This is a genomic window from Citrobacter sp. Marseille-Q6884, assembly GCF_945906775.1.
Lineage (GTDB): Bacteria > Pseudomonadota > Gammaproteobacteria > Enterobacterales > Enterobacteriaceae > Citrobacter.
Genome location: NZ_CAMDRE010000003.1, coordinates 1 through 226834, shown reverse-complemented (window position 1 = coordinate 226834; position 226834 = coordinate 1). Strand labels below are relative to the sequence as shown.

Annotated in this window: 248 protein-coding genes and 26 pseudogenes (1 of these 274 cut by a window edge); 160 read left to right on the top strand and 114 right to left on the bottom strand. The window is 50.2% G+C overall.

All coding sequences use genetic code 11. The annotated features are described in order from the left end of the window. Together N7268_RS24775 and N7268_RS25150 are read left to right on the top strand one after the other, a co-directional pair. A protein-coding gene (locus N7268_RS24775; RefSeq protein ID WP_000019473.1) for an IS5-like element ISKpn26 family transposase crosses the window boundary here: on the top strand, positions 1-780 show its 3' portion. Its footprint begins 201 nt before the window's first position; the window shows 780 of its 981 coding nt (coding positions 202-981); its start codon lies beyond the left edge, outside the window; the stop codon is at positions 778-780. Further along, positions 762-941, top strand: coding sequence for a hypothetical protein (locus tag N7268_RS25150; protein WP_313958471.1), 180 nt, complete (start codon positions 762-764; stop codon positions 939-941). Before N7268_RS24775 ends, N7268_RS25150 begins: the two co-directional genes overlap by 19 nt. Before the next feature lie 278 nt (positions 942-1219). Here the strand turns inward: N7268_RS25150 and N7268_RS24765 are convergent, their stop codons facing one another. After that, a complete protein-coding gene (locus tag N7268_RS24765) occupies positions 1220-1633 on the bottom strand; it encodes a hypothetical protein (protein WP_007372162.1) in 414 nt (137 codons plus the stop codon). Positions 1634-1766: 133 nt separating this feature from the next. On the opposite strand from N7268_RS24765, the gene N7268_RS24760 reads away from it, so the two are divergent. After that, positions 1767-2114 carry a hypothetical protein gene (locus N7268_RS24760; protein WP_127649446.1) on the top strand — a complete coding sequence of 116 codons (348 nt, stop codon included), beginning with the start codon at positions 1767-1769 and terminating at the stop codon, positions 2112-2114. Between the two features lie 17 nt (positions 2115-2131). Here the strand turns inward: N7268_RS24760 and N7268_RS24755 are convergent, their stop codons facing one another. The 15 genes from N7268_RS24755 to N7268_RS24685 form a co-directional block, all read right to left on the bottom strand. Further along, complete coding sequence (locus N7268_RS24755) at positions 2132-2446, bottom strand: hypothetical protein (RefSeq protein WP_127649449.1); 315 nt, start codon at positions 2444-2446, stop codon at positions 2132-2134. Positions 2447-2473: 27 nt separating this feature from the next. After that, entirely contained in the window at positions 2474-3154 is a 681-nt protein-coding gene (locus N7268_RS24750) for a hypothetical protein (protein WP_007372161.1), read from the bottom strand. 277 nt (positions 3155-3431) lie between these two features. Then, the gene (locus tag N7268_RS24745; RefSeq protein WP_154050669.1) at positions 3432-3785 is read right to left on the bottom strand and encodes a hypothetical protein; all 354 of its coding nucleotides are present in this window, start codon (positions 3783-3785) and stop codon (positions 3432-3434) included. Between the two features lie 55 nt (positions 3786-3840). Further along, positions 3841-4398, bottom strand: a complete 558-nt coding sequence (gene ssb, locus N7268_RS24740; RefSeq protein ID WP_008786804.1) for a single-stranded DNA-binding protein — start codon at positions 4396-4398, stop codon at positions 3841-3843. 322 nt (positions 4399-4720) lie between these two features. Further along, a complete protein-coding gene (locus N7268_RS24735) occupies positions 4721-5251 on the bottom strand; it encodes a hypothetical protein (protein ID WP_007372158.1) in 531 nt (176 codons plus the stop codon). 82 nt (positions 5252-5333) lie between these two features. After that, on the bottom strand, positions 5334-5786 hold the full coding sequence (locus N7268_RS24730; protein ID WP_007372157.1) for a hypothetical protein: 453 nt from the start codon (positions 5784-5786) through the stop codon (positions 5334-5336). Positions 5787-5798: 12 nt separating this feature from the next. Continuing rightward, on the bottom strand, positions 5799-6104 hold the full coding sequence (locus N7268_RS24725; protein WP_032941601.1) for a hypothetical protein: 306 nt from the start codon (positions 6102-6104) through the stop codon (positions 5799-5801). A 5-nt stretch (positions 6105-6109) separates the two neighbouring features. Further along, positions 6110-6637, bottom strand: coding sequence for a hypothetical protein (locus N7268_RS24720; RefSeq protein ID WP_007372155.1), 528 nt, complete (start codon positions 6635-6637; stop codon positions 6110-6112). A gap of 79 nt (positions 6638-6716) precedes the next feature. After that, entirely contained in the window at positions 6717-7601 is an 885-nt protein-coding gene (locus N7268_RS24715) for a hypothetical protein (protein WP_007372154.1), read from the bottom strand. Between the two features lie 199 nt (positions 7602-7800). Next, entirely contained in the window at positions 7801-8202 is a 402-nt protein-coding gene (locus N7268_RS24710) for a hypothetical protein (RefSeq protein WP_020996135.1), read from the bottom strand. 90 nt (positions 8203-8292) lie between these two features. After that, positions 8293-8754 (bottom strand): hypothetical protein, encoded by a 462-nt coding sequence (locus N7268_RS24705; RefSeq protein WP_009653863.1) that lies wholly within the window; start codon positions 8752-8754, stop codon positions 8293-8295. A gap of 383 nt (positions 8755-9137) precedes the next feature. Further along, on the bottom strand, positions 9138-9473 hold the full coding sequence (locus tag N7268_RS24700) for a PerC family transcriptional regulator (RefSeq protein WP_008786801.1): 336 nt from the start codon (positions 9471-9473) through the stop codon (positions 9138-9140). Between the two features lie 8 nt (positions 9474-9481). Then, positions 9482-9799 carry a hypothetical protein gene (locus N7268_RS24695; protein ID WP_020996134.1) on the bottom strand — a complete coding sequence of 106 codons (318 nt, stop codon included), beginning with the start codon at positions 9797-9799 and terminating at the stop codon, positions 9482-9484. A gap of 109 nt (positions 9800-9908) precedes the next feature. Further along, complete coding sequence (locus tag N7268_RS24690; protein ID WP_007372151.1) at positions 9909-10979, bottom strand: phosphoadenosine phosphosulfate reductase family protein; 1071 nt, start codon at positions 10977-10979, stop codon at positions 9909-9911. Next, positions 10972-11295, bottom strand: coding sequence for a hypothetical protein (locus N7268_RS24685; RefSeq protein ID WP_020996132.1), 324 nt, complete (start codon positions 11293-11295; stop codon positions 10972-10974). Before N7268_RS24685 ends, N7268_RS24690 begins: the two co-directional genes overlap by 8 nt. Before the next feature lie 122 nt (positions 11296-11417). On the opposite strand from N7268_RS24685, the gene N7268_RS24680 reads away from it, so the two are divergent. Further along, a complete protein-coding gene (locus N7268_RS24680) occupies positions 11418-12407 on the top strand; it encodes a hypothetical protein (protein WP_007372150.1) in 990 nt (329 codons plus the stop codon). A 26-nt stretch (positions 12408-12433) separates the two neighbouring features. On the opposite strand, the gene N7268_RS24675 is transcribed toward N7268_RS24680, so the two are convergent. The 5 genes from N7268_RS24675 to N7268_RS24655 all read right to left on the bottom strand — a co-directional run bounded on the left by N7268_RS24675 (position 12434) and on the right by N7268_RS24655 (position 14937). Then, positions 12434-12838, bottom strand: a complete 405-nt coding sequence (locus N7268_RS24675; RefSeq protein ID WP_008786799.1) for a hypothetical protein — start codon at positions 12836-12838, stop codon at positions 12434-12436. A 326-nt stretch (positions 12839-13164) separates the two neighbouring features. Further along, positions 13165-13716: a hypothetical protein gene (locus N7268_RS24670; RefSeq protein WP_007372149.1), complete on the bottom strand. Its 552-nt coding sequence runs from the start codon at positions 13714-13716 to the stop codon at positions 13165-13167. A 29-nt stretch (positions 13717-13745) separates the two neighbouring features. Further along, positions 13746-13982, bottom strand: a complete 237-nt coding sequence (locus N7268_RS24665) for a hypothetical protein (RefSeq protein ID WP_007372148.1) — start codon at positions 13980-13982, stop codon at positions 13746-13748. Positions 13983-14059: 77 nt separating this feature from the next. Next, the gene (locus N7268_RS24660) at positions 14060-14350 is read right to left on the bottom strand and encodes a hypothetical protein (RefSeq protein ID WP_007372147.1); all 291 of its coding nucleotides are present in this window, start codon (positions 14348-14350) and stop codon (positions 14060-14062) included. Positions 14351-14535: 185 nt separating this feature from the next. Next, positions 14536-14937, bottom strand: coding sequence for a hypothetical protein (locus tag N7268_RS24655; RefSeq protein ID WP_008786797.1), 402 nt, complete (start codon positions 14935-14937; stop codon positions 14536-14538). Positions 14938-15206: 269 nt separating this feature from the next. Between N7268_RS24655 and N7268_RS24650 the strand changes: the two genes are divergently transcribed. After that, entirely contained in the window at positions 15207-15977 is a 771-nt protein-coding gene (locus N7268_RS24650; RefSeq protein WP_020996131.1) for a hypothetical protein, read from the top strand. Between the two features lie 85 nt (positions 15978-16062). Here N7268_RS24650 and N7268_RS24645 read toward each other — a convergent pair whose 3' ends face one another. The 6 genes from N7268_RS24645 to umuD all read right to left on the bottom strand — a co-directional run bounded on the left by N7268_RS24645 (position 16063) and on the right by umuD (position 20685). Next, positions 16063-16554 carry a GNAT family N-acetyltransferase gene (locus N7268_RS24645; protein WP_000217395.1) on the bottom strand — a complete coding sequence of 164 codons (492 nt, stop codon included), beginning with the start codon at positions 16552-16554 and terminating at the stop codon, positions 16063-16065. A gap of 170 nt (positions 16555-16724) precedes the next feature. Continuing rightward, a complete protein-coding gene (locus N7268_RS24640; RefSeq protein ID WP_001333498.1) occupies positions 16725-16982 on the bottom strand; it encodes a helix-turn-helix domain-containing protein in 258 nt (85 codons plus the stop codon). Positions 16983-17270: 288 nt separating this feature from the next. Next, positions 17271-17651, bottom strand: coding sequence for a type I-E CRISPR-associated protein Cas6/Cse3/CasE (locus N7268_RS24635; protein ID WP_127649377.1), 381 nt, complete (start codon positions 17649-17651; stop codon positions 17271-17273). Between the two features lie 312 nt (positions 17652-17963). Next, positions 17964-18854: a DNA replication terminus site-binding protein gene (locus tag N7268_RS24630; protein WP_007372144.1), complete on the bottom strand. Its 891-nt coding sequence runs from the start codon at positions 18852-18854 to the stop codon at positions 17964-17966. A 149-nt stretch (positions 18855-19003) separates the two neighbouring features. Further along, complete coding sequence (gene umuC, locus N7268_RS24625) at positions 19004-20269, bottom strand: translesion error-prone DNA polymerase V subunit UmuC (RefSeq protein ID WP_009652912.1); 1266 nt, start codon at positions 20267-20269, stop codon at positions 19004-19006. After that, the gene (gene umuD / locus N7268_RS24620) at positions 20269-20685 is read right to left on the bottom strand and encodes a translesion error-prone DNA polymerase V autoproteolytic subunit (protein WP_008786793.1); all 417 of its coding nucleotides are present in this window, start codon (positions 20683-20685) and stop codon (positions 20269-20271) included. The genes umuC and umuD overlap by 1 nt, the downstream gene beginning before the upstream one ends. Before the next feature lie 253 nt (positions 20686-20938). Between umuD and N7268_RS24615 the strand changes: the two genes are divergently transcribed. Beyond that, on the top strand, positions 20939-21442 hold the full coding sequence (locus N7268_RS24615; protein ID WP_007372141.1) for a hypothetical protein: 504 nt from the start codon (positions 20939-20941) through the stop codon (positions 21440-21442). Between the two features lie 356 nt (positions 21443-21798). Here N7268_RS24615 and N7268_RS24610 read toward each other — a convergent pair whose 3' ends face one another. Together N7268_RS24610 and N7268_RS24605 are read right to left on the bottom strand one after the other, a co-directional pair. Then, on the bottom strand, positions 21799-22821 hold the full coding sequence (locus N7268_RS24610; RefSeq protein ID WP_000156887.1) for an IS110 family transposase: 1023 nt from the start codon (positions 22819-22821) through the stop codon (positions 21799-21801). Further along, entirely contained in the window at positions 22818-25883 is a 3066-nt protein-coding gene (locus N7268_RS24605; RefSeq protein ID WP_043016721.1) for a Tn3 family transposase, read from the bottom strand. Before N7268_RS24605 ends, N7268_RS24610 begins: the two co-directional genes overlap by 4 nt. 167 nt (positions 25884-26050) lie before the next feature. Here N7268_RS24605 and N7268_RS24600 point away from each other — a divergent pair, with 167 nt between their 5' ends. Then, positions 26051-26692, top strand: coding sequence for a recombinase family protein (locus N7268_RS24600; RefSeq protein ID WP_016241614.1), 642 nt, complete (start codon positions 26051-26053; stop codon positions 26690-26692). Positions 26693-26955: 263 nt separating this feature from the next. On the opposite strand, the gene N7268_RS24595 is transcribed toward N7268_RS24600, so the two are convergent. Beyond that, complete coding sequence (locus tag N7268_RS24595; RefSeq protein ID WP_016241612.1) at positions 26956-28614, bottom strand: FAD-dependent oxidoreductase; 1659 nt, start codon at positions 28612-28614, stop codon at positions 26956-26958. Between the two features lie 161 nt (positions 28615-28775). Here N7268_RS24595 and N7268_RS24590 point away from each other — a divergent pair, with 161 nt between their 5' ends. Continuing rightward, on the top strand, positions 28776-29126 hold the full coding sequence (locus N7268_RS24590) for an ArsR/SmtB family transcription factor (RefSeq protein WP_000928911.1): 351 nt from the start codon (positions 28776-28778) through the stop codon (positions 29124-29126). A gap of 304 nt (positions 29127-29430) precedes the next feature. Here the strand turns inward: N7268_RS24590 and N7268_RS24585 are convergent, their stop codons facing one another. The 5 genes from N7268_RS24585 to N7268_RS24565 all read right to left on the bottom strand — a co-directional run bounded on the left by N7268_RS24585 (position 29431) and on the right by N7268_RS24565 (position 31897). Next, positions 29431-29907 (bottom strand): Dps family protein, encoded by a 477-nt coding sequence (locus N7268_RS24585; protein ID WP_000043177.1) that lies wholly within the window; start codon positions 29905-29907, stop codon positions 29431-29433. Positions 29908-30021: 114 nt separating this feature from the next. Further along, positions 30022-30372, bottom strand: a complete 351-nt coding sequence (locus N7268_RS24580) for a PaaI family thioesterase (protein ID WP_023135766.1) — start codon at positions 30370-30372, stop codon at positions 30022-30024. Positions 30373-30619: 247 nt separating this feature from the next. Continuing rightward, positions 30620-31081 (bottom strand): NifB/NifX family molybdenum-iron cluster-binding protein, encoded by a 462-nt coding sequence (locus tag N7268_RS24575; RefSeq protein WP_000626969.1) that lies wholly within the window; start codon positions 31079-31081, stop codon positions 30620-30622. Continuing rightward, positions 31056-31376, bottom strand: coding sequence for a DUF134 domain-containing protein (locus tag N7268_RS24570; protein WP_001137910.1), 321 nt, complete (start codon positions 31374-31376; stop codon positions 31056-31058). The genes N7268_RS24575 and N7268_RS24570 overlap by 26 nt, the downstream gene beginning before the upstream one ends. 293 nt (positions 31377-31669) lie before the next feature. Beyond that, complete coding sequence (locus N7268_RS24565; RefSeq protein WP_016241610.1) at positions 31670-31897, bottom strand: hypothetical protein; 228 nt, start codon at positions 31895-31897, stop codon at positions 31670-31672. A gap of 178 nt (positions 31898-32075) precedes the next feature. On the opposite strand from N7268_RS24565, the gene N7268_RS24560 reads away from it, so the two are divergent. Together N7268_RS24560 and N7268_RS24555 are read left to right on the top strand one after the other, a co-directional pair. After that, positions 32076-33056: an IS5-like element ISKpn26 family transposase gene (locus N7268_RS24560; protein ID WP_016241585.1), complete on the top strand. Its 981-nt coding sequence runs from the start codon at positions 32076-32078 to the stop codon at positions 33054-33056. Between the two features lie 310 nt (positions 33057-33366). After that, positions 33367-35265, top strand: a complete 1899-nt coding sequence (locus tag N7268_RS24555; protein WP_016241606.1) for a methyl-accepting chemotaxis protein — start codon at positions 33367-33369, stop codon at positions 35263-35265. A 251-nt stretch (positions 35266-35516) separates the two neighbouring features. Here the strand turns inward: N7268_RS24555 and N7268_RS24550 are convergent. Next, positions 35517-36213 (bottom strand): annotated as a pseudogene (locus tag N7268_RS24550) (IS1-like element IS1A family transposase). Between the two features lie 55 nt (positions 36214-36268). Next, positions 36269-37114 (bottom strand): annotated as a pseudogene (locus tag N7268_RS24545) (IS5-like element ISKpn26 family transposase); the annotation flags it as partial. A gap of 31 nt (positions 37115-37145) precedes the next feature. On the opposite strand from N7268_RS24545, the gene N7268_RS24540 reads away from it, so the two are divergent. Further along, the gene (locus tag N7268_RS24540) at positions 37146-37988 is read left to right on the top strand and encodes a LysR family transcriptional regulator (RefSeq protein WP_214600678.1); all 843 of its coding nucleotides are present in this window, start codon (positions 37146-37148) and stop codon (positions 37986-37988) included. A 100-nt stretch (positions 37989-38088) separates the two neighbouring features. Here the strand turns inward: N7268_RS24540 and N7268_RS24535 are convergent, their stop codons facing one another. Continuing rightward, the gene (locus tag N7268_RS24535) at positions 38089-38379 is read right to left on the bottom strand and encodes a putative quinol monooxygenase (RefSeq protein ID WP_016241603.1); all 291 of its coding nucleotides are present in this window, start codon (positions 38377-38379) and stop codon (positions 38089-38091) included. Between the two features lie 119 nt (positions 38380-38498). Further along, positions 38499-38729 (bottom strand): annotated as a pseudogene (locus tag N7268_RS24530) (helix-turn-helix domain-containing protein); the annotation flags it as partial. Between the two features lie 63 nt (positions 38730-38792). Between N7268_RS24530 and N7268_RS24525 the strand changes: the two are divergent. The 30 genes from N7268_RS24525 (at position 38793) to N7268_RS24380 (ending at position 54882) form a co-directional block, all read left to right on the top strand. Next, a complete protein-coding gene (locus tag N7268_RS24525) occupies positions 38793-39497 on the top strand; it encodes an IS6-like element IS26 family transposase (protein ID WP_059328522.1) in 705 nt (234 codons plus the stop codon). A 166-nt stretch (positions 39498-39663) separates the two neighbouring features. Next, a complete protein-coding gene (locus tag N7268_RS24520; protein WP_007372268.1) occupies positions 39664-39930 on the top strand; it encodes a hypothetical protein in 267 nt (88 codons plus the stop codon). 108 nt (positions 39931-40038) lie between these two features. Beyond that, complete coding sequence (locus tag N7268_RS24515; RefSeq protein ID WP_007372269.1) at positions 40039-40497, top strand: hypothetical protein; 459 nt, start codon at positions 40039-40041, stop codon at positions 40495-40497. A 35-nt stretch (positions 40498-40532) separates the two neighbouring features. Continuing rightward, positions 40533-41009 (top strand): hypothetical protein, encoded by a 477-nt coding sequence (locus N7268_RS24510; protein WP_007372270.1) that lies wholly within the window; start codon positions 40533-40535, stop codon positions 41007-41009. A 74-nt stretch (positions 41010-41083) separates the two neighbouring features. Further along, positions 41084-41359 (top strand): hypothetical protein, encoded by a 276-nt coding sequence (locus tag N7268_RS24505; RefSeq protein WP_007372271.1) that lies wholly within the window; start codon positions 41084-41086, stop codon positions 41357-41359. A 114-nt stretch (positions 41360-41473) separates the two neighbouring features. Next, positions 41474-41746 (top strand): hypothetical protein, encoded by a 273-nt coding sequence (locus N7268_RS24500; RefSeq protein ID WP_007372272.1) that lies wholly within the window; start codon positions 41474-41476, stop codon positions 41744-41746. Positions 41747-41900: 154 nt separating this feature from the next. Next, a complete protein-coding gene (locus N7268_RS24495; RefSeq protein ID WP_016241563.1) occupies positions 41901-42206 on the top strand; it encodes a hypothetical protein in 306 nt (101 codons plus the stop codon). A 12-nt stretch (positions 42207-42218) separates the two neighbouring features. After that, positions 42219-42512, top strand: a complete 294-nt coding sequence (locus N7268_RS24490; RefSeq protein WP_007372274.1) for a hypothetical protein — start codon at positions 42219-42221, stop codon at positions 42510-42512. A 94-nt stretch (positions 42513-42606) separates the two neighbouring features. After that, a complete protein-coding gene (gene dinG, locus N7268_RS24485; protein ID WP_016241562.1) occupies positions 42607-44679 on the top strand; it encodes an ATP-dependent DNA helicase DinG in 2073 nt (690 codons plus the stop codon). A gap of 20 nt (positions 44680-44699) precedes the next feature. Beyond that, positions 44700-45020, top strand: a complete 321-nt coding sequence (locus tag N7268_RS24480) for a hypothetical protein (RefSeq protein ID WP_016241561.1) — start codon at positions 44700-44702, stop codon at positions 45018-45020. Between the two features lie 87 nt (positions 45021-45107). After that, positions 45108-45530 carry a hypothetical protein gene (locus tag N7268_RS24475; protein WP_024196082.1) on the top strand — a complete coding sequence of 141 codons (423 nt, stop codon included), beginning with the start codon at positions 45108-45110 and terminating at the stop codon, positions 45528-45530. Between the two features lie 81 nt (positions 45531-45611). Continuing rightward, entirely contained in the window at positions 45612-45776 is a 165-nt protein-coding gene (locus N7268_RS24470; RefSeq protein WP_007372277.1) for a hypothetical protein, read from the top strand. Positions 45777-45802: 26 nt separating this feature from the next. Next, positions 45803-46198 (top strand): hypothetical protein, encoded by a 396-nt coding sequence (locus N7268_RS24465; protein ID WP_024196081.1) that lies wholly within the window; start codon positions 45803-45805, stop codon positions 46196-46198. Between the two features lie 181 nt (positions 46199-46379). Continuing rightward, entirely contained in the window at positions 46380-46571 is a 192-nt protein-coding gene (locus tag N7268_RS24460; RefSeq protein ID WP_016241560.1) for a hypothetical protein, read from the top strand. Positions 46572-46701: 130 nt separating this feature from the next. Beyond that, a complete protein-coding gene (locus tag N7268_RS24455) occupies positions 46702-47397 on the top strand; it encodes a hypothetical protein (RefSeq protein ID WP_007372278.1) in 696 nt (231 codons plus the stop codon). Then, on the top strand, positions 47360-47617 hold the full coding sequence (locus N7268_RS24450) for a Lar family restriction alleviation protein (protein WP_306083951.1): 258 nt from the start codon (positions 47360-47362) through the stop codon (positions 47615-47617). The genes N7268_RS24455 and N7268_RS24450 overlap by 38 nt, the downstream gene beginning before the upstream one ends. A gap of 52 nt (positions 47618-47669) precedes the next feature. Further along, positions 47670-48128 carry a hypothetical protein gene (locus tag N7268_RS24445; RefSeq protein WP_008786599.1) on the top strand — a complete coding sequence of 153 codons (459 nt, stop codon included), beginning with the start codon at positions 47670-47672 and terminating at the stop codon, positions 48126-48128. Between the two features lie 147 nt (positions 48129-48275). Beyond that, a complete protein-coding gene (locus N7268_RS24440) occupies positions 48276-48416 on the top strand; it encodes a hypothetical protein (RefSeq protein ID WP_007372281.1) in 141 nt (46 codons plus the stop codon). Positions 48417-48431: 15 nt separating this feature from the next. After that, positions 48432-49064: a hypothetical protein gene (locus N7268_RS24435; protein WP_007372282.1), complete on the top strand. Its 633-nt coding sequence runs from the start codon at positions 48432-48434 to the stop codon at positions 49062-49064. 460 nt (positions 49065-49524) lie between these two features. After that, positions 49525-50196: a hypothetical protein gene (locus N7268_RS24430; protein ID WP_007372283.1), complete on the top strand. Its 672-nt coding sequence runs from the start codon at positions 49525-49527 to the stop codon at positions 50194-50196. Continuing rightward, entirely contained in the window at positions 50193-50657 is a 465-nt protein-coding gene (locus tag N7268_RS24425; protein ID WP_008786596.1) for a hypothetical protein, read from the top strand. Before N7268_RS24430 ends, N7268_RS24425 begins: the two co-directional genes overlap by 4 nt. A gap of 138 nt (positions 50658-50795) precedes the next feature. Beyond that, entirely contained in the window at positions 50796-51035 is a 240-nt protein-coding gene (locus N7268_RS24420) for a type II toxin-antitoxin system CcdA family antitoxin (protein WP_007372285.1), read from the top strand. A gap of 2 nt (positions 51036-51037) precedes the next feature. Beyond that, a complete protein-coding gene (locus N7268_RS24415; RefSeq protein ID WP_007372286.1) occupies positions 51038-51346 on the top strand; it encodes a CcdB family protein in 309 nt (102 codons plus the stop codon). 20 nt (positions 51347-51366) lie between these two features. Beyond that, the gene (locus N7268_RS24410; protein WP_016241558.1) at positions 51367-51525 is read left to right on the top strand and encodes a hypothetical protein; all 159 of its coding nucleotides are present in this window, start codon (positions 51367-51369) and stop codon (positions 51523-51525) included. A 154-nt stretch (positions 51526-51679) separates the two neighbouring features. Next, complete coding sequence (locus N7268_RS24405; protein ID WP_007372288.1) at positions 51680-52234, top strand: hypothetical protein; 555 nt, start codon at positions 51680-51682, stop codon at positions 52232-52234. 69 nt (positions 52235-52303) lie between these two features. Then, on the top strand, positions 52304-52921 hold the full coding sequence (locus tag N7268_RS24400; protein WP_007372289.1) for a hypothetical protein: 618 nt from the start codon (positions 52304-52306) through the stop codon (positions 52919-52921). Positions 52922-53003: 82 nt separating this feature from the next. Then, complete coding sequence (locus N7268_RS24395) at positions 53004-53474, top strand: HAD domain-containing protein (protein ID WP_007372290.1); 471 nt, start codon at positions 53004-53006, stop codon at positions 53472-53474. A gap of 346 nt (positions 53475-53820) precedes the next feature. Then, positions 53821-54063 carry a hypothetical protein gene (locus tag N7268_RS24390; protein WP_007372291.1) on the top strand — a complete coding sequence of 81 codons (243 nt, stop codon included), beginning with the start codon at positions 53821-53823 and terminating at the stop codon, positions 54061-54063. A 10-nt stretch (positions 54064-54073) separates the two neighbouring features. Beyond that, the gene (locus N7268_RS24385; RefSeq protein ID WP_007372292.1) at positions 54074-54472 is read left to right on the top strand and encodes a hypothetical protein; all 399 of its coding nucleotides are present in this window, start codon (positions 54074-54076) and stop codon (positions 54470-54472) included. A gap of 83 nt (positions 54473-54555) precedes the next feature. Then, positions 54556-54882 (top strand): hypothetical protein, encoded by a 327-nt coding sequence (locus tag N7268_RS24380; RefSeq protein WP_007372293.1) that lies wholly within the window; start codon positions 54556-54558, stop codon positions 54880-54882. 212 nt (positions 54883-55094) lie between these two features. Here N7268_RS24380 and N7268_RS24375 read toward each other — a convergent pair whose 3' ends face one another. Beyond that, positions 55095-55799 (bottom strand): IS6-like element IS26 family transposase, encoded by a 705-nt coding sequence (locus N7268_RS24375; protein ID WP_001067855.1) that lies wholly within the window; start codon positions 55797-55799, stop codon positions 55095-55097. A 223-nt stretch (positions 55800-56022) separates the two neighbouring features. Here N7268_RS24375 and N7268_RS24370 point away from each other — a divergent pair, with 223 nt between their 5' ends. The 6 genes from N7268_RS24370 to N7268_RS24345 all read left to right on the top strand — a co-directional run bounded on the left by N7268_RS24370 (position 56023) and on the right by N7268_RS24345 (position 60289). Beyond that, positions 56023-56625 (top strand): hypothetical protein, encoded by a 603-nt coding sequence (locus N7268_RS24370; protein WP_004181720.1) that lies wholly within the window; start codon positions 56023-56025, stop codon positions 56623-56625. Between the two features lie 259 nt (positions 56626-56884). Next, positions 56885-57616 (top strand): plasmid SOS inhibition protein A, encoded by a 732-nt coding sequence (locus tag N7268_RS24365; RefSeq protein WP_043016708.1) that lies wholly within the window; start codon positions 56885-56887, stop codon positions 57614-57616. 232 nt (positions 57617-57848) lie between these two features. Further along, positions 57849-58607: a hypothetical protein gene (locus N7268_RS24360; protein WP_040120333.1), complete on the top strand. Its 759-nt coding sequence runs from the start codon at positions 57849-57851 to the stop codon at positions 58605-58607. 65 nt (positions 58608-58672) lie between these two features. Further along, positions 58673-59062 carry a hypothetical protein gene (locus N7268_RS24355; RefSeq protein WP_040120332.1) on the top strand — a complete coding sequence of 130 codons (390 nt, stop codon included), beginning with the start codon at positions 58673-58675 and terminating at the stop codon, positions 59060-59062. 27 nt (positions 59063-59089) lie between these two features. Continuing rightward, positions 59090-59419 carry a hypothetical protein gene (locus N7268_RS24350; RefSeq protein WP_119906220.1) on the top strand — a complete coding sequence of 110 codons (330 nt, stop codon included), beginning with the start codon at positions 59090-59092 and terminating at the stop codon, positions 59417-59419. A gap of 165 nt (positions 59420-59584) precedes the next feature. Further along, entirely contained in the window at positions 59585-60289 is a 705-nt protein-coding gene (locus N7268_RS24345) for an IS6-like element IS26 family transposase (RefSeq protein ID WP_001067855.1), read from the top strand. A 45-nt stretch (positions 60290-60334) separates the two neighbouring features. On the opposite strand, the pseudogene N7268_RS24340 reads toward N7268_RS24345, so the two are convergent. The 7 genes and pseudogenes from N7268_RS24340 to N7268_RS24310 form a co-directional block, all read right to left on the bottom strand. Then, positions 60335-60586, bottom strand: a pseudogene (locus N7268_RS24340) (IS1-like element transposase); the annotation flags it as partial. A 56-nt stretch (positions 60587-60642) separates the two neighbouring features. Beyond that, a pseudogene (locus N7268_RS24335) lies at positions 60643-61146 on the bottom strand (IS110 family transposase); the annotation flags it as partial. A gap of 433 nt (positions 61147-61579) precedes the next feature. Then, a complete protein-coding gene (locus N7268_RS24330) occupies positions 61580-62584 on the bottom strand; it encodes a LacI family DNA-binding transcriptional regulator (protein ID WP_000851062.1) in 1005 nt (334 codons plus the stop codon). Positions 62585-62613: 29 nt separating this feature from the next. Continuing rightward, positions 62614-64014, bottom strand: a complete 1401-nt coding sequence (locus N7268_RS24325; protein WP_000056853.1) for a sucrose-6-phosphate hydrolase — start codon at positions 64012-64014, stop codon at positions 62614-62616. Beyond that, positions 64014-65384, bottom strand: a complete 1371-nt coding sequence (locus N7268_RS24320; RefSeq protein ID WP_000345203.1) for a sucrose-specific PTS transporter subunit IIBC — start codon at positions 65382-65384, stop codon at positions 64014-64016. Before N7268_RS24320 ends, N7268_RS24325 begins: the two co-directional genes overlap by 1 nt. Positions 65385-65519: 135 nt before the next feature. Next, complete coding sequence (locus N7268_RS24315; protein WP_001393599.1) at positions 65520-67037, bottom strand: carbohydrate porin; 1518 nt, start codon at positions 67035-67037, stop codon at positions 65520-65522. 165 nt (positions 67038-67202) lie between these two features. Then, positions 67203-68126 (bottom strand): aminoimidazole riboside kinase, encoded by a 924-nt coding sequence (locus tag N7268_RS24310; protein WP_000992321.1) that lies wholly within the window; start codon positions 68124-68126, stop codon positions 67203-67205. 354 nt (positions 68127-68480) lie between these two features. Between N7268_RS24310 and N7268_RS24305 the strand changes: the two are divergent. Beyond that, positions 68481-68729 (top strand): annotated as a pseudogene (locus N7268_RS24305) (transposase); the annotation flags it as partial. Between the two features lie 9 nt (positions 68730-68738). Here the strand turns inward: N7268_RS24305 and N7268_RS24300 are convergent. Continuing rightward, a complete protein-coding gene (locus N7268_RS24300; RefSeq protein WP_001254932.1) occupies positions 68739-69890 on the bottom strand; it encodes an IS30-like element IS30 family transposase in 1152 nt (383 codons plus the stop codon). Positions 69891-69911: 21 nt separating this feature from the next. Here N7268_RS24300 and N7268_RS24295 point away from each other — a divergent pair, with 21 nt between their 5' ends. The 3 genes and pseudogenes from N7268_RS24295 to N7268_RS24285 all read left to right on the top strand — a co-directional run bounded on the left by N7268_RS24295 (position 69912) and on the right by N7268_RS24285 (position 71581). Next, positions 69912-70286, top strand: coding sequence for a toll/interleukin-1 receptor domain-containing protein (locus N7268_RS24295; RefSeq protein WP_260864723.1), 375 nt, complete (start codon positions 69912-69914; stop codon positions 70284-70286). A gap of 123 nt (positions 70287-70409) precedes the next feature. Further along, a pseudogene (locus N7268_RS24290) lies at positions 70410-71048 on the top strand (CpaF/VirB11 family protein); the annotation flags it as partial. Then, positions 71048-71581 (top strand): phospholipase D family protein, encoded by a 534-nt coding sequence (locus tag N7268_RS24285; protein ID WP_000792636.1) that lies wholly within the window; start codon positions 71048-71050, stop codon positions 71579-71581. The pseudogene N7268_RS24290 and the gene N7268_RS24285, both read left to right, overlap by 1 nt. Before the next feature lie 172 nt (positions 71582-71753). Here N7268_RS24285 and N7268_RS24280 read toward each other — a convergent pair whose 3' ends face one another. The 4 genes from N7268_RS24280 to N7268_RS24265 form a co-directional block, all read right to left on the bottom strand. Then, on the bottom strand, positions 71754-72068 hold the full coding sequence (locus N7268_RS24280; protein ID WP_000091613.1) for a hypothetical protein: 315 nt from the start codon (positions 72066-72068) through the stop codon (positions 71754-71756). Positions 72069-72322: 254 nt separating this feature from the next. After that, a complete protein-coding gene (locus N7268_RS24275; protein WP_000215515.1) occupies positions 72323-72679 on the bottom strand; it encodes a cupin domain-containing protein in 357 nt (118 codons plus the stop codon). Beyond that, entirely contained in the window at positions 72669-73070 is a 402-nt protein-coding gene (locus N7268_RS24270; protein ID WP_001293886.1) for a DUF86 domain-containing protein, read from the bottom strand. Before N7268_RS24270 ends, N7268_RS24275 begins: the two co-directional genes overlap by 11 nt. Then, positions 73067-73357, bottom strand: coding sequence for a nucleotidyltransferase family protein (locus tag N7268_RS24265; protein ID WP_001247892.1), 291 nt, complete (start codon positions 73355-73357; stop codon positions 73067-73069). The genes N7268_RS24270 and N7268_RS24265 overlap by 4 nt, the downstream gene beginning before the upstream one ends. Positions 73358-73515: 158 nt before the next feature. Here N7268_RS24265 and N7268_RS24260 point away from each other — a divergent pair. Beyond that, positions 73516-73689, top strand: a pseudogene (locus tag N7268_RS24260) (DUF4158 domain-containing protein); the annotation flags it as partial. Positions 73690-73721: 32 nt separating this feature from the next. Here the strand turns inward: N7268_RS24260 and merR are convergent. Beyond that, on the bottom strand, positions 73722-74177 hold the full coding sequence (merR, locus tag N7268_RS24255) for an Hg(II)-responsive transcriptional regulator (RefSeq protein ID WP_001166628.1): 456 nt from the start codon (positions 74175-74177) through the stop codon (positions 73722-73724). Between the two features lie 71 nt (positions 74178-74248). Here merR and N7268_RS24250 point away from each other — a divergent pair, with 71 nt between their 5' ends. After that, on the top strand, positions 74249-74599 hold the full coding sequence (locus tag N7268_RS24250) for a mercuric transport protein MerT (protein ID WP_001294660.1): 351 nt from the start codon (positions 74249-74251) through the stop codon (positions 74597-74599). 33 nt (positions 74600-74632) lie between these two features. Here the strand turns inward: N7268_RS24250 and N7268_RS24245 are convergent, their stop codons facing one another. Both N7268_RS24245 and N7268_RS24240 read right to left on the bottom strand, forming a co-directional pair. Further along, the gene (locus tag N7268_RS24245) at positions 74633-77626 is read right to left on the bottom strand and encodes a Tn3 family transposase (RefSeq protein WP_247754226.1); all 2994 of its coding nucleotides are present in this window, start codon (positions 77624-77626) and stop codon (positions 74633-74635) included. Position 77627: 1 nt separating this feature from the next. Next, a protein-coding gene (locus N7268_RS24240) for an IS1-like element IS1A family transposase (protein ID WP_103215986.1) occupies positions 77628-78325 on the bottom strand; the annotation gives its coding sequence in 2 pieces (ribosomal slippage) (positions 77628-78076 and positions 78076-78325; 699 coding nt in all). Positions 78326-78567: 242 nt separating this feature from the next. On the opposite strand from N7268_RS24240, the gene N7268_RS24235 reads away from it, so the two are divergent. Continuing rightward, positions 78568-79548: an IS5-like element IS5 family transposase gene (locus N7268_RS24235; RefSeq protein ID WP_260864722.1), complete on the top strand. Its 981-nt coding sequence runs from the start codon at positions 78568-78570 to the stop codon at positions 79546-79548. A gap of 90 nt (positions 79549-79638) precedes the next feature. Continuing rightward, positions 79639-80336, top strand: a protein-coding gene (locus tag N7268_RS24230) for an IS1-like element IS1A family transposase (RefSeq protein WP_103215986.1) whose coding sequence is annotated in 2 segments (ribosomal slippage) — positions 79639-79888 and positions 79888-80336 — 699 coding nt in all. Because the reading frame shifts where the segments join, the coding sequence is not laid out codon by codon here. A 294-nt stretch (positions 80337-80630) separates the two neighbouring features. Here the strand turns inward: N7268_RS24230 and N7268_RS24225 are convergent. Next, complete coding sequence (locus N7268_RS24225) at positions 80631-80852, bottom strand: hypothetical protein (protein ID WP_001124949.1); 222 nt, start codon at positions 80850-80852, stop codon at positions 80631-80633. A 456-nt stretch (positions 80853-81308) separates the two neighbouring features. Between N7268_RS24225 and N7268_RS24220 the strand changes: the two genes are divergently transcribed. Further along, on the top strand, positions 81309-81380 hold the full coding sequence (locus tag N7268_RS24220; RefSeq protein WP_071528507.1) for a DUF4113 domain-containing protein: 72 nt from the start codon (positions 81309-81311) through the stop codon (positions 81378-81380). Between the two features lie 46 nt (positions 81381-81426). On the opposite strand, the gene N7268_RS24215 is transcribed toward N7268_RS24220, so the two are convergent. After that, positions 81427-82206 (bottom strand): DsbA family protein, encoded by a 780-nt coding sequence (locus N7268_RS24215; protein WP_225623106.1) that lies wholly within the window; start codon positions 82204-82206, stop codon positions 81427-81429. Positions 82207-82380: 174 nt separating this feature from the next. On the opposite strand from N7268_RS24215, the gene N7268_RS24210 reads away from it, so the two are divergent. The 5 genes and pseudogenes from N7268_RS24210 to N7268_RS24190 form a co-directional block, all read left to right on the top strand. Beyond that, a protein-coding gene (locus N7268_RS24210; RefSeq protein ID WP_094096600.1) for an IS1-like element IS1A family transposase occupies positions 82381-83078 on the top strand; the annotation gives its coding sequence in 2 pieces (ribosomal slippage) (positions 82381-82630 and positions 82630-83078; 699 coding nt in all). A 17-nt stretch (positions 83079-83095) separates the two neighbouring features. Then, positions 83096-83923: pseudogene (locus N7268_RS24205) on the top strand (IS5-like element ISKpn26 family transposase); the annotation flags it as partial. A 209-nt stretch (positions 83924-84132) separates the two neighbouring features. Then, complete coding sequence (locus N7268_RS24200) at positions 84133-86130, top strand: BCCT family transporter (protein WP_008325030.1); 1998 nt, start codon at positions 84133-84135, stop codon at positions 86128-86130. A 63-nt stretch (positions 86131-86193) separates the two neighbouring features. Continuing rightward, positions 86194-87471, top strand: a complete 1278-nt coding sequence (locus N7268_RS24195) for a DUF2254 domain-containing protein (protein WP_000625672.1) — start codon at positions 86194-86196, stop codon at positions 87469-87471. A gap of 253 nt (positions 87472-87724) precedes the next feature. Next, positions 87725-87913, top strand: a pseudogene (locus tag N7268_RS24190) (Tn3 family transposase); the annotation flags it as partial. Here N7268_RS24190 and N7268_RS24185 read toward each other — a convergent pair. Then, positions 87913-88194: pseudogene (locus N7268_RS24185) on the bottom strand (IS6-like element IS26 family transposase); the annotation flags it as partial. The pseudogenes N7268_RS24190 and N7268_RS24185 overlap by 1 nt on opposite strands. Before the next feature lie 349 nt (positions 88195-88543). On the opposite strand from N7268_RS24185, the gene N7268_RS24180 reads away from it, so the two are divergent. The 4 genes from N7268_RS24180 (at position 88544) to N7268_RS24165 (ending at position 92098) form a co-directional block, all read left to right on the top strand. Next, a complete protein-coding gene (locus N7268_RS24180; protein WP_000156887.1) occupies positions 88544-89566 on the top strand; it encodes an IS110 family transposase in 1023 nt (340 codons plus the stop codon). A 682-nt stretch (positions 89567-90248) separates the two neighbouring features. Beyond that, positions 90249-90578 carry a type II toxin-antitoxin system RelE/ParE family toxin gene (locus N7268_RS24175; protein ID WP_000493286.1) on the top strand — a complete coding sequence of 110 codons (330 nt, stop codon included), beginning with the start codon at positions 90249-90251 and terminating at the stop codon, positions 90576-90578. Beyond that, positions 90559-90840 carry a helix-turn-helix domain-containing protein gene (locus N7268_RS24170; protein WP_000780222.1) on the top strand — a complete coding sequence of 94 codons (282 nt, stop codon included), beginning with the start codon at positions 90559-90561 and terminating at the stop codon, positions 90838-90840. The genes N7268_RS24175 and N7268_RS24170 overlap by 20 nt, the downstream gene beginning before the upstream one ends. A 277-nt stretch (positions 90841-91117) precedes the next feature. Further along, on the top strand, positions 91118-92098 hold the full coding sequence (locus N7268_RS24165) for an IS5-like element ISKpn26 family transposase (protein WP_000019445.1): 981 nt from the start codon (positions 91118-91120) through the stop codon (positions 92096-92098). 316 nt (positions 92099-92414) lie between these two features. On the opposite strand, the gene N7268_RS24160 is transcribed toward N7268_RS24165, so the two are convergent. From N7268_RS24160 to N7268_RS24150, 3 genes are all read right to left on the bottom strand, one after another. Beyond that, positions 92415-92915 carry a non-heme ferritin-like protein gene (locus tag N7268_RS24160; RefSeq protein ID WP_001752509.1) on the bottom strand — a complete coding sequence of 167 codons (501 nt, stop codon included), beginning with the start codon at positions 92913-92915 and terminating at the stop codon, positions 92415-92417. A 326-nt stretch (positions 92916-93241) separates the two neighbouring features. Continuing rightward, positions 93242-93946 (bottom strand): IS6-like element IS26 family transposase, encoded by a 705-nt coding sequence (locus tag N7268_RS24155; protein ID WP_001067855.1) that lies wholly within the window; start codon positions 93944-93946, stop codon positions 93242-93244. Positions 93947-94219: 273 nt separating this feature from the next. Beyond that, positions 94220-94558: a hypothetical protein gene (locus N7268_RS24150; RefSeq protein ID WP_007372294.1), complete on the bottom strand. Its 339-nt coding sequence runs from the start codon at positions 94556-94558 to the stop codon at positions 94220-94222. A 237-nt stretch (positions 94559-94795) separates the two neighbouring features. On the opposite strand from N7268_RS24150, the gene N7268_RS24145 reads away from it, so the two are divergent. The 4 genes from N7268_RS24145 (at position 94796) to N7268_RS24130 (ending at position 96728) form a co-directional block, all read left to right on the top strand. Beyond that, positions 94796-95239, top strand: a complete 444-nt coding sequence (locus N7268_RS24145; protein WP_007372295.1) for a hypothetical protein — start codon at positions 94796-94798, stop codon at positions 95237-95239. 118 nt (positions 95240-95357) lie between these two features. Then, positions 95358-95699, top strand: a complete 342-nt coding sequence (locus N7268_RS24140; protein WP_007372296.1) for a hypothetical protein — start codon at positions 95358-95360, stop codon at positions 95697-95699. Between the two features lie 158 nt (positions 95700-95857). Further along, on the top strand, positions 95858-96412 hold the full coding sequence (locus tag N7268_RS24135; protein ID WP_007372297.1) for a hypothetical protein: 555 nt from the start codon (positions 95858-95860) through the stop codon (positions 96410-96412). A gap of 49 nt (positions 96413-96461) precedes the next feature. Continuing rightward, complete coding sequence (locus N7268_RS24130) at positions 96462-96728, top strand: hypothetical protein (protein WP_007372298.1); 267 nt, start codon at positions 96462-96464, stop codon at positions 96726-96728. A 67-nt stretch (positions 96729-96795) separates the two neighbouring features. Here N7268_RS24130 and N7268_RS24125 read toward each other — a convergent pair whose 3' ends face one another. The 3 genes from N7268_RS24125 to N7268_RS24115 are packed head-to-tail and all read right to left on the bottom strand — an operon-like array spanning position 96796 to position 97965. Further along, positions 96796-97026: a hypothetical protein gene (locus N7268_RS24125; RefSeq protein ID WP_007372299.1), complete on the bottom strand. Its 231-nt coding sequence runs from the start codon at positions 97024-97026 to the stop codon at positions 96796-96798. Between the two features lie 43 nt (positions 97027-97069). Further along, on the bottom strand, positions 97070-97528 hold the full coding sequence (locus N7268_RS24120) for an RES family NAD+ phosphorylase (RefSeq protein WP_008786589.1): 459 nt from the start codon (positions 97526-97528) through the stop codon (positions 97070-97072). Then, a complete protein-coding gene (locus tag N7268_RS24115) occupies positions 97525-97965 on the bottom strand; it encodes an antitoxin Xre/MbcA/ParS toxin-binding domain-containing protein (protein WP_007372301.1) in 441 nt (146 codons plus the stop codon). The genes N7268_RS24120 and N7268_RS24115 overlap by 4 nt, the downstream gene beginning before the upstream one ends. A 154-nt stretch (positions 97966-98119) precedes the next feature. Between N7268_RS24115 and N7268_RS24110 the strand changes: the two genes are divergently transcribed. From N7268_RS24110 to N7268_RS23955, 32 genes are all read left to right on the top strand, one after another. After that, positions 98120-98437 (top strand): hypothetical protein, encoded by a 318-nt coding sequence (locus N7268_RS24110; protein WP_016241555.1) that lies wholly within the window; start codon positions 98120-98122, stop codon positions 98435-98437. Positions 98438-98478: 41 nt separating this feature from the next. Further along, positions 98479-99321, top strand: a complete 843-nt coding sequence (locus tag N7268_RS24105; RefSeq protein WP_007372303.1) for a hypothetical protein — start codon at positions 98479-98481, stop codon at positions 99319-99321. After that, positions 99293-99571, top strand: a complete 279-nt coding sequence (locus N7268_RS24100) for a hypothetical protein (RefSeq protein WP_007372304.1) — start codon at positions 99293-99295, stop codon at positions 99569-99571. Before N7268_RS24105 ends, N7268_RS24100 begins: the two co-directional genes overlap by 29 nt. Before the next feature lie 59 nt (positions 99572-99630). Next, a complete protein-coding gene (locus N7268_RS24095; protein WP_007372305.1) occupies positions 99631-100074 on the top strand; it encodes a hypothetical protein in 444 nt (147 codons plus the stop codon). 286 nt (positions 100075-100360) lie between these two features. Continuing rightward, the gene (locus N7268_RS24090; protein WP_007372306.1) at positions 100361-100525 is read left to right on the top strand and encodes a hypothetical protein; all 165 of its coding nucleotides are present in this window, start codon (positions 100361-100363) and stop codon (positions 100523-100525) included. A 567-nt stretch (positions 100526-101092) separates the two neighbouring features. After that, a complete protein-coding gene (locus N7268_RS24085) occupies positions 101093-101935 on the top strand; it encodes an HNH endonuclease signature motif containing protein (RefSeq protein ID WP_007372307.1) in 843 nt (280 codons plus the stop codon). 421 nt (positions 101936-102356) lie between these two features. After that, positions 102357-102608 (top strand): hypothetical protein, encoded by a 252-nt coding sequence (locus N7268_RS24080; RefSeq protein ID WP_024196080.1) that lies wholly within the window; start codon positions 102357-102359, stop codon positions 102606-102608. A gap of 455 nt (positions 102609-103063) precedes the next feature. Then, a complete protein-coding gene (locus N7268_RS24075; RefSeq protein WP_007372310.1) occupies positions 103064-103585 on the top strand; it encodes a hypothetical protein in 522 nt (173 codons plus the stop codon). Positions 103586-103631: 46 nt separating this feature from the next. Beyond that, complete coding sequence (locus N7268_RS24070; protein ID WP_008786584.1) at positions 103632-103901, top strand: hypothetical protein; 270 nt, start codon at positions 103632-103634, stop codon at positions 103899-103901. 663 nt (positions 103902-104564) lie between these two features. After that, positions 104565-105818, top strand: coding sequence for a ParA family protein (locus tag N7268_RS24065; RefSeq protein WP_007372312.1), 1254 nt, complete (start codon positions 104565-104567; stop codon positions 105816-105818). Further along, the gene (locus N7268_RS24060) at positions 105815-106819 is read left to right on the top strand and encodes a ParB family protein (RefSeq protein WP_007372313.1); all 1005 of its coding nucleotides are present in this window, start codon (positions 105815-105817) and stop codon (positions 106817-106819) included. Before N7268_RS24065 ends, N7268_RS24060 begins: the two co-directional genes overlap by 4 nt. A 39-nt stretch (positions 106820-106858) precedes the next feature. After that, positions 106859-107344: a hypothetical protein gene (locus N7268_RS24055; RefSeq protein ID WP_172745723.1), complete on the top strand. Its 486-nt coding sequence runs from the start codon at positions 106859-106861 to the stop codon at positions 107342-107344. 40 nt (positions 107345-107384) lie between these two features. After that, on the top strand, positions 107385-109016 hold the full coding sequence (locus N7268_RS24050) for an AAA family ATPase (RefSeq protein ID WP_008786582.1): 1632 nt from the start codon (positions 107385-107387) through the stop codon (positions 109014-109016). Positions 109017-109153: 137 nt separating this feature from the next. Further along, positions 109154-109378: a hypothetical protein gene (locus tag N7268_RS24045; protein WP_009653090.1), complete on the top strand. Its 225-nt coding sequence runs from the start codon at positions 109154-109156 to the stop codon at positions 109376-109378. Between the two features lie 279 nt (positions 109379-109657). After that, a complete protein-coding gene (locus N7268_RS24040; protein WP_007372316.1) occupies positions 109658-109975 on the top strand; it encodes a hypothetical protein in 318 nt (105 codons plus the stop codon). Position 109976: 1 nt separating this feature from the next. After that, positions 109977-110726 carry a hypothetical protein gene (locus tag N7268_RS24035; protein ID WP_007372317.1) on the top strand — a complete coding sequence of 250 codons (750 nt, stop codon included), beginning with the start codon at positions 109977-109979 and terminating at the stop codon, positions 110724-110726. A gap of 20 nt (positions 110727-110746) precedes the next feature. Then, positions 110747-111433: a hypothetical protein gene (locus N7268_RS24030; protein WP_016241554.1), complete on the top strand. Its 687-nt coding sequence runs from the start codon at positions 110747-110749 to the stop codon at positions 111431-111433. Positions 111434-111591: 158 nt separating this feature from the next. Next, positions 111592-112767: a ParB/RepB/Spo0J family partition protein gene (locus N7268_RS24025; protein ID WP_007372318.1), complete on the top strand. Its 1176-nt coding sequence runs from the start codon at positions 111592-111594 to the stop codon at positions 112765-112767. Positions 112768-112952: 185 nt separating this feature from the next. Next, a complete protein-coding gene (locus N7268_RS24020; protein WP_223307977.1) occupies positions 112953-113462 on the top strand; it encodes a hypothetical protein in 510 nt (169 codons plus the stop codon). Then, on the top strand, positions 113459-113827 hold the full coding sequence (locus N7268_RS24015) for a hypothetical protein (protein WP_007372320.1): 369 nt from the start codon (positions 113459-113461) through the stop codon (positions 113825-113827). Before N7268_RS24020 ends, N7268_RS24015 begins: the two co-directional genes overlap by 4 nt. A gap of 14 nt (positions 113828-113841) precedes the next feature. Then, positions 113842-115254 (top strand): replicative DNA helicase, encoded by a 1413-nt coding sequence (gene dnaB / locus N7268_RS24010; RefSeq protein ID WP_007372321.1) that lies wholly within the window; start codon positions 113842-113844, stop codon positions 115252-115254. Between the two features lie 122 nt (positions 115255-115376). After that, positions 115377-115577: a hypothetical protein gene (locus N7268_RS24005; protein WP_007372322.1), complete on the top strand. Its 201-nt coding sequence runs from the start codon at positions 115377-115379 to the stop codon at positions 115575-115577. Between the two features lie 126 nt (positions 115578-115703). Then, entirely contained in the window at positions 115704-116069 is a 366-nt protein-coding gene (locus tag N7268_RS24000) for a hypothetical protein (RefSeq protein ID WP_008786579.1), read from the top strand. 89 nt (positions 116070-116158) lie between these two features. After that, entirely contained in the window at positions 116159-118594 is a 2436-nt protein-coding gene (locus N7268_RS23995) for a phosphoadenosine phosphosulfate reductase family protein (RefSeq protein ID WP_007372324.1), read from the top strand. Positions 118595-118617: 23 nt separating this feature from the next. Further along, entirely contained in the window at positions 118618-118992 is a 375-nt protein-coding gene (locus N7268_RS23990; protein WP_008786576.1) for a hypothetical protein, read from the top strand. 10 nt (positions 118993-119002) lie between these two features. Further along, complete coding sequence (locus N7268_RS23985; RefSeq protein ID WP_008786575.1) at positions 119003-119350, top strand: hypothetical protein; 348 nt, start codon at positions 119003-119005, stop codon at positions 119348-119350. A gap of 250 nt (positions 119351-119600) precedes the next feature. Further along, positions 119601-119951, top strand: coding sequence for a hypothetical protein (locus tag N7268_RS23980; protein ID WP_007372327.1), 351 nt, complete (start codon positions 119601-119603; stop codon positions 119949-119951). Between the two features lie 32 nt (positions 119952-119983). Beyond that, positions 119984-120283 (top strand): hypothetical protein, encoded by a 300-nt coding sequence (locus N7268_RS23975; protein WP_016241553.1) that lies wholly within the window; start codon positions 119984-119986, stop codon positions 120281-120283. After that, positions 120283-121107, top strand: coding sequence for a hypothetical protein (locus N7268_RS23970; protein ID WP_007372328.1), 825 nt, complete (start codon positions 120283-120285; stop codon positions 121105-121107). Before N7268_RS23975 ends, N7268_RS23970 begins: the two co-directional genes overlap by 1 nt. Before the next feature lie 61 nt (positions 121108-121168). Continuing rightward, the gene (locus N7268_RS23965; RefSeq protein ID WP_008786574.1) at positions 121169-121828 is read left to right on the top strand and encodes a hypothetical protein; all 660 of its coding nucleotides are present in this window, start codon (positions 121169-121171) and stop codon (positions 121826-121828) included. A gap of 48 nt (positions 121829-121876) precedes the next feature. Then, positions 121877-122122, top strand: coding sequence for a hypothetical protein (locus N7268_RS23960; protein WP_007372330.1), 246 nt, complete (start codon positions 121877-121879; stop codon positions 122120-122122). Between the two features lie 203 nt (positions 122123-122325). Continuing rightward, positions 122326-125703, top strand: a complete 3378-nt coding sequence (locus tag N7268_RS23955) for a hypothetical protein (protein ID WP_007372331.1) — start codon at positions 122326-122328, stop codon at positions 125701-125703. A 221-nt stretch (positions 125704-125924) separates the two neighbouring features. Here the strand turns inward: N7268_RS23955 and N7268_RS23950 are convergent, their stop codons facing one another. From N7268_RS23950 to N7268_RS23940, 3 genes are all read right to left on the bottom strand, one after another. Next, positions 125925-126248, bottom strand: a complete 324-nt coding sequence (locus N7268_RS23950) for a hypothetical protein (protein WP_007372332.1) — start codon at positions 126246-126248, stop codon at positions 125925-125927. Between the two features lie 91 nt (positions 126249-126339). Further along, positions 126340-126531, bottom strand: coding sequence for a hypothetical protein (locus N7268_RS23945; protein WP_007372333.1), 192 nt, complete (start codon positions 126529-126531; stop codon positions 126340-126342). A 398-nt stretch (positions 126532-126929) separates the two neighbouring features. Continuing rightward, positions 126930-127627 (bottom strand): IS1 family transposase gene (locus N7268_RS23940; protein ID WP_226683650.1). Its coding sequence is split into 2 segments (ribosomal slippage): positions 126930-127378 and positions 127378-127627, totalling 699 coding nucleotides; the frame shifts between segments, so codons are not numbered across the junction. A gap of 403 nt (positions 127628-128030) precedes the next feature. Between N7268_RS23940 and N7268_RS23935 the strand changes: the two genes are divergently transcribed. Then, positions 128031-128456, top strand: coding sequence for a hypothetical protein (locus tag N7268_RS23935; protein WP_016241550.1), 426 nt, complete (start codon positions 128031-128033; stop codon positions 128454-128456). 153 nt (positions 128457-128609) lie between these two features. Beyond that, a complete protein-coding gene (locus tag N7268_RS23930) occupies positions 128610-129329 on the top strand; it encodes an HNH endonuclease signature motif containing protein (protein WP_007372337.1) in 720 nt (239 codons plus the stop codon). A gap of 1528 nt (positions 129330-130857) precedes the next feature. Here N7268_RS23930 and N7268_RS23925 read toward each other — a convergent pair. Further along, positions 130858-131976 (bottom strand): RepB family plasmid replication initiator protein, encoded by a 1119-nt coding sequence (locus tag N7268_RS23925; protein ID WP_016241547.1) that lies wholly within the window; start codon positions 131974-131976, stop codon positions 130858-130860. A gap of 925 nt (positions 131977-132901) precedes the next feature. On the opposite strand from N7268_RS23925, the gene N7268_RS23920 reads away from it, so the two are divergent. From N7268_RS23920 to N7268_RS23890, 7 genes are all read left to right on the top strand, one after another. After that, positions 132902-133150, top strand: a complete 249-nt coding sequence (locus tag N7268_RS23920) for a hypothetical protein (RefSeq protein WP_016241546.1) — start codon at positions 132902-132904, stop codon at positions 133148-133150. A 572-nt stretch (positions 133151-133722) separates the two neighbouring features. Next, entirely contained in the window at positions 133723-134589 is an 867-nt protein-coding gene (locus N7268_RS23915) for a RepB family plasmid replication initiator protein (RefSeq protein ID WP_008786567.1), read from the top strand. A 410-nt stretch (positions 134590-134999) separates the two neighbouring features. Next, on the top strand, positions 135000-135485 hold the full coding sequence (locus tag N7268_RS23910; protein WP_007372340.1) for a hypothetical protein: 486 nt from the start codon (positions 135000-135002) through the stop codon (positions 135483-135485). Positions 135486-135572: 87 nt separating this feature from the next. After that, the gene (locus tag N7268_RS23905) at positions 135573-135890 is read left to right on the top strand and encodes a hypothetical protein (protein WP_009651680.1); all 318 of its coding nucleotides are present in this window, start codon (positions 135573-135575) and stop codon (positions 135888-135890) included. A gap of 21 nt (positions 135891-135911) precedes the next feature. Next, complete coding sequence (locus N7268_RS23900) at positions 135912-136310, top strand: hypothetical protein (RefSeq protein ID WP_016241545.1); 399 nt, start codon at positions 135912-135914, stop codon at positions 136308-136310. A 171-nt stretch (positions 136311-136481) separates the two neighbouring features. Then, positions 136482-136856, top strand: a complete 375-nt coding sequence (locus N7268_RS23895) for a hypothetical protein (RefSeq protein WP_223226822.1) — start codon at positions 136482-136484, stop codon at positions 136854-136856. Between the two features lie 180 nt (positions 136857-137036). Next, positions 137037-137960, top strand: a complete 924-nt coding sequence (locus tag N7268_RS23890; RefSeq protein WP_007372342.1) for a hypothetical protein — start codon at positions 137037-137039, stop codon at positions 137958-137960. 35 nt (positions 137961-137995) lie between these two features. Here the strand turns inward: N7268_RS23890 and N7268_RS23885 are convergent, their stop codons facing one another. Continuing rightward, positions 137996-138319, bottom strand: a complete 324-nt coding sequence (locus N7268_RS23885) for a hypothetical protein (protein ID WP_007372343.1) — start codon at positions 138317-138319, stop codon at positions 137996-137998. 282 nt (positions 138320-138601) lie between these two features. On the opposite strand from N7268_RS23885, the gene N7268_RS23880 reads away from it, so the two are divergent. The 3 genes from N7268_RS23880 (at position 138602) to N7268_RS23870 (ending at position 141491) form a co-directional block, all read left to right on the top strand. Continuing rightward, complete coding sequence (locus N7268_RS23880; RefSeq protein WP_007372345.1) at positions 138602-138820, top strand: hypothetical protein; 219 nt, start codon at positions 138602-138604, stop codon at positions 138818-138820. A gap of 260 nt (positions 138821-139080) precedes the next feature. Beyond that, on the top strand, positions 139081-139317 hold the full coding sequence (locus N7268_RS23875) for a hypothetical protein (RefSeq protein WP_071602877.1): 237 nt from the start codon (positions 139081-139083) through the stop codon (positions 139315-139317). A 560-nt stretch (positions 139318-139877) separates the two neighbouring features. Then, the gene (locus tag N7268_RS23870; RefSeq protein WP_007372347.1) at positions 139878-141491 is read left to right on the top strand and encodes an HNH endonuclease signature motif containing protein; all 1614 of its coding nucleotides are present in this window, start codon (positions 139878-139880) and stop codon (positions 141489-141491) included. Positions 141492-141606: 115 nt separating this feature from the next. Here the strand turns inward: N7268_RS23870 and N7268_RS23865 are convergent, their stop codons facing one another. Beyond that, positions 141607-141906, bottom strand: coding sequence for a hypothetical protein (locus tag N7268_RS23865; protein WP_024196077.1), 300 nt, complete (start codon positions 141904-141906; stop codon positions 141607-141609). A gap of 414 nt (positions 141907-142320) precedes the next feature. Between N7268_RS23865 and N7268_RS23860 the strand changes: the two genes are divergently transcribed. Further along, positions 142321-142527 carry a hypothetical protein gene (locus tag N7268_RS23860; protein ID WP_032951190.1) on the top strand — a complete coding sequence of 69 codons (207 nt, stop codon included), beginning with the start codon at positions 142321-142323 and terminating at the stop codon, positions 142525-142527. Positions 142528-142627: 100 nt separating this feature from the next. Continuing rightward, positions 142628-142879, top strand: coding sequence for a hypothetical protein (locus N7268_RS23855; RefSeq protein ID WP_007372348.1), 252 nt, complete (start codon positions 142628-142630; stop codon positions 142877-142879). A 36-nt stretch (positions 142880-142915) separates the two neighbouring features. On the opposite strand, the gene N7268_RS23850 is transcribed toward N7268_RS23855, so the two are convergent. The 4 genes from N7268_RS23850 to N7268_RS23835 form a co-directional block, all read right to left on the bottom strand. After that, positions 142916-143413: a hypothetical protein gene (locus tag N7268_RS23850; RefSeq protein WP_016241538.1), complete on the bottom strand. Its 498-nt coding sequence runs from the start codon at positions 143411-143413 to the stop codon at positions 142916-142918. A 504-nt stretch (positions 143414-143917) separates the two neighbouring features. Beyond that, on the bottom strand, positions 143918-145984 hold the full coding sequence (locus tag N7268_RS23845; protein WP_004098991.1) for an ATP-binding protein: 2067 nt from the start codon (positions 145982-145984) through the stop codon (positions 143918-143920). Continuing rightward, positions 145981-147372, bottom strand: coding sequence for an SIR2 family protein (locus N7268_RS23840; RefSeq protein WP_004098990.1), 1392 nt, complete (start codon positions 147370-147372; stop codon positions 145981-145983). Before N7268_RS23840 ends, N7268_RS23845 begins: the two co-directional genes overlap by 4 nt. 7 nt (positions 147373-147379) lie before the next feature. After that, positions 147380-147892, bottom strand: coding sequence for a recombinase family protein (locus tag N7268_RS23835; RefSeq protein WP_313958472.1), 513 nt, complete (start codon positions 147890-147892; stop codon positions 147380-147382). Between the two features lie 24 nt (positions 147893-147916). Between N7268_RS23835 and N7268_RS23830 the strand changes: the two genes are divergently transcribed. Further along, positions 147917-148621: an IS6-like element IS26 family transposase gene (locus N7268_RS23830; protein ID WP_001067855.1), complete on the top strand. Its 705-nt coding sequence runs from the start codon at positions 147917-147919 to the stop codon at positions 148619-148621. 71 nt (positions 148622-148692) lie between these two features. Continuing rightward, positions 148693-149181, top strand: a pseudogene (locus N7268_RS23825) (IS110 family transposase); the annotation flags it as partial. 219 nt (positions 149182-149400) lie between these two features. Here the strand turns inward: N7268_RS23825 and N7268_RS23820 are convergent. After that, positions 149401-149520 (bottom strand): annotated as a pseudogene (locus tag N7268_RS23820) (transposase); the annotation flags it as partial. Between the two features lie 269 nt (positions 149521-149789). Here N7268_RS23820 and N7268_RS23815 point away from each other — a divergent pair. The 4 genes and pseudogenes from N7268_RS23815 to N7268_RS23800 all read left to right on the top strand — a co-directional run. Then, a complete protein-coding gene (locus N7268_RS23815; RefSeq protein WP_001198018.1) occupies positions 149790-150743 on the top strand; it encodes a cation diffusion facilitator family transporter in 954 nt (317 codons plus the stop codon). 111 nt (positions 150744-150854) lie between these two features. Next, the gene (locus N7268_RS23810) at positions 150855-151229 is read left to right on the top strand and encodes a cytochrome b562 (RefSeq protein WP_011977761.1); all 375 of its coding nucleotides are present in this window, start codon (positions 150855-150857) and stop codon (positions 151227-151229) included. 437 nt (positions 151230-151666) lie between these two features. Continuing rightward, the gene (locus N7268_RS23805) at positions 151667-152248 is read left to right on the top strand and encodes a cytochrome b/b6 domain-containing protein (RefSeq protein ID WP_011977760.1); all 582 of its coding nucleotides are present in this window, start codon (positions 151667-151669) and stop codon (positions 152246-152248) included. Positions 152249-152383: 135 nt separating this feature from the next. Then, positions 152384-152689, top strand: a pseudogene (locus tag N7268_RS23800) (VIT1/CCC1 transporter family protein); the annotation flags it as partial. Positions 152690-152722: 33 nt separating this feature from the next. On the opposite strand, the pseudogene N7268_RS23795 reads toward N7268_RS23800, so the two are convergent. Beyond that, a pseudogene (locus tag N7268_RS23795) lies at positions 152723-154924 on the bottom strand (Tn3 family transposase); the annotation flags it as partial. Positions 154925-154977: 53 nt separating this feature from the next. After that, positions 154978-155682 (bottom strand): IS6-like element IS26 family transposase, encoded by a 705-nt coding sequence (locus tag N7268_RS23790; protein WP_001067855.1) that lies wholly within the window; start codon positions 155680-155682, stop codon positions 154978-154980. Between N7268_RS23790 and N7268_RS23785 the strand changes: the two genes are divergently transcribed. Both N7268_RS23785 and N7268_RS23780 read left to right on the top strand, forming a co-directional pair. After that, positions 155673-156938: a Tn3 family transposase gene (locus N7268_RS23785; RefSeq protein ID WP_004198116.1), complete on the top strand. Its 1266-nt coding sequence runs from the start codon at positions 155673-155675 to the stop codon at positions 156936-156938. The genes N7268_RS23790 and N7268_RS23785 overlap by 10 nt on opposite strands. Positions 156939-156964: 26 nt before the next feature. Then, a pseudogene (locus N7268_RS23780) lies at positions 156965-157654 on the top strand (IS6-like element IS26 family transposase); the annotation flags it as partial. Between the two features lie 205 nt (positions 157655-157859). Here the strand turns inward: N7268_RS23780 and N7268_RS23775 are convergent. Then, positions 157860-158168 (bottom strand): annotated as a pseudogene (locus N7268_RS23775) (IS5/IS1182 family transposase); the annotation flags it as partial. Between the two features lie 341 nt (positions 158169-158509). On the opposite strand from N7268_RS23775, the gene phnC reads away from it, so the two are divergent. The 6 genes and pseudogenes from phnC to N7268_RS23745 all read left to right on the top strand — a co-directional run. Next, entirely contained in the window at positions 158510-159337 is an 828-nt protein-coding gene (phnC, locus tag N7268_RS23770; protein WP_012637488.1) for a phosphonate ABC transporter ATP-binding protein, read from the top strand. Continuing rightward, on the top strand, positions 159334-160197 hold the full coding sequence (gene phnD, locus N7268_RS23765) for a phosphate/phosphite/phosphonate ABC transporter substrate-binding protein (protein WP_004152695.1): 864 nt from the start codon (positions 159334-159336) through the stop codon (positions 160195-160197). The genes phnC and phnD overlap by 4 nt, the downstream gene beginning before the upstream one ends. Positions 160198-160205: 8 nt before the next feature. After that, positions 160206-161033, top strand: coding sequence for a phosphonate ABC transporter, permease protein PhnE (phnE, locus tag N7268_RS23760; RefSeq protein ID WP_004152694.1), 828 nt, complete (start codon positions 160206-160208; stop codon positions 161031-161033). A gap of 8 nt (positions 161034-161041) precedes the next feature. After that, positions 161042-162052: a phosphonate dehydrogenase PtxD gene (gene ptxD, locus N7268_RS23755; RefSeq protein WP_004152693.1), complete on the top strand. Its 1011-nt coding sequence runs from the start codon at positions 161042-161044 to the stop codon at positions 162050-162052. After that, positions 162046-162915, top strand: a complete 870-nt coding sequence (locus N7268_RS23750) for a LysR family transcriptional regulator (RefSeq protein ID WP_004152692.1) — start codon at positions 162046-162048, stop codon at positions 162913-162915. Before ptxD ends, N7268_RS23750 begins: the two co-directional genes overlap by 7 nt. 107 nt (positions 162916-163022) lie before the next feature. Continuing rightward, a pseudogene (locus tag N7268_RS23745) lies at positions 163023-163542 on the top strand (IS5-like element ISPst7 family transposase); the annotation flags it as partial. Between the two features lie 581 nt (positions 163543-164123). Here N7268_RS23745 and N7268_RS23740 read toward each other — a convergent pair. The 4 genes and pseudogenes from N7268_RS23740 to N7268_RS23725 all read right to left on the bottom strand — a co-directional run bounded on the left by N7268_RS23740 (position 164124) and on the right by N7268_RS23725 (position 166569). After that, positions 164124-165104, bottom strand: coding sequence for an IS5-like element ISKpn26 family transposase (locus N7268_RS23740; RefSeq protein ID WP_000019473.1), 981 nt, complete (start codon positions 165102-165104; stop codon positions 164124-164126). Between the two features lie 258 nt (positions 165105-165362). Beyond that, a protein-coding gene (locus N7268_RS23735) for an IS1 family transposase (RefSeq protein WP_223174644.1) occupies positions 165363-166060 on the bottom strand; the annotation gives its coding sequence in 2 pieces (ribosomal slippage) (positions 165363-165811 and positions 165811-166060; 699 coding nt in all). Between the two features lie 184 nt (positions 166061-166244). Continuing rightward, positions 166245-166349 (bottom strand): annotated as a pseudogene (locus tag N7268_RS23730) (transposase domain-containing protein); the annotation flags it as partial. Beyond that, positions 166306-166569, bottom strand: a complete 264-nt coding sequence (locus tag N7268_RS23725; protein ID WP_004118209.1) for a transposase — start codon at positions 166567-166569, stop codon at positions 166306-166308. The pseudogene N7268_RS23730 and the gene N7268_RS23725, both read right to left, overlap by 44 nt. A gap of 14 nt (positions 166570-166583) precedes the next feature. On the opposite strand from N7268_RS23725, the gene N7268_RS23720 reads away from it, so the two are divergent. The 8 genes and pseudogenes from N7268_RS23720 to N7268_RS23685 all read left to right on the top strand — a co-directional run bounded on the left by N7268_RS23720 (position 166584) and on the right by N7268_RS23685 (position 173019). Then, positions 166584-166847 carry a hypothetical protein gene (locus tag N7268_RS23720; RefSeq protein ID WP_004118208.1) on the top strand — a complete coding sequence of 88 codons (264 nt, stop codon included), beginning with the start codon at positions 166584-166586 and terminating at the stop codon, positions 166845-166847. Between the two features lie 243 nt (positions 166848-167090). Beyond that, positions 167091-167372 (top strand): helix-turn-helix domain-containing protein, encoded by a 282-nt coding sequence (locus N7268_RS23715; protein ID WP_004152118.1) that lies wholly within the window; start codon positions 167091-167093, stop codon positions 167370-167372. A 34-nt stretch (positions 167373-167406) separates the two neighbouring features. Then, on the top strand, positions 167407-167976 hold the full coding sequence (gene hsp20, locus N7268_RS23710) for a small heat shock protein sHSP20 (protein ID WP_004152117.1): 570 nt from the start codon (positions 167407-167409) through the stop codon (positions 167974-167976). 114 nt (positions 167977-168090) lie between these two features. Continuing rightward, entirely contained in the window at positions 168091-170886 is a 2796-nt protein-coding gene (gene clpK, locus N7268_RS23705) for a heat shock survival AAA family ATPase ClpK (protein ID WP_004152116.1), read from the top strand. Beyond that, the gene (locus N7268_RS23700) at positions 170886-171083 is read left to right on the top strand and encodes a hypothetical protein (RefSeq protein ID WP_004152115.1); all 198 of its coding nucleotides are present in this window, start codon (positions 170886-170888) and stop codon (positions 171081-171083) included. The genes clpK and N7268_RS23700 overlap by 1 nt, the downstream gene beginning before the upstream one ends. A 237-nt stretch (positions 171084-171320) precedes the next feature. Continuing rightward, positions 171321-171467: pseudogene (locus N7268_RS23695) on the top strand (diguanylate cyclase); the annotation flags it as partial. Between the two features lie 114 nt (positions 171468-171581). Beyond that, positions 171582-172070 carry a phosphate-starvation-inducible PsiE family protein gene (locus tag N7268_RS23690; protein ID WP_004152114.1) on the top strand — a complete coding sequence of 163 codons (489 nt, stop codon included), beginning with the start codon at positions 171582-171584 and terminating at the stop codon, positions 172068-172070. Continuing rightward, positions 172057-173019, top strand: coding sequence for a zinc metalloprotease HtpX (locus tag N7268_RS23685; RefSeq protein WP_004152113.1), 963 nt, complete (start codon positions 172057-172059; stop codon positions 173017-173019). Before N7268_RS23690 ends, N7268_RS23685 begins: the two co-directional genes overlap by 14 nt. Before the next feature lie 24 nt (positions 173020-173043). Here N7268_RS23685 and N7268_RS23680 read toward each other — a convergent pair whose 3' ends face one another. Further along, positions 173044-173175: a hypothetical protein gene (locus N7268_RS23680; protein ID WP_255571721.1), complete on the bottom strand. Its 132-nt coding sequence runs from the start codon at positions 173173-173175 to the stop codon at positions 173044-173046. A gap of 11 nt (positions 173176-173186) precedes the next feature. On the opposite strand from N7268_RS23680, the pseudogene N7268_RS23675 reads away from it, so the two are divergent. Beyond that, positions 173187-174361: pseudogene (locus N7268_RS23675) on the top strand (IS3 family transposase); the annotation flags it as partial. A 208-nt stretch (positions 174362-174569) separates the two neighbouring features. Here the strand turns inward: N7268_RS23675 and N7268_RS23670 are convergent. From N7268_RS23670 to N7268_RS23645, 6 genes and pseudogenes are all read right to left on the bottom strand, one after another. Beyond that, entirely contained in the window at positions 174570-174701 is a 132-nt protein-coding gene (locus tag N7268_RS23670; RefSeq protein ID WP_004218042.1) for a hypothetical protein, read from the bottom strand. A 160-nt stretch (positions 174702-174861) separates the two neighbouring features. Beyond that, on the bottom strand, positions 174862-176208 hold the full coding sequence (locus tag N7268_RS23665) for an ISNCY family transposase (RefSeq protein WP_020314316.1): 1347 nt from the start codon (positions 176206-176208) through the stop codon (positions 174862-174864). A 211-nt stretch (positions 176209-176419) separates the two neighbouring features. Next, positions 176420-176902, bottom strand: a complete 483-nt coding sequence (locus N7268_RS23660) for a GNAT family N-acetyltransferase (RefSeq protein ID WP_003026803.1) — start codon at positions 176900-176902, stop codon at positions 176420-176422. After that, entirely contained in the window at positions 176890-177156 is a 267-nt protein-coding gene (locus N7268_RS23655) for a DUF1778 domain-containing protein (RefSeq protein WP_003026799.1), read from the bottom strand. Before N7268_RS23655 ends, N7268_RS23660 begins: the two co-directional genes overlap by 13 nt. A gap of 175 nt (positions 177157-177331) precedes the next feature. Continuing rightward, positions 177332-177586: a hypothetical protein gene (locus N7268_RS23650; RefSeq protein WP_004152108.1), complete on the bottom strand. Its 255-nt coding sequence runs from the start codon at positions 177584-177586 to the stop codon at positions 177332-177334. A 103-nt stretch (positions 177587-177689) separates the two neighbouring features. Beyond that, positions 177690-178387, bottom strand: a pseudogene (locus N7268_RS23645) (IS1 family transposase). Positions 178388-178636: 249 nt separating this feature from the next. On the opposite strand from N7268_RS23645, the pseudogene N7268_RS23640 reads away from it, so the two are divergent. Continuing rightward, positions 178637-178869 (top strand): annotated as a pseudogene (locus N7268_RS23640) (hypothetical protein); the annotation flags it as partial. Here the strand turns inward: N7268_RS23640 and N7268_RS23635 are convergent. The 9 genes from N7268_RS23635 to merT form a co-directional block, all read right to left on the bottom strand. Next, on the bottom strand, positions 178866-179795 hold the full coding sequence (locus N7268_RS23635) for an Rpn family recombination-promoting nuclease/putative transposase (RefSeq protein WP_040113343.1): 930 nt from the start codon (positions 179793-179795) through the stop codon (positions 178866-178868). The pseudogene N7268_RS23640 and the gene N7268_RS23635 sit on opposite strands and share 4 nt — an antisense overlap. A 258-nt stretch (positions 179796-180053) precedes the next feature. Beyond that, positions 180054-183020, bottom strand: a complete 2967-nt coding sequence (locus N7268_RS23630) for a Tn3-like element TnAs3 family transposase (protein ID WP_200005056.1) — start codon at positions 183018-183020, stop codon at positions 180054-180056. A gap of 2 nt (positions 183021-183022) precedes the next feature. Beyond that, complete coding sequence (locus N7268_RS23625) at positions 183023-183583, bottom strand: recombinase family protein (protein WP_016240398.1); 561 nt, start codon at positions 183581-183583, stop codon at positions 183023-183025. A 125-nt stretch (positions 183584-183708) separates the two neighbouring features. Further along, positions 183709-184698, bottom strand: coding sequence for a DUF3330 domain-containing protein (locus N7268_RS23615; RefSeq protein WP_003132006.1), 990 nt, complete (start codon positions 184696-184698; stop codon positions 183709-183711). Beyond that, the gene (gene merE, locus N7268_RS23610) at positions 184695-184931 is read right to left on the bottom strand and encodes a broad-spectrum mercury transporter MerE (RefSeq protein WP_003132004.1); all 237 of its coding nucleotides are present in this window, start codon (positions 184929-184931) and stop codon (positions 184695-184697) included. Before merE ends, N7268_RS23615 begins: the two co-directional genes overlap by 4 nt. Continuing rightward, on the bottom strand, positions 184928-185293 hold the full coding sequence (gene merD / locus N7268_RS23605; RefSeq protein ID WP_000995360.1) for a mercury resistance co-regulator MerD: 366 nt from the start codon (positions 185291-185293) through the stop codon (positions 184928-184930). Before merD ends, merE begins: the two co-directional genes overlap by 4 nt. A 17-nt stretch (positions 185294-185310) precedes the next feature. After that, the gene (gene merA / locus N7268_RS23600; RefSeq protein ID WP_003156770.1) at positions 185311-186996 is read right to left on the bottom strand and encodes a mercury(II) reductase; all 1686 of its coding nucleotides are present in this window, start codon (positions 186994-186996) and stop codon (positions 185311-185313) included. A 71-nt stretch (positions 186997-187067) separates the two neighbouring features. Beyond that, positions 187068-187343, bottom strand: a complete 276-nt coding sequence (gene merP / locus N7268_RS23595; RefSeq protein WP_003131987.1) for a mercury resistance system periplasmic binding protein MerP — start codon at positions 187341-187343, stop codon at positions 187068-187070. Positions 187344-187355: 12 nt separating this feature from the next. After that, complete coding sequence (gene merT / locus N7268_RS23590; RefSeq protein WP_003131974.1) at positions 187356-187706, bottom strand: mercuric ion transporter MerT; 351 nt, start codon at positions 187704-187706, stop codon at positions 187356-187358. Between the two features lie 71 nt (positions 187707-187777). On the opposite strand from merT, the gene N7268_RS23585 reads away from it, so the two are divergent. Together N7268_RS23585 and N7268_RS23580 are read left to right on the top strand one after the other, a co-directional pair. Beyond that, positions 187778-188212, top strand: a complete 435-nt coding sequence (locus N7268_RS23585; protein ID WP_003131969.1) for a mercury resistance transcriptional regulator MerR — start codon at positions 187778-187780, stop codon at positions 188210-188212. 32 nt (positions 188213-188244) lie between these two features. Beyond that, positions 188245-189024: pseudogene (locus N7268_RS23580) on the top strand (Rpn family recombination-promoting nuclease/putative transposase); the annotation flags it as partial. A gap of 11 nt (positions 189025-189035) precedes the next feature. Here the strand turns inward: N7268_RS23580 and N7268_RS23575 are convergent. From N7268_RS23575 to N7268_RS23555, 5 genes are all read right to left on the bottom strand, one after another. Continuing rightward, positions 189036-189632, bottom strand: a complete 597-nt coding sequence (locus N7268_RS23575) for a DUF2913 family protein (RefSeq protein ID WP_048227261.1) — start codon at positions 189630-189632, stop codon at positions 189036-189038. Positions 189633-189912: 280 nt separating this feature from the next. After that, complete coding sequence (locus N7268_RS23570; protein ID WP_048227271.1) at positions 189913-190689, bottom strand: site-specific integrase; 777 nt, start codon at positions 190687-190689, stop codon at positions 189913-189915. Positions 190690-190693: 4 nt separating this feature from the next. Next, positions 190694-191638, bottom strand: coding sequence for a hypothetical protein (locus N7268_RS23565; protein WP_048227259.1), 945 nt, complete (start codon positions 191636-191638; stop codon positions 190694-190696). Positions 191639-192197: 559 nt separating this feature from the next. Then, on the bottom strand, positions 192198-195317 hold the full coding sequence (locus N7268_RS23560; protein ID WP_106671844.1) for a hypothetical protein: 3120 nt from the start codon (positions 195315-195317) through the stop codon (positions 192198-192200). 314 nt (positions 195318-195631) lie between these two features. After that, the gene (locus N7268_RS23555; protein ID WP_004213565.1) at positions 195632-196606 is read right to left on the bottom strand and encodes a sensor domain-containing diguanylate cyclase; all 975 of its coding nucleotides are present in this window, start codon (positions 196604-196606) and stop codon (positions 195632-195634) included. Positions 196607-197242: 636 nt separating this feature from the next. Here N7268_RS23555 and N7268_RS23550 point away from each other — a divergent pair. Next, complete coding sequence (locus N7268_RS23550) at positions 197243-198151, top strand: HNH endonuclease (protein WP_106671866.1); 909 nt, start codon at positions 197243-197245, stop codon at positions 198149-198151. Between the two features lie 387 nt (positions 198152-198538). On the opposite strand, the pseudogene N7268_RS23545 reads toward N7268_RS23550, so the two are convergent. From N7268_RS23545 to silR, 4 genes and pseudogenes are all read right to left on the bottom strand, one after another. Beyond that, a pseudogene (locus tag N7268_RS23545) lies at positions 198539-198876 on the bottom strand (DUF305 domain-containing protein). 143 nt (positions 198877-199019) lie between these two features. After that, positions 199020-199451 carry a silver-binding protein SilE gene (silE, locus tag N7268_RS23540; protein ID WP_000790483.1) on the bottom strand — a complete coding sequence of 144 codons (432 nt, stop codon included), beginning with the start codon at positions 199449-199451 and terminating at the stop codon, positions 199020-199022. A 250-nt stretch (positions 199452-199701) separates the two neighbouring features. After that, positions 199702-201177, bottom strand: coding sequence for a copper/silver sensor histidine kinase SilS (gene silS, locus N7268_RS23535; protein WP_260864720.1), 1476 nt, complete (start codon positions 201175-201177; stop codon positions 199702-199704). Next, positions 201170-201850, bottom strand: coding sequence for a copper/silver response regulator transcription factor SilR (silR, locus tag N7268_RS23530; RefSeq protein WP_001572351.1), 681 nt, complete (start codon positions 201848-201850; stop codon positions 201170-201172). Before silR ends, silS begins: the two co-directional genes overlap by 8 nt. A 189-nt stretch (positions 201851-202039) precedes the next feature. Here silR and silC point away from each other — a divergent pair, with 189 nt between their 5' ends. The 7 genes from silC to N7268_RS23495 all read left to right on the top strand — a co-directional run bounded on the left by silC (position 202040) and on the right by N7268_RS23495 (position 211700). Then, entirely contained in the window at positions 202040-203425 is a 1386-nt protein-coding gene (gene silC / locus N7268_RS23525) for a Cu(+)/Ag(+) efflux RND transporter outer membrane channel SilC (protein ID WP_000475512.1), read from the top strand. Between the two features lie 28 nt (positions 203426-203453). After that, positions 203454-203807 (top strand): cation efflux system protein CusF, encoded by a 354-nt coding sequence (gene cusF, locus N7268_RS23520; RefSeq protein ID WP_001246154.1) that lies wholly within the window; start codon positions 203454-203456, stop codon positions 203805-203807. A gap of 113 nt (positions 203808-203920) precedes the next feature. Further along, positions 203921-205213, top strand: coding sequence for a Cu(+)/Ag(+) efflux RND transporter periplasmic adaptor subunit SilB (gene silB / locus N7268_RS23515; protein WP_001485328.1), 1293 nt, complete (start codon positions 203921-203923; stop codon positions 205211-205213). Positions 205214-205223: 10 nt separating this feature from the next. Then, positions 205224-208370 (top strand): Cu(+)/Ag(+) efflux RND transporter permease subunit SilA, encoded by a 3147-nt coding sequence (gene silA, locus N7268_RS23510; protein WP_110246277.1) that lies wholly within the window; start codon positions 205224-205226, stop codon positions 208368-208370. Positions 208371-208455: 85 nt separating this feature from the next. Next, positions 208456-208896 (top strand): DUF411 domain-containing protein, encoded by a 441-nt coding sequence (locus tag N7268_RS23505; RefSeq protein WP_260864719.1) that lies wholly within the window; start codon positions 208456-208458, stop codon positions 208894-208896. Positions 208897-208993: 97 nt separating this feature from the next. Continuing rightward, positions 208994-211462, top strand: coding sequence for an Ag(+)-translocating P-type ATPase SilP (gene silP / locus N7268_RS23500; RefSeq protein ID WP_141711933.1), 2469 nt, complete (start codon positions 208994-208996; stop codon positions 211460-211462). A 40-nt stretch (positions 211463-211502) separates the two neighbouring features. Continuing rightward, a complete protein-coding gene (locus N7268_RS23495; protein WP_000843494.1) occupies positions 211503-211700 on the top strand; it encodes a DUF2933 domain-containing protein in 198 nt (65 codons plus the stop codon). Positions 211701-211733: 33 nt separating this feature from the next. Here N7268_RS23495 and N7268_RS23490 read toward each other — a convergent pair whose 3' ends face one another. Both N7268_RS23490 and N7268_RS23485 read right to left on the bottom strand, forming a co-directional pair. Then, complete coding sequence (locus N7268_RS23490; RefSeq protein ID WP_032951218.1) at positions 211734-212471, bottom strand: peptidoglycan DD-metalloendopeptidase family protein; 738 nt, start codon at positions 212469-212471, stop codon at positions 211734-211736. 268 nt (positions 212472-212739) lie between these two features. Next, positions 212740-213189, bottom strand: coding sequence for a hypothetical protein (locus tag N7268_RS23485; protein ID WP_008786776.1), 450 nt, complete (start codon positions 213187-213189; stop codon positions 212740-212742). 227 nt (positions 213190-213416) lie between these two features. Between N7268_RS23485 and pcoA the strand changes: the two genes are divergently transcribed. The 11 genes and pseudogenes from pcoA to N7268_RS23430 form a co-directional block, all read left to right on the top strand. Continuing rightward, positions 213417-215234, top strand: a complete 1818-nt coding sequence (gene pcoA, locus N7268_RS23480; RefSeq protein WP_008786777.1) for a multicopper oxidase PcoA — start codon at positions 213417-213419, stop codon at positions 215232-215234. 5 nt (positions 215235-215239) lie between these two features. Continuing rightward, on the top strand, positions 215240-216130 hold the full coding sequence (gene pcoB, locus N7268_RS23475) for a copper resistance outer membrane transporter PcoB (protein WP_074147394.1): 891 nt from the start codon (positions 215240-215242) through the stop codon (positions 216128-216130). Between the two features lie 39 nt (positions 216131-216169). Next, positions 216170-216550, top strand: a complete 381-nt coding sequence (gene pcoC / locus N7268_RS23470) for a copper resistance system metallochaperone PcoC (protein WP_032951225.1) — start codon at positions 216170-216172, stop codon at positions 216548-216550. Positions 216551-216605: 55 nt separating this feature from the next. Continuing rightward, positions 216606-217484: a copper resistance inner membrane protein PcoD gene (gene pcoD, locus N7268_RS23465; protein ID WP_230586310.1), complete on the top strand. Its 879-nt coding sequence runs from the start codon at positions 216606-216608 to the stop codon at positions 217482-217484. 40 nt (positions 217485-217524) lie between these two features. Continuing rightward, positions 217525-218205, top strand: a complete 681-nt coding sequence (gene pcoR, locus N7268_RS23460) for a copper response regulator transcription factor PcoR (protein WP_008786781.1) — start codon at positions 217525-217527, stop codon at positions 218203-218205. Beyond that, a complete protein-coding gene (pcoS, locus tag N7268_RS23455) occupies positions 218202-219602 on the top strand; it encodes a copper resistance membrane spanning protein PcoS (RefSeq protein WP_008786782.1) in 1401 nt (466 codons plus the stop codon). The genes pcoR and pcoS overlap by 4 nt, the downstream gene beginning before the upstream one ends. 206 nt (positions 219603-219808) lie before the next feature. Further along, entirely contained in the window at positions 219809-220243 is a 435-nt protein-coding gene (locus N7268_RS23450; protein ID WP_008786783.1) for a hypothetical protein, read from the top strand. Between the two features lie 254 nt (positions 220244-220497). Next, the gene (gene arsR, locus N7268_RS23445; protein WP_008786784.1) at positions 220498-220851 is read left to right on the top strand and encodes an As(III)-sensing metalloregulatory transcriptional repressor ArsR; all 354 of its coding nucleotides are present in this window, start codon (positions 220498-220500) and stop codon (positions 220849-220851) included. Positions 220852-220898: 47 nt separating this feature from the next. Further along, entirely contained in the window at positions 220899-221261 is a 363-nt protein-coding gene (arsD, locus tag N7268_RS23440; protein ID WP_008786785.1) for an arsenite efflux transporter metallochaperone ArsD, read from the top strand. Positions 221262-221278: 17 nt separating this feature from the next. Continuing rightward, on the top strand, positions 221279-223030 hold the full coding sequence (gene arsA / locus N7268_RS23435; RefSeq protein ID WP_057066686.1) for an arsenite efflux transporter ATPase subunit ArsA: 1752 nt from the start codon (positions 221279-221281) through the stop codon (positions 223028-223030). A gap of 47 nt (positions 223031-223077) precedes the next feature. After that, positions 223078-223275: pseudogene (locus tag N7268_RS23430) on the top strand (ArsB/NhaD family transporter); the annotation flags it as partial. An 81-nt stretch (positions 223276-223356) separates the two neighbouring features. Here N7268_RS23430 and N7268_RS23425 read toward each other — a convergent pair. The 5 genes from N7268_RS23425 to N7268_RS23405 all read right to left on the bottom strand — a co-directional run. After that, on the bottom strand, positions 223357-224061 hold the full coding sequence (locus N7268_RS23425; protein WP_001067855.1) for an IS6-like element IS26 family transposase: 705 nt from the start codon (positions 224059-224061) through the stop codon (positions 223357-223359). A 75-nt stretch (positions 224062-224136) separates the two neighbouring features. Beyond that, a complete protein-coding gene (locus N7268_RS23420; RefSeq protein ID WP_086801900.1) occupies positions 224137-224490 on the bottom strand; it encodes a glycerol dehydratase reactivase beta/small subunit family protein in 354 nt (117 codons plus the stop codon). Positions 224491-224510: 20 nt separating this feature from the next. Continuing rightward, entirely contained in the window at positions 224511-225674 is a 1164-nt protein-coding gene (gene dhaT, locus N7268_RS23415; protein WP_260864718.1) for a 1,3-propanediol dehydrogenase, read from the bottom strand. Between the two features lie 123 nt (positions 225675-225797). Further along, a complete protein-coding gene (locus N7268_RS23410; protein WP_001067855.1) occupies positions 225798-226502 on the bottom strand; it encodes an IS6-like element IS26 family transposase in 705 nt (234 codons plus the stop codon). Between the two features lie 46 nt (positions 226503-226548). Continuing rightward, positions 226549-226834 (bottom strand): IS3 family transposase (locus N7268_RS23405; protein WP_409929225.1); only part of this gene is annotated, 286 nt, incomplete at its 5' end.

The following is a 226834-nucleotide window of genomic DNA, read 5'->3' as shown; positions in this document are numbered from 1 at the left end:
CATTGGTACAACCTGAGCGACGGTGCCATGGAAGATGCCCTGTACGAAATCGCCTCCATGCGCCTGTTTGCCCGATTATCCCTGGATAGCGCCCTGCCGGATCGCACCACCATCATGAATTTCCGCCACCTGCTCGAGCAGCATCAACTGGCCCGTCAATTGTTCAAGACCATCAATCGCTGGCTGGCCGAAGCAGGCGTCATGATGACCCAAGGCACTTTGGTGGATGCCACCATCATTGAGGCACCCAGCTCTACCAAGAACAAAGAGCAGCAACGCGATCCGGAGATGCATCAGACCAAGAAAGGCAATCAGTGGCACTTTGGCATGAAGGCCCACATTGGTGTCGATGCCAAGAGTGGCCTGACCCACAGCCTAGTCACCACCGCGGCCAACGAGCATGACCTCAATCAGCTGGGTAATCTGCTTCATGGAGAGGAGCAATTTGTCTCAGCCGATGCCGGCTACCAAGGAGCGCCACAGCGCGAGGAGCTGGCCGAGGTGGATGTGGACTGGCTGATCGCCGAGCGTCCCGGCAAGGTAAAAACCTTGAAGCAGCATCCGCGCAAGAACAAAACGGCCATCAACATCGAATACATGAAAGCCAGCATCCGTGCCAGGGTGGAGCACCCGTTTCGCATCATCAAGCGGCAGTTCGGCTTCGTGAAAGCCAGATACAAAGGGCTGCTGAAAAACGATAACCAACTGGCGATGTTATTCACCCTGGCCAACCTGTTTCGGGTGGACCAAATGATACGTCAGTGGGAGAGATCTCAGTAAAAACCGGAAATAACGCCAGAAATGGTGGAAAAAATAGCCTAAATAGGCTGATTCGATGTGTTTGCGGGAAAAAAATCGGCCCAGATCCGCGAAATTTTAATCAGCGAGTCAGCTTGGGAAGAAATGACCTGCTTATTCGCACCTTCCTTAGCTTTCTCTGAAGGACTCATAAATTTCCAGAGTTCATCAGGATATTCATCGTCATGCTTTTCAGATTTTTTCAATCGGGAGATTCCTTTTAATTTTGCAGCCATGCGGCTCCGTCCATACGGACGGATTGGCATTGTAAAATTTTGCTGCGAACTATCAATCAGACCAGTAAAGTGACGACCCATATAAATACCTCTAAGTGCAGTAGTTATTTTTTCCCGATTCAAAGCTCCGCCTTTAACGTCATACTACGGGATAGCATTACTGCAACGAAATATTCAGGGATTGTTTACGGCGTTTTGAAGGTGTTATCCATTACCGTTTTACTTCTCGCTACCCAGTCGTTTGCATCACTGCAATTGATGTTTGACGCTACGACCTGACGGGCGGATGTATAGATTGGACTTGCATAACCACCATTCCCGGCAACTACCAGACGGATACTGTTGAGATATGCGTAAACAGGATCCTGTAGGATTGTAGAATCGATGGATGCCTGCTGTTTACAGCTATCGCTACGCATCTTTACTACATCAGTTGCGACCATGACGCATTCAGGACATTCATTTTTAAGCTGAATGAACTGAGTTGGTGTCTGCCCCGCTGCCGGACTTCCATCTGCTCTAAGAGGAATATTGGCTTCAGCAATATTGATGCAGAAAGTCGATCCCGCAATTAGCGCCAGCAATAATTTCGTTTTCATATAACCTCGCCTTATTTAATTCAGATTTATCGAACTGAGCTTACTGCTTTAAGTGGTGAGTAAGAAAAAAAAAGGGTGACAAAACGGGGGGTGTTTTTTAACCTTAATCATATCCCATATGATTAGGTTGATTATGAACAATGCCAATATGCAGGGAGATGGTACTGAACATCGCCTGGAGCGCTTTTCCCGTATTCAGAAGGATGCGTTGGTACTTCTTCTTTTGTGCAAAGAAAAAGGCACTGCGATAGTGCCATTCACCAGGTTGCTGGGGTTTATTAACTCTGTTCCAGACAGCCAGGATGTAGCTGAGCCCAACCTACGTAAGTCACTCAAAACATTGCAGCAAAATGGCTATGTATGGAAGTACCGGAACAAAAACGATCTTACAGTTTCATTTGAGTTAACTTCATCAGGAGAACTCCAGGCAACTTCATTTCGGGTGCGAAGATTAGAGGCATGGGGCCAGGCAGACGAGTAAAACTCGTCTGCTGGTGGTTACACAGAAAGATACTTTTTACTGATAGTTAAAGCGCTGCGTCGTTTTAATGCAAATGGACGATTATCAGAAAGTCTGGAAGCATTACCGGCGCGAATGAATATGCGTTTCATCCTGCGGTCAAAATGTTCTTCTGACCAGCCGAAGGGATACGTACCCTTAATACCATCTATTGGCCCGGCAAGAATGCGAGCGGTTTCGCTACGAAGAGTACTTCCCCTTAAACCAAATGAGCTAAGTTTATTTCTTATCAGACTTACAGAAAATTTCCTGGGTTTTAAAACACCCTTAATACAGTACAGATGTTTACTCATAGCATTACCCTTTTATTATGGGAACGATTAGCTGCGCTGCATAAAGTCGATGGATTGGCGTTTGTTTTCTTCGATTATCTTCATTGCCTCTTCAAGCCATCCAGCATCTTCACCCCGGCTGGTTAGCTCTTTGTGCTTTAGTTTGAGTGCAAATACTGCGTCATCAGCACCGGCAGTAAACAATTCTTGTCTGACTTGTTGTGTGCTGGTTGTACCATTTATAACACCAACCATATAATTCACGATATCAATAACTTGGGGGAGTAAATCTGGATCCTCATGATTAATCTCCTCGATACTGACAAACGGCAGTAACCGGTCAATCAGCATATGGGCTAGGTTGGTGATATTCAGCAGGAATAGGTTATCGTTCTCGGTGTCGCTTTTGCTTTTTACTTCTGATGCGGTAAACGACTGAACCCGGCGATTGTATTCGCACTGCCACTCCTTACAGGCACTGATCATCCAGTTCTGTATCTCTTCATCAGAAGCGTTGGATGATGGAATGTCCATCGCAGCAGGGAGAACTTGATCCCACGGGTAAACATGAGAATCAATCATCACGCCTTCCGCGTTACGCATTAACTCAGATAAAGCCACTATGATGCGGCGCATCAGATGGTTTTCAGTGAGGAGAGTAAACTCTTGTTTCGATGCACCAACGAGCTCGACGTTGAGTCCTGTCAGCGAGTCGTTAGTGTTTGGCATAGTAACAGGCCTCCTGCCCTAAAAGATGATTATGAACCAGTCCGTGGTCGCAGGGTTTAGTAGTGCCAGTCAGCGTATCCGATTTTACGCTTTCGTCTTGATCACCAGTGTTCACTGAGGGTAGTAAAGTTTTGACGACGTTTTTCATAAAGACCTTATACTGTCATGACAGTCGTATGTAATTTTAGATAAGTTCTATAAGACATCTCAAAAAATAATGGTAATCCGCGAGCAGATTACCATTCAGGCATTCATCAATCATAATATGCTACGGTTATTATTTTATAATACCGCACTGCTTTGCTATCTCGATAACATCGCCATTTTTTATGATGATACCCAGAGTTTGCGCATCCTCAATGTGTCTAGTGGCGCATCCACCGACAGCTTTAACCTGCTCGATGAGACGGTCTGAGGCAGCAGCAGTATACGCCAGTGTACTGTCTGGAGTGTTGAGACTGAACAGATAAAAGCCTGAGACAATTCCCAAAATTACCAGTAGTCCACTTCTGAGTATCGCCGAAAAAAGGGCCGCAACGCAAATTGCACCACCGGCATAAATAGCAGCCTGGCCATATGACATAGACCCATTTTCCAGTATCGTCTGGAGTGCGTTATTGAATTCATTCACGGCAATAATTCCCCATTAGTTATGATACAAATTAAAACAGATATGCTGCTAATCATTAAAAGGCTATCTCAGTTCCATAAGCACCAGTGCTTCCTGGAACTTCATCCTGATTTCCCAAATAATAATTTTCCATTGTTGGGGGCGAGTTGCGTGGTGTTGCTGGCCTCGCGTTCGTGTTTTGTGGCCTGCGGCTATAACTGGTATTCTGCCGGTGATCCTGCCCACGGTTCTGCTGGAGGTGACGACTCACCAGTTTATTACCGCCTACATTGACTTTGCGAAGAACATGCCCCTTCACGGGGTTGACAAGTACGTCCATAAAGAAGCGTTCTTTACCATCCTCCTTGATTAGGCGGGTACGCAATTGGGCCTCCAGGTACACTCCTGTCCCGACATGAAGATGATTGCGGGCCACATCAGCAAATTGACCAAGCAAAATGATCTGATAGTGTTCTTCCGTAATTTTCTCCAGACCAGATTTATCCTCCATTGAGGACTCAGATGTTGTTACATAAATCTTTGCGTAGATGCCGTGGGTAGGGTGTTGTCGGATTTCAGGCTCACGGCCTACAGTACCTTCGATAATTACTTTGCTATAGCCACGATTAGTCATACACCCTCCCCAGCTCTGTATCGGATGACATTATTATCAGCCTGTCCGGTCTGGTGACGAATGGTAATTCGTTAAATAATTGCACTGCACATCCATAAAAATAGTCAGGATATTAAGTTTGTGGTGAGAAGGACGGCACATCAGACAAAAAAAATCCCGGCCAGGCCGGGAAAGGTGATCTTTATGCCAGCGTACTCGCCAGCGTTCTCTTTGTTATGTCCCCATACTAAACATGTATGGCCCAGAGTGAAACAATTTTTGAAACCTGCAATGAAAATACATTGTGTTTCCATTTTGTTTACCTGAAAAGAGACGAAATGTATTATTGCTTGAGATGCCTTTTTGCCATACGTTTTAGGGTTTGGAGTATTGTTTGGTAAGCAGCGAGTTCATTTTTGTACTCAGCAATCTCCGTCTCATTCTTAACATAGTCGTTTTCAAGCTTAGCTATAGTATCAGTGTATTCTTGCATACTCTGTTCAACTTTTTTTGTTGCTGTACGAAACGCAGCGCTTTTAGTCGTTCTGATACCAACGGGGAATGTTTTCCCGATTTCCACGTCATGTTTATAGAAACTGCTGATGCTTGTATTCCAGACGCTTGGCTTTTTGTCGCTAGGCCGAATTTTGATAAATGTGATTCCAGGGATTTTATCCACAAGAAAAACAGTTTTTTCACTGCCTTCTGCCGCATTCTTTTTCATTCGAATTGTTTTTACGCCAACTTCTATTAATTCGACGCTGGTTTTTATTTTCGACGGGTTGTCTACGTCCATATCAATAAATACCCGCCAGCATGACTGGCCCTCTTTTATCGATGAAGGACACGCTTGTGGAAAATGGTCTTTGTACATGGTAAACCCCAACAACCTGAAATATGTAGGATAAAGATTAAGGGCATTTATGCTGCTTACGAAATTCGGGGCGACTCACTAATCACAGGGTGCGCTGGATTGACTCTGCGGCCTGTTGCCTTAGTGCGTTGCTGATACCAATTGCTTCAGCGAGATAAGCAAGATTATCCACCAGCACACATCGTGTCCCGGAACTGAGATCTCCAGTTACTCCCCAGCGGAGCATTTCACCAGGAGCCGGTTCATAATTATCCAGTTCACACTCAGGAAGGTCTACTGGCTCTCCCAGATAATCAATTAAGACCGGCCTGATATCGCTATATTCGGCATCAATACCAAGTGGCAGATCTTTCCTGACATATTGCCTCAGAACAAATAAATCCCTTTCGCTACATTGAGGGAAAATTCCAACCGGCAAGTTTGTGATAAGAATAGCTGCACCTTTTGAATCGCCAATTTCCTGAACGAGTTTTGCGGCGCACCAGACCGCCCCCTTCAGGAACTCCAGATTTTCATGCGATTGCTGTAATGACATATGACCTCTTTCTTATTGTCTGGCCCGCTTAAATCCATCGTTGCCATATGATTTAAAATACTCAGTAAACCCCTTATCGCTTTCACGAGTGTCGGCTGCGGCTTTTGAATTTGCCTCTTGCATGTCTCTTTCGCCTTTTTCCTGGCTGAGTTTCATGAAAGTCTTAATGTTATCGTCATTAGGGTCAGCCAGTACTTTCTGATAAGCCTTCTGGTAGCGCTCATCCAGGCTTAACCCTATTCCGAGACTCTGGCATCCGCTAATGCCGGTTATGAAAGCAATGATCAGAAACTTTCGTAGGTACGCACATTTCATCATTACTCCTACCGGGATGACCCGAGCATTTTGTTCCAGGCCGTAATCAGTGACTGAATCCCAGAAGTGGGCACAGGAGCAACCCATTTACAGCAGCTGAACCACAGGCGGTTAAACCGGTGAGGCATTTTCGTGATGTAGTTTTCCTTATACTCAAAGTTGTATTTATCACCAACGATGCGCGGAACTTCTTTGCAGAACGGACAGCGTTGAGCACCCGCGCTCATTTCAGGAACGATGATGAACTCGGTTTCCCCCAGCGTATCTGGATCCCACGGTTCGCGTTCACGCCAGCATGTGCCTTCTGGGAGCACGATATTCTCGTCGCATACGATGTATTCAAAGGTGGGAAATAACAGTTGATGAACACCGTGTTTACGCCAGCGCACTAACGCCAGAAACTCAATATGTTCTGAGCTATCGGCTTCCCGGGGAACAATAAAACGGTATACACCTGCTTTAGTCGGTAACCCTTCGCCCCGGATGCCAACTGGAGTCCAGCTTGGTTCTGTTGAGATACGGCGTAGTGCAGTCATAGTTACTCCCATTAAATTTTCTTCGTTCAATTTCCAGAATGAATCGATCTTTAAATCACTCTAACGGTAACTATTCCGATTACGAAATTCCGTTACCTTTAGGAATGATCGTGTTAACAGCCAGCATTGCATTTTTGAAGAAGTGTGCATTGCTACTTCTTAACTTAACAGAAGCATTAGAACTGACCGGGCTCAATGCCAGTAATGCGGTGCTGCGTCCCAGCCAGCGATAATATGAGAATAAACCCCACGAATTCAGGAATTCTCGTTTCATAATTGACATCAATTCAGATCTATCAGTCTGGTTAACTTTTGGGAACGTAATGAAAACTGCGCTATCCGGGTTCCGGGACAACCAACTGAAAACCTCTTCATTGGTGTAATAATACTTACCTTGCGTAAACACTCGCCCATTAAATCCTAATCGCACGACTGAGGACGGTATAATGTTATGGCAATAATCGAGCATGGGATATCCCATTTTCATCTGAGCGATATCAATGCGATTATCGCTCGGAATGCTTGCAGGTGCATTTGCATTTTTGAAACCGCGAGTACTGATCGAGTAATGACCGTCATCTGCATTCTGATAAACCCAGAATGGCTTGCAATACTCTTCTGAGTCTATAGCGGCTGTAAGATACGCTTCATCATAACTTTCAAATAACTTTTTTACTTTAGTCTGGTGGTCTGCAATATTTCTGGATTGAAGGTCTGGCCTGATTTTTAAAGGAATAGAATACACCGGTTCAAATGCCTTGACCGTATGGCCAGAACTCGTATGGTTTAGCAAATACCCAACCCACTCACGTTGAATTCCTTTTCCTATATACTCGCCGCTGTTCGCCCCTGCGTTGGTATCAAAACGCACGATAGATGTTCCACGCGCAGAAAGCATATTTTCAAATTCAGCACGGATAATGTTGGTATTTTTGCTAGTTAACGAATTCTGGAGATCATGCATATGTAGCCACCATTCATGTTTCAGCTTCGACTCTCACTATAATCACATGTTGAAATTTATTGTTACAGTGAGAATGAGGACGTTTTGCACCCAAAAATAAATAGCTTTTTCAACCGCAATTTGTGGGCATAAATGGTTTTTCTTAGCGTAAAAAAATAGCCGACTATGTCGGCTATTGTGACGATTCAACAGCTGGTGGTCAGAAAATGCACATCGAGGCGTATGCCGTCTTCTGGGAAACTTCAGTAGGGTTACGACCAATGAAAATACTACGGTTATTTTCTTTCTCGCTACGCATGAAGCGGTAGAGGTGGATGGCTACTCCATGAGCTTTCTGCACATCACGTCGGTGCAGCACAAGGTGCATTCTTTTTGGTGGTATGTGTGGGAAACGTTTCGCCAGAATTTGTCCAAGCACGTTAAGTGATTCACTGTTCTCGCGTAGCTGGTAAAGGTCTTCCACGATGAAAAAGATGTTATTCCCCCTGTCGAGTTCGTCAGGTACGGGGCACACTTTTAATCGGCACTCGATGACTTCACAACTCCAGTCACGATGAGGCAGAGACATGATGATGTTTTCTTTCTGCAAGACATTCGACATAAATCCCACCTCACGGTAAAAGCTGTATCAGTTTAACTCCCAAAACCCTTCGGCTGTGGGTTCTGCATTACGCACCGGCTCTCAGATTCCTTAAGGCTTTGATCCAGTATTATTCTTGAGAAATTTGAGTTCAGAACTACCCGGCTTCCCTTTTTGGGCCGTCTTGATAAATTCCCGCTCTTTGAAATACCACCGTTCAACAATTTGTGAAGATAGCGTATTGGATTCCAAGGCATAAGCCTGCAACTCCCTCCATGCAGCTATGTTATGCGGTTTGTATTTTGCCAGCTTAATATCCAGTTCTTCTTGCCAAGATCTGGCGCGTTTTGTAAAAACCTTTCGACCCAGCATTGGGAAAACCAAGAGCCCTGCTATATTGCCGACGAACTGTACAGACCAGTCAGAGGTTATGTAAAACCATATCCCGGCATTAACCGAAACCAGAACCAATAACCATGTTCCATACGCTCGCTGAAATGGAGGGAAGCAGTTATCTCGCCACATTCGAATACTTTTTCCAATGCTGTTCAGCAGGTTTTCGTTTGTTTTCATCAGTTATCTCTGTTCCTCTTCAGCATAGGCCGTTTGTATCAATTCAAACCTGTTCACCCTGACTACTTGAAGAACTATCTGATCGGTAATGCACCTAACCGGCGTAGTGCATCAGTAACCTCGTCTATGCCGAATAAAGACATTGGCGGGACTTTATCTCCAGAGATTGAGCAGGCTGTACACAATGCATTGTATGAGCTTACTCGTTCACGATGTAGAGACTGAAGGCTTACGATCAACAGATCTCGCTCTGGGCCCGTGGTAGCTCCTATAAGGTCAAATAAACTTTGTTTAACCACTTACGTAATCCTCCGTCAAAATCAGTCAAGAGTGCGCTCATTCTCCTCAGTTTCATTTTTTAATGAACGGAAAAGGTCGACAAATCAGGCGGTATTAAAGACACCATCGTCTTTTAGTCCCATCCGTGTGTATACATCATTAATATGCTTGTGAATATATTGAAGATCACTTGCCTGCTCATGCTGTCTGATACGGTCTTCATGGCGAGAATTGGATAACCGAATGCAACGTTCCCGTTGTTCAACAATGTACTCAGTACACTGGGTATGTTCAAACATGACCTCTCCCCATTGCCTGGCAGCGCGGAGATACAACCCTCTTTCTTCCAGGTCCCGGGCAAGTATCACCGATTTGGTCGCTGGTATCTGGTACATTTCTTCAGCGAGCAGGAACGCTGCTGCACATTTTCTTTGTCCCATATCTACCTCTACCCTTTGTATAGAGTCGACATCTGGGCAGAAGTGAATGAGATTAACTCTTCAACCTGCCATTCGCTGATACTCTCCTGGTGGATAACCGAGTCCAGAAGTGAGCAGAAGACCCGACCTTCACAGAAGGCATCGAATAAGGTTTGCCAGGCACCGGCGAATCGCCCGGCCAGTTTACTTCGCTGACGTTTACTGCGGCAGCGATGCAATTCTTGCTGAAACAAGGATTCGTTTTCCGCACTGCTTTTTTCATGCAGAGCATCCCATAACTGGTTGAACCGTGTTTCAGTACAATTTCTGGCCGTTACCATCGTCATAATATTTCCTTCAGAGGCGGTTAAGCCTGTATCAATGTTGCTATTTGATATCTATTTTCCACGTAATATTCAGGTGACGAAATCTCAGCTATAAATCGCTGATGGCTAATTAGTCTGACCCGCATTTCTCCCGGTTGTACGCCCCACCAGGTAGCACCCATTCTTTTGACATGTTAATGACGGGCAATGTATAGACCGGATTTACCGCTTGCAGCAGCGCTTCCTCATCCGTGATATTAATAGGAGAAATATTCTGGCTTAGATCCAGAACATTTATTCGTTTACGACTGATAGTGACCCCAAAGCGGTTTTCATAGTTGGCCATTGCGTGAATACGCTCGGGGAAATAATGTTTGATGGTTGCCCATATGCGAGCACTGTTGTATATACACGTTAAGCATGAACTGCGACCCCATCCAAGACGATACGGTACTGGGGCTGTAACACGATGTTTTGCTAAAATCTCCCAGACTTGTTCTTCAGACCATTCAAGTACTGGCCTCCAGGCATCAACTTGTCTTTTTTTGCAACTGCTGGTATGTGGCTCCAGTTGTAAGTAATTGAATCTATTAGAGCTTTCCGCTCTCCTTTCCCCCGTAATAAAAAGCACCTTTTTTCCGTCAAAGCGTCTCTGATTTGTGAGTGCTCGCCGACCAACATCAATTTTTAGTGCTGATGAGCACCAACGTGTTTTAAGGCTTGGTGATTGCTGAGGGAACCGAAGTCGCGTGGCGGGAGTGCTTCGCTGGATATCACGTTCCGCGATTATTAATCCATCTGGGGTTTCGATACATTGCGGGCGACTGTAGCCATTCTCTTTCAGCATCTCACCTTCCATTCCTCCCTGAAGCCAGGAGAACATCAACGGTATCTGAAATGTTGAAGCTATTTTGCGGTTGTAGTCGGCCATAAATGGCCAGTCCATTAAAGTACTTCCCTCGCGGCCATCAACATCGTGATGCCAGAGTTCCACCCTGGACAGATCGACCCCGATGTCAATTAAGTGGAGAAGGCAGGCTATGGAGTCTTTTCCGCCGCTAAGGCAAATGATTATCACGTCATAGCAAGATATGTCGATATCTGGAGCGTTCCTGTACGTTTGTCCTGATAGTGGCGTGGTGATGCCTGCTATGCTACTCAGTGCAGGAATAATAAAGTTATCGTCGATTAAATCACTCACTTGCCGCGCTCCTGCTCTGAAGTGAATTTGTCAGAATCGCAGCAAGTCTAGTCTCGCCTAATGATGAGGCCAGATCTGATAGCGCTAGTTTACCTGCTGCTTCCATACCAAGTGCCTTTACTCGACTGGTATCAAGAACTGCAATTCTTTGGCCTGTTGCCTTACAGACAAGCGCATATCGACATACGCTTAATGTGCGATGGATGATGAATGAGAACATTTGATTGTCGATTTGTGCGCTGAATTTGCAGATCACATTTACTTTATGCGTCAACCCATTCTGGATTATGATTGTTGCAACATCGTCTTTAGGCATATCTACCTCCGGCTTTTTACTAAGCCTAATACGACGCTAACAGCTGACGAAATTTGCTTACAGATATAACTTTCACTGCAAATATCGTGTTATGAGTGACTGATTACTGCTTTGGAGACAGAATGGATTTTTCTAAAACTACTGTAGTGAAACCCGGTTTAATTGGTGATAACAACGCGTATTGGGCGATGCACTTTTGCTCAATTATTGAAACCCTTTATGATAATAACCGGATGAAGGTACGTTTTAATTCCCCTCTCATGGGGAAACATACACCAACAATGAGAAACCTAGTTTCATTAGCTGGTGAAGGATATTTTTCTTTAATTAAAGATCAGTTCAGAAACTTCGGTCTACAAAATTTGCTCTGCCACTATCTGATGAGTTATGAAGGTAGAGAAGTCTTAAATACTATACTTATTAATTTGTCTGATTATCGCAATGTCGATATCCTCGCTAATATGAGCCAGTTTGGTGTATTCATTAGCTGCCGTGACTTTAGAAGTGGCACTAATTTTGCGGTAGAGCATAATCCTTATCTACTTGGCCATGAGAATGTCTTTTATAATTCAGTTTATAATAGCTTAAAGTTTGCAGATCTATGCATTCTTTTCCGTATGAGAACGAATCCTAACCAAGAATCAGCTACTTTGTTTGGCATTCTTGGAGAGGTCGAAGGAAACAATGGTCAGGACTTGAAGAGACCGGCCTTCTGGGGAAGGAAAGGTTTGTATTTGTCTTTTGGTATTGGAGTCAATCCTAAACCCAAGGGGGAAAAACGTTCTAATCAATTTCAGCTTAATGACTGTACTTGCCAGTGGGTAAACGCTGCTGATGGTTATAAATTTGTCGCTATTTTTGAGTCAGAACACCATCTTGTTACAGATTATCTCGATGCAATAGGTACTATTGAACACCTTAATAAATTTGGCCCCAACCATCCTTTTCTAACACATTATCCAGCTCGGCACATTCTAAACATTGTGAGAGATGGCTGGGATAAATCAGTTGATATATTGATTACTGAACTGCGACGTTATCTTGCGCCTAACGAATTAGCTTCGCTAGGAACAAATCCAGTAATACCCTTTATACCCTCATTCAAACATTAAAATAAATGGGGCTACGGCCCCATTTTTTACTCACGATATAAGATGTAATAACATTTTCTGACCTGCATACTGTTGTTCAGGTAACCACAAAGTGCTTCACGACCATCCTGACTACGACCTATCCATAGGCCAGCCAAGCGTTTATCTGGTTGCTCAGACAGTATGAAAATTTTGCTGTTAATAAGACCAATGAATGGGCGTTCTACTCCCTGGGGGACTACAAAATTCCCCAGCGGTTTGTAACTTTCCAGGTTCAATACGATCGCAGCTGTCTGGTCACTGGAATTGTCAGCATCGTCCTGTTGCTCGCTGGCAGCAGGTTGTTGGTAGTTTTGAGAAGGCTGCTGAGCATAGAAATCGTTCGGATCGATCGATTCTGCGCTGGTTATGAAGGGCAATAGTGCTAAAAGGCCAAAAACAGCTTTTTTCATATGTCCACCATAGGGTTATGCGTTTAAATATGATTAGGCTATCAGTACCAATGCTGTCAGGCTAAAAACAATGGGGACAAATTGAGGGCTTTTATGTTGTGTTTATTGCTATTTTTGTCCTGCAATAGCATCTATTTCACACAATACACAGTGACATTTAGCTGGTGGCTCAAGTCGTTCGAATTGCGTCAGATTATGCAGACGTAATCGAGGTATACGTCTGACAGCATGATGGCCACACGAAAGTTCAAGAAACCAGATTCGTCCGTTACGGCTCCCGTCCTGAACCTTTACGTTTACAACTTCTCTCCATATGCGAATCATGGCTAACCTTCTGCCGGGCTCGGTGGTTCATCGTTGTCCTGGGTAATTTTAACGTAATCACCCTGATTGATAACGATTACTTCATTAAGATGAGGGCTGTAACGTACCCTCTCTACTTCGTCGAGATAGTCCACATGTCTACGCGCCTTGTTATTCGAGAAGCCGAGCGCTTTCCCTATTGCGTGAACTGATGGCCCACGGCCACCATTTCTGTTCATGTATTTTTTGACATACGTGATGATTGCTTTCCTGTCACTGGTCATGTCCGGGAGTTCGGCAATGTCATCATGACCTTGTCCTTTCGCTACGCGCAGCGTCATAGACTTTCTTTCACCATCGATAATGATTCGTCCCTGGTCATGCAACTGCCGGATACGCCGGGAAACGAGCCCTTTTGAATACCCCAGAGAAGAACAGATCTGCTCGTAAGACGGTGCTGCACCCTGCTCTTTGATTTCTGTCACAATGAAATCAAAGAGCCTGTCCAGGTGGGCATTTGCTTTTGGGGCGTTCTGTGCTTTTCCAGAAACACTACCGGCGTTGTCTTCAGTCATATCCCTTCCGTCCAGTTGGTGGTTGTTAATTAATGCGGGCTATCGACGTTCTTCGTCGAACTGAGACTAAAAGGCACGACGTCCGCTTTTACATCAGTTAAGGAGTGATTACCGCAGAGTTGCCCTTTAACTTTAGTCAGGCCCACCAGCGCATCCTCAAGCAGTTCTGATTCCTGAGATGTCACATTACTACCCAGTTCCATACCGATTTTTTCGCCCGCGTCCTTGAGGATACTGATAGCACGATCGATAGATTCACTGTACATAATCGCCACCTTGTTCGTTTTGTTAACATAGCCAATTAGTGCGTGTTCAGCTATAGCTGAGTTGTTTTATCACCTGTTTATGCGGCCCTTTTTCTTGCCAGGCAGCGAGCTAAAACCCGTTCCCTGGCTTCATGCTGCTCATCGATACAAAGCTGAATTCCCAACCCCAGGATGTAACGCTCCTGAAGTTCTGCCGGATGGAGGAAATTGAGCGCGGTGAAACCAGCTGGCACGGAACCATATTTGGCCAGGCTGTCTTCGTAACGTCGCTGGGCTATTTCACAAATTAAGTTATATTGAGCAATAGCTGCCTCACGTCCAACTTGATTGAATATTTCAACCGCCAGGACTTCCGAACATGTCTGCATTTTTGCATCCGTTTTGTTTACCTGACATCAGTATCACCCCGATGTGCTGGCTAACGAAATTTACGGATAGATGAATGTAATGAGGGGAATAGAACGTAATGGAATGTTTATACTGAACCCAAATTATGGGGAGCTTGATAATCAAATGTGGAAGTCTGTTGAGAAGCAGACTTCCAGACTTGGTATTAACTGGTTTTCTGACTATTAAGCCAGCTGATTAGCTCATCTTGCGTGTCAAAAGACGCGACAAAGGTCTGCTCCTGATCAGGACGTTGTGCATCCCTTATCGCTCTGAATGGAGCTTCACCGCTATAGTAGAATATTGGCTCCGCACGGCGTTTGACCCATGCTGATTGCTCGCGCTCTGCGAGCTCGCAGGCTTCTTCGTAATTGTCCGCTACTCCCAGCACTGTCGAACGATCCCAAGCTCCTCCATTCAGGCATCGAACAGTGATTTTCCCGTCCGGGCAAGTAATGCCATATGGATGATCCCACCAGGCATCAAGCTGAGACTTTGAGCGCTTTTCATTAGGTGTATCGTCGAAGTTTTTAGGTAATACCGGATTAAGGGGTATGCAGTTTGGCACTTGGATTCTCCCTGTAGCCTGAATCTACAAATAGGCAGTAAGCAATGTTCGTCAGGTTAACATGTACCTCCTGTTAGGTAATTAAGTACTTCGTTCCATTTTCGATATTCGCGTTATCTGACTCATTTTCTCCGACTTCAGGAGATCTCCATGCTGCTACGTAAGCCATGTGAATCAGGCTTGTTTTTCGCCCCGCTTTGACCCCATTTCCATGATGTTCTCAAACCTCGCGCTGTTACAGTAGGACAACTGCTACTGACGAGGTGAATATGACCAGATACCTTGGATACTGCGCCCTTGCGCTCCTTACCGTCCTGCCGACCGCTTCGGTATATTCTGCTGTACAGAATGATACAATGGGCCTATACGCTCCCGATCCCAGCTACACACCTGACATCCAAAATTCAGCACCTGTAACGCCTTCTCCGGGGGATGACAGTCTGTACAGTGATGACGTACCCGATTCATCTACCGCTCCAGAAAGCACCATTACCCCCCTGAATAGCTTTGATGTTATGTCTTTTTCTATAGGGCCGGTAAGCCTGCGGATGACAGCTTCTGAAGCGATCACTGCTATCACTGACAAACTTGGCCAGTCTGCTGGTGAAGAAATTCAAAAGCGCTACAGTAACAACTCATTGAATAGTATTTTCTGGGGAGATGCTCACCAGGAGACGGTGGTCTATTTTATCCCCGATACGGCAGTTGACCCCATTGAGCCGGTGGCTTACAAAATCCGCTTTTCATTCAGCAACCCTGATCTCTTACTGAAGTCGGCGATCGAGAAATATGGAGAGCCTTCAGTCTCTGATGCCCAGAGAGGTCGTTATATCTGGTGCAAGGCACTGGCGGAGAAAACGAATAAGTGTGATGACAGTAAATCTGAGCTTACGCTGACAACGCGAGAAGTTGAAGACACTGGCATCCTGACTCTCAGCGACCCAACGGTCTCATTTGATGCCTCGCGGACTGCAACGGCCACCCCGGATAAAGACCAGGCTGCGACTGAAGATAACCAGGGGCCATTGCCACAGCTCTGAAGTCGTCCGTCGCTGTCCAGCATCCTTTTGCAGGATTACTAAACCGACTGAATTCGTCAGCCGGTTTTTTTATCTGAATTTTACATTAGCGTCTGAAAGTACGCTTTCCAAACGGGCTTATCTCTTTGACGTGAAAACCCGCATTAGTCAGCATCCTGGCCATGACAACTGATGCAGGAAGACAGGATGCCTCCACTTTATGGCCGGGAGTAGCATCCAGAATACTTTGCAACATGGAGCGCCCAAATCCTTTTTGTCTTTGACTCCTGGTAACACCAAACATCCTGATTTCCAGATGTGAAGCAAGTCCATTTGCACCATTTTTGCCCGTCAGTAGGGCAAAACCTATCGCTGCGCCATTATGTTGAGCATCAAAGACAAACAAGAAATCGGCGCAATTCTCTCCCCGTTCCCGCCTGGCAATGGCTTCTGAGATCTGACTTTCGAACTGAGACAGTCCGTCATCATCATCAAAGTTAAAATACCCATCCCGCATACCGTCGCGAATCACCGCTATGATAAAGGGAACATCCTGTTTGGTTCCAAAGCGCATTTCAGGGGCAGATAACACCGTCATCAGTTTGTCTCTCGTAACCGTTATTATTCCATCAATTTGATTACATGGAGGTAAAGAGGTCAATAGAAATGAACGGGGTATTTCGCTGATGACCATTTGATCGGTGTTAGTGGTTTCAGTAGCAGAGCCAGGAGGTATATAAGGCCAGCAAAAATGCCAGCCTTTTTCATTTAAACCGGTTTTCTTATGATTCTCTTGATCGGCATTCCTGCCTTATCAAAATATCGGGTTGGCCATATTTCTTGAGGTTCTTCACCAATTGCATTAGCGATGATGATCTCGCCTCTAGGCCAGTCACGTGTCAGTGCATTTGCCAGAGTGCTGCTTGAAAGACCGTTAGCCCTACTCAGTGAGGCAAGTGACAAACCTTTCTTATGTAGCGCAGCTATGATGTCTGCCTTATGCCAGTCCTGTTTTTCCATCTCCATTTCCTTTGGTGGTGAATCGGAACATGGTTTGCAGTACCAGCTAATGACGACTGGCGAGCCGTAAGGCTCCCACGCCCCGACCCACCATTGACAAAAAACAGGCGAGCGAGTGCGAACCGTTCAAGTACATGAACGGCGTGTCATTAGTCGGGGCTGCAAATCCCCACTCTTACGATTTAGTAAGGGCTACAACAGTTTACAGCATTTAAAGGGTGTATCAGAAGTGTTAATGCCGTAAGTTTGCGAGTCGGTTTGAAATTCAGATAATAACTATGCTTAATGGCCTGTTCAGGAAAGCACTTCGATGCTGTTCATATAGCCAAAGCCGAATATCCGCTTTCTGCCGATCCCGAAAGCGTATGCCTGTTCAAGTGCGCCGACATCTTCAATCACGCATTCAGCATCGTACTGGCTCATCGGTACAATGATCTTGTGGGATGTACGGCCAACGCTCCCGGGCTTAATAATATGGAACTTGGTGCTTCGAACGATACGTAACCGTCCACAGATCACTCCGGCCCGTTCCAGGTGATAGTGGATATAATCCGGGAGTTCATGGGCAGGTGGACAAATCTCTCTTTTCCGGCCTCCAGCTTCCTCGCGTCGAATAGTGGCCAGCGAGCCGCAGATTCGAATTTTCTGGCCAGACACAAACATGATTTCCTTCATGACTTCGCCAGGGAGCCCGAGTGCAACAGCCGTTCTCAGAACAACCTGGGTGTCGGAGGCACTTTGTTTGCGAGAGTAGAAGGTGTATGGGAGTCGCGACCCAGAACGTTCCTGGACTACCTTATCCAGTTGCTGGTGGATCCCATACACGTCACCTGGGGCGATTCTGAACCTGAGCGCACATTCAAAGTATTTCACGCCACATTCCTTGCTGAACATAATGAATTTTCAATATTAGTTTCAGGGTATGGCATGGACGGCGAGTGACGAAATTATGAGGGGGGAATACGGCCAGTCCTTTGGCCGGTGTGGTCAGAGAATCATTTCGATACTTTCGCCGTGGAATATACCGATCACATCTGTCTTGAGGCGGTTACTCCTCGGCTTTACTTCATTGGCCACGAACTCTGGCAATGGCCGAATTTTCACGTGCTCATCCTGAATGATAATGAACGGCATAGATGAAGCGGCAGAAAGACGCAGTATCTGGTCGGGGTGTTCAGGATCAGCCATCGCGATGTTTGCAGCTGGATGCACTTTAACCGGACGGCGTAAGCGAAGCTTTTCTTCCGGTACACGCGCAATAGCCTTAATCAACGAGTTGAGTCTGACTGATTTATCTTCATCTTCCTCGATGTCCTTGCCCATCTTCTGGAGCAACTCGATTTTGTTAACCCTGCTAAAAAGCGTCTTTTGCCTCCAGCCGAAACTGACCAGATTGACGTTAGCATTATCAAACATACGCAGCTGCCGATAGAGATGCAGGGTCATGACACCAGGGCAGGCGCTATGCAGCGCGTTGAAGCGCATGTATTCCGGTCGGCGATCACCACCGTAGTTTTCGATGATGTGGCGTTGAATGCTCTCTTTATGCTGGTTGATGGATGTCACCAAACGGGTAACCAGCTGAGAGAATTCCGCATCTGTATTGTCGTACCATAATACGCCGGTAGTGCGCCGAGCGGACTTCTGCGAATAGCCATCCCTGATATGCAGGTCAGCGTATGCCGCGCAGGCAGCATGGACAGCATCGTGTCCCTGTTTCAGCTCAGGCATGATGTGTTCGATGGCCATATCTTCTTCGCCATCAGCAACGGCTGGCAGGACGCAGACACTCGCCTTGAGCGGAAGCCGGGAACCCAGCACTCCACGAAGTTGTGTGATCTCGCTCTCCAGCGTCTGGAAAGTTGTTGAGATATTCATTTCTATCCCCGAAAAAGGGCTCTAAACTCCCTCCGCTGCACGGAGGACTGTATGTACATACATACTCATAACAAGCGAAACCGAGTATATCAAGTTCGTTTTGTTTACAGACGAATTTTATCGATGACGAATGAAGTTTTCACTGCTGATTAGCCAATCCTGACGCGAGGGATTTCATTAATGTTAGTGAGATAGGATGGTGACAATAACTCCCGCCGCATCGTCCAGTCTTTGTCGATGCCCTGGCCCGCAAACCATAATTTCCCCCGACCTGACCGGTTAATTCTATCCATCACGCCCATCAACGCTTCACCATTGGCAAAGAGTCGGTTCTCACCAAACAAATCGAGCTGGCTGGTGGCGCTATCATAAAAGTCAGATAGCATCACTCCGGCTTTATGGTATCGGTATCCCTCCTGCCAGATATGCCGGAGCCCTGCGACCGCAGCCGCAATGATTTCCCGGGTATCGGCGGTGGGGTTTTCCAGCTTGACTGTCTGCTGGCCACTGTAAGGGGCCGTTTTCGAATAGTAACTTGTGCCAATAAAAACCGTTATGCAGCGACAGTATTGCTTCTCTTCGCGCAGCTTCTCGCCTGCACGTTCGGCATACTCACACACCGCCTGGTGCATTGCTTCGTAGTGCTCTATTTTCTGGCCGAATGAACGCGAGCTGATGATCTGCTGCTTAACCTTCCTCACCTCTTCCAGGGCTATGCAGGACTCGCCATTCAATTCGCGCTGCGTTCGCTCCAGTACGACTCCAAATGTGTTACGGATAAGCGATGTTGGCGCATTGGCCAGATCGAGAGCAGTCCTGATGCCCATGCTGTTCAGTCTGGTGGCATATCTCCGGCCCACCCCCCAGACATCGCTTACGTCAATATATGGCAATAATTTACGTTGTCTTTCTGGACTGCTGAGATCAACCACTCCGCCTGTTTTAGTCCATGTTTTTGCAGCTTTATTTGCTAGTTTTGCCAAAGTTTTAGTTGTCGATATGCCCACCCCCACGGGTATATGGGTGCTCTTTAATACGGTTTTCTTTATTTCTCTTCCATAGTCATCAAAATTATAATTTTTCTGCATTCCTTCAAACGAAAGGAAAACTTCATCAATACTGTAGACCTCAGTATTACTGGAGAATTTAAATAATGTCTCACACACCCTACGGGAGATCTCCGCGTACAAGGCATAGTTAGAACTGAAAACATGTACACCGTTAGCTTCAAAGAATGCTTTCTTCTGGAAGTACACGTCACCATTCTGGATACCTAATTTTTTAGCTTCCGCTGAACGTGCCACGACCATGCCATCATTGTTCGAAAGGCATACAATTGGCTTGTTCACCAGATCGGGCCGAAAGACTCTCTCGCAGGAGGCGTAAAATGAGTTGCAATCCACCAGGCAGAACATCACAAGGCCTTGTACACGATGAAGGTCACCACGCCAAAAATGGCCAGTTCTTCGCCTTCTTTCAGATAGATCGGTGACATCCGGCTATTCATTGGCAGTAGCGCGGGAGCCGGGCTTAGCTGCAACCGCTTAATGGTGAAATCACCATCAACGGTCGCAATCACAATATCCCCCTCTTTCGCCTCAAGTGAGCTATCCACGATGACCAGATCGCCTTCGTGAATACGTGCCTCTACCATCGATGAACCTGTTACTCGTAAGAAGTAGGTTGCAGATGGATGTTTGATGAGGTGAGTATTTAGATCAATAAATTCATCAACATAATCGGAAGCGACTGAAGGGAAACCTGCGCTGACAGGCTCAACGAACAACGGGAATTGGCCTGGTGATTGTTGTGTCACTGGGATAAGTTTCATAATGCTCTGCTCTTCGTGGTGCTGTATATCCATACAGTATTATAGACAGGAGCCAGGAATTTTCGCACCTCCTTTTCCGAAAGTTATTTTCCGCTATCACTCTTCAGGTTTTTCTTATCACTTGTCCAGAAGTGGGTAACTGCACATAACAAATTGCAACCATATGATTCCTCAGTTCATTTTCAGAATTTACTCGTGCTTACTTCGTATACAATTCGGAATTTATCCGTACATTTTATAAGGAGTAATAACGATGAAGCAGTTTACAAATGAAGCAACTCAACAAATGCTGGCCGACTTTGACAAATCCCCTTTCTCTGACGCTGATCTGGCCGCAATGGATGTGGATGCTCGACAAATTATTGAGCAGAACGCTGAAAGGGATCGCCAACACCCGGTAACAGCAATCTGGCGTGTTGCGGTCGAGGGAAGCCTGACTGCGCGAGGTGGTGTCGTAACCGCTGTTGATAGCGCCAGGGTTATGGATCTAGGCAACGGTCAAATGGTCAAAATCGCAGTGGAGGGTGATGCAGTCACTTATACCGATGGTTCATCTGCACGGATTGTTTCAAGCGCTGGCCAGAAAGCTACACACTTCGAGAAAGGGCTCGCGCTGGTGGGCAGCGTACTGGATAACGGGGATGAAATTGTCTCGACCCCGCAGGACAGATTAGTGCTGTTATCGCGCAAAGGTATGGCTGAAGCCCCCGACTTTCTGGCAATACCCGGAGGCGTGACTCATGGGGTATCGAACTAACAATTATGGCCGGGGCCAGGCGCTCCACGGAGATAAAACCACCACAGGCGCGACCGTCCTTACTTGGGGTCAGTTTGGATATCGAAAATTATTGTACTATAAGGACTTCCCCGGCATGTCAAAGCCGGTATTTATGGTTTCTGTCTGCTCTTCAGTAAAAATAAAGGGGAGAGACTGCGGTACTATAAACGGCCATGATGAATCGTCATCGATTCGGGCCCTGATGAAAGACGCGCGTGAGGTTCTTGTTCGTTAAGCGGATACGTATATCCTGTACAATAGCCAGATAGGCCTCACGGGGTCTAACCCTTTATCATCAACGAATTGCAGGTCAGATGGTTATACAGCTTCGAGCTTTAGTTGACTGAGTACAGCCGGAAATCATCACCGTAATGTAGTGATGCCCAACACAGCCGCGCATTTTTGGCGGCGATGGCCACAACAGCCCGCCAGTACCCTCTGCGCTCAACCAACATACAAACCCAACGGCTGAATGAGTCAGTCCTTTTCCCGGCGCCAATAAGCACTGAACGAGCCCCCTGAACCAGAAGCGTTCGCAGATACGAATCACCGGCTTTTGTGATCCTGCCGAGTTTCGACTTTCCCCCGCTGCTGTATTGTGATGGCGTCAGCCCCAGCCAGGCTGCCAGTTGACGTCCATTTTTAAAATCATGTGCATTACCGATACTGGCGACCAGTGCACAGGCCGTTGTGGGACCAACGCCCTTTAGCTCCATCAGCCGCTGACTGCGATGATCTGTTTTGGCTATGTGGGACAAAATTCGGTCATATTCAGTGATGTTAGCTTCAATGCGATCAACGTGTTCCATCAAATCATCAACACATTGCTGAACCTGAAGCGGTAAAGAGCTCTTCTGCACAGAAACCATGTGGCGCAGGGCATCAGCACTTTGTGGCGCGATGACACCGAATTCAGATATCAATCCTCGCAGACGATTATACGTTGCTGTTTTCTCTTCGATAAAACCCTGACGGGTACGATGTAAACACTGCATGGCCTGCTGGCTTTCGTCTTTCACTGGTACGAACCGCATATGCGGACGACGAACAGCTTCACAGATAGCCTGAGCATCAGCTGCATCATTTTTTCCTGATTTTCCGGCCATACGATAAGGCGATACAAACTTAGCAGCCATCAGACGTGGCTCATGACCATACTGCCGAAACAATCTTGCCCAGTAGTGAGCCCCGGAGCATGCTTCCATCCCGATAACACAGGGAGGCAAACTTGCAATTAACTCAGGAAGTGCAGCACGCGATACTTTAGGCTTAACCAGAACAGTTCTACCATTTTGATCAACACCGTGAACAGCAAACACATTTTTAGCAAGATCGATACCGACAGTCGTGATAGTCATAACGAATTCCTCCGGGACGATGTGTACCCCATGATTGCACAAGAGTTAATCAGGCGCATAATCAGGGGAAGTCCCTTCCATTCGTTAAGGCTATTTTTTGACCTTTCGACTTTAGCGGGTCTCAACCGACGAAACTTACCGGAAGCCGGTATCCGGTTGCTTTTCCAGATATAATCGCCTGTCAGATTGATATGCTCCCAGCCTAGCGGGGACAAATGCGACAGCAATTGATCGTTGATCTTCACCCCTTTACGCTTCAGGGCATCGACCGCTCTTTCCATATAGACGGTATTCCACAGCGAGATAGCTGCCGTCAGCAGCGTCAGTCCACTGGCGCGATAGCTCTGATTTTCCGGTTTACGATCCCTGATTTCACCCAGACGGTGCAGGAATACCGCGCGCGCCAGCGCGTTACGGGCTTCTCCTTTATTCAGTCCCGCCTGGACCCGCCGACGAAGTGCCGGATCGCGGAACCAGTCGATCATAAACAGCGTTCGTTCAATACGGCCAATTTCTCTCAGTGCTTTGGCAAGTCCATTTTGCTTTGAGTAGCTGGCAAGCTTTTTCAGCATCAGGGATGCCGTCACTGTTCCCTGCTTTATCGAGGTTGCCAGACGCAACACTTCACGCCAGTGAATTTCGATCTCTTTCAGGTTCAGGCTGGTCGTTGATATCAGTGACTGAAGCGCCGGGTACTGGTCTGCTTTCCCTTTGATAAACAGCTTCTTGTCATGGAGATCCCTGATTCGCGGACAGAACGCAAATCCCAGCAGATGCATCAGGGCAAAGACATGATCGGTGAAACCCGCGGTATCGGTGTAATGCTCCCTGATTTTCAGGTCACTTTCGTGGTACAGCAAGCCATCGAGAACATGGGTTGAATCCCTGACCCGACTTATTATGCAGGTGTAAAACGGGCTGTATTGATCCGAAATATGGGTATAAAACTGTCGTCCGGGCTCCTGCCCATATTTCGGGTTAACCTGTCCTGCGTAGCGGCCAGTGCTGCCTGTTCTGAAATTCTGTCCATCTGATGATGATGTTGTCCCGTCTCCCCAGAATGCCGCCAGCGGCCTTTTCCCCTGCGCGTTTACCAGTTCTGCAAGGGCGGCTGAATAGGTTTCGTCGCGGATGTACCATGCCTGAATATCTTCAAGTGATGATTTGGTACTCCCGGGGCAGGCTTCTGCCATTTTGGTCAGGCCAAGATTGATGCCATCCGCAAGAATGGTGGTGAGAAGCAGGCGGGTATCGGGACGGGTAATGTCATTTTTTATATGCGAAAAATGTCGGGTAAACGTCGTCCAGCCGTTTACCTCATCGAGAATTTCCGTGATTTTAGGGCGCGGTAGCATGCTGTAAACCAGCTCTGCCAGCGGTGAAACCTGCGCCGGTACGCAGTTATCCAGCGGAGAGACTTTTACGCCCCTGTCGGAAATTTCCACATCGGGCAGTTCACCAAGGGCTGCCATGGCATTGACCTCTTCAAGTCTGGACTGAAGCAGGGTCATACGGCTGGTAATGTACTCATGGTAATCAGCAGATACGGGCAGTGGCAGCGCCGGAGTGAGTTTGTCAAAGTCCTTTTCGGGAATGAGGTAATCATCAAAATTTTTGTAGCGCCGTGAGCCTTTAACCCAGATGTCCCCGGAGCGCAACGCTCCCTTAAGCTCGCTGAGCGCACAAAATTCATAATACTGCCGATCAATACCCGCAGGTGTAATCACCACCCTGTGCCAGCTTTCAGGGACAAACTCAAGCGGCGCAGTCGCCGGAACTTTACGTGAGTGCTTCAGGTACATATCCTTGATCACAACCAGCGCATCAGCCAGAGGTTGCGCTGCCGGGGTTGCGACTAACTGTAAAGTGGATAACATGCGTGGGGCATATTTCCGTAATATGCTGTATTTCTCGGTAATAATATGCAGCGGGTCAAAATTATTTTTTCTGGCGAGATGGCGTGTTTCCTCCAGACTGGCGACAAATTCAGGCCATGGGAGTATATTTTCTATTGCGAGCCATGGATCGTCACCGGAATCGCGGGCATCAGACAGCGCCTGACCGACATCGATGTACTGCCTCAGTTTTGACTGGATCAGCTTTCCGGTCTGCTGAAGGCGCTCTGCCTGTGTTCTTTTGGCTTTGCTGAAAAGGCTGTTCAGCATTCGCTCATGCAACTCAATCACTTCGTCTGTCAGTGTGGCTCTGGCTTCTTCCAGCACGCACACCAGGATCGCATGACGCCGGGTTGCTGAAAATCGGGTCAAATCACGGCTACTCATCTTCCGGCCTTCCCGCGCCAGTTTCAGCAACCGGTTCTGGTGAATGGTACGATCTATACCTTCCGGTAATGCCAGCGATTCAACGCTGCTGAGCCGATCAAGATGTTGCAGCAAGTTCTTACCATTGATTTTACCCGGCGGTTGCAGAAGCCATGTCAGCCTGGAAGACTGATTATCCGATGACTCAAGTAAACGATCCAGGGCATCCCTGTGAGCCGGAGTTAACGGGGCATTCAGAGTCTGAAATACGATTTTATCGCCGCCTGCCATGGCCTCAGCACAGGTACGCTCCACGACATCAATCGCGGGGATTATTACGTTGTTCTGCCGGAGCCAGACCAGCATCTCTTCGGCCAGGAGAATACCTTTATCAGTACGCGTCGCCATCGACAGCAGGTGTGTAATACAGTCCTGCTGTATTTTGCCGGTAAATGCCTTCACGCCAAGATAGCGGTACAGTTCGGTTAAATGCTCGCGCCGGGTCGTATCCCTGCCGGAAAGGTAAGCAGGCCAGAGATCACCGGTAAGATTTAGCCTGCTGGCGATATGTTTCAGCAGTGCATCAGAGGGTGGGATTTTTTTATCCGGGGCAAAGCCAACATTTTTCAGATAGCAAAGAAGGACGGCAAAACCAAAACGGCTGGCGGGTTTACGGTGAGCACAGATAAGCGCCAGATCATGCTCACTGAAATAGGCCATCCGGGTCAGCGTTAACTCATCGTCTGGCAATGCCAGTAATGATTCTCTTTCCGACAGAGAAAGAATCTGCCTCCTTGCCATATAGTTTCCCTCATAAATTATCCGATGCGGTATTTTTAACAAAAATGGTTATCGCATAAGGGTACACCCTGACGGTATAACCAAAACGTGACATCACACGATTTATGCCATAACCTATATGCGATAGATTAAATGCAATAACTTAAATGCGATATTATGGCGGAAAAATGTTCATCAGAGCTTATTTAAGGGCATCGACGGAAGATCAGTTCGCTGACCGGGCAAAAGAGATGCTGGAGCAGTTCGTTCAGCAGCGGGGACATAAAATCGCCAGCTACTACCTGGAGAATATCAGCGGCACAAAACTTGATCGCCCTGAGCTGGGGCGCTTACTGATGGACAGTCACCACAATGATATCTTGCTGGTCGAACAGATAGACCGTCTGACCCGTCTGAGCAACAGCGACTGGATGACGCTGAAAAAGCAGATAGAAAAACATGAGCTGCGGATTGTCAGTCTTGATGTGCCCACCTCATGGCAGGCGCTGTCAGATAAAGATCCTTCGCAGGCGGACCCGATTACTCGCGCAGTAATAACCGCCATCAATAACATGCTAATCGACCTGATGGCCGCGATGTCGCATAAGGACTGGCTGAGCCGCCGCCAGCGGCAAAAACAGGGGATTGAACGGGCTCATACACTAGGTAAATACCAAGGTAAGCAAGCTGATCGGGAGCGTCACCAGAAAGTACTGTATTATCGGCAGGTTAAGAAATTGAGTATTCGTGAAACCGCAGATGCAACAGGTTACAGTGCTTCGCAGGTATGTCGGATACAAGCGCTGTATAAAAATAATGAATTTTCCTGAAAGGCTGGAATAACGGTGTTTATTGCGATCATTGCATAGGCGTCATAGTTAGGGCTTGTTAATGACTAGCAGCCTGGAAGTACGCTGTGTGCCAAATCCAAAAATAGTCATTCACACCCTGAATCACTTTAAAGTGATTCAGGGTGTGCGCTTATAGCTGCCATTCAAGGCGTTAATAATTTTTGTAGATTTTCTATTCCATATAATATGTTTTCAACGAATCTGGAGAAATGAAGTGCCATGTGTGTATGGCACTTCATCTCTTATTTACTCATTGACTCCGTTACCGTCTGCCAGGTTATGAAACCACCACTCAGATTATATGTCCGGAAGCCGTGAGCCTGCAGAATACGGTATGCCACATGCCCGCGCAGGCCACTCTGACATCCTATAAAAATTTCTTTATCTTTAGGCAATTTTCCAAGGTTTTCCCGCAGGGAATCAAGAGGGATGGATAGCGCGTCAGGATATTCACCAAATTGTTTCAGTTCGGCAGGAGAGCGAATATCAAGTAAACAATAACTGCCCGGTTCCCGTTGTAACACATCGCTGACATGACATATGGCCGTATCTCCTTTCATTACATTTGTCGCCACCATACCAGCCTGGTTAACGACGTCCCTTGCACTGTTAAAAGGCGGAGCATAAGTCAGCTCAAGATGTTCGAGATCGTTGACGGTAAGCCCCGCGCGCTGTGCGACAGACAGGACATCGATGCGTTTATCAACCCCTTTTTTCCCTGATGCCTGAGCCCCGAGAATTTTACCGGTATCGGGGCTGAACAGCAGTTTCAGACTGATCATCGTTGCCCCCGGGTAGTAACCGGCATGATCAGCGGCATGGACGTAAACCTTCTCGTATCGGGTGCCATGAACTTTCAGCTGCTTTTCATTCGCACCGACGCTGCCAATACTCAGCGAAAATACCTTACAAATGGATGTCCCCTGACTGCCATGGTAAAGGCTGTGACGATCTAGCATGTTATCAGCAGCAATGCGTCCCTGGCGGTTGGCGGGCCCTGCCAGAGGAAAATTAGCGGGTTCCTGAAAGACAAAGTCTGGGGTTTCAACGGCATCCCCCACGGCGTAGATGTCAGGGATACTGGTCTGCATACAGGCATTGACGCTTATGCCTCCCCGTTTACCCACTGCGAGCCCGGCTCCTGTGGCAAGGCTGTTCTCAGGTTTTACCCCGATGGCGAGAATAACCATGTCGGTCTGCAGAAACCCACCCTCAGACAGTGCAACGCGGAATCCCGTCTCTGTCCGCAGTACCTCGGTGAGCGCCGTTCTGAGACGCAGATCCACGCCATGACTCCGGATTTCCTGATGCAGGGCAGATGCCATTTCAGGATCAACCGGAGCCATAACCTGTTCCCCCATCTCCAGCAGGGTCACACTGATCCCCCGTTCGCTCAGAGCCTCCATCACTTCAAGTCCGATAAATCCCCCCCCGACAAGCGTGGTGTGAGCTACGTGATGTTGCTCAATCCACCCCAGGATAGCATCCATGTCAGTAAGATTTCGCAGCGTAAAGACTCCCTCTTCCTGTAGCCCGGGCAAAGGAGGGACAACCGGAGCGGCGCCGGTACTGAGGAGCAGACGATCCCATTCTTCGCTATAGACCTCCCCTGAGGTCAGATTTTTAACCGTCACCGTTTTATTAACCGGATCCACTGACGTCACTTCATGACAGATACGGACGTCTATGTTAAAGCGGGATTTAAAATCCTCCGGGGTTTTCAGAATCAGTGACTGCCTTAAAGGAATTTTTCCGCCTATATGATAAGGTAATCCACAGTTGGCGAAAGAGACATCGCTTCCCCGTTCAAACACAACAATACTGACATCCTCTGATAACCGACGAGCTCTGGCTGCAGCGGATGCCCCGCCGGCAACACCACCAACAATCACTATTTTCATTACATCCTCTCTGTTCACCCGGGGCAAAAATGCCTGCCAGATATAATCATTTCCCCGGGCCGTCAGGACGCTGCAGACCTGACGAACACGATGGCAAAATTACGATACCGTCAGTATACTAAATTATATTATATAAAAACACATAGTATGAGAAATCAGCAATGCTCATGAATGAAGACACAAAACGTCAGACAGATATGAAGAATGCGGCCCTGAGGGCAGCAGATGTCTTACGGGGACTGGCCAACAGCGACCGGTTGCTGTTGATGTGTCAGTTAAGCCTGGGGGAAGCGAATGTGGCCGGGCTGGAAGCGGCGGTCGGTATCACTCAGCCGACCCTGTCCCAGCAGCTGGGTGTAATGCGCCGCCTGAAGCTGGTCGAGACCCGACGGGCAGGTAAAATGGTATATTACCGTATTGAGGATAACCGTATCATGACGTTGTTAAATACCTTATATGATCTCTACTGCCCGCAGGCAGGCACCGGTAAAGGAAGCCATAACAACGAATAATATGATCCTGCTTTTCCCGTAAACCGTTTTATCCGTGCATCATTAACCCTGTTCAGGCTGTGAAATGCCAGACCGGAACCTGCGATACCTTAACGGGAAAACAACAGTGGTCCGGATATACCAGCCGATGATGCCCGTCACGGACTGTATTTCTCGTTCACGCATTCACTGATTAACCCACTGATTCAATGGTGTTTAATACTGTGACGGTCAGAAAAAACAGCCACAGGAACACGGATGATTCTGCACTGTCAGTAATAGCCTGTGGCTGACAAACCGTTTTTTCTGCTGCCACGGGGTGACATTATTCAAGCAGGCTACGCAACATCCAGGCAGTTTTCTCATGTAACTGGATACGTTGTGTAAGCAGATCTGCTGTGGCTTCATCATTCGCATTATTAACGAGCGGGAACAGGGAGCGTGCAGTTTTAACCACGGTCTCCTGACCCTGGACAAGATTTTCAATCATGTTTTTTGCTGCCGGAATATCCTTATCTTCATTAACCGCTGTTAAACGTGAAAATTCATGATATGTGCCGGGCGCGAAGCATCCGAGCGAGCGTATACGTTCAGCGATATCATCAACGGCAGTGGCCAGCTCATTGTATTGATTTTCAAACATTAAATGTAAGCTGTTAAACATGGGGCCAGTTACATTCCAGTGATAGTAATGTGTTTTTATATACAGGGTATAGGTGTCAGCAAGAAGCCGGGACAGGCCGTCTGCAATCTCCACCCGGGATGATTCAGCAATACCAATATCAATGATTTGTTTACTCATAACTACCTCTTACACGGTTTCAGTGGAATATACGATATGCGATTATTCTTTCCGGTCTGAGCAAAACACGCCTCAAATTTATATAATAACCAGGTACACCTGTCGTCTGTCACACTAGCGATGCGCCAGAGCAATATCCTGCGACGGAACAATGAATTTCGCCGTGGCACGTGCCACTGTCTGCTGTCCTTTTGTCAGCCATGCTTCAAGCAGGTAAATCCCCCTGCGTTGCCCAAGCAGTCTGGCACATACCATCAGTTTGTCTCCGGTACAAACGGGTGAAATGAATCTTACCGTCAGTTCAGCCGTCAGGGCCTGCACACCCTGCATGAACAAACAATGAGTCATTGCTGCATCCAGCAGGGTACTCGTCATTCCGCCATGTAAAAGACCCGTATACCCCTGATGCCTGTGATTGGCCGTGTAGTCCGCACATACAGAGCCATCCGGGTGCTCTGAAAACATTAAGTTCACCGTATCAGGGTTGTTGTCGCGGGAACTACAGACCATACAACAGGTATGGGCCTTTCTGGCATCAAGATAACAATTCATCTGTTTCTGCTCAGCGTCCGGTTGTACTGACGGGAGGCATCCGGAATTCAGTCAGCTGAGGGGCTCCCCCGGCATCATTACTGCCTCCTCCACACATTCCGGCTCCTGGTTTATACACAATACGGGTCTGATAAAAATTACCGCCCGTGATGAAATAAACTCATGAATGGCAACAGCGCCCGTTTCCGTGATGATGCTGACGCCCACCCTGGCACGCATTTTCTGCTGTGTTCCCGTCAGAGTGACAGCATTTTTTCCCTTTCGCCTCATGATGAAAGGACTGGCGTCCCTGCTCCGGCTTATTCAGTTCAGTCAGAACACGGGTATCCGGATCACACAGTTCAGTGAACAAACGACGACCGCAGTCAGTCTGGTACACCGCGATCTGATGCCCCAGTAATTTACCCAGCATCCGTTCCCCGATGTTACGGACCACAACGCGGCTGACTTGCTGTTGAACCAGCAGGTCAACCAGCTTCCGTTTACCTGAACAATCTGCGCCCAGCGCGGGATTTTCTGTCCGGCTGAGCTCCACACCGCGCTCATCCACCAGGACAAGGTGACTCGCTTTGGTAAAATGATTTGCTACCCGGTCGTCATTCACTGGAATGGCTGTGATCATCTTGTGTAACTCCTTCCCTTTCAGAGTGCATTATTAAGGCCTTGCCCTGAGTGAGACAGTCCACAACCTTAAAACGGGCTGCTTTCAGGACATTGGCCAGTGTCTGCCTTGAAACCCCCATTGCAACAGCCGCTTCCTGCTGTTGCATGCCCAGTAAATCGACCAGCCGTAACGCTTCAAACTCATCTTCTTTTAAATGAACATGTTCAAGCTGGCTCATCGGTCGCGCATTGGGCTTAAAACAGGTATCCGCAGGGCGGCCACAGATGTTACGGGGAATTCTGGGTCTTGGCATGAAGGCTCCTTATTGGCATATGCTATATATACACTCATAAACTGGCATATGCAATATACTCTGCTCACCGGTGGAGAATTTTTTGCTTTACCCTGGAGTCTGTAAGTGGGCAGCAGGTCATGAGAGATGAAGAGAAAGAAAACAGATACTGTATGAGACTCAATTTAAAGTGCTGCCATAAGAGTTCAACGTTTGCAGTGTGAGAGACATCCGGAATTTTCGGATACCTGAACCCCGTCGAAAGTTCATCGTATCCGTAGCTGTAAATCCCCTGATACAATAAAGGTTCAGGTTCACAGCAGAGCATTCACAGCAGTTATAATTTCGTTATGCCTCAGATCTCTGTCTGCAGCTATGAAAATCTCACATTTCTTTCGTCCAACCGAGTGCATGCCGGAAAGCATGATTTTGAGATGAGCCTCTTCTCCGTTCGGGTATACACGCCTGATGATATTGACTTCCCTCAGGGTTTTTACTAATTCAGCGGGCTGAGAGTTAAAGAAAACAAGTACATTTTTCATGCGTTTATCCTGAAAAGACTACGGAAAAGGATATCTGTTAAAAACACTTTAGATTCACATCACAGAAAAGTAACGTCTTACTGAAAAGCAGGGAGTAATCTTCCGGTTAGGGAAGGTGCGAACAAGTTCCTGATATGAGATCATCATATTCATCCGGAGCGCATCCCAGAGGGACATCATGAGCCATCAACTCACCTTCGCCGATAGTGAATTCAGCACTAAGCGCCGTCAGACCCGAAAAGAGATTTTCCTCTCCCGCATGGAGCAGATTCCGCCATGGCAGAATATGACCGCTGTCATCGAGCCGTTTTATCCCAAGGCGGGCAATGGCCGACGGCCCTATCCGCTGGAGACCATGCTGCGTATTCACTGCATGCAGCATTGGTACAACCTGAGCGACGGTGCCATGGAAGATGCCCTGTACGAAATCGCCTCCATGCGCCTGTTTGCCCGATTATCCCTGGATAGCGCCCTGCCGGATCGCACCACCATCATGAATTTCCGCCACCTGCTCGAGCAGCATCAACTGGCCCGTCAATTGTTCAAGACCATCAATCGCTGGCTGGCCGAAGCAGGCGTCATGATGACCCAAGGCACTTTGGTGGATGCCACCATCATTGAGGCACCCAGCTCTACCAAGAACAAAGAGCAGCAACGCGATCCGGAGATGCATCAGACCAAGAAAGGCAATCAGTGGCACTTTGGCATGAAGGCCCACATTGGTGTCGATGCCAAGAGTGGCCTGACCCACAGCCTGGTCACCACCGCGGCCAACGAGCATGACCTCAATCAGCTGGGTAATCTGCTTCATGGAGAGGAGCAATTTGTCTCAGCCGATGCCGGCTACCAAGGAGCGCCACAGCGCGAGGAGCTGGCCGAGGTGGATGTGGACTGGCTGATCGCCGAGCGTCCCGGCAGGGTAAAAACCTTGAAGCAGCATCCGCGCAAGAACAAAACGGCCATCAACATCGAATACATGAAAGCCAGCATCCGGGCCAGGGTGGAGCACCCGTTTCGCATCATCAAGCGGCAGTTTGGCTTCGTGAAAGCCAGATACAAGGGGCTGCTGAAAAACGATAACCAACTGGCGATGTTATTCACCCTGGCCAACCTGTTTCGGGTGGACCAAATGATACGTCAGTGGGAGAGATCTCAGTAAAAACCGGAAATAACGCCAGAAATGGTGGAAAAAATAGCCTAAATAGGCTGATTCGATGTGTTTGCGGGAAAAAAATCGGCCCAGATCCGCGAAATTTTAATCAGCGAGTCAGCTTGGGAAGAAATGACCTGCTTATTCGCACCTTCCATAGAAACCATGCAGGCCGCAACAAAATGGGCGGACGAGCTCGCCGTCTGTTAAGGATATTTATCACAAGACAAATCAGTCATACACATCATTTTTTTAATTAAAGAAATACCGGTGAACGCCGTTATATCCGCTTATCCAGACACAACGAGACACTATTATCATGACGTGGAAAACCACACAGGGGCAGGTTACCCTTTTGCTTGTCAGTTTTTTTGTATTTTTAATTATCGTGACCTATACCGTTATCCGGTTATTTGTGGCACCTGAACTCATTGAAACAGAAACCAAAAATATAAGAACCATGGTGGAATTACAGAGTGAGGCCATAACAGAGCAGATGAACCGTGTTAAAGCCCAGCAGCGTGTGGTGACTGAACTGATTCCTGCACTGCAAAGTGAGCAGATTGACCGCCTGTTACCCCAACTGGTGAATCAGCACGGGGATCTGAACGTATTTGGCGGTGGGGTATGGCCCCTGCCGGGACAGCGGGATCCGGAACGTGAGCGGTTCAGTACCTTCTATGCCCGGGATGCCGGTGGGGTTCTGCAGCTCAATACGGTCTGGAACCAGCCGGAGTCGGCCAGATACTGGGAACAGCCTTGGTACAAAGACGGGATGAACGCGCCGAAAGGGAACTGTGCATGGGCAAAAGCGTATCAGGATGCCGCCACTCCCCAGCCGCGGACGAACTGTGCCATGGCCATTCAGAAAAACGGAAAAGCATGGGGCGTTGCCACCATTGATGTGACGCTGGGTTTCTTTAACCAGCTGGCAAAAGATATGGGCAAGGCTATTGGAGGAACCGTACTCATCATTGAAGAGGACGGCAAAGTCGTCGGAAACGGCTCTTCGGTTCAGGGAAGTGCCGCGCTGGGCAATCTGCGCGATTTGAACATCCCTGCGGCAGCCCCCCTGAGTAAGCTTATCACCCCGGGGCAGAAAACAGAGATTCAGGGAACCTATGATGGCGAAGGCGGGGAACATACCCTGTTTGTGGTGCCGATTAGCGGCAGCCCGTGGCTCCTGGCGGTGGATGTGTCCAGCGATCTGCTTGAGCGCCACTCTGATTCCATTCTGACTCACCTTACCCTTGTGCAGGTCATTACAGGTATCCTGATGGTTCTGGTCCTGATGGGCATTGTGCGCAATATTTTCAGAAACGTGACCCTGCTGAACAAAAACATTGAGGCGTTGTCCGGCGGTGGTGCTGACCTGACGCAGCGGCTTGCTGAAAGCAAAAGCCATGAGTTCAACAGCATTATTACGAACTTTAATAAGTTCATCGCTTTTCTCCAGGATCTTATGCAACAGGTTGGCCAGAGTTCCGCGGCGATTGCATCCGCTTCCCGCCAGATTGCAGGAGGCAACCTGGATCTCTCCTCACGTACGGAAGAACAGTCTTCATCCATTGTCGAAACCGCAGCATCCATGGAAGAACTCACCAGTACTGTCCGTCTGAATGCAGATAATGCACTGCAGGCTAACCGGCTCGCAACACAGGCCTCTGCTGCGGCGAAGGAGGGTGCTGGCGTGGTCAGTGAGGCGGTTATCACCATGAGTAAAATTAACGATTCTTCGTCGAAGATCGTTGAAATTATCAGCGTCATTGACGGTATTGCTTTCCAGACCAACATCCTTGCCCTTAATGCTGCTGTGGAAGCTGCACGCGCCGGTGAAAATGGACGGGGATTTGCCGTCGTGGCCGGTGAAGTCCGTTCCCTTGCACAGCGAAGCGCTCATTCAGCCAAGGAAATCAAGAAACTGATTGAAGAGTCCGTCAGCAATATTGAACAGGGAAGTGAGCTTGTCAGACAGGCAGGAACCACAATGGACGGGCTGATGGAGAAGGTCGAAAATGTCAGCGTGCTGATTTCCGAAATCAGCTCTTCCAGTGATGAACAAAGCCGGGGTATTGAGCAGATCAATGTGGCGATTAACCAGCTTGATAATACGACCCAGCAGAATGCCGCACTGGTCGAAGAAGTCTCTGCTGCTGCGCAGTCTATGGAGGCTCAGACAGAGCAGCTTGAAAAAGTGGTCAGCAGTTTCAGACTCTGAAAGTTAAATTACCAGTAAGTGTTCACAGCATCGCTGGCTTCGGCCGGCCATGCTGTTGAAAATTTTTTCATTGTTTGCGTATTCATTATTATTTTGTGAACTTCCTCTGATTTTTTTATGTATAAGGCCGTTACAGATAGACTGTAATGGGGGGTGTGTCAAATTTACCGATTAAACGGAATATGTCAGAAGGAACATTCCACGATGTTTGTTCCGCAGTATTACTTAACCTTTAGGGTAATGACTCCAACTTATTGATAGTGTTTTATGTTCAGATAATGCCCGATGACTTTGTCATGCAGCTCCACCGATTTTGAGAACGACAGCGACTTCCGTCCCAGCCGTGCCAGGTGCTGCCTCAGATTCAGGTTATGCCGCTCAATTCGCTGCGTATATCGCTTGCTGATTACGTGCAGCTTTCCCTTCAGGCGGGATTATACAGCGGCCAGCCATCCGTCATCCATATCACCACGTCAAAGGGTGACAGCAGGCTCATAAGACGCCCCAGCGTCGCCATAGTGCGTTCACCGAATACGTGCGCAACAACCGTCTTCCGGAGCCTGTCATACGCGTAAAACAGCCAGCGCTGGCGCGATTTAGCCCCGACGTATCCCCACTGTTCGTCCATTTCCGCGCAGACGATGACGTCACTGCCCGGCTGTATGCGCGAGGTTACCGACTGCGGCCTGAGTTTTTTAAGTGACGTAAAATCGTGTTGAGGCCAACGCCCATAATGCGGGCGGTTGCCCGGCATCCAACGCCATTCATGGCCATATCAATGATTTTCTGGTGCGTACCGGGTTGAGAAGCGGTGTAAGTGAACTGCAGTTGCCATGTTTTACGGCAGTGAGAGCAGAGATAGCGCTGATGTCCGGCAGTGCTTTTGCCGTTACGCACCACCCCGTCAGTAGCTGAACAGGAGGGACAGCTGATAGAAACAGAAGCCACTGGAGCACCTCAAAAACACCATCATACACTAAATCAGTAAGTTGGCAGCATCACCGATGATGCGAAACGGGTGCTCCACCCTGGCACGGATGCTGGCTTTCATGTATTCGATGTTGATGGCCGTTTTGTTCTTGCGCGGATGCTGCTTCAAGGTTTTTACCCTGCCGGGACGCTCGGCGATCAGCCAGTCCACATCCACCTCGGCCAGCTCCTCGCGCTGTGGCGCTCCTTGGTAGCCGGCATCGGCTGAGACAAATTGCTCCTCTCCATGAAGCAGATTACCCAGCTGATTGAGGTCATGCTCGTTGGCCGCGGTGGTGACCAGGCTGTGGGTCAGGCCACTCTTGGCATCGACACCAATGTGGGCCTTCATGCCAAAGTGCCACTGATTGCCTTTCTTGGTCTGATGCATCTCCGGATCGCGTTGCTGCTCTTTGTTCTTGGTAGAGCTGGGTGCCTCAATGATGGTGGCATCCACCAAAGTGCCTTGGGTCATCATGACGCCTGCTTCGGCCAGCCAGCGATTGATGGTCTTGAACAATTGACGGGCCAGTTGATGCTGCTCGAGCAGGTGGCGGAAATTCATGATGGTGGTGCGATCCGGCAGGGCGCTATCCAGGGATAATCGGGCAAACAGGCGCATGGAGGCGATTTCGTACAGGGCATCTTCCATGGCACCGTCGCTCAGGTTGTACCAATGCTGCATGCAGTGAATACGCAGCATGGTCTCCAGCGGATAGGGCCGTCGGCCATTGCCCGCCTTGGGATAAAACGGCTCGATGACAGCGGTCATATTCTGCCATGGCAGAATCTGCTCCATGCGGGAGAGGAAAATCTCTTTTCGGGTCTGACGGCGCTTAGTGCTGAATTCACTATCGGCGAAGGTGAGTTGATGGCTCATGATGTCCCTCTGGGATGCGCTCCGGATGAATATGATGATCTCATATCAGGAACTTGTTCGCACCTTCCTTAGCTCCCTGATCGCGGCGCTGGAAGAAGAAGTGGGATATCGACTGTTCGATCGCGATACGCGCAAGGTGCAGTTAAACGGCAATGGCATTCACTTTATTGATATTGCTCGCCGATTGATTCAGTCACATGATGACGCTGTCGTTGAGATCGCATCCTATGCCACCGGTTACAAAGGCAAAATTGTGCTGGCGGTGTTGCCCTCGATGGCGGTGGAGTGGTTGCCACAGGTGCTGGCGGAGCACCATCGTGCGCATCCTGACATCAAGGTTGAGCTGCTGGATACGCAGTGGGATCGCTGCCTGAAGGCGATTCTCGACGGCCGCGCAGACCTCGCATTAACCGCGGGTCAGCCCTCTCCTGGCACCTTCAGTTCGCGAATGCTGTTTGCCGATGAATTTTTTCTGATCTGCCATCGCAGTCACCCGCTGGCGCAGCGCGAGAGCGTCGACGTTGCCGAAGTGGCGCAGCAGGCGTTTGTTGGCTTCTCTCAGGGAACCAGCATCCGCCAGTACACCGATCAGCTGATGGCGCCGCACAGCTTTAACTATGTCCTTGAGGTACGACAGCTGACGACCATGATGGGGCTGATCGCGGCTAACTATGGGGTCAGCATCGTGACCGGCCTGACGCTGTTCCAGTTTCAGCATAAGAACATCGCCATTGTGCCGTTTCGCGATCTGTCATTACAGCGCGGCATCTATCTGGTGACGGATAAAGAGCGGCAGCTTTCACAGTGTGCCAGTGAGTTCTACGAGTTCTTACAGGAAAAGGCGGAGAGTTTTATCCCTCGCTCCGCGCGCTGAGCTTTCGTTTATCGACCGTCGCACCTTTGTGCTCTCAGCCATCGGCAATTGCCACGGGCAGGTCGTCGACTCGCCGGATAACCAGCGAGCCGGTCGTTCGTCAGACGGAGGTGGTCAAGGTTGTGACCTGTAGATCCGCAATACCTTCAATTGCGCGAACCAGCGCGCCGAAAGGGGCAGCCTGAGCGTGTTGCTCCAGCATCTTCGCGGACTGCCAGCGCTCAATCATCACGAACTGGTGATCGTTCTCGCGGTTCAGATGCAGTTGATACAGCTCGCAGCCCGGTTCGCCCTGGACGTCACGCTCTACCGTCTTCAGCGCCTGAAGGACTTTCTCACGCGAGCCTGAATGCGCGGTAATGGTGGCCACAATAGTCACAGCGTCATGCATTTTCATATTCCTTTTGATGAGTTAAGCGATGGCATAAGCATACACCCGTGGCGGCGGTTGAAAATCCTTTTTTTGTGCTAATACCTTCACTTTTCGGGTGAAAATGCGGGTATCAGGGTTTATCGCCCACTGCGTAACGACTGCGGCGGAATGCCGTAACCACGGATAAACACTTCCCGCATATGGCGTCCGTCACGAAAGCCTGATTCACGGGCGATAGAATCCAGAGACAGGTGGCTTTGTTCAATCATCAGCCTGGCAGCCTCCAGCCGAAGCCCTTCAATGGCTTTAGCCGGTGACTTTCCCGTTTCCTGGCGAAACAGACGGCTAAGCTGTCGGGCGCTCAGGTGGGCACTGTTGCAAATAGTCGGTGGTGATAAACTTATCATCCCCTTTTGCTGATGGAGCTGCACATGAACCCATTCAAAGGCCGGCATTTTCAGCGTGACATCATTCTGTGGGCCGTACGCTGGTACTGCAAATACGGCATCAGTTACCGTGAGCTGCAGGAGATGCTGGCTGAACGCGGAGTGAATGTCGATCACTCCACGATTTACCGCTGGGTTCAGCGTTATGCGCCTGAAATGGAAAAACGGCTGCGCTGGTACTGGCGTAACCCTTCCGATCTTTGCCCGTGGCACATGGATGAAACCTACGTGAAGGTCAATGGCCGCTGGGCGTATCTGTACCGGGCTGTCGACAGCCGGGGCCGCACTGTCGATTTTTATCTCTCCTCCCGTCGTAACAGCAAAGCTGCATACCGGTTTCTGGGTAAAATCCTCAACAACGTGAAGAAGTGGCAGATCCCGCGATTCATCAACACGGATAAAGCGCCCGCCTATGGTCGCGCGCTTGCTCTGCTCAAACGCGAAGGCCGGTGCCCGTCTGACGTTGAACACCGACAGATTAAGTACCGGAACAACGTGATTGAATGCGATCATGGCAAACTGAAACGGATAATCGGCGCCACGCTGGGATTTAAATCCATGAAGACGGCTTACGCCACCATCAAAGGTATTGAGGTGATGCGTGCACTACGCAAAGGCCAGGTCTCAGCATTTTATTATGGTGATCCCCTGGGCGAAATGCGCCTGGTAAGCAGAGTTTTTGAAATGTAAGGCCTTTGAATAAGACAAAAGGCTGCCTCATCGCTAACTTTGCAACAGTGCCCGTTGCACTGGGTCTCGAATAACTGCTGCCTGCGCCCGGGCTTGTTTGCCCGGGTTGCTCCCCTCCCCTGAATCAAACCGAGTATCATGACATCATTCTGAGGAGTACCAGACGATGAGCGAAGTAAAGCACTTCAGCATCACGAAAACCGTTGATTTTTACATCAATGAAGCATCCCCGGAAATTATTGCGGGCCGCAGGATCTATCTGGAAACCGTATTGATTCCTCGCCTTCGTACCGGCCTTGCCGTGCTCAATAAGATGGGCCTGACCGAGCGTGAAGATATGGAGCTGCGCGATGTGTACCAGCGTGGCGTGGAATTTTTTGACAAATTGTTCGATGGCCCTGTCCCGCAGGCCAATACCACCACCAGCCACTAATCCGCAAATTTTGTCCTTTTTTTACCCGGCTCTGACTTCGTCACCCGGGTAACCAGTGATTTAATAAGTAAACAAAACGAACATACCAATAATCACTGGGGATGCACCATGTTTAAAAGTCTGTCTGAATTGATGACCAGCGTTGGCAAGACTGATGCGCATAAAGTCTCGATAGTCCAGGTTAAAACCGGTGTCACCTCGTGGGGCCGCAAAAACCAGTCATCCCGGCCTACGGCTGAATACCAGATCTGGATGGATACTCCTGACAACGACAGTCGTATCGTCCTGAAGCTGAATTTCGTGCTGAGTTCCCGCCGTAACCAGCCTGAGAAGAATGCGCCCCTGAATATTGAAATCAGCCAGTACGCTAACTGGGATACGGTGAAACGCGCCTGGGCGGAATGCGCTCCTGAACGCTATATGCGGCTGGAGAATGAAACGACAGATGAGTTTATGTCCACCAGCGGGGTCTGGGAAGAAGCATCCGTCATCACCAATGACATGCAGCCGGATTACCGCTACTTCTATCCAGGCACGTCCTATTACGTGGCAAACGACAGCTACTGAAGCCAGAAAACACACCATATAACCGAGGATCTACCATGACCGACGCTATCCAGACTGCCCCTGAAAGCTTCAGCCTTTCTTCCCTGACCGACCTGTATCGCACAGTGCAGGCAACCGAGTCCCACGCTCTTTCAATGATGCGTGTCCAGAGGGGGATCACCTCCTGGGGGAGCCGTCGTATAACTGACCGCCGAACTGAGGGGTTCACCGTCTTTCTGGATGCGCCGGATAACGCCAGCCGTATTACTGTTAAAACGGAGTTCGTGCTGAATGCAGCAAAGACCGGCCCTGATACGTCTAATGATCTGGTGGTGGAAGCGCGTGAACATTCAGGCTGGGATGAGAGCCGGAATTGTTTCACTGTTACCCGCGAGATCGGCGAACTGCGGGTTAATGCTGGTGGTGAAAATCATGCTGCTACACTTCGTCAGCTGTGGAAGCTGCTTCACGCGCAGGCAAAAGCCTACCAGTCCAGAAATACTGCCGGTAACGCCACCTGGCTTATGTTCTGATAAGCCCCGGGCATGGTAATGTGCGTCACGACATTACGCCGTGGCGCACTACGTTCGTTTAGAAGGAAATGAAGATGAAAATAAGCCAGCTGGAAGTCGGGATGAGTGTCTGGTCGGTTAGCCGGGTAAATATGGGCAACACCACACTTAAAACAGTTGTCGTCCACCCGGTCGTGATTGTCGAAGTCCATGATAACCACGTCATAGCCACCTGGAATGGTAACGCCCCGCGTCGTTTCGGTGAGTCCGTCGTTAAGGGCTGGAAGAAAGAAAAGCCGTTGCTGATCCGTGAAGGTTTCGGGCAAATGCGCCTGGCTACCAGGGAAGAGAAAGCGCTGGCTGGTAAGTAACCCCCTTCGTGACCTGTATGACCCGTGGTGTAATGGCTCCGACAACCTGGCAGTTTTCGCAACGCAACACTCTGCCGCAAATCACCCTCCACGGGGCCAGACAGGGAATACACGATGACCGATGCCATTCTCTCTGAAGAGCTGTACTTCAAATACCTCAACACCTACGAACGCGAAAGCAGGTTTCGCATTGACTCTTTTCGCTTTGATGGCGAGCCTCAGTGGACAACCAAATTCGGTCAAGCTCGCATCCGCCCTTCTCAGGTACGTGTACTGCTCTGCCGCTGCGGGGCAAACAACTGGAAAGACGATGGCAGGTTCGCCAATGAGTACTGCTGCGACAGCTGCGGACAGTTCGTGGAGGTGCTACAGCATAACGACCGTTGATTCGCGTCCCGGGGCCGGAGCTGATGGCTCACTGATAAACCATTTCAGACCGACATATTCATTCTGATAATACCCGACGTATCGCCTTCGTCACCTGCCGGGCCCGTGTTGTACTGGTATCAGTACAACATAAAACGAGATCACGGGGCGCATCATGCAGACACTGACCGACGTATTCAGCGATAAGGCGAATAAAGCCTTTCATTCGATTTTCGCCGATTTCCTGCCCACCAGCGCGGATGGGGTAATCACCTTTACGGTTCGCGGCTATGGCGGAAAAACTGCCTGCATGACCGTCCCCTCTGGAACCCCGGTTTTCGTCTTTGGCACTGAAGAGCTCGCCGACTTCCATCGCTCCGCCGTGGCGGGTGAATTCTACATCGTTGATCACGGTGGTTTCCGCACCCTGAATCAACAGGTAGAACGTGGCCGCGTCCCAGTCATCTACGACATCCTCTGAAGGGATCCGATTATGGCAATCGACACAGTTTACCGCCTGCGGCTCGATTTCGACGTGTATAACGGCGATGTCATCGACACCAAAGAGCAGGAAGACAAAGACCAGATCTCCATTGCGAAAATCACCCAATTTATCTTCGATGCCTCCGTTCGGCTCAAGCTTGATGCCTGCGAAACCAGCGATGGCGGGCCAGCACATGGGCCTTACTGTGTTCTTGAGCACTGCAACCGAGCTGTACTGGAACAGGCCGAAACTGAAATTAAACGCTATGTGAGACGCTTTAAAGGCCATTCACTGGAAGACTGATGAACCCGGTACATCCACCAGCATGAGGATGTACCTGACTTCGATAGCCGCTGCCGGGCTGTGCCTCCTGAGCAGCAGAGGACAAGGTACGGATATGCCAGACAATAAACCCCGGATGACTGCCGCTGAAATGACTGAGCGAGCCTATCACTTCTTCCTGGACGCAAAGGGTCTGTCCCCTCGTGCCGGGCAGGTAGACATGATGGCGTTTTGCAGCGCAGTCGTTAACGCTACCCCCGCTGAGGAGCAGTATCGCGTCGGGGTTATTGAGGCCGGTACGGGGACAGGGAAAACACTCGGGTATTGTCTGCCGCTGATCCCCCTGGCGATGGAAAAGCATAAGACGCTGATCATCTCCACGGCAACCGTTGCGCTTCAGGAACAAATCATCTCCAAGGATCTGCCAGAAATACAGGCGAGAGCGGGCCTGAGCTTCTCCTATGCGATGGCGAAGGGCCGTAGCCGTTACTTCTGCCAGATGCGCTGTGACGTTCATATGGAAAGCGAGATGAATGCCTATGGCTACATCCGCGATGATGTGGAGGATATCAGCAAGGCCTTTGCTGGTGGTCACTGGACAGGAGAGCGTGATTCCTATCCTGATGAGATCAATGAGGCGGTATGGGGTCGGGTCAATGCTATTGGCAGTCAGTGCCCTAAAAAGCGTTGCCCACATTATCACCGTTGTCCGTTCTTCCTCGCCCGCGCCCTGCTGGAGTCGGTGGATGTGGTTATCGCCAACCATGACATCGTATTGTCTGACCTGTCACTGGGAGGCGGTATTATCCTTCCCCCGCAGGAAGAGTCCATTTATGTGTTCGACGAAGGTCACCACGTTCCGCAGAAAGCAATTAACCACTTTGCGACCTCCGCCTCTCTCGATGCCAGCAGGCATTTCATGAGCGAAATCTTCGACATGGTAATGACCATGCCAGAGTCCTACGGCGGGACTATGGAAAAGCACGTGCAGCAGCTGGTGGAGCTTGCGGGCCATGCCGGTGATGAGCTCGGTGAGCTGCGGGGGACACTTTTACGCTCCCTGAACTGGCGAAACGATCACGAAATGCCAAATGGCACGGAATCGGACATCTATCGCTTCCCGGAAGGTTTCGTTCCTGAAGATATTGCGGCCCTGTTTAAGCCTGGGTTAAAGACAGTAAACGAGATGCAGAATATCGTTGTGAAAATGACGGCGATTGTAGATGAGGCCGGGCGGGATATCAGCGAGGAAGAACTGGCCCTTCAAAAGATGGCTGTCGGCGAGCTGGCAAATCGCCTGGCGGGTATGCATCAGGCTCTGGCCTCATACTGCGGGAATAAAACCGTCTCTGGTATGCCTATGGCCCGGTGGATTAACGTCCGTCGTACTAAACGCAGCACCGAAGTGGTGATTAATTGCAGTCCGGTCTATGCGGGCGAACACCTGAAATCCGAGCTCTGGTCGAAGGCTTATGCCACCATTGTGACCTCGGCAACAATCCGCTCCCTTAGCAAGTTTGACGCATTCCTGGAGCAGGCCGGTCTTCCAGTCGATACACCTACCCTGCTGGCCCGCAGCCCGTTTGATTACCAGAACAACGGCGTGTTGTTCATCCCCCGTATGCGCTCGGTTCCGACCAATCATGAAGAACATACGGCGGAGATCATCGAACTCCTTCCCAAACTGGTGCTTCGGCTTCAGGGTTGCCTCGTGCTGTTCGCCTCCCGCAGGCAGATGGAAGAAGTCAGCAAGGCGATGCCTCAACACATTTCACCGCTTCTGCTGATACAGGGGGCACTTCCAAAACGGGAAATACTGCTGCGCCATAAGCTCAGAATCGACCGTGGTGAGCCGAGCATTATCTTTGGTATGGCTTCTTTCAGTGAAGGGGTGGATCTGCCTGGCGTGTACTGCAACAACGTCATCATTGCCAAGCTGCCTTTTAGCGTTCCGACCGACCCGGTGGGCCAGACCCTGACGGAGTGGCTGGAGAAAAACGGGCGTGATGCTTTCCGGGAAATCTCGATACCGGAGGCCTGCCTCAAACTGACCCAGTCCGTTGGTCGGCTTATCCGCACAGAGAGCGATACCGGCGCGGTGACTATCCTGGATAAACGCCTGAAGACAAAAGCCTACGGGAAAGACATCCTCGCATCCCTGCCCCCTTTCAGGCGCGAAATTCGTTAATCAACAGTCGAGAGGTTGCTATGCATAAAATTGAATGCCCACGCTGTCTGGGTGGTAAGGGTGAGATCCGAGCGTTCCGGCACGTTCAAGGCGGTGTGTGTTTTCGCTGCAAGGGCCGGGGGTATGTCGAGGTGAAAACCATCCCGAAGCCTTCTATCCGGTTTGTTGCTATGCAGAAATGGGCAAATCCAGAGGACGTTAACTACAACAATGGGGATTTTATCAGGACGTTCTATTTCAAGGCCCGAAGTCAGGCTGAAGCAACAAAGAAGCTTCAGAAAAAACTCGGCGCGTCAGGTCGTGAGTTTTATGCCACTCCTGCGGATGATGTCCAGCAATAAATGGGGGCGTTTTGTAGTGGTTTATTCACTCTGAAATCTATCACTCTGGTTATGATTGGTTTCGAAACAAATGACAGGTGGTAACACATGAAAAACCAGGCTAAAACACAACATTCTGTTTTTAAGTTCATTCGAGCTGCGATTCCGGTAACAGTTCTATCGGCTATACAGTACGCTGTCATTTCTACATTGCTGGTGGTTGGAAAAATTGACCTTCAATGGTCGGAACTCGCTACATCACTTCCGTTATGTATTATTGCAATATTCTCAACAGCATTTGTATTTTACGACCCAAATGAATATGAGTACTTTCTTTCAGTGCTGGGAATGCTTACCGTTTGGGTTTTAGTGTTTATTGCATCAATACTCCTACTTGTAATCGCGCGAGGTTTTTCCTTCATCACAAGCAATTATGTAACATATGCTGAATTGGCTTCCTATTCCATACAGATAGGAATGATGATTGTATTTTACTTCAAGAGGGATAGTCTTAATCAACAGACCCTATAGATACAGTATTTCGCGATTAATATTATCATTGAACATTAACGCACAAAATTTACCCCCACGTCATACAAGGTTACCGATGCAATGAAAAATAAAATTATCGATGCAAAACTTGCATTTTTTAAAGTAGAGGGAACTCCAAGTACTGGTCACGTTGTGGTTATCGGGAAACCATCATCTGGGAAAAGTTTCTGCCTTACTGATGAAATAACGCGTTTGTTAAAAGCAGGTAAAAACCACGAAAATTAATTTGAATATTGCAAGCGGGGTTTGCTATGACATCAATTATTACCACTTTATATGAAAAACTTTCATTTCGTGTGCTCGCAGTTCCGCTGATTATTTTCAGCATTGAATTTTTGATATGGGCAGTGCTTATTCGAGAAAATGTTATATCCGGGGACTGGCCTTTGTATAGAACTTGTTTGTTCGCTTGTTTTTCCTCGCTGATTATAACTGGATTCACATTCCAGAATCCTGAAGGCAGTGATTTCCTAAAGGCAGCAGCAGGTCTCCTTGGATGTCTGGCCTTGGGGGGATTGATAATTATTATTTATTATATTGGCACTCTCGAATTTCCGATTATCACTGCCAAGATGGTTTGGATTTTCATGATGGCAAGCTTTACGTCTCAGCTTTTCACTTGCCTGATGAAATCGATGACTGATTAATTTGAAGTTCAGCAAAAACAATTGCAGAGCAAAGTTATTTATTCACTCATTTTGCGATCTAAGTATGCTTACGCTGAAGTAACCGAAAAGTACCTTTCTTGAAAAGTTTTTTCGGGATTTTAGGAGAAATGGATAATGGCATTCTCACTTACTTTCCATCAATACATTCTGGAGTAATAACATGTTTACTTTAGTTCTCGTGATTGGGCTTTATTCAAGTGGTCTTAATCCAAGTGGTGTCACCTCTCAGAAAATACCTGACTACAAAACCTATGATGAATGCCAGAGTGCCGCGCCTAAAGCAAAGCGTGGGGAAACTATCACCATCTTAAGTTATTGCATTCCCCAGCCTGCGGATAAGACAAAGGCGTAAAGGCTTCGCTATATGTGAATTATCGAAGGGGTGTCCATTTCATACCCGATTACTTCGTCAATTGTCGACCGGTGGGATAATAGGATTAAAACAGTTTTTAGCTTCACGATATTATGGAGAAACCGCCGTCATGCACCCATTCGATTCGGTCAGAGTAAAACTGAGTTTTGCCGGAAAGCCACCAGCGGCTTTACTGCAAAGCGCCCTATTTCTTGAAAATCAGCGTCCCGAATCCTCCAGTTGGAGCGACCCGGGCACGGCGGGTAATACACTGCTTCGCGACATCCTCCGGTCACAACCGGTTGAACTGAGCACTCTACAAGGCGTGGTTAATCTGACTACTGGCAACCTCGGTAAAGCCGAATGTAGTGAGTTGCTTGCACTGATGGGCCTTCGTAGCTTCGGTGAAGAAGCTGCTGAGTTAATGGTTCGCAATGCGTCAATGGTTTTTGCGAGTGGACAGGCTAATGCAAAGAACCTGATTCGCATGGAAGTCACTAAATCACACCTTACTTCTGATAAGCAGGTCATTGTCAGTACTGAAACCCTTGAGCGGCGTATGTACGTCATGAACAGCAACGGTATCTGCTTCGTCGTTGAGCCTGAGATCTGCCTTGATGCCGAGAAACTGCCGGGCGCGGATTTCTTTATCACTGAAGACGAAATGGATGCTGCGGGCGTGAGCCGCTGGGGTGAAAACGGCAGTCAGCACTGGCGATGCATGGTTACCTGGTTCAATGGCAGTAGCACCATCATGAACGAAATGGGACACATGTACGAGCTCGGTGATGAACCTGAAATTCGGCTCAATAGCTTCGGTGGATAAAGCCCACCAGCGAGGAAATACGATGAGACACGATAACGTCAAGCCCTGCCCTTTCTGCGGTTGTTCATCTATCCGGGTTCGGGAGATTTCGAATAATTTTCGCGCCTGCTGCAATTCCTGTGAGGCCACGGTGGCGTTTCAGGACTCCGAACAAGCCGCTGTGACGCGCTGGAATACCCGCGCTGAAGAGAAACAATCTGGCGGACTCCAGTCAGCATAAATTAAGCCCCGGGCTGCTCTGGGCCTGAATACCGATAAGAGGAAACACCGACATGAAATTTTACATCAGCGACGTTTTATGGAAATCCGGGCAGGCATTCATTTTCTCGTTTGTCACTGCTCCGGCAGTTGCGTTACTGCTCATTCTGTTCTGCACAGTTCTTACCAGTTCACCATCCAAGGTCTTCCTCGATCAGGCCCGTAGTCTGGTTGGAAATGCCACCAGCACCTCGGTCATGGTTTGCCCTGAAGAGAAAGCAGTGTTTGCCGCGTTCCGCTCCTCAGAATGCCAGCGACACGTGGTGAATGCCGATGATGCCATTAAACAATGGGACTCGCTGTTGCTCAAAGGCTACCTGATAGTGGCGGGTATCGCTCTTATCTGCTGGATGGTAAGCGAGGCAGTTAACTACCGCAGAAAGCCGTGGCGCTATGGGATCCGTCCCTCTGATATGACATTTAGCTATACAAAACTCGTGCCGAAAGAATCCGATGATGACGCGGATAAATAACCACTCATTTAGCACGGCAGACAGCCGGTCAATGCCAGCAGCACAGGGGGCAGTATGGGTAGACCTACAGGCAATATCGTCAGACTCACAAAATCAACAGGCCGCAGCAGCGACTTTTTCGGGCCATGTGAGTTGTGTGGAAAACATATGTCAGAAGCATTCCGTACCCGAAAAGCGCGTGAGTGGCAGCGTGAAAATGGCGAACTCTATTACGGCCATGATTCCGCCGTCATGTATGCACATGAAAAATGCATTCTGAATCTGGAAAGCAAATTTACCTCAAATTAACGACTGGTGAGATTTATGAAAATACCTCTGGGTAAGACGTTCCCAATTTTTTTTATCTTATTGGTGGTGGTGCTGGGGGGCGCTATCGCCGAGAAACTGCTATGGGAGGGACACCTCTATCCCGATTTTCTTATCAGTGATGCCTATGTGGCGAAAGATACTCAATTGCAGGCCAGTAACGACACAACACTGTTGAAGCAGTGCTACGCTCAGCACTTAACTGGATGTGAAAAGTATTATAGAAGCTTCAGCCAACTGGAGGTCAGGGGTAACGATCTCAAGTCGCTGTGTAAAGTCCTGACAAATAACACTGATCTGGACGTCTTTCAGAGTGATGCTCAATTGCTGGTTCGTTGCTCACGATGGAATGTTTTCCGTGTAATTCCATTTAAACCTACAGATAACGCAACTGATAAATTTAAGCCAATGGTCGATATGGTTGGGAGCTGGATGGCCTACAACCGGCTCTCAAAAGAGCTACTTCATGAAGATCCGGTCGATATCTTTTTTGTTGGACTGGATGAGGGAAAAAAGCAACTATCCCTGAAATATTGCTTTACCGGGGTTGATCAAATTCCTCCTCAAGTAGCTTTCCAGCGATGTGACACCGAGTCGGATACGACTAAAACCCAGAGTGACAAATCATGATGACATTTCTCGCTAATTTGCATCGCCATACTACGGCCTGCCGCAGCTTCGCATTCTTCACTCTGGTCTCCGGCCCGGCGATTGCTTTATTTATCACGTTCATCTGCATGAACTATTCAGGTTCACCTTCAGCGCATCTGGTTAGTGCAGCCAGGGCTGTCATTGATGGTGCTCCGGTCGGCAAACTAATGGTATGTACCGAAGAGCCACAATCCACGACTCCCCCGACACTTATCGAATCTCCCTGCGTTCGCGAGGCGGTCGATGAATCAATAGTAACCGCGAAGTGGGATTCAAACTTCCGAATGGTTTACGCAATGCTTGCTCTGCTTTCTTCTGTTATCTGGTGTCTAGTGAGCGCCACACGAGCGAACATATTCAAGGACGCTAAACCCCCTACTCGATAAGCCTGTCAATTCTCAAATAAAATGATGAAAAGTTGTGAAATTAAGGAGTGATGATGAACATAAATTACAGTATTAATAACAGTGTGCTCATGATGATGAGTGAGTTTATGATTACAGCTTTTGTAATCGTAATACTTTTTGTGATTGTATTAGTATATAACAAAGCGTTTAAGTCTGAATTAAGCATAAAAATATTTTGTTTTAGTCAGTTAACAGCCATTTTCATTTCCGTATTAGAAATAACAACAAAAAGAACAAATGCTGGAAGTATCAGTATTACATGGAGTGACGGCATCCATCAGTTTTATACTCACGTTTTTCTGGGGTTTGCTTTTTCTTTCTTACTTTTTTTGCTTGGTCTTTATGACTACAAAATGAAAGGCAACAAAGATGGTTTAAAGGATTGCAAAAAACATGTTTTACCGTGTTTCATAGGGAGTTGGTTCGTATTAATAATATTCTTTTTCTCCGCTTCGCCTTTGCGCTATGAGGAGAATTTGATTACGGATGCTCGCGTCGTAGCTTCGGATCCCAATCGAACCACAATTATCTATGCTGATGGGTTCTACTGGCTATTTGATATGGATAGAAATGAATTTGATAAGTCTATATCCAGAGAGATAGTCAGAGGCAACTACAAGATGTTATGTACTTCAGATACACCAGCTACCTGCTGGGCGGGCAGAAAATTCCCCAAAAACACATCACTGGATAAAGTTTTATGAAAGATTGTAACGCTGAGAAATATAGCTATTCATGTCTTTTCGCAGCGGTATTTAGACCAGGTGAAATGCCTGTCATTTCCGCGTTCCGGGCGCGGTATTGGGCTCTAATCATTCGATGGGCATTGCGTTTCGGTTACACCGTTTGCCTGATTGGCAGCACTGGAACCGGAAAAAGTTACCTCATCGAAAGAACGCTACCAGGACGGATCATTGATGCCCGACTGTTACTGGTAAAGAATGATTGGCATGGCCCTGTGCCATTCAGTTTGCGCGGTGCAAAGCCCGGCCCAGTTGGCATTGATGAGTCGTCCAGCTTTTCAGAGGAAACGCTGCGTCAGAACGCGGAGAACCTGAAAGAAAGAGGGGTAGTGTATACAGCACAAAGCATTGATAAAGCAGCTAAAGTTGCAGCCAACCTGCCAAACAGGCGTGTGTTGCTTATCATGATTGGAAAAACGTAGCCTCTGCGGTCTAGGCCATCTGACCTGCTGAACTGACGCAGTAGACTCTCTCGGAGGCAAACAAATTTGCTGGTGGGATAAAATGGGCGCATACTTAAAGCACGTGTAATCGACACGTGCTTTTTTATTGGAGGACACATGCAGGCTACAGCTGCTCGCCAGAAAAAAACCGTCAGTGTCACCCTTGAGCCAATGCTCGTACAGCAGGCAAAAGACGCTGGGATTAACTTGTCCGCCACGCTGGCAGAAGCGCTTCAGAGCAAACTGAAGGCCAGTGCAGCGGAAGAATGGAAACGACAGAATCGTGCTGGTATTCAGGAGTTGAACCGCATCACTGAAGAGCATGGGTTACTGTCTGACGAATACAGGACGTTCTGATAATGCAATATACCGTTTACCGCAATCCCGGCAACAGCCAGGCATACCCTTACCTGCTGGATATACAGAGCGACATCATTGGCGAGTTAAATACCCGCCTGGTGATCCCCCTTCATCGGCTTAAAAAAGGAGCCTCGGCCCCGGTTGCGCGATTAACTCCGGTCATACAGGTGGAAGGGAATGACGTTATCCTGATGACGCATGAAATGGCTTCAGTCCGCGTGAAGCAGCTCGGTCAGGCGGTCATGGACGCATCTCCGTTCCGGCACACTATCAAAAGTGCGGTGGACTTCCTGCTGGATGGTTTCTGACAGAGATAATGAGCGAGAAAATGATGAAGCAAAATGAACTGCTGGAAGTGGCAAAAGCCATGCGCGATTATATTGATGCCCTCCCTACCGATGTCGTTGCAGCATTACCGGTGATGCCGGGATTTGATCGAGACTGGGCCGACGAAGTCATTTACGAAGCCGAATCCGCCAGCAAATAACCCCCCGTCTGCGCCCGTTTCATCTGAATTCGGGCCGTCACAATCTTTCTGATTTTATTGAGAAAACAGCCTCTTTTTGTCCCCTTTTTTCCTTCGTCAGCAGACTCAGTCGTTCGATAATAAAAACAGACCAACACAACCACTGAGGTGTTTCATGTTAGCGATTATCCCGGCAGCAGGCACTGACAAGGTTTTTAAAACCTCCCTCAAACACGTGCTCGATGAGGACTTCCTGTTTGCAATGGCTTCAAAAGCAAGCGCGACGTACATTTCATCCCATATCAGCGATGACGGTGAGGGCACAGTGTTTTTCAGTCTGAGCGACTGGGATAACCTCAAGCCTTCCTTATCGGCTGATGGCTGGGATGGCGATACGATGCCCGGCTTCATTGATTTGCTGGATGCAATCGCAGCGCAGGGCTATAACACCGTCGAATTCCACATTTCTCACCCACTGGTGGTTGGCGCGGTCTGGTTCACCGATGAGTATTACTTCACGGTTACCCCGCTGGCGTATGACCTTGCCACGCTGGATGGTCAGTTTGTTCTGCCGGATGGCTCTTCCTACCGGCTGGATGACCTTGATGAAGTCAGCTATGACGAAATGACCGACTACTTTGACGGCATTATCGAAGTCGATGGCGATACCATGCTGGGTGTAAAGCGTAACGACGATGACACCGTAAACGTCAGCAAAATCGAAAGCTAACCCCTCCTCCCCGGTGTCGGTATCCGCCGCGCCGGGCTATTTTCCTGCCATCATCCTCTGGAGTGTTTCATGAAAGACCGTTTTTATCTGGTCAGCTTGCGTGACACCGTTGGTAGCAATACCGCTTTTCATAGCCATCACGGCAGAGGTTACAGCACCGATCAGCGTAATGCCCGGGTTTACACCCGCGAGGAAGCACAACGCGCATGGAATACGGGACGGGAGTTTGACCTGCCGGTTGATGCCGATGCAGTCGACCGCCATCTCGTGTTTCATGTTGATCATCAGTTTGTACCGGGAAAAACCATTCTCTCCGAAAGCGCCACCAAATATGTCGGCTTCGTTAATGGCCAATGGGACGGAAACGATCTGTTCTGGCTGGCTGATGCGGGTACTACCACGGATTTTTCCCTTGCCAGAGTTTTTGACTCACCACAGGCAGATAGACCTGATGTCGTCTGGTTACCCCATCACATCCCTGACGCTGCAAAACGCCCTACCTTCAGTGTTGAGCGGATAGACCGCCGTAAAATGACGCAGGGGGCCGGTCTGCTGATGCCTGCCTGGCTGAAACGCCAAAATCGCCGACAGTCAAAGGGGCTGACTCGCTGGAATTGCCCCGGGTGTGGCCGTATTTCATGGCAACAGAATCCGTATGATTTTGATGGTTGCCGGTTCTGCATATAGTCAACTACCGCGAGAGGCCTCTATGTTCCGATTATTACAGAAGTGGTTAGTCAGGTTTACCTGTCAGGACGATATAGATTGTATGTCGACCCGGCGCTCTGCGGGCGAGTTCTGGCTGGAAATAGATGCCCGTCGTCACTGGATTTTCCTGGACATCGACGGTGTACTCCACCGGGCGGAAAACGGGTCACTGGAGTTTATGCCTGTGCTGGATCACGTGCTGACGCAATGCCCGCAGACGGGAATTATCCTTTCCACAAACTGGCGTACCGGCGTACCCCGGGAGATGGTGCTGAGTCATTTCCCTGCGGGTATACGCGATCGGATTGCTGGACTCAATCCCGATCTGGATGGGCTGGTGAATAACCACGTGCGTTATCACGAATGCATGGCGGTCGTTAAACGGTTCGGCCTACAGCATTACACCTTCGTGGACGATACCGCTCGACTCTTTCCAACTGACTGCCCTGCCCTGTTCCTGACTCACCGGCACGAGGGGCTGAATGCAACGCAGGGTAGCGCTTTGATAGACCGGATTCGGTTAATGAAATGACCGGTTTAAGGCTGAATACAAATTATTAATGAGGATGCGTTATGAATGAAATCCCACAATACGTCTATGACCTGATCGGTATTTGCCTCTTTGTTGGAATGTGGGTCGGAGGCGTTCTGCTTATTTGGTTTATTTTCTCTAATGGAGAGAGCGACGAATAGCCAGGCAACTGGCGCAACTGATGTTGCAGGATGGCCCCAACAATATCTTACCTGCTTACGCTCTGATTACCCGCGCAACGCTTCGTCAGAAGCGGAAAGCTGGGATAATGAATATATCCCGTATACACCAGGCTATCCCAATGAAAATTACTGTGTTTACTGCCCCTGATTGTCCGAAATGTCGCATGACGCTTACCCGCTTTTCTCTGGCTGGGGTGGACGTGAATGAGATCCCGCTGGTGGACAACGCAGATCTCGTTCGCCTGACACAAAATACCGGTGCGCCGCTGGTGGTGGTGGTCAACGATTCGGGCCGTGTGACGGGTTGGGGTGGGTTCCGGCCAGATCTTATTGCGACAACTGCCAATGGCTGGAGTGTCGGGTCACTCGATATCCCCCCGTCGCTGGTTAATCACGTCCTTCACTGAGGTAAACGCCATGCACAATATCTCTGTCGAAATCCCTGCGGCCCTCGGCGTACATCCTCCTTCAGGAGCGGATGTCGTGCTTATAGACGATCTGAATAACGCCCTCGCCGGTGCTGGCTTACCGCAACTGAAGATAGAGCCGATAACGTGGACACCGCCATCAGGCCGACCGGTGATCTACCGGTCTGAGGTTCCCGATATCCTGCGCATTGCAGGTATAAACCCTGACACCTCTGACATGGTGAAAACCTTCTGTTCCGGGCCACTGCCGATTGACGATAACGAGCTGGATGCCCTTCTGGAGATGCGCGAACGGGACGGTCATAGCGAAAGCTTCAGGATCGCGCTCTGTGGGGCGCTGGACGCGATTCTCATTCGACTCTACTCAGCAGAGCGTCAGCTTCGTTGAAACGCCAGTAAAGACGCTGGTGGCCTCATATGAGGTATCAATCGGCTCGGTTCCGTCTCAATAATTTAAAGAGAGCACGGTATATGAGTCCTGAAGAAGAAAAAGTGCTGCATCAGCGGCTGATACAGCTTGGCGATATGATGGGGGATGGCCTGCACTATGAGCGCGACGGTCAATGGATCACCCGGGAGTACAAAGCCACGTTGCGGGCGCTGGGGCTTTTGAAGGCTCCCAAGCGTAAGCATAACCCGACCAAAACACTCGCTGTGGATGAGCGAATGGCACAACGTGTGAAGGACGTAGCCTGTACCCAGTGCGCCGGGAAACTGAAACAGGTGCGCTCCGGGTCTCTGAAAGCGCAATGCACCCGGTGCAAAACCAAGTTCACCCTCCTGAAAACCATTAAGTAACTATACCCGCAGCTGGTGGTCACCCCACCAGCATAAAATATACCCGAAACTGTGACACCTGCGCTTGCCTGCCTCAATGTCGTGATAGCTGACAACCCCCACGAAGAAAACAAACCTCACACCTGCGATCGTCGTGATGCAACGATTTTGTCGAGCCAATGGCACTGTTGCAAAGTTAGCGATGAGGCAGCGTTTTGTCTTATTCAAAGGCCTTACATTTCAAAAACTCTGCTTACCAGGCGCATTTCGCCCAGGGGATCACCATAATAAAATGCTGAGGCCTGGCCTTTGCGTAGTGCACGCATCACCTCAATACCTTTGATGGTGGCGTAAGCCGTCTTCATGGATTTAAATCCCAGCGTGGCGCCGATTATCCGTTTCAGTTTGCCATGATCGCATTCAATCACGTTGTTCCGGTACTTAATCTGTCGGTGTTCAACGTCAGACGGGCACCGGCCTTCGCGTTTGAGCAGAGCAAGCGCGCGACCATAGGCGGGCGCTTTATCCGTGTTGATGAATCGCGGGATCTGCCACTTCTTCACGTTGTTGAGGATTTTACCCAGAAACCGGTATGCAGCTTTGCTGTTACGACGGGAGGAGAGATAAAAATCGACAGTGCGGCCCCGGCTGTCGACGGCCCGGTACAGATACGCCCAGCGGCCATTGACCTTCACGTAGGTTTCATCCATGTGCCACGGGCAAAGATCGGAAGGGTTACGCCAGTACCAGCGCAGCCGTTTTTCCATTTCAGGCGCATAACGCTGAACCCAGCGGTAAATCGTGGAGTGATCGACATTCACTCCGCGTTCAGCCAGCATCTCCTGCAGCTCACGGTAACTGATGCCGTATTTGCAGTACCAGCGTACGGCCCACAGAATGATGTCACGCTGAAAATGCCGGCCTTTGAATGGGTTCATGTGCAGCTCCATCAGCAAAAGGGGATGATAAGTTTATCACCACCGACTATTTGCAACAGTGCCATAGTTTTTCCATAATTGGATGCTTTTGCAGGACAACTACGGTTTTTATCCTTTCGTGCCCGGTAAAAAAAATTGTTAAAAAGCGATTTCACCCTTTTAAAGGAAAAATTGTCCTCAGGCTCACAGTACTATAAAAGTATCAATAATCAGGAGCCTTACTATGACTATCATGAAAGTTCATTATTCACCAACTGACGGGATCCCTTTGCACTCCCTTTATCTGAAGGAAACTTCAACCACTGAACGATCAGGTTCAGTACTGGGGGGCGGCATTTCGGGAGACTCTGTTATTCTGGGAGGCGGAGGTTATGCCGGTTCGGAAATGCAGAAGACGACTCGTTCCACTGTCTTTGCACCACCTGATGAAGTTACTGCTGAGCCTGACAACACAAAAATGGTCCTCCGGATTTCCTGTGTTATCGGTGTAATGTTTTTACTTATAATTATTACCTTATTCAGTAATGCTGTTGTTGATATTTTTGACGTAAACGTATCTAAAACAATGTCTTCTTTCCTGGAACATGCTCCCTTCTTTATCATTGGACTATCTGTCATTTGTGCTTTCTTTGTTATAGGAATGACCGATCATGATTACACCCCGGTACTTGAAGAGCATAAAAGGAATGAAGCGCGTTTGTCTGTATACCACAGGCTACGCTATGTCGAAGCTGATAATATTGTTTTTGATCCGCAATCAATGAAAGGATGTTATGCAGAAAGAAAATTCATTGCTTCACTAGTTGAAAGCTGTATCACTAAGTAATATCCCTGATTTCCTTTACTAAGCCTTTCATGTAAGGCTTAGTAATTGCTTTAACCCTCCCTTTGCTCACTGTTTTTATATGCTTCCAGTTTATGGGTGTGCTAAAAGTTGCTTTCTCATGTTTGAAGTTGACTCCGAAAAATATTAAATGTTTTTGAAAATTATTCATAAGCACTATTATATAAATAGGTACTGGCAAGTGAAATAATTACTGATAATATGTCTTTATGTGCTTCCTATTCTCTAAGGATGGTAATTAATGAAATCTTCCACGCTTGTCCCGATTAACCCTTTCCAGCGATGTGCAATGGCTTCTATTTCTTCTGTGGAGAATCGCAGAGCTTTGGGACGGAAAACAGGAGAACTGGCCTACGTCAAAGCCTTTTTTAAAGAACTTACAGGTAAATCGCAAATTAGCTCGAATGACTTGAGAAAGGTCGATTCGAGTTACGATCCATTTGTTCGTGGCGAAGCAACTAAAGTTGAATACCTGCGTGCTATCGATATTCTGATTGAATCTCGTGGAGAGTGTTTTATTCTCCCTCTTTCCTGGTCTCTGGCAGTTTCCATGTTCCCGGAGTTACAGAACAGGGTTTTTCAGCGCCGCGAACACCGTGACCGGATTCATGATCAAAGGGTGGATCGCCTGACAAAGAAAGAATCTAACCTATTGAAATATCAACTTGAAATTAACGTTGCAAAATCCAGGCTTTACTTGTCTTTCTGTGTTCCAGGTCAACATAAACGCTGGTTAGAAGAGTGGCGAAACGATACCCATGGACAAGGACTTACAACTAATCATATTTACCTGCTGATTAAGGAATGGTGGTCATCATTCTGGATAACTTCATACAGAAAGGACTATATTTGGTGTTACACACTGGCTGAATTGCTGGACGAGATTGATTATGTTCTTAGCACTATTACAATTATGGAGTTTAACGTCTGTTTTTCGGCGCTACCATTATCTCTTATATATAAAACTGGATAGAATACAAAGCTTCAATCAGAAAAACTAAATTTTGCAAGCCCAATATTTCTCACCGTTTTCAAGGGTTTCTTGTACCATTTAAGGGGGTGGCTATTATTATCCAGAATTTATGAATCTGACCTTGATTATTATTGCTTCCGGTGGAAATACCCCCTTGATGAGCCGGTTTGGTTTAGTATGATGGTCTTACTCCTAATCGACCGTACTCATCTAAACAGATATGAGGTTTATCATGGCTGACTTTTATTCAGAATGTGCTTGTCTTATTGAAGCAAATCCTACTCAAGCTGATATATTACTTGAGGCAATGAATGAATTGTTTGAACCGGATGATAGTTTTATTCAAAAACTCATTTCATGTGATAACACAAACGGCCTGTCAGAAATGGAGATTATTGTACGTCACTGTGTCCTGAACCATCCATTCAGAAATGTTGCAGATATTCCTGAAGACCTGGACTGGCATTTTGATGGGGAAAAATGCCCTGAAGGTTTTCTTATTAACAGTGATCTCGGTGATTTCAATTCTGAACATGGTGCGCTGTTTGCTCAGGCGGCACTTATTGCATTTGACAGGAACGAATTGATAGAGTTCAAAATTGCTTTTACATGCAGTAACTTAAAAAGGCCTGACGGGTTTGGAGGCGCTGCCTGTGTCGTGAGTAAGGATTTCATCCGGTGGACAGGTCTACACAATTTTCTGGAGGCTGAACGAACCGCTTTCGCCGAGAAGATGAATTACTTCTTTTGTGAATTTACAGAGGTCGTCGGTGAGCTTGAATATCCAGTATCGTTTATATTGCGTTGCCCGAACAGCGTTAATGCAGCGCATAGGTATGATGAGATTCAGCTTAACTATCGCGATGGTGGGGAAAAAGATGCCGAAGGAGGGATACAATTTAGTTCTGGCTCTGCCATCAAAAAATCCAGTATGAAACCAATCACTCCTGATGAGTTCCGGGTGATGAAATCGTACCTGAACGTCATGTGACTCTCTTTGGTCCGGGCATTCTCCCTCCACTCTTCTGTACTGATCTGTCTATTTTGTGAGGCATTATGACAAAGCAAATATTACCCAATGAACTGGCTGAAATCGTAACCGGTCTTCTTATTAAACCTGAACTGCTGGGTGAACTTGACTCCCGTGAGGCGCACCAGGCCTTCATGCTGGATATAGGGCGGGTAATTGCTGATCACTGTGGTGGACGGGTCAACGGCATTACGGATGGCGATGTCGCAAAGCCCTATCTTTCAGACATAGAGTGTACCCCCACACTCCACATTGAACCCGATGACCGTCTGCCTTCGACTGAACGTAACGTATGGTCAAATTATCATGTTGAAGCCTGGGCAGATGATGGACAGGAAACTATCCTCGACAGGGCGATCCGAAACTCTGACAGAGCTGCCCTGCAATCTCTGCTTATTGTGGCCGCACAAAAATAATCTGTCGGTGCTCCTGTTATTAAACGAATGACGGACTGGCGTATCCCTGAAGGTGAACCGGTTTGCCATGAAGCGGATAGCAGAATTTATACGGCCACCTACCATCTGGATAACCAGACCTCAATCGAGGTGGCGGACGATACAGGTCAGCTTTGCTTAGGTGTTTTACTGGAAATCAATCATGGCGTGCCTGCACTACATCTGAATGTGTCGGGTGGGGATAAGCTTCTCCACGTACATGCTGCACAAGGTGGACTTGTCCTGACACCAGACAGTTCCGGGGTACGGTTTCAGGGTGCTGAATGTGACAGGTATGCTTACAGAGATCAGAACTCATTACTTGTGAAGGAACAGTAATATACTGCCCTCCGCCGATCCAGAGTATGGGGTTACCGCATCAGATTTTACTGAGCACACAATCACGAAAAAGTTACTTTTTTCTCAGGAGGTGCCTGGACCGGCACTGTTGCAAATAGTCGGTGGTGATAAACTTATCATCCCCTTTTGCTGATGGAGCTGCACATGAACCCATTCAAAGGCCGGCATTTTCAGCGTGACATCATTCTGTGGGCCGTACGCTGGTACTGCAAATACGGCATCAGTTACCGTGAGCTGCAGGAGATGCTGGCTGAACGCGGAGTGAATGTCGATCACTCCACGATTTACCGCTGGGTTCAGCGTTATGCGCCTGAAATGGAAAAACGGCTGCGCTGGTACTGGCGTAACCCTTCCGATCTTTGCCCGTGGCACATGGATGAAACCTACGTGAAGGTCAATGGCCGCTGGGCGTATCTGTACCGGGCCGTCGACAGCCGGGGCCGCACTGTCGATTTTTATCTCTCCTCCCGTCGTAACAGCAAAGCTGCATACCGGTTTCTGGGTAAAATCCTCAACAACGTGAAGAAGTGGCAGATCCCGCGATTCATCAACACGGATAAAGCGCCCGCCTATGGTCGCGCGCTTGCTCTGCTCAAACGCGAAGGCCGGTGCCCGTCTGACGTTGAACACCGACAGATTAAGTACCGGAACAACGTGATTGAATGCGATCATGGCAAACTGAAACGGATAATCGGCGCCACGCTGGGATTTAAATCCATGAAGACGGCTTATGCCACCATCAAAGGTATTGAGGTGATGCGTGCACTACGCAAAGGCCAGGCCTCAGCATTTTATTATGGTGATCCCCTGGGCGAAATGCGCCTGGTAAGCAGAGTTTTTGAAATGTAAGGCCTTTGAATAAGACAAAAGGCTGCCTCATCGCTAACTTTGCAACAGTGCCCGTAAAACCGTGTTGAGGCCAACGCCCATAATGCGTGCACTGGCGCGACATCCGACGCCATTCATGGCCATATCAATGATTTTCTGGTGCGTACCGGGCTGAGAGGCGGTGTAAGTGAACTGTAGTTGCCATGTTTTACGGCAATGAGAGCAGAGATAGCGCTGATGTCCGGCAGTGCTTTTGCCGTTACGCACTACGCCTTCAGTAGCGGAGCAGGAAGGACATCTGATGGAAATGGAAGCCACGCAAGCACCTTAAAATCACCATCATACACTAAATCAGTAAGTTGGCAGCATTACCCCAGGGGCTGAGGGTAATACTGCTTAAGCGTATTGATGAGCCGATTAACAAAGCGACGCTTGTCTTCGACCAGCAGTCGGCGCTGCTCAACTAATTGCTGGAGTAATCGGATATCCGGATTGTCGGCTTCAATGGCTTTTATCTTGTGGGGATAACGTAGCATCAGGTCTAATGCCAGCTCAGCATCCTGCGGATCATCCTTCGCGCCGCTGGGCCAGAAAGCCTGTCGGTAGCGGGCCAGTGACAACGCGTGTACTGGAAAAACTGTGACAAATGGGTACTTCTGGAGTGCATACACCACCGGGCCTTTCTTCAGCTCAACGGCAATAGCAATCCTGCCTTTCGCCCTCTGGTGTAACTCATTGAGCCAGATATCAAGTGCCTCAGGCGTATGTTCAATCACATGGAATATGCGATCACCGTTTTTAAACTGAACGCAGACATCGTGTTTTTTATCCGCCCAGTCCAAACCAACATGAGCAGCAAACTGATCTTTCGCAGTCATCACCAACTCCTTTTTATCGGGGATTGGTATGCATTCCACGCTCTTCGAAAGAAATATAGTCAGCAGTTTTTCTGCATGCCCTGAGTATTCGTTAGCGAACGTGGAGCACTTACTGGCTCGAAAGCAAAGCGGCAATCATCGAATCACATGATTCTGGCACAATATTCGTAACCAATAAGCGCATACCCTGAATCACTTAAAAGTGTAACTCTCAGGGTGTGAATGACTATATCTGGCACAAAACGGACTGTCATTGTCAGGCATTTTGTCAGCGGTCAGTTAATCCAGTCTCCCTGCGTGAGGCCAGGCAACTGCTCAAACGCCCTAATATGGTCGTTACCAGCACGATGCCGGCGCCAATGGTATGCCCGGCGATCGCCGGGCCGTTCAGACCAATCGGCATCCAGCGTCGCTATTCAAAAATACTCAGTTATTACTGATGCCGAAACTGCAGCGTTGCGGGCAGGTAGCGTTGTAGCGTTTCGGGCGTATCGCCCTCGATCAGCTGGCTTATCAGATCGTAGCAGTGCCAGGCCAGCTGGCGATTATCCTGCTGGACAGTGTCGATACGCAGCGACAGCGAATCATAAAGATAGTGATCGTCAAAGCTCGTCAGATGAATATCGGAATCGAGTAAATGGTGCTGGCTCATATAGCGCAGAACCCCTTCGAGCAGCCCGCAGGCGGCGGTGAATAGCGCCTTAGGCGGCCGCCCAAGGCGCGCGCAGAGTGCGGCAAACATCTCATAGCCGGAGCTGGGGTGGTAATTGCCGTTGATCACCCATTCCGGACGCAGGGCAATACCCGCCTGAGCCAAACCCTGCGTGAACCCGGTCAGACGATCGCGGGAGGGCGACAGACGCGCCTGACCGCCTAAAAACCAGAACTCATCGCTATGCTGAGGCGCGATGCGGGAAATCAGTTCCGCCGTTGGGGTAATCGAATCGGTCATTACCAGCGGCAGCGCGCTTTCATTGGGGCACCGGTCAAACAGCACCACTGGCAGCTGTTGGCTGAGTTTGAGATAGTCGGCATCGTTGTGCATACAGGAAGCGACGATCATCCCGTCGACCTGGCGGGCAATCATATTATTGACCACCACGCTCTCCTGACCGGGGTTTTCATCAGTACAAGAGATCAACAGCTGGACGCCCGCCTCGCGGCACAGCATCTCCAGCTCATGGGCAAAGACCGCAAAGCCGTGGTTGGTGATCTCCGGCACCACCAGCCCGATGGTGTGGCTGCGGTTGTTGCGCAGCGAGCGGGCATGAATGCTTGGCTGATAGTGATGCTTACGGGCAATCGACAGTACGCGCTCACGCGTTTCCTGCGCCACGCGCAGCTCCTTGCCACGACCATTCAGTACCAAGCTGGCGGTCGCTTTGGAGACGCCAGCCTGTTCGGCTATATCTTTAATGGTTACGCGTTTGGTTTTCATTACGACGCCATGAGCCTGAAGCAAAACGCTTATTCTACCATGCAAGTTCGCAGCGGCCAGTAGCAGAATGCGTCCGGCGTGATGCCGGAGAATGTTAGCTGACCGGAGCAGGCCGGGAAGTAGCGGCTGCTCATCACCCCTTCACCGCCGTTTATGAAAATCTCCACGCTCGACTGGTCGATGAAAACACGCAGCGAGCGGACGTTTCCGCGCCAGTAACGATAATGCATCTCGTCACTGGCGAGACTGCGTCGGGCCAGGCGGAGTCCGCTGGCATCGCACTCAAGGGTTAATACGCCGCCAAAATCGAGGCTCAACATATCGCCCCCGCGGGTTTGCAAATCGATTTCCATCGGTGCCAGCGGCAGGGCGTTCCCCGACCAGCCGTTCGCTTCACCGCGCAGGGCGCTCAGTTCCCGTAGCGGACGCTGATAGAGCTGACCGTTGATAAACTCCAGCTCACGCAGGCAGGTCATCTGATGGATCCAGCCGTTGTTCAGGGTCGGCTGAAGCATCTCTTCGCCCTCCGGCACGCCCATCCAGCCGACCAGCAGACGACGGCCATCACTGGTAAGCATGGTTTGCGGGGCGTAGAACTCAAACCCGGCGTCCAGTTCGTGCAGTTCGCCGTGTCTGAAAGCGCCAGCAGCGTAATCAAACTCGCCCGCCATCCATACTGCCGGGTAGGTGTTCAGGTAGCACTCTTCCTCACGGGCAATCCCCTGCGGACAGCAGATTAGAATATGCTGGTCGCCGAGTGGAAAAAGATCCGGGCACTCCCACATATAGCCGACGTCGTCGAGGCCATTGATGCCGTGGCCGGCGATTTCACCCATACTCGTCCACTGATGGAGATCCGCAGAGCTGAACAGCAGCACCTTGCCGCGCTTTTGCCGATCCTGCGCGCCCAGCACCATGTACCACAGGTCTTCGTGTCGCCAGACTTTTGGGTCGCGCACGTGGCCGGTGTAGCCCTCCGGCAGCGGCAGGACCGGACCGATTTTGCGGAAGGTGCCGTCAGCGTTTTCCGTTGCCAGGCATTGCCAGGCGGTTCGCCCTCCCTCGGCAAACTTCACGTTGCCGGTATAGCACAGGGTAAGCGTACCGTTGTTATCCACCGCGCTGCCGGAGTAGCAGCCGTTACGGTCATACTCTTCGTCCGGCATCAGCGCAATGGGCTCATGCTGCCAGTGCAGCAGATCGATGGAACTCCAGTGCGCCCAGCACTTAAACGTATGATCGCAGGCGAGCGGGTTCCACTGATAAAACAGATGATAGCGTCCGGCAAATTCGATAAAGCCGTTGGGGTCGTTCATCAGCCCGGTGACCGGCGCATGGTGCCAGCGCGGATAGTGGCTATCGGCCAGCGCGCGCGGCTGGCCCTGCATTACGGCCTGCAAAATCGCAGGCAGTCGTGATGGAAGAGACATTATTCAGCGTCCGTTTTGTATTTCAAAACCAGGGAGACCGTAAAGGCGACGCCAAAGGCGATAACCATCCCGATAATGTAGTTCAACAGCGAACTGGCCTGCACGATGGCCATGCCGGGGATCGCTGTCAAGCCGACCGCGGTCATGTAGACGTGTACAGATACCACCCATGCGCCGCCCGCCGCACCACCAATCAGCGCCGCAATAAATGGCTTCACAAAGCGCAGGTTAATACCAAAAATCGCCGCCTCGGTGATGCCCAGCATGGCGGAAAACGCCGAGGGCAGAGTAATGGCTTTAATTTTTGCATCTTTGGTTTTGAACCACACCGCCAGACAGGCTCCGCCCTGAGCGACGTTGGCCATCGCCCAAATCGGCAGCAGGAAGTTGACGCCGATGGAGGGATTGCCCAGCAACCCGGCTTCAACCGCATGGAAGCTGTGATGAATACCGGTAATGACGATAACTGAATAGAGACCGCCAAACAGTAACCCGGCGAGCCAGCCGGCGTGGCTAATCAGGGTGCTGAGGACAAACGAGATACCGTCGCCCAGTGCGCGACCGGCCGGGCCGATAATCAACAGGGCGATAAAACCGGATATAATCACCGTCAGGAACGGCGTCAGGATCAAATCCAGGGCATCGGGGATTGCGCGACGCAACTGCTTCTCAACGATGCTCATAAACCATACTGCCAGCAGTACCGGGAACACCGTACCCTGATAGCCGATCATGGCAATTTCGAAGCCGAAAAAGTTCATGGTGTGGAAACCCGCGGCCACGCCCCAGGCGTTAGTCAGCGCTGGATGAGTCAGAATGCCGCCAAGCGTCGCGCCGAGATAAGGATTACCGCCGAATTCGCGGGCGGCGGTAAAGCCAATCAGAATCGGCAGAATGATAAATGCCGCCGAGCTGCACATATCCAGCATGATGTAGATGGCGTTGCCCGGGTCAACCCAGCCGTATGTTTTGACCATTCCCAGCAGGCCCATCAGCAGACCAGAGGCGACGATGGCAGGGATTATCGGCACGAAGATGTTTGATAGCAGGCGGGCGATGCGCTGGAACGGATTGAGCTTTTTTGCCGCGATGTCGGCGGCTTCCGATTTGCTGGATTCGCTAATACCCGCCGCCTGAGTAAAGGCAGCGTAGACCTTATTTACCACCCCGGTGCCGAAAATAATCTGCATCTGTCCGGCATTACGAAAACAGCCCTTCACCCCTTCAACTTTGCCGATGGCCTGCTGGTCGGCCAGCGAATCATCGACCAGCACCAGGCGCAGGCGCGTGGCGCAGTGCGCGGCGCTGGCGATATTTTCTTTGCCTCCAAGAAGCGGAAGCAGCGAGCAGGAAATCTGTTCAAAATCCATAGTACCCTCTTAAGGCTTAAACATTTTTATGTTGTCGTCCCGCGTTCACGGGAGCGCTTTTTCTGCGTCTTAGTTGAGTCCGGGGTGACAAAGATGCTCTGACCCCCGGCTATTCCTGTCATCAGGCGTAAGCCGTCAGAACCAGGTTTCCATCTGCACACCGAAAGACCATTCGCCGCCCGAGTTAAAACCGTCACTGCCCAGGGCGTCGTCGCTGGCGTAATTATTCAGTTTTTTGCTCCAGTCCATCCAGGAGGTATAGAAACGAATCTCCGGGCGACTGAAGAAATCACCGATACTGCCGACCTTAAATGTCGGGGCGAAGGTGAGCTTGTAGAAGCTACCGTTCACCGCCTGACGATCGTTATAACCTTCGGGTTTAAGATCCATGTACTGGTAGCTGCCTTCGTAGGCGAGAGCGAAATTCTGATTGATTGCCTGAATCAGACGCAGGTTGAATGTTGCCCACTGATAGCTGTCGCCATCGGCATAGCGGTCTTTACTGCGTTGCGCCAGCATTGCCGGGGCAACAGACCAGTTTTCGCTGAGCGGCGTGGTGCCGTAACTGGCAATGCGCCATGTGTCGGCTCCCGGACGAAGTGCGCCATCAGATCCGATACCTTTAACCTCTGCGCCCAGACCATGACCATAAAGCAGAGCGGTTTTACTGCTACCGTCGCGCAGGCCGTAGAAACTGTCGTTATGCAGGCCGAGCAGCGCATGCACGCCGGTGTTTGCCGCATCGCCTTTTACCAGATTGCCGTTGCTATCTTTACGCTCGTCGTTATCCTTCGCCCGCAGACCGCTGACCATCATCTGCAGCGGACCTGCGAAGTGATTCATGGTGAGGATATAGTTCTGCACGCTGTTGCTGGAATCATCAATGTCGCCGAAGTTACGCCCGTACAGGGAGAAATTACTCCGCAGGCCGTCGTTCCACTTCACGTCATAGATACCACCACCGGTACCGGCGAGGAACACGACATCAGAGTCAATCCAGTGAATATCGAAATTGTCGCGGTCGAAACGTTTCCCGGCCCACAGGGTGGAGCCCTTAAATGGCCCAGCGAACGTCGGCAGGTTACCCAATTCGACAAAGGCCTGACGAACGTTCAGATCGCTGGTGCTTGCAGTCCAGTCGTTATAAGAGGTTTGCCCGTCGGCGACCATCACCTTAAAGCGGGTCGTGGCCCCATTATCCAGGGTCTGCTTATGTTCAAGATTCATTTCAACATAGGTATCGGCCTGGTTTCCCAGACGGCCGATAGCTCCGCCGGTTTCACCTGCCGGCGTTATGTAGGCTCCGGATTTGGTGCTGGCGCCGGAATCATTCATTATCACGCCGGAGCGGGCGTAACCGTGAAACTCAAATCCGCTTTTGTCATCGGCTTTTTTCTCAAGTCTGGCGGTACGCTGAGCCACTTCCTGAGTCGAGTTCTGGTTTTTTTGCTGCTGCGCGGTGAGTTGCTGAACTTTTTTCTCCGCCGCCCCGGCGCGGTTTTCCGCCGTTTGCGCCCTGTTTTCTGCCTCCTGCAGGCGTTTTTCCAGCGCGTTGAGTCGGGCTTCAATGGTGCTTATATCCGTTTGCGCATGGGCTGAGGCAGCGCTGGTTAGCAAAGCGATAAGCATCGCAAGTGTGCTTTTTCTGTACATGCTGTTGGCATCCCAAAAGTAAAAATGGAAAATTATAATTTTTGCTAAACCGGTTTAGGCGCTATGTTAAGCCCGACCTTTGTTTTTCTTAAAACAAATATGCTAAACCGGTTTAATAAATGTGATGCATGCAACAAAGTGAGCCGCGCAAAGCGGCTTTAAGGATTAAAACTGACGGTTGAGATCGCGCTGATAAGGCAAGGCGGTCATCGCACCTTTGGCTGTGGTGGCCAGGGCGCCGCAGGTCTGTGCAAGCGTGAGTGTCGGTTCCAGTGCGGTCATGTCCGTTGGCATCCCGTTAGCCGCAAGGCTGGCGAGCAGTCCGGCGACAAATGCGTCTCCCGCGCCGGTGGTGTCCACGCTGGCCACAGGCCGGGCGTTGAAATGGGTAAACTTCTGCTGAAACGCGGCAAGCACCCCCGCTTTGCCCCGGGTCACCAGTAGCAATTCTGGCTGATAGCGCTCCGTTACGCTGGCGATTCCGTATGCTAAATCATTACTGCTGCTGATGAAGACCAGCTCCTCTTCCGATAGCTTTACCACGTTGGCCATGTGCAAAGCGCGATCGAGGCAGGCTAGCAGCAAAGCCTGATCCTGCCAGAGATCGGGACGAATATTAGGGTCAAAGCTGACCCGACCGCCGGCAGACCTGATGCTCTCCATCGCCGCGAAGGTAGTGCTACGGCTGGGCTCGGCGCTGAGCGCGATGGAGCAGACGTGCAACCACTGTCCGGCGGCAAACTGTGGCAGGTCTTCTTCAACCAGGAACAGGTCCGCGCTGGGGCGTACCATAAAGGTAAAGGTGCGTTCCCCCTGGTCGTCAAGGTCGACGACCACAGTGGACGTGCGGTGCTGATCGTCGAGATACATATGGCTGACGTCGACCTGCTCCTGTTGCAGGGTATGACGCATGTAGCGGCCAAACGGGTCACCGCCGACGCGGCCGATAAATCCGCTGTTGCCGCCAAGGCGGGCAACCCCTACCGCCACGTTAGCCGGCGCGCCTCCAGGGCACTGCAGCAGGCGCCCTTCGCTCTCCGGCAGCAGGTCCACCACCGCGTCGCCCAGAACCCAAACTTTTGCATTCATGCTAAAACCCTCCAAAGCTAAACTTAATTAAACCGGTTTAGCATATTAAATCACAGTGACCGAGTGGGTGGAACGTTCCAGCCGGAAAAGCGCGGCTCATGACATAAAAACGTGAGCCGCCTTATGAAATAGCGTTGATTTGACAGCTGTGAAGACTGACGTCCTGGACACAAAACGTTACTGAGCGAAGAAGGCCAGACGTTATCAGGTCGGTCATGTATGACTGCGGGCACTGCCTGCCAGAGCCGTTCCCGGATGAACTGGCGGATGAATTCAGAATGTTCTTTCTCTTGAATCGCCACGGGTTTAACAGACACCTCAGAGTCATTTAAGATGGCTTAAAGAGAGGTGCCCATGAGCGGTAAGCGTTATCCCGAAGAGTTTAAAACTGAAGCAGTCAAACAGGTTGTTGATCGCGGTTATTCTGTTGCCAGCGTTGCAACACGTCTCGATATCACCACCCACAGCCTTTACGCCTGGATAAAGATGTACGGTCCGGATCCTTCCATTAATAAAGAACAGTCAGATGCTCAGGCCGAGATCCGCCGTCTCCAGAAAGAGCTGAAGCGGGTTACAGACGAACGGGACATATTAAAAAAAGCCGCTGTAGATTCAATCTGTCAATGCAACACCCCTTTCAATTATCTCTTTCGGTGTTTTGAACTTCAGTGTCTTTCTCGGTCTGTTGTTTAGCTGAGCAGCAACCAGATCTAGTTCATGTTGAGTATATTGGGCAAGACATGTCTTTTTAGGAAAGTACTGCCGAATTAGCCCATTTGTGTTCTCATTTGTTCCCCGCTGCCAAGGACTCTGAGGATCGCAGAAGTAAACTTTAACGCCGGTGCTGACAGTAAATTCTAGATGTCTGGCCAGTTCCATTCCTCTGTCCCATGTCAGTGATTTTCTGAGTTCTGACGGTAAACTCAGGAATTTGTCGGTAAGAGCCTGATTTACTGAGACAGAATCTTTGCCCCTGAGTCTAAGGATGATCGTATAACGTGATTTTCGGTCTACAAGTGTGGCTATATGAGAGTTTTTTGTACCTGAGACTAAATCGCCCTCCCAATGCCCCAGAGAGCGTCTGTTATCGATATTTCGGGAACGTTCGTGAATTGGTGTTCCGTTCACTATGTTAATCGTACCTCTTTCGCCTTTGCGGGTATGACGCCTGCCATGGCGAAGGCTATGCGACCGTCGCAGATGCTGTATATTCAGGTGGTGTAGCGCTTCACGGCTACGAAAGTACAGCGTTTTATAAATTGTCTCAGGTGATATTCGCAGCGTTTTTTGACGTGGTTTTGTTCGCCTTAACCATCCTGATATTTGCTCTGGAGACCATTTCATCTCCAGCTTTTCCAGAACAAGCTTTCGCAATGGTAAATTTTGATCCAGTAAGCACGGTTTTGGCCTTTTCGCCATTCTGTTGGCTCGGTTATTAGCATCAACAGCTTTGTAATAGCGTCTGCCCCGATTACGCTGAACTTCACGTGAGATCGTCGAAGGACTGCGATTCAGCGCAGTAGCTATCGCACGAATGCTCATTTTGGCTGACAAACCAGCTCGTATCTCCTCGCGCTCAGACAGTGTCAGGTGAGCTACAGCCCGCTTACGCTCATGGGGTTTTATGCCGCCAGTATCCCTTAACATAGTGAAGATCGTTCCGGGTTTTGAACCCAGGATATTCGCTATTTCACTGAAGCCTGTTCCGTTCTTCCATAGTTCAAAAACAGAGGCTTTTTCCTCTGCTGTAAATGTTCGTCTCATTCAAAAAACCTCCGCAACCCCATGTTTTCACATAACTGTTGCGTTGACCAATTGAATCTACACGGCCTTAATGTATGGTATGACGAAATGACGTTAAGAATTGGTGACAGCCTGAGACAAAAAATAGACAAAGGTTTAGCAAACAGTCGTGTTGGGTTAGTAGTTTTGTCTCCGGCGTTTATAAGCAAAGGTTGGACAAATTATGAACTTGATGGAATCGTCACTCGTGCTATTTCTGGTGAGCAAATATTGCTTCCCATATGGCATAATATTACAAAACAAGAAGTTGTCGATTTTAGTCCATCATTAGCAGACAAAGTTGCTCGTAGTACTGCAACTCATACAATCGATGAAATTGCTCATGAGATAGCCGAGCTACTGCATTCTCGTGGTTAATGTTTATCGAAATTCAAATAGCAAAACAAAAGGATCAATCAGCGATCCTTTTTTTATTTTTATGAATATCAATAAATTACATTCTTAACGTACGTTTTCGTTCCATTGGCCTTCAAACCCCGTGACTGCCGGAAGATTACCGGCAGCAAGCAAAGCCTAACGGATGATGATTTTTTCCTTAAAGAGCTGCACAGCAGCGAAAAATGGCCCGCATTCCTGCAAACCGCCGTTGAGAAGAAACGCACTATCGTGATCTGCGGTGAAACCGGGTCGGGGAAAACGGTACTCACGCGCGCGCTGTTAAAATCGCTACATAAAGACGAGCGTGTAATTATTTTAGAGGACGTTCACGAAGTCACGGTCGATCACGTTGTAGAAGCCGTTTATATGATGTACGGCGATGCAGGAAAGATCGGCCGCGTCAGCGCCACTGATGCCCTGCGAGCCTGTATGCGTCTGACACCGGGCCGTATCATCATGACTGAGCTTAGGGATGATGCTGCGTGGGATTATCTTAAAGCACTTAATACCGGCCATCCAGGCGGTGTTATGTCAACGCACGCTAACTCTGCGCGCGATGCCTTTAACCGTATTGGGCTGCTTATCAAGGCGACCCCTATCGGCCGTATGCTCGATATGAGCGATATTATGCGAATGCTCTACTCCACCATTGACGTTGTGGTGCATATGGAAAAGCGGAAAATCAAAGAAATTTATTTTGACCCTGAATATAAAATGCAGTGTGTGAACGGGAGCCTGTAATGAAAAACTTAGCAACCTGGCTTCTGGCCGCAGCATTTACGACAGCCGCCCTGCCCGCCTTTGCGGTGGAACCATCCGTTCAGGTTGGCTACTCGCCTGAAGGAAGCGCCCGCGTTCTCGTCCTGAGCGCCATTGACTCCGCAAAAACCTCGATACGGATGATGGCTTATTCTTTTACCGCCCCGGATATTATGAAAGCACTGGTAGCAGCCAAAAAACGGGGAGTTGATGTGAAAATCGTAATTGATGAAAGGGGCAATACGGGGCGCGCCAGCATTGCGGCCATGAACTACATAGCGAACAGCGGCATCCCTTTGCGTACTGACAGTGATTTCCCTATCCAGCATGACAAGGTGATCATCGTGGATAATGTGACCGTTGAAACTGGCAGCTTTAATTTCACCAAAGCGGCCGAAACGAAAAACTCGGAGAATGCGGTGGTGATCTGGAACATGCCTAAGCTCGCTGAATCATTCCTCGAACACTGGCAAGACCGCTGGAATCGGGGGAGAGACTACCGTTCCAGCTACTGAATACTGACCGCCAAAAGGCGGTTTTTTTGTTCAAAGAAACTGATCTCAGTATCGCGCCCGGGGCAGCTGGCCAACGTCGCCGGCATCGCGCCGGCAAAAATCGAAAAACAGAAATATCAGCAAGATAGCTTAAACAGGTGTCGGGAAATTTCGTTTAGATATTTTGAAGGAATCACAGTGTAAGCAGGCGCTTTTTCAGGGAGGCGCGTTCTTGCGGGTTGCGTCCCTTGTGATTGGCGATGCGATCCGCCGTGGCGGCCTGGCGCTTGACGGGCCAGTAGGAGCGGCCATCCTTGCCCATCGACCAGACGCTGCTGGCCTGGTTTTCCAGCAGGGGCAGATGGGCGCTCAGGGCTTCGGGCGACGCGCTGGTCAGCGCCGTGCGCTCACGGGTGCGCCAGCGCTGATGCCAGAGCTTCTTGTCCTCGCGCTCGCTGCCGCAGGTCGTGTGCCCGACGATGGGTGTTTTGCGGCGGCTGCGGCTCATAACGTAGTGGTCTCCAAGAACATTCAGGACTGATCCCAGGCGTCGATGGTCAAGACCTGATCGGCAGGACAGGCGGCTACGCGGTCGGGAACTGGATGGTGTTCAGTCTCATGCCGACCCCATTCGATTGATCGCGTCGCTTGCGGCACGCTGCGACGCAAGGAGGTTTGCGACCTGGTTTAGCAGCCGTGTCCGCTGCATGTCTGTTACCTATCTCCCCGACCGCTCATTGGACCAACTCCAGAGATTGGGCTCTATCGCTCAGCCAATACGAAACCGGCATTGGCTGATGCCACAACCGAGACTAACACAAATGGCTCGGTACCTGTATTTCGCGCCCCGTGCACTTGGCCCGGTCTTGCCACGGCTATCTCACCTTCCCTGAGGGCACGAACAATCCCATTGCCCTGAAAGTAATCAGCCATTCCCGACAAAACAGTCCACGTGTCTTGGCCGTGAGGATGAATGTGAGCCGCAATTTCCTGCCCGGGATGGACATGCCAAACCACGATAATTGAGTCTCGGGTTTCAAGCACAACGGAACGAATAGGCTCGCCTTCGGACGGCTGAACATACTCGGCTACAGAAAATATTCTCGATTCAACAGTCATCGGAGATCCCTCTTTCACAGTTGTCGTTACGGTCTTCATCGTCGGCATCCTGACGCACGGCGGGCAATTGCTGGAGCAACGCCGGCAGCCATTCCTGTACCGTCTCCCACACCACATCGAGGTTGATGTCGAAATAGCCGTGAGCCATGCGATTACGCATATTGCGCATGCTGCGCCACGGCACGTCGGCATGCGCCTGGGTGAACTCGACGTAGCCATCCATCACCTTTGTGGCCGCCTCGCCGATGACGATCAGGCTCATGATGACGGCCTGCTGGGTGCGCTTGTCGGCCAAGAAGTCGTCCTTGGCCATCCCTTCCACGAAGCTGCGCGCATCGGTTGCGGCCTGCTGAATGTGGTCGAGGTAATCGGGCAGGCGGTTCTCGCTCATATCGGTTGCGCCTCCGCGAGCACCTTGGCCCGGAACTTCGGCGGCAGGTCGCCGGGAGTCAGCAGATCGACGTCAACGCCGAGCAGCGATTTCAGTTCTTCTTCCAAATCGCCCAAGTCCAACAACGTGGCACCGGGCAGCGCATCGACCAACAGGTCGAGGTCGCTGCCATCCCGGTCGGTGCCATGCAGCACCGAGCCGAAGACGCGCGGGTTCGCGGCGCGAAAGCGGCCTACCGCTTCACGCACTGCGCTTCGCTTCATGTCAAGCACAACAGACGGTCGCATGCGCATCCTTTCTTATCGAAACTCGTTGAGATGATATGCAATCAAGAATAGAATTTCAAGAACTATTTTCGAGAATCGCAATGCCTTGATTCCCGTGCCGCGCCGGTTGCCTTGGCGGGCTTGTCACAAACCTACGTTTTCAAGAAGAAGGAAACCGCATGCCCCGCCGTTCGATCCTCTCCGCCGCCGAGCGCGAAAGCCTGCTGGCGTTGCCGGACACCAAGGATGAGTTGATCCGTCACTACACGTTCAGCGAAAGCGACCTCTCCATCATCCGGCAGCGGCGCGGCCCGGCCAATCGGCTGGGCTTCGCGGTGCAGCTCTGCTACCTGGGGTCGTCTCAGAATTCGGAAAATAAAGCACGCTAAGGCGTAGTCACCCCGTGACTCCCCCGCGCCGATGCAGCGAGCTTCGTTCCGTCTTGCAGTGACGCAATCAGCGGGCAGGAAACGTTCCCTTTCCGCGCGTGGCAGGCGCACACCAGTTCAGACAGCACGGCCTCCATGCGTGCCAAGTCGGCCATCTTCTCGCGCACATCCTTGAGCTTGTGCTCGGCCAGGCCGCTGGCTTCCTCGCAATGGGTGCCATCCTCCAGCCGCAGTAGCTCGGCGATTTCGTCCAGGCTAAAGCCCAGCCGCTGGGCCGATTTCACGAACCGCACTCGTGTTACATCCGCCTCGCCATAGCGGCGAATGCTGCCATAGGGCTTGTCTGGCTCCGGCAGCAGGCCCTTGCGCTGGTAGAACCGGATGGTCTCCACATTGACCCCGGCCGCCTTGGCAAAAACGCCAATGGTCAGATTCTCAAAATTAATTTGCATATCGCTTGACTCCGTACATAACTACGGAAGTAAGCTTAAGCTATCCAAACCAAATTTGAAAGGACAAGCGTATGTCTGAACCACAAAACGGGCGCGGCGCGCTCTTCGCCGGTGGGCTGGCCGCCATTCTTGCGTCGGCCTGCTGCCTGGGGCCGCTGGTTTTGATCGCCTTGGGGTTCAGCGGGGCATGGATCGGCAACCTGACGGTGCTGGAACCCTATCGCCCGATCTTCATCGGCGCAGCGCTGGTCGCGCTGTTTTTCGCCTGGCGGCGCATCTACCGCCCGGCGCAAGCCTGCAAACCGGGTGAGGTCTGCGCGATTCCCCAAGTGCGAGCTACTTACAAGCTCATTTTCTGGATCGTGGCCGCGCTGGTCCTGGTCGCGCTCGGATTTCCCTACGTCATGCCATTTTTCTATTAAGGGGTTTGAGGGCCAATGGAACGAAAACGTACGCTAAGAAGGTAATTCATTGTTTAAATTAAAATTTAATTCTCTCAGTTCCCCCTTCAAAATATCCTCCGGTAGCGTGAACGTATAATGCCCCAGCATATTGATATGCCCGTGCATCAGTGGGGATAACCGGACGATATCTTCACCCCCGGTTTCTTCTCCATTCCTGCGCATCCAGCTCAGGGCTTCCTGCATATAAAGTGTGTTCCACAGTACCACTGCGTTAGTGACGAGGCCCAGTGCACCCAGTTGATCTTCCTGACCTTCACGATAGCGCTTTCTGATCTCACCGCGCTGCCCGTAGCAGATCGCCCTCGCCACAGCATGGCGGCCTTCTCCCCGGTTTAGCTGCGTCAGGATCCGCCGACGATAATCTTCATCATCAATATAATTTAGAAGGTACAGCGTCTTGTTGACGCGCCCCACTTCCATGATCGCCTGTGCCAACCCTGATGGGCGCGAGCTTTTCAGCAAAGAGCGAATGAGTTCTGAAGCATGAATGGTACCCAGTTTCAGCGAACCGGCGGCTCGCATCATCTCATCCCACTGATACTCGGCTTTCGACAGATCGGCACAACCACGAGCCAGTTCGTCTAGTGCACCGTAATTTGCCGATTTATCCACCCGCCAGAATACTGCTTCACCGGCATCGGCAAGCCGAGGAGAAAACTGGTATCCCAGCAGCCAGAAGAGGCCAAAAATAATGTCGCTGGTACCGGCTGTGTCTGTCATGATCTCAACCGGATTCAGCCCTGTCTGCTGCTCCAGAAGGCCTTCCAGCACAAAAATGGAATCACGTAATGTGCCGGGAACAACGATGCCGTGGAATCCAGAATACTGATCAGAGACGAAGTTGTACCAGGTGATGCCACGTCCGGAACCAAAATATTTTCTGTTAGGTCCTGAATTGACGGTTTTCACCGGCGTGACAAAGCGCATGCCGTCAGCTGAAGCCACTTCGCCGCCACCCCAGCGGCCAGCAAGCTCCAGTGTGGACTGAAAATCAACCAGGCGGACATTGGCGCTGACCAGCGTTTCTGCCCGGAGGTAATTCTGTTTCACCCAACTGAGCCGGTGGCGCGTCAGCGCCGGTATATTGTGCTTTATCAGCGGTTCCAGCCCGATATTGCAAGCCTCAGCCATCAGGACCGCGCACAGGCTGATGTGCAGATCCTGCGCCCGGGCCCCGGATTCACTGACATGCGTAAACTCACGTGTAAAGCCCGTTCTGGCATCTATCTCAAGCAACAGTTCCGTCAAATCTACCGGCGGGAGTAGCTGCCTTACCCGACTGTTGAGACGATGCAACGATGGTGGCTCCTCCAGTTTCTCCAGGCTGCTGATAGTCAGGGAAGGATATTTACCGTCATGGCAGATATTAACCTCCGCATTTCCTTCAAAGCGAGATGCGACGGCTTTCCAGGTTTTATCCAGTTGGACCGCCAGCTGTTGCACGCCTTTATGTCCATCAGTGGGATGTCCCAGCGCCCGACAGATGGGGACCCGCTGAACCTGCCATTCTTCCCCCTGCAACAGCTTCTCGCGGGGATTTCCCCAGCGATCGCTGTTTTCGAGCCAGATGTCCCGTCGGCGTAGTGCATCCTGAAGGCGCTCCAGCAGACAAAGCGAGTAACCGGCACGCTGTATCCGGCCCTCCGCATCGTATACCAGGCGTTTCCAGGGGCCGGTAATAATATGTTCAGGCGCATCGTCCAGGATGCGCTTTTTCGAGCCGTTCAGTTCGGTCAGATAATGAATGGCGGACAGCGTATGTTCTCCGGCTGGCGCTGCCTGGAAATGCAGGTCGCGCAATACCGCCGGAAGAAAACGCTTTACCCGCCCGTACTGTTCCACCATTTCGTCATGGAAATTGTTGTTCTGAGGCCGGGCCAGCTCATTTACCTTGCTGACGGATTCTGCCAGCCTACTTTTCGGTATGCTGCTGAATATGGTCTCCCTCAGTTCAGCATCGTCAGCCTGCTCAGCTAGCAACAATGAACATGCCTGCGCCAGCAGTAGCGCAGCACGGTCAAGATCTTTCAGCGTCCTGAGCCGTTTTTTCTGCCCCGTTTTCTTCGCCGCACGAGTGATATCCAGTATAAGCATATCGAGCACATCAACGGCTTCATCCAGCGCCGCAGTCTCCTGTGCTTTAACGAATGCGGTGAGTACGGCCAGCTTTCTCTGCTGTGGCATTCGCGCGATATATTTTACCGACGCCATGCCTGCGTAACGGGCCAGATTACGTAGTTGTATAGCGGGCAGACCGGTAAAACTCAGTCGGGAAAACTCCAGGTTTCGCAGCCGGATATACCGCTCCAGCGCTTCGGTAAATGCCGGACCGCTGACGGTGACAGGTCCCTTTTTCAGTTGCTCCAGCGGTGAAATTCGCTGCCCCTCAGGAATGTCCAGCAGCTCAGTCACGCGGGCGGTCTGCCAGCTGTCCGGCAACGCGGCCAGTTTCTTCCAAAGTTGCTGATTTGCCCGTTCACGTATTTCACTGACGAGACGTACAAGTGTGGTTGCTCCGGGCAGCAGGACCTTATTCTGAAGCAACCAGGCGGTGGCAAAATCAAACATCAGGCCGGGTCGCTCATTACTGAGCCATGCACGGGTGTATAGCAGGCGCTTCAGGCGGAAAGACCAGGGGAAATCGCCAAATTCATGGTAACCGTAATATTCCTTAATCAGCGCAGTATGCTCTCTGAGGGTGGTATCCCGTTCTGCGTAGCGGGAAAGGACTTCCGGACGGCGGATATTAAGCTGCACCGCGACAAATTGCTGAACACCCGGCAGAACCCGGGTTAAATCTGTCAGAAAGGTGCCCAGAAAACGGGCGGTGGTGAGCTGAAGCGCAATTCCCAGCCGGTTATGCCTTCCCCGTCGCTGGTTAATGAAGGCAAGATCTCGCTCATCAAGATGAAAATAGCGCGCCAGCTGCACGTCATTGGGTTCTGCAACATAGCGACCATAATTCAGTTCCGGTAATGACTCCAACTTATTGATAGTGTTTTATGTTCAGATAATGCCCGATGACTTTGTCATGCAGCTCCACCGATTTTGAGAACGACAGCGACTTCCGTCCCAGCCGTGCCAGGTGCTGCCTCAGATTCAGGTTATGCCGCTCAATTCGCTGCGTATATCGCTTGCTGATTACGTGCAGCTTTCCCTTCAGGCGGGATTCATACAGCGGCCAGCCATCCGTCATCCATATCACCACGTCAAAGGGTGACAGCAGGCTCATAAGACGCCCCAGCGTCGCCATAGTGCGTTCACCGAATACGTGCGCAACAACCGTCTTCCGGAGCCTGTCATACGCGTAAAACAGCCAGCGCTGGCGCGATTTAGCCCCGACATAGCCCCACTGTTCGTCCATTTCCGCGCAGACGATGACATCACTGCCCGGCTGTATGCGCGAGGTTACCGACTGCGGCCTGAGTTTTTTAAGTGACGTAAAATCGTGTTGAGGCCAACGCCCATAATGCGGGCGGTTGCCCGGCATCCAACGCCATTCATGGCCATATCAATGATTTTCTGGTGCGTACCGGGTTGAGAAGCGGTGTAAGTGAACTGCAGTTGCCATGTTTTACGGCAGTGAGAGCAGAGATAGCGCTGATGTCCGGCGGTGCTTTTGCCGTTACGCACCACCCCGTCAGTAGCTGAACAGGAGGGACAGCTGATAGAAACAGAAGCCACTGGAGCACCTCAAAAACACCATCATACACTAAATCAGTAAGTTGGCAGCATCACCCGCTGGTGCTATCGGCGTCAAAGAATGCTATTTATTCGCCGGCAATTATACATTTATTCGGTGATGCTGCCAACCTAATGGATTGGCCCCTATATTTCCATACACTTTTTATCACTTAAGGAAGGTGCGAACAAGTCCCTGATATGAGATCATGTTTGTCATCTGGAGCCATGGAACAGGGTTCATCATGAGTCATCAACTTACCTTCGCCAACAGTGAATTCAGCAGTAAGCGCCGTCAGACCAGAAAAGAGATTTTCTTGTCCCGCATGGAGCAGATTCTGCCATGGCAAAACATGGTGGAAGTCATCGAGCCGTTTTACCCCAAGGCTGGTAATGGCCGGCGACCTTATCCGCTGGAAACCATGCTACGCATTCACTGCATGCAGCATTGGTACAACCTGAGCGATGGCGCGATAGAAGATGCTCTGTACGAAATCGCCTCCATGCGTCTGTTTGCCCGGTTATCCCTGGATAGCGCCTTGCCGGACCGCACCACCATCATGAATTTCCGCCACCTGCTGGAGCAGCATCAACTGGCCCGCCAATTGTTCAAGACCATCAATCGCTGGCTGGCCGAAGCAGGCGTCATGATGACTCAAGGCACCTTGGTCGATGCCACCATCATTGAGGCACCCAGCTCGACCAAGAACAAAGAGCAGCAACGCGATCCGGAGAGGCATCAGACCAAGAAAGGCAATCAGTGGCACTTTGGCATGAAGGCCCACATTGGTGTCGATGCCAAGAGTGGCCTGACCCACAGCCTGGTCACCACCGCGGCCAACGAGCATGACCTCAATCAGCTGGGTAATCTGCTGCATGGAGAGGAGCAATTTGTCTCAGCCGATGCCGGCTACCAAGGGGCGCCACAGCGCGAGGAGCTGGCCGAGGTGGATGTGGACTGGCTGATCGCCGAGCGCCCCGGCAAGGTAAGAACCTTGAAACAGCATCCACGCAAGAACAAAACGGCCATCAACATCGAATACATGAAAGCCAGCATCCGGGCCAGGGTGGAGCACCCGTTTCGCATCATCAAGCGGCAGTTCGGCTTCGTGAAAGCCAGATACAAGGGGCTGCTGAAAAACGATAACCAACTGGCGATGTTATTCACCCTGGCCAACCTGTTTCGGGTGGACCAAATGATACGTCAGTGGGAGAGATCTCACTAAAAACTGGGGATAACGCCTTAAATGGCGAAGAAACGGGTGATGCTGCCAACTTACTGATTTAGTGTATGATGGTGTTTTTGAGGTGCTCCAGTGGCTTCTGTTTCTATCAGCTGTCCCTCCTGTTCAGCTACTGACGGGGTGGTGCGTAACGGCAAAAGCACCGCCGGACATCAGCGCTATCTCTGCTCTCACTGCCGTAAAACATGGCAACTGCAGTTCACTTACACCGCTTCTCAACCCGGTACGCACCAGAAAATCATTGATATGGCCATGAATGGCGTTGGATGCCGGGCAACCGCCCGCATTATGGGCGTTGGCCTCAACACGATTTTACGTCACTTAAAAAACTCAGGCCGCAGTCGGTAACCTCGCGCATACAGCCGGGCAGTGACGTCATCGTCTGCGCGGAAATGGACGAACAGTGGGGCTATGTCGGGGCTAAATCGCGCCAGCGCTGGCTGTTTTACGCGTATGACAGGCTCCGGAAGACGGTTGTTGCGCACGTATTCGGTGAACGCACTATGGCGACGCTGGGGCGTCTTATGAGCCTGCTGTCACCCTTTGACGTGGTGATATGGATGACGGATGGCTGGCCGCTGTATGAATCCCGCCTGAAGGGAAAGCTGCACGTAATCAGCAAGCGATATACGCAGCGAATTGAGCGGCATAACCTGAATCTGAGGCAGCACCTGGCACGGCTGGGACGGAAGTCGCTGTCGTTCTCAAAATCGGTGGAGCTGCATGACAAAGTCATCGGGCATTATCTGAACATAAAACACTATCAATAAGTTAGAGTCATTACCCACCTCGCATTTACAGAGGGTTTACTGTAGTTCTCATGGAGGTATCTTAATCGGTGTCCTGCTATCTTAATAATGGCATAGGTTATAGAGCAATCCGGCTATTCTTCATGCTCTAAACCTATACTGATGCACGTGATTATTGGTAGTTAAAACTAATTTACGAGCAACTTTAAATTGTTAGAAGGCTATGTTCTGTATACCTTTATAACCATACAAAGAAATTATACATAACCCCGTCTTTAATATTATTAGCTTATCAGAATGAAATTCCACTCAATCCTATATTGCTGGAGTTTTTTTCCAAGCACCTATTTGCTCATAAATTTGACGCTCTATTTTTTCTACATCATTAACCAAGTCAGAATAGTCAGGTGGGTTGGTACCAATTGCCCCCTCCCATTGCCTCGTCAGCTGTGAAACTTTATTTTTGATTGTAGAGAGCTGATTTAGCTGCTTTTTGGCAAACAATACTTCTTCCGAATACAGGTTTTTTTTGGGCATTACAGTACCAGACAACGAATTTAACTTAAGTGCAGGCCGTCTTTTTAACATAAACAACTATCATTGCAACACATTTTCCGAGTTTTTCGTGGTAGGCCCTTCTTAGCAGAAGCATCTCTGATGTGTGGTCATCCACCAGCGGTCCTATGTTTCGATAACCAAAACTATGCATATTCGTCTACACGCATTGTGCAAAAATCAGTGACCAGCTATCCGCTTACGGAATCATCACGCCTGCGAGTTTTATGAAAGTGATGTGCGGATATTACGAAATGCAATCGGGTTGAAATGGATCGTAAAGGCAGTAGTGATACCCTCTTCAATAACCGATGCATCAGACCTGCCATCGCTGTTTGATGAGCAGCCCACCAGGCGCATCAGCGAAACACTGATGAAAGTGATGGACAGGTTTAACAAAGAACTGTTTCTGGTTATCGAAGGGATCAGCAGGATTCCATGATGAATCAGTCCAGGCTGTCTCCACGATATACTAGTCGCTGGAACGTGCTACTTTTCATAAAAACCTGACATCCATGTCGCTGTTAACCGATAATTTCCGGAAACAAAAGTAACTTTAGCCACCACGAGCCTTCTGGATTGCATATTTCAGGGTGGCCTCGTCAACAGCGCCCGGGATGAATGATGTCGTTGCAGCGTCGGGTTTTTGCATGTTCATGATAATGAACCCTGGCGTTCCGTTGATCCCGAGAGCTTCACCCAACTGCATGTTTCCGGAGATGACATTCTCATAGCGGCCTTTCTCACGGTCGCCGAATGAGCTGTTGAACCCGGATTTGTTCACAACCATGTCTAAATCACTGAGTGTAAACTCACGCTGGTTATTGAAGAATACATACGCACTGGTCATCAGGTTGTTGTGGTACTTACGATACGCTTCAGCGCCGAATGTCTGATAAACATGCAGGCCAGTTGCCGCCCCCATCGCAGAAACGGGTTTCGAACCAGCGAAGATTGGAAATTCTTTAAAGAAGAATTTAACATCGCTGCTCTGGCTCAACACGGATTCAACGACCGGCGCTACCTTCATACAGAAATGGCACTGGTAGTCGAAAAACTCGACGACGGCGACGGCAGCATTATCAGGTCCAATGTTAGGTGTCTCTTTGGTCTCGAAGAGAGCCGGGGCGTAAGGGATGATCCGCTCAAGGGAGGCGTTAGTGTTCAGGTTCTCAAGCGCCTTACCCGCTTCAAGCAGATACTGGGGTTTTTTTACCAGATAGGTAGCCGCGACTCTTCCTATTTCATCGTTACCGGGGAGCTCAGTTTTAAAATATTTCGACGTGATATATACAGAGCCAGCCGCTGCAATCACCGCAGAAATTAAAACAGACACCACGGGTTTAAATAATTTAATTTAGTCATAGCCACCTTTAAGCATTTTAACTTGTTAGTTATCAATCTACGTTCGATTATACTGTCACAACACATCGGAATTATTCGTTAAAGAACCTTGGTGATGCTGCCAACTTACTGATTTAGTGTATGATGGTGTTTTTGAGGTGCTCCAGTGGCTTCTGTTTCTATCAGCTGTCCCTCCTGTTCTGCTACTGACGGGGTGGTGCGTAACGGCAAAAGCACCGCCGGACATCAGCGCTATCTCTGCTCTCACTGCCGTAAAACATGGCAACTGCAGTTCACTTACACCGCTTCTCAACCCGGTACGCACCAGAAAATCATTGATATGGCCATGAATGGCGTTGGATGCCGGGCAACTGCCCGCATTATGGGCGTTGGCCTCAACACGATTTTACGTCACTTAAAAAACTCAGGCCGCAGTCGGTAACCTCGCGCATACAGCCGGGCAGTGACGTCATCGTCTGCGCGGAAATGGACGAACAGTGGGGCTATGTCGGGGCTAAATCGCGCCAGCGCTGGCTGTTTTACGCGTATGACAGTCTCCGGAAGACGGTTGTTGCGCACGTATTCGGTGAACGCACTATGGCGACGCTGGGGCGTCTTATGAGCCTGCTGTCACCCTTTGACGTGGTGATATGGATGACGGATGGCTGGCCGCTGTATGAATCCCGCCTGAAGGGAAAGCTGCACGTAATCAGCAAGCGATATACGCAGCGAATTGAGCGGCATAACCTGAATCTGAGGCAGCACCTGGCACGGCTGGGACGGAAGTCGCTGTCGTTCTCAAAATCGGTGGAGCTGCATGACAAAGTCATCGGGCATTATCTGAACATAAAACACTATCAATAAGTTGGAGTCATTACCGCCGACGGCCCTATCCGCTGGAGACCATGCTGCGTATTCACTGCATGCAGCATTGGTACAACCTGAGCGACGGTGCCATGGAAGATGCCCTGTACGAAATCGCCTCCATGCGCCTGTTTGCCCGATTATCCCTGGATAGCGCCCTGCCGGATCGCACCACCATCATGAATTTCCGCCACCTGCTCGAGCAGCATCAACTGGCCCGTCAATTGTTCAAGACCATCAATCGCTGGCTGGCCGAAGCAGGCGTCATGATGACCCAAGGCACTTTGGTGGATGCCACCATCATTGAGGCACCCAGCTCGACCAAGAACAAAGAGCAGCAACGCGATCCGGAGATGCATCAGACCAAGAAAGGCAATCAGTGGCACTTTGGCATGAAGGCCCACATTGGTGTCGATGCCAAGAGTGGCCTGACCCACAGCCTGGTCACCACCGCGGCCAACGAGCATGACCTCAATCAGCTGGGTAATCTGCTTCATGGAGAGGAGCAATTTGTCTCAGCCGATGCCGGCTACCAAGGAGCGCCACAGCGCGAGGAGCTGGCCGAGGTGGATGTGGACTGGCTGATCGCCGAGCGTCCCGGCAAGGTAAAAACCTTGAAGCAGCATCCGCGCAAGAACAAAACGGCCATCAACATCGAATACATGAAAGCCAGCATCCGTGCCAGGGTGGAGCACCCGTTTCGCATCATCAAGCGGCAGTTCGGCTTCGTGAAAGCCAGATACAAGGGGCTGCTGAAAAACGATAACCAACTGGCGATGTTATTCACCCTGGCCAACCTGTTTCGGGTGGACCAAATGATACGTCAGTGGGAGAGATCTCAGTAAAAACCGGAAATAACGCCAGAAATGGTGGAAAAAATAGCCTAAATAGGCTGATTCGATGTGTTTGCGGGAAAAAAATCGGCCCAGATCCGCGAAATTTTAATCAGCGAGTCAGCTTGGGAAGAAATGACCTGCTTATTCGCACCTTCCCTAATCTTTGAGATGTAGTACCCTCTATACAGTGCGGATTTTAATTAATGGAATAAATGATTATGAGTGAAAATGATACAATCCAAAAGAAGTCTAAAAGCCAGATTAACAAAGCGGTATTCTTTACATCTGCTTTGTTAATTTTCCTTCTTGTCGCCTTTGCCGCTGTATTCCCGGATGTCGCCGACAAAAATTTTAAACTACTTCAGCAACAAATCTTCACGAATGCCAGCTGGTTCTACATCCTTGCAGTGGCCCTGATTCTACTGAGTGTCTCGTTCCTGGGACTCTCACGCTACGGTGATATCAAACTGGGTCCGGACCATGCGCAGCCTGATTTTAGCTATCACTCCTGGTTTGCGATGCTTTTCTCGGCAGGGATGGGGATCGGCCTGATGTTCTTTGGCGTTGCTGAACCTGTGATGCATTATCTTTCACCTCCTGTCGGCACTCCAGAGACCGTTGCGGCAGCGAAGGAAGCAATGCGCCTGACGTTCTTCCACTGGGGCCTGCACGCATGGGCAATCTATGCCATTGTGGCACTGATCCTGGCCTTTTTCAGTTACCGTCACGGTCTGCCTTTAACGCTGCGTTCCGCACTTTATCCCATTATTGGCGAGCGCATATACGGACCTGTAGGCCATGCGGTTGATATTTTCGCCGTTATTGGCACCGTCTTTGGCGTTGCGACATCGCTGGGGTACGGTGTTTTGCAGGTGAATGCTGGTTTGAATCATCTTTTCGGGGTGCCTATTAATGAAACGGTGCAGGTGATTCTAATCGTTGTCATCACTGGTTTAGCGACGATTTCGGTGGTGTCCGGCCTGGACAAGGGAATACGTATACTGTCTGAGCTCAACCTGGGCCTGGCAGTGCTGCTGCTGGCGCTGGTCCTGTGTCTGGGACCAACCGTGCTTCTGCTGAAGTCATTTGTGGAAAATACGGGCGGTTATCTTTCTGAACTGGTGAGTAAAACTTTTAACCTTTATGCGTATGAACCTAAGTCGAGCAACTGGCTGGGGGGCTGGACATTACTGTACTGGGGATGGTGGCTTTCATGGTCGCCGTTTGTGGGGATGTTCATCGCAAGAGTCTCGCGCGGTCGAACCATTCGCGAGTTTGTCACCGGCGTGCTGTTTGTTCCCGCCGGCTTCACGCTCATGTGGATGACGGTGTTTGGTAACAGCGCAATCTATCTCATTATGCACCAGGGGGCGGCTGATCTCGCCAATACCGTTCAGCAGGATGTCGCGCTGGCCCTGTTTAATTTCCTGGAGCATTTCCCGTTTTCTTCCGTGCTGTCATTTATTGCAATGGCGATGGTCATTGTCTTCTTTGTCACCTCGGCTGACTCCGGGGCAATGGTTGTTGATACGCTGGCATCGGGTGGCGTCGCTAACACGCCTGTATGGCAGCGAATTTTCTGGGCCTCGCTCATAGGGATTGTGGCAATCGCACTGCTGATTGCGGGGGGACTGAGCGCGCTGCAAACCGTGACAATAGCGAGCGCATTACCTTTCTCAGTGATTTTACTGATATCCATATACGGATTATTAAAAGCCCTGCGTCGGGATTTGACCAAGCGTGAAAGCCTGAGCATGGCGACTATTGCTCCGACTGCAGCGCGTAACCCGATTCCATGGCAGAGACGCTTGCGCAATATCGCTTATCTGCCAAAGCGCTCTCTTGTGAAACGCTTTATGGGCGACGTTATCCAGCCCGCCATGACGCTGGTTCAGGAAGAACTGAATAAACAGGGAACGATAAGCCATATAAGTGATACTGATGACGAACGAATTCGGCTTGAAGTCGATTTGGGCAATGAGCTGAACTTTATTTATGAAGTGAGACTTCGTGGCTATAACTCACCGGCTTTCGCCATGGCTGCAATGGACAATGACGAGCAGCAGGCTGAGCAACATCGATATTATCGCGCTGAGGTCTATCTGAAAGAAGGCGGTCAAAACTATGATGTGATGGGCTGGAATCAGGAACAGCTGATTAATGACATACTGGACCAGTACGAAAAACACCTGCACTTCCTGCACCTCGTTCGTTAATACAAAAATGCCGTCCTGCCGGGCGGCATTTATTTTCCCGAACTTAATACAAGGATATGCTGAATGATTTCACGCTGGCAATGGATTCTCAGGCAGACACTTAAAAAGCTATGGTTCAGGGCAACGTTATTTGCAATGGTAGCAATAATAACGGCCCTTTTATCTATTCTTTTTAGATCAATGATCCCAGAGTCAGTATCAGTGAAGGTTGGTGCGGAAGCAGTTGATAATATTCTGAACATACTGGCATCGAGTATGCTGGCGGTGACCACATTTTCACTGAGTATCATGGTCACCGCTTACGGTTCAGCCACTACTAATGTGACGCCCAGAGCCACGCGTTTAGTTGTAGAAGACGTAACCACACAAAATGTACTGGCCACTTTTATCGGTTCTTTTCTCTTCAGCCTGGTAGGGATTATTGCCCTCAATATGGGAGCCTACGGAGAAAGGGGTAGAGTCATTTTATTCATTGTAACACTGGTTGTCATTGCCTTAATAATCAGCACATTGCTTCGCTGGATACAGCATTTGACCTCTCTGGGCAGGGTAGGTGAGACAACAGCAAAAGTAGAACAGGCGGCGATCGAGACATTTATTGCGAGAGCAAAAAGTCCATGTCTTGGCGGATATCCATGGCTTGAGAACAATGAACAACCAAAAGGAACTGTTGCCGTATATCCGGAGAAAATTGGCTATGTTGAATATATTGACATGGTCAAGCTCGGCAGTCTGCTGAGCAATGATCCTCGTCATGTATATCTTGTGGCGCAGCCAGGCAGTTTCATACATCCATCGATGCCAGTTTTGTACCTGAGTTCTGGTCAGGAGTCATCAATCTGTACCGATTTACTTGAAACGATCATTGTCTCGGATGTGCGTTCATTTGCTCAGGATCCCCGATTCTGTCTCAGCGTCATGGCCGAAATAGCCTGCAGGGCCCTTTCGCCCGCAGTAAACGATCCCGGTACTGCGATTGATGTCATTGGCAGAGGTGTTCGAATACTCTCCGCTTACGCGCAGAATAAAATAGATGAAACTGAAGTGATATATCCTTCAGTACATGTTGCGCCACTTCAGATCAAAGACCTACTGGAAGACTTTTTCTTACCTGTTGCACGTGATGGTGCGAGTATGAGGGAGATTCAGATAAGAGTCCTTAAAGGACTGTCTATGCTGAGTAAGGGTTGGCCTGGGATGTTTGCTGAAGCCGCACATATACTGGCATCTGAAACATTAGAGCATGCAACTCGTACTGGTCATATAGCCCATGACGAATATCTTATAAAATCAATTTATTATAATTTATTCAGTGGCGAAAATCCTAATAAAAAACCATAGTTGCGGGACAAAGGATTTGTCCTCTGGCAAGGTGAAAGCAAAGCATTCCAGTGAGAATGAGCGTCTACTTTGAGCTGTGATTTCAACTGATGGACGCAACACAATTATTGAACTCACAGCGTGAAGCGGACGTAGCTAATTTTGCACAGCCCTCGATTAGAAAATTTAAGAATCCAGCCTTCAATGGTGTCATGGCGACAGGCAATACCCCAGTCCAGTGGCATATGAAGCCACATTGTCGCTGCCGGGAATTTGTTTCACCCATTATCGCACCGGAGAACAGGCAGAAGACGAAGCAGCGCTTATGGCAGCGATCCTTGCAGATGCAATGAATGCCGGAGCCGAACGAATGGCACAGAGTTCACGGGATGTCACCATTCACCGGATGATGGTCATGGTGGAGCGTCATTTACGCGCTGCAATCTATGCATCTACCACCTCGGCCCGGTACAGATACGCCCAGCGGCCATTGACCTTCACGTAGGTTTCATCCATGTGCCACGGGCAAAGATCGGAAGGGTTACGCCAGTACCAGCGCAGCCGTTTTTCCATTTCAGGCGCATAACGCTGAACCCAGCGGTAAATCGTGGAGTGATCGACATTCACTCCGCGTTCAGCCAGCATCTCCTGCAGCTCACGGTAACTGATGCCGTATTTGCAGTACCAGCGTACGGCCCACAGAATGATGTCACGCTGAAAATGCCGGCCTTTGAATGGGTTCATGTGCAGCTCCATCAGTAAAAGGGGATGATAAGTTTATCACCACCGACTATTTGCAACAGTGCCAATTTTTGTACGTTAAGCGCATTATTTAACCAATCTTGGTTCGTAAGTGGTTGATTTTGCGTCAGTGGCTATCGCTTTTAAGTTGTCGCTCTTGCAGTATCGCATTTAGGTTATCCGATTAAGGTCAAACCTCTGAAAATGCCGTATAGCGCGGGAGTACACCCTATTGCTATAGGTAAGTCTGTTCAAAAAACAGGCTTACCGAATGGAAGGGACTTCCCCTGATTATGCGCCTGATTAACTCTTGTGCAATCATGGGGTACACATCGTCCCGGAGGAATTCGTTATGACTATCACGACTGTCGGTATCGATCTTGCTAAAAATGTGTTTGCTGTTCACGGTGTTGATCAAAATGGTAGAACTGTTCTGGTTAAGCCTAAAGTATCGCGTGCTGCACTTCCTGAGTTAATTGCAAGTTTGCCTCCCTGTGTTATCGGGATGGAAGCATGCTCCGGGGCTCACTACTGGGCAAGATTGTTTCGGCAGTATGGTCATGAGCCACGTCTGATGGCTGCTAAGTTTGTATCGCCTTATCGTATGGCCGGAAAATCAGGAAAAAATGATGCAGCTGATGCTCAGGCTATCTGTGAAGCTGTTCGTCGTCCGCATATGCGGTTCGTACCAGTGAAAGACGAAAGCCAGCAGGCCATGCAGTGTTTACATCGTACCCGTCAGGGTTTTATCGAAGAGAAAACAGCAACGTATAATCGTCTGCGAGGATTGATATCTGAATTCGGTGTCATCGCGCCACAAAGTGCTGATGCCCTGCGCCACATGGTTTCTGTGCAGAAGAGCTCTTTACCGCTTCAGGTTCAGCAATGTGTTGATGATTTGATGGAACACGTTGATCGCATTGAAGCTAACATCACTGAATATGACCGAATTTTGTCCCACATAGCCAAAACAGATCATCGCAGTCAGCGGCTGATGGAGCTAAAGGGCGTTGGTCCCACAACGGCCTGTGCACTGGTCGCCAGTATCGGTAATGCACATGATTTTAAAAATGGACGTCAACTGGCAGCCTGGCTGGGGCTGACGCCATCACAATACAGCAGCGGGGGAAAGTCGAAACTCGGCAGGATCACAAAAGCCGGTGATTCGTATCTGCGAACGCTTCTGGTTCAGGGGGCTCGTTCAGTGCTTATTGGCGCCGGGAAAAGGACTGACTCATTCAGCCGTTGGGTTTGTATGTTGGTTGAGCGCAGAGGGTACTGGCGGGCTGTTGTGGCCATCGCCGCCAAAAATGCGCGGCTGTGTTGGGCATCACTACATTACGGTGATGATTTCCGGCTGTACTCAGTCAACTAAAGCTCGAAGCTGTATAACCATCTGACCTGCAATTCGTTGATGATAAAGGGTTAGACCCCGTGAGGCCTATCTGGCTATTGTACAGGATATACGTATCCGCTTAACGAACAAGAACCTCACGCGCGTCTTTCATCAGGGCCCGAATCGATGACGATTCATCATGGCCGTTTATAGTACCGCAGTCTCTCCCCTTTATTTTTACTGAAGAGCAGACAGAAACCATAAATACCGGCTTTGACATGCCGGGGAAGTCCTTATAGTACAATAATTCTCTATATCCAAACTGACCCCTACACGCTCGTAAGCGGCTCTTACGACCCGCTAACGCGGAGATACGCCCCAACTGCGGCTTCGCCTTGTTGTGACCACTCCGACCGCGCACAAAAGCCTCTGAGCCGCTTTTAGCGGAATATGGCTTTGCAGGGTGAAGGGATGGATAGGCGATCCCTTTCGATCCCTCACTGGTATCGGCGGCTAACCCTCGGTGCTACCTGTCATTTCATCCTGCCGCCTTACATGCGCTAACGCGCATAAATCCCCGTTCCTCAGTGGAACGAAAACTCACGCTAACAGGGTAGTGACCGGGTAGCCACGATAACTGCCAACAAAATTAGCTTATAGGTTAATTCTACCTTGTCTGAAATTAGCCTATAGGTTAATATTAATAGAAATGGGAGGTCACATGTTTAGCGTTGTTTATCACCCGGAAGCCAGGGAAGAAGCCACAGCATTACCCGTAAAAATCAGGGTGAAGTTTGACCGTCTCATCGGCAAACTGGAGTATGACGCCCGATTACTGCGGGAGCCGGACACGAAGCCCCTGGGCGATGGACTTTTTGAGATCCGCACGATGGGGACGGACATAGCCAGGGGAATCTGGGTATACCACAAAGGCAATACCATCATCATGCTCCGTGTTTTCATCAAGAAGTCACAGAAAACGCCAGCGAAAGAAATCGATCTCGCCAAAAAGCGGTTAGCGGAGGTACTTAATGAAACTGGTAAGCCATAAAGAACTGCATAACGAGTGGATGCAGGACGATGAATATCGCGCTGCATGGCAGGAAGAAGAACGTAAGGAAAAGCTCAGGGAGCTGCTTGCTGAATGGCGCAAGCATGACAACCTGACAAAAGCGCAGGTTGCTGAACGCATGGGGGTTACACCTCCGGTTATTTCTCGCCTGGAAAACAACATCACCAAAGCCAGCATCGACACACTGACCCGCTACGCTCACGCCTGCGGCATCAAGAAACCTGTCATTGCCCTGTACTGAATAGCCAGCCCTCCGGGGCTGGCCTTTTTGTTTCGGTCAGTCCCAAAATTTTGTTAAAGCAAGTTTAAAATGTCACCTGTTTCTCCAAAGTTGAAATGTCACTTCTAAGCCAATCTATTTATACATAATCTTTACATCTTTCCCCGGTGACAAAGTGCTAATTGGTCTGTAATGTTCAATGTGTGGCAGGCAAGCCGCCGGTGACTTAGGGAAGGTGCGAACAAGTTCCTGATATGAGATCATCATATTCATCCGGAGCGCATCCCAGAGGGACATCATGAGCCATCAACTCACCTTCGCCGATAGTGAATTCAGCACTAAGCGCCGTCAGACCCGAAAAGAGATTTTCCTCTCCCGCATGGAGCAGATTCTGCCATGGCAGAATATGACCGCTGTCATCGAGCCGTTTTATCCCAAGGCGGGCAATGGCCGACGGCCCTATCCGCTGGAGACCATGCTGCGTATTCACTGCATGCAGCATTGGTACAACCTGAGCGACGGTGCCATGGAAGATGCCCTGTACGAAATCGCCTCCATGCGCCTGTTTGCCCGATTATCCCTGGATAGCGCCCTGCCGGATCGCACCACCATCATGAATTTCCGCCACCTGCTCGAGCAGCATCAACTGGCCCGTCAATTGTTCAAGACCATCAATCGCTGGCTGGCCGAAGCAGGCGTCATGATGACCCAAGGCACTTTGGTGGATGCCACCATCATTGAGGCACCCAGCTCGACCAAGAACAAAGAGCAGCAACGCGATCCGGAGATGCATCAGACCAAGAAAGGCAATCAGTGGCACTTTGGCATGAAGGCCCACATTGGTGTCGATGCCAAGAGTGGCCTGACCCACAGCCTGGTCACCACCGCGGCCAACGAGCATGACCTCAATCAGCTGGGTAATCTGCTTCATGGAGAGGAGCAATTTGTCTCAGCCGATGCCGGCTACCAAGGAGCGCCACAGCGCGAGGAGCTGGCCGAGGTGGATGTGGACTGGCTGATCGCCGAGCGTCCCGGCAAGGTAAAAACCTTGAAGCAGCATCCGCGCAAGAACAAAACGGCCATCAACATCGAATACATGAAAGCCAGCATCCGTGCCAGGGTGGAGCACCCGTTTCGCATCATCAAGCGGCAGTTCGGCTTCGTGAAAGCCAGATACAAGGGGCTGCTGAAAAACGATAACCAACTGGCGATGTTATTCACCCTGGCCAACCTGTTTCGGGTGGACCAAATGATACGTCAGTGGGAGAGATCTCAGTAAAAACCGGAAATAACGCCAGAAATGGTGGAAAAAATAGCCTAAATAGGCTGATTCGATGTGTTTGCGGGAAAAAAATCGGCCCAGATCCGCGAAATTTTAATCAGCGAGTCAGCTTGGGAAGAAATGACCTGCTTATTCGCACCTTCCTTAATATAAAGACACAAGCAGAGACATTTTTGGCACGATATAAAAACGCTAAGTTAAAAAATCACTATGACGTGTTGGGTATCAAATGTTCACTGGCATAAACCTCTGTTTCTGATGTAAAACAGATTTTCTGAGGAGGCGTAAAACCTCCTCGTACTGCGAAATTGATTTAGTGATAGCGATCGATCACGCCAACCAGATAGTGGTCGGTTTGCTGCATGTTGATGCCCGCTTTTTTAGCGCTGCGGACTTCATCCAGAATGATTTGCAACAGCGTCCCGTCCACGATTTCCTCTTTTCTGTATCGCTTCAGGAAGTTAATCGCTGACTTATCGTTTGCTGCCTGGGCGTCTTCCGTCAAAGAGGTCAGCGCATTAATGCGCTTCTGGTAATCGCTTACCGTCTGCTCAAACAGATCTTCCAGCGTGGAAAATTCACCGCACCGGGCGTGTTGCTCCTGTAACACCGGCGTGGCGCCGCTCTGTTTGATGTATTCGTACATGCGCATCATTTGCGTCACCGTATTTTGCGCCTGATGACGCAAAAATAGTGCGGTGCCATTAAGGCTATTCTCGCTGCACCTCTGGCTGAGCTGAAGATACAAATTTGAGGTATAAAACTCCTGATTCATTTGCGCATTCAGTTTTTGAACTATTCCGCTAGCGATCATAGGACTTCCTTATTTCTTGTCATCTCAGAAAACGGTCACTCTTCGAAAAAACAACCAGAATAAAAGCGATTCTTTCGCTTTTTTTATTGCGCCTGGTTACGCAGTCATATTCATTTTAAGTCGGGATGCTCCTTATTTAAATATCCACCCCTACTATCGCATTTCTATCTGGCATTATTCTGTGATGGTGTTTCGATATTCACACTCCCTGTGCCAATCCTTTCTTATCGACAGTAGGAAACTTCCTCCGGCTATTCTGCTGAACACGATTAGGGGCACTGTTGCAAAGTTAGCGATGAGGCAGCGTTTTGTCTTATTCAAAGGCCTTACATTTCAAAAACTCTGCTTACCAGGCGCATTTCGCCCAGGGGATCACCATAATAAAATGCTGAGGCCTGGCCTTTGCGTAGTGCACGCATCACCTCAATACCTTTGATGGTGGCGTAAGCCGTCTTCATGGATTTAAATCCCAGCGTGGCGCCGATTATCCGTTTCAGTTTGCCATGATCGCATTCAATCACGTTGTTCCGGTACTTAATCTGTCGGTGTTCAACGTCAGACGGGCACCGGCCTTCGCGTTTGAGCAGAGCAAGCGCGCGACCATAGGCGGGCGCTTTATCCGTGTTGATGAATCGCGGGATCTGCCACTTCTTCACGTTGTTGAGGATTTTACCCAGAAACCGGTATGCAGCTTTGCTGTTACGACGGGAGGAGAGATAAAAATCGACAGTGCGGCCCCGGCTGTCGACGGCCCGGTACAGATACGCCCAGCGGCCATTGACCTTCACGTAGGTTTCATCCATGTGCCACGGGCAAAGATCGGAAGGGTTACGCCAGTACCAGCGCAGCCGTTTTTCCATTTCAGGCGCATAACGCTGAACCCAGCGGTAAATCGTGGAGTGATCGACATTCACTCCGCGTTCAGCCAGCATCTCCTGCAGCTCACGGTAACTGATGCCGTATTTGCAGTACCAGCGTACGGCCCACAGAATGATGTCACGCTGAAAATGCCGGCCTTTGAATGGGTTCATGTGCAGCTCCATCAGCAAAAGGGGATGATAAGTTTATCACCACCGACTATTTGCAACAGTGCCGAGCCAATTATATGAAGAGACTGTTATGAAAGATTTCCATTTCCTGTATGTCGAACTCCTGGTCGAATTGCTTCGACTGGTCAATTTTCTTCTGCCGTTGTGGTTTGGTAGTTGAAAATAGCAGGTAATACCCGGGCAAGACCTTCCCGTTTTTTTAAAATAAAAGGGCGCACATAGCGCCCTGTCAGAAAGGTATTTTGAAGCAGCAGACTACTTACGAAACTCCCATTGTTTAATCAGCTTTTTGACAAACGTCTCGCCATAGATCTCATGTGACTCCATGTATGCACAAAGCTGTATCAGGGTCATCATGCCATCGCGAAGGGTATCGCATGACTCGTTACGGCAATAGGCCGTGAGTTTGTACATATTCGCCCCGCAAACGTCCGGGTTGTAGAGATTAACAATCAGGCTTGCCGCGAATTTCTTTCTCTCTGCGATAGCGCCCAGATAAGCCAGCTCCCTTTTCAGGTCTTCCGGGATAGGTGTGACAGCACACGCTCGCGGGTTCAGGTTTATCTGGATATGGTCAAAGTCGAGTTCCTGCATTGTCCTGGTTCCTTCTGCTGATATTCGGTATCCGTCTGCCGGGCCACACGATTCTGCATGTAATGCCCTTCATATCACCATTGTACCGGATACCTGCAATTTGCCCCGTAACTACCGGTGCTGATGATAAAAAATATCTTTATTTTGCGAACGATATACACCAGTCCGTCCTGATTTCGTCAGCTGAATTGTGCCGGGTAAGCTGGTTGCCATGTGAGTGACCTAATGGAGAACACCATGCAGCACACTGCAACCACACACCCGCAACCGGCTAACACCGTGAGTATCGTCAGTACGACCTACGGTCAGACGCTGGTGGTACTGAACGGGAAATGTCTCTACTGCGCACCACCAGAGCGAGGAGACGAAGCCCGGCAGCTGGCATCAACCACTGCCGGGGCACTCAACGTGCCGGTCGATGTCGTCCACCTCGATACATTTGCTACCGATACAACCGAAAGCCAGCTGATGGCCCGCTTTGAAAACCAGAATGCCGGGCCGTGGTATAGCCATGCGTTTACCATCGCGTTCAGTGTTGAATACCCGGCGAAGAGTAGCGATGACATTCCACCAGCGGAATTACACCGTGCATTGATGAAGCGGGCCAGAGAGTTTACCGGTGATCTGGATGCGCTGGTGGAAGCCTGCGGGGCATCTTATGACAGTTATCAGATGGGGTAACTCCTGCTGGAAATGACCGCATTCTGCTGGCGTTTTCAATGAGATATCGCCAGCCGCTTTGGTAGAGTTTTCCAGATAGCAAGCGAACATCATAGCCAGTGGCAAGAGGTAAACCTATATGAATTCTGTCTGTCTTGATTACGAGAAAGTGGATTTTCTGGCGAATCTCCTGATCCCCACCCTCGCCAGACACCCCATCAGTAACAGTTTCCCGGAGCGCGGCCTCGCACTTAAGGAAAAGCACCCTGAGCTGGTGGGCTGGCCCGAGCGCAAACTGGGTGAAGTGGAAAATTACCAGAATGCACTGTCCAGACAGCTACCGAGCCTGAACAGCATGTCCTTGCCGGAGTTTATCGACTTCATTCTCACCCCGCATGTCGCGGAGTATGTTCTTGAGCAGGTTGGCACTCCGCTTGCTGAAGAAACCATGCAGCTGTTTATGGCGAAAGTGAAGGCATAACGCGGTTTTCAGCCCCATATACTCCAGATCATAACCGGCCTTAATGGTCGGTTTTTTTTGTGAATTTTCTGCCCCGAAAGCCTTCGTCACCTGCGGGGAGCGTGGTTAACTGGTTATGTAAACAAAACGAACAACACACATAACTACAGGGGTCTACCATGTTAAATCCAGCTATCTGCGCCATGTTCATGTTTCAGGGCTTCCAGCATGAAGTCTCCCGTCTGACCGCATTATCAGTGGCTAATCCTATCCCCCTCACCTTCAACTGTGACAGCGTACAGACAATGATCTGTGAAACGCTGGCTGGTGGCGAAATTGAATGTGCTCACTGGATGTTGGATGCCGCAGAGCAGATCTGTAAAGCCTGCGAACCTGCGTATCAGGCATCTGAAGAACCGGGAGTCTGGTACTACGACATTGCTGAACGTCTGGGCGCTGAAGTGGCCTGCCGTTGCGTAAAAGGTGATATCAGCACTGACCAATTGGTCGCTGTTGCAGTTAACCTCACTGAGTCATGGAACACGCTGAGCGAAGACAGCAATCAGGAGCCTGATTGCGGATCATATGAAAATACCGTCAGGACGTTGGTAGAACGTGCTGATACAGCAGAAGCGGCTTGCGTAGAAGCAGTCAGAATCCTTGATGGTGGTGAGCGGCAGGCGTTATCAAAGGCGATAGCAATTCTTCGCCCTGTGGCCGCAACGTTGCAGTAGATAGTGGCAGAACACCAATACACACAACACTCACTACAGGAAAATGACCATGAAACTCACCGTATCGACTCGCCCGGTAAGAATTGAAGGGAATTATGTCTCTGTCGTCTTTAATCGTTCCCATAACTCCATGCCGGAAACAGCAGAGGTTAAAAATGCCGATCAGGCGCGGGCATTCATCAACGATTACATCGCCCGTAATATCAACGAAACGCCGATGCATCTGGTGCTGACAAAAGAGGGCCGGGCATTTGGCGGGTTCGACGCGCTGAATAGTAGCCTTCCGCCCGCGATTGAATCATCAACCCGTTTGTAATGACTGACTGGTGGCGCTCAGTGAGGAGCGTCACCCGGCATCACGGAGGGAGTTGCAAGAGTTCTGATTAGCCTTTCCTGACCCACGCCCAAAGCATCGCACCCGCCAACACCGTCAGCATCAGAGCAAACACGGAACCAACCAGACTCGCATCGCCATTCTTGCCGGAGTAACCGCAGGTTTGAGATGCGTCACCAACTGCCTGACAAATTGAATCGGGATCAAGTCCCCAGTAGACAAAGGCGAACAAGGCAATTACAGAGATAAACGCTTTAGCGACTTTCGCTTTCTGAATCATCAGAGACACCTCAGTTCGTCAATGCCGGGGAGTTGCCTGTGTGTTATTTCAGGCGGGAATCAAACCGGAACGGAATTTTCTTAACCGTAGCCATCAGGTCAAAGAGTTCAGGGTGTGCCGGATTCAGCAAGTAGTTAAATTCAACCGGAGACAACGCACTTGGAATACGCAGCGCGATAGAAGAACCGCTTTCAGCCCAGTTATCACCGTAGAGCGCCAGCTCAGCAGGAGCATCCTCACTCGCCCAGTTATCAGGGAGACGGCTCATGTCGAAGGTCTGGATCTGATCATCCGGTACATCAAGACTCAGCAGTGTAAAGTCGTCCAGTAACTGCGGCGCGTGAATGTGTACCAGCGTTTCAAGCATGGTAAGGCTGGCCGTTTCAGACAGGTAGACCATTGCAGTGCCTACGCTGTTCCAGCGGCCCCCCGTTTCTTTCGCACCCAGACCAGACCACGCAGTCATCAGATAACGGGTCTTGGTCAGTCGGTAAAGGATCACGAGTATACCCCGTGCTCAATACGCGTAATCAGGCGCATCACTTCAAGCGCACCTGTCTCAGAAGAAACAAGCTCTGCCGGTGATTTCCAGCTCAGACCACGGTTCGCTTCGTTCAGCCATTTGTGCGCCGCTTCTTTGTCACCTTCAAACAGCTCTACAGCGCGTTCAATTACGCGGATAATGCGCACCAGACGTTCGCTCTGATCGGCAGTGAAACGGTCTTTGATGCTACGATTAAACGTCGTATTAGGTATACCCGACATTTTGCGCAGCTCAGACGGCGTGATGTTAGCCCATTCAGAAATGTGCTTAGCTACTGTGCCATCGAGACCGTGATTGATTTTATCCATCAGCGCGATACCGTCATTATCCAGCCCAGCAACCTGCCATAAGCAGTGCTGATTCGTTTTGGTAACGTCTGGAGAAAAAACTTTCATCGTCATAACTAGCCCTCCCATTTGGTAATTCAATTATACCATATGGAACACTAACGGCAATCTTTTAACCATCAGACAACCTCAGCGCCCTTCGTCACCAGCCCCACCTGCCAGATAATAGGTCAATAACGACAAAACTATGACAGGGGGCATCATGCCGAATCTCTTACGTTATGACCAACTGGACTCCTCACGTCAGCCAGCAGCGCGGGCATCAGCCGCTAGTGGCGAATTATGGTGTGCCCGCAACAACGTAAAAAAGCAGGCGGCAGCGTCAAAGGCCGCAATTCACCAGGCAATCAATGATCAGCACCGCATTACCCGGCTGCGAAACACCTTTTCGCTCGCGAAGGATATGCGTGAAAAGCCGGTCGTCTGGATTGAAAAGCGCATCCTCGAAAATCTGTGCATGTTCAATGAGCAGGACGATATGTACCTGTTCACGCAGCAGAACTTTGTCAGCAAACTCTGAACCTCCGGCCCGGCTCGTCGGGCCATTAAAAGGAAACCGATATGACAGACTTCATTGATAAACTGGCAGCGAATGGTGTGGCCTTTACCCTTCAGGACGGACGAATCATCGTTGAAGGCGATCTTCGTGTCGGGTTTACGCTTGAGCCAGAAGATCCGGCAATTCCCTGCGACTATATTCCCGCGAATCTGACCGTGACGAACACCCTGACCATTCTGTCGGGCATTCATAGCATCCCTGCCGGGCTGGTGGCCCGCAATCTGTTTATCAGCTACTCTGAGCTGGAATCTCTCCCTGACAACCTGACCATTACCGGTACGCTCATGGCGAATTCTTCACGTCTTAAGTATCTGCCGGAAAATCTGACGGTGGGCCGCGTTCTGGACATCATGTGTACTGATATCGCCTATCTGCCGGATACGCTGAAAGTAGCTGGCAGTATGATGCTGTCAAACACCCGTATTACCACTTTGCCGGATAACCTGCATCTTGAAGAAAATCTGGCCCTCGAAGCCATGCCGTTGCAAGCGTTGCCAAAAAACCTGAAAGTGGGCCACAGCCTGTATCTGGATGCTGTGGCTCTGAAGCGGATCCCTGAGTGTATATCGTGCCCCGTGATTAACCTGGTTAACCCTGGTAATTTTGAAAATGTCGCGTCAGTCACCGGTATCGGCGGAAAGCCTAACCGCCATGTCTATGCGCTACGTACAGCGCTTGGCGTTCGCGTATGCATGTACGATTTGTCTGTAGACCCGGAAATATTTGGTCTGCTGGTACGTGGCATCTATGATGAACCCACGGCTGAACTACTTGATAAGGCCGCACAACAATGTATTCAGCGTCTGGAGGATATGTATGCTTCTGAAAACGCAGTTCGGCACTGACTCGGGTATGATTTATACCCGGAAGGTGTATCTGCATTACACCGACACTGACGGGCATTCACGCAGCAAGCTGATAAAAGGTTACTACTACCCGGGCGAAGTCCCGGTTGAGTCGTTTTCAGAGCGGGCACTTGCTCCTGGTATGCGCCAGCTGTTGAGTTGCCGCTGCGGCGCAATAAACTGGGTCGCAACTGGTGGTATCAACGAATACCAATGCGACTGCTGCGCAAAGGAAATAACCGTTTACTGACGGTCTGCACGGGGATACCGTTCGACCGGCATACCCATGACAATAAGAGCAGGTGCTAAATGACAAAAGAAGAATCACAATTTTATGCTGGTGCAATCTGGGCCGCATCGACCATTTACCGGATGCATTCTGACTCGGTGGTAGCGAAAGATTTTCTCCGTGAAATTAACGATCTGGATGTGGCAGCAAAATGTGGTGCTGAGTACGACGTTCTCCCATTACGCCTGTTTGTTTTGCGCGATTTACCATTGGGCCACGATGCGGATTATGAAGCCATCAGCTTCGGGCCGGTAGACCGTCACGGCAATATCATCTGCGATCACTCTCAGACTTCGGTCACCGATATCTCCGGCCAGCGAGCGTATGGGGTTTATGCCCGCCGTGCGGGTGAGTCGAATCTGACGCTCATCGACAATCTTGATGATGAAGAAGAAGCCGAACCACTGGCGAAGGTGCTGGCTGAACAGCTCCAGCAAATCAAAGAAGGTCGCTACGATATTTAAGCGTTAGACCACGTACTGCTGGTGGCAATACACTGTCGATTAAGGGGGTTAAGTGACTTAAATGATCCACTGACCTGTCTGTGTAAAGCCTGTTTATCCCAAAGCCGTCTGGTTCACCAGGCGGTTTTTTTATGCCCGGAATAGCAAGCACAACACAAAACGAAACCGATATTATCTTTCTGAAAATACAGGGCTTTTTATGCCCTGGTTTTCTTCGTCACCTGAGTCACTCACCAGATACTGGATACAGAAGCCACAACATGTAACCCGTTATCAGGAGCGACCCATGAAAGCACAAGCTGTTCGTAATCACTCTTTTGGCTCACTGAAGCTCAGCGCAAGCAATGCGGCAGCAGCCGCGCTGGCGCACCCGGTAACCCATTTCTTCATGCTGTTCGCCATCGTGATGTACCTGGTCTATGGCGGTGTAGTACTCGGCATTAAGCCGTAGCATTCCCTGTGGCCGGTCGCCCAACCGGCTTTGCCTCCAACCCTTCTGGAGGTAGTTGTTAACTTCCCCGGTAAACCGGGGATTTTTTTACCCGTAGTTCCAGCGTTCGCCACTGGAGCTAAAACCCACCAGAGCGAATTCCGTAACATAAGCGCTTCTTCTACGTCCGATCAGTACCTTACCCTATGAGCAACCCGTCACACTCTGCTAGCCTTCCTCCCGGAATGAACGACACTCTGATGTCCCTATATATCGAACCGGATATGCCTGGTATCGATGATCTCGTTATAACAATTATTCGGCTTCGGCGTGAGGGCTGGACAGCATCTGAACTGACTTTCCGTATACTTTCGTCAGTTGCATATCAGGTGATTCCTCCAGAGGCGTTTACCGACCCTAAGCATCACCTCCTGAAAGAGTATGTCAGTTTGTCCCGTGAGTTCGGCCTAGTAAGCGGGGCAAGACATAATGCTCACCTCCGTGGTGTCATTCGCAGAGGGATAATGTCGGGAATAGATAGAGCAGAGGTAATACGCCGCGTTCTTTTCTCCCCGCACTATTCAGAACATGAGGAAGATAACCAATCTGATTCGTTCCCTCGTTCGTCGTAACAACCGGGTGGCATTAACGCTTTTTCCCCGAATGTTCCGGTACAAAGCCTTTGGCGTGGTTGAAACAGGATCTGGTTATCCGCGACGGCCTGAACATCAGGAATCCAAAGTTTGTCTACTGGCAGGATATCTCAGAGTCCAGGAAGAAATTCGTGCTTCTCAGGCCCGTCTGGCTTTACTAAATACTGAAATCGAAAAGGAGAATGCTCAGGAGTACGCACGTAACAAAATTCCGGCATCACGGTTGGCTCACTTCAGGCTCTGGTTCACTCGCCGATTTGGTAATGACACATCCCGTTTGATTGAGTCCGTGGACACCTACTGCGAGGAGCAGAATCCAGTAATGGATGAGCAACCGGCTGTATTGCCATTACCACGCGGTCACCTCCCCCATGCAGATATCCGTATGCGCTCCCCGAGCTTCCGCCGAGAGGTTAGCGTTCGCGATGTGCATGTCCAGTCTCAGTTCCGTGAGTTGGTGGATAAGAATTTCGGAAGCCTGTGCGCGGTATCGGGCAAACACCTCAACGGTGTGCTGGAGGCAGCACATATTGAACCAACATCCGTAGCAGGCTGCTATAACGCCAGTAACGGCATTTTGCTATCACCAACATTCCACAGGCTGTTTGACACAAACATGATGGGTATTGATCCTGATACACTACAGATTCACTTCGCCAGCGGTATAGAGTTCCCTGAGTATGAAGGGGTCTGTATAAAACCGTTGTTCTACAATCTGGATAAAAACAGGCTCGGGGCAAGATGGCTTGAATTTAAAGTGAAATCACCTGCGGAGTAAGCCCTCTCCCCTCTTCCATCTCCCTGCCCTATCCAATCTATTTATTGGAAAGGCATAGCAGCATGGAGATAAGTAGCACACAAGTAACTCACCGATAATTCACATAAAAACCATATCAAAACAAATCAATCAGTTTATCGCATTTCCTAGCGCACTTTTAATTCACATTTTATGGACTTTTAATCCAATCCTCTCCTGTTCACTTTGAATTTAAGTGATATCAGTGAATGATAAGGTACGAATAATTCACTAAATAACAACTATGTAAATTCAACAGCATAAAAACCAGAGCGCTATCTTCGGACTGGTTCCAGTAATTGATGGTTTGAGTCCGGCCCGCATGTCATACTGATTTATATCTTTCGTGTAGCCCTGCGGTAGGCACGATTTCATCCCAATACATCCAGTGGCATGTGACTATATGATCGACCAAGCAGAGTTAATGAAGAGTGTTTTAGCGGTTCTGCAAGCCAGAAACGTGTCATTATCAGAGAGCCCTACGCGAATTCTGATGATGCTTCCAACACGGTTACGCGTGAATGTCACTGTAATCGATGCTCAAAATGAACCGTTAACCGCGACACTGATGCTGGATCAGGAAGGTCAAGTGACCTGTAAGCTGGCAACAGACCCCGCTGATACCGTCGTTGATATCAGTCGATATAGAGTATGATTTAAATCTTCGCGTTCCAGCCAGCCGTTCCCAGCTTCGTTGTAGAATATTGCAATAAGCCAATCCCCAGCCAGCCCTGTAATGTAACCGAAGAAAATCGTGCGCAATGCGCACGTAAAAATGTCTGCCCGCCACGCGGGCAATCGCCGTCCAAAAGCTTCGCTCTCAAGCGAAGCAGGCACGGCATGTAAATTCGAATAGAGCCCTCACGGGGCGATTAGGCGAATTCGCGGCCCGCTAGGGCAAAGTCTCAAAGCGTATGGGGGTTAACACCCCCAAAACGCTGTGGAGACTGTTGTGGCTTTTCGGAACTACGATCCCGAAGTACTGACTAAGGGTTGCGGCTGCCACCAGCCCGGCTATCAGGCGACCCAACAATTATTTCTCCGTATCACTTCGTCACCTGCTCAAGGTGATTGAAAATAGAATCACAATTAGAAAGCGGGGAACACACAATGAACACTCAGACAAGAATCAAATTGAAAGGCCTCAAAATCTATACTGGCATGAGCCAGGAAACAGTCTGCTTTAACGCTACTGTCCTCTTCGACGGGCTGAGCATAGGTACAGCTGATAATGATGGGCATGGTGGCGAAACTCGCGTACTGTTCGAACCAGGAAAAAAAGAGCTGTTCCGCCAGGCCGAATCATATGCGAAGGGTCTTCTGCCAATCTGCCTTGGCGAACACAATGGCAAGCCATTTCTCATAGACTCAAACCTGATTGAAGTAATCGACCAGCTTGTCAGTGACGAGGAGCGTAACCGGAAAACTAAATCAAGTTTCAAGAAGGTTTACCGCAAGAAAATCTGCGTCTTACGCGAAGGTAGACTTTGGACAGTGGGCTACAAAAGCCAGGCTCAATACGCTTCATACATCGCACAAATCAAAAAAGAACATGGCCCTGATATCGTTATCCTGGACGATTTGGAACATGATGAAGCTTTCGAGCTGTACAGTAAGCACTTATACGCCTGACCATCAAGCGTGGTAGAATTGGATAATTCTAGCGCAGAGGATCACTATGAAAGTTAAAGAGCTTATCGCCCAGCTTCAGCTACACGACCCTGATGCTGTTGTCGTAATTGCCGGATTTGAAACCCAGAGTACTGGACTGGTTGCCGAGGCCGATACTATTAAAGAATGCGTGACAGTTCCTGTCCAAGCGGACAGCATGACGGGTGACCGTTCGTTGGCAAAGGAGGGTTCACCTTCTGTCTGGTTGGGATGGGGGAATGATTACCGCACGGAGTTCTTCGTTAGTGCCATCAACGACCCGGACGAATTAGCCTAACTATATCGAATACCCAAGAGCCTCTACTTCAGAGGCTTTTTTATTTGATGGGTCTTACGGGAAACCTTGTCATTCATTTACCAATAGTTGCAGGGCGTATCCTCCAGCGCTAAGTCACTTAACCCCCTTAATCGCCAGCCAGCATCTCCGGGTTCTGCCCGACCCGTGGATTACTTAACACCCTTAATCGCCAGTCAGCCTCTCCGGGTTCTGCCCGTACCGTGGGTCACTTAACCCCCTTAATCGCCAGCCAGCCTCTCCGGTTTCTGCCCGTACAGTGGGTCACTTAACCCCCTTAATCGCCAGCCAGCCTCTCCGGTTTCTGCCCGTACCGTGGGTCACTTAACCCCCTTAATCGCCAGCCAGCATCTCCGGGTTCTGCCCGACCCGTGGGTTACTTAACCCCCTTAATCGCCAGTCAGTCTCTCCGGGTTCTGCCCGCCCCGTGGATTACTTAACCCCCTTAATCGCCAGAAGAGAAAGATGATGTGTCATTGAACTGCATTTCGAGATCGCAAAATGAAGAAAAAACAAAATAGAATGTTAGCGTCTCAATCTGATTGCCGTTACAATTATACGCATAGAGCGTCATTTTACGAATTATACGTAAAGTATACGCATATGCGTTTAAATTCATAATTCAGGTTTGAGGGTATGACGAGAATGAATCTAATAGATAAAATTGCCCTTGTCGGGCAACGCATGAAGTCCGAACAAATTTCATTGAAAGAATCGTTACTGGCTTCTTCCCGGGTATCTGTATCAGATGACAGTGTGGAGGGGGTAGATCGCCTTATCTATAACCACTGCCTGAATAAAAAAAATCTCTCCGACTTCTTTGGAAAATCTCGAGTTACCTTCAATAAAATTCTCGCTGATCTCGAAGAAAAAAGGCTGGTGGGTCAACCTATTTATCAGAACAAAAACCACCTTTATACCCGCTGGGATGTCCAGAATATTATGGATGCCCTGGGTTATCCGCGCTATAGAGATTACTACCAGAGCCGAACAATCATTGTTCAGAATCATAAAGGTGGGACAGGAAAAAGCACGACCTCAGTGGCTCTGGCTGTAGCAGCAGCACTTGATCTCCAGTTGAATGCCAGAGTTTTAGTAATTGAATGGGATCCGCAAGGCTCTATTGGTAGCGGTATGATTCAAAGCGTATCTGAAGACGACGTATTCCTGACTGCAATCGACGCAATCCTGGGCGTGTATGAAGAAGGTTCTGAATATAAAAAATACCTCGACATGGGTTACTCTGAGGCTGAAATCATTGAGAATATGCCGTTCTCAACCCATCTGCCAAATCTTGATGTAATTACTGCGTTCCCAACCGATGCGAGATTCAAAGATAAATACTGGCAGTGCAGTAAAGAAGAGCGCACTCAGTTGTTGCTACGATTCAAAGAAGTGATAATGCCAGTCCTGAAAGCTAAGTATGACCTTATTATCTTCGATACCCCTCCAGAAGACTCGCCAATTATCTGGGCCGCTGATGAGGCCGCTGACGGTATTCTTGTCGCAGTTTCTCCGCGAGAATACGACTATGCATCCACAACTGATTTTATGCTGACGATCAGTGAGCGATTCCGTCAGTCTCCCAATAAAGGTGAAAATATTAAATGGTTTAAAGTACTGGCCGTTAACGTCGATGATAAAAGCCCATACGAAAAAATAGTCCTCGATAAGTTAATTCGAACCGTTCAAGACCTGTTTATGGCAACCAATATCAAAAACTCTGAAGCATTCAAAGCAGCTGCGTCACGGGGTAGGTCGGTTCTCGATATTAAGAAATCTGAAGAGTTATGTTCACCAAAGCAGCTGGATATTGCCGAAGAATCCGTAATGTCCGTATATCAACAGTTTATTAATGAGATAAAGAGTTTTTCAGCGAAGGAAGGAGTTAACGCATGAGTGATGAACAGCATATCGGAAACGATAAATCGCGTTATCTAAATACGCCAAAGCGAACCGATGTAGGCCACCGTTCCGGGTTAGCTAACCTTAAGAGTCCCCCTCGCATTAAGAAACTCTTTACCCTTCATAACGGGCGAAAACTTGAAGCTGAGCACGTCACTGTAGCAGCTGAAAATGTCGCTACTGAGACCGCCGTTCACCCAATGAACCCGCGAAATCAGGAAGCGCTTACCACAAACGCAGTACGAGATATCCTGCAACAAATTGAGTCAAGGGGTGTTGATACTGAAGGTGTTGCCGTTAAACGTGATGGCGTGTACCTGCTTATTGAAGGTAGCCGCAGACGTTTTTGCTGTATTGCGGCTCAAAAAGATCTGCCTTTATGGGTGCTACCAGATGATCTATCAGCTGAGGACATCAAGGCGATTATTACCGCTGCACAAACATCACGCCGATTCTCATACCGAGAGGTTGGGCTTCAGTATCTGGAACTAATGCAGGAAAAAGGATTCACCAAAAATGAAGAGCTTGCCCTCTTTCTTGGCATAAGCCATGTGTCAGTCTTTAAACGTATTCAGGCGGCGCGTATTGACGGTTCGTTGATAGCTCTGTTCCCGGATTATGAAGGTATACCAAACTCCTTCTACAGCCGGTTGTCCAAACTTCAGAAATACGTAGAGAGCAACCTTTTCATTCTTGCAGATGTAGTTGATAGGGTGAAAGAAGAAATTGCTAATCTGGACATCAGTGACATCCCGGAAGCGCAGAAAATTGTCATGGCGCAGATCACAAAGGCGGTTGAATTACTCGATCAAAAGCCACCTGCAAAAAGTTGGGAAACCCGTGATCTGGCTAATTTTGCTAATAAGGACAAATACGCCCGTATCAGCAAAAATGCATCGGGCCGTAAAGTTCGCTTTGAATTTAACCGAATGAGTACCGAGCTCATGGCAGAAATTGAAGCATTTATTACGGATAAACTGAGTAGCGAAAAATAACAATTCGCCATTGCTTGATTATCGAAACTGCACCTCCTGGTGCAGTTTTTTTTTGGCCGCAAACCTATTCGTCAGGAGGAGACACCGGTTGATAATAGGAAAAAAACAGCTCATGAGGTGGCTATGCTTTCGGAAAAAATTGTAACCCTGTTTTCAAATGACGCATTAAAGCGTTTCACGATTCTTGAGGCTTACGCCGAGCTAAAACGTCAGGGTACTTTTAGCGTTTTCCTTTCGTTCATCGATCCTCGTACTGATTGTCTCGTAGAGGGTAACTTTCAATTCTACCCGAACCCCGTTAAGACCTACTCAAACATGGGAGTATGCTATCTCACTGAACATCTTGGGCTAACGTTAAAAATCCCAAGCTCTATGGAATGGTGGGCTACACATGAAAAGTCAACATTTCATAACCAAGACATCACCTATCTGAAGGAGGGTGAATACGTAAAGGCAACCATTAAACTGGAAATAGGCTCGCGGATCAGAGTTCCTAATGCGTTCGAAGTTGCCCCTTCCATGTGAACTTAAGGCATATCAAAGTAAATTACTGACGAGGACGGCTATGGCACTCACGATAAAAACAGAAACACTAAAAGCTACCACAAGCCCAACATTTGAGGCTTTACGTAATCGTTATAGCCACCGTAGTTCTGACGATGAGATTGCCGTCGATCCGCTATGTTTATCTCGGGATGATCTGAATGAACTTTTACAGGCATGTCGTGGTGATGGAGAGTCAAAAAATCGACGAGCTCTTGAATCGATCATCACTGCACTGGAAGGTGATTTCGATAAGCCTGTGAGCAGTTTTCCGGCATTCGGTCGTGTGTTACTACAGTATCTGAAGTCAAATCGAATTGATGGCTGGATATACCGACGCGGTCATGACGGCAACCTGTACCCCGGTCTTGTTACAGCAATAAAAGAAGTAAAATCAGAAAAAAACTCTGACCGTCCCCCATCACTATTGTTACAAATCAGCTGGTATGGGTTCGGCGAATATTCGCACTCCAAAAAGGTTTACGGAACCCAGCTTACCGCCCTGAATTTCGAGCCTAATGAGGTGGCGCGGCGCAGTGTCGCTAAGACACTGGCCGACCGTGATATCTACCATGAAACGCATGAGCTGAAACAAGAGTACCTGGAACAACTAACGCGGTTTAAGGAAGTGGTCGACGGGCAATTTGGCAATCAGTTTAAAGCAACCGGCAGGGCTGTCAGAATGGAATCGTATAGCTACAGCGACCGGAATCTGGAAATAGCAGGGCATAAACTGATACACGATTTGCCTGATAGTGAGTGCGATGCCTACGGTGCAGAAGTGGAGTCGCCTCTTTTTGAAGATGACCAGTTTGGCCTTTTACCCGAAATTCCTGTGCAGCGTTATTTTGATCTCTCGCTGCAAGACTTTATCTGGATACATGCCAATAACGTAGAACCATACAAGTATGATAAAGAACTGCCAAAAAAGATGGTTTTGCCGGAAGACCACCGTGATTTACTCGATATACTGACCACGGATATCAGCGCTTTCACCAGCGATATTGTTGAAGGGAAAAGCGCGGGTAACATCATCATGTGCGTGGGCTCACCCGGACTTGGGAAGACATTAACTGCTGAAGTGTATGCAGAGGTCATTGAACGGCCCCTGTACTCAATTCATGCTGGCGCACTGGGAACCAACGCCGATGACATTGAGAAAAATCTGCGGACGATTCTGACCCGGGCTAAACGCTGGAACTGTGTCCTGCTTCTGGACGAAGCCGATGTGTTTGTCATGCAGCGTGGAGCATCACTGACTCAAAATGCCATCGTTGCGGAGTTCCTCCGTACACTGGAGTATTTCGATGGGTTGATGTTCATGACAAGCAACCGGGGTAGTGACATCGATGAGGCTATCATACCAAGATGCGCTGCAATCATTCACTATGATGTGCCGGAGAAATCAGATGCCCAAAAGATCTGGAAGATTATGGGTGAGAACTTTGGCGTGAACATTCCTGATGAACTGGTCAGATCACTTGTAAACACTTACCCAGAACTTCCACCACGTGACATCAAGATGTTGCTACGGCTCACGTTGCGAATGAGCGTGAAAGAGCAGGGGAGTGGTAGCATCCCGACACTGGATATTGTGCGGAAATGCGCGATGTTTCGTGGGATAGAACGAAAGGGAAAAGAAAAAGCCCTGTGATAACGATGCCGGGTTCGCCCGGCATACAACCTGCTGGCCCAGCCCAAAGCAATCCGAGTTCTTCAGCAAAAGCAGCAGCGTGTCGGAAATAACTGTGTTATAACAATTCAGGTGATCATGATGAGAAGTTGATAACAATGTTTAAGCTAAGTCCCATAAGAAAAAAAACAAACAAGCTGCATAAACTCCTTAATAACGGCTATCGTTTCGTAATCATGCATGAAGATGAAATTATTGAACCCTTCCGCTACGAAATAGAAGCCAGACGAAAACTATTCTTTGGCAGAAAACTCCTTTCTATTTCCGACCTCATCGACTCAATAAACGATAGTGTAAAAACCCAAGCAAAACGCGCCCCTTAACTATTCGTCACCTGAATAACTCCAGCTATGATAAACATTATTATCAAGCTTAAAGGTGATACTTATGAAACCGTTTGGGATTTTCTATTCAGTAGAAGGCTGCACTTGTTCACTGTGCCGCTCGCGTGGCTATCGTAAAAACAATGCATACGATAGATCTCTTCGTGTAAGCAAACACCGCGCCCGTCAGCAGGCCAAGCGTGAAATCCGCTCCGCCGTATTCAGCATCGACAATTAAGAAAGGTTGATGATAAATAAGAAGAATAACGAGGATAACAAATGACTGATGAAAACCAAATAAAGGTGCTGTTTTGCATTCTGCGTCGTCGATTCGTGGATTATGTCCCTGAGTTTGAAAACTGTGTAGAAGAACGGGAAGTCATCAATGAAACGCCGAAGGGTTACCGTATGTCCGTCTCCTACGGCACATCAGTTTACCTGCACGCGGATTATGAGTTTTTCGAATCACGTCAGGCAGCGTATCAATGGTGCGCCCGCCGTGTGACCGCTAGCATTGAGAAGATGAAACAAAAAATGCAGGCGGCAGAAGCAACAAAAATAAAACTGATAGAAGCATCCGGGAACTGTGGCGAATAAGATGACACCACGTCAAATTATCCTCTCACATATTACAGCTGAGAAAGCACTCCCACGAGGAACGCTGATCTGGTTATTCTACGAGAATGCCGATGATTTAATCAGCCTGAATGAAGTGGGCGATAATCTTGAAAGGTGGCATCAACGAGTTGGGTCGCCTGAAGAAATTCAGGTGATACTGGATATGCCTGATGACGATTCAGAAGTCTGGCTATTCAGCCCAACAAAATTATTCTCCCCACGGGTAAAAACCCCCGTTCTGACAGCCAGAGATAGGGCAGTTGCTCGCTATGGCGTTTCTCGCGTTATGACGGCGGAGAAAGTTGTTTTTCTGTATTCAGGGTATCTTCTGCACCTCTATAGACAGGCATATGGTTTCACCGGCCCTGCGCCTGAAGTTCGGGTCAACTGGAGTGCCAAACATTCATGGGGCGGCAGGAGCTCAATCACTATTTCACCATCGTCCATTTATCCTGACAGTGATACACCGCGCTATCGCTACCATGAGTACGCACATATAGAGCAGCGTAAGGACATCGGAGCATTTTATTCAATCAATCAACTGGATCATATCAAAGGCGTAGTGGCACATGAGCTTGCGCACTTTTGCCAGCGCCACACTGGAAAAGATAATTTTAAATTTGGTTTTCCGGTACTCCCTGAAAAAGATTTCAGAACGGCTCATGGTGATGGGTGGCAGTTCTTGTATGCATTTTTCAGAACAGAATTAAATAAAAGAATTCAGCGATAACCCAAAAAAAGGCATAACCAATGTACCTTCTTTCCATTTTATTATTTACATTTGTTTATCTGTTATCCTTTAATTCTGTTATAGAGGAAAATAGAGACCGCTATTCCATACAGACTTTTGCAATAGTGATGATCACGATATTCCTGATATCAATGCCAGTAACAACAACTTTTGTGTCGTTGATGCTTGAAGAAAACCAGAGAGAGCATCGTGATTTGATTTCCTTCCTGCAAATCAATTCCGTTTGGTTCGCAGGAGCCGGGGGGCTGGTGGCTATCTTCTTGTCAGCCCTGACAATGGTTCGCCTGAAGCAAAAACGTATCCGTCACAAAACATCGAACCTTAACCTCATCGTTGTGGGCCTTTTCGCGGGCGTAGTCTCTTTTGCCAGCGCGTATAAGCATCTAGCTTTCTTCAGTGGGGATGATGCGGGAGTGTTTTTATATGAGGCTATACCAGCCATCGATGACATCGACTGTAACGCGCCAATACTCCTGGTGAAATGGGAACCTGACTCAAAGAAGCCAACTGCATGGCGATGCCCTACGGGCGTTGCATTCAATATCAATAGTCCTACTCCATTCCTACCTTGGGGTTCATATGAGGAAGGGGAGAGTTCAAAACTAAATGAAGTGATGACAATTTTGATGAAAAATGCGGTCAAAATCGAAAAACGTCGCCATCTTGATGTCATCATTACGAGCTAAGGCCTTGTAATCACTGGATTACAGGGCTTTTTTATGTACCCGAAAAAAAAGAGACATTTTGTCCCCAAATACGCTTCGTCACCTGTTTGGTGTGTGTTTAACTGGATTTACAGCAAGCAACGAACCTCGCGACACAATAACTAAAGCGGAGAAACACCATGAACACCGACGTTAAAGCTATCTTCGAACAAAGCCGTACCCTGGAAAATCTGGAAGGCGCTGCGGTACTGATGCGCAGCTTAGACAAAGCGCCATCATCACTCCGAGCACTGAGCGATTTCGTAACCAAAGCGCGTAAAAGCGGCAATACGGAACAGTTCGAAGAAGCCGATATCGGGCGTAACAACGTCTTTGCGGTGAGCCCGTACTGGTTGTTTGTGGAAGAGGGACTGAACCTCCGCGACGTAAATTATGACCGTGCGGTAATGTTCAAACACGCTTATCTGGAACGTCCTCAGTCAGTGCCTGTCATCCGCGTTAAACCAGTAGTAGTGGAAGGCGTAACCCGCCTGAAAATCATTGATGGCCACCACCGTTTTGCTGGCCTGATGATGGCGATTGCTGAGGGCGCGAGCTTCCAGAAAATCACCGTCGAGGAATTTGAAGGCGGCAAGGACGAAGAAGTCTACAACATGATCGAGAGCGCCAACTCCCTTCAGTTGAAGATGGTGGAACGCGCTGAAGGCTTCAAGCGCCTGATTGGCTGGGGTCACACCATTGAGTCGATTGCTCAGCGTCTGGGTGTCTCTCTGGTCACCGTTCGCCGCAGTATCGTGCTGGCAAACGCTGACTTCAGCATCAAGATGCTGGTGAAAGAAGATAAGGTATCTGGTGACGTTGCCGTTGACGTTATTAACGAATGTCAGGGTACTGACCGCGACCCGTATGAAGTCCTGATGGAATCCCTGAAAAAGGCAGAAGGAGCTGGGAAAACCCGCGTCACTGCCAAATTCGTGAGTTCCAAGAAAAAGACTGGCCTGAAACCGAAAGTTATCCGTAAAACCTTCGACAGCCTGTTGCCAACCCTGAGCCAGCTGCGCGACCAGATCCCGCCGCAGCCGGAAGGTGAGCATGAAAATCAGATCGAAATTACGGAAACCGTGCCGGAAGAAGTCGTCTTACGCCTGACTCCTGAAATGGCCCGTACTCTGATGGCTACCCTGGCTGAACTGGAATCAGCAAAACAGGCAGAAGATGCTGAAGCTAATGGTGACAACGACGGTGATAGTGCTGAAAACAACGGCGGTGCTGACGATGCGACTGATGCCGATACCGATGGCGCTAACCAGCAGAATGGTGAAACTGAAGAGACTCAGCTGCACCCGGTGTACTAACCTCCCAGCAGGTCTTTAACAGACCTGCATAAAATTCCTTTTCATTCTGATGGGCCGGATAAACCGGCTCATATTTTTGCACATATAAATGGCCGCATTTTGCTGTCTTAAATTTTTCGATGATAGACAGGAGCGCATTAAAATATCAGGGTTATAGACTTTTTTGGATAGCAATGGGGGTCGCGTTGAATATTCAGACTAATTATATCGAGCTGCAAAATTGGCTCGAAAAGGCAAAAAGTATTTATTCCTCCGCAGGATGCCCGCACGAAAGAGTTGATGATGGCATTTTAAAAATTGCAATGCAGGTAGCGGCTATTAGAAAAACAAAACCAGATATGCTGCATGTATTCCTTCAGGAGTTAATTACTGAGTTCAAGGGTTATAAACTCATTCAGTGCCGATTCAATAAATCCAATTATGAGCATTTTGTTATGACCCCGGAAATTCAGATTCTGATCGGTGGTCTTATGGATAAAGCGTCAGAGGGAATAATGCTGGCTTCTATCTGCCACATGCTACAGGTAGATACGTTATCCGAACTTCTAAGCCTAATCCCAACGGGAATGCCAGACACCGATGTACTGGATGCGCTATGGCGTGATCAGAAGACGCCCGCAGGACTGAACCTGCTTGATGACTTCGTACTTCTGGATACCGTTGCGCTGGCTAATAAGCGGGGGATTGCTGCATGAATGTATCGGCGTTGATTAGTAGCCTCTATGTGACCGTTATCGCCGGGCAGGAGCTGGAAGCAAAAGCTCTGGAGCATCACGAACGCCGTACAGCTGGTCGATTTTGCCGAAAAACACTTTCTGTCCACGCGGTGAAGCGCAAGCCCGGGGTGGAATTTCTGGCGCGGCTGAAAGTCAATTACGCCCGCGCCAACCTGACAAACTGCGACCCCGGTACAGTAGCCGAGCTGAGGCTGGTGGGCCGCTCTGATGAAGCGAATGAGCTCTCTGAAGCAATTCTAAAGGCAATAGCATCCAGTTACCCGGAGTTGGTATCGGAATGCGCACGACAATTACAAAAACAAAAGCTATTCCAGAACCTCTGAGGCCACTTATGACTATGGCGGACATCTCGTTTACCGAAACAGGTGAGACAAAGCAAACAGCTGAATACAGCTTAAAAACCCCTCCGCAATCGATAGAAGCGGAACAGTCCGTGCTGGGCGGGTTAATGCTTGAAAACCAGAGATGGGATGATGTGGCAGAAATCGTTAGTGAGCAGGATTTTAGTTCTCGACCGCATCGCTCAATTTTCTCTGCAATGAGATCGCTCGTTGCGAATCAATTCCCGATTGATTTGATAACCCTCGCTGAGCACATCGAAAACGAGGGAGAAGGTAAGCTGGATAGTCTCGGCGGTTTCGCCTATCTGGCAGAACTGTCAAAAAATACGCCCAGTGCGGCAAATATAATTGCCTACGCGCAGATCGTCAGGGAACGTGCCGTAATCAGGGAAATGATAAAAGTTGCCAACGAAATAACCGAGGCCGGTTACAACCCGGAAGGTAGGACAAGTGACGAATTGCTTGATCTTGCAGAAAGCCGGATTTTCCAGATTGCAGAGCAAAGGGGAAATAAAAGCGGTGGGCCGGAAAATATCAGCAGCATTCTGGACAGAACCGTTACCAAGATTGAAGCCTTGTTCCAGCGTCCCCATGACGGGGTCACTGGAGTTGATACCGGCTACGTGGACGTGAACAAGAAGACAGCCGGTCTACAGCCCTCGGATTTGATTATTATCGCTGCCAGACCCTCAATGGGGAAAACTACGTTTGCAATGAACATCTGCGAGAATGTATCGCTGACAAACGATAAGCCCGTCATGATTTTCAGCCTGGAAATGCCTACGGAACAGCTCATGATGCGCTCACTGGCATCGCTATCACGCGTCAACCAGACCAGCATCCGAACCGGACAGCTCGATGACGAGGACTGGGCCCGGTTATCCGGCACAATGGGACTGCTGCTGGAAAAAAAGAACATTTACATTGATGACAGCTCTGGCCTAACACCTATGGACGTTCGCTCCCGGGCGCGTCGATTGTCCCGCGAACACGGTGGGCTTAGCCTCATTATGATCGACTACCTTCAGTTGATGCGTGTACCGTCGTTATCTGACAACAGAACTCTGGAAATTGCTGAAATCTCCCGATCTCTGAAAGCACTGGCAAAAGAGCTGAATGTACCGGTAATCGCTTTATCGCAACTAAACCGCTCGCTTGAACAACGTGCCGATAAACGTCCGGTAAACTCAGATTTGCGAGAGTCAGGCTCCATTGAGCAGGATGCTGACCTGATCATGTTTATTTACCGTGATGAGGTCTATCACGAAAATAGCGATATGAAAGGTATAGCCGAAATTATCATAGGTAAACAGCGCAACGGGCCTATAGGGACAGTACGTCTCACATTTAATGGTCAATGGTCTCGATTTGATAATTATGGTGGCCCTGAGTATCATGATGACGACTGACCATAAAAGCTACTGACCTTATCCTGATATTTAATTAAAGGTTTTCGACTGTTTAATTTCGCCAGCTGATTGGCCCGATAGATAATGGTTCTACGGACAGCAATCTTTTATATAGGTGTAAAATGAAAACGATACTCTCAGCTTTATTATTCGTTGTTTCATGGAATGCACTGGCACAGGATGAGGGAAATAGTGGTGATAAAAAGCAACAGGCAACGGCAACTATTCAAATTTCGATTACAATTTTACCCGAACCGGTAAAACCAAAGATCACCAAAGAACAGGTGAGTGATACGCTAACCGTCATTTCTTATGAATGGTAGCATCCAGACAACCAACGGTTAAGCCTGCTCCAGCAAAGAAAAGTATCTTTCTGAACATCACTTCGTCACCCGAATGCCTCGTGATTTAATAAGTAAACAAACCGGACAATATTCACGAGGTGTTTTATGACAAATGAAACTCAGAACAACGCATCCGCACCTGAAGAGTTAATCACGCGTATATCGCAGGTCATTAAACGCAAGGATGGATCTGAAGTGAAAATTACTGCTCAGGCTGCGTTCGGTGCAGGGTTAACTCGCTCTATCGATGTATATGTTCTTCGTCGGGATAATGCTGATTCAAACTGGCAAGGTTGCAGTAATCGACCAAAAGCAGGATGGCGGAATATGTCTGTAGATGAATATATCCGTGAAGGGCGCTCTGAAATGCTTAAGGCAGTTACGCCGGGAGAAATTCTAAAGCTCACAAATGCCATTGGCAAACCAATGAGTTGTCTTGATCAATTATTTCCATCCCCGATTACTAAATAAATCATTAAATAATACCGCTGGCCTTATTCGTCAGCTGGTACGCCCGTGTTTAAATAAATATACAAAACGAATAAATAAACAGGTGAACCATGCAACAGGTAATCGACTTTGGCACATCAGAACCGACCCTTGCCCCAATCCTTACCGGGGATAAATGGGATACGGTTTGGCAAACACTGGCTAATGACGAAGACCTGAATTATGTCGATGCCAGCACTGGCACGAGCATGGCCAATCTTATCACCACCGGCACAAACGCCATTTATAAAGCGCTTACTGACGGCTGGACTATGAGCCTGGCGTATTCATCAGGAAAGGACTCTGAGTGCGTTCTGCACCTCTTCCTGATGGCGCTGGTAAGGGCTACCCGCAATGGCACAAACATCAGCCAGCATCACTATGTGATCCACACCGACACGGGCATCGAGAATCCAGCCGTCCGCTGGCTGGCAGACACAAAACTCGCCGAACTTGAGGCATTCGTTGAAAAGCACCAGTTACCGCTGAGCATTGTAATTGGTAAGCCTGGACTGACATCTGGGTGGACTGGCCGCATCCTTTCAGGGCGAGGATTGCCAACATTTTCAAATAGTTCCGCCAGACAGTGCTCGATCGACTTGAAGGTCGATCCTGCACGTCGGGCCCGTGCCGAGTACATGCGAGGACTGCCTAAAGCCGTTCGTCAGCGCGTTTGTCTGCTGCTGGGTTCCCGTGATGCAGAGAGCACAACCCGTGCCATGAACATCGAAAAAAAAGGCGGGAGCGCTGAAGACGTTAAACAGACAAAAGAGGGCGGTGAGCTCTATCCGATCCGTCACTGGCATCAGGGGAACGTATGGGAATTCCTGCTATCGTCCGGGGATGAGGCTCGTTTTGCGTTACCCAGTTACCTGCCTAACAATAATGAAACTGCTGAGCTCTACAAAGAGGCTACGGGCGAATGTGTCTGGACGGGTTCTGAAAAAGCAAAAAGCGCCTGTGGTTCACGATTTGGCTGTTACCTTTGCCAGGCTGTAGGGCTCGACCGCTCTATGGAAAACCTGCTGAATGCCGACCCGGAGAAATATGGCTATATGGCTATCCTGAACCGGCTTCAGCGTTTCATTGCCAAACGCCGTTATGCCTGGGAAGACCGCCATCCAGTGGGCCGCACGGTATACGAAGGTGGGTATATTAAGATCCAGCCAGATGTATACTCGCCGAAATTCCTGGAACGTCTGTTACACATCTGCTGTAGCGCCGACTACGTAGAGCAGCAACGCGCCGATGACGTTGCCGAGAAACTCGCTTACGGCTTGCTGGAAGACAATGCGCATAACCGTCGCATGTCCCGGCCTCAGTTCCGCATCGTCAGCGAAGAAGCCGTTGTGCATGTCGATTTCATGTGGGCTTTCCATCATTTCAATGACAAGCCTTTTAGGGCACTGGAGATCTACCACCGCGTCTGGGCCCACGGCGAGCTGGATCTGTTGACTGATGAACCGACGATGCCTGTAGTCCCTCAGTCCCCAATCCCTAAAGCAGTCTGGCTGAAGGTGGGGAAATTTGGCGATGACTCACTATTTGATGGGCTGGCTGATCCTGTTGCGGAAATGACCTATTTCGACGGCGGAGATGACGAACGCGCCGCACGTGTCATCAAGACAAGAGACGGCCACCGTCGTGTTGTCAGTTTCAGCGAAGATAACGAAGTTACCGTAGATGAAGAGTCTGCAAGCTTTGTGTTATGGGTGGAATACCCACGCCTTAAATCTGCTATTGAGAGCGGGGCGTACACCGCTGGGAGCGCGGCGCAGTTCTACCTGCGTTTCGGCACGGTATCTCTGTGCAAAGGTAAGTCAGCCTTGTATCACAAAATGATGCAGCGTGGTCAAACCTACCATCGACTCGGCCTGACCGGATTCCAGTCGATGGAAGGGATCACAGCTCGAAAAGACCTTCGCATCCTCTCGACCGAGAAATACCAGCATGTTCTGAAAAGAACGCTGGAGGCCCGGATCATTCGTTTTAAATGGTGGGCTAACCTCGCTTTCACCATCCAGTACCACATGACCCGCATGACAGAATTTGGGTTCTGGCTGCATCGCGTCTTACGCCAGGAAAGCCATAACGAGCTTATGGACGAGAAAACGCTGTGCAAAAACAGCCTGGAAACTGTCCTGATCAACCAGACCAATGCCTGGTGTCTTGTGATGAGTGACGTGGGCAACAAACCTGATACATCAAATGCGCTGCGCCGCTACTGGAGACAGGAGCGGGCCCGAGCTTTCGCGCACTGTGCTTCAGTACCGGAAGTCCTTAAATCGCTGGTGGCTCGTGAGATGTTCAATATTTATCGACGTGCGCTTTATGAACTCAATAGCCATAAAGAGTTGAGCCTTGGCCTGATACACATACAGGAACTGGCAACTCAGAACGCGGACGCGTTACGGATCCATATCAAAATAATGATGCGGTTAATCAGGCTGTGGCAATTGTCAGGTTTAACAAGCATTGGTCAGAGTGAATTTTGTGAGGCGGCTTAACTGCCTGGAATAAAGGGAAAATAATGAAAATCATGCTTTCACTAGGCTCTGTTGCTATTACGACAGTAGCATCTATGTTGTTGCTGTGCAGCCAGGCTAATGGCAGCAACGGGAACAGGCCTTTACGGATCAACGAACCTGTTCAGATTACTATCGAACAAGTGATGTATCGCATTGCAAATGGTAACCAGAATATCGGCATGAAAATGCGTGAAAACCCAGTGCTGTTTTCGGGTCATGCCGGAATCAGTGTAGAGCTAAGTGATTTTCCGCCCGGGTCAAAATCCGCGCCCGTACCCGGAACTACCGTAATGCTGCGTACCGCTTTGTCTGGTCAGACAGAGGCCTGTTATCAGCAGCACTGCTACTCAGCCGAAGTGACCACGTACAACGAATAGAGGTCTTGCTATGGCAGACAGAACTGATGGAATGAAAGGAAGAGCACTGATTAGGCAGTTGTCCGGTATGCCACCCGGCGTTAACCCATTAAACGTTCCTCAGCCGCTTAAGCGAACCGTGTGCCTGGCAAAAGGCATAGTGGATACATGGGATAGTTTTCCATCCGAAAACAACCTTGCAATCGCCCTGGAAAACGCCGCTGCAATATCACGGCTGGCGATAAGCCTCCTGCAAGAACGGGAAGTACTGTACCGGCAGCTGGCATCTCTTGGAGTAGAACCAGAGAAAATGAAACAATCCGTCGAAGCCATCCCGATGGAAACGCTTTTAAAAAGCCTTCCAATGAGGAAAAAGTAACTTTCTAGCGTTTTTTGTTTCCGCTGTAAGAAGACACCTTTTTTGGTGCTCAATAGCAGTATTTTTTTAACAGATAAACTAAACGAATTCAATATTTCTTAAATTCAAGCACATTTTGTCTTCTTTTAAATTTCGTCGTAGGTTTAATGCAGTTAATAATGTTACTCACGGATTAATTTTTAAAAAATACAGAGCCTAATCAGGCTATACGGGTTTTGTAATTGCTATCATTAAAGTCACGAGGAAAACCATGAGTGCATACGTCGAGCAGGTATTTAATGATGTTGAAAAAATGCGTGGCAAAGTTCTGGCCGACCGATTCCGCATGGTATTCAAAAAAATCCAGCTTGTGAAGAACGACGACTCAGACGAGGCCTACAACCTGAAGCAACAGGAAAACCTAGCCGCTGTCACTGAACTTCAGAATGCTGGTGGTTTCATTGATTGGGACATCAAGGTCACTAAGTATAGCAACACATCCACTCAGGTTGAGTTGCGGCATAAGGTAGATGGTGTGCTGGTATGGCGCGATTTTACCTTCGTAAGCGATTTTGTATTCGAACTCGCTAAAAACGTTGTCTATTCAAAAGAGACGGTCTGAATTCAATTATTGCATTAATAACCGGTGGAAAAATGGAGCAACTGACACCTGCAAAACTCGACTCGATGATTACTGAGACTACAACTGAACTGCTATATGCGCAGAGGGCACTTATCAGCCCAAGCCGAGCTGATGCGATGGAAAAGAAAGCGTCTCAATTACTCAGCATATTATTGGAGTTAAAGGAACTAAGAAATAAAAGCCCACAAAAAATCATACTGCCACCCCCTGCATGTTGCTTTGCAGATCATAGTTATCCTGCATATTCCAGAGACCAAGTTATTGCAATACTTGATTCTCTTGGACATAAAATTATTGAAAAGGAAAATTAATGCGCCAGACAAAAATCGTAAATATATTCTATGCCAGTGCTGAAGAGCTTCAGCTAGGCATTAACGAGATAGATACTGAGATTACGACCGCTTTGCAGAACGGCAATATGGAAGCCGTCAAAAAAGCAACGTTACTTAAAAACACCATGATTAGTCTGCTGGACAACAAACAGAAGGGCGAGCTGGTTCAAGAAACGTGTACGTCAGGCGAAAAGGCTGATTCATCGGTAGAAATAACGGACGCAATGGCCTACGCGTTCCACGCGGCATCTGGTGAGGGTGCAATTGGTTCCGATGATGTTGAAGAGATAAAGCGTGGTCTGCGGGTAGTTATCAATGAGTGTGGCCTCACAAATCACCTCGTAAAGATCCCTGCTGGTTTACACGATGCAACAGCTCAGCTTGTAGTTAACTTCGCCTCTGAGATGGCGGGTAAGCTTTACCGGGCCCAGGAGAAGTATGGTCGTGGGGCTGAATGGGCAAAATCTGACTGGAAGGATGAATGCCTCAAAGAGCTCCACCGACACCTTTCAAAAGGTGATCCACGTGATGTAGCAGCCTACTGCATGTTTTCGTGGCATCACGGTTGGCTGACCCACAGCGAACAACCTGCTATAGCGGGGCTCAGCGAAAGAGTTCTGTTCGATAGCTTTATGAAAGATGATTACTCACCTGATTCAAGTGGTTCAGTATCAGAGGAAGAAGAAAGGGTCTTTCTTGAGGTGCTCTTTCACATATGGCAAGGCCGGGCCGCAGTTCAGAATGGATTAACTCAACAGGAAATGGATATCGTAATGAAGTACCGGGAACAAAATCAGAAATAACATTACTGCGTTCTGACAACCAGTAAATTAACTCGATGCGGTATTTCAGAAAGGAAAAATTATGATCGTTCTCAAATACCCTCCTTACCCATCGCCCTTCTGGTTCCGGGGGGAAAAAGATAAAACGGGTGTGGTTACCGAGGTTGGAACAGTTTATGTGGAAGCAACAAAGGATAACCTGCTGCTGGTGGAGGGCACACTCCCTCCGGTAGGTGCGACTTTGTTTCTTACACCTGACCGGTTCGATATTAAAGCTGAAACTGAGATTGATAGCCGGGCCCGACGAGAGGAACAGGCCAGACAACGTCTGACACGGCAAGAAGAAGAACGACAGCAAAAGGCCGCTCTCGATATGAAGCTGATGCAACAGGCGCAAGAGCGAAACGCTCGTTTGTATCTTCCGGTACGATGGACAAGCGGATTCAAATCGGTGATTTCCGGGCTGACGGAAAACAGTAGCGGTAACGGTATAAACCGGCGAACTGTGATTCACGTGCTTTTACTTGAGGACATACGTGATGGGCGCCTGGTCAGAAATGAAGGGGATTTTCTTTGCACCGCCGCAGGTGGAAGTAACGGCAAGCTTTGGGTTAACCCAGCCACCCATAGTGATGGTGAGTACGGGCCTTACGTATGTGAAATAACGTGTAAGCAGTGTATTAAGGCTGCTCTACGTTGGCAGGATAAAAATAAGGCCGTCCCACCGGAATGTGTTCCGTAGGTATCAGGCGAACCGATCACCACGCTATAGAGAGAGGGGACAGTGAACATGCAAGTTGCTAAAAACAAGTACGCCGTTCTGGACAGTGCGATCATGAAAATACTCGGCAAAGAGCCGGTTCCATTTTCACTGATTATGCTTCCAGACGTAGCTGGTGAGTGTTCCCGACTCGCTGATGAGGAGAGGAATAAGCCGATGCCATTCCGCATTCTTGACCGGCGGTTACAGGCGCTAAGAAAGGCTGGCAAAATTCAGTTCGTGACCGGAAAAGGCTGGGTAAACCCTCTTTCCTGACCACCCGCAATTCGTACTGCATCTTCCTTTTCGTAAAAGGCAACTCTTCGTTGCCTTTCATCCCCCAGAGCTATTCGTCACCTGCCCCCCCAACGATAAAATCAAAGTATCACAAACAATATGTCCCCCATTTAAGCCATTAGAAACACCATGTCCTAGTACAATAGCGGCAACATGGCTAAAGCCGGGGGAAGGAGATCATAATGACGGGTATCGTGCGCATTGAACAACCGGTAGAGCGAATTGAACGTTTCCATTCTCTTCAAGGCGGTCAGTACTGGCGGGCAAATGAAGCCATTGCTGAAGAGAACATTGCCGCTTCCGAAGTACTGCTGATTGAATCGCTGCGTTGGGTCGACAACAAACTGCATACGGTCATTCTGCGCACCCACCCATCAAAACATGGCCAACACATTCGGTTTGAATATACCGATGAATCTGGCCGCACTTGTGGCACTACCCGTAGCTTCACTCAGCACCGCTTTTTGTTTGATGACTTCGTTAACAAATTCACCTTTGCTGCTGACTCGAAAGAAGTCCGCGAAAGTGAAGTGCAGGCCTGCCAGCAGTTGGCTCAGAAGCTGACCGTTGAACTTTCCGAGGCGATGACAAACCCTGAACGCATGAAAGAGATCATTGCGGAACGCCTTGAAAAAGAGCAGACAGAAAAAAGCGAGAACAAACTCAATACTCTACCCGCGACGATTGACCAGTACACAAACCTCGCCACCGGCCCGTTAGAAAATGCGCTGACATCCGGTGTCAATGAGGAAAGCATTAAGGGAATGATGGAAGCGGCTCGGCATGGACATAAACTGGCCGTCATACAATCTGAATGGCTACAAGGTAAGAATAACGAAATTACCAGGGCCGTTCAGGCCGTCGTACCCTATTACCAGGAAATGGCTGCGGCGCAGCTGGCCGCATTCGAAGAGAGCAGGGAGAACGTTGAATCGCTGATGAAAGGGATTGCGTCTCTGGATCTTTTCATCGGCAAAGATGTTGTCGTCAACACGATAATCAAAGGCAATTCAGCCCCGAGCGACATTCCTCTGACATTTGTCCAGAAAAAGCTACTGATGGATGAGGAGCTCGCTGTCTATCTGGATCTGGGAGACTGGTTCGATTTCACCAAAGCAGATTTATTCGACCAGGCACTGCAAAAACACCCGGGCCTAATCGAGCAGATTTTCCCGACCCAACGTTGCGTACTGGTTATGGCCGTCACCAGACGGCACGTCAATTATCAGGATCCGTGGGAGGCTGCGGCCAAAGACTTTCAAAACAGATGTGTCTTCCTGCTGGTACGAGACGGCGAAAATATTTACCAGGTATGCAGCCCGGTTGAATCTCATCTGGGCGCTCATACGCTGTTCCCTGAACGTGACGAGCAGGACGCGCTTTTTCGCGGTTTTGACGGTTCTCGCATCACCTTCCGCGATGTAGCTTACACTGACCGGCTGCGGGCGCATGAAAAGATGGCGCTGCACTATAAACGTTTCCTGATCCTTTGCTGCGGGCTCGACCAGCGTGAGCGCCTGTTTGGCGAATTCTATGATCGCAGTAGTAACATTAATTTCATCTCGATGGACTTCCAGGAGAAATATTGCCGCTTTATTCATGACGCAGATGGAACCGGTCTGTTGAGTGACCCGGAGGCCGATACCAGACCATCGCTGGAGTCCTACATTAAGCAGGCGAACCAGCACCTGCGTTCTGGTTCACGCGTCTTTTGTGAGTGGAGACAGGTCGTTAATCCGGTTACCGCACCCGGGGCAGCTAAGGATGATTCAGGTAACGGCTACCGGGGACATTCATTCACGGTTGATTTCGTTAAAAGCCGTAGTACCAGCGTGGCATACCAGAAGAATGAAGAGATCTACGTTGATGTGCCAGTCGTTCAGCACACCTACAGCCGTAATGCGAAGTCAGACAAACGAGAATTCAATGCCAAGGTATGCCTCTCAAAATTCAGAACCTCTGATAGCCTTGGCTATCTTTGCCTGGACACGGTGAAATCCGCCGATCTCGAATATTACATTCACAACCGGCGTATCCGGGCTAACCATCTTTATTACATCCGGCTCTTCAAAGAACTTGCGGCACTGCTGAAGCTGGAAGAAACGCATGAAGAACAATACCGAAGCAAAATGCTGGCGGCTTTAAACGCCGGGAACATCGGTGACGAAAATGACCGGGTTGCGGCTGTAGATAAAACGATTCAGACGTGGCGCTGCGCAAACCGAGGTGCATCCCTCCAAAGTGGTCTGGAAGATGAGAAGCAATGGAAAGCGCTCCTTGCCATGATGGATTTAATTGCATGGCGAGGTCATGCAAGCATCCCGCAAATTGAATGCTACTGTGAGCAACTTGGAAACTCTCCTCTACGGCTTGTGGTAATGCCAAACGGCAAACTGGGCCTGTATGTAGCCCCACGAGCTGAAGAACGAAACGATGCAGCTGAGAAACACAAATGGGCTATACGTGTGGTATTGAGTCTGACGCGTACCGGTGTGAAAGAGGTATCTCGCTCATGGGCTCTGGTTAACGAACTGAGCGTATCTGAATGCACCCTCAAAGAATGGCCGCTGGTGGATGAGTGGAAAGGGTTAAAGTCTGTATTTGAAAGCTACGACCGGAAACTTAAAGCTCTGGCAGACATTGAACTGGGCCGTGAGACTCTCAAGCGTCTGAATCCCAGCAACCAGGAAGGTCTGAGCGAGCTGGCAGAATTGTGGATTAATGCTTTTGAAGAAATGAACTTCTACCGACCGACTGGCGGGATCGTTCAAAAGCCAGTAATGATGATCCCGATTGGTCTTATTGTCGACCGTGAGGAGTGGTCATACTTATATCTTGGTACACGCGGCTCTGCGGTCGAGTATATCTATCAGAATCTGAATGATAAGGCACTCAAGGCCCGGGTAGCCCACCGTCTGATTTCAAATTACGAGGTCAAAGAGGGTAAGCTCGATAATCTTGCCAATAAGAAAACAAGTCTGGGTCTCTTTTGCACAAAACAGCGCCCGGACATGGCCCCTTTTAGCGCAGACCGAAACATAGAGACATATGGGCCTGATTTCGGCGTTAACCATGCTGTGCTTACGCATATGGTATCGTTTAAATCGCAGATAGCGCTGATTCAGCAAGAGGCAGATCGCGGCTTACACCGTCGCTTCACGATAGCCAGCAACCTGGTCAGTTCAGCCGGGGAGTTGCTTATCGATCAACTGCTCGGCGATGCGGCGCGAGATGCAGATGAGCCGGTAGATATTCTTGAGGTGGTTATTAACCCAGCGCCAACCGGTGAACCAGGGGCGAAGCTGAAGAAGAATGGTGAGACATTCTGGCATAAGCACTGGTGTGATTTGTGTAAGCCAGGAACCGAAGAAAGCCTGGCACTCTCCCACATTCACGCGCCGGATCACGTCATTACGCGGACTTCGTTCAGTTCCAAGGAGGATGCCATCCTCTTCGTACTCAAGACGATGCCGCAGGCCAGAAAATACGAAAAGGATTTCTTCCGCGACAATGATTTCGATGTACCTGATGGGATTATTGAACGGTGGATAGACCGTTAATCATATGCAGTATGAATAAAAAAAAGCCCGCTTTAGTCGTTGCAAGCGGGCTTTTTATTTCTTCGCGTTACAGCTGTGGCATCAATTACAAAACGGAACGGCTTGGTGCCGGGGCGAAGAACGGAGAAAGGGATAGGCACGAGGTGGTGATAATGTTGCTATTCATATGGGGTATGAATAAGAAACAGCCCACTTGCGAGTACTAAGTGGGCCATTGAGGGTCAGGCATAAGACTCAGACAGAGCAGTAGCGGCTTCAAGCGCCGGTTCAAGCGACAGGCTGTTATCGCTGATAACATTCCATCCCTCATTGCCGTAAACAAAATGGACGTAACCTGCACGTTCAGTTTCTTCAGGGCGATAAGCATAGAAGTAGTCTTCATCAGTAGAGAACATGGCTTCAACAATACGTTCTACGTTCGTAGAGCGCTTCAGCACAATCTCTTCTGAGTCGAATACCGAGATGCTATATCCTGCTTCAATCAACCCGGTTGCTGCTGCCCGGGCAATTTCCTGCTCAATACGTTGCCGCTGATCTACGTTCATGCCTGCTGCTCCTCGATGGGAAGTGAAGTCGAACACACGAGAAAGCATGAACTATAGTTCACATTTAATCAATAAAAAAGGGAACTATACTTCACTTATTCTTGGTTTTTTTTAATACTGGTAGTCCTGCAAGCGCATCGTTCCAATGCTGCTCGCGTTCCTCATTACCTGAAATATTACTTATCCATCTTTCGGACTTGCCCCAGCGCTGTGCCAGCGCCTGCCGCGTCCAGCCTTTGCGTTTCATCTCTGCTTTAAATTCATCGCTGGTGGGTTTGTACATAGGTTAATCCACGTGAACTATAATTCACCTGATAGTACGGTAAGGCTGGTTAAGTAACAACGGGATATCGACGGTCATCTTCCGTTCCCGCACACGGGCCAGTGCTCCTGGCTATACTGAGTCAAAAATGCGGAGGACACATTATGTTTGAACGTATAAGCAGGTTTTTCGCTGGCGCAACAAAACAGGAGAGGGCGGAACCGTCAGTCTCTATACCTGAACCTGTTACTCTTGAGGGTGATAACGCGCCATCAGCTATCGAACATGACAGAAAAATAGTCCATGACAGCAGGGTATTTATACATAGGTCTTTAGGCTTTATACTTATGGTATATTCTCCCGAATTATTCAGAAAAGCCATTAATCATGACATATGTCTTGGCGGTAATGACTCCAACTTACTGATAGTGTTTTATGTTCAGATAATGCCCGATGACCTTGTCATGCAGCTCCACCGATTTTGAGAACGACAGTGACTTCCGTCCCAGCCTTGCCAGATGTTGTCTCAGATTCAGGTTATGTCGCTCAATGCGCTGAGTGTAACGCTTGCTGATAACGTGCAGCTTTCCCTTCAGGCGGGATTCATACAGCGGCCAGCCATCCGTCATCCATACCACGACCTCAAAGGCCGACAGCAGGCTCAGAAGTCGCTCCAGTGTGGCCAGAGTGCGTTCACCGAAGACGTGCGCCACAATCGTCCTCCGTATCCTGTCATACGCGTAAAACAGCCAGCGCTGACGTGATTTAGCACCGACGTAGCCCCACTGTTCGTCCATTTCAGCGCAGACAATCACATCACTGCCCGGCTGTATGCGCGAGGTTACCGACTGCGGCCTGAGTTTTTTAAGTGACGTAAAATCGTGTTGAGGCCAACGCCCATAATGCGGGCGGTTGCCCGGCATCCAACACCATTCATGGCCATATCAATGATTTTCTGGTGCGTACCGGGTTGAGAAGCGGTGTAAGTGAACTGCAGTTGCCATGTTTTACGGCAGTGAGAGCAGAGATAGCGCTGATGTCCGGCAGTGCTTTTGCCGTTACGCACCACCCCGTCAGTAGCTGAACAGGAGGGACAGCTGATAGAAACAGAAGCCACTGGAGCACCTCAAAAACACCATCATACACTAAATCAGTAAGTTGGCAGCATCACCGTCATTGTCATTACCGATGAACAGAGTGAAGATATTGAGGTTATTTCAGACCTTGATGATCTTTTCGTTAATACTGAGGTTGTGGTTATTGATGGTGACGCTTTAGAAGTCGACTATGATAACGCTGGATATTTTTCATCAGAGAATAGCTATGAAGTTTCAGTAGACGATATGTTATTCGACAATACCGTTGGTGAGCAACTTATGGATTGTGGTTTTTTCGGCACTCAAAGCTAATAGATACTCGTTATTTATTATCGCGTCCCAATCGTCATGCAGGTGTGGTTATTTATTTACTGAAAAGCCATGTTTTAAATAACAGGCAACGATAATCTAACAGGAGCGGCTATGAAACTCGAAAACATTAACAAAGAGCAGCAGCTCTATGTTCTTAAATGTGGCTCTATTCTATCAAGCTACGGATTTGATCTCCTGCATACAAAAGCAACCGCCGTAGCTGACTGGATGGACGTTGAAGCACCAGTAGCTGCACTGGGTACAGAAGAACATTTTGAACAATGTGCAGAACTCATGCGGCGCGGGCAGGTATATGCTAACGCTTCCCGGAAATGCTGCCCCGGTAATCTTTCCCCCCAACTAATTGGGCTTGAAGGTTGTCGTGTTAGAGTCACTACCGATGACGGTGAGGAACGCTGTTTCTGGGTTGCAAAAACGACCGGATGGATGCCGGGTCACCTCGAAGTTCCACGCTCGAATACGGCTTATGGCCACCCTGCACAAGCGCATTACAAGTCAGTTCAGACTATTCGATAAGTCACCGGTGCTCCGATTTCGACATGATGCATACCAACCAGACTCACTACTGTTGTCATCGACAAGAATGACAACAGTAGTGAGTATCTATGGCTTATCCTCGGAAAACAGCCCATTATTCATGCCTCCCTCTTCCGGTATGGCATAGCTCACATGGCTTCAGATAAAAATCAAACCGATAAACTCGCCCGCGATATTAAAGACAAGGTTCTCGCCAGGCCTGCTGGCTCATCAGGAGAACCAGTGGAGTACCGGAGTGTCCATGAATTTATGACACTAACCCGCACGGGAACCCCTGCTGATGCCCGCCAGTTCCGGCTGGCTGTTAAAGCTAAGGGAATAGCTATCTGGCCTGATGATGACCCACGCGTAGGGCAGCAATTTGCACGTGACGGCATTCGCTGGGAAGTTCGTCTGAAGACCTTCCGGCCTGAGAGTCAGGATTCATTTGACGATGACCTGGATGAGAAAGTCTCACCAAAACGCTTTGGATATCGCCGGTACGGTGCGATGTCCCGTCCTGATCAGAAGAAATTCAGCGACAGGGTATACTTCAACTGCATGGAGCGGTGTGTCGTCACCGGTGTGAAGACAAAATGCAGGGGAGAAGCAGCACATCTGATTGAGCATCATAAAGCGGGCTCTGACCACTGGAGTAATGGCCTGTGGCTTCGGGCAGACATACATCGGTTATACGACAACGGCCTGTGTGTGATTAATCCCAGCACCCTGACAATCCATTTCCACCCCACTATCCTGGCTAAGGATGACGATCTCATCGCGTATGAAGCTCGGCCAATATTACCGACAAGAAAACCTGTAAACCCTGCCTGGTTAAAATCCCGGTGGGATGAACTTACCTGGCCGAAGTAAGCATCGTGTCTGACAACGGTAGTGAGGCCTAATCATTACCGTTGTCGTAGCAAACGGGCTTCAATGCTTGGCTCATTATCGTTGTCACCAGTCTGGTCAGCTCATAACTATTGCCATCGGCACTGAGATGCCGTCCTGCGCATCGAACTCACATCCATTGTCACTCGATTTTTGAATCTGCCGGGAGTGTAACCAGTGACAATGGTAATGATCACCTTCACATAATTAACGAACCGTTACTACTGGTAAGAGGGTGCATGGTCGACAACGGTAATGACAATTAAGGAAAGTACCTTTCTGTAATGACAACGGTAGTGACTTAATGGTTAACCCTTGTCTGGTTACCGGCAATCAAGTACAGGAACTATGACAATGGTAGTGAGTCATTACCATTGTTATGGCTCATCATACTATCCCTATATACAGCAAGTAGACGGCGTTGCTCACTACCATCGTCATTGGTTGCATGGGTAGCAGAATGTTAGATGACAACAGTAGTGATTCTGGTGCTTCACCATCCGCCTGGTGACAACGGTAATGAGTGATCGAGATCACTATCGTTGTCGCAGCGTTCGGTATGGCTACAACCGGCAAGTTGTGCCTCGACAATGGTTGTGATCCCGCACTCACTTGATTCGTCATCGCCGGAACGACCCCACTGAAATGTACTTGGAAACGATGACAATGGTAGAGACTTGAAAAAATCACATCCATTGTCATTGACCAATCAGGTTAGCTACGACAGCGGTTGGACTCATTTCCATTGTCACCGACAGGCCATGTATTCATACAACGACAACGACAGGGAGTGACGCGGTCACTACCACGGTCATTCATCCCGCCCCTCAAGTACGAGCAGACAGTACGGCGAGTGAATCCTTACCATAGCTACCTGAAAGGCCTGATTAACCTGGAATGCATATGACAACGGTAATGACCAACAGAACTCATTTCCGTTGTCATTGTGCTGGTGGAGCAGTAAGAACTTGGTCTGAATCATGAATGACAACGGTAGTGAGTATTCTTAGTCAATACAGTGGTCATTCAAATGCGCCGGGAGCAAATGACAGCGGTAGTGAGTCAAATCACTCATTACCGTTGTCATTGTGTCATGGGAATCAGCGATAAATCCGTACTGACGATGCCGACAATGGTAGTGAGCGGTATGAGGTCTTCTCCGAGAAGCTGCTCTGGAGAGTTGTCGATGATGACAACAGCAGTGAGCTGCCAAGACTCATTGCCGATGTCATGGTGTCATGGGTATCAGCGATTTGTCTGTACCGGCGATTCCGACAATGGTAGTGAGCGGTGTAAGACCTTCCCTGAGAAGCTGGTCTGGAGAGATGTCGATGATGACAACAGTAGTGAGCTATCTAGTCTCATTACCATTGTCATGAGTGGTCACCCCGCAATGACAACAGTAGTGACCGCGTCACTCAATACCGTTGTCATTAAGCTAAACAGGATTCTCTGACGATGTGCAGGGAGGGAGGGTTCCAGGCCGTCATCTGACAGCCCGGAGGGAATGCTAGCTGGCGGGATTGTTCTTTTTCTGGCTTCTAAGGCTGCGAATGTAGTGAAGTTCTTCAGCTGTTAAGTCATGGATGGTTAACGTTTCATCCCCATCAATGGGCTCATCTGGTGGGCACAATTCACCTTCCAGTGGCTCACCATTATTTTTACCCGACGTGCCATTGTTCTCCTCATCAGCATCACCCTCGCCATCACCATCAGGTGGTGGTTGGATATTGTTCAGATTCAAATCAGGATCGCGTTTGTGGATCTGGAAATAAACCTTCCCATCTTTTTTTACTTCGGTGTACTGAAGGTAACCAATGGATGCCAGCTCCTCCAATGCCTTACGTACTGTGGCGTTCTGGCTGTTGGCACGGGTCTTAAGATTTAATCGGTTCTTAAGTCTCGTTAAGGAGATCGGGATTGGATTTGGTGGAAGTGACTCAATGAACGTGTAAAGCGCCTGTGCGCTCTCTTTTTTCGCCAGTTCCTTGATAGCCTTCAGCTGCATCAAAACCTTGTGGTCGTACTGATACAACTCGAATATCTTAGGGTCTATCTGTAGCTCTACCTGATCAGAGTCCGGGTCAAGCAAGGCAGACTGCACCAGGTGCGTCGTATACACCTTTGACGAGTGGGTGCTGGTGAAGGACAACATCACGGATGCCAGCCTGCGTAACGACGCGTCGATACGCTTACGGGATGCGGTAGAGGAACGATAATTTTCAGGGTTACAGAGCTTCAGAAACTCAGTAAATTTGAGGCTGATCTTATCGTTATCAATCGGATGGTTAGCTAGCGTTCGGATGATTCCCATCCACGTTTTGAAGTCAACAGACATATCGAGGCGCTGACCCACGATCGAGATATTGGTGAAACCCTCGCTCTCCATCAAAGAAAGTGTCTGTAGTTCTTTCGTGGCATCAAAGCCAACAGTTTTGTATTCACGACTCTGACGGCCAACGCTTTTTGGTGATGGCACAAACAACCCAAGGCGCATGAGCGCGATAGACTGAACCGTCCTGCTGCTATTAGGACGTAAAATAATTTCTTTACCTGTCTCTCTCTCTGTTACAGAGAAAGCCCTGGTAACCATCTGGCCTTGCTGCTCAGAATCTTTCTCATTGGTCATAGTGGTTTATCGACTGTATTAATCAACAGATTATTGAATACTATCGCCCAAAGCCCTCAGTGTCACTTAAGGGATCTCTGCGACGATCTCAGATTGTGCATAAGTCCAGGCTAAAAAAACGCCACGACTAAATATAAAACTCTGAAATTCACATAAAAACAAATACATACGTAGTTTATCAACAAAGGAGCAATTCCGGTGAAAAAGATCCTTTAAAAAATCACTACCATTGTCGCCGCAATCACTACCGTTGTCAAAAAACTCACTACTACCGTTAAAAAACTCACTACCAATGTCAAAATAATCACTACCGTTGTCACCGATTGGCTTCCAGGCCTTGTGCCGTCTGGCTTCCGAGCTGCGGGGATCTCTTGTGATCTATGGGAACTCGTAAGGTACTAATTATTGGAACTACCTTGTGGAAAATGGGGATAAATTCTCTCTTCGAGTTAAATCAACATCGAATAGCTAAATTGTCGAAAATATGTACGGGCATGAAAGGAAAATGCGTATAGAAAACAGTGGATAAGATTTTAATAATTTTGTTTCATCATACAGGTGATAGATGGTATCTATATGAATTATAATAGAAATATACTCAAAACTCTTTAAGAGTTATACCTTCAGATCACACAATAAAACTCACTACCATTGTCACAAATACTCACTACTAACGTCGAAATAGTCACTACCAATGTCATTTTAATCATTACCAATGTCAAAAAAGTCATTACCATTGTCATAAAATGCCCTTGAGCCCAGTAACCATGCGGCTTGCAGCGTACAGGGATCTCTTTTGTACTCCGTTGCACCTTTGGGATCTCTTTATTGGAACTGTCCTGTGGAAAAGTATCTTTTTTGCCTTCGTCAGCTACTGACTCGGTGCTTTACTGATTGTGTAAACAAAACGATAAGAGGCACTCACATGTACGCAACTGCAAAAGAAATTATCGCAAAGCTGCAAAAAATGAACCCTGACGAAAAGGTGCTAGTCCGTGTCTGGTACAAGTCTGATGTTCAGGAGTTAGCAATAGACCGAAACATGCCGCAGGTTTCAGCTAGCGAAGCTGAGTCGACCTTAGCGTTGATAGACCGAACTCACGATGGTGATATCGGTATCAACTGGGATGTTGTTCAGAGTGGTATTGAGACAGTTCGTAGTGGCCAAATTTAAGCAACCGAGTAACAAGGACGTGACTCAACTAATCCACATATCCACCGGGTAGATCAACAGATCGATCCAGATTAAGACCAAATAGAACCAAAAAGATCCCCGCTCCCGCAAACCCGCAGCTGGTAAGCTCTGAAGACCTGCCCCGGTGGGGTTGAGAGGGAAAAAAGTGAGCTCTGAAGGGCTGTCGGTGGGGTTAGCCTGGTAGCTGGTGGTGTTCAAAGGGAATAACGGTGGGATTGGAAGGGGAAAGGAACTTAATTATCAACATCTGCTGTGCTAATGAAAACATCAAATAAAAACATAATCATACGTAACAAATCTCAAAAATAGGTGATCGGTATTCATTTTTTGTCCACACTGGCAGCAGATCAAAAATTTGATGTCAACGACATTTATCCGATTCATCTCTGAAATAACGTATTGATTTAGTACAAATAAAAACCAATACCCGATAAATGGGGACTAAATGACCCCTATTTCTCATGATCAATAAAAATCACCGTGATACATTCGCCCGGACTGGGCATTCCAAGATACCCGGAAAATAACAATAAAACTGGGGGATCCACACGATGAACTCGAATGAAGTTCTTCTTTTCAAGGACGCTATTCCCGACTTCAATCAGCCGTCGACTGGAAAGCTGACGGTGACAAAAAATTCATCAGTACAACCTGTATCACTGCTCCGCCTGGGCGTTTTTACTCCCAGTTGCCGAACAGAGGCAACGGTCACGCTAAACGTGACGGAAGCGCTATCCAGTCTGGAAATTGCAAAACAGGAAGGGTACACGGACATAAAGATCACCGGCCCGATGCTGAATTATTTCCAGGACTTCCGGTGCTGGACAGCAATCGTCCATTCCTTCAGCGTATCGCCTGATGCGCTGAAAGGTAACCGGATTAAAATGCCCTTTAGTGAATTTGCCAAACTCTGCGGCTACCCATCAAAACGCTACAGCACGAAACTGCGCAATGAGATAGCCGATTCGTTGACGAAGATTCGCTCAAAAAGCATTCGGTTTGAGAAGAACCCGGGGATCACCAAGTTCAAAGTAGCCGGGTTGCTGAAAGAGGCGGAATTTGATGGTGAAAGTGATTACATCATCCTGGAAGCCGACGAACGACTCTGGGATTTGTACCGTTCAGATCATCTTACTCTGTTGCGGAAGAAACCCCTGGAGCTACTTACCAGGAATGAAACGGCTCAGGCGCTCTATACATTTTTTGAAGCGCTACCTCAACATCCAGCCCCGATCACCTTTGACAGACTTCGACAGCGTTTACTGCTCAATGGGCGCATTGCCGAACAGAACCGGAAAATGCGAACTGCTCTCGATGTGCTTGCCAGCATCGGTTACCTGAAATTTTACTACCTGGTGGACACCAGCGTACCCACCATTCAGATCACGGATCGGAATCCCAAACTAACAGGTTCCTGATGTTTGAAACGTCTTTTTGCCCGGTTCCGGGAATGTGCTGTCTCATTCCCACCGGTCAAAAACACTAAGTTGACGTTTCCCTCTCAAACCCACCCGTGATTTTGTAGTCGCTAAAGGATAAATAGTCCCATTTACATCTGAAAAGCTGATGGGGCGCGTCAGGCCTCTATTGAATACAACTTGTATTACCATGAAAAATAAAGAAAATAACACTCCTCTTTATAATTACTGCTGTTCGCCTAATCCCAAAAAGATACTTTTTTAATCTGCACAGTTTTTATCGCCGGTGGGAACGAGAGGGAAGGGGAAAATATACCCGGTGGGATTGAGAGGGAAGGCCTGTAGAAAACAACCCGACAATCTTTTGTCGGCTGGAATGACCAGGGTAAATTAAGTTCTGGAGGATAGTTATGACTTCGACATTTGGTAAGCAGCTGAAGCTTTATGCAGACCGGCAAACGGGCGCAAAACGTACTGCTCTTGATTTTCAATATGTGGTTTCGCCTGGTAAGGATGCGTTTCCCACGGTGAACATCACTATGGCTCCGATTGCTGATGGCGCAAAAGAAGCCCAATGGGAGCTTAAGCGCGTCATCCAGCTGAATCGCTATGAATTAACTCAATGTTGCGCGGTATTGTTCGGGCTGGAAAAGGAGATGAGGGCAAACTTTCACGGAACCGATAAAAACAAAGGTTTTACGCTCATCAACAATGGTGCATCCGGCTGCGGGATAAACTTTTCTCATGGTGGGGATATGCTGACGCATATGTTGAACCATGCCCAAAGAATGGAAGTAGGGGCATTTATTCTGAAACGGCAGGCGGATGCGTGGGATATGAGTGTCAGTGACGTTCTTGCACTTTTGCGTCAGTCCGTGGCCATCAAACGGGCATAAGATCACGAAGCAGGTTCAAGAACAGGCTTACCGTACAACAATTTTCAAATCCAAACTGACCCTACTTAACTTCAACTGGAAGGCGCTATGACAGAACATCAGCAGAATAGAAATGTTTGTGAAGTCGGGTTAGCCTGTGAAGCCATGACGATTGATCCCAAAACCATTCAGTCAGCAGTAATGCGTAAAGAAGCCACGCAAGTTGTTATTCCTCACTTTAAGGGGGTTTGTCCTGCTTTTGTCGAATGGGCTGAACAATGCTTACCTGGCGATAAACTTCCTCGTGGGAAATTTTTTAGGTCACGAGAATGGATGCGTCAGTTCACCACTTGCCAGATAAACTACAAGACAGATCATCCAGATGAAGGAAAGTATGGATGGCTTTTTGAAGGAACCAAATATTGAAAAGTTAAGGAGATATGATTAATGCTAATTTATGCCGCAGATCTGATTTTACCCTTAAAAATTCTGCTGGTGGTATTTGTCGTGACTATCATAGGCGCTACCATCGGGTTGAAATTTGTACGCTCCGAAAACAAGATCGTTTGCATGTGGCTCGTGCCAATAGGCTGTCTTGGGGGAATTTTTGCATTGATGATGTTTCCATCAATTACCACAAATGATTTGTTGCTCGGCAAGAGATGGTCGGAAGATTGTCGCGTGGTCGAAAAATACGAACGCCACGCTTTTGAAGCACCGACGAACCGGCTGATTTGTTCGGGGGTTGATGAGCATGTTAATTCAGAAAGTTATGCGGTATTAACGAAAGCTTACCGGGAGCGGGGGGGAGAACTTATTTCGGGATCCCATAGTGTTGAAAACTAGCCTTCAAATCTAATGCTACGGAGTTTTCATGAATAATAATCACAATGTTTTTCCTTGCAATGAATTGGGTATGGGTGATTCCAAATCGGAATTGGAAAGACTCCTTGAATTATGTGAATCCACTCCGCAAACAGGCGAGCCTAACCCCCAGATAGCTAATATGCAAGCATTTTGGAATCGATAACTGGTGGCTCATCTCATATCACTGGCTTCAATTTTTGCTCTCATATTCTTAATGGCCGTAAATTTTCCACACTCAACGATGCAGAGATAAAACAGCTAACATCTCTTCGCAATGAGGGGCGAAAAGACGGTTTTGTGGTCAGAATTCAACCTGTTGATGTAACCCCTGAACTTCAGCTTGAAAGGTATCTTGCGTCAAGTTGGGAAAGCGAAATCGAGATTTATAAACGCGTACCGTCGATTGTCGTGATCTGTAAAATCTCAGGTCTGTCTGCATTGGCAGGCTCGGGGAACAAAATGTTTTTAAATATGGATTACTTAAGTTGCGGAACTGAAACTGATGATCAGGATTGCCAGGATTAAGTCACTGATTGGCGGTTGCAACGAGCTTTGGGTTTGTTAGACTGGCCTGACATACCTTCCCCCATCGCGGGGTGCGTTGTCGGAGTATCAAAATATTGTTTTCCCCTATGCGGGGTTTAATTAGTGAGTAGCGACTGCCCGGGTTAGCGCCTGACCCGTGTCAGACTTCTGAAGGATATTTTGATATTAACCGTCCAGCTGGACGGTTTTTTTTCGTCTGTTTTTAATTTGGATAGTGGTATGGGTAGAAAAAAACAATCAAACCGCAGTGTATCAGCGCCAGCTGTTGATGCTGAAAAAGAAATTATCGACCCGAGATGGAACATCTTTTTCTTTGCGGCAATTGACCGACCGTGGGTGCTTAACCCGCATCTTTTTTACGCTGAACAAGCGCAGGAACGTTTGCTGTCGCAGTTCAGTGATGTGGAGATCAGGAGTGAAGCGACAAAGAAAGGCGAGTCATTTATAGAGTCAGCTGGAGACTGGTTCAATCCTGATTACCACGACGAAAGTGACGTATACGAGAATATTGAACAGATTGAAGCTTGCCACTGGGTTGCGTTGCGGGAAATGAAGGTCACGGTCACGCTTTCCCTGACCGCTGGGATGTACCACCAGTTTGACAAGGCATTACGAGATCTGCTTATCCGGGAGGCCAGAAGCTGGCGGTGGCTCGACATGGTTGTGATATCAGATTTGATCTGGAACCTCAGTTTTCCGAGGCTTATGGATTTGATGGAATGGCTGGGTATTGAAGTACGAAACATGCCATGTTTCCCGTTAATCAGTGCATGTCATCAGGTTGTCAACGTTTATAAACATGGAGATGGTGATGCCCACCAGAAACTGGTTAATGCTCACCCGGAGTACTACTCAGTATGGCAATGCGAAGGTTATCCGCAAGAGAGACCAGCTCGCCACGAAGAACTTGAAGTTTCCGAGGAACAGTTTAGAGAATTTGCCGAGGCGATAACGGTGTTCTGGAAGAGTCTGCCGGAAGGACTATCTTATTCGGGGATGGGAAAAGAGCCTAAGTGGTTTGGCAAGGCTTATGAAAAAGTGAAGTGCGACAAAGAAAAACGCGAGCGTAAAGCGGAAGAATAGTGGGGCACTCTAGCCCCACCGAAACAAAAGGAGAGTCAGACAGCCGGTGACGGTTGCCAGCCTGATTGAGTCTGGATCCATTTGCCTACGGAAATCATGTCGTAACCACCGTTCCCGTAGGACGACTTCACTTCTTCTATTTCGACTGGAACCGCCAGCTCGATGGGGCGGAACCAGCCATCATCACCGACTGTATACCGGCCTTCATGTTCCTTGCTCATTTCGCAGACCCGGCTGGGTGGAAGCCAGAAACCTTCATTTGCTCTTTCGGATGCGATACGAATAGCTTCATCCACGGAAGCGACTTCCCGGATGTGTTCGTTATGCGCGTTTGACATTTTGATCAGAAATGACTTCATAGAACCATTTTCCTCAGCTTAGGCCGGTAACGTTAATCGTCGGGGCGGTCGGTAATATTCCGGCGATAGTGTCCTCATATTGTACTCTGGCATGATGCATAACAGAAATTTGAGAGCGCGGGATTGAGAGGCGAAGTAGTTTGATGATAATCGCTGCGGGTGTACTATCAGCCTGATTCCTGGACTGAAGCCGAACGTCCAGCCGTGGTAAAACTGGTGAACGATGTTAACCTGGCATCGAGATATCGAGACCGTAACCATCTGACTGAATAAGGAGCTTTTATGCCGAATGGGAGAGTGATTTTTAACAAAAGAGGCCGATGGGACTGGCTTGATAGCGGTTGTGATATAGATGAGGATGAATTAAAGCAGGAAGAGTGGTTTGTTGGCGATATGTATTATCCGCCAGACTTTGAATACGATACGTCAATGCATGATCACCAGATTACAGAGTGGTTGTCTAAACCTGAAGAGCTGGTGCGGTATGAGCGAGGGCGTTAACTCAATTTGCTTATCTGAACTGGCTACATGATCTTTCAGCGTGGCCATTTCGGTTCTTCACATTTCCCTGACTCCCTCCTGACAGAACCGACTATTTCATCCATGAACCGCAAGAGCGGTAACTAAATGCCATATCGTGTGGCAGAGTGGTTTGCTCCAGTACCCGTCAAAATAGTCCAACATACAAAAACAGGGTAGCCTGCCCCGGGCTTCACCCGGGCCAGGCTACCCGGAGTCGAACCGTTAACCCGGAGTCGTGGGTGAGTAACGTCGAGTGCCCGCCTGAATTCCGTGCGGCCACCAGCATTGGCTTCACCTTTTTCCGACCGACACTTTCGTGCTGGTTTGCGGCCGCATCTTCGCCGGGCCGGAACACCCTGCATTTTGTGCCGGTGGCCATCACCGGTATTAGGATAAAGGGAAGAATATCGGTGATGGATTCCGGGATAATCGCCGGGAAAACCCGGGCAGAATTCACGTACATCACCCTCTATTAGTCCAACATACAAATAAACTTCCCCTTTCTGCCCCTGCGCTTCGCTTGGGGCAGAAAGGGGAGCCGTACCTGAAACCTCCGTGTCGTTTTCAGGATCGGGCCCGTGCCCGGGGTAACCATTCTGCCCGGGCCCACCATTTTAAAAAGAAACCGCCGTGCCCGGTCTGGCCATTTCCCCCGCCTGCGGCAACCGGGCCGTGCCGGTCTTTCCGTCCGGTTCCTGCAAACCCCACATAGGGACTCCGGTCGCTGGATGAGCCATGCGAGAAAATATGAGAAAAAGAGAGAAAAAAAGAGAAAAAAAAGAGGGGCCGGGGGCGCGAGGGTTTCAGTGGGTATAAAGGTCAAGGGCGCTTTGCAGGGTGGACGCGGGGGTGTTGACCCTGATCGGATTTGTATGTTGGACTAATTTTGCATATATGAAGACAAGAAAAGACGCGCTGCCGACAGAGCAGGTATACTCTCGCCATCAAATGTGCGGCCAGCGGCGGGGGATAGGTAACGACCGCAGGCCTCCGCGACCGGTATCAATGATGATGATGCCCTGCCAGGTAAAGAGTAGTGACGACGAAAGTGAAGGTGAAGAAAACCCGGGCCGAACGTAAGCAGCATAGCCGGGACATGCAGGCCAAACATGAAGCGGAAAAAAAGGCCGCTAACCTGCGTAATATTCTAAAGAGAGACATTCTGGCCACGCTGGGTATCCCTAAAAATCACGGTGGGCGGGCAGCTCTTTCTACATTCATCACCGAGCACTTACTGAAGGGTGAGAGTCAGGTTCAGATTGTTGCCATGCTAACCGGCAGCGAATTGATGAAGCGGGCACAGCTTGCCGAAATCGAGCGCCTGAAGAAGATCACGGAACTGGCCAATCAAACCCGCAGAAACGAGATCACCAACCGGGCGTTTGAGCGCCTGGGTATCACAACCCGGCATCCAATGGGCGATTTAGTGCTGAGCATGGTGCGCGAACTGGCAAACCAGAATTTAAATACCGGTGAGATAGTAGAACGCCTGAATGATAACGAAACCGTACTGGAATCGCGCCGCCTGCACAAAGAGAAGCGAGCGGATCTTGAACGTCAGATTGATGAAGGTATTGCCGAGCGCAAAAAGACCCGTGTTGATATGCGGGAAGTGCTCGCCTACATGGCCCAGAAGAACGGTACAACGTATACGCCTCCCGCAGACACCTGGCGATCTCCTGAACATCCGAATGGCGATTCACCGACCCGGCATAATGGAAAAATCAGAGAGAGCCGTCTGACCGGCGCTGAAAGCACCCAGAAAGAAAACCCACGTCAGTACGGTTTGCCCAACCTGAAAACCAGTAGCGCTTCCATCAACAAGGCCGGAATGAGTGAGGCCATTAAGCTGGTGGGCGGACGTGTGACGGAATTTCGCACCTATCTTTATGAGCATCGCGATACGGGACTACGCGCTGATGTGCTGGCTCGCCGGTTTATGGCTGAGTCAATGCAAGGCAAAAAGATGGTTGACCCTGTGCCGGTCAATGAACCAGATAATCTCCCGGCTCCCACACACGAACCTGCCAAACGTAAATGGACGAAGGAAGAAAAGCAGGAAGCGCGTGACCGTGCGCTGGCCGCAGCAAGCCAGGTCGGAAAGCTTAAAGAAGCGGAAACCAACGGCATTACGCACGATGTAGTGCGAGAATCGCAGCCAGCACCCCAGCCAGCCCTGATCTCCGTCGAAGTTGAACAATCCCGCGTCTCCATGCAGGAACCGTCTGTTGCGCCCCTGGCGCACCCTAAACGTGAAGGCTCTACAACCTGCGTGGTGACCAGGCCGGATCAGGCTGATTTCGCTGCTACCGTCCGTCGAAACTGTAACGACCGCTGCGTGATTACAGGAGCAAGCTTACGCCGCAGGACAGAGGCCGCACACCTGGTAGAGCATAGTGCTGGTGGTCTGGATCACTGGAGTAATGGCTTGCTGCTTCGTATCGATCTGCACCGGCTGTTTGACGACAACGTCCTTGCCATTTGCCCGGAGACGTTGACCGTCCACGTTGACCCTGTCGCGCAGGCCGAAGATCCCGATTTGCAGCAATACGATGGCCATGTGATTACCGGGCTTTGCCGTCCGATAGACCCGGCGAATCTCGTCATGCGCTGGGAGCGTTATCAGCGCCGGTTAGAACTGACCAAGTAAAACCGGTAATCCATCAGGTGCGAATCGTGGGAATGCGCCAGCTCGGTAACCCCACGTCACCGGATTGAACCATCACAAAAAAGGAGCCCACCGGGCTCCCCAAAAACGAATTGTTTTATTGTTCCTGCTTAGTTCTACGTAGGTACTCTTCAGCCTTTATCTTTATTTGCACGAGTTCAGCGTAAAACTCACGTTCCATTTGGTATGTTGGCATCTGAGTATAATACTCTTCCACCTGTGGCCAAATTCGCTGAAGTTCTGCATATAAATCATGGAGAGCTCTATCTGCCCAAGATGACGATTGGTAGGATTCAAGCTTTCTGATAGTGGCGCTAAGATGTACTAAACGCGCCACTAATACTTTAGTGTTTACGTATTGTGTTACGGTTCTATCCATGTGGTTTAAGTTACTCATATTATTCCCTAATGAGGTGCTCGCAGAATTACGAGGCAGAGATAACATAACCTTAAAACCTACATACGTGTAGCCCAATCATTACTTTATAGCTAAAAATGCCAGATTTACTCTATGGCCCCCAATCCCTACAGACCTACAGCAGATCTCGTCCACATAGGTCAGTTCCAGCGCAAACTATGGGATCTGAATGTTTGTCGAACGAAAACTTACGGTAGTGAAGTAATTGCCTGAAACATTGTAAATAACTTGCATAGAAAACGCCCTCAAAACAGCGTCCTTTTTTTATCGAAGTTTCAACGGTTCTGGTAGAGTTGTTTTCTGACAGATTTTATTATTAACGTGAGTGGACGCGTCTGGCGAATAAGCTGGTGCAACTTCCCGAAGCCCTCCAAACACCAGGAGACTTAATTTATGGAACTATCAACAATTTCTGAAGCGTTGATTGGTGGTTTAGTTGGTGGCACTATCGCAGCAGGTTCCATCCGGGTATTATTCATTCCAGAAAAGTTTGAGTGGATATTGTTAGCCTGTGTTGTCCTTGCCACTGTTGTTACCTTTTTCTTTGGCCACTCTATACCAAATCCATTTATGATGATAAGCAACATGTATAGTTATTGAATATATAAGACCGTGCTCGTTAGACGTGCTCTGATTGATTTCCATATATGTTTCAAAAGCTTCGGGCCAGTTTTTTCTGTGTTAGATAGGATAACAGAATATGATGACACTTCTTTTTTCGATTTACTGTTCCCTGGTCATTATCGCGGGCGCTTTCTTTAGCTGGTTTCAACGTGAAACTATCGCTACCCGCTGCATTCTTTTTGGCGGACTGGTGATAGTAGCAGCGATCAAGCTAACAACGGATTTTACGACTGTCGCTGTTTCCACGGTTCTGATTGAGGGATTTTTGCTAACGGCTTATGTTATTGCTGTCCGTTTTATTCAGTGCATTGTAAACAGGGCTGCATAAACAACCCGGACAGAATGCCCATCTATTTATATCAGGCTAATCTACGTGTGACATTTCAATCGCTGCGCGAGCTTCAATGCCCTTCGATAGCAACAAGTTTGCAATGCGCTCTGCGAGGTCTTGATTGGCGCAATGAAAGCGAATAGGCAACTTTTCATGTTTCTCACTATCGATGTAGAACATTACAGAATTGATACTGTATAGCGATGCATATGAAGGACGAGGTTCTATCATCAAATTCAATTCTGGAATAGAAGCTAAAAGTTTAGACATATAATCATCCAGCAGTTCAATACAAACTGGCCGGATAGTTAATAAAGCGGGATTTTCCTCCGAACTAGTCCATTGTCGTGCCTGTAATCTCAAAATATTGAGAAGGTGCAACGATTCATAAGGAATTGTCTTTCCCGTCCGTTCACCCAGGATAACGGATTCCAATGTGTTAATTCGGGATGATAGTCTTCTTATCTTCCGCAACTGATAGATGCTAAGTGTTAATGTTATCACAAATAAAACACCCAAAATAATTGCCATATTTATATCCCATTCGGTTTATTCGTATTATGCCGTGAATATCGATACTCCAGCTATAGGTGTTCGGGACATCCTCTACGCCGGTAGTATCTGCAAAAACTTGTTATTCCATCATATAGTGCATCTCTGAAAACACCTTTTTCGGGTGATACAGCCTTTCATTACTCGGTTCCCCTTTTATGCTGCTACCTGCCTATCAGGTGGTTAGTATGCTTACCAGCCACTTTTTACTATATTGTCCGTTTTGTTAACTGATTTGTTAATGCTTCCATTTGACAGGTCTGGAAAGATACTTTTCTGATTTTAGGGGTTTGAGGGCCAACGATGTAAAAAACCACGTTAATAGGTTAACCTATTGTTTTATTTTAATTATTAGGTGCTGCATTTACAGCTACTCCAATGATCATGGGGCTGATGGTCGATGGAACGCAATACCAAGTAGATTGATTGCATAAAGTTCCTTCAATTCCGATCTGCCCTCCCGTTTTCACATCCTACTTCAGTTCAATTTTGTTGCCATTCCTTTACAACAGCTTCCCAATTGGCCGTTCTCTCGACCAATTTCCCATCAGCATCCTTTCTTGTCCAAACATCCCAGAAATCAGGGTCATCAGAATGGGGTTGCTGCTCTTTCGTCAAATTTTTCATTTTAACTAAGACAGGAAGTTCAGATGCCCAGCCCATCAGTATTGCATGTTGAGATGGCAATGAAGGCAATTCACGGAGTAATCCTCGCAAATTGTCGGGTACCATTTTATGAACTTGCTCCTGATCTTTGTCATTGCTAATTCGATGCAGAAGAAAAGTATTACATTGAGATAAAACTGTAGGTGATAATTCTGATGGTCGTTGCGAAGAAATAACCATACCGAGACCAAATTTCCTGCCTTCTCGTGCAATTTTCTCAAATACTTGACAGCAAACAGCTGCGACATCCTGATTTTCACTGTCCTCACGATACCGTTTAATAAATGTATGTGCTTCTTCAGCAACAAGTACCGTAGGTAAAGATTTGTTATATAGTCGTCTATAACGTTGCAATGATTCAAAAATAATTCTTGAAATGACAGCTGTCACAAGATGAGTAATTTCAGTTGGTACTAAAGAAAGATCAATAATTGAAACGCAGCTATCACCATCACCATCTTTCCCAATATATGTTTCTAACCAATTAGCCAAGTCAACTCTATGCTCTGAGTCATTGGTTATGGGTTTCATTCTTGTATCCGCAAGCATTGTGCGTATTCTAGCTACTAGATATTCAACATATTGCTCGCTACCATTTTCTTGTGCTAACGCCTCTAAATAGGAGACTAAATTATTTCCGTCAAAAGGGACGGGGATATCCTCGTTTTTAGGAAGGAGTTCACACTCATCGCCTCCAAGGCTCTGAAATGAAGATAACACTCCATTTATGATGTTATCAACTGCGCTAACTTTAGCATTGTAATCTGGATATCTGCCTTCTCTTTGCCCACAAAAATCTTGAATAGAGATGATTAATTTATCTAGCTCAGGGCATGGTGTAGTTAATCTCGCTTTGTATTCTTCCAGACTCTGACGCCAAATATTAATTTTAGCCAAAAGATTTTTGGCTCCAGGGAAATCATTAAGTGCCGCTGCTCCTTTAGATTTATCCGCTTTTAAAGAAACCAAAATTGTACCTAGGTATTTTTTAACTTCTATATCTATATTCTTTTGTAAATCAAATTCTTCATTTCTCATTGCTCTCAAGGAGCGTTTTAGTAATGGAAGTTGTGCTTTAGGACTTGCTTGCGTGAATGATGCCCACTCCGAACTATTCCAAAACCATGAGGGTACTTGTAATTGGTTTTCACTGCCTTCAGCCTCAACCTTAAATACTCTACCTTTAAATTTCGTCGTTGGCCCCAAAGCACGTGCATACTCGCCGTTGGGGTCTAGGATGATAAATCTGGCATTTGGTTTTATTTGTGATTCCAATGCAGATTCGAGTGACCACTGGATTAATCCAGATACAGAGCAAGACTTACCGCTACCAGTATTTCCGAGCACTGCTATATGACGACCAAATAATCTATCAGGATCTACAGCTACATTTGCATTGTTCGCAAGTGGACTTTGTCCAATGATCACTCGCCTATTATTTCCAGATTCGACTATTGATCTAAGTTGTAAATCTGTCGGTAGTAAAATAGCAGCCCCAATAGAAGGAAACGATTCAGAACCTCGTTGAAATCTGAAATAATCAGTACCATCTTTGGACAAACGTTTAAGCATTCCCACCGGATTCAAACTTATTTTTTTTCGGGGGAATGGTAGATTTACTAAACCAAATTCTTGAACATCTCTTTGTTTTGGATAAGGCGAATGTTCTACAGCAAGCCACTCTATTTGCCCAACTAAGTAACCATTATCACATGATATTAATACATAACTGTTTACTCTTGGAAAGTTTCTAGGCGTTCCTGCATTCAAAGCAACAGTATCAGGTGAGTCAATCTCTAATATTGCTCTAATTTCATTAGGTGAAACAAAATCTACAGTGCCGACCCTGAGTTGCTCACCTTGTTCAATCGGAAATGAGTTCATTCAGCATCCTCGCTATTATTTGAAATTGTTGTACGATATAAACCCCTTGATTTCAATAGTTCTGCCATACGAATTGATGATCTGTCTATCGCTGCTTTAGGAAGATAAAAATCCACTAAATTCTTGATATCTCCAAAGTGGTCACCAAGTAATAAAGATATTTGAGCTTTTCTTCCACTTTCGTTTACAAAGCGCATAATTCTACCGAGTGGATCGCCGTAGGCAATTATTACTATATGCGTTGAGGGTATTGTCAGCATGTCAATAATAACACGGTTTATATGTTCATCTCCAAAACTATAACCATATGTTACCAAAGTACTATTAGGACGACATGTTGCAGATGCTAAGTCTCTGAATAGTTCAACATAAGGGTATTCTGATGTTTCTCGGTCTTTAACCGAGTTTGGATAAATCATTAATTGATGATAGTTCGCTGCTCCAGCAGCCTCCACTTGTAAAAAGGGTTCCACCGAACTCGCACCAAAAGGTAATCCAAATCGCCTTATGGCTCCTTCGGTAGTATACCAGTCCAATGAGCCATGTAATTTAGTAAAGCGCGCCACACCTTCCAAATATCTTGGTTCACCACGAATACCCGGTGGATTATAATGATAGTCGACTTCTAGTCGCGAAGATCTGAAAATAGGCGCTATAGTACCAACAAATCTGTCAATTAGTCGAATACCTGCTATTTCAGCTCCTGCTTCAATTATCCTGTCGTAATTCGTCGTGAAAATATGTAATCGATCCCTTGTCGCTGTTCGACTTGAAAAACTCATCAAAAAACTTACTAAATAATTAAACGTTTGTGTTTTTAAATCGTTTTTTGCATCGCGAATTAACTTTTCCCCATTACTAACTGAATCTGAGAATAATTTCAAACATCTTGTTAGCTCATTATTTAACTCAACTAACTCACTTTTTAAATTTCGATATGGGAGAGCACCAGGAGGCGGTTCTGGAAGTGGGAGATTTTGCGCAGTTAAAATCTCTAATCCTTTAATTAACTCATTAATTGAACGGATTTGGTCTTCAATATTACCTCTTCCTCTTCCTGAGGCTTCAGCTGTTTTAGCTACATAACTATCTATTTCAGCCTTGCAAACTTTGAGATCATTAATCCATCCCATGCCTTGAGGTTTCGTGCCTGTCGCTGACTCTTGGATTGCTGAACTAAGTCCCGCGCCAATAAGTATATTTAGGTGTTCAGACTGAAAAAGAGCAGTTAACCAAGGTTCTATTCTTAAACGCAAAAAATCAGGAGTGATTTTATCTCCTGGTTTTGCCCATGAGCAGTGTCCAACAACTTTAAATGCACCAACTTCGCTGTGTGGATCCAACTGAACCGGAGACTGGTCATCTCCAAGCTTTAAGTATTGACTCACTTTGAATTCATCCTTCGTTAGAGTTAATAGCTGTTTTTCTTTTCAGCCTAAAATAGGTCGCCCTTGATATACCCGTTTTTTCCATTACTTCCTTAACTTGTACGTCCTTATTAATCAATTCATTAGCTAATTCAGCCTTCTTGTGAGGCTTTCTTCCGAATTTGACCCCCTTAATCATAGCGGTCTTCCGCCCATCGTTAGTTCGCTCCAAGATCCTTTCTCGTTCCGCCTCGGCAACAGCTGCTAGTATCTGGATAACCATTTTTCCCATTGTGCCTTCAGTACTAAGACCATTCTCTAGAAATCGGATAGCGATGCCTTTTTTATAGCAAGTATCCACAATACGAATCATATCAGCGGTATTACGTCCTAGACGATCCATTTTAGTACAGAGGATGATGTCATCTTTCTCCGCTCTGGCAAGGAGTCTCTGTAGCCCTGCACGCTCATCAGTTGCTCCTGACATCATGTCAGTAAATACGGCACTGTTGCAAATAGTCGGTGGTGATAAACTTATCATCCCCTTTTGCTGATGGAGCTGCACATGAACCCATTCAAAGGCCGGCATTTTCAGCGTGACATCATTCTGTGGGCCGTACGCTGGTACTGCAAATACGGCATCAGTTACCGTGAGCTGCAGGAGATGCTGGCTGAACGCGGAGTGAATGTCGATCACTCCACGATTTACCGCTGGGTTCAGCGTTATGCGCCTGAAATGGAAAAACGGCTGCGCTGGTACTGGCGTAACCCTTCCGATCTTTGCCCGTGGCACATGGATGAAACCTACGTGAAGGTCAATGGCCGCTGGGCGTATCTGTACCGGGCCGTCGACAGCCGGGGCCGCACTGTCGATTTTTATCTCTCCTCCCGTCGTAACAGCAAAGCTGCATACCGGTTTCTGGGTAAAATCCTCAACAACGTGAAGAAGTGGCAGATCCCGCGATTCATCAACACGGATAAAGCGCCCGCCTATGGTCGCGCGCTTGCTCTGCTCAAACGCGAAGGCCGGTGCCCGTCTGACGTTGAACACCGACAGATTAAGTACCGGAACAACGTGATTGAATGCGATCATGGCAAACTGAAACGGATAATCGGCGCCACGCTGGGATTTAAATCCATGAAGACGGCTTACGCCACCATCAAAGGTATTGAGGTGATGCGTGCACTACGCAAAGGCCAGGCCTCAGCATTTTATTATGGTGATCCCCTGGGCGAAATGCGCCTGGTAAGCAGAGTTTTTGAAATGTAAGGCCTTTGAATAAGACAAAAGGCTGCCTCATCGCTAACTTTGCAACAGTGCCGATTTATTCAACAAAGCCCCTTGAAGATGCAGAAAACGGTCTAAGTTCCCGTATGCGCAGAACAATTGCCGAACTCTATGATCTCTTTAACGATCTCGAGCGTCGGATCCATTTTTTTGATAAGGAAATTGAAACAGTATTCAGGCAATCAGAAGCCTGTCAGCGTATCGCCAAAGTTAAAGGCATTGGCCCTAAAACGGCCACGGCCGTTGTTGCTGCTATTGGCAAAGGAACTGAATTTAAGAATGGCCGCCACTTTGCTGCATGGCTGGGTCTGGTTCCACGCCAGCATTCGAGTGGCGACAAGCATCTGCGGACACTTTTTATTCATGGTGCCCGCGCTGTCGTCAGGGTTGCCACGAATAACAATGATGGCCATATGAATCAGTGGGTTAACCAGTTAAAGGAACGGCGCGGATTTAATAAAACGACCGTGGCGGTCGCTAACAAAAACGCGAGAATAATCTGGTCGATGCTGAGAAATGAGACCGAGTATCAGGTAGTGTGAAATTAATCCCCTGCCAGAAAAAGTTGCAGCGTACTGAGAAATGGTGACAGGTTGCACCTGCACAATCGGAACCTGATTTTTATACTGGCCTCAGAGGCCGTCCAGTTGTTGAGGCGATTATGTGCGGATTACCCATTTGGGCACAGATTTTCCTGATGCCGGATAGATGTAAGCAACAACCCAAAACCAGATTCAGTACTTGCAAAACGGAGGTAGTCCATAGATGTAAAACGTGGCATCGGAAATGGCATGCTTGCGGCAGAGTTCACGGGCGGGTACCCCAGCTTCGGCTTCGCGGAGAATACTGATGATCTGTTCGTCGGAAAAACGCTTCTTCATGGGGATGTCCTCATGTGGCTTATGAAGACATTACTAACATCGGGGTGTACTAATCAACGGGGAGCAGGTCAGTGGTAACTGTCAATTTTTTCATATTCTGTTAAGAATAAATTAATGTTTAAAAATTATGATAAATGAATGTCATCACAAACATGGCACGTCCTTTACAGGAATAAATCTCACCAATTATTATATTTTCGCCACAGAACCTGTCCGGGAAGGATAGTCCGTTTAGTATTAACTGTTGATGCTGTTATAAGGAGTTTCTGATGCAGGTAAACAAATTTACGGATGATATTGATATTAGTTCTCATGAGCGTTTCATCGCGGCCCGTAAAAGTACGTGGGTTAGTGTGCTTGTTAATTGTTTTCTGACATCCGGGCAGGTGATTACTGGTATATTTTCTGGATCTCAGGGACTTATCGCGGATGGTATTCATTCCCTGTCTGATTTAGTCTCAGACTTTGTTGTACTCATTGCAAACCATAAAAGTAAAAAAAATCCCGATGATGACCATCACTACGGTCATCATCGTTATGAAAATGGTGCATCATTAATTCTGGGGACAATTTTATTTATTGTTGGCATCGGCATGTTATGGTCAGCAGTAAATAAAATGAAACAACCAGATGATATTCCTCAGGTACATATTGTTGCTCTGTGGGTGGCTTTAGCCGCACTGGTTATCAAAGAGCTTCTTTTTCGCTATATGCTTGCCGTAGCAACCCGAGTAAAATCCACTATGCTGGTCGCTAATGCCTGGCATGCACGCTCTGATGCCGCTTCGTCTTTGGTTGTGGCTATTGGTATTATTGGGAACTTATCAGGTTTTAAATTACTCGACCCAGTTGCTGCAATGGTTGTCGGACTGATTGTAACCAGAATGGGATATTCATTTATGTCAGATTCGCTTCATGACTTGATGGACAGATCCGTGGATATTGAAACTGAAAATAAAATAAAAACCACATTATTGTCAACGCCTGGAGTTGAAGGTATCCATGATCTCAAAACCCGTAAAATGGGAGATCTTGTTGTTGTTGATGTTCATCTGGAAATTAATGGTAATTTATCAGTGAAAGTAGGGCATGACATTGCTGTTTTAGCCAGGAAATCAGTTTTAGATAATCATCATGTATTAAATGTCATGACGCATGTTGACCCTTTTTTTAAGGAGGTAAGTGGCCTTGATTATGGAAGTGTAAATAATCATAAACAATAATTTTAATGCTGATTTTCTTCGGGGAAATTGGCAAATAATTATTTTCTTTGCTCAATGTTACGTCTTCGGATTGTGATTTTTTTAAATGATAGTAAACAATGTGGGGTTATTATGAGAAAAATTATGCATAGTGTTATAATAGGAACAGCCCTTGTTTTATCTACCAGTGTAATAGCTGGTTCTGACGGTGTTGAACATGCCATGAAGATGATGAATAAAAGCTACCGCGCAGCACTTAAGGAGGAGGACGTTACATCTTTCAGGAAAGATATGCAGGATCTGAAATCAACAGCAGAGTCCATCTTGAACGGCCCGGTAGAGGGGTATGACAGGGAAACGTATGTTGCAGGTATGTCACTTCTGATTGATGAGGTAACTGCTGTTGAAAGTACCGCTGAAAAGGAAGGTCTTGACGCTGGGAAAATTGCAGCACAGAAACTGGGCAGTATGATGAGAAAATACCATAATAAACTTGGCGTTGACTGAACCGGGAACTATCAGGAGAAAGTAGATATGCTGGAAAGATATCCCGGAACTGACATGATATAGCTGCTTGTATTAGAATGGATAGTTATGCCCTGGTGAAGAAATTATAATACGTTATCTTATCTGCTCAGTACATATAAAAATGTTGGGGTCGCAAACATGCTTACCGATGCTACATTGCCTCAACATAAGCTAAGTCCTATTGATGTTGCACGGGGCGGATATACCCGCTTCGTGCTTCACTGAAACATACTGATGATCTCTTGGCTGGAAAAACACTTCTTCATGGTAATCTCTTCATATTACTGATGTGATGTACTATAGGTTTAGATACCATTCTCTGATTAAAGAGTATTGTTTAGTTCCGATAAGTTAAGGTTTCGTTAATAAAAAGGCATATTGATTTGGTCAACCACCCCTAACAAAGTGGCTAAATTATGAATGAAAATTTACGTAATGCTCTCCCTCACAAAGACACACCATTTCTACGTGTGCTTCATATCATCTTAGCTGTATTGATTTTATTGCAGATTGTTAGTTCAAATCTTACCGAAAGCGATGCTCTCAGTGACTATACTCTCACAGGGTTCGTTACATGGTTCCATGTTATCACTGGATTATCACTGATTGTTCTTGGGTTAATCATGCTTGCATGGATGCTAACACAACGAGGATTTCATTACTATTTTGCTTGGCTGACTCTTGATTTTCGAGGTGTGGTTGAAGATATCAAAATGCTGATGTCATTCCGTCTCCCTGAAGCTCATGCTGGTGGGATTGCTGCCTTAGTCCAGGGGCTTGGTGTACTTGCGCTATTGGGCGTTGCATCATGTGGTGGTTTCTGGTTTGCACTCAATACAATTCCTGGAATGTCGCCAGTGCTGACAGAAAGTGTCCTAAATTTGCATAAGTTTCTGACTGTATTTATTGAAACCTATTTCTGGGCGCATGGTTCGATGGGGTTGCTGCATATATTTCTCACCATCCGTAGCCAAATGAAAAATTCCGTTACGGAATAGTGTGATAGATTGATGATTAATAAAGTGTGCTGTAATGGCTGGATAAAATTGACTACAATAGTTTAATTATCTGTCAAGGCATTCTTATATGTCCGTAATTCCGATTAGTGTGCGTAGTTGAAGGAAAGCAAAGATATGCATCTTGAACGACACAGCATCGAAAAAGTGGGATGGCTTCGGGCGGCTGTACTGGGGGCAAATGACGGAATTGTTTCGACAGCAAGCCTTGTCCTTGGTGTTGCGTCAGCAAACACCAGTTCTTCGGGAGTTTTACTTGCTGGTGTTGCCGGACTGGTTTCTGGTGCGATGTCGATGGCAACGGGAGAATATGTTTCAGTCTCATCTCAGGCTGATACCGAAAACGCTGCACTTGCTCAGGAAAAAAGGGAGTTGGAAACCGATTATGAAGGTGAAATGCAGGAACTGACTTCACTTTATATAGGGGTTCGAGGTCCAATGATGTAAAAAACCACGCTAAGAGGTTAATTCATTGTTTGTATTCAAATTTAATGGTCTTAACTCGCCCTTCAGAATATCTTCCGGTAACGAAAACGTATAATGTCCCAGCATATTTATATGGCCATGTATCAGCGGCGATAATCTTGCCAGATGCTCCTCTTCAGGTGTTTCCCCCGATTTGCGAAGATGTGACAACGCCTCCTGCATGTAAAGTGTATTCCACAGCACAACCGCATTGGTCACCAGACCCAGAGCACCGAGTTGATCTTCCTGCCCTTCACGGTAGCGTTTTCTAATCTCACCACGTTGTCCGTAGCAAATGGCTCGAGCCACTGCATGGCGTCCTTCTCCCCGGTTGAGCTGAGTGAGGATCCGACGCCGGTAATCCTCATCATCGATATAGTTGAGAAGATACAACGTCTTGTTGACCCGGCCCACTTCCATAATCGCCTGAGCCAGACCAGATGGTCGGCTACTTCTCAACAGTGAACGAATAAGCTCTGATGCATGGATGGTCCCAAGCTTCAGTGAGCCCGCCATTCGCATCATTTCATCCCATTGGGATTCTATTTTTGACAGTTCAACACATCCCCGGGCCAGCTCATTCAGGGCACCATAATGTGCCGTTTTATCTGCCCGCCAGAATATCGCCCCGCCTGCATCGGCCAGACGAGGGGAAAACTGGTAGCCCAGTAACCAGAACAGGCCAAAAATGATATCGCTGGATCCTGCCGTGTCCGTCATAATTTCTACCGGATTCAGCCCGGTCTGCTGCTCCAGAAGCCCTTCCAGTACAAAGATGGAATCACGAAGCGTCCCGGGAACTACAATGCCATGGAAACCGGAGTATTGATCGGAGACGAAGTTGTACCAGGTGATACCGCGTCCTGAACCAAAGTATTTACGATTTGGTCCGGAATTAACCGTTTTAACCGGTGTGACAAAACGCATACCATCTGCGGAGGCAACCTCACCACCTCCCCAGTACCCCGCGAGCGGCAGCGTGGACTGAAAATCAACCAGCCGTGCATTAGCGGTGACCAGCGTTTCTGCCCTGAGATAATTTTGTTTAACCCAGCTCAGACGATGGCGAGTAAGCGCGGGAATATTATGCTTTATCAGGGGTTCATGCCCTATATTGCAGGCTTCTGCCAGCAGTGTTGCGCACAGACTGACCTGGAGATCCTGCGCCCGAGCACCTGATTCACTGACGTGGCTGAATTCGCGGGTAAAACCGGTTCGGGCATCTATTTCAAGCAACAGCTCCGTCAGATCAACCGGAGGGATCAATTCTCTTACCCGACGATTCAATTGTATCAGTGCCGGTGGCTCATCCAGTTTATCCAGACTGCTAATCGTCAGTGAGGGATGCTTACCTTCATTGCTTATGCTGACCGCTGCGTTGCAGGCAAAACGTGAAGCCACTGATTTCCATGTGTCATCAAGCCGCGTAGCCAGTTGTTCTGCTGCTTTAGTTCCGTCTGATGGATGACCCAGCGCCCGACATACCGGGATGCGTTGTGCCTGCCATTCAGCTCCCTGAAGCAATTTTTGACGCGGGTCCCCCCACCGATCACTGTTCTCCAGCCAGAGATCACGACGGCGCAAAGAATCTTGAAGGCGCTCGAGAAGACACAGCGAGTAACCCGCTCGTAGAATCCTACCATCTCTGTCGTAGACCAGACGTTTCCATGGGCCGGAAATGATTTGCTCTGGTGCATCGTCGAGAATTCGCTTTTTTGAGCCACTCAGTTCGGCCAGATAATGGATTGCTGACAACGTGAGCTCCCCGGCCGGGGCGGCCTGAAAGTGTAAGTCACGCAACATCGCGGACAGGAAACGCTTCACCCGTCCATATTGTTCCACCATTTCATCCTGAAACTGAGTATCTTGCGGGCGCGCCAGCTCATTTACCTTGCCGACGGATTCAGCCAGTTTGTCCTTTGGTATGCGGCGAAAAATAGCCTGCCGCAGAGCTGCTTCATCGGTGTTCTCATCAAGTAATAACGTGCATGCCCGTGCCAGTAATAGCGCGGCACGATCAAGATCTTTCAGGGTCCTGAGCCGCTTTTTCTGCCCGATATTTTTTGCAGAACGCGTGATATCCAGAATAAGCATATCCAGCACATCCACGGCCTCGTCAAGCGCCGAAATTTCCTGTGCTTTCACAAACGCAGTAAGCACGGCCAGTCGCCGTTCGTCAGGCATTCTTGAAATGGGCACTGTTGCAAAGTTAGCGATGAGGCAGCCTTTTGTCTTATTCAAAGGCCTTACATTTCAAAAACTCTGCTTACCAGGCGCATTTCGCCCAGGGGATCACCATAATAAAATGCTGAGGCCTGGCCTTTGCGTAGTGCACGCATCACCTCAATACCTTTGATGGTGGCGTAAGCCGTCTTCATGGATTTAAATCCCAGCGTGGCGCCGATTATCCGTTTCAGTTTGCCATGATCGCATTCAATCACGTTGTTCCGGTACTTAATCTGTCGGTGTTCAACGTCAGACGGGCACCGGCCTTCGCGTTTGAGCAGAGCAAGCGCGCGACCATAGGCGGGCGCTTTATCCGTGTTGATGAATCGCGGGATCTGCCACTTCTTCACGTTGTTGAGGATTTTACCCAGAAACCGGTATGCAGCTTTGCTGTTACGACGGGAGGAGAGATAAAAATCGACAGTGCGGCCCCGGCTGTCGACGGCCCGGTACAGATACGCCCAGCGGCCATTGACCTTCACGTAGGTTTCATCCATGTGCCACGGGCAAAGATCGGAAGGGTTACGCCAGTACCAGCGCAGCCGTTTTTCCATTTCAGGCGCATAACGCTGAACCCAGCGGTAAATCGTGGAGTGATCGACATTCACTCCGCGTTCAGCCAGCATCTCCTGCAGCTCACGGTAACTGATGCCGTATTTGCAGTACCAGCGTACGGCCCACAGAATGATGTCACGCTGAAAATGCCGGCCTTTGAATGGGTTCATGTGCAGCTCCATCAGCAAAAGGGGATGATAAGTTTATCACCACCGACTATTTGCAACAGTGCCAAAACAATCACGTCAGACCTAAAGACAGAAAGTTGTTACTGACCACCATCCTGGCCGATGGTATCAACCTTGGACTGACAAAAATGGCCGAATCCTGTCCGGGAACGACCAAATCGTCACTCGAGGGCATTCAGGCCTGGTACATCAGGGATGAAACCTATTCAGCTGCGCTGGCCGAGTTGGTCAATGCCCAGAAAAAAAGCCCTCTGGCGGCATTCTGGGGCGATGGAACAACGTCATCGTCTGATGGACAGAACTTTCGGGTGGGGAGTCACGGGCGTTATGCTGGTCAGGTCAATCTTAAATACGGTCAGGATCCAAGCGTGCAGATTTATACGCATATTTCGGACCAATACAGCCCGTTTTACACCAAAGTTATCAGCCGCGTGCGGGATTCAACACACGTACTTGATGGTCTGCTGTACCACGAAACTGATCTGGAAATTACAGAGCATTACACCGACACAGCAGGTTTCACTGAGCATGTTTTTGCGCTAATGCATCTGCTCGGATTCGCTTTTGCGCCAAGGATCCGGGATCTTCATGACAAACGGCTGTTTATTCATGGAAAAGCTGAGTTGTATCAGGGGCTTCAGTCAATCATCTCGACAACCAGCCTGAATCTAAAGGAAATTGAAACCCACTGGCATGAGGTGCTGCGTCTGGCAAGTTCTATAAAGCAGGGAACGGTAACAGCATCACTGATGATGAAAAAGCTGGCAAGCTATCCGAAGCAGAATGGTCTGGCAAAGGCGCTGAGAGAGATTGGCCGCATCGAAAGGTCATTGTTTATGCTGGACTGGTTCAGGGATCCTTTACTGCGTCGACGCGTACAGGCGGGGCTGAATAAAGGTGAGGCTCGCAATGCCCTTGCGCGAGCGGTCTTTATGCATCGGCTGGGTGAAATCAGAGATCGGGGGCTGGAGAATCAGAGCTATCGAGCCAGCGGTCTGACGTTGCTGACTGCGGCGATCTCACTGTGGAATACGGTATATATAGAAAGAGCGATAGATTCTTTGAGACGAAAAGGGATCCCGATTAATGAGCAACTGATTACCCATCTGTCACCACTGGGATGGGAACATATCAACCTGAGCGGGGATTACGTCTGGAGAACGAACCTCAAACTGGGACAGGGTAAATACCGCGCATTACGCTCAGTGAATAGTAATATGTACAAAAAACAGGCTTAGCGTAGGATAATTTCCGTTTTCCAAGCGGACCCCATTTTCAGCGTGACATCATTCTGTGGGCCGTACGCTGGTACTGCAAATACGGCATCAGTTACCGTGAGCTGCAGGAGATGCTGGCTGAACGCGGAGTGAATGTCGATCACTCCACGATTTACCGCTGGGTTCAGCGTTATGCGCCTGAAATGGAAAAACGGCTGCGCTGGTACTGGCGTAACCCTTCCGATCTTTGCCCGTGGCACATGGATGAAACCTACGTGAAGGTCAATGGCCGCTGGGCGTATCTGTACCGGGCCGTCGACAGCCGGGGCCGCACTGTCGATTTTTATCTCTCCTCCCGTCGTAACAGCAAAGCTGCATACCGGTTTCTGGGTAAAATCCTCAACAACGTGAAGAAGTGGCAGATCCCGCGATTCATCAACACGGATAAAGCGCCCGCCTATGGTCGCGCGCTTGCTCTGCTCAAACGCGAAGGCCGGTGCCCGTCTGACGTTGAACACCGACAGATTAAGTACCGGAACAACGTGATTGAATGCGATCATGGCAAACTGAAACGGATAATCGGCGCCACGCTGGGATTTAAATCCATGAAGACGGCTTACGCCACCATCAAAGGTATTGAGGTGATGCGTGCACTACGCAAAGGCCAGGCCTCAGCATTTTATTATGGTGATCCCCTGGGCGAAATGCGCCTGGTAAGCAGAGTTTTTGAAATGTAAGGCCTTTGAATAAGACAAAAGGCTGCCTCATCGCTAACTTTGCAACAGTGCCGGTCTTAAACAACTGAACTGGGCTAGCGAAGGAGTGGGGGCAACAGCAGCTGCGCTGGTAGACTTATCCACAGTTGCTGGTAACAAAATCAGCAATCCGCCCTGGGTCAAATTTCAATCGGCAGGGTGGGTCAATTTTCCATCAGCGCCAACAAATGGTGGTTTCGTCGGGGATGCGCTCCAGGTTCAGCCCGGCAAACTGGCGCAGGATCGTGGTTTCGTACAGCGCTTCCTCCATCGCTGGATCGCTGTAGCCGAACCAGTTCTGCAGCAGATGCACACGCAGCATCGCCATCAACGGGTAGGCCGGACGGCCACCTTCACCCTTCGGATAATGTGGCTCGATCAAAGCAATCAAGCCCTTCCACGGCACCACCCGATCCATCTCGATCAGGAACAACTCCTTGCGGGTTTGCTTGCGCTTGCCAGCGTACTCGGCGTCGGCGAAGGTCATCTGCTTCATCGGGAAACTCGGTGGGTGGGGGCGCGGTATTTTGCCAAATCAGAAAGTCTTTTTCAGAGTTTCCCTAGTGTGCGCTCTCTTGCTTGGATGGCATTACGTTCTGGCCCAACGTTACTGTAGCGAATCCGCAGCAGTATCAATCAAAGCCTCCTGTATCCCGCGTGAAGAAAGACGCTACGTTGCGCCCGTTCTTCCACGGCTTCGCTTGCCGCCCCGCTACGGCAGATTCGAAGTATTCATCGAAATGTCATCCTTTAGAAACAGTGCGTTAACAAGGAATTTCTATCCTTTGCATCGCGAACCGCAATTGTGCGGCCAGCAATATTGCAAAAGGTGATCAAATGATGCCCCATCCAATACAGGACGCCGTGCTGCGGGTCGACCGGTTGAGCGTCGTCTATCCAGGCGGCGTGACAGCCCTACGCGATACCTCGATTGCATTTCGGCGTGGTGAGTTCACCGTGCTGCTTGGTCTCTCGGGCGCAGGCAAGTCGACCTTGCTCCGTAGTCTCAATCGACTCGTCACGCCCACTGGCGGCAGTGTCACCAGCGAACTCGGTGAGCTCGGCAGCGGCTCGGCCTTGCGTCAGCATCGTCGGCGTACCGCCATGATCTTTCAGCACCACCAGCTAATCGAACGTCAAAGCGCACTGGCTAATGTGCTTACCGGTCGGCTGGCCTTTCACAACACGCTCCGCTCGCTGTTTCCTCTGCCGCGTGCCGATCAGGAGATTGCGCTCAGTTGCCTCGCTCGGGTCGGTCTGGCAGACAAGGCGCTAAGCCGGGTGGACAAACTGTCCGGTGGCCAGCAGCAGCGGGTAGGCATCGCGCGTGCGCTAGCGCAACAGCCGGCGATCATTCTGGCCGATGAGCCGGTAGCCAGTCTCGACCCGGCCACTTCGGTCCGTGTTCTCGGATTGCTGCGCGACATCTGCAAGGAAGACGGCATCACCGCCATCGTTTCGCTGCATCAACTCGAATATGCCCGCCGCTTCGCCGATCGCGTCGTCGGGCTGGCCGATTCTCAGATCGTTTTCGATGCCGCGCCCTCGGAACTCACCGATGCGCAGCTTGAGCGCATCTATGCAGGCCGCTCTACGACTCAGCCAGCGAATGCTCCGGCTGAACCACCTGTCATGCTCGAACCTTCACTGGAGATGTCCCGATGAAACGCTTATCCGCGCTCTTATTGACTTGCTTGCTGTCCGCTGTTTCAAGTTTGTCCGCCCTAGCGGCCGATGCCGATCCGGATGTGCTAAAGGTTGCCCTGCTGCCGGACGAAAACGCCTCCGAGCTGATCAAGCGTAACCAGCCGCTGAAGGATTATCTGGAAGAGCATCTGGACAAGAAGGTGCAGCTGATCGTAACCACCGACTATTCCTCGATGATTGAGGCGATGCGCTTTGGCCGTATCGACCTGGCGTATTTCGGTCCGCTGTCCTACGTCATGGCCAAAAGCAAAAGCGACATCGAGCCCTTCGCTGTCACGGTCATCGACGGCAAGCCGACCTATCGCTCGGTGATTATCGCCAATGTGGCGTCAGGCGTGAATGAGTATGCCGACCTTAAGGGCAAGAAGATGGCCTATGGTGACCGGGCATCGACGTCCAGCCATTTGATTCCCAAAACCGTGCTTCTTGAGACGGCCGGTTTGACGGGTGGGCGGGACTACGAAGAATATTTTGTGGGCACGCATGACGCCGTTGCCGTCAACGTGGCGAACGGCAACGCCGATGCGGGTGGGCTGTCGGAGGTAATTTTCAATCACGTAGTCGAACGTGGCCTAATCGATCCGAGCAAGGTGAAAGTACTTGGTTACAGCGGCGAATACCCCCAGTACCCCTGGGCGATGCGCTCGAACCTGAGCCCCGAGCTGAAAACCAAGGTGCGGGATGTATTCGTCGGTATCGACGATCCCGAAGTGCTGCGCAACTTCAAGGCCGAGGCCTTCGCGCCAATCACCGACGCCGACTACGATGTGATCCGCAAAATGGGATCGCTGCTCGGCCTCGACTTCGCCACGATGTGAGCACCGATATGTCTACTCATTACGACGTGCAGGCGCTGCCTGCAGAGCAACGCGAGCACATCCTTCGAGGCTTCGGCCTCGGTTGGTGGCGCCAGCTGGGGCAGGTGGCGATTGTATTCGGAGTGGTGCTGTTGGCCTGCTGGTACGTGGGGCTGCTCGATGCCACCACGCTGCTGAACGGGCTGCCCTCCATCGCGACCCTGGCAGGCGAGGCCATGCCGCCAGACTTTTCGGGCTATCGAAGCTGGATTCGCCCCTTGATCGACACCTTGGCGATGAGCATCGCCGGTACGGCCATCGCAGTGGTGTTCTCGCTGGTGGTGGCCTTCGTTGCAGCGCGCAATACGGCGCCGCACCCCCTTGTGTTCGGTGTTGCCCGGGTGCTGCTCAATGCCCTGCGGTCGGTGCCGGAGCTGATCATGGGCATCATCTTCGTTGCAGCCGTAGGGTTCGGCGCCTTGCCGGGCGTGCTTGCCCTGGGTCTGCATTCGGTCGGCATGGTCAGCAAGTTCTTCGCCGAGGCCATCGAGCACGTCGACGAAGCGCCGGTGGAAGCCGCTCGGGCGGCGGGGGCTACGCCGATGCAAGTGCTGCTGCACGCGGTTTTGCCACAGGTGACGCCGCAGTTCGCCGACGTGGCGATCTACCGCTGGGAATACAACTTTCGCGCCTCCACCGTGATGGGCATGGTTGGCGCCGGCGGTATCGGCTTCGAACTCATGGGCTCGCTGCGCATCATGCAGTACCAGGAGGTTGCAGCAATCCTGCTGGTCATCCTGGCCATGGTCACGCTAGTAGACGCCTTCAGTGGCGTGCTGCGCAAACGTTTCAAATAGGACAAAACATGCTGCCGAAACTCGTTATAACTCACCGAGTACACGATGAGATCCTGCAACTGCTGGCGCCACATTGCGAGCTGGTGACCAACCAGACCGACAGCACGCTGACGCGCGAGGAAATTCTGCGCCGCTGTCGCGATGCTCAGGCGATGATGGCGTTCATGCCCGATCGGGTCGATGCAGACTTTCTTCAAGCCTGCCCTGAGCTGCGTGTAGTCGGCTGCGCGCTCAAGGGCTTCGACAATTTCGATGTGGACGCCTGTACTGCCCGCGGGGTCTGGCTGACCTTCGTGCCTGATCTGTTGACGGTCCCGACTGCCGAGCTGGCGATCGGACTGGCGGTGGGGCTGGGGCGGCATCTGCGGGCAGCAGATGCGTTCGTCCGCTCTGGCGAGTTCCAGGGCTGGCAACCACAGTTCTACGGCACGGGGCTGGATAACGCTACGGTCGGCATCCTTGGCATGGGCGCCATCGGACTGGCCATGGCTGAGCGCTTGCAGGGATGGGGCGCGACCCTGCAGTACCACGAGGCGAAGGCTCTGGATACACAAACCGAGCAACGGCTCGGCCTGCGCCAGGTGGCGTGCAGCGAACTCTTCGCCAGCTCGGACTTCATCCTGCTGGCGCTTCCCTTGAATGCCGATACCCAGCATCTGGTCAACGCCGAGCTGCTTGCCCTCGTACGGCCGGGCGCTCTGCTTGTAAACCCCTGTCGTGGTTCGGTAGTGGATGAAGCCGCCGTGCTCGCGGCGCTTGAGCGAGGCCAGCTCGGCGGGTATGCGGCGGATGTATTCGAAATGGAAGACTGGGCTCGCGCGGACCGGCCGCGGCTGATCGATCCTGCGCTGCTCGCGCATCCGAATACGCTGTTCACTCCGCACATAGGGTCGGCAGTGCGCGCGGTGCGCCTGGAGATTGAACGTTGTGCAGCGCAGAACATCATCCAGGTATTGGCAGGTGCGCGCCCAATCAACGCTGCGAACCGTCTGCCCAAGGCCGAGCCTGCCGCATGTTGAATCCGGTCTGGCTGAAGAGCCTGGTAGCGATCGTTCAAACAGGCAGTTTTCAGAGCGCGGCGAGGGCGTTGGGGCTGGCCCAGCCGACGGTGTCGCAGCACTTGCAGAAGCTTGAAGAGCAGGTCGGCGTAACGCTGGTGCAGCGCAGTCGTAGCGGCTGCCAGCCTACCACACGGGCGCTGGCCTTCATGCCGCATGCGACCGCCTTGCTCGACATGCACGCCCGGGCGCTAGAAGCCCTGCATGGCAATCGTGAGCGCGTCGGGGCCAGCACCAACATCGGCACCTACCTTCTCCAGCCATTCGTGCGCAACTATCTGACGACCGCAAATGAGAGGGGCGAGGTGGATCTGCGCATCGCCGCCAACCCGGATGTGGCCGACCAGCTACTGGCGGGCCAGCTCGACGCCGCGATCATGGAATGGTGGCTACCTCACCCCGACTTCGAACACCGCCTCTGGCGGGTCGAGCCGCTGGTGCTTATCGTCAGCCCCGACCATGCGCTGGCTGAAGCAGGGTGCATAGAACGTGATCGTCTGGTGGACCTGCCGATGCTGGGAGGTGAACCGGGTAGCGGTACCGGACGGCTTCTGACCGAATACTTTGGCGAACTGGGCGTGCCTCGCAGCGGTATGCAGCTAGGCAGCACCGAGGCAGTCAAACAAGCAGTGAGGGCGGGACTCGGCGTGTCGTTGGTGATGGCTTCCGCAGTACAAGACGAAGTTCGCAGTGGCGCGCTGGTAGCTCTTCCCATCCCGGGGCTTGAAAAGCGTCTCCAACTGATCTGGCGCAAACCTCCCGGAAATCTGCACCCGCCGGGATTTGTGCGGCACTTATTGGAGGAGGCAGATCTAGCTGGATAAGGTGATGGATGGTTGCGATCCAGCGCTTGGCTTGTCAGCCTAGGGAAACTCTGAAAAAGACTTTCTGATTTGGCAAAATACCGCGCCCCCACCCACCGAGTTTCCCGATGAAGCAGATGACCTTCGCCGACGCCGAGTACGCTGGCAAGCGCAAGCAAACCCGCAAGGAGTTGTTCCTGATCGAGATGGATCGGGTGGTGCCGTGGAAGGGCTTGATTGCTTTGATCGAGCCACATTATCCGAAGGGTGAAGGTGGCCGTCCGGCCTACCCGTTGATGGCGATGCTGCGTGTGCATCTGCTGCAGAACTGGTTCGGCTACAGCGATCCAGCGATGGAGGAAGCGCTGTACGAAACCACGATCCTGCGCCAGTTTGCCGGGCTGAACCTGGAGCGCATCCCCGACGAAACCACCATTCTCAACTTCCGCCGCTTGCTGGAGAAACACGAGCTGGCGGCCGGCATCCTCGCTGTCATCAATGGCTCTGGGCGACCGCGGCCTGTCGCTGCGCCAGGGCACCATCGTCGATGCAACGCTGATCAATGCGCCCAGTTCGACCAAGAACAAGGACGGCAAGCGCGACCCGGAAATGCACCAGACCAAGAAGGGAAACCAGTATTATTTCGGCAGTGCGACCTGAAAGTCGCATGGGTTTCTGTTCCGCAGGTTAACGCCCGACGGAACCGACTGTTCCACCACTCGTTCCCTACCCAGACAGGCGTGGCCGGTAACAGCCGGGTCTGAAGCTCTGGGGACAATGTAACCGCCGATATTTCGGTAGGTCGAACCGCGAGGCCAGACTGAATCTGCCAGCATCAAGGCGGAGAGGCGCCAGGGATGAACAGGTACCCGCCAACTGCACGGGGGTGATGGTGCTCGCTTGGCGACTGGCTTCTTGCTGGAGGTTAGAGATTGCTTCGGCAATTGCCTTGGTCTGAGCCACATAGCTGCCGGATAGGTTGGCAATCACAATGCAGCAACGCGGTAACTCCAGAGCGGCGCTCATCAGGCAGCTGAGTGTGTAGGTGCTCACGGTAGCCAGCGTACCGCCGCCGATGACAGGGAAGGTGCGAATAAGCAGGTCATTTCTTCCCAAGCTGACTCGCTGATTAAAATTTCGCGGATCTGGGCCGATTTTTTTCCCGCAAACACATCGAATCAGCCTATTTAGGCTATTTTTTCCACCATTTCTGGCGTTATTTCCGGTTTTTACTGAGATCTCTCCCACTGACGTATCATTTGGTCCACCCGAAACAGGTTGGCCAGGGTGAATAACATCGCCAGTTGGTTATCGTTTTTCAGCAGCCCTTTGTATCTGGCTTTCACGAAGCCGAACTGCCGCTTGATGATGCGAAACGGGTGCTCCACCCTGGCACGGATGCTGGCTTTCATGTATTCGATGTTGATGGCCGTTTTGTTCTTGCGCGGATGCTGCTTCAAGGTTTTTACCTTGCCGGGACGCTCGGCGATCAGCCAGTCCACATCCACCTCGGCCAGCTCCTCGCGCTGTGGCGCTCCTTGGTAGCCGGCATCGGCTGAGACAAATTGCTCCTCTCCATGAAGCAGATTACCCAGCTGATTGAGGTCATGCTCGTTGGCCGCGGTGGTGACCAGGCTGTGGGTCAGGCCACTCTTGGCATCGACACCAATGTGGGCCTTCATGCCAAAGTGCCACTGATTGCCTTTCTTGGTCTGATGCATCTCCGGATCGCGTTGCTGCTCTTTGTTCTTGGTAGAGCTGGGTGCCTCAATGATGGTGGCATCCACCAAAGTGCCTTGGGTCATCATGACGCCTGCTTCGGCCAGCCAGCGATTGATGGTCTTGAACAATTGACGGGCCAGTTGATGCTGCTCGAGCAGGTGGCGGAAATTCATGATGGTGGTGCGATCCGGCAGGGCGCTATCCAGGGATAATCGGGCAAACAGGCGCATGGAGGCGATTTCGTACAGGGCATCTTCCATGGCACCGTCGCTCAGGTTGTACCAATGCTGCATGCAGTGAATACGCAGCATGGTCTCCAGCGGATAGGGCCGTCGGCCATTGCCCGCCTTGGGATAAAACGGCTCGATGACTTCCACCATGTTTTGCCATGGCAGAATCTGCTCCATGCGGGAGAGGAAAATCTCTTTTCGGGTCTGACGGCGCTTAGTGCTGAATTCACTATCGGCGAAGGTGAGTTGATGGCTCATGATGTCCCTCTGGGATGCGCTCCGGATGAATATGATGATCTCATATCAGGAACTTGTTCGCACCTTCCCTAAGTCAATCACTTTAAAGACTGAAGTCTGGCGCAGTAGCCCCTGAAAGTTGAATATCCAATTCCAATGAGTAGGGGGCTGAGCCATCCGGTAAGGGCTGAATTTGCCTGCGGGATTGGCTCAGCCCGCCAGACCCGTTTGGTGTTGCGCCGGACAATGTCCGGCGGCAAAGAAGGTAATGACTCCAACTTACTGATAGTGTTTTATGTTCAGATAATGCCCGATGACTTTGTCATGCAGCTCCACCGATTTTGAGAACGACAGTGACTTCCTGCCCAGCCTTGCCAGATGCTGCCTCAGATTCAGGTTATGCCGCTCAATGCGCTGCGTATATCGCTTGCTGATAACGTGCAGTTCTCCCTTCAGGCGTGATTCATAAAGCGGCCAGCCATCCGTCATCCATACCACGACCTCAAAGGCCGACAGCAGGCCCAGAAGACGCTCCAGCGTGGACAACGTGCGTTCACCGAATACGTGCGCCACAACCGTCCTCCGTATCCTGTCATACGCGTAAAACAACCAGCGCTGGCGTGATTTAGCACCGACGTAACCCCACTGTTCGTCCATTTCCGCGCAAACAATGACGTCACTGCCCGGTTGTATGCGTGAGGTTACCGACTGCGGTCTGAGTTTTTTAAGTGACGTAAAATCGTGTTGAGGCCAACGCCCATAATGCGGGCGGTTGCCCGGCATCCAACGCCATTCATGGCCATATCAATGATTTTCTGGTGCGTACCGGGCTGAGAGGCGGTGTAAGTGAACTGTAGTTGCCATGTTTTACGGCAGTGAGAGCAGAGATAGCGCTGATGTCCGGCAGTGCTTTTGCCGTTACGCACCACGCCTTCAGTAGCGGAGCAGGAAGGACATCTGATGGAAATGGAAGCCACCCGCACAGCGCGCTGGGATATCACTCCCCGAGGGAATACCGGCAGCGGACATCGTTAACTTAAGATACAAAAGCTGTTCGGAGATGGAGGGTCAAGATCAGGGTGACCTGCGCCATGATGTTATCCGAGCCCTGTTTCCTAATCACTACACCGGTATTTGATTACCCAGGTCAACTTCAGGCTGTTACAGGGACGGCAACCGTGTCAGCACATCCTTGAGATAGGCATACGGATCGTGCCCATTATTACGGGCCGACTGGATCAAACTCATGATCGCAGCAGCGCGCTTGAGTATGCGAACCCACGCCGAGCATTTGAGAAGGCAACGGGATGAACGCTGGCTGGATAGCCGTGGTTTTCTGGGTAGGCAGCCGAATCCATTTGTGGTCGAGGTTGGCATTGAGGCTGTAGCCCAAGGCGATGTTTGCGATGGAGGCACCGGGTTCAGAACACTCCTGAATGACCTGAGCCTTGAAAGATTTGCTGTAGGTACGGCGCTGAGGGCGCATGGAAAATCCGCTTGATGGGCCATGGCCTTCGGCGGCGGTGTCGGGAAGGTGTGTTGGCCGGACGGATACTGTTGAACTACGTTGTCTGGGGCAACGGAAGTGTTTCGGCCCGACTCTGGAACGCGATCCGCAGCGACGACTGGGCAATTCCGCACGTTAGCCTGAGCAGCCTCGGGGAAATCGTCGTCTGGGCGCGCCCAGACGAGTTTCCGCCAAGGAACATGCAGACGAGCAAGGGGCTGCGGGCACTCGGCTACAACGTGAGGATCGGTGTTTGATCGAGGCGCCTGTGGTACACGCAGGCTGACGAGCCAGGCGCTGTCCATTGCCTGATCAGACCGCCCCGCTGCGCCTTGCCTGAGCAGTTGACCTGCATCAATGGGGCGGGAGAACGCTGTACATTGACTCTTGAAGGCTGTCATGGTAAGCGTAATATCTTACAAAGTATTACAAGGATTTCCTTGGCCGGAACCGCAAAGCGACGCGATTGGAGAGGGTGAGATGAAAGCGCACCTACAGGGATGAAAGCGCACCTACAGGTGATTTTCACGCTCGATGAATTGGCTGCGTACTTGAAAGTCGGCAAGCGGACGCTTTATCGGCTCGCCGCGCACGGGGAAATTCCGGCTTTCAAGGTGGGCGGGACGTGGCGGTTTCCTCAAAGTGAAATCGATCAGTGGATCAATGATCAGACCCGAGCCGCAGCAAAGAAGGAGGTGATGCGCAAGCGTGAACAGCAGAAGTCATCCGAGCAGCCCGTGTCGCCTGGGCGCACTGCCCGTCACAGCAGGCAAAGGGCTTGAGTAACTCGTTTTCCAATTTTTCTGGAGGTATGACATGGACATCGATTTCAAGAAGTTGGCTCCCTGGAACTGGTTCAAGAACGAGCAGCAAGAGCAGCAGACCGTCTCTTCCCTGCCGGTGCAGCGCAATGACCTGCCAGCGGCGAGCGGGCCAGTCAGCCCGATCCTGCAACTGCATCGGGAAATCGACCGGCTGTTCGATGACGCATTCCGGGGCTTCGGTTTTCCGGCGTTGAACATGCCGCAGTGGCCATCCGATTGGTCGGGCATGCTGAAGCCGGCCCTGGACATCCAGGAAACCGACAAGCAGTACAAGATTGCCCTGGAAGTGCCCGGTGTCGAGGAGAAGGACATCCAGATCACTCTCGACAACGACGTGCTGATGGTGCGTGGCGAGAAGCGCCAGGAACAGGAGAAGAAGGAAGGTGGCTTCCACCGTGTGGAGCGCTCCTACGGCAGCTTTCAGCGTGCCTTGAACCTGCCTGACGACGCCAACCAGGATTCGATCAAAGCATCGTTCAAGAACGGGGTGCTCACGGTCACGATCGACAAGCGCGAGGTCAGCGCGCCGAAGCAGGGACGCTCGATCCCGATCAACGGCTGACGTCGCCGGCTCGTTCGTCACAAGAAAAACCCGGCACGAGACGAGGAGTCGCGGTTCGCGATGCCTCGTCGCCTCAACCTTGTCAACCTTGTCAACCTTCTCAGGAGCATCAGCATGGCCAGAAAACAATGCCAGGTCTGCGGCCAACCCGCCACCGTGCGGGTGGAAGCCAATCTCAACGGTCGTCACAGCACCATGCTGTTGTGCGACGACCATTACCGGCAATTAGTGCGCCAGCAAAAGCGCACCGTTTCGCCGCTGGAAGCCTTGTTCGGCTCGCGCAGCGGCCTGTTCGAGGACTTCCTCGGCAGTGACTTCTTCCGCATCGGCGACGACGCGACGCCAGTTGCCGCCGATACCGATGACGTGGTCGATGCCTCGTTTGGCGAGCCCGCCGCCGCAGGTTCGGGTGCGCCGCGCCGTCGCGGCAGTGGGCTGGCCAGCCGCATCAGCGAACAGTCGGAAGCCTTGCTGCAGGAGGCCGCCAAACACGCTGCCGAATTTGGCCGCTCCGAGGTGGATACCGAACATCTGCTGCTGGCGCTGGCCGACAGCGACGTGGTCAAGACCATCCTGGGTCAGTTCAAGATCAAGGTCGATGACCTCAAGCGGCAGATCGAGTCTGAGGCCAAGCGCGGGGACAAGCCCTTCGAGGGCGAGATCGGCGTGTCGCCGCGCGTGAAGGATGCGCTCAGCCGCGCCTTCGTGGCCTCCAATGAACTCGGCCATTCTTATGTCGGTCCAGAGCATTTCCTGATCGGTCTGGCTGAGGAAGGCGAAGGGCTGGCCGCCAACCTGCTGCGCCGCTACGGCCTGACGCCGCAGGCGCTGCGCCAACAGGTCAGCAAGGTGGTCGGCAAGGGCGCCGAGGATGGCCGCGCTGAGACGCCGACCAACACGCCAGAACTCGACAAGTACTCGCGCGACCTGACCAAGATGGCGCGCGACGGCAAGCTCGACCCGGTGATCGGCCGCGCGCAGGAGATCGAAACCACCATCGAGGTGCTGGCCCGGCGCAAGAAGAACAACCCGGTGCTGATCGGCGAGCCGGGTGTGGGCAAGACCGCCATCGTCGAAGGGCTGGCGCAGCGCATGGTGGCGGGTGAAGTGCCCGAGACCTTGCGCGACAAGCGCCTGGTGGAACTCAACATCAACGCCATGGTGGCCGGCGCCAAATATCGCGGCGAGTTCGAGGAGCGCGTGCAGAAGGTGCTGAAGGAGGTGACCGAGCACCAGGGCGAGCTGATTTTGTTCATCGACGAGGTGCACACCATCGTCGGTGCCGGCCAGGGCGGTGGCGAAGGCGGGCTGGACGTGGCCAACGTGTTCAAACCGATGATGGCGCGCGGTGAACTCAACCTGATCGGCGCCACGACGCTGAACGAGTACCAGAAATACATCGAGAAGGATGCCGCACTGGAGCGGCGCTTCCAGCCGGTGACGGTACCCGAGCCGACGGTGGCCCAGGCCATCATGATTCTGCGCGGCCTGCGCGACACCTTCGAGGCGCACCACAAGGTCAGCATCTCCGAGGACGCGATCATCGCGGCGGCCGAGTTGTCCGACCGCTACATCACGGCGCGCTTCCTGCCGGACAAGGCGATCGACTTGCTCGACCAGGCGGCCGCGCGCGTGAAGCTGTCGGCCACGGCCCGGCCGGTGGCCGTGCAGGAGCTGGAGTCCGAACTGCACCAGCTGCGGCGTGAACAGGATTACGTGGCCGCGCGCAAGCAGTACGACCAGGCCGCCGAGCTCGGGAAGCGCATCGAAGCCAAGGAGGCCGAGCTCAAGAAGCTCGTCGAGGACTGGGAGCGGGAGCGGGCCTCCGGCAGTGCCGAGGTCAAGGCGGAACACGTGGCGCAGATCGTCTCGCGCCTGACCGGCATCCCGGTCAACGAGTTGACGGTGGAAGAGCGCGAAAAGCTGCTGCACTTGGAACAACGGCTGCACGAGCGCCTGGTGGGACAAGACGAGGCGGTCCGTGCCGTGGCCGATGCCGTGCGGCTGTCCCGCGCCGGCCTGCGTGAAGGCAGCAAACCGGTGGCTACCTTCCTGTTTCTGGGCCCGACCGGGGTGGGCAAGACCGAGCTCGCCAAGGCATTGGCCGAATCGATCTACGGCGATGAGCACGCCCTGTTGCGCATCGACATGTCGGAATATGGCGAACGCCATACCGTGGCGCGATTGGTGGGCGCGCCTCCGGGCTATGTCGGTTACGACGAAGGCGGTCAGCTCACCGAGAAGGTGCGGCGCAAGCCCTACAGCGTGCTGCTGCTCGACGAGATCGAGAAGGCACACCCTGACGTATACAACATCCTGCTGCAAGTGTTCGACGACGGTCGCCTCACCGACGGCAAGGGCCGGGTGGTGGATTTCACCAACACCATCATCATCGCCACGTCCAACCTGGGTTCGGACATCATCCAGCGACGGCTGAAGGCGCGCGGGGCGGCCGGCGAGGAGTACGAAAAGACCAAGGCCGGAGTCATGGACGTGCTGCGCGGCCATTTCCGGCCCGAGTTCCTCAACCGCATCGACGAGATCATCGTCTTCCATGCGCTGGGCAAGGAGGAGATCCGCCACATCGTCGGCCTGCAGCTCGATCGCGTGGCGCGCAGCGCCGCCAGCCAGGGCGTGACGCTCACTTTCGATCAGACGCTGATCGACCATTTCGCGGAAGAAGGCTACAAGCCCGAGTTCGGTGCGCGTGAACTCAAGCGCCTGATCCGCAGCGAGCTGGAAACTGCGCTGGCGCGCGAGATGCTCGGCGGCGGCATCGGCAAGGGCGATCACGCCAGCGCACGCTGGGACGACAAGGCCGAACGCGTGGTGTTCGAACGCAAAGAGCCACCGCAGACCCCGGCCGAGCCGGAGCAGCCGGATGCCGCGAAGGCGAGCGACGCATCTTGATGGCGGGCGAGGCTGCCGTGTCCGACCCCATCGGCCTGGCACTGGCATGGGCAGCCTCCCTGGCCTCGATCGCGGTGGCGGTCGTGGCCGCAGGTCACGCGGGCGTCTACAAGCGTGATGAGCAGTCGGCCACGCCGTGGGGACTGCTCATCAGCGGCGGCACTGCCCTCCCGCTCGCTGGCCATCCGTTCGCGTGACGGCGCGGCCCATCTGTTCACCTGATCCTCTGGCAACTCGACTTTCGAGGAACAAGGCCCATGGCTGGGTGACGCGGGCAGGCAACTGATAGTCGGTACTCTGTTCGACATCTCTTCTCGCAAGGAAATAGAGCAGCAGTTGCTGCGTATGGTGATCACCGACCCCTTTGCTTCACGGTTGAGGGAACATGTTCGCGCAACCGACATGGCTGCCCGGATTGGGGGGAGGAATTCGCTGTGTTGTTGGAAGCGGCATCGATAGAAGGCGCCCAAGTATGGGCGGAGCGATTTCGTCAGGACACTGCGGCGACAGCGGTGGTGTGTGGAGAGGTGTCGATCAGCTATAGCGCCAGCATGGGGGGGGCTCTCCTTGACCCCCGTTTGCACTCTGTCGAGCAGGTGATGCTGCAGGCGGACAGCGCGCTCTACCAGGCAAAAAAGACAAGGGTGCAACCAAGTTGTGGGCGCACAAGTATTTCAGAATTGAGAGGAGTGGCGATGAAGGAAAAGCAAGCAGACCCGATCAAAACATTTCGCGCCCAATGGGCAGTGATGACGTTCTACGAGCGCTTTGAACAGGTGATCGCGCTCGCGCTGTCCGCAATCATTGCCGTTATCATCGTGGTCTCGCTGCTGCAGCTGATCTCGATCGTCTTCAGCCTGCTGATCATTGATGCATTCAATCCGCTCGATCACAAGGTCTTCCAGACCGTGTTCGGCATGATCATGACGCTGCTCATTGCCATGGAGTTCAAGCATTCCATCGTGAGGGTGGCCTTGCGGCGCGACAGCATCATCCAGGTCAAGACGGTGATCCTGATCGGGCTGATCGCCCTGGCGCGTAAATTCGTGATCCTCGACCCGGAGACCGGCCCCGCCAAGGTCGCGGCGCTTGCAGGCGCGACACTGGCCCTCGGGGCGACTTACTGGCTGCTGCGCGAGCGCGATGACCGGACAGCCGGGGAAAGCTCAGATGATCAGTCGTGATCTGCGCCACGCGCAGAATGTCGGCGCGCGGCATCGCTGGCACAATCGCCTGCAAACCGTGCTGTTGGTGCTGACCCTGCTCGGAATTGCCGCCGTCGCTGGCAGCCTGCTGTTGGGTGACGGCGGGCTTTGGCTGGCGCTTGCGGCTGCGGGGTTCACCCTGCTGCTTGAACCGGCGGCCGCCTCCGGGCTGACCTTGCGGCTGTATGGCGCACGCCCCCTGCACCCGGATGAAGCGCCCGATCTTTGGGCTGTGTTGCGCGAACTGGCGGCGCGGGCCGGGCTGCCTACCGTGCCGGTACCGCACTACGTGCCCAGCGGGGTCGTCAACGCCTTCGCCACCGGTTCGAAGCATCACGCGGCCATCGCGCTGACCGACGGCCTGCTGCGTAGCCTCACGCCCCGCGAGTTGACCGGCGTGCTCGGCCACGAAATCGCGCATATTGCGAACGAGGATTTGCGTGTCATGGGCTTGGCCGATTCCATCAGCCGGCTCACCCATCTTCTGGCCTTGTTGGGGCAGCTTGCGATCGTGCTCAGTTTGCCAACGCTATTGCTTGGAGTCACGGAAGTCAATTGGCCCGCGTTGCTTCTACTTGCGGTCGCGCCACAGCTGGCCTTGCTGGCTCAGTTGGGCTTGTCCAGGGTGCGCGAATTCGACGCCGACCGGCTCGCTGCCGAATTGACCGGCGACCCGCACGGGCTGGCCTCAGCGCTCGCCAAGATCGAGCGGGTGAGCCGCTCCTGGCGCGCCTGGCTGCTGCCCGGATGGGGCAATCCGGAACCCTCCTGGTTGCGCACGCATCCAGCGACGGCTGAACGCATTGAGCGCTTGCTAGAACTAGCTCCGCCGCCCGCGATGCCGCCGTTTCCATCGGCCCGTTTCGACCCCGAAGTGACCGTATCACCACGTCCGCCACGCTGGCGCACTGGCGGCCTTTGGCGCTGATTTCAACATGGAGAATGACGTGACCTACCCGACCCCTACAGCCGCCCGGAGCCGGATCGATTCATCCGGCGCTGGCTCGTCATCACTGGCTGCATCGCCGCACTCATGCTGCTGTGGCAGTTCCTGCCCGCCATCGAAGCCTGGTTCAGTCCCCACGAAACAAATGCTTCAGCCCGGAAGAGAGGTCTCAGGCCGTCCGGGAGCTCTGTAACCGACGTGGAACCGCGCGTAAAGTTGCACAAAGCATAGGCGTCAGCGTCCCGGTCCTGTACAAATGGAAGAAAGACCTTATCAGTGACGAGGCTTATCAATCCATGCGCAAACGAAAGTCAGCCCCTCAGGATAAAAATCAGGATGCTTTACTCGGTGAAATCCAGCGTCTCAGGAAGCAGGTTCATCAGCTGCAGCTCGAACGTGACATACTGACAAAGGCGAATGAACTGATAAAAAAAGATCTGGGCGTCAGCTTTCTGAAACTGAAAAACAGGGAGAAAACCCTGATAGTTGATGCCCTTAAGAAAAAGTACCCCGTTGCTGAGTTGCTAAGCGTTCTGCAACTTGCCCGCAGCTGTTATTTTTACCAAAACGTCTGTACGATAAGTATGCGGAAATACGCGTGATCATGGCCGATATCTTTGAGGAGAATTACCGCTGTTACGACTATCGGCGCCTTCACGCGATGCTTCGCGGTAACAACAGGGTTATTTCTGAAAAGGTTGTCCGCAGACTGATGGCAGAAGAGCAGCTCGTTGTTAAGCGCACCAGGCGACGACGATACAACTCTTACTGTGGCGAAATCGGCCCGGCACCGGAAAATTTACTCGCCCGGGATTTTAGTTCCTGCAGGCCAAATGAGAAGTGGCTGACCGATATTACGGAGTTCCAGCTTCCGGCTGGAAAAGTCTATCTGTCGCCGGTTATCGACTGCTTTGATGGCCTGGTTGTAAGCTGGTCGATAGGAACACGCCCGGACGCGACGCTGGTGAATACGATGCTCGATGACGCACTCGATACGCTCAACGAACATGATAAACCAGTGATACACAGCGATCGTGGTGGCCATTACCGGTGGCCGGGCTGGCTCGAGCGTATCAACACCTCCGGACTTATAAGGTCCATGTCGCGCAAAGGATGCTCGTCGGATAATGCTGCGTGTGAAGGCTTCTTCGGGCGTATCAAAAACGAAATGTTCTATGGCAGAGACTGGGCGGGTATCACGCTGGAAAAATTTATCTGCTTCCTGGACAGGTACATACGCTGGTATAACGAGAAACGTATCAAGCTATCATTAGGTGCAATGAGTCCTGTGAAGTACCGGCAGCATCTTGGGATCACAACATAACAGTCCAGGAAAACATCCGCAGCCCCCTAATAGACATTAGCATTGAGCCCCTACAATACATGTTATTGCAAGCTTAAAATGTCACCAAATTCAGCCAGTTAGAAATGTCACCTTAAGAGATGTGAAGAGAGAGAAGTTGGTTTATGTCAGAGGAAAGCAGGCATGAATGACGTCCATGCCTGTGATGAGAGGCTATACCAATAAGCTGTTATTCCCCTTTTTTATGGTCGTGTTCCTTCAGTCCGGGATGCTTTGGCTTGTTTTCCGGAGTGACACGCCTTCTTTTATCTTCTTTGCCAGTTGATTCAGCAATCGGCTTTGGGCCAGGTTTAATACCCATAAAAATCTCCTTGAGTGACAAACAGATTCATATTTACGAACTGTGGCAGTAATGCCAAATATGAAATGAGGGTTCATGGTTATAAAACCAACTGACGTGTTTTCAGAAGCTTGCACTCCATCACACTGCTAAAGGTAAAAAAACAGAACAGAGCAGGGGGCTAGCGTTTCAGACTGGCTCGGAACTCTTCAGGATTAGCCAGTACGGGGTTGATGGCTCTGAGTTGCTCCTGAACCCGGGCTTGTGCACGTCGTTTGGGCATTTTTTTACTCCTATCTCGCTTTCCCTCTCGATCCAATTCATCCATCTTGTCCTGAGCCAGTTTCAGTACAGCACCGAGCCGTTTGTTATCAACGATTTGCCCCTGGTCGATGCATTCCAGTTTATCGAAGACCTGATAATTGAGTGATCGGTAGCCATATTTAAACGCCAGCGTACCATTTGGGTAGTCGTAAACTGTGATTTTTTCACCTGCAATTCTGGTATTTTCTTCCGTAGGTTCAACGAGATATATCATCTTATCGTAACGGAAAGTCAGTGTTTTCGAGAGTTTTCGTGATTCCTGCCAAGCAAAGATATCATCCAGATCTTCAGAGCTTTCAAGCACCGGTCGATGCAGGTCTTTGGGATATTTTGCTGGTCTGGCAAAACGACGATTGAAGTCAATAATGAAGGAATCCAGCCAGGCATTGGCATCCTCGATGCTGCTGATGCCTTCAAGCCGCATTTCTTTGATAAGTCGATCCTGAAGAGTCTGGTTTGCGCGCTCAACGCGACCTTTAGCTTGCGGGCTGTTGGCGCATATCAACTCGATCCCCAGTTCGGAAAGCACCCGGCCGAACTGAGTGATTCCAGTTGTGGTAGTGCCACCATTATTGACCCTGAAAATGCCGTGCTTATCGCTGTAGAACGCCAGTGGTTTGCCATGCTGTTCAAGATACGCGCGGGTGGCCATCATGTAATCAAAGGCTGATTCAGTCTCGCCGAAACGGAGGTGCATCAGGCGCCCAGTAGCATCATCAATGAAGACGAGCAGGCAGCATTTGGGGGCACGTCCTTCAAACCAGTCATGCGGGGAACCATCGATCTGAACAAGTTCTCCAAGGCAGTCACGCCGGTATCTGGGTTGATGAACACGTGGCCTGCGACGTGAGTATGGGACCCAGAGTCCATCAGCCGTCATCCATTTTCTCAGTGTTTCAACAGACACCGTGATGTTATGGCGTTCGCGCAATTTTTCTGCGGCCAGCGTTGGTCCAAAGTCGCTGTAATGATCGTGAAGTAAAGAAAGTACACGCAGCTTCAGTGACTCAGGAAGTCTGTGATTACCGGGGCGTCCTCGTCGAAGGTTTGCCAGACCTGCAGCACCAGATTCACGAAAGCGGTTCATCAAACGCTGTGTCTGACGTTCGGTCAAAGCAAGCTGATGAGCAGCGTCGCGACGGCGCATGCGCTTTTCAACAACTGACTGAATGATGTTGATCCGACTGAGTTCTTTATCTGACATGGTCACAAGCATCCTGATGTCTCCATGGCCTGAGGATTGGATCCTTTATGCCAGAAAAAGTGACATCACTAAATGGGTTAAAAGTGACATCAGAATATTGGAGTTACAATACAGGTGCGCATAACAAAGATTATGTTAAATATTAAAATAAATAACATAAAAATCAATATTTTAAGACGGTAACCAGCTACTTTCCCATTCCAGCAACCAGTCATGGAAGCTTTAGAAACAGAGTCCTCTCATGAGTTTGTGATGCCTTAAATCCATGGTGAGCATAGAAACCTTTGGCTTCTTCAGTAAGCGCATGAACCATTATCGCACGAACCCCAATGTTCTCAGCTACGCGATAACACCGTAGAACTGCATCGTGGAGTAAATCGGCGCCAACCCCTTTTCCGTGCAATGAGACATCTACCGCCAGGCGAGCGAGTATAATCACCGGTATAGGATCTGGCATGTTACGCCGAAGACTACCTGTCGCTTCCGTATGGTTAACGCTACCGGTGGCCAAAGAGTAAAAACCAGCTACTTGCTTCGTACCCGTCTTGCAAACAACGAACGTTCGGGCAGCGCCAAGAGCTTGATTTTTTAAACCTCTCTGTTTTAGCCATTCATCGAGGACTGTCTCTCCACTGACGAACTCAGCCAGCTGATGAGAGCTGGATAACGGCTCGGGCGTGGTTATACGTCCCACTGAGGTTTCCTTGCCAGTAGTTTATTAATGGCGGGCTCATCCTCGACTGGTGCATCGAGCATATCGATGAACTCTGCATACTGTTCGTCGTTAAAATTGAAAACACGGCGATCAAGGATCACATTCTCCGCAGCCTTGCAGGCCATCTCCAGGATAAAGTCGGTTCGCGATTTATGAAGGATCTCTGCAGCAGCATCGATGAGTGCTCTCTGAGACTCTTTAGCTCTTAGGTTGAGTTGAACATCTGATTTCATACACACCTCTCTTGTATAGCAATTGATATACAAGAATAACACAACACGAACGTATAGCAAATGCTATACACTTCAAAGTACCGATAATGCGTTTTATGTTAAATATCATACATTTAATGAAAAATGATGGCTGATCTTCTGCAATAGTCAGCTCATTATCGCTGCAGGCGTGGCTTCATTCTGGATAGATGGAGTCTTTTCTGGCATTAATGCCCTGAAGACGAACACGGTCGTTATCAGGCAAATGGATACCCATCATGCGAAGAATAAAGCCGCGCCACCCCCGGTTAACCTGACCGTTATAGTCATACAGGTCTGCATTTTCTTTTTTAAGCTTTGACCATTCATGCATGAGTGTTAGTGCATCGAGCTCGGTGATGTGCTTCACTTCATCGCCGATACGTACTGTGTTAATGCCTCTTCCCGTCATGATGATCCCCTCCGGCAATATCAGTTTCAGATTAACGCTGTTATGATGATGATTTAACTACACACTAAAGGCAATCTAACGTTTAATCGGTAATGACTCCAACTTACTGATAGTGTTTTATGTTCAGATAATGCCCGATGACCTTGTCATGCAGCTCCACCGATTTTGAGAACGACAGTGACTTCCGTCCCAGCCTTGCCAGATGTTGTCTCAGATTCAGGTTATGCCGCTCAATTCGCTGAGTGTAACGCTTGCTGATTACGTGCAGCTTTCCCTTCAGGCGGGATTCATACAGCGGCCAGCCATCCGTCATCCATACCACGACCTCAAAGGCCGACAGCAGGCTCAGAAGACGCTCCAGTGTGGCCAGAGTGCGTTCACCGAAGACGTGCGCCACAACCGTCCTCCGTATCCTGTCATACGCGTAAAACAGCCAGCGCTGACGTGATTTAGCCCCGACGTAGCCCCACTGTTCGTCCATTTCAGCGCAGACAATCACATCACTGCCCGGCTGTATGCGCGAGGTTACCGACTGCGGCCTGAGTTTTTTAAGTGACGTAAAATCGTGTTGAGGCCAACGCCCATAATGCGGGCGGTTGCCCGGCATCCAACACCATTCATGGCCATATCAATGATTTTCTGGTGCGTACCGGGTTGAGAAGCGGTGTAAGTGAACTACAGTTGCCATGTTTTACGGCAGTGAGAGCAGAGATAGCGCTGATGTCCGGCAGTGCTTTTGCCGTTACGCACCACCCCGTCAGTAGCTGAACAGGAGGGACAGCTGATAGAAACAGAAGCCACGGGAGCACCTCAAAAACACCATCATACACTAAATCAGTAAGTTGGCAGCATCACCGCTGGCGCGTACGCTACACTATCAACATATTGTGAATAAAAATAATTGACATAATTGTATTTAATGAAAATGTTACGCACGTGGTCATTCGGGATATGAACAAGCCAGAACCGCACTTTTCTAGCCTGTATCTCCATCGATGGCTCATCGCTTTTTTACTGGATTGTGCCCGACTGAGAAGCTGCTAACTGGGGGCCGGTCGGAATGCTGTGGCGCTCAGTGCGGGTGTGAACGGCATTTATCTCTTACGAGCCAATCTCTATGTCGCTTTACAGATAAATCCGTTGACAGCGTGTCTGACGGGGGAATGTGGCGAGGTGATGAAGCTGTTTAATCGCTGTGGCTGGCTGAACTTGAGTCTGGTGACTCCCTGCCCCACCAGTATTCGCTGATGACCAGACAGGGAGTGCCAGGAAAGGGTGATTAGTGGCGGATCTGCGCCAGGTCGTCTTCAGTCAGACCGGTCATTTTTATGACGGTATTGCGGTCAATGCCGTTCTGGAGCATGGTTCGTGCAATTTTAAGGGTGGCTTCGCGCTCGCCTTTTTCAATGCCGCGTTGTTCACCGAGCTGAATCCCCTTCTCGATGCCCTTCTGTTCAAGCTGTTGTGCGATGGTCATAAGTGCGTCTCCGTGTTGCGGCACACGCTGTGCCAGTTCGCGTACAAAGGCTTCGGCGTCGGATGTTTCGCCTGCCTGCACTATATAGTGTACCAGCGATATCACCTGCGATGAAGACAAGTATCCCGCCAGCAAGATGGGTGCCAGCCGGTCGACCAGTTCTGCCAGGTCCCGCTGGTGAATATGCTTTTGCAGTAAAGTCAGGGCGGCCATGCTGCGATGGCCAGCGATTTCATCATCCGGAATGATCGTAACGTCTACCAGCGGGAAAGCGTTGCTGTAGAGTTTGCCTGCCAGCTCGGGAGCGTCAAATTCATCCAGCCAACGAGTAGAGTACGGATACGGGCTGCGCTTACCCGTATAGAACAGCACCGGTATCACCAGTGGCAGTTTTTTATGCCCTGCCTCCAGGTGGCGCTGCATGGCGGCTACCGCATAGCGTATGAGGCGGAAAGCCATATGTTTGTCCGGCGTTGACTGGTGCTCGACCAGAACATGAATATAGCCGTCGCCGGCTGTAGTTTTCAGGCTATAGAGGACGTCGCTGAAATACTGGCGGAGATCATCCTCAACGAACGAGCCTGATTCCAGTTTCAGCGTGCTGAGATCGCAGACTGCTCGCAGCTCTGCAGGCAGGTGGATTTCCATGAAATCCCGGGCAATATCCGGTTGCGTCAGGAACTGCCTGAACGTGGCATCGTGAGGAGTGGGTGTGCTGTTTTTCTTCTTCATCTGCCCTGGCTCTGAAAAATGACCCGTAGATGTTATCACAGCCTGGAAAAAGCTAATATTGGCGGTGAACGGAATTGCCATTCCTTCAGGGGGCCGTTCCGGGGTGGTTCGGTCCCCTCCCTAAACCATCTTTACTCATCATCAATTACTGCCTTAGCAACTTTCTTCCCTCTCTCAGATATTCTAAAACCTCTTCTCTCCGTCCTTCTGCGGCAGCTGTATATAGGGGGCGTCTCAGAAAACGGAAAATAAAGCACGCTAAGCCGGTTGCAGAGGCCGTAGCGGCCTGAACTTCCCCGCGCCGATCTTGGCGCTGCTGCGCCATAGGTAATCACCGGTCAGGTTGATGTACTCCCAGCCGAGTGGCGACAGGTACTGCAATAGCGAGTCATCGACGGCATGACCATTGCCGCGCAACGCATGCGCCGCACGCTCCAGGTAGACCGTGTTCCACAGCACGATGGCCGCCGTCACTAGGTTGAGGCCGCTGGCCCGGTAGCGCTGCTGCTCGAAACTGCGGTCACGGATTTCACCAAGGCGGTTGAAGAACACGGCACGGGCCAGCGCATTGCGCGCCTCGCCCTTGTTCAGCCCGGCATGCACGCGGCGGCGTAGCTCGACGCTTTGCAGCCAGTCGAGGATGAACAGCGTGCGCTCGATGCGGCCCAACTCGCGCAGCGCGACGGCCAAGCCGTTCTGGCGCGGGTAGCTGCCGAGTTTCCTGAGCATCAGCGAGGCCGTCACCGTGCCCTGCTTGATCGAGGTGGCCAGCCGCAGGATTTCGTCCCAATGGGCGCGGACGTGCTTGATGTTGAGCGTGCCGCCGATCATCGGCTTGAGCGCGTCATAGGCGGCATCGCCCTTCGGGATGTAGAGCTTGGTGTCGCCCAGGTCGCGGATGCGCGGCGCGAAGCGGAAGCCCAAGAGGTGCATCAGGGCGAAGACGTGATCGGTGAAGCCCGCCGTGTCGGTGTAGTGCTCCTCGATCCGCAGGTCGGATTCGTGGTACAGCAGGCCGTCGAGCACGTAGGTTGAGTCGCGCAGGCCGACATTGACCACCTTGGTGTGGAATGGCGCGTATTGGTCGGAGATGTGGGTGTAGAAAGTCCGTCCTGGGCTGCTGCCATATTTTGGGTTGATGTGCCCCGTGCTCTTTGCCTTGCTAGCGGTTCGGAAATTCTGTCCGTCCGATGATGATGTGGTGCCATCGCCCCAGTGCCCGGCAAAGGGATGCCGAAACTGAGCGTTGACCAGTTCAGCCAACGCTGTCGAGTACGTTTCGTCGCGGGTATGCCAGGCTTGCAGCCAAGCGAGCTTCGCGTAGGTCGTGCCGGGGCAGGACTCGGCCATCTTGGTCAGGCCCAGGTTGATCGCGTCGGCCAGGATCGTGGTCAACAACAGGTTCTTGTCCTTGGCCAGATCGCCCGATTTCAAGTGCGTGAAGTGCCGGGTGAAGCCCGTCCACTCATCGACTTCGAGCAGCAGTTCGGTGATCTTGACGTGCGGCAGGACCATGGCTGTCTGGTCTATCAGCGCCTGCGCGGTGTCGGGCACCGCCGCATCCAGCGGCGTGATCTTCAAGCCCGACTCGGTGATGATGGCATCCGGCAGGTCGTTGGCTGCCGCCATGTGGTTGACGGTGGCAAGTTGTGCTTCCAGCAGCGTCAGCCGCTCATGCAGATATTGTTCGCAGTCGGTGGCCACGGCCAGCGGCAATTCGCTGGACTGCTTGAGGCTGGTGAACTTCTCGGGCGGTACCAGGTAGTCCTCGAAGTCCTTGAACTGGCGTGAACCCTGCACCCAGATGTCGCCCGAGCGCAGGGAGTTCTTCAACTCGGACAGCGCGCACAGTTCGTAGTAGCGCCGGTCGATGCCGGCGTCGGTCATCACCAGTTTCTGCCAGCGCGGCTTGATGAAGCCGGTCGGTGCATCGGCTGGCAGCTTGCGGGCGTTGTCGGTGTTCATGCCGCGCAGCACCTCAATGGCATCAAGCACGTTTTTGGCGGCGGGCGCGGCCCGCAGCTTGAGCACGGCAAGGAATTCCGGTGCATAGCGGCGCAGGGTGGCGTAGCTCTCGCCGATGCGATGCAGGAAATCGAAGTCATCGGGTTGCGCGAGCTTCTGCGCCTCGGTGACGCTCTCGGCAAAGGAATCCCAGGACATGACGGCCTCGATGGCGGCAAACGCATCGCGGCCTGATTGCTTGGCGTCGATCAGCGCCTGACCGATGCGCCCGTACAGACGTACCTTGGCGTTGATGGCCTTGCCTGACGCCTGGAACTGCTGCTGATGCTTATTCTTGGCAGCGTTAAACAGCTTACCCAGGATGCGGTCGTGCAGGTCGATGATTTCGTCGGTGACGGTGGCCATGCCCTCGGTGGCCAGCGCCACGAGAGTGGCGTAGCGCCGTTGCGGCTCGAATTTGGCCAGGTCGGCGGGTGTCATCTGGCCGCCCTCGCGGGCAATCTTGAGCAGGCGGTTCTGGTGAACCAGCCGCTCGATGCCGGTAGGCAGATCGAGTGCCTGCCATGCCTTGAGGCGTTCGATGTGTTCCAGCATATGCCGCGAATTTGGCTTGGCCGGAGACTGGCGCAACCAAGCCAACCAGGTCGTCTTGCCGTTGTCCCGGCGCTTGAGCAGATCGTCGAGGCGGCGGCGATGCGCGTCCGCCAGTGGTTCGGCCAAGGCGTCGTAGATGCGCCGGTTAGCACGGGTGATCGCCTCGGCACTCGCCCGCTCGACGGCGTTGAGGGCGGGCAGAATGACCGACTGCCGCCGCAGGTGCCCGATCAAGGCGCTGGCCAGCACGATGCCTTTGTCGGTTTGCATCGCCAGCTCGGTCAGCATCTGGACGGCCTGCCGGTAATGGCTCATGGTGAAGGGCCGGAAACCGAACACGGTTTGCAGCTCGCTCAGGTGCTCGCGCCGGGTCTGCTCCCGCTGGCCGTACTCGTTCCAGCTTTCGACGCCGACCTTGAGCTGGTCGGCGACCAGCTTCAACAAGGGCGGGAACGGTAGTTCATCGACGCCCAGGATGACGCCGGGAAAGCGCAGGTAACAGAGCTGCACCGCGAAGCCCAGCCGATTGGCTGGCCCGCGCCGCTGTCGGATGATCGAGAGGTCGGTATCGTTGAATGTGTAATGTCGGATCAGGTCGTCCTTGGAGTCCGGCAACGCCAGCAGGCTTTCCCGCTCGGCGGCGGACAGGATGGAACGACGTGGCATATTTACTGATCCGTTCTCAAGTATTGATACAGGGTTTCGCGACTGATTCCGAATTCACGAGCAAGCTTGGCCTTTTGCTCGCCAGCCTCGACACGTTGGCGCAGTTCGGCAATACGCTCAGACGACAGGGATTTCTTCCTGCCACGGTAAGCCCCGCGTTGCTTGGCGAGCGCAATACCCTCGCGCTGACGCTCGCGGATCAGGGCGCGCTCGAACTCGGCGAACGCGCCCATCACCGAGAGCATCAGGTTCGCCATCGGAGAGTCTTCGCCAGTAAAACTGAGGTGTTCCTTGACGAATTCGATATGCACGCCGCGTTGTGTCAGCGTTTGCACGATCCGGCGCAAATCATCGAGATTGCGCGCCAGGCGATCCATGCTATGCACCACCACGGTGTCGCCGGTGCGGGCGAAGCTTATCAGCGCTTCCAGTTGCGGACGCTTGACATCCTTGCCGGATGCCTTGTCGCTAAAAGCGCGATCAACCTTGACGCCTTCCAGTTGCCGTTCCGGGTTCTGGTCGAAGGTGCTGACCCTGATATACCCAATGCGCTGTCCAGTCATGGAATTCCCTGCAAAATGTCAGGGAAGACTCTATGACCTTCAACGAGATATGTCAATAAATTCAAAATTCAATCCTATCCTGACGCAATTTACACATGGCATCTGACATCAGGTTAGGGTATGCCTCAATCTGACGGTAGCGAGTCGCAGGCGTTCGGATCGGCATCGGTTTCGTTCCCTGTCTTGGCACGCGCTTCGAAGCGTTGATAACACTCCAACCCGCAGAAGTGCTCGACGTATTCCGCGCCTTCCGGGGTGAAGGCGGCATCGAGCGGGATTTCCTTGCAGCACACGCAGCAACTGGTGGTGGTCGAGTCACTTGCATTCATGGTGGCACCCCTCCATTGACTGACGAAGACGGCGAATGCCGCCGCCGGCATTGGCTTCGCGAACAGGAAGCCTTGTCCTGTGTCGCAGTCCGCTTGTCGCAATAGATCAAGACTCGCCGATGTTTCCACGCCTTCAGCCACCACATCCATGCCCAGCCCGTGCGCAAGCTGAATCACGGTGTGCACGATGGTTTGGTCGCGGCGGTCGTTGGCGAGCCCGGCGACAAACGATTGGTCGATCTTGAGCGTGCTGATTGGGCAGCACTTCAGATGTTGCAGACAGGAATACCCCGTCCCGAAGTCATCGGCGGCGAAGCGCACACCGATCTGCCGCAAGGCGTCCAGGGCGGGGAAGATCGCCGGATCACCAAACGCGACCGATTCGGTCAGCTCGATTTCGAGATACTCGGCGGGCAACTCGGCATCAGCCAGCACGCCCTTTACCCACCCGTCGAAGTCCGGTCCCACTTGGCTCGCCGAAACATTGACGGCCAGCCGGAACGGTCGCCATGCCAGCATTCGCCAGTCACGCATCTGGCGGCAGGCTTCGCCCAGCACCCAAGCGCCGATTTCAGGCATCAGGCCGGACGATTCGACCACGGGCAGGAACTGGCCCGGTGGCAATAGTCCAAGCGTCGGATGACGCCAGCGCAACAGGGCTTCCGCGCCGACAATCCCACCACTGCGCAGATCGACGACGGGCTGGTAGTGCAGTTCAAGCTGCCCGCGCTCGACCGCTTGGGCCAGTTCCGGCGTCGTCCATCCATCCGGCCGGAAAGCGCTCATTCTCTTTCCCTGAATGCCCGCAACGCCCGCGACAGGGACAGAAGGAACAGGCCGGTCAAACCGAGCGCCGCGATGACCCAATGCTCGCCGAGGAAAGCACCGGCGGTTGTGCCGGCCAGCACGACAGCGAGGATGGGCAGGTGGCAGGGGCAAGTCAGCACAGCCAGTCCGCCCCACAGGTAGCCGGTGATCGGTTTGTGCGTCTCGGACGGCAAGCGCTCGGGGTTGTTCATGGCAGACTCTCCGCGTGCTGTGCCGGCTCGGTCGGCAGGGTGGCCAACTGCACTTCCAGATCGGCCAACGCTTCGCGCCGACGCTCGACGAACTGACGCAGCAGGGCAAGCTGCGCGGCCGCTTCGTCGCCGTCCGCCGCATCCAGCGCCCGGCACAGCCGCGCCAGCGCGTCGAGGCCGATGCCCGCCTCGAAGGCCGCCCGCACGAAGCACAGCCGTTGCAAGGCGGCGTCATCGAACAAGCCGTAGCCGCCTGGTGTGCACGCCACCGGGCGCAGCAATCCGCGCAGCAGGTAGTCGCGCACGATATGCACGCTCACCCCGGCATCAAGAGCCAGCCGGGACACCGTGTAGGCGTTCATTGAACACCTCCTTTTTCTCACCCGGCGCAGCAGGAAAGCTGCTTCACATCCTTGTTGAAGGTCTGCGCCGCGAGCTTCAACCCCTCGACCATCGTCAGGTAGGGGAACAACTGGTCGGCCAGTTCCTGCACCGTCATGCGGTTGCGAATGGCCAGAGCCGCCGTCTGGATCAGTTCACCCGCTTCCGGCGCGACCGCCTGTACGCCGATCAGCCGATGGCTGCCTTCCTCGATAACCAACTTGATGAAGCCGCGTGTGTCGAAGTTGGCGAGCGCACGCGGCACGTTGTCCAAGGTCAAGGTGCGGCTGTCGGTCTCGATCCCGTCGTGGTGGGCTTCCGCCTCGCTGTAGCCCACGGTCGCCACTTGCGGATCGGTGAACACCACGGCCGGCATTGCGGTCAGGTCGAGCGCCGCATCGCCGCCGGTCATGTTGATCGCGGCACGGGTGCCGGCCGCTGCCGCCACATAGACGAACTGCGGCTGGTCGGTGCAGTCGCCGGCCGCGTAGATGTTCGGGTTGCTCGTGCGCATGCCTTGGTCGATGACGATGGCACCTTGCGCATTGACAGTGACCCCCGCTGCGTCCAGCGCGAGGCTGCGCGTGTTCGGTGTCCGACCGGTGGCAACCAGCAGTTTGTCGGCGCGCAATTCACCGTGCGTGGTGGTCAGCACGAATTCACCGTCCATATGGGCGACCTGGCTGGCTTGCGTGTGCTCCAGCACCTCGATGCCCTCGGCACGGAAAGCGGCTGTCACCGCCTCGCCGATGGCCGGGTCTTCACGGAAGAACAAGGTATTGCGCGCCAGGACCGTGACCTTGCTGCCCAGCCGGGCAAAGGCTTGCGCCAGCTCCAGCGCCACCACCGACGAGCCGATTACGGCAAGGCGTTCGGGAATGGTGTCGCTCGCCAGGGCCTCGGTGGAAGTCCAGTAGGGTGACTCTTTCAAGCCCGGAATCGGCGGGACCGCCGGGCTGGCACCCGTGGCGACCAGGCAGCGGTCGAACATCACGACGCGCTCGCCACCCTCGTTCAAACGGACGGTAAGGCTCTGGTCGTCCTTGAAGCGCGCCTCACCGTGCACAACGGTGATGGCCGGATTACCGCCCAGGATGCCTTCGTACTTGGCGTGCCGCAGTTCGTCGACGCGGGCCTGCTGCTGGGCCAGCAGCTTACTGCGGTCAATCGTAGGCACAGTTGCCGCAATACCGCCATCGAACGGGCTTTCCCGGCGCAGATGGGCGATGTGGGCGGCGCGGATCATGATCTTGGACGGCACACAGCCGACATTGACGCAGGTGCCGCCGATGGTGCCGCGCTCGATCAGCGTGACCTGCGCGCCTTGCTCGACGGCCTTCAGCGCCGCCGCCATCGCGGCTCCACCGCTGCCAATGACCGCTACCTGCACCGGGGGCTCGTTGCCACTGTGCTTTTCGGCGGCGGCCATCCATCCCCGCACCTTGTCGAGCAGTCCGACGCGGTTGTCCGCCAGTGGCGCATCGGCTAGCGTTGCCTTGTAGCCCAGTCCGGCCACGGCGGCAGTCAGCGCGTCCGGCGATGTGCCCGGCACGATGGCGAGTTGCGCTGTGCCCTTCGGATAGGACACCAGCGCCGACTGCACGCCTGGCACTTTTTCCAGCGCTTCCTTGACGTGCGCCGCGCACGAGTCGCAAGTCATGCCGGTGATTTTTAGATGGGTCATGCAACAGATCCTTTATCGTTTGTGGCGCCAGACAATGACGTCCGTTGTGCTGCGGTGCCGTTTTCAGTGACTCACTGCTTGACGCTGGACGGATAGCCCGCGTCTGCGGTTGCCTTGGTCAGCTTCTGCACGCTGGTCTTGGCATCGTCGAAGGTGACGACCGCTTGGCGTGTCTCGAAAGTCACGTCAACTTTGCTGACGCCTTCGACCTTGGAAATCGCCTTCTTGACAGTGATCGGGCAGGCGGAGCAGGTCATGCCCGGTACGGACAGCGTGACGGTCTGGGTGGCGGCCCAGACGGGGGCAACAACGGCGGCGAGGGCGAGGGAGGCAAACAGTTTCTTCATGGTGAACTCCGATCAGTAGAAAAATGGCATGACGTAGGGAAATCCGAGCGCGACCAGAACCAGCGCGGCCACGATCCAGAAAATGAGCTTGTAAGTAGCTCGCACTTGGGGAATCGCGCAGACCTCACCCGGTTTGCAGGCCGCTGCCTGCCGGTAGATGCGCCGCCAGGCGAAGAACAACGCCACCAGCGCCACGCCGATAAAGATGGGGCGATAGGGTTCCAACACCGCCAAGTTGCCGATCCAAGCGCCGCTGAACCCCAAGGCGATCAGAACCAACGGCCCGAGGCAGCAAGCCGAGGCGAGGATGGCGGCAAGCCCTCCAGTGAAGAGCGCGCCGCGCCCGGTTTTTGGTTCAGACATGCGCTTGTCCTTTCGAATTGAAATTGGATAGCGTAACCTTACTTCCGTACTCATGTACGGAGTCAAGCGATATGGAAAACAATTTGGAGAACCTGACCATTGGCGTTTTCGCCAAGGCGGCCGGGGTCAATGTGGAGACCATCCGTTTCTATCAGCGCAAGGGCTTGTTGCTGGAGCCTGACAAGCCCTATGGCAGCATCCGCCGCTATGGCGAGGCGGATGTAACGCGGGTGCGCTTCGTGAAATCAGCCCAGCGGCTGGGCTTCAGCCTGGATGAGATCGCCGAGCTGCTGCGGCTGGAGGATGGCACCCATTGCGAGGAAGCCAGCAGTCTGGCCGAGCACAAGCTCAAGGACGTGCGCGAGAAAATGGCTGACCTGGCGCGCATGGAGGCCGTGCTGTCTGAGTTGGTGTGCGCCTGCCATGCGCGAAGGGGGAACGTTTCCTGCCCGCTGATCGCGTCACTACAGGGTGGAGCAAGCTTGGCAGGTTCGGCTATGCCTTAGCGTGCTTTATTTTCCGTTTTCTGAGGCGACCCCAAGATGATCTCCGGCAGTATTTCAGCGACGTCCTCTACAGCCTGAAAACCACTGCCGGCGACGGATATATTCATGTCCTGGTCGAGCACCAGTCAACGCCGGACAAACATATGGCTTTCCGCCTGATACGCTATGCGGTGGCCGCCATGCAGAGACACCTGGAGGCAGGGCATAAAAAGTTACCACTGGTGATACCGGTGCTGTTCTATACGGGTAAGCGCAGCCCTTATCCGTACTCCACCCACTGGCTGGATGAATTTGACGATCCGGCGCTGGCTGGCAAACTCTACAGCAGCGCTTTCCCGCTGGTTGACGTTACCGTCATTCCTGATGAGGAAATCGCTGGCCACCGCAGCATGGCCGCTCTGACCCTGCTGCAGAAACACATTCATCAGCGGGACCTGGCAGAACTGGTTGACCGGCTGGTGCCCATTTTGCTGGCCGGATATCTGTCTTCATCGCTGGTAATATCGCTGGTACACTATATAGTGCAGGCAGGCGAAACATCCGACGCCGAAGCCTTTGTACGCGAACTGGCACAGCGTGTGCCGCAACACGGAGACGCACTTATGACCATCGCACAGCAGCTTGAACAGAAGGGCATCGAGAAGGGCATTCAGCTCGGTGAACAGCGCGGTATTGAAAAAGGCCGTTCAGAAGGGGAACGCCAGGCTACATTGAAAATAGCACGTACCATGCTGCAGAACGGCATCGACCGCAATACCGTCATAAAAATGACCGGTCTGACTGAACACGACCTAGCGCAAATCCGCCACTAATCATCCTTTTCTTATCCTCCCTGTCTGGCCATCAGCGTAAACTGGTGGGGCAGGGAGGCGTCATGCGCTGACACCGCCTGCCAGCCACATCGGTTAAGCAGCTTGATCACGCCTGCAACATTCCCCGTCAGCTGGGCCATCAGTGGGTTAACCTGATGACCATCATCATCAAAAGCGACATCAAGATTAGACCGGGAGAGATAAACGCTGTTTACTCCAGCGTTCAGTGCAACGGCATACCGGCCGGACCATTCCCGATCGCTTAGCAGGTGGTAGTTCCAGCGCATGTCTTTTACGGTTTCCAGGGCATATGTCAGCCGGAATAGATCGTTCTGCCCAGACAGCTCGCCGATGCAGGAGCACCAGAGGTAATTCAGTTTGCTGGACAGCTTCGCACCGACACCCAACTGGCGCCCCTGTTTCAGAAGCCACTCGATGTCGGGAGCGACATCACGCGAAAAACGACGTTGCTTCAGCGCAGTCGCCAGCCAGCGGGTGAGAAAGAGGTTTTCCTGTGCCGGTGACAGCACATTGCCGTTTTGTCTGGCCAGCGCAAGCGCCACCAGGGCACACCATGCCAGATGGCCCGATTTTTCTGTCAGCGTCACTCAGCTCCCTTATCCTTATATTCAGCCTGCAAAATGCTGGCGGTTTCCTGTTAACGTTCATGCTGAGTGTAGTTTAAGCGAAACAGTGGCGGAGTTGCATCCGGAAACACCTGCACCTGCATCCGCACAACAGATGGCCCGGCAATGATACATTTCTGCATAATGGTAAAACCAACCCAAGCACAGCCATCACCGAAAACCCCTCGTCGGTTCAGAACTGGCTTCTGAACCGACGAGGGGTTGGACAAGCCCGTCGGGCGCGGCAGGCCGTTATCAGGACTCATAGAGCGCCTTTCAGCATAGCCACCGCCTCGGTCTCCGGCATCTGAAATTGCACCCGGTGGCGCGCCGCGACATCAAGCGCAAACACCTTCGTATACACCTCTGTCGAGCTGACCGACTTGTGTCCCATTAAACTCTGCAGCACCTTCAGCGGGATACCAGCGTACAGCATATGCATGGCGTAGGAATGGCGGAACGTATGCGGGGTCACCGGCACCGAGAACGTTACTCCGTCGGCAGCAGCAGCATCAACGGCTTCGCCGATCCAGGTTCGCACGGTCCGGTCGGTGATGTCCCAGATGCGGGCCTTCTCGGTTCTGCCGGTGCGTTTATTGCGTCGCTCAAGCGGTATCTTCAGCGTAGCCACCATCATCTGCAGCTGGCTGATGTACTGGCTGTCTGAAAGCGGAACCAGGCGATGCGCCTGGATGCCGGCTGGCGCGCGGCCTGCCGTTCTGGCCGCTTTCTCGGCCCGTTGTTTGAGGGTAGCCAGCTGCACAAACGGCCAGGGCGGCGCCAGGGAAAAATCGCTTCGGGTCAGAGCCAGCGCCTCATTAATACGCGCGCCGGTATTCCAGAGCGTCGCCAGCAGCATCTTACGGTGCAGATCCGGGACATAATGGAGCAGGGCGCTGATCTCCGGTGCCAGCAGGTATTTCGGGAGCTCATCCTGGACAATCGCCATCTGGCGCAGGGCCAGCGCCGCCGGGTAATCGATGGCCACCGGTAGCTGCGCCGTGGACAATACAGAGACGCCGGGCAGGGCCGGAAGCATGGGATTACTCATTATGTTCAGCCGCACGCGCATCAGCAACATCCTGAGTCCGGGCTTCCGCCACGTCCTTCAGTACCAGTGACCAGCCGCCTTTAAACCATCCCCCCGGATCTTCGCCACTGAGTACCTGCTGCAGCCAGCAGGAAGGGGAACGACGCTTTGCTTCACGGAACCAGACCGGATGGTGCTGTCCCATCACGGACCAGAAATCAAAATCCGGCTCCGGGGGGGAGAACACATACGTATTCATGACTAGATTTCCGCAGTGTTGTCTGAGGAACAACAAAAATTCTTTCAGGTTTCCGTACCCCCCCGACCCCATACCGGCACCGAGGAAAAACGCCTCTGTGACCACTCCGGCAGTGATACGACCGTTCTGCTCATGCTGGCGCAGGACCATCAGGGTGCCATCATGGCGCCCACCATCGATGCGGATGAATTCAAAGACATACCGTTCATCATCGTCCGGGAAGAAAAATCCCTCCCAGCTGACACCGGAATACGTCCCCAGTATCACCAGCGGGAACATCATCCCGTCACCGGTGGTCAGCCAGTCTGCACTGGTGCCGAACCGGCTTTCAATCCGTTCAGCCAGAGCAAGGGTTAACTCGCCGGCGCCATCGATACAGTCCAGGAGCAGTCCCGGGGATACATTTAACCAGTGTGCTATCCGTACCTGGTCGGCGATGCGTGTCGGCCCGACATGCCCTGAACCGGGGAAAAAACCGTCAGCGGACAGGCGATCAAACAGGGCTCGCAGACGCCCGCCACATTCCTTCTGCCACTGTTGCCGGCTGGAGAGGATTGCGGGTGAGATGGTCCCGACAGGATACTGTCTGGCCAGCGCCAGGCGGATCTCCCCTTCGAGGGAACGTTCATTTTTCATTGCTGACTGCTCAATGCGTGCAAACAGCGCATCATCCACATTTCTGGCCTGGATCTTCGCCATGACTTCCTCCTTATACAAAATGTATTCAGTGGCGGTAAAAATATGCAGGAGCGAACATGAGGCTTTATTTACCATTAATGAATAATATGTATACATTATGATTCTTTTTGCATACAAGTAAAGAAAAGTGCATTTGATAAGCAATAAAACAGTCACGTCGTTAAATTACCGGACGGCGGTTATCGGATGATCCGATTTTCCTGAATATAAGAGGTTTCCGGAAGTGTACCACGGTCACTGAATAAGCGAAGCGGTCTTTTCTGTCACTATATGCCGGGTCACGGGAAAGAGTTAAACACTATATATAGAAGAAAAGGCAGCTGCTGACGTGGCACATGTTGTGTTTCTCTGCCGCCACGCCCCGGTAGTGTTCTGAAAGATCCGGAACAACCAGAAATCGGATCTGCGGAGAAGATAAGAAAGATTATTGCCGGACAGTCACAAAAAACGACAGATTGTTGTAATTAGTAGATTATTGCTTGTCGTGGCATAAAAATTGGTATTTTTTGATTTACTGGCAATTAAACAGCGACCCGTTACAGGGTCGCCAGATTTCGGTTCAGATATGTTCAAAACGAGCCACAAGAGGACCTGTAACCTGCATGTCCATTTCCCACAGCGTTTTCATCACTCCCTCTAGAGGATCATCGCTGCTGCGGTAGAATGTATTGAAAAGAGTGCCATCAGGATACCTGAACAGTTTGAGCTCACCAAATGATTCACTACTGATGAGGAGTGAATAATCCAGCCTGCGGTTATGCACCTGGTAAATCTGACAATTATTGATCCTGAACGGCAGGGAATTGACGCCTCTGGCAGACACATCAACATGTATGTCTAAGGCGGCATGTCTTTCTCGCTGATATATTAACTCCCTAAGCTCCTCACTGAAGCGGGTTCCATATATCACAAGAATATAATTATTCTGATCTGCTGAGGCTTTAGCAACTTTTTTAATTATGTCTTCAAGGCTGTTAATCTTCATGACTAATCTGGCTTGTGATCTCCCCAGCAAATAATGCAGCCCGTGAAGAATATTTCTCTTCACTTCTGATACAGATGGGAAGTTACCATAAATATTATGATTAAGGCCTTTAGCTACGTAATCTTTTGTAACTCCGACAGGAATATACCTCATTTTCCAGTTATGATGATACTTTGAATCTTCTGTAAATCTGAAATGTGTTAATAGAATATCCTCATGCAAAGCACCTGGGAACTCCTCCGTAAGACGGATATCTGTATTCCTGAGACGCTCTGTGTCAACTTCAGCGGCAATAATATCTGCTGCAATACTGCGATTGAATACTTCAATGTATTTATCCACTATATCATTAAATAAAATAACATTCGCGGCATAATCCTCCTCTGGAATAATATAACCTGAATATGGAACAAGGGGGTCTCGCTTCATTCCTTTCAGAATGGTGACTGCTCTGGATTTGCTGAAATAAGAAAACAACCCTCCAGCCAGGGCCTCATTAACCCGCTGCGTAACCTGTTCTCCAGGTCTGGCAAGTTTTATAGCCAGTAAAGAAAACGCCCCGTAGAGGCTCCCTAAATCGTCTCTTACTCCAGTGTAAGTCCGCCCGGGAATGAGACGCTTGTCATTGAATGAGTTCATCGCCTCAATTGTTTCTGATAAACCGCTGTACCAGCTCGCATCTGTATGATGATTGCAATGTTCAATTCTTAATATCATATCAATGATATCGACAGCGTTTCTGAACTCCGGAGTTAATGTGTCATAAGTATCTCTCTCTTCGAATAATTTCGAGGTAATAAGGTGATTTACAAGGTCGGCTATATCTATGTTTTGTTGTGGTTCAAAATGCGCGATAAGATAACCTGAGATCAGCAAGCGCATATCAGACAACGCATTTGCAAACATGATGGACAGTGCAGCCTTCTCTTTATACAAATTGCCCCTGAGTAAGGTTTTCCATTGTGAGTTTGTCTCCTCCAGAGACAGATAATCCGGGGTCAGAAAGAAACTGTGCCAGCGATACTCCTCCTCCCAGTGCCGTGTAAATCGGCTCTGACTGTGCCAGAGACAGAGAACATCATGAGCATATTTCGTGGACGACGTATTATCAGCAACCAATGGCGGGATAAGCAGACAAACGGTGTTATGCAGGTGGTACATCAGGCGGCCGGCAAAATCTTTACTTTCGGATTTGCCAATGATTAATCCCATACTCCAGCCTTCCCACAGACCTATAAAGCTGCGAATAAGTTCCTGGTGCGTCTGCTCCTGACTGGCCGAAAGGGAGACTCCGAGGCCGGCTTTCCATTCGTTAAGTACATGCCATACTCTAAAGAGCGACAATGTAAATTGTTTGAAGTCTGTAAAACTGGTGCTGTCAGATTTTTTGTAAACCTGCAATGGAATATACATGGCTTCATGAAAATATTCGCCTGACGTTTCGGTTGATTTTACCGTTTCACGAATAAATTTTCTCAAGTCATAGTGGAATGAATCACTGAATGAAGGACCGAATCCAGATTCTTTTACTTCATCAAGAAGGTTTCCTCCATCCTCATGGGCAAAGCTTCGTTTAATAGAGGTGTAGGTATCTGTTAACCGGTTAACTCCAGTTCTGAAAACACCAATATTTTTGTCGTTGAGTGCATCGTATGCTTCACCAAAAAAATCAAAGGTTATATCATCCAGGCTCCTGCTTTTCTCTGGCTGGCCTGTCACAATACAACGCTTGTATAAACTGCACCAGAGAGTTGAAAGGGGCTTGATACCTGTCGAGGATAATATCGTCAATTCACCAGGTTGGTCACCAAACGATGGTAAAATGATTATCTTTGCATCCTTCCCGCCAACAGTTTTTAGCCTTTTAAGAAGAAACAAAAGTGGTCTGATATGTATATCTAAAACAACATCATTCTTGTTTACATCGCATTGAATGTGCTCCATTTCTTCCTTACCTGATACAGAGTAAGGAAGTATTTTGATTTCACCAAGATAGTTCTCACCGATATGATAACCAGGATAGCGTATCCAGGCCTGAGCATATGCTTTGTAAATGTAGCCATTCACTATCTGTGCCAGAAAATATTTATTCATCAGACGATCGCGCTTATCTTCATCCAACACGTTCAGACTGGTGATGAAGAACCAGATAGATAAAACGATATTGAACAACATCCATAGAAACGCAGTGGCGGCGAAAGCGGTATTGAGATATTTATCTCCTAAGGAGGAAGTCATACCACTGAGCAGAATAAAAGCCGCAAGCGATAAACCACTCAGCCCGGAAAACATATACCCTGAATACAGTTGATAAGCAGACTGAATATGGATCCTGGCAGACTTTTTCTGAAACAGAACGCTGATCAAGCCAACAACCAACGGAAATACAATCCCTATAATAGTCAGCTGGCTGCCCAGTAAATTTGACATCCATCCAGGAAGTTCGGTTATTTTTTCAAAATGCTGGAGCGCAAACGGATGTAAAACAGGACGTAAACATATAACCACTCCGAGAGCGACAGCAGCAATAGCCCAGAGAAAAAGCATAGCCCGAATGTAATGGGTGGACGAGGCAACAAGTATCCGTTCCACCAGGTTCCAACTGAGGTTTTTGCGGTCCCGATTGGATTTCAGACGCCGGTGTAGCTCGGTCCGGACCTGCCATGAGACACTTTTGAGAAATTTACCAAGCATAGATGCCCTGAATTATCCGTAAAAATTCTATGAATAATAAGTGGTAAGCAACTTTTTTTCTCTGGAAAAATGTTGCTCGATTCCCACTTATCCCAGATACGTCCTCCAGTCCTCCGGGTTTACCTTTTTTCGGATCTCAGAAGTGGAGAAGAGGAATTATTGCAGCATGGACACAAAAAACGAGTAATTGTTGCGATGAGTGGACTATTGCACCATGAGCAAATATAAATGACTTTATGCGTCCTGCGGTTAAATATATTGTTCATGCCGTCCGGCTGAACCCCGGGTCAGGGGATCAGCCGGGAAGGAGAACGTCACGGTTCTGTTTTCCGCGACAGGGTCTTTCTTTTTTTCTTCAGGTACATCACTTCGTCACATTTACCGATCATCTCCGCCAGTGTCGTATAATGGTCTGCGTTATTGATCAGTTCGCCAAAGGAATAATTGATGTTGTAGGGCTTGCCCGAGGTGTCATTGTAATGATCGAGACTGGCACTCAGCGCGTGCAGATAAGACTGAGTGTTACCGTTTCGCCGGATCAGGGCGGCAAACTCATCCCCGCCGAGGCGGCCTGCTATTTCACCCGGTTCAAGGTGCTGATGTAAAAAGCCGGCAAAGATCTTCAGCACCTCGTCACCTTCCGCGTGTCCCCAGAGATCGTTAACCGGTTTGAACCTGTCCAGATCGAAATAGATGAGGCTGAACGACGCATCCTGCCGGTTCATTGCGCGGAAGAGTTTTTCGCCGGCGCGGTAAAACCCGCGCCGGTTGGGAATGCCCGTCAGGCTGTCCGTCATGGCCATGCTGATGGCCTCGAATTCGTCCTCCACGATACAGGCCAGGTCCCGGAGGGACGCAATGTCCTCATCCGTGAAGGCGCGGGGAACGGTGTGGATCAGGCACAGCGTGCCGGCCACCGTGCCGTCCGGCAGGCTCACCGGCTGGCCGGCGTAGAACCGGATGTGTGGCTCACCGGTAACCAGGGGATTATCGTGAAATCGCGCATCGGCAGCCGCATCGTGAATGATAAAAGGCCCTTCCTGCAGAATGGCGTGCCCGCAGAACGAAATATCACGTGGAGTTTCGCGCACGCCGACGCCCTGGCAGGCGAGGAGCCACTGGCGCTCGCGATCCAGCAGGCTTATCAGGGCCACCGGGACCTGAAAGGCTTTGCGGGCCAGCCGCGTCAGGCGTTCAAAACGCTCATCGTCACGGGTATCAAGAAGGCCGGTAATATACAGGGACTTCAGCCTCTGTTCTTCATTCTCCGGTATACCGGGTGCCTGCATGTAATCTCCTGGTATGTACAAAGTATATATGCAGATGAAAAGGTGTTTGGATCTGACTGAGTGTAATTATAGTTCACGACTTATCTGCCAGCGGCTGAACTTCAGGTACAGGAATTCACGTTTATCACTCGTACTAGACTCTCCGGAGGACCAGGGGAATGACCGGGTCTGTTACGGTGAGGGAATCTGTAAACCTCAGGATTTTTGCCGGGAAAGTACGTACAACTGCTATCTTGATTAGTAAATGTTAAAATTTGTAGGTATCCACCCGTTAAACAAAATGATTAATATTTAAAAATACTCGTTGAACACCCGTGCCGTAATAATGAAGTACATTAAAAACGTTATCCGGTCATGTGAAGCTGAGACCGTCTCTTCGTCATGTAAAATGCCGTACTTTCTTTGTCGTGAAGAATGACCGGGTTAAGTCCATAAGGTTGAGAGGAAGTCTGCTGATGTGATACGCTCAAGGCGAGATTTATCTCAGTGAGAACTCACGGCAACAAAAAGTTTTTGGACAACAAAACACAAAGTTGTTTTGGACTGTAGGAGTCCAAGAGACAATGACATTACATACAACGCCGTGTAACGGATTTTACATTATTACAAAGCCTGTGTTACAAGAGAGTTATGGACATGATTGAAAAAATATGTGAAGTAATTGATGGTGAATACGTCTGTGATATAGATATTAGCATTGAAGAATGGAAGATTTTATTAAGGGATAAAAAAGTTTTTGATGACAAAAGTATTGCAGCGTTAAAAAAATGGTTCATTGAGCCAGACCATTCCTGTACATGTTTCGATATCGGCAAGAAGTACGACCTGCACAGTATGAGTGCTAATGGTGTAATCAATGGGTTGGGTGGAAGAGTTCAGAAGCAGCTTGGCCGATTCGAGGTTAAAGGAGTCGGAAAGATTGCTTCCGGGACAAAATTCATTACAGTCATGAAAAGTAGAGAAATTAAAGGAAACCCAAAGCGAAATTTATGGACTATCCGTGAAGAACTTGTTCAGGCAATAAAAGAACTAGATTTTTTTAGTACGAACGAAAGCTCAAGCATTGATTTTTACTCAGATAATGATTTGATCACTGCTCTAGAAGAAAGTAATCACTTTGACGTTACTCAGACATTTGAGTATAGCGAAAAAGCGAAACCTAAGAAAGCTGCAATAGAAGTCAAAAATGGACTCTCATACCCAAGAAGTAAATCTGTTTCAAAAAATGCGCTTAACAAAGCTGATTATAAATGTGAAATTAATTGCGACCATCCAACGTTCAGAAGGCGAAACTCTCCTCTAAATTACACAGAACCTCATCACATTGTCCCGATGTCAAAGCAAGACTATTTTGAGAATTCACTGGATGTGGAAGAGAATATCATATCACTATGTTGCAACTGCCATAAACAAATTCATCTTGGCAAGGGGTTTGAAGATATGTTGAGGAAAATATATGCCGAGCGGAAAGATGTATTAAAAAAAGCGGGAATCGAGATATTATTAGAGGATTTGATTCTTTTTTACAAGATGGAAGGTAATTGATCTTCGAGAAGATGCATGCTTATTTTTATTTTTTTAGCAATGAATGTGAAATACTGCCTGGCTATCAATCCTGTCATGTGGTTCAGATTTATGGGGGAGGATTTTAATATTTTACCAGCATGGCATGTCGATCAATCGGTTAAGTATAGCGCCAGGTAACCAGACGGATTTTCCCTCTCAGGCGGGAGTCGTTATCCATCGTCCAGTACCTGATTAAAAGTAGGAGTAATTACAAGAAAATTAAATTGTATGACTATTATTTCCGTTCAGAAAAGAAAGTTACATTAAAAACCCGAAATTATTAGGGTTATTAATTAGTTAAGTGCTATATATTTTCGTGTCCGGGGGTACCCTAAGAGGGGGCGCAAGACAACACTCCAGTGTTCATTATTTATGACTGTCAAGCCATTTATTCATCTGCTCAATTTCACCTTTTTGAGCTTTAATGATGTCCTGCGCAAGCTTTCTCATTTCGGGATCTTTTCCGTATTTGAGCTCGGTCTCAGCCATTGCGATTGCCCCTTCATGGTGTGCGATCATACCTTTTGCAAAGGCCTTATCGGGATTGGATTCATTAACGGCGGCCATCATTTTTTCATGCCAGCCATATATTCCTGTGATGATGCCGATGAGTGCATATCTGACATTTTCATTTCCGAATGTTCAGCAGAAATGGCTGGCAGGGATAACATTAATATTACAAAAAGGGTGTTTTTGATTTTCATATAATAATTCCTTTCAGACAGGTACCGGTTAAGTGTAGCTGAGTCAGACAAAAAAGCCCCCTGACGGGGGGCAAAAATGTAGCAACGTTGTTTCAGGAAAATCTATCAGGGAAAAGGTAACAGCACGGATACTACCGTCGCATTCAGCCTGCATTGATCATGCGGCGGTGCGCTTCGGCCATGGCCTGATGTGGGCCGGATTGCCCGTTATTCATGAATTCATGGGCAACCGCTGCTCTTTCATGCTCATTCATCGCCGCGTAAGACGTTGACGGGACGGTCGTGGATACCGTGTTATTTCCCATCATCTTCTGATGACTTTCCACCATTTTCTGGTGCGCATCCGCCGAGCCGTTCGTCATGGTTTCATGAGCAATAATGGCCTGTTCATGCTGGTCCATACCGGTCATACGAGGAGCAGTCCCCTGGATCCCGACAGGAGCCGCAGCAGACTGCATCTGGTGAGCAGGAGCCTGTGCATTGTTGACGCGATCATGGATATTCACGGTTTCAGTGGCCCAGGCCGATGAAATTAAACCAAAGCCCAGCAAAGATGCTAATACGATATTTTTCATGATAACTCTCCATTTCTGAATTAGTGATGTCCGGGGAAGTACAACCGGTGTTTTCAGTTCCATAACTGAAACAAGTTCGGCAGCGTTTATTTCTCCGGAAGAGGGCTGGATATTCATTTCCTGGCGTACTCTGACGCCGGGTATTGATGAAGCAATCCAGCCTTCCTGATAAGTTGCACTAATTATATCGAATGGCTTCTGTTTGCTGCATGACAGGCTAATGACATCTTTGTCATTTACATCTTTATTTTCAGCATTGGGTTTCCGGGATCATTTTCTCCAGTCTGGGCACGGATAAGATAAAACGCGTGGAGCGTACGTCTGATTCCACCTGCACTCTTCCGTGATGTGCTTCCACGATTGACTTCACAATCGCAAGGCCGATGCCGCTGCCTTCTCCTTTTCGTTGTCTGGATGGATCCACCCGATAAAAACGGTCAAACAGCCTTGATAAATGTTCTTCAGGGATCGGTTTCCCCGGATTTTCAATCACAAGGTCAAAAAAGCTCTCCTGCTCTCTTATTGAGACGGTGATTGCCTGTCCCTCCGGGGTATAACGCAGGGCATTGGATAACAGATTATTGATCGCCCTTCTGAACATTTGTGGATCTCCCTCAACCAGGCAGGGCATCCCGTCAAATTTGAGCATAATATTGCGTTCTTCGGCCCAGGCTTCGAAAAACTCGAAGACTTTCATGACTTCCGCTCTGAGGTCAAACATGACCCTGTCAGGTATCAGCTGATTATTGTCTGCCTGCGCCAGGAACAGCATGTCGCTGACCATTTTGGTCATCCGGTTATACTCTTCCAGGCTGGAGTAGAGGACATCCTCAAGTTCCTTCTGGGTTCGATCCTGACTCAGCGCGATTTCAGTCTGTGTCACCAGATTGGTGATGGGCGTTCTGATCTCGTGCGCGATATCGGCAGAGAAATTGGCCTGGCGGGTAAAAACATCCTCAATCTTTCCAATCATATGATTGAACGAGATAACCAGCTGCTCCAGCTCAATGGGAACGCGTGTCGGTTCCAGCCGCGCATCAAGATTCTCGGAGGTGATGTTTTTAATGGCATTGCTGACATTACGAAGGGGCAGGTGCCCCTGACGGACAGCAATGCGAATGATCAGAACAATCAGCAGGCTTATCACGACGGCAATCGCAATCAGATTTTTTTTCAGCGCATCGAGGTAATGGAGATGGAAATTAATGGAGAGGCCAGTCAGCATGACATAGTTCTGCTGTTTGCCCTGAAATGTCGCCTGGCCAGAGGAGGAGATAATCCGGTACGTTTCCATCTTCATTCCGGACCCGGTATCCATCGGTCCCGCAGGATCCTCCACCGTCCAGAGAAAGACATCCCGTGCGCGGCTGTGCTCGCTAAAATCGGCTGAATTCACGGCCGGGCGTAGTGCTGCCCCCTGCGCAGAGCTGTACAGCACCTCACCCCGGGGATTGAGGAGCAAAAGGGCAACGTTGCGGTAGCTGGCGATCGATTCCTTTATTTTGCTTACTTTTTTTTCATCCGGATCTGCCGGGGACTGGAGTATACGGCTCAGTGTGGTGCTGATTTGTTGCAGATCGCTGACATCCTGCTCGGCAAAATGCTTTTCAACAGAATGCAGCATAAACCAGGTGAAGGCGATAAACGCCAGTATTGTGGACAGGCTGATAAAAAAGGTCAGCCGCAGAGCGAGTGAGAAAGGTCGTCTGGACGGTTTGCTATGCATCCGGGATCTCCAGCATGTAGCCCACGCCCCGCACTGTCTGGATCAGTTTTGTCCCGTAATCGTTGTCTATTTTAGCGCGGAGTCGCTTTACTGCGACATCAATCGCGTTAGTGTCGCTGTCAAAATTCATGTCCCAGACCTGAGAGGCAATCAGGGAGCGGGGAAGAACTTCTCCCTGATGGCGAATGAAGAATTCCAGCAAGCTGAACTCTTTACTGGTGAGCACAATGCGGTTCCCGGCGCGGCTGACTTTTCTGGATACGAGATCAACCGAGAGGTCAGCCACTTTAAGCTGGCTTTCCGTGATCATCGTGTTTCCCCGCCTGAGGAGGGTTCTTACCCGGGCGAGCAGTTCAGCAAACGCAAAGGGCTTCACCAGATAATCGTCCGCACCCAGCTCAAGTCCTTTGACCCTGTGTTCAATCGTGCCAAGGGCCGTCAGCAGTAATACCGGCATCCCCTTTCCGGCACTGCGCAGCATACGGATGATATCCCAGCCGTTTACATCAGGCAGCATGATATCCAGGATGACTAAATCATACTCGGCTGTCATGGCAAGATGATATCCGGTCAGACCATTATCAGCGTGATCCACGACGAACCCCGCCTCTGTCAGCCCCTTGCTGAGATATTCACCTGTTTTAATTTCGTCTTCAACGATTAATATTTTCATCATGCTCCCCGGCTGGCTGCTAATGTCATTTTATTGCGCCCACGATCGTTATCAACGGATTACAGCAAAAATGACAACATTGTCATTATCCTGTCACCCGGCAAACAGAGAGCGTTCGGTAAAGTATCCCTATCAATACTCTGGACTTCGTTTGAACCATTTACCAGGTCTGCCTGTACGAGAAGCGTTATGTTCAAATTAAAATTACTCAGCATCAGTACCATATTCATCCTGGCTGGTTGTGTTTCTCTGGCACCTGAATATCAGCGTCCGCCAGCTCCGGTTCCCCAGCAGTTTTCATTGTCTAAAAACAGTCTGACGCCTGCGGTAAACAGCTATCAGGATACGGGCTGGCGAAACTTTTTTGTCGATCCCCAGGTCAGCAGGCTGATCGGTGAAGCCCTGAATAATAACCGTGATTTGAGAATGGCTGCCCTGAAGGTTGAAGAGGCCCGGGCCCAGTTCAACGTCACGGATGCAGATCGTTATCCCCAACTGAATGCCTCATCCGGGATCACATACAACGGTGGTCTGAAAGGTGACAAGCCGACCACACAGGAGTACGACGCGGGTCTGGAGCTCAGCTATGAGCTCGATTTTTTTGGCAAACTTAAGAACATGAGTGAGGCTGATCGCCAGAACTACTTTGCCAGCGAAGAAGCCCGTCGTGCCGTACACATCCTGCTGGTCTCCAACGTTTCACAGAGCTATTTCAGCCAGCAACTGGCGTACGAACAACTCCGTATTGCGCGGGAAACGCTGAAAAATTATGAACAGTCCTATGCTTTCGTTGAGCAACAGCTCGTGACCGGGAGTACGAACGTTCTGGCACTTGAACAGGCGAGAGGACAAATCGAAAGTACCCGCGCCGAAATAGCCAAACGAGAAGGCGATCTGGCTCAGGCAAACAATGCCCTGCAACTGGTGCTGGGAACGTACCGCGCACTTCCGTCAGAAAAAGGGATGAAAGGCGGGGAGATCGCACCAGTAAAATTGCCACCAAATCTATCTTCACAAATTTTGCTGCAGCGACCGGATATTATGGAAGCGGAATATCAGCTGAAAGCGGCTGATGCCAATATTGGCGCAGCGCGAGCGGCCTTTTTCCCCTCCATTACCCTGACCAGTGGTCTTTCCGCAAGCAGTACGGAGCTGTCAAGCCTGTTTACGTCAGGAAGTGGAATGTGGAATTTTATCCCTAAAATTGAAATTCCTATTTTTAATGCTGGCAGGAATAAAGCCAATCTGAAGCTGGCTGAAATTCGCCAGCAACAATCGGTGGTTAATTACGAACAAAAAATTCAGTCAGCCTTTAAGGATGTTTCCGACACGCTTGCGCTGCGCGACAGCCTTAGCCAGCAACTTGAGTCACAGCAGCGTTATCTTGATTCACTTCAGATAACTCTCCAGCGTGCCAGAGGATTATATGCAAGTGGTGCTGTCAGTTACATCGAAGTGCTGGATGCAGAACGTTCCCTCTTCGCTACGCAGCAAACCATTCTCGATCTTACCTATTCCCGACAGGTTAACGAAATTAATCTGTTTACCGCGCTGGGTGGCGGTTGGGTAGAGTAAATTTATTTCATTAATCAGGAAATTTAAAATGCGTAATTCACTTAAAGCCGTTTTATTTGGTGCCTTCTCTGTCATGTTTTCTGCCGGTCTTCATGCTGAAACACATCAGCATGGCGATATGAATACTGCCAGTGATGCTTCGGTACAGCAGGTTATCAAGGGCACCGGTGTCGTTAAAGACATTGATATGAATAGTAAAAAGATTACCATTTCGCACGAAGCAATCCCTGCTGTGGGCTGGCCTGCAATGACCATGCGCTTCACTTTTGTTAATGCAGACGACGCTATCAATGCCCTGAAAACCGGCAACCATGTCGATTTCTCGTTTATTCAGCAGGGCAATATCTCCTTACTCAAAAGCATTAACGTTACGCAATCCTGATTATCAGTCCGGAGCGAATACATCCAGTGCGCCTGAACATTCATTAAGGGATTACTGTGAATGAATGATCGGGCGCATATGCCAGGTGTTTTGATTTTTCAGCGAGAAATTGTATGGCTTCTTTAAAGATAAAATATGCTGCAATAATTATCAGCAGCCTCATAGCAGGGGGGCTGATATCGGTTACTGCCTGGCAGTATGTAAACTCATCACAAAAAACAGTACAAACCGAACAAAAGGCACCGGAGCGAAAGGTACTTTTCTGGTATGACCCGATGAAACCGGATACCAAATTTGATAAACCCGGAAAATCTCCCTTTATGGATATGGACCTGGTGCCGAAATATGCTGATGAAAGTGGCGATAAAAGCAGTGGCGGGATCCGTATCGATCCAACCCAGGTTCAGAATCTGGGATTAAAAACGCAAAAAGTTACGCGAGGAATGCTGAATTATTCCCAGACAATCCCGGCTAATGTCAGTTACAACGAGTATCAGTTTGTCATTGTGCAGGCGCGTTCTGACGGTTTCGTCGAAAAAGTGTATCCCCTGACGATTGGCGATCATGTGAAGAAAGGCACTCCGCTTATCGATATCACCATTCCTGAATGGGTTGAGGCACAAAGTGAGTTCCTGCTGTTATCCGGTACAGGCGGTACGTCAACCCAGATAAAAGGGGTTCTGGAGCGACTTCGTCTGGCTGGTATGCCGGAAGAGGATATTCAAAGGCTGCGTTCAACCCGCACAATCCAGACCCGTTTTACCATTAAAGCACCTATTGATGGTGTCATTACTGCGTTTGACCTGCGCACCGGCATGAATATTTCGAAAGATAAAGTAGTGGCTCAGATTCAGGGGATGGACCCGGTCTGGATCAGCGCTGCAGTGCCAGAATCTATCGCCTATCTGCTGAAAGATACGTCGCAGTTTGAAATTTCGGTACCGGCTTATCCGGATAAAACATTCCATGTCGAAAAATGGAACATTCTTCCCAGCGTGGATCAGACAACCCGTACGCTTCAGGTCCGTCTCCAGGTTTCTAATAAGGATGAGTTTCTCAAGCCGGGCATGAATGCCTATCTGAAACTGAATACCAAGAGCCAGGAGATGCTGCTGATACCAAGCCAGGCCGTTATCGATACCGGCAAAGAACAGCGCGTGATTACTGTTGATGATGAAGGCAAGTTTGTGCCGAAACAGATCCACGTTCTGCATGAATCACAGCAACAGTCCGGCATTGGCTCCGGCCTGAATGAAGGCGATACCGTGGTGGTCAGTGGCCTGTTCCTCATTGACTCCGAAGCCAATATTACGGGCGCGCTGGAACGTATGCGCCACCCTGAAAAAACAGAAAACAGTATGCCAGCAATGTCTGAGCAGCCTGTAAATATGCATTCAGGGCACTGAGGAGACGACGATGATTGAATGGATTATCCGGCGCTCTGTCGCCAACCGTTTCCTGGTCATGATGGGCGCACTGTTTCTCAGCATCTGGGGCACATGGACGATAATTAACACGCCGGTCGATGCGCTGCCTGACCTGTCAGATGTGCAGGTCATTATTAAAACCAGCTATCCCGGACAGGCCCCGCAGATTGTAGAAAACCAGGTCACCTATCCGCTTACCACCACCATGCTGTCCGTACCTGGCGCAAAAACCGTGCGTGGCTTTTCACAGTTCGGTGATTCGTATGTGTATGTCATTTTTGAAGACGGCACCGATCTGTACTGGGCCCGTTCGCGCGTGCTGGAATACCTGAATCAGGTTCAGGGCAAACTGCCTGCGGGTGTGAGCTCTGAAATCGGCCCGGACGCCACGGGAGTGGGCTGGATATTTGAATATGCCCTTGTCGATCGCAACGGAAAACACGACCTTTCAGAACTGCGCTCTCTGCAGGACTGGTTCCTGAAATTTGAGCTGAAAACCATCCCGAACGTGGCTGAGGTCGCTTCGGTTGGCGGCGTGGTGAAACAGTACCAGATTCAGGTCAATCCGGTAAAACTGTCCCAGTACGGTATCAGCCTGCCCGAAGTGAAACAGGCACTTGAATCGTCTAACCAGGAGGCCGGTGGCTCATCCGTTGAAATGGCCGAAGCGGAGTATATGGTCCGTGCCAGCGGTTATCTTCAGAGCATTGATGATTTTAATAACATCGTCCTGAAAACAGGTGAGAACGGCGTGCCGGTTTATCTGCGGGATGTTGCCCGCGTGCAGACCGGGCCCGAAATGAGGCGTGGTATTGCCGAGCTGAACGGCCAGGGAGAAGTCGCTGGCGGCGTGGTGATCCTGCGGTCGGGTAAAAATGCGCGCGACGTTATCACGGCAGTGAGGGATAAACTGGAGACGCTGAAGGCCAGCCTGCCGGAAGGCGTTGAAATCGTGACCACCTACGATCGCAGCCAGTTAATCGACCGGGCGATTGATAACCTCAGTTACAAGCTTCTTGAAGAGTTTATCGTGGTGGCCATCGTCTGTGCTCTGTTCCTGTGGCACGTACGTTCTGCCCTGGTGGCGATTATCTCTCTGCCGCTTGGCCTGTGTATCGCCTTTATCGTCATGCACTTCCAGGGACTGAACGCCAATATCATGTCGCTGGGAGGGATAGCGATTGCCGTCGGTGCGATGGTGGATGCCGCCATTGTGATGATTGAAAATGCGCACAAACGGCTTGAGGAGTGGGATCATCAGCATCCGGGTGAGCAGATTGACAACGCCACCCGCTGGAAGGTGATTACCGACGCCTCCGTGGAAGTGGGACCCGCGTTGTTCATTAGCCTGCTGATCATCACCCTGTCCTTTATTCCTATCTTTACCCTGGAAGGGCAGGAAGGTCGTCTGTTTGGCCCGCTGGCATTCACGAAAACGTACTCCATGGCGGGAGCGGCCGCACTGGCCATCATCGTCATTCCTATTCTGATGGGATTCTGGATCCGGGGGAAAATTCCTGCCGAGACAAGTAACCCCCTGAACCGGGTGCTGATCAAAGCGTATCATCCTTTGCTGCTGCGGGTCCTCCACTGGCCAAAAACAACCCTGCTGGTTGCGGCCTTGTCCATTTTCACGGTTATCTGGCCACTGAGTCAGGTGGGCGGTGAATTTCTGCCGAAGATTAACGAGGGCGATCTGCTGTATATGCCGTCGACCTTGCCTGGCGTCTCTCCGGCAGAAGCTGCAGCGCTCCTGCAGACAACAGACAAGTTAATCAAAAGCGTTCCTGAAGTGGCTTCTGTATTTGGCAAGACCGGTAAAGCAGAGACCGCAACGGATTCCGCGCCGCTCGAAATGGTGGAAACCACGATCCAGCTCAAACCTGAGGATCAGTGGCGTCCCGGCATGACAATTGACAAGATTATTGATGAACTCGACAGGACAGTCCGTTTACCGGGTCTGGCAAACCTCTGGGTGCCGCCTATCCGTAACCGTATTGATATGCTCTCAACCGGGATCAAAAGCCCGATAGGTATCAAAGTGTCCGGGACTGTTCTGTCCGATATCGACGCGACGGCGCAGAGTATCGAGGCGGTAGCCAAAACCGTGCCTGGCGTGGTGTCTGTCCTGGCTGAGCGACTTGAGGGCGGGCGCTACATCGATATCGATATCAACCGGGAGAAAGCTTCCCGCTACGGGATGACTGTGGGCGACGTCCAGCTGTTCGTCTCTTCAGCCATCGGTGGGGCTATGGTGGGTGAGACGGTTGAAGGCGTGGCCCGGTACCCTATTAACATTCGCTATCCGCAGGATTACCGTAACAGTCCGCAGGCGTTGAGAGAGATGCCAATCCTGACCCCAATGAAGCAGCAAATTACGCTGGGCGATGTTGCCGATATTAAGGTCGTTTCCGGACCAACCATGCTGAAAACCGAAAATGCCCGGCCAGCCAGCTGGATTTATGTTGATGCCCGCGGCAGGGACATGGTGTCGGTGGTGAACGATATTAAGACGGCCATCAGTGAGAAAGTGAAACTGAGACCGGGGACCAGTGTGGCATTCTCAGGACAGTTTGAATTACTCGAGCACGCCAATAAGAAATTAAAACTGATGGTACCGATGACGGTGATGATCATCTTCATCCTGTTATATCTGGCATTCCGCCGGGCTGATGAGGCCTTACTTATTCTGATGAGCCTGCCGTTTGCCCTGGTTGGCGGGATATGGTTCCTGTACTGGCAGGGCTTCCATATGTCAGTGGCGACCGGAACCGGGTTTATCGCCCTGGCCGGGGTGGCAGCAGAGTTTGGCGTGGTCATGCTGATGTATCTGCGTCATGCCATTGAAGCGCACCCGGAATTGTCCCGTAAAGAGACGTTCACACCGGAAGGCCTTGATGAAGCCCTCTATCATGGTGCCGTACTGCGTGTCCGGCCGAAAGCCATGACCGTGGCGGTGATCATCGCGGGTCTGCTGCCGATACTCTGGGGAACCGGCGCAGGTTCAGAAGTCATGAGCCGTATTGCGGCCCCCATGATTGGCGGGATGATCACAGCTCCGCTGCTGTCCCTGTTCATTATTCCTGCCGCCTATAAACTCATCTGGCTGCGCAGACATAAAAAGAGCGTGTCATAACCCTGAAAGGACACCCCTGCGGGTGTCCTTTTGCATAAATTCACCCTGACGTCAGGGTTTACATCGATAACATACAGAGGTGAGTATGAAAAAAATAATTTTAATGGCCCTGGCTTTTGGCCTTTCACTTCCGGCAATGGCAGGTGAAAAAGTAATAGACATGTACAAGTCTGAAAACTGTGGTTGCTGTTCCCTGTGGGGCAAGGCGATGGAAAAGGACGGGTTTGAAGTGCGAACTCACGTCATGAATGATCAGGCGCTGTCAGCCCTGAAAGAAAAGCATGCTGTTCCTGCAGGACTACGAAGTTGTCATACCGCGGTTGCCGGTAATTTGATCATTGAAGGCCATGTGCCTGCGACAACGATACATAAAGCAATGCAGTCTGGTTCGGGTATACACGGTCTCGCCACCCCCGGTATGCCTGCAGGAAGTCCGGGAATGGAGATGGGAGCCCGGAAAGAGGCTTACGATGTTATCGCATTCTCACCGGATGGAAGTAAAATAGTCTTCCAGCGAATCGAATAGTCAGCGGAACGGCTGATAACGGGACGCCGGCAGCAAGCACTCCTGTGCCGGCGACATTCGTGGTAATCGCATCCATGACATACCCTGAAGACAGAAGATGCTTCAGGTATGCATAAGGAGAGTTACTGTGAAAAATGACAATGCAGTGCAACACAACAACCAGAGTGCTTCTGAACAGACATTATCCCCGGACGAGAGTCACGTATTGCATAAGGTGAGAGATCCCGTGTGCGGGATGGAAATCCTGCCCGATAAGGCGCACAGCAGCATTCGATACCAGGACTATCAGCTTTATTTCTGCTCCGCCAGCTGTGAGAGCAAATTTAAAGCCCATCCCGATCGTTATCTTACCGAAGATGCCAGTGAACGTTCCCATCACCATCACCACGAAGTCAACCCTGATCAGATAAAACAGCCTCACCACCAGGCGGAGAAAGATACTTCTGGAGGTGTGTGGACATGTCCGATGCACCCGGAGATACGCCGTAGTGGTCCCGGAAGCTGTCCTGTCTGTGGAATGGCACTGGAACCGCTCGTAGCCACGGCATCCACGGGGCCGAGTGATGAACTTCGCGACATGACAAGACGCTTCTGGCTGGGGTTGTTGCTGGCGTTTCCGGTTCTGATACTCGAAATGGGATCTCATCTGTTTCCCGCTTTGAGGAATACAGTACCGCCACAGTACAACACGTGGCTGCAGTTACTTCTGGCCTCTCCTGTCGTGTTGTGGTGTGGCTGGCCATTCTTCGCCCGGGCCGGAATGTCGTTGCGTAACCGCTCCCTGAATATGTTTACTCTCGTTGCAATGGGGACCGGTGTAGCCTGGGTGTACAGCGTCATTGCAACCGTCTTCCCTTCCTGGTTTCCTGCATCGTTCAGAAACATGGATGGCCTGGTGGCCGTTTATTTTGAAGCCGCCGCTGTTATCACGGTGCTTGTTCTGCTGGGACAGGTCCTTGAATTACGCGCAAGGGAACAAACGTCGGGCGCCATTACCGCACTTCTGAACCTTGCTCCCAAAACCGCCAGACGACTGGATGATGATGGTCATGAAACGGACATTAATGCTGAAGATGTCCTGCCTGGCGATAAGCTCCGCATCAGGCCTGGAGAGAGTGTTCCGGTCGACGGTATCGTGATCAAAGGCAAAACGGCCATTGATGAATCGATGGTAACCGGGGAGTCAATGCCGGTTACCAAAACGGAGGGTGACCCTGTCATCGGCGGGACCATTAATCAGACAGGTAGTCTTATCATCCGTGCAGAGAAAGTCGGTGATGAAACGATGCTCTCACGAATTGTTCAGATGGTCGCTGATGCACAGCGTTCGCGTGCCCCCATCCAGAGAATGGCTGACAGCGTCTCAGGCTGGTTTGTTCCTCTGGTGATACTTATCGCGGTTGTTGCTTTCGTGATCTGGTCTGTCTGGGGGCCCGAGCCCAAGGTAGCGCACGGTCTGATTGCTGCTGTATCGGTCCTGATTATTGCCTGTCCCTGTGCGCTTGGGCTGGCCACGCCGATGTCGATAATGGTGGGGGTAGGCAAAGGAGCCCAGGCCGGGGTGTTAATCAAGAATGCCGAAGCGCTGGAGCGCCTTGAAAAAGTGGACACGCTGGTTGTCGATAAAACAGGCACGCTCACGGAAGGTGCGCCGACGGTGACAGGGATTATCAGTCTCAGTCCGGGTGGTGAAACATCTCTTTTACGTGTAACGGCCGCAGTGGAAAAAGGCTCGCAGCATCCGCTGGGTATGGCAGTAGTTAAAGCAGCACAGGAAAAGGGGATCGCGATACCCGCAGTCACTAATTTCAATGCCCCGTCGGGTAAAGGTGTCTCAGGCGATGTTGAAGGTCAACGGGTTGTTATCGGTAATGAGCTGGTTATGCAGGAAAACAGGATCGTTATTGATAATCAAAAGGCCGTTGCAGATACGTTGCGGATGGAAGGCGCTACCGTTATCTATGTGGCTACAGACGGGCACCTTGCAGGCCTGATAGCTATCTCGGATCCCGTGAAAGCAACTACGCCGGATGCGCTAAAAGCGTTACGTCAGGCGGGGATCCGCATTGTTATGCTCACCGGGGATAACCAGCTTACTGCTGAAGCAGTCGCACGGAAACTGGGAATAGATGAGGTTGAAGCCGGGATTCTGCCTGATGGCAAAAAAGCAGTGATAACCCGACTGAAAGAGTCTGGTCATGTGGTTGCGATGGCCGGAGACGGTGTGAATGATGCCCCGGCGTTGGCGGCGGCTGACGTGGGTATAGCCATGGGAACGGGTACAGATGTGGCAATAGAAAGTGCCGGCGTTACCCTTCTCAAAGGCGATTTGATGATACTGAACAGAGCACGTCATCTGTCAGAAATCACCATGACAAATATCCGGCAGAATCTGTTTTTTGCATTTATCTACAACGCACTTGGCGTGCCCGTGGCTGCTGGTCTGCTTTACCCGGTATATGGAATACTGCTGTCGCCAGTTATTGCGGCGGCGGCCATGGCTCTTTCCTCCGTCAGCGTCATTGTAAATGCGTTGCGTCTGAAAAGGGTCAGGCTCGGGAAATAACCCTGAATGAAGAGCCAGTTACGAACAGAAGGAGTCCGGAATGAAAAGTACAACTTATGCTCTTATTGCAGTCGCCGCGATCGCGGCATTTGCCCTCCTGCGCGAACACTGGTCACATGTGGCAGGTTACTGGCCATATCTGTTATTGCTGGTCTGCCCGCTAATGCATCTTTTCCACGGACACGGAGGGCATGGAGATCATCAACATCACGGAAGTGAAAACGATAAAAAAAATTAATCCGGCAGACGGGGCCGCGTCGCGGTCCCGTTATCAGTCCAGGTATCGTTCGTAGTCTCTGGCATGCGCAAAGGCATGCTGTTCGAGTTTGTTATCAGCGGGTACCGCTGCCCGGAACGCCAGCGAGTTAACAGGATTGTTATTGATGACCAGCTCGTAATGTAGATGAGGACCGGATGAACGTCCGCTGTTACCGGATAACGCAATAGCGCCTCCCCGGGTAACCCTGGCCCCTTTAGTAACGAGTATTTTATTGAGGTGGAGATAGCGAGTTTTAACACCGGCTTTTCCCGTTACTTCAACAAAATATCCCATAGTACTGTTGTATTCGGCCCGGGTGATTTTTCCGTCGATGACGCTAACTATTTTCGTGTTCATGGGCATGGAATAATCAATGCCATTATGGGGACTCACTTTTCCCGATACCGGGTTAAGTCTTGCAGGATTGAAAGGCGAACTTAGTCTTGCTGTGGTCGGTAACGGATAATCGAGACTGCCTTTCCCGGAAGTATCGGAAAGGTTATAGAACTTTTTGTCTGATATACGATACGCCGTGTAATTAAATGAACCGGACGTAAATTTATAGGCTACGACACGTGATTTTCCCGCTTTCTTTTGCAGTACGAGTTTTAATGATTCATTTTTTTTCAAATGCCGAAGATTAAACCGGGAAGGCAAAGAGCGCTGAAGGGTAGCGATCTCGTTCGATTCCAGGCCCGAGCGGGTGGCTGAAAGGTAGGCATTTTCTTTTACGACATCGGTAGAATACATTTACTGGAATTCGCCGTTAGCATGAACACTGCGGCGTATGCTAGGGGTTTTCTGGAGGCGTGTCATCTGTCAGTTAATCGGGAGCACCGTTGATGGTCATCATTTTTGTAACATATCTTGTTTCCCGTTTGCTCCTGAAGCTCTGGGAACTGTATGACAGGCCCGATAGTGATGAGTAGCGTTAATTATGCAGGTCACTATGCCGTAACCCCGCATAGTGACCTGCCAGTAAAATCGTCACCTCATCCCAGGGGGGAGCAGAAGTCGCTTACTGCTTGCCGCTTTCATACAATTCTCGAAGTTTTTTTGCCTGTATTTGATGAGCTTCGGCACCTGCATTATTGACACTCTCATGTATAAGTGCAGCTTTCTCACCGGCATTCAGTTCGCTAAAGGATAAGTTTTTTGTGTTTGCTTCACTTTCGTTCAGCATTTTTTTATGTTCCTCAATCATTTTTTGATGTGGATAAGAAGCGCTATTATTCATAAATGAATGAGCAATAATAGCTCTTTCATGTTCATTCATTTCAGAAAACGGAGTCGCTATATCTTTATTTTTTTCATCAGTATTCTGTTCATGCGTAGCCGCGTTCACATGGGAAATTGCAGAGGCATTATTGACGAAACGATGTGCGTCGTGCGCAATGTTACTGGACTGGGCAAAAACCGCCCCGGATAATAAAGAGGTTAACGCAGTGACAGCAATTAATGTTTTCATAATAAAATACCTTTCCTGACAAATAAAAAGAGGCTCACATAATCATATATAAAAATAACAGACACGTGGGAAAGATGACATAAATGTAATATAGCCAGTTACATTACACAATTGTAATGAATTTGTTTTGTAAGGTGTGCTAGCTTCATTTCATTGCAGGAGAATGAATCTAATTCAAATCGGTTCTCTATCTCTGCCATTAACCATATTTTAATTAAGGGATCGCCATGCAACTCAAAACGTCTCGACGAACTTTCCTGAAGGGGTTGACCCTCTCTGGTGTAGCCGGAAGTCTTGGCGTATGGAGCTTCAATGCACGTTCCAGTCTGAGCCTGCCACCTGCAGCATCCCTGGAGGGTACTCAGTTTGACCTGACCATTGGTGAAACGACCGTCAATATCACCGGCAGTCAGCGCCAGGCCAAAACCATCAATGGCGGCCTGCCGGGGCCCGTCCTTCGCTGGAAAGAAGGTGAAACTATTACCCTGAAGGTCAAAAACCGGCTCAATGAGCAGACATCCATTCACTGGCACGGCATTATTCTTCCGGCCAATATGGATGGTGTACCGGGACTGAGTTTTATGGGCATCGAGCCTGATGACACCTACGTCTACACCTTCAAGGTTAAGCAGAACGGGACTTACTGGTACCACAGCCATTCCGGTCTTCAGGAACAGGAAGGGGTATACGGTGCCATTATTATCGATGCCCAGGAGCCTGAACCTTTTGCTTACGATCGTGAGCATGTGATCATGTTGTCTGACTGGACCGATGAAAATCCTCAGCATCTGCTGAAAAAATTAAAAAAACAGTCGGATTACTACAATTTCAATAAACCAACCGTTGGCTCTTTTTTCCGTGATGTGAATACCAGGGGGCTGTCAGCCACCATTGCCGATCGGAAAATGTGGGCTGAAATGAAAATGAATCCAACTGACCTCGCGGATGTCAGCGGTTACACCTACACCTATCTCATGAACGGACAGGCCCCGCTGAAAAACTGGACCGGACTGTTCCGTCCGGGTGAAAAAATACGCTTACGGTTTATCAACGGCTCGGCAATGACCTATTTCGATATCCGCATTCCCGGGCTCAAAATGTCGGTTGTGGCTGCAGATGGTCAGTATGTCAATCCGGTCACCGTTGACGAATTCAGGATTGCAGTTGCCGAAACCTATGATGTCATCGTGGAGCCGCAGGGTGAGGCCTATACCATCTTCGCACAATCCATGGACAGAACCGGTTACGCTCGCGGGACTCTGGCCACAAGAGAGGGGTTAAGTGCTGCCGTTCCCGCTCTCGATCCTCGTCCTCTTCTGACCATGGAAGATATGGGTATGGGAGGAATGGGACATGATATGGCAGGAATGGATCACAGCCAGATGGGAGGCATGGATAACAGCGGACAGATGATGTCTATGGATGGCGCTGACCTGCCGGAAAGCGGGACATCCTCCGCGCCAGTGGACCACAGCAACATGGCCGGTATGGATCATTCCCAGATGGCCGGAATGCCGGGAATGCAAAGTCATCCTGCGTCAGAAACGGATAACCCGCTGGTTGATATGCAGGCGATGAGCGTCTCTCCGAAATTAAACGATCCGGGTATTGGTCTTCGAAATAACGGAAGAAAGGTTCTCACGTACGCGGATTTGAAAAGCCGCTTTGAGGATCCTGACGGACGTGAACCCGGACGAACGATAGAACTGCATTTAACCGGGCACATGGAAAAGTTTGCCTGGTCATTTAATGGCATTAAGTTTTCCGATGCCGCACCTGTGCTGCTGAAATACGGTGAGCGACTCAGAATCACGCTGGTCAACGATACCATGATGACTCACCCCATTCACCTGCATGGTATGTGGAGCGATCTGGAAGATGAAAACGGTAATTTCATGGTGCGTAAACATACAATAGATGTTCCTCCTGGTACCAAACGCAGTTACAGAGTGACAGCAGATGCGCTTGGCCGCTGGGCATATCACTGCCATTTGCTCTATCACATGGAAATGGGAATGTTTCGTGAAGTTCGGGTGGAGGAATGATGCGAATGAAGAGAAATTTTAAGGCCATACCGGTTTTGTTCGCCGGTTTGTTTACCTCACAGGTTTCGATCGCAGCGGGCTCAGTGTCTGCAGACCCCCACGCCGGGCACGACATGTCAGCTATGCAGATGTCAGCGGATGAGAACTTCACTGAGATGACGTCCATGGAGCCCGTTGTGACAGAGAGCAGAACGCCAATTCCGCCAGTTACCAATGCCGACCGAAAGGCTGCATTCGGCAATTTACAGGGGCATGCAATTCACGACAGTGCAATTAATTATCTGGTTCTGCTGGATCAGCTTGAATGGCAACGGTCGGATAACAGCAACAATTTCAGCTGGAGCGTTAACAGCTGGATCGGAGGCGACACAGACCGGCTTTGGCTAAAGAGCGAAGGTGAACGAAGCGGGGGAAAAACAGAGACGGCAGAAGCCCAGTTACTCTGGGGACATGCGGTTGGCCCATGGTGGGATTTGGTTGCGGGTGTCAGGCAGGAATTCAGACCTGAGTCAGCCCAGACCTGGGCTGCTGTCGGTTTTCAGGGACTTGCGCTCTATAATTTTGAGTCTGAAATTACGGGTTTTGTCAGTAATGGTGGAAAAGCCGCTCTGCGTCTGGGAGGAGAATACGACGTTTTACTTACTAACCGGCTCATACTCCAGCCATCCTATGAGGTGAATTTCTACAGTCAGGATGATGAATCGCGGGGGCGCGGCAGGGGATTAGCTGACACAGAGCTGGGGCTCCGGTTGCGCTATGAAATACGCCGCGAGTTTGCACCCTATGTAGGCGTCTCCTGGAATCAGCTTTACGGGAAAACATCCGATATGGCGAAAAGAGAGGGTGAGAAAGACCATCAGGTAGTATTCCTGGCGGGAGCCAGAATCTGGTTTTAATGCATTGACTTAAAACACTCAACTAAACAGGTAAATAATATGTCGATTTTACATAAAGCCACTCTTACAGGTGGCCTGGTTCTGGGCGTCGCTTTTTCTGCTATGGCCCATCCGGAATTAAAAAGCTCGGTTCCACAGGCTGATTCAGCTGTAGCGGCCCCGGAAAAGATTCAGCTAAATTTCACGGAAAATCTGACCGTGAAATTCTCAGGTGCAAAATTAACGATGACGGGTATGAAAGGCATGTCATCACATTCTCCGATGCCAGTCGCGGCAAAAGTGGCACCAGGCGCTGACCCTAAATCGATGGTCATTATTCCGCGAGAACCTTTACCCGCTGGCACTTATCGTGTTGACTGGCGCGCGGTTTCTTCAGATACGCACCCGATTACCGGTAATTACACTTTCACAGTGAAGTAATATCATGAACGAACTGATTATGATTGTTATTCGTTTTCTTCTTTATCTTGATTTGATGGTAATATTTGGATTGCCATTTTTTCAGATATATGGAATAAGCGGTGTAAGACATGAAGCGTATAACCTGACTAATTTCAGGTCGTTTATAACCTTTGCTGTTGTTGCAGGCATCATTCTTACTGGCATTAATATGCTCCTGGTATCTAATGCCATGAGCGGAGTAACTGATCTCAGAGAATTATCCATCCATATTATCGAGATGGTTATAGAAGAAACTGATGTAGGTATTAGCTGGATTGTCAGGCTCTGTGCCCTGTTTACCACACTCGGTGCTTTGTTCCTTTACACTAATAAGAGAGTATTGTCCTGCCTGCTAATGACGATGAGTGGGGGCGTGGCGCTGGCTACACTTGCCTGGGGAGGACACGCCGTCATGCATGACGGTCTGCATTACTACCTCCATTTACTGGGCGATCTAACTCATCTCGGCGCTGCAGGTGCCTGGACAGGTGCTCTGGTTGCATTTGCTATCCTGCTGATGCGCAGAAACGCGCATAATGCACAGAGCGTCAGTGTGATATCTGACTCTCTGGCAAAATTTGCAACCGCAGGAACGGTGATTGTTGTGGCTCTGATCCTGAGTGCGCTGGTCAACTATCTGTATATTGCTGAAGGTAACTTAACCCCCTTGTTCAACAGTGCCTGGGGGGGCATATTGCTTGCTAAAACGGCTCTGTTTGTTCTGATGCTTCTGCTGGCTGCAGCAAACCGGTTTCACCTTGGCCCCCGCCTTGAAGTTATGGTCAGGGAAGGGAATTATGTTCGCAGCGTTGCCATGATGCGAAACAGCATCCTGACAGAATTCTTCGTTGCGGTCGCCATTCTGGGGGCTGTATCTTGGCTAGGAACGCTTGCTCCGTCTCAGGCAAGCTAGTGATCCGTAATATTTTTACCATCATATCATCGAGTTAACCATGCAGCGTATTTTAATCGTTGAAGACGAACATAAAACAGGTAGTTACCTGCAGCAGGGACTGGTTGAGGAGGGCTATCAGGCCGATCTCTTTGATAATGGCCGCGATGGTCTCGGGGCCGCGTCGAAAGGACAGTATGATTTGATAATACTGGACGTGATGCTGCCTTTCCTCGACGGGTGGCAAATCATCAGCGCACTGAGGGAGTCCGGGCACGAAGAACCGGTCCTGTTTTTAACCGCAAAGGACAACGTACGGGACAAAGTGAAAGGGCTGGAGCTTGGCGCAGATGACTATCTTATCAAGCCCTTCGATTTTACAGAGCTGGTTGCACGGGTAAGAACCTTATTGCGCCGGGCCCGTTCACAGACTGCCACGGTTTGCACCATAGCTGACATGACCGTCGATATGGTGCGGCGGACAGTGACACGCTCAGGTAAAAAGATCCATCTCACCGGCAAAGAATACGTTCTGCTTGAACTGCTGCTGCAACGCACCGGAGAAGTGTTACCCAGAAGTCTTATCTCGTCACTGGTCTGGAATATAAATTTTGACAGTGATACGAATGTGATAGATGTTGCCGTGAGACGGCTCAGAAGCAAAATTGACGATGACTATGAGCCAAAACTGATCCATACCGTGCGCGGTGCCGGATATATTCTGGAGATCAGAGAAGAGTGAGATTCAAAATTTCCCTGACCACGCGCCTGAGTCTGATTTTTTCTGCAGTTATGCTGACTGTATGGTGGTTATCAAGTTTTTTACTGATTAGCACCCTTAATGGCTATTTCGATAATCAGGATCGGGATTTTCTGACAGGTAAACTTCAGCTTACTGAAGAGTTTCTGAAAGCAGAAACGTTCCAAAATAAAACTGATATTAAATCATTATCAGAAAAAATAAATGATGCGATGATAGGGCACAGTGGATTATTCATATCTATAAAAAACATGGAAAATGAAAAAATCGTGGAGCTGTATGCTAAAAATTCTGCGGTCCCTGAGATCCTGTTAAATAAGTCAGGTGATATTCTCGACTATATGATCCAGACTGAAGAAAATAATACTGTTTACCGCAGCATCTCACGTCGGGTTGCAGTGACTCCGGAACAGGGTAAAAGCAAACATTTCATCATTACGGTTGCCACGGATACAGGGTATCACACCCTGTTTATGGACAAACTCAGCACCTGGCTGTTCTGGTTCAATATAGGTCTGGTCTTTATTTCAATTTTTCTGGGCTGGCTGACCACACGTATTGGTCTGAAACCGTTACGGGAAATGACCAGCCTGGCTTCCTCCATGACGGTGCATAGCCTGGATCAGCGTCTTAATCCCGATCTGGCTCCGCCGGAAATCTCTGAGACCATGCAGGAGTTCAATAACATGTTCGATCGCCTGGAGGGGTCATTCCGGAAACTGTCAGATTTCTCGTCTGACATCGCGCATGAATTGCGCACACCGGTCAGTAATCTGATGATGCAGACGCAGTTTGCACTGGCTAAGGAAAGGGAGGTTTCGCATTACCGCGAAATTTTATTCGCTAACCTGGAAGAACTGAAAAGGTTGTCACGAATGACCAGTGACATGCTTTTTCTGGCACGTTCAGAGCATGGTCTGCTGCAGCTGGAGAAACATGATGTGGATCTGGCCGCCGAACTGAATGAATTACGTGAGTTATTCGAGCCCCTGGCAGACGAAACAGGAAAGACAATCACGGTTGAAGGAGAGGGCGTTGTTGCCGGAGACAGCGATATGCTGCGACGTGCTTTCAGTAACCTGCTCTCCAATGCTATCAAGTATTCTCCCGATAACACCTGTACAGCGATACGCCTTGAGCGTGACAGTGACTGTGTGAACGTGATGATTACCAATACGATGTCTGGCCCGGTTCCCGCTAATCTTGAACGTTTGTTTGACCGGTTCTATCGCGCAGACTCATCAAGGGTCCACAACACGGAAGGCGCGGGGCTGGGATTATCAATTACAAGGTCGATCATTCATGCTCACGGCGGCGAGCTGTCAGCAGAACAGCAGGGGCGGGAAATTGTGTTCAAAGTGCGCCTGTTAATGGATTAATCCCGTTATTCAGGAGAAACCTGAAAGGTGACAAAATTGTCATCATTCAGTCACGCGATAAACAGAGGCGGTTTTTTATAATCAGTCATAAATCAGGACCAGCGTGATAACCCAATCGCCCGGTTCCTGGAGTGATGATTAACCAGCCCTGTAATCAAATGCTTTAGCATTGATTGTTCGGGTATGAAAACACCGGAGACCCAACCATGAAAAAGATTCTTGTATCCTTTATTGCCATGATGGCTGTCGCTTCATCTGCCATGGCTTCAGAGACAATGAACATGCATGACCAGGTAAATAATGCCCAGGCACCGGCCCATCAGATGCAGTCTTCAACTGTTAAAAGCACAGTTGAGGGAGAGAGCATGAAAATGATGGATATGAATGACCACGATAAGGCAGCAATGTCCCATGAAATGATGCAAAACAGTAATTCTGCCGCTCACCAGGACATGGCTGAAATGCATAAAAAAATGATGAATGCTAAACCAGGGGCTACCAACGAAACAGCAAAGTCATTTTCTGAAATGAGCGAGCATGAGAAGGCCGCAGTAGTGCATGAGAAGGCGAATAATGGTCAGTCTTCCGTTGTTCACCAGCAGCAGGCTGAAAAGCATCGCAGTCAGATCACCCAGAATTAACCCGCAGCTCCACTTGTAAGACCCTCATTTGACGCCAAATTCACTGGCTTACGCTCCTGCCCGGGAGCGTTTTTTTTATGCTTCACTACAATGTAGCCGTGAAGCCAACAACGACTATTTGTCCCCCACTCCACAGAGCATGTTTTCTATCCTTACATGAAATAGCCCTCCCATATAGATACGAAAAAACATATGTGTTTTTTGACTTTTAGCCTCAGAAGCGCGAAACTCGCCATTCAAAGCAGGAGAGTATAATGACACAAATTTCATCCCTACAACTTTTCAAAATCCTATCTGATGAGACCCGTCTGGGTATCGTACTGCTGCTCAGAGAGATGGGAGAGCTATGCGTGTGCGATCTCTGCACGGCACTGGAACAGTCACAACCCAAGATCTCCCGCCATCTGGCGATGCTTCGGGAATGTGGACTGTTGCTGGATCGCAAACAGGGCAAGTGGGTTCACTACCGCTTATCCCCACATATTCCTTCCTGGGCCGCTCAGGTGATTGAGCAGGCCTGGTTAAGCCAACAGGACGACGTGCAGACCATCGCCCGTAAGCTGGCATCAGCCAACTGCTCTGGAAGCGGTAAGGCTGTTTGTATCTAAAAAATTTGCCTGAACATATATGATTTTACGAATGTGAGGTATCAAAGATGAAAACGTTAACCGTGTTTGATCCGGCGATGTGCTGCAGTACCGGCGTTTGTGGTTCAGATGTTGATCAGGTTCTGGTCGATTTTTCTGCTGATGTGCAATGGCTGAAAGGGCGTGGGGTTCAGATCGAACGTTACAACCTGGCGCAACAGCCGATGAGCTTCGTTGAGAACGCTAAAGCGAAAGCATTCCTTGAAGCTTCTGGAGCCGAAGGGCTTCCGCTGCTGTTGCTGGATGGCGAAACGGTGATGGCAGGGCGTTATCCCAAACGTGCTGAACTGGCTCGCTGGTTAGGTATTCCGCTGGAGAAAGTGGGCGTGGCTCCGACAAGCTGCTGTGGTGGTAACACTTCCTGTTGTTGAGTATGTCAGGAGAACATATGCATTTTTTACAGAATATCCCGCCTTACCTGTTTTTCACTGGCAAAGGAGGAGTAGGTAAAACCTCAATTTCCTGCGCTACAGCTATACGCCTGGCAGAACAGGGCAAGCGCGTCCTGCTTGTCAGTACCGATCCGGCTTCTAACGTTGGTCAGGTATTCGATCAGACTATCGGGAAAACTATCCAGCCCGTGACTGCTGTGTCTGGTCTTTCGGCTCTGGAGATTGACCCGCAGGATGCCGCCCAGCAATACCGCGCCAGAATCGTTGACCCTATTAAAGGTCTTTTGCCTGATGACGTTGTTAACAGCATCAGTGAACAGCTTTCAGGAGCTTGTACGACAGAGATTGCTGCGTTCGACGAGTTTACTGGCTTACTGACCGACGCTTCTCTGCTGACCCGCTTCGATCACATCATTTTTGATACTGCCCCAACGGGCCACACTATTCGCCTTCTTCAGCTTCCCGGAGCCTGGAGCAGCTTCATCGAAAGTAACCCAGATGGTGCTTCCTGTCTTGGGCCGATGGCGGGGCTGGAAAAGCAGCGTGAGCAATATGCTCATGCGGTTGAGGCATTATCCGATCCTGAACGAACTCGCCTTGTGCTGGTCGCGCGATTGCAAAAATCAACACTGCAGGAAGTCGCTCGTACTCATGGCGAATTATCAGCTATTGGCCTTAAAAATCAGTATTTAGTCATTAACGGTGTCCTGCCTGCGAGCGAAACAGAACGTGATGCACTGGCCGCTGCAATATGGCAACGGGAGCAAGAGGCGCTGGCAAATCTTCCTGCCAGATTATCTGATTTGCCGACAGACAACTTATACCTTCAGCCGCTGAACATGGTTGGTGTGTCCGCATTGAAAGGCCTGCTCAACGAACACGCTGAGATAACATCGCTTCCTGAACAAAGCACACAGAACAAGCCAGAGAATATGTCGTTGTCTGTCCTGGTTGATGATATCGCCCGCAGTGAACACGGTTTGATTATGCTGATGGGCAAAGGTGGTGTGGGTAAAACCACAATGGCTGCGGCTATCGCCGTCAGTCTGGCGGATAAGGGTTTTGATGTGCATCTCACCACCTCAGATCCTGCTGCACATCTCAGTACAACGCTCAATGGCAGCCTTAAAAATCTGCAGGTCGGCCGAATCAACCCTCACGATGAAACTGAACGCTATCGTCAGCATGTTCTTGAGACGAAAGGCAGGGATCTGGATGAGGCCGGGAAGCGGCTGCTCGAAGAGGATTTACGTTCTCCTTGCACAGAAGAGATTGCGGTGTTCCAGGCGTTCTCACGCGTCATCCGTGAAGCAGGCAAACGGTTTGTGGTCATGGATACGGCACCGACCGGGCATACGCTATTACTGCTTGATGCGACCGGGGCTTATCACCGTGAGATTGCCAGGAAGATGGAGGATAAAGGTCATTTTACCACTCCGATGATGCAGCTTCAGGACCCGGAACGTACCAAAGTCTTGCTGGTCACTCTGCCTGAAACCACACCTGTACTGGAAGCGGCAAACCTGCAGTCCGATCTTGAACGTGCGGGGATTCATCCCTGGGGCTGGATTATCAATAACAGCCTTTCGATTGCACAGACGCAATCGCCGCTGCTTTGCCAGCGCGCCCGACAAGAGCTTCCTCAAATCGAGGTTGTGAAAAACCAGCATGCAAGCTGCATAGCGTTAGTACCGGTAATGGCTGCAGAGCCCACTGGCATCGAGAAACTCAGAGAGCTGGCCGTTTAATTTTTTTGTATATACAGGGCGGCAAAGCCGTCCTGTCTGGAGGATTTATGTTACTGGCAGGCGCTATTTTTGTCCTGACCATCGTTTTGGTTATCTGGCAACCGAAGGGATTAGGGATCGGCTGGAGTGCGACGCTGGGCGCGGTACTGGCGCTGATATCTGATGTAGTCCATTTTGGTGATATCCCTGTAGTGTGGAATATCATCTGGAATGCGACGGCGACCTTTATTGCCGTGATTATTATGGGTAAGCGGATTAAATGGTTGATCTTACCGGCACTGTTGCAAAGTTAGCGATGAGGCAGCCTTTTGTCTTATTCAAAGGCCTTACATTTCAAAAACTCTGCTTACCAGGCGCATTTCGCCCAGGGGATCACCATAATAAAATGCTGAGGCCTGGCCTTTGCGTAGTGCACGCATCACCTCAATACCTTTGATGGTGGCGTAAGCCGTCTTCATGGATTTAAATCCCAGCGTGGCGCCGATTATCCGTTTCAGTTTGCCATGATCGCATTCAATCACGTTGTTCCGGTACTTAATCTGTCGGTGTTCAACGTCAGACGGGCACCGGCCTTCGCGTTTGAGCAGAGCAAGCGCGCGACCATAGGCGGGCGCTTTATCCGTGTTGATGAATCGCGGGATCTGCCACTTCTTCACGTTGTTGAGGATTTTACCCAGAAACCGGTATGCAGCTTTGCTGTTACGACGGGAGGAGAGATAAAAATCGACAGTGCGGCCCCGGCTGTCGACGGCCCGGTACAGATACGCCCAGCGGCCATTGACCTTCACGTAGGTTTCATCCATGTGCCACGGGCAAAGATCGGAAGGGTTACGCCAGTACCAGCGCAGCCGTTTTTCCATTTCAGGCGCATAACGCTGAACCCAGCGGTAAATCGTGGAGTGATCGACATTCACTCCGCGTTCAGCCAGCATCTCCTGCAGCTCACGGTAACTGATGCCGTATTTGCAGTACCAGCGTACGGCCCACAGAATGATGTCACGCTGAAAATGCCGGCCTTTGAATGGGTTCATGTGCAGCTCCATCAGCAAAAGGGGATGATAAGTTTATCACCACCGACTATTTGCAACAGTGCCGATACGATACATTCAGTTTCTCTCACTTAACGGCAGGACTTTAACCAGCTGCCCGGCGTTGGCGCCGAGCGTACGCAGATGATCGTCGCTATCGGTGACGTGTCCGGTAGCCAGCGGCGCGTCCGCCGGCAGCTGGGCATGAGTGAGGGCTATCTCGCCGGACGCGCTGAGCCCGATACCCACCCGCAGGGGCGAGCTTCTGGCCGCCAGGGAGCCCAGCGCAGCGGCGTCACCGCCTCCGTCATAGGTTATGGTCTGGCAGGGGACCCCCTGCTCCTCCAGCCCCCAGCACAGCTCATTGATGGCGCCGGCATGGTGCCCGCGCGGATCGTAAAACAGGCGTACGCCTGGCGGTGAAAGCGACATGACGGTCCCCTCGTTAACACTCAGAATGCCTGGCGGAAAATCGCGGCAATCTCCTGCTCGTTGCCTTTACGCGGGTTCGAGAACGCATTGCCGTCTTTCAGAGCCATCTCAGCCATGTAGGGGAAGTCGGCCTCTTTTACTCCCAGATCGCGCAGATGCTGCGGAATACCGATATCCATCGACAGACGCGTGATAGCGGCGATGGCTTTTTCCGCCGCGTCGAGAGTGGACAGTCCGGTGATATTTTCGCCCATCAGTTCAGCAATCTCGGCGAATTTCTCCGGGTTGGCGATCAGGTTGTAGCGGGCCACATGCGGCAGCAGGACAGCGTTGGCCACGCCGTGCGGCATGTCGTACAGGCCGCCCAGCTGGTGCGCCATGGCGTGCACGTAGCCGAGGTTGGCGTTATTGAAAGCCATCCCGGCCAGCAGAGAGGCATAGGCCATGTTTTCCCGCGCCTGCAGATTGCTGCCGAGGGCCACGGCCTGGCGCAGGTTGCGGGCGATGAGGCGGATCGCCTGCATGGCGGCGGCGTCCGTCACCGGGTTAGCGTCTTTGGTGATATAGGCCTCAACGGCGTGGGTCAGGGCATCCATCCCGGTCGCCGCGGTCAGGGCGGCCGGTTTACCGATCATCAGCAGCGGATCGTTGATAGAGACCGACGGCAGGTTGCGCCAGCTGACGATCACAAACTTCACTTTGGTTTCGGTGTTGGTCAGGACGCAGTGGCGGGTGACCTCGCTGGCGGTGCCGGCGGTGGTATTGACCGCGACGATAGGCGGCAGCGGGTTGGTCAGGGTCTCGATTCCGGCATACTGGTACAGATCGCCCTCATGGGTGGCGGCGATGCCGATGCCTTTGCCGCAATCGTGCGGGCTGCCGCCGCCCACGGTGACGATGATGTCGCACTGTTCGCGGCGAAACACGGCGAGGCCGTCGCGCACGTTGGTGTCTTTCGGGTTCGGCTCGACGCCGTCAAAGATCGCCACCTCGATCCCGGCCTCCCGCAGATAATGCAGGGTTTTGTCCACCGCGCCATCTTTAATTGCCCGCAGGCCTTTGTCGGTGACCAGCAGGGCTTTTTTCCCCCCCAGCAGCTGGCAGCGTTCGCCGACTACGGAAATGGCGTTGGGGCCAAAAAAGTTAACGTTTGGCACCAGATAATCAAACATACGATAGCTCATAATATACCTTCTCGCTTCAGGTTGTATGGGTCCACCACATATTGCAATTTTTACTCTCACGTAAAATATAGGGCACTGTTGCAAAGTTAGCGATGAGGCAGCCTTTTGTCTTATTCAAAGGCCTTACATTTCAAAAACTCTGCTTACCAGGCGCATTTCGCCCAGGGGATCACCATAATAAAATGCTGAGGCCTGGCCTTTGCGTAGTGCACGCATCACCTCAATACCTTTGATGGTGGCGTAAGCCGTCTTCATGGATTTAAATCCCAGCGTGGCGCCGATTATCCGTTTCAGTTTGCCATGATCGCATTCAATCACGTTGTTCCGGTACTTAATCTGTCGGTGTTCAACGTCAGACGGGCACCGGCCTTCGCGTTTGAGCAGAGCAAGCGCGCGACCATAGGCGGGCGCTTTATCCGTGTTGATGAATCGCGGGATCTGCCACTTCTTCACGTTGTTGAGGATTTTACCCAGAAACCGGTATGCAGCTTTGCTGTTACGACGGGAGGAGAGATAAAAATCGACAGTGCGGCCCCGGCTGTCGACGGCCCGGTACAGATACGCCCAGCGGCCATTGACCTTCACGTAGGTTTCATCCATGTGCCACGGGCAAAGATCGGAAGGGTTACGCCAGTACCAGCGCAGCCGTTTTTCCATTTCAGGCGCATAACGCTGAACCCAGCGGTAAATCGTGGAGTGATCGACATTCACTCCGCGTTCAGCCAGCATCTCCTGCAGCTCACGGTAACTGATGCCGTATTTGCAGTACCAGCGTACGGCCCACAGAATGATGTCACGCTGAAAATGCCGGCCTTTGAATGGGTTCATGTGCAGCTCCATCAGCAAAAGGGGATGATAAGTTTATCACCACCGACTATTTGCAACAGTGCCAAATATAGTCCACTGGCGTCATCAGTTCGAGTGATTTATGTGGCCTTTTGCTGTTATACAGCACCAGATATTCAGCCATTCTTTGATTAAACAAATTCAGGTCCTCAAAAAGCAACAATTCATTGAATTCAATAAATTGTTCTCTAAGGAAGGTGCGAATAAGCAGGTCATTTCTTCCCAAGCTGACTCGCTGATTAAAATTTCGCGGATCTGGGCCGATTTTTTTCCCGCAAACACATCGAATCAGCCTATTTAGGCTATTTTTTCCA

Excerpts from the sequence above, each read along its gene's own strand:
- silA (WP_110246277.1), top strand. The coding sequence starts at position 205,224 with ATGATTGAATGGATTATCCGGCGCTCTGTCGCCAACCGTTTCCTGGTC.
- N7268_RS24345 (WP_001067855.1), top strand. The coding sequence starts at position 59,585 with ATGAACCCATTCAAAGGCCGGCATTTTCAGCGTGACATCATTCTGTGG.
- N7268_RS23965 (WP_008786574.1), top strand. The coding sequence starts at position 121,169 with ATGATCGTTCTCAAATACCCTCCTTACCCATCGCCCTTCTGGTTCCGG.
- N7268_RS24080 (WP_024196080.1), top strand. The coding sequence starts at position 102,357 with ATGATCGACCAAGCAGAGTTAATGAAGAGTGTTTTAGCGGTTCTGCAA.
- N7268_RS24720 (WP_007372155.1), bottom strand. The coding sequence starts at position 6,637 with ATGACTGCACTACGCCGTATCTCAACAGAACCAAGCTGGACTCCAGTT.
- N7268_RS23570 (WP_048227271.1), bottom strand. The coding sequence starts at position 190,689 with ATGCTTCCGGCCCTGCCCGGCGTCTCTGTATTGTCCACGGCGCAGCTA.
- N7268_RS24265 (WP_001247892.1), bottom strand. The coding sequence starts at position 73,357 with ATGCGACCGTCTGTTGTGCTTGACATGAAGCGAAGCGCAGTGCGTGAA.
- N7268_RS24560 (WP_016241585.1), top strand. The coding sequence starts at position 32,076 with ATGAGCCATCAACTCACCTTCGCCGATAGTGAATTCAGCACTAAGCGC.
- N7268_RS24380 (WP_007372293.1), top strand. The coding sequence starts at position 54,556 with ATGAGTCCTGAAGAAGAAAAAGTGCTGCATCAGCGGCTGATACAGCTT.
- N7268_RS23900 (WP_016241545.1), top strand. The coding sequence starts at position 135,912 with ATGCTAATTTATGCCGCAGATCTGATTTTACCCTTAAAAATTCTGCTG.
- silR (WP_001572351.1), bottom strand. The coding sequence starts at position 201,850 with ATGAAAATATTAATCGTTGAAGACGAAATTAAAACAGGTGAATATCTC.
- N7268_RS23700 (WP_004152115.1), top strand. The coding sequence starts at position 170,886 with ATGGCGGGCGAGGCTGCCGTGTCCGACCCCATCGGCCTGGCACTGGCA.
- N7268_RS24295 (WP_260864723.1), top strand. The coding sequence starts at position 69,912 with ATGTTTTCACATAACTGTTGCGTTGACCAATTGAATCTACACGGCCTT.
- dinG (WP_016241562.1), top strand. The coding sequence starts at position 42,607 with ATGCCAGACAATAAACCCCGGATGACTGCCGCTGAAATGACTGAGCGA.
- N7268_RS24400 (WP_007372289.1), top strand. The coding sequence starts at position 52,304 with ATGAAAGACCGTTTTTATCTGGTCAGCTTGCGTGACACCGTTGGTAGC.
- N7268_RS23550 (WP_106671866.1), top strand. The coding sequence starts at position 197,243 with ATGATTGAAAAAATATGTGAAGTAATTGATGGTGAATACGTCTGTGAT.
- N7268_RS24710 (WP_020996135.1), bottom strand. The coding sequence starts at position 8,202 with ATGTCGAATGTCTTGCAGAAAGAAAACATCATCATGTCTCTGCCTCAT.
- N7268_RS23885 (WP_007372343.1), bottom strand. The coding sequence starts at position 138,319 with ATGAAGTCATTTCTGATCAAAATGTCAAACGCGCATAACGAACACATC.
- N7268_RS23410 (WP_001067855.1), bottom strand. The coding sequence starts at position 226,502 with ATGAACCCATTCAAAGGCCGGCATTTTCAGCGTGACATCATTCTGTGG.
- N7268_RS24470 (WP_007372277.1), top strand. The coding sequence starts at position 45,612 with ATGAAAAATAAAATTATCGATGCAAAACTTGCATTTTTTAAAGTAGAG.
- N7268_RS23450 (WP_008786783.1), top strand. The coding sequence starts at position 219,809 with ATGAAAAAGATTCTTGTATCCTTTATTGCCATGATGGCTGTCGCTTCA.
- ssb (WP_008786804.1), bottom strand. The coding sequence starts at position 4,398 with ATGACTAATCGTGGCTATAGCAAAGTAATTATCGAAGGTACTGTAGGC.
- N7268_RS24115 (WP_007372301.1), bottom strand. The coding sequence starts at position 97,965 with ATGAAAGTTTTTTCTCCAGACGTTACCAAAACGAATCAGCACTGCTTA.
- N7268_RS24760 (WP_127649446.1), top strand. The coding sequence starts at position 1,767 with ATGAACAATGCCAATATGCAGGGAGATGGTACTGAACATCGCCTGGAG.
- phnC (WP_012637488.1), top strand. The coding sequence starts at position 158,510 with ATGATGCCCCATCCAATACAGGACGCCGTGCTGCGGGTCGACCGGTTG.
- N7268_RS24675 (WP_008786799.1), bottom strand. The coding sequence starts at position 12,838 with ATGAAAAAAGCTGTTTTTGGCCTTTTAGCACTATTGCCCTTCATAACC.
- silS (WP_260864720.1), bottom strand. The coding sequence starts at position 201,177 with ATGCATAGCAAACCGTCCAGACGACCTTTCTCACTCGCTCTGCGGCTG.
- N7268_RS24465 (WP_024196081.1), top strand. The coding sequence starts at position 45,803 with ATGACATCAATTATTACCACTTTATATGAAAAACTTTCATTTCGTGTG.
- N7268_RS24360 (WP_040120333.1), top strand. The coding sequence starts at position 57,849 with ATGGCTGACTTTTATTCAGAATGTGCTTGTCTTATTGAAGCAAATCCT.
- N7268_RS24005 (WP_007372322.1), top strand. The coding sequence starts at position 115,377 with ATGAAAACGATACTCTCAGCTTTATTATTCGTTGTTTCATGGAATGCA.
- N7268_RS23815 (WP_001198018.1), top strand. The coding sequence starts at position 149,790 with ATGCAGGTAAACAAATTTACGGATGATATTGATATTAGTTCTCATGAG.
- N7268_RS24015 (WP_007372320.1), top strand. The coding sequence starts at position 113,459 with ATGAATGTATCGGCGTTGATTAGTAGCCTCTATGTGACCGTTATCGCC.
- N7268_RS24635 (WP_127649377.1), bottom strand. The coding sequence starts at position 17,651 with ATGAAGGAAATCATGTTTGTGTCTGGCCAGAAAATTCGAATCTGCGGC.
- N7268_RS24310 (WP_000992321.1), bottom strand. The coding sequence starts at position 68,126 with ATGAATGCAAAAGTTTGGGTTCTGGGCGACGCGGTGGTGGACCTGCTG.
- N7268_RS24590 (WP_000928911.1), top strand. The coding sequence starts at position 28,776 with ATGCTCATGAATGAAGACACAAAACGTCAGACAGATATGAAGAATGCG.
- N7268_RS24155 (WP_001067855.1), bottom strand. The coding sequence starts at position 93,946 with ATGAACCCATTCAAAGGCCGGCATTTTCAGCGTGACATCATTCTGTGG.
- N7268_RS23955 (WP_007372331.1), top strand. The coding sequence starts at position 122,326 with ATGACGGGTATCGTGCGCATTGAACAACCGGTAGAGCGAATTGAACGT.
- N7268_RS24460 (WP_016241560.1), top strand. The coding sequence starts at position 46,380 with ATGTTTACTTTAGTTCTCGTGATTGGGCTTTATTCAAGTGGTCTTAAT.
- N7268_RS23850 (WP_016241538.1), bottom strand. The coding sequence starts at position 143,413 with ATGGCAATTATTTTGGGTGTTTTATTTGTGATAACATTAACACTTAGC.
- N7268_RS23585 (WP_003131969.1), top strand. The coding sequence starts at position 187,778 with ATGGAAAACAATTTGGAGAACCTGACCATTGGCGTTTTCGCCAAGGCG.
- arsD (WP_008786785.1), top strand. The coding sequence starts at position 220,899 with ATGAAAACGTTAACCGTGTTTGATCCGGCGATGTGCTGCAGTACCGGC.
- merT (WP_003131974.1), bottom strand. The coding sequence starts at position 187,706 with ATGTCTGAACCAAAAACCGGGCGCGGCGCGCTCTTCACTGGAGGGCTT.
- N7268_RS24650 (WP_020996131.1), top strand. The coding sequence starts at position 15,207 with ATGACCAGATACCTTGGATACTGCGCCCTTGCGCTCCTTACCGTCCTG.
- N7268_RS24665 (WP_007372148.1), bottom strand. The coding sequence starts at position 13,982 with ATGTACAGTGAATCTATCGATCGTGCTATCAGTATCCTCAAGGACGCG.
- N7268_RS24535 (WP_016241603.1), bottom strand. The coding sequence starts at position 38,379 with ATGCATGACGCTGTGACTATTGTGGCCACCATTACCGCGCATTCAGGC.
- N7268_RS24110 (WP_016241555.1), top strand. The coding sequence starts at position 98,120 with ATGCCGAATCTCTTACGTTATGACCAACTGGACTCCTCACGTCAGCCA.
- hsp20 (WP_004152117.1), top strand. The coding sequence starts at position 167,407 with ATGGACATCGATTTCAAGAAGTTGGCTCCCTGGAACTGGTTCAAGAAC.
- N7268_RS23915 (WP_008786567.1), top strand. The coding sequence starts at position 133,723 with ATGAACTCGAATGAAGTTCTTCTTTTCAAGGACGCTATTCCCGACTTC.
- N7268_RS24410 (WP_016241558.1), top strand. The coding sequence starts at position 51,367 with ATGATGAAGCAAAATGAACTGCTGGAAGTGGCAAAAGCCATGCGCGAT.
- N7268_RS23555 (WP_004213565.1), bottom strand. The coding sequence starts at position 196,606 with ATGCAGGCACCCGGTATACCGGAGAATGAAGAACAGAGGCTGAAGTCC.
- N7268_RS23845 (WP_004098991.1), bottom strand. The coding sequence starts at position 145,984 with ATGAACTCATTTCCGATTGAACAAGGTGAGCAACTCAGGGTCGGCACT.
- N7268_RS24350 (WP_119906220.1), top strand. The coding sequence starts at position 59,090 with ATGACGGACTGGCGTATCCCTGAAGGTGAACCGGTTTGCCATGAAGCG.
- N7268_RS23905 (WP_009651680.1), top strand. The coding sequence starts at position 135,573 with ATGACAGAACATCAGCAGAATAGAAATGTTTGTGAAGTCGGGTTAGCC.
- N7268_RS23560 (WP_106671844.1), bottom strand. The coding sequence starts at position 195,317 with ATGCTTGGTAAATTTCTCAAAAGTGTCTCATGGCAGGTCCGGACCGAG.
- N7268_RS24095 (WP_007372305.1), top strand. The coding sequence starts at position 99,631 with ATGACAAAAGAAGAATCACAATTTTATGCTGGTGCAATCTGGGCCGCA.
- N7268_RS23945 (WP_007372333.1), bottom strand. The coding sequence starts at position 126,531 with ATGTACAAACCCACCAGCGATGAATTTAAAGCAGAGATGAAACGCAAA.
- N7268_RS23740 (WP_000019473.1), bottom strand. The coding sequence starts at position 165,104 with ATGAGCCATCAACTCACCTTCGCCGATAGTGAATTCAGCACTAAGCGC.
- N7268_RS24645 (WP_000217395.1), bottom strand. The coding sequence starts at position 16,554 with ATGACGGTGTTATCTGCCCCTGAAATGCGCTTTGGAACCAAACAGGAT.
- N7268_RS24070 (WP_008786584.1), top strand. The coding sequence starts at position 103,632 with ATGAAAGTTAAAGAGCTTATCGCCCAGCTTCAGCTACACGACCCTGAT.
- N7268_RS24325 (WP_000056853.1), bottom strand. The coding sequence starts at position 64,014 with ATGTCTCTTCCATCACGACTGCCTGCGATTTTGCAGGCCGTAATGCAG.
- N7268_RS23975 (WP_016241553.1), top strand. The coding sequence starts at position 119,984 with ATGGAGCAACTGACACCTGCAAAACTCGACTCGATGATTACTGAGACT.
- N7268_RS23970 (WP_007372328.1), top strand. The coding sequence starts at position 120,283 with ATGCGCCAGACAAAAATCGTAAATATATTCTATGCCAGTGCTGAAGAG.
- N7268_RS24695 (WP_020996134.1), bottom strand. The coding sequence starts at position 9,799 with ATGACGATGGTAACGGCCAGAAATTGTACTGAAACACGGTTCAACCAG.
- N7268_RS23495 (WP_000843494.1), top strand. The coding sequence starts at position 211,503 with ATGAAAAGTACAACTTATGCTCTTATTGCAGTCGCCGCGATCGCGGCA.
- pcoA (WP_008786777.1), top strand. The coding sequence starts at position 213,417 with ATGCAACTCAAAACGTCTCGACGAACTTTCCTGAAGGGGTTGACCCTC.
- N7268_RS24725 (WP_032941601.1), bottom strand. The coding sequence starts at position 6,104 with ATGATGAAATGTGCGTACCTACGAAAGTTTCTGATCATTGCTTTCATA.
- N7268_RS24730 (WP_007372157.1), bottom strand. The coding sequence starts at position 5,786 with ATGTCATTACAGCAATCGCATGAAAATCTGGAGTTCCTGAAGGGGGCG.
- N7268_RS23490 (WP_032951218.1), bottom strand. The coding sequence starts at position 212,471 with ATGTATTCTACCGATGTCGTAAAAGAAAATGCCTACCTTTCAGCCACC.
- N7268_RS24685 (WP_020996132.1), bottom strand. The coding sequence starts at position 11,295 with ATGCCTAAAGACGATGTTGCAACAATCATAATCCAGAATGGGTTGACG.
- N7268_RS24025 (WP_007372318.1), top strand. The coding sequence starts at position 111,592 with ATGAACACCGACGTTAAAGCTATCTTCGAACAAAGCCGTACCCTGGAA.
- merA (WP_003156770.1), bottom strand. The coding sequence starts at position 186,996 with ATGACCCATCTAAAAATCACCGGCATGACTTGCGACTCGTGCGCGGCG.
- N7268_RS24405 (WP_007372288.1), top strand. The coding sequence starts at position 51,680 with ATGTTAGCGATTATCCCGGCAGCAGGCACTGACAAGGTTTTTAAAACC.
- N7268_RS24195 (WP_000625672.1), top strand. The coding sequence starts at position 86,194 with ATGATTTCACGCTGGCAATGGATTCTCAGGCAGACACTTAAAAAGCTA.
- N7268_RS24315 (WP_001393599.1), bottom strand. The coding sequence starts at position 67,037 with ATGTACAGAAAAAGCACACTTGCGATGCTTATCGCTTTGCTAACCAGC.
- N7268_RS24395 (WP_007372290.1), top strand. The coding sequence starts at position 53,004 with ATGTCGACCCGGCGCTCTGCGGGCGAGTTCTGGCTGGAAATAGATGCC.
- clpK (WP_004152116.1), top strand. The coding sequence starts at position 168,091 with ATGGCCAGAAAACAATGCCAGGTCTGCGGCCAACCCGCCACCGTGCGG.
- N7268_RS23665 (WP_020314316.1), bottom strand. The coding sequence starts at position 176,208 with ATGTCAGATAAAGAACTCAGTCGGATCAACATCATTCAGTCAGTTGTT.
- N7268_RS23950 (WP_007372332.1), bottom strand. The coding sequence starts at position 126,248 with ATGAACGTAGATCAGCGGCAACGTATTGAGCAGGAAATTGCCCGGGCA.
- N7268_RS24075 (WP_007372310.1), top strand. The coding sequence starts at position 103,064 with ATGAACACTCAGACAAGAATCAAATTGAAAGGCCTCAAAATCTATACT.
- dhaT (WP_260864718.1), bottom strand. The coding sequence starts at position 225,674 with ATGAGCTATCGTATGTTTGATTATCTGGTGCCAAACGTTAACTTTTTT.
- ptxD (WP_004152693.1), top strand. The coding sequence starts at position 161,042 with ATGCTGCCGAAACTCGTTATAACTCACCGAGTACACGATGAGATCCTG.
- N7268_RS24425 (WP_008786596.1), top strand. The coding sequence starts at position 50,193 with ATGAAAGATTGTAACGCTGAGAAATATAGCTATTCATGTCTTTTCGCA.
- arsA (WP_057066686.1), top strand. The coding sequence starts at position 221,279 with ATGCATTTTTTACAGAATATCCCGCCTTACCTGTTTTTCACTGGCAAA.
- N7268_RS24700 (WP_008786801.1), bottom strand. The coding sequence starts at position 9,473 with ATGGGACAAAGAAAATGTGCAGCAGCGTTCCTGCTCGCTGAAGAAATG.
- pcoB (WP_074147394.1), top strand. The coding sequence starts at position 215,240 with ATGAAGAGAAATTTTAAGGCCATACCGGTTTTGTTCGCCGGTTTGTTT.
- N7268_RS24765 (WP_007372162.1), bottom strand. The coding sequence starts at position 1,633 with ATGAAAACGAAATTATTGCTGGCGCTAATTGCGGGATCGACTTTCTGC.
- N7268_RS24165 (WP_000019445.1), top strand. The coding sequence starts at position 91,118 with ATGAGCCATCAACTCACCTTCGCCGATAGTGAATTCAGCACTAAGCGC.
- N7268_RS24130 (WP_007372298.1), top strand. The coding sequence starts at position 96,462 with ATGAAACTCACCGTATCGACTCGCCCGGTAAGAATTGAAGGGAATTAT.
- N7268_RS24430 (WP_007372283.1), top strand. The coding sequence starts at position 49,525 with ATGAACATAAATTACAGTATTAATAACAGTGTGCTCATGATGATGAGT.
- N7268_RS23425 (WP_001067855.1), bottom strand. The coding sequence starts at position 224,061 with ATGAACCCATTCAAAGGCCGGCATTTTCAGCGTGACATCATTCTGTGG.
- N7268_RS23910 (WP_007372340.1), top strand. The coding sequence starts at position 135,000 with ATGACTTCGACATTTGGTAAGCAGCTGAAGCTTTATGCAGACCGGCAA.
- silE (WP_000790483.1), bottom strand. The coding sequence starts at position 199,451 with ATGAAAAATATCGTATTAGCATCTTTGCTGGGCTTTGGTTTAATTTCA.
- N7268_RS24540 (WP_214600678.1), top strand. The coding sequence starts at position 37,146 with ATGATGATCTCATATCAGGAACTTGTTCGCACCTTCCTTAGCTCCCTG.
- N7268_RS24480 (WP_016241561.1), top strand. The coding sequence starts at position 44,700 with ATGCATAAAATTGAATGCCCACGCTGTCTGGGTGGTAAGGGTGAGATC.
- N7268_RS23505 (WP_260864719.1), top strand. The coding sequence starts at position 208,456 with ATGAAAAAAATAATTTTAATGGCCCTGGCTTTTGGCCTTTCACTTCCG.
- N7268_RS23790 (WP_001067855.1), bottom strand. The coding sequence starts at position 155,682 with ATGAACCCATTCAAAGGCCGGCATTTTCAGCGTGACATCATTCTGTGG.
- N7268_RS24355 (WP_040120332.1), top strand. The coding sequence starts at position 58,673 with ATGACAAAGCAAATATTACCCAATGAACTGGCTGAAATCGTAACCGGT.
- N7268_RS24200 (WP_008325030.1), top strand. The coding sequence starts at position 84,133 with ATGAGTGAAAATGATACAATCCAAAAGAAGTCTAAAAGCCAGATTAAC.
- N7268_RS24595 (WP_016241612.1), bottom strand. The coding sequence starts at position 28,614 with ATGAAAATAGTGATTGTTGGTGGTGTTGCCGGCGGGGCATCCGCTGCA.
- N7268_RS23420 (WP_086801900.1), bottom strand. The coding sequence starts at position 224,490 with ATGTCGCTTTCACCGCCAGGCGTACGCCTGTTTTACGATCCGCGCGGG.
- merE (WP_003132004.1), bottom strand. The coding sequence starts at position 184,931 with ATGAACAACCCCGAGCGCTTGCCGTCCGAGACGCACAAACCGATCACC.
- N7268_RS23925 (WP_016241547.1), bottom strand. The coding sequence starts at position 131,976 with ATGACCAATGAGAAAGATTCTGAGCAGCAAGGCCAGATGGTTACCAGG.
- N7268_RS23920 (WP_016241546.1), top strand. The coding sequence starts at position 132,902 with ATGTACGCAACTGCAAAAGAAATTATCGCAAAGCTGCAAAAAATGAAC.
- N7268_RS24495 (WP_016241563.1), top strand. The coding sequence starts at position 41,901 with ATGCAGACACTGACCGACGTATTCAGCGATAAGGCGAATAAAGCCTTT.
- N7268_RS24445 (WP_008786599.1), top strand. The coding sequence starts at position 47,670 with ATGAAATTTTACATCAGCGACGTTTTATGGAAATCCGGGCAGGCATTC.
- N7268_RS23860 (WP_032951190.1), top strand. The coding sequence starts at position 142,321 with ATGGAACTATCAACAATTTCTGAAGCGTTGATTGGTGGTTTAGTTGGT.
- N7268_RS24365 (WP_043016708.1), top strand. The coding sequence starts at position 56,885 with ATGAAATCTTCCACGCTTGTCCCGATTAACCCTTTCCAGCGATGTGCA.
- N7268_RS23985 (WP_008786575.1), top strand. The coding sequence starts at position 119,003 with ATGGCAGACAGAACTGATGGAATGAAAGGAAGAGCACTGATTAGGCAG.
- N7268_RS24375 (WP_001067855.1), bottom strand. The coding sequence starts at position 55,799 with ATGAACCCATTCAAAGGCCGGCATTTTCAGCGTGACATCATTCTGTGG.
- N7268_RS23720 (WP_004118208.1), top strand. The coding sequence starts at position 166,584 with ATGGGCCATGGCCTTCGGCGGCGGTGTCGGGAAGGTGTGTTGGCCGGA.
- N7268_RS23835 (WP_313958472.1), bottom strand. The coding sequence starts at position 147,892 with ATGATAAGTTTATCACCACCGACTATTTGCAACAGTGCCGTATTTACT.
- N7268_RS24385 (WP_007372292.1), top strand. The coding sequence starts at position 54,074 with ATGCACAATATCTCTGTCGAAATCCCTGCGGCCCTCGGCGTACATCCT.
- phnE (WP_004152694.1), top strand. The coding sequence starts at position 160,206 with ATGTCTACTCATTACGACGTGCAGGCGCTGCCTGCAGAGCAACGCGAG.
- silC (WP_000475512.1), top strand. The coding sequence starts at position 202,040 with ATGTTCAAATTAAAATTACTCAGCATCAGTACCATATTCATCCTGGCT.
- pcoD (WP_230586310.1), top strand. The coding sequence starts at position 216,606 with ATGGTAATATTTGGATTGCCATTTTTTCAGATATATGGAATAAGCGGT.
- N7268_RS24630 (WP_007372144.1), bottom strand. The coding sequence starts at position 18,854 with ATGAATATCTCAACAACTTTCCAGACGCTGGAGAGCGAGATCACACAA.
- N7268_RS24555 (WP_016241606.1), top strand. The coding sequence starts at position 33,367 with ATGACGTGGAAAACCACACAGGGGCAGGTTACCCTTTTGCTTGTCAGT.
- N7268_RS23980 (WP_007372327.1), top strand. The coding sequence starts at position 119,601 with ATGAGTGCATACGTCGAGCAGGTATTTAATGATGTTGAAAAAATGCGT.
- N7268_RS24605 (WP_043016721.1), bottom strand. The coding sequence starts at position 25,883 with ATGGCAAGGAGGCAGATTCTTTCTCTGTCGGAAAGAGAATCATTACTG.
- N7268_RS24440 (WP_007372281.1), top strand. The coding sequence starts at position 48,276 with ATGTCAGAAGCATTCCGTACCCGAAAAGCGCGTGAGTGGCAGCGTGAA.
- N7268_RS23630 (WP_200005056.1), bottom strand. The coding sequence starts at position 183,020 with ATGCCACGTCGTTCCATCCTGTCCGCCGCCGAGCGGGAAAGCCTGCTG.
- N7268_RS24235 (WP_260864722.1), top strand. The coding sequence starts at position 78,568 with ATGAGTCATCAACTTACCTTCGCCAACAGTGAATTCAGCAGTAAGCGC.
- N7268_RS23960 (WP_007372330.1), top strand. The coding sequence starts at position 121,877 with ATGCAAGTTGCTAAAAACAAGTACGCCGTTCTGGACAGTGCGATCATG.
- N7268_RS24705 (WP_009653863.1), bottom strand. The coding sequence starts at position 8,754 with ATGAAAACAAACGAAAACCTGCTGAACAGCATTGGAAAAAGTATTCGA.
- N7268_RS23615 (WP_003132006.1), bottom strand. The coding sequence starts at position 184,698 with ATGAGCGCTTTCCGGCCGGATGGATGGACGACGCCGGAACTGGCCCAA.
- N7268_RS23990 (WP_008786576.1), top strand. The coding sequence starts at position 118,618 with ATGAAAATCATGCTTTCACTAGGCTCTGTTGCTATTACGACAGTAGCA.
- N7268_RS23650 (WP_004152108.1), bottom strand. The coding sequence starts at position 177,586 with ATGACGGGAAGAGGCATTAACACAGTACGTATCGGCGATGAAGTGAAG.
- N7268_RS24045 (WP_009653090.1), top strand. The coding sequence starts at position 109,154 with ATGTTTAAGCTAAGTCCCATAAGAAAAAAAACAAACAAGCTGCATAAA.
- N7268_RS24505 (WP_007372271.1), top strand. The coding sequence starts at position 41,084 with ATGAAAATAAGCCAGCTGGAAGTCGGGATGAGTGTCTGGTCGGTTAGC.
- N7268_RS24450 (WP_306083951.1), top strand. The coding sequence starts at position 47,360 with ATGAACCTGAAATTCGGCTCAATAGCTTCGGTGGATAAAGCCCACCAG.
- N7268_RS23855 (WP_007372348.1), top strand. The coding sequence starts at position 142,628 with ATGATGACACTTCTTTTTTCGATTTACTGTTCCCTGGTCATTATCGCG.
- umuD (WP_008786793.1), bottom strand. The coding sequence starts at position 20,685 with ATGAAACTTATCCCAGTGACACAACAATCACCAGGCCAATTCCCGTTG.
- N7268_RS24755 (WP_127649449.1), bottom strand. The coding sequence starts at position 2,446 with ATGAGTAAACATCTGTACTGTATTAAGGGTGTTTTAAAACCCAGGAAA.
- N7268_RS24320 (WP_000345203.1), bottom strand. The coding sequence starts at position 65,384 with ATGGATTTTGAACAGATTTCCTGCTCGCTGCTTCCGCTTCTTGGAGGC.
- N7268_RS23995 (WP_007372324.1), top strand. The coding sequence starts at position 116,159 with ATGCAACAGGTAATCGACTTTGGCACATCAGAACCGACCCTTGCCCCA.
- N7268_RS24285 (WP_000792636.1), top strand. The coding sequence starts at position 71,048 with ATGAAAAACTTAGCAACCTGGCTTCTGGCCGCAGCATTTACGACAGCC.
- N7268_RS23485 (WP_008786776.1), bottom strand. The coding sequence starts at position 213,189 with ATGAAAACATTAATTGCTGTCACTGCGTTAACCTCTTTATTATCCGGG.
- N7268_RS24085 (WP_007372307.1), top strand. The coding sequence starts at position 101,093 with ATGAGGAAGATAACCAATCTGATTCGTTCCCTCGTTCGTCGTAACAAC.
- N7268_RS24225 (WP_001124949.1), bottom strand. The coding sequence starts at position 80,852 with ATGCCCAAAAAAAACCTGTATTCGGAAGAAGTATTGTTTGCCAAAAAG.
- N7268_RS24175 (WP_000493286.1), top strand. The coding sequence starts at position 90,249 with ATGTTTAGCGTTGTTTATCACCCGGAAGCCAGGGAAGAAGCCACAGCA.
- N7268_RS23690 (WP_004152114.1), top strand. The coding sequence starts at position 171,582 with ATGAAGGAAAAGCAAGCAGACCCGATCAAAACATTTCGCGCCCAATGG.
- N7268_RS23785 (WP_004198116.1), top strand. The coding sequence starts at position 155,673 with ATGGGTTCATGTGCAGCTCCATCAGCAAAAGGGGATGATAAGTTTATC.
- N7268_RS24330 (WP_000851062.1), bottom strand. The coding sequence starts at position 62,584 with ATGAAAACCAAACGCGTAACCATTAAAGATATAGCCGAACAGGCTGGC.
- N7268_RS24105 (WP_007372303.1), top strand. The coding sequence starts at position 98,479 with ATGACAGACTTCATTGATAAACTGGCAGCGAATGGTGTGGCCTTTACC.
- pcoR (WP_008786781.1), top strand. The coding sequence starts at position 217,525 with ATGCAGCGTATTTTAATCGTTGAAGACGAACATAAAACAGGTAGTTAC.
- N7268_RS24145 (WP_007372295.1), top strand. The coding sequence starts at position 94,796 with ATGCAGCACACTGCAACCACACACCCGCAACCGGCTAACACCGTGAGT.
- N7268_RS23930 (WP_007372337.1), top strand. The coding sequence starts at position 128,610 with ATGGCTTCAGATAAAAATCAAACCGATAAACTCGCCCGCGATATTAAA.
- N7268_RS24050 (WP_008786582.1), top strand. The coding sequence starts at position 107,385 with ATGGCACTCACGATAAAAACAGAAACACTAAAAGCTACCACAAGCCCA.
- N7268_RS24750 (WP_007372161.1), bottom strand. The coding sequence starts at position 3,154 with ATGCCAAACACTAACGACTCGCTGACAGGACTCAACGTCGAGCTCGTT.
- N7268_RS24510 (WP_007372270.1), top strand. The coding sequence starts at position 40,533 with ATGACCGACGCTATCCAGACTGCCCCTGAAAGCTTCAGCCTTTCTTCC.
- N7268_RS24525 (WP_059328522.1), top strand. The coding sequence starts at position 38,793 with ATGAACCCATTCAAAGGCCGGCATTTTCAGCGTGACATCATTCTGTGG.
- N7268_RS24610 (WP_000156887.1), bottom strand. The coding sequence starts at position 22,821 with ATGACTATCACGACTGTCGGTATCGATCTTGCTAAAAATGTGTTTGCT.
- N7268_RS24565 (WP_016241610.1), bottom strand. The coding sequence starts at position 31,897 with ATGAAAAATGTACTTGTTTTCTTTAACTCTCAGCCCGCTGAATTAGTA.
- merP (WP_003131987.1), bottom strand. The coding sequence starts at position 187,343 with ATGAAGAAACTGTTTGCCTCCCTCGCCCTCGCCGCCGTTGTTGCCCCC.
- N7268_RS24000 (WP_008786579.1), top strand. The coding sequence starts at position 115,704 with ATGACAAATGAAACTCAGAACAACGCATCCGCACCTGAAGAGTTAATC.
- N7268_RS24435 (WP_007372282.1), top strand. The coding sequence starts at position 48,432 with ATGAAAATACCTCTGGGTAAGACGTTCCCAATTTTTTTTATCTTATTG.
- N7268_RS24420 (WP_007372285.1), top strand. The coding sequence starts at position 50,796 with ATGCAGGCTACAGCTGCTCGCCAGAAAAAAACCGTCAGTGTCACCCTT.
- N7268_RS24160 (WP_001752509.1), bottom strand. The coding sequence starts at position 92,915 with ATGATCGCTAGCGGAATAGTTCAAAAACTGAATGCGCAAATGAATCAG.
- N7268_RS24570 (WP_001137910.1), bottom strand. The coding sequence starts at position 31,376 with ATGCCAAGACCCAGAATTCCCCGTAACATCTGTGGCCGCCCTGCGGAT.
- umuC (WP_009652912.1), bottom strand. The coding sequence starts at position 20,269 with ATGTTCTGCCTGGTGGATTGCAACTCATTTTACGCCTCCTGCGAGAGA.
- N7268_RS23635 (WP_040113343.1), bottom strand. The coding sequence starts at position 179,795 with ATGAAGAAGAAAAACAGCACACCCACTCCTCACGATGCCACGTTCAGG.
- N7268_RS24475 (WP_024196082.1), top strand. The coding sequence starts at position 45,108 with ATGAAAAACCAGGCTAAAACACAACATTCTGTTTTTAAGTTCATTCGA.
- N7268_RS24250 (WP_001294660.1), top strand. The coding sequence starts at position 74,249 with ATGTCTGAACCACAAAACGGGCGCGGCGCGCTCTTCGCCGGTGGGCTG.
- N7268_RS23830 (WP_001067855.1), top strand. The coding sequence starts at position 147,917 with ATGAACCCATTCAAAGGCCGGCATTTTCAGCGTGACATCATTCTGTGG.
- merR (WP_001166628.1), bottom strand. The coding sequence starts at position 74,177 with ATGCAAATTAATTTTGAGAATCTGACCATTGGCGTTTTTGCCAAGGCG.
- N7268_RS24170 (WP_000780222.1), top strand. The coding sequence starts at position 90,559 with ATGAAACTGGTAAGCCATAAAGAACTGCATAACGAGTGGATGCAGGAC.
- N7268_RS24100 (WP_007372304.1), top strand. The coding sequence starts at position 99,293 with ATGCTTCTGAAAACGCAGTTCGGCACTGACTCGGGTATGATTTATACC.
- N7268_RS23655 (WP_003026799.1), bottom strand. The coding sequence starts at position 177,156 with ATGAAATCAGATGTTCAACTCAACCTAAGAGCTAAAGAGTCTCAGAGA.
- N7268_RS23670 (WP_004218042.1), bottom strand. The coding sequence starts at position 174,701 with ATGGGTATTAAACCTGGCCCAAAGCCGATTGCTGAATCAACTGGCAAA.
- merD (WP_000995360.1), bottom strand. The coding sequence starts at position 185,293 with ATGAACGCCTACACGGTGTCCCGGCTGGCTCTTGATGCCGGGGTGAGC.
- N7268_RS24275 (WP_000215515.1), bottom strand. The coding sequence starts at position 72,679 with ATGACTGTTGAATCGAGAATATTTTCTGTAGCCGAGTATGTTCAGCCG.
- N7268_RS23565 (WP_048227259.1), bottom strand. The coding sequence starts at position 191,638 with ATGGCGAAGATCCAGGCCAGAAATGTGGATGATGCGCTGTTTGCACGC.
- N7268_RS24135 (WP_007372297.1), top strand. The coding sequence starts at position 95,858 with ATGTTAAATCCAGCTATCTGCGCCATGTTCATGTTTCAGGGCTTCCAG.
- N7268_RS23685 (WP_004152113.1), top strand. The coding sequence starts at position 172,057 with ATGATCAGTCGTGATCTGCGCCACGCGCAGAATGTCGGCGCGCGGCAT.
- N7268_RS23880 (WP_007372345.1), top strand. The coding sequence starts at position 138,602 with ATGCCGAATGGGAGAGTGATTTTTAACAAAAGAGGCCGATGGGACTGG.
- N7268_RS24090 (WP_007372306.1), top strand. The coding sequence starts at position 100,361 with ATGAAAGCACAAGCTGTTCGTAATCACTCTTTTGGCTCACTGAAGCTC.
- N7268_RS24520 (WP_007372268.1), top strand. The coding sequence starts at position 39,664 with ATGAGCGAAGTAAAGCACTTCAGCATCACGAAAACCGTTGATTTTTAC.
- N7268_RS24280 (WP_000091613.1), bottom strand. The coding sequence starts at position 72,068 with ATGAGCCGCAGCCGCCGCAAAACACCCATCGTCGGGCACACGACCTGC.
- N7268_RS24680 (WP_007372150.1), top strand. The coding sequence starts at position 11,418 with ATGGATTTTTCTAAAACTACTGTAGTGAAACCCGGTTTAATTGGTGAT.
- N7268_RS24575 (WP_000626969.1), bottom strand. The coding sequence starts at position 31,081 with ATGATCACAGCCATTCCAGTGAATGACGACCGGGTAGCAAATCATTTT.
- N7268_RS24300 (WP_001254932.1), bottom strand. The coding sequence starts at position 69,890 with ATGAGACGAACATTTACAGCAGAGGAAAAAGCCTCTGTTTTTGAACTA.
- N7268_RS24415 (WP_007372286.1), top strand. The coding sequence starts at position 51,038 with ATGCAATATACCGTTTACCGCAATCCCGGCAACAGCCAGGCATACCCT.
- N7268_RS24060 (WP_007372313.1), top strand. The coding sequence starts at position 105,815 with ATGAGTGATGAACAGCATATCGGAAACGATAAATCGCGTTATCTAAAT.
- N7268_RS23715 (WP_004152118.1), top strand. The coding sequence starts at position 167,091 with ATGAAAGCGCACCTACAGGTGATTTTCACGCTCGATGAATTGGCTGCG.
- N7268_RS24600 (WP_016241614.1), top strand. The coding sequence starts at position 26,051 with ATGTTCATCAGAGCTTATTTAAGGGCATCGACGGAAGATCAGTTCGCT.
- N7268_RS24500 (WP_007372272.1), top strand. The coding sequence starts at position 41,474 with ATGACCGATGCCATTCTCTCTGAAGAGCTGTACTTCAAATACCTCAAC.
- N7268_RS23935 (WP_016241550.1), top strand. The coding sequence starts at position 128,031 with ATGAAACTCGAAAACATTAACAAAGAGCAGCAGCTCTATGTTCTTAAA.
- N7268_RS24670 (WP_007372149.1), bottom strand. The coding sequence starts at position 13,716 with ATGACTGAAGACAACGCCGGTAGTGTTTCTGGAAAAGCACAGAACGCC.
- pcoC (WP_032951225.1), top strand. The coding sequence starts at position 216,170 with ATGTCGATTTTACATAAAGCCACTCTTACAGGTGGCCTGGTTCTGGGC.
- silB (WP_001485328.1), top strand. The coding sequence starts at position 203,921 with ATGGCTTCTTTAAAGATAAAATATGCTGCAATAATTATCAGCAGCCTC.
- N7268_RS24030 (WP_016241554.1), top strand. The coding sequence starts at position 110,747 with ATGTACCTTCTTTCCATTTTATTATTTACATTTGTTTATCTGTTATCC.
- N7268_RS24580 (WP_023135766.1), bottom strand. The coding sequence starts at position 30,372 with ATGTTTTCAGAGCACCCGGATGGCTCTGTATGTGCGGACTACACGGCC.
- N7268_RS23810 (WP_011977761.1), top strand. The coding sequence starts at position 150,855 with ATGAGAAAAATTATGCATAGTGTTATAATAGGAACAGCCCTTGTTTTA.
- N7268_RS24125 (WP_007372299.1), bottom strand. The coding sequence starts at position 97,026 with ATGATTCAGAAAGCGAAAGTCGCTAAAGCGTTTATCTCTGTAATTGCC.
- N7268_RS24035 (WP_007372317.1), top strand. The coding sequence starts at position 109,977 with ATGACACCACGTCAAATTATCCTCTCACATATTACAGCTGAGAAAGCA.
- N7268_RS24150 (WP_007372294.1), bottom strand. The coding sequence starts at position 94,558 with ATGCAGGAACTCGACTTTGACCATATCCAGATAAACCTGAACCCGCGA.
- N7268_RS24065 (WP_007372312.1), top strand. The coding sequence starts at position 104,565 with ATGAATCTAATAGATAAAATTGCCCTTGTCGGGCAACGCATGAAGTCC.
- N7268_RS23625 (WP_016240398.1), bottom strand. The coding sequence starts at position 183,583 with ATGACTGGACAGCGCATTGGGTATATCAGGGTCAGCACCTTCGACCAG.
- N7268_RS24270 (WP_001293886.1), bottom strand. The coding sequence starts at position 73,070 with ATGAGCGAGAACCGCCTGCCCGATTACCTCGACCACATTCAGCAGGCC.
- N7268_RS24515 (WP_007372269.1), top strand. The coding sequence starts at position 40,039 with ATGTTTAAAAGTCTGTCTGAATTGATGACCAGCGTTGGCAAGACTGAT.
- N7268_RS23725 (WP_004118209.1), bottom strand. The coding sequence starts at position 166,569 with ATGCGCCCTCAGCGCCGTACCTACAGCAAATCTTTCAAGGCTCAGGTC.
- N7268_RS24615 (WP_007372141.1), top strand. The coding sequence starts at position 20,939 with ATGAAGCAGTTTACAAATGAAGCAACTCAACAAATGCTGGCCGACTTT.
- N7268_RS24490 (WP_007372274.1), top strand. The coding sequence starts at position 42,219 with ATGGCAATCGACACAGTTTACCGCCTGCGGCTCGATTTCGACGTGTAT.
- arsR (WP_008786784.1), top strand. The coding sequence starts at position 220,498 with ATGACACAAATTTCATCCCTACAACTTTTCAAAATCCTATCTGATGAG.
- N7268_RS24735 (WP_007372158.1), bottom strand. The coding sequence starts at position 5,251 with ATGTACAAAGACCATTTTCCACAAGCGTGTCCTTCATCGATAAAAGAG.
- N7268_RS24660 (WP_007372147.1), bottom strand. The coding sequence starts at position 14,350 with ATGCAGACATGTTCGGAAGTCCTGGCGGTTGAAATATTCAATCAAGTT.
- N7268_RS23750 (WP_004152692.1), top strand. The coding sequence starts at position 162,046 with ATGTTGAATCCGGTCTGGCTGAAGAGCCTGGTAGCGATCGTTCAAACA.
- N7268_RS24370 (WP_004181720.1), top strand. The coding sequence starts at position 56,023 with ATGACTATCATGAAAGTTCATTATTCACCAACTGACGGGATCCCTTTG.
- N7268_RS24180 (WP_000156887.1), top strand. The coding sequence starts at position 88,544 with ATGACTATCACGACTGTCGGTATCGATCTTGCTAAAAATGTGTTTGCT.
- N7268_RS24455 (WP_007372278.1), top strand. The coding sequence starts at position 46,702 with ATGCACCCATTCGATTCGGTCAGAGTAAAACTGAGTTTTGCCGGAAAG.
- N7268_RS24640 (WP_001333498.1), bottom strand. The coding sequence starts at position 16,982 with ATGGAGATGGAAAAACAGGACTGGCATAAGGCAGACATCATAGCTGCG.
- cusF (WP_001246154.1), top strand. The coding sequence starts at position 203,454 with ATGCGTAATTCACTTAAAGCCGTTTTATTTGGTGCCTTCTCTGTCATG.
- N7268_RS24715 (WP_007372154.1), bottom strand. The coding sequence starts at position 7,601 with ATGCATGATCTCCAGAATTCGTTAACTAGCAAAAATACCAACATTATC.
- N7268_RS23805 (WP_011977760.1), top strand. The coding sequence starts at position 151,667 with ATGAATGAAAATTTACGTAATGCTCTCCCTCACAAAGACACACCATTT.
- silP (WP_141711933.1), top strand. The coding sequence starts at position 208,994 with ATGCTTCAGGTATGCATAAGGAGAGTTACTGTGAAAAATGACAATGCA.
- N7268_RS24040 (WP_007372316.1), top strand. The coding sequence starts at position 109,658 with ATGACTGATGAAAACCAAATAAAGGTGCTGTTTTGCATTCTGCGTCGT.
- N7268_RS24585 (WP_000043177.1), bottom strand. The coding sequence starts at position 29,907 with ATGAGTAAACAAATCATTGATATTGGTATTGCTGAATCATCCCGGGTG.
- phnD (WP_004152695.1), top strand. The coding sequence starts at position 159,334 with ATGAAACGCTTATCCGCGCTCTTATTGACTTGCTTGCTGTCCGCTGTT.
- N7268_RS24390 (WP_007372291.1), top strand. The coding sequence starts at position 53,821 with ATGACGCTTACCCGCTTTTCTCTGGCTGGGGTGGACGTGAATGAGATC.
- N7268_RS23865 (WP_024196077.1), bottom strand. The coding sequence starts at position 141,906 with ATGAGTAACTTAAACCACATGGATAGAACCGTAACACAATACGTAAAC.
- dnaB (WP_007372321.1), top strand. The coding sequence starts at position 113,842 with ATGGCGGACATCTCGTTTACCGAAACAGGTGAGACAAAGCAAACAGCT.
- N7268_RS24140 (WP_007372296.1), top strand. The coding sequence starts at position 95,358 with ATGAATTCTGTCTGTCTTGATTACGAGAAAGTGGATTTTCTGGCGAAT.